228 protein-coding genes and 4 pseudogenes (2 of these 232 cut by a window edge) are annotated in these 222446 nt (G+C 73.4%); 116 read left to right on the top strand and 116 right to left on the bottom strand.

Going from position 1 to position 222446, the window contains the following annotated elements; all coding sequences use genetic code 11:
- Positions 1-799: the 5' portion of a DNA-3-methyladenine glycosylase family protein gene (locus ACPPVO_RS28675; RefSeq protein WP_426514249.1), read on the bottom strand. The gene continues 59 nt to the left of window position 1, outside the view; only the first 799 of its 858 coding nucleotides appear in the window; it begins with the start codon at positions 797-799; its stop codon lies beyond the left edge, outside the window.
- A 65-nt stretch (positions 800-864) separates the two neighbouring features.
- Between ACPPVO_RS28675 and ACPPVO_RS28670 the strand changes: the two genes are divergently transcribed.
- The gene (locus ACPPVO_RS28670; RefSeq protein WP_426514248.1) at positions 865-1794 is read left to right on the top strand and encodes a helix-turn-helix transcriptional regulator; all 930 of its coding nucleotides are present in this window, start codon (positions 865-867) and stop codon (positions 1792-1794) included.
- A gap of 40 nt (positions 1795-1834) precedes the next feature.
- Here ACPPVO_RS28670 and ACPPVO_RS28665 read toward each other — a convergent pair whose 3' ends face one another.
- On the bottom strand, positions 1835-2728 hold the full coding sequence (locus ACPPVO_RS28665; RefSeq protein ID WP_426514247.1) for a Gfo/Idh/MocA family protein: 894 nt from the start codon (positions 2726-2728) through the stop codon (positions 1835-1837).
- An 84-nt stretch (positions 2729-2812) separates the two neighbouring features.
- On the opposite strand from ACPPVO_RS28665, the gene ACPPVO_RS28660 reads away from it, so the two are divergent.
- On the top strand, positions 2813-2995 hold the full coding sequence (locus ACPPVO_RS28660; RefSeq protein WP_360371008.1) for a hypothetical protein: 183 nt from the start codon (positions 2813-2815) through the stop codon (positions 2993-2995).
- 40 nt (positions 2996-3035) lie between these two features.
- On the opposite strand, the gene ACPPVO_RS28655 is transcribed toward ACPPVO_RS28660, so the two are convergent.
- Entirely contained in the window at positions 3036-3398 is a 363-nt protein-coding gene (locus tag ACPPVO_RS28655) for a cytoplasmic protein (protein ID WP_426514246.1), read from the bottom strand.
- Between the two features lie 23 nt (positions 3399-3421).
- Between ACPPVO_RS28655 and ACPPVO_RS28650 the strand changes: the two genes are divergently transcribed.
- Entirely contained in the window at positions 3422-4027 is a 606-nt protein-coding gene (locus tag ACPPVO_RS28650) for a TetR/AcrR family transcriptional regulator (RefSeq protein WP_426514245.1), read from the top strand.
- A 15-nt stretch (positions 4028-4042) separates the two neighbouring features.
- Here the strand turns inward: ACPPVO_RS28650 and ACPPVO_RS28645 are convergent, their stop codons facing one another.
- The 5 genes from ACPPVO_RS28645 to ACPPVO_RS28625 are packed head-to-tail and all read right to left on the bottom strand — an operon-like array spanning position 4043 to position 6965.
- Positions 4043-5026: a Gfo/Idh/MocA family protein gene (locus ACPPVO_RS28645; RefSeq protein WP_426514244.1), complete on the bottom strand. Its 984-nt coding sequence runs from the start codon at positions 5024-5026 to the stop codon at positions 4043-4045.
- Positions 5023-5391 carry a VOC family protein gene (locus ACPPVO_RS28640; RefSeq protein ID WP_360370997.1) on the bottom strand — a complete coding sequence of 123 codons (369 nt, stop codon included), beginning with the start codon at positions 5389-5391 and terminating at the stop codon, positions 5023-5025. The genes ACPPVO_RS28645 and ACPPVO_RS28640 overlap by 4 nt, the downstream gene beginning before the upstream one ends.
- Positions 5392-5401: 10 nt before the next feature.
- A complete protein-coding gene (locus ACPPVO_RS28635) occupies positions 5402-5737 on the bottom strand; it encodes a HAMP domain-containing protein (protein WP_426514243.1) in 336 nt (111 codons plus the stop codon).
- The gene (locus ACPPVO_RS28630; RefSeq protein WP_426514242.1) at positions 5722-6381 is read right to left on the bottom strand and encodes a hypothetical protein; all 660 of its coding nucleotides are present in this window, start codon (positions 6379-6381) and stop codon (positions 5722-5724) included. The genes ACPPVO_RS28635 and ACPPVO_RS28630 overlap by 16 nt, the downstream gene beginning before the upstream one ends.
- Before the next feature lie 5 nt (positions 6382-6386).
- On the bottom strand, positions 6387-6965 hold the full coding sequence (locus ACPPVO_RS28625; RefSeq protein ID WP_426514241.1) for an adenylate kinase: 579 nt from the start codon (positions 6963-6965) through the stop codon (positions 6387-6389).
- 138 nt (positions 6966-7103) lie between these two features.
- Between ACPPVO_RS28625 and ACPPVO_RS28620 the strand changes: the two genes are divergently transcribed.
- The 3 genes from ACPPVO_RS28620 to ACPPVO_RS28610 all read left to right on the top strand — a co-directional run bounded on the left by ACPPVO_RS28620 (position 7104) and on the right by ACPPVO_RS28610 (position 11773).
- Positions 7104-7679 (top strand): carboxymuconolactone decarboxylase family protein, encoded by a 576-nt coding sequence (locus tag ACPPVO_RS28620; protein ID WP_426514240.1) that lies wholly within the window; start codon positions 7104-7106, stop codon positions 7677-7679.
- Between the two features lie 4 nt (positions 7680-7683).
- A complete protein-coding gene (locus ACPPVO_RS28615; protein WP_426514239.1) occupies positions 7684-10260 on the top strand; it encodes an AAA family ATPase in 2577 nt (858 codons plus the stop codon).
- 175 nt (positions 10261-10435) lie between these two features.
- Positions 10436-11773 carry a carbohydrate-binding protein gene (locus ACPPVO_RS28610; RefSeq protein ID WP_426514238.1) on the top strand — a complete coding sequence of 446 codons (1338 nt, stop codon included), beginning with the start codon at positions 10436-10438 and terminating at the stop codon, positions 11771-11773.
- Between the two features lie 234 nt (positions 11774-12007).
- Here the strand turns inward: ACPPVO_RS28610 and ACPPVO_RS28605 are convergent, their stop codons facing one another.
- Genes ACPPVO_RS28605 through aceA form a run of 4 tightly spaced genes read right to left on the bottom strand, consistent with a single transcriptional unit; the run spans position 12008 to position 16407 of the window.
- Positions 12008-12574: a hypothetical protein gene (locus ACPPVO_RS28605; RefSeq protein ID WP_426514237.1), complete on the bottom strand. Its 567-nt coding sequence runs from the start codon at positions 12572-12574 to the stop codon at positions 12008-12010.
- A gap of 32 nt (positions 12575-12606) precedes the next feature.
- Positions 12607-13536, bottom strand: a complete 930-nt coding sequence (locus ACPPVO_RS28600; protein ID WP_426514236.1) for an NAD(P)H-binding protein — start codon at positions 13534-13536, stop codon at positions 12607-12609.
- 19 nt (positions 13537-13555) lie between these two features.
- On the bottom strand, positions 13556-15142 hold the full coding sequence (aceB, locus tag ACPPVO_RS28595) for a malate synthase A (protein ID WP_426514235.1): 1587 nt from the start codon (positions 15140-15142) through the stop codon (positions 13556-13558).
- On the bottom strand, positions 15139-16407 hold the full coding sequence (gene aceA, locus ACPPVO_RS28590; protein ID WP_360370973.1) for an isocitrate lyase: 1269 nt from the start codon (positions 16405-16407) through the stop codon (positions 15139-15141). The genes aceB and aceA overlap by 4 nt, the downstream gene beginning before the upstream one ends.
- Positions 16408-16560: 153 nt before the next feature.
- Here aceA and ACPPVO_RS28585 point away from each other — a divergent pair, with 153 nt between their 5' ends.
- From ACPPVO_RS28585 to ACPPVO_RS28560, 6 genes are all read left to right on the top strand, one after another.
- The gene (locus tag ACPPVO_RS28585) at positions 16561-17943 is read left to right on the top strand and encodes a short-chain fatty acyl-CoA regulator family protein (protein WP_426514234.1); all 1383 of its coding nucleotides are present in this window, start codon (positions 16561-16563) and stop codon (positions 17941-17943) included.
- A gap of 298 nt (positions 17944-18241) precedes the next feature.
- Positions 18242-19003, top strand: a complete 762-nt coding sequence (locus tag ACPPVO_RS28580) for a hypothetical protein (protein WP_426514233.1) — start codon at positions 18242-18244, stop codon at positions 19001-19003.
- The gene (locus ACPPVO_RS28575) at positions 18988-19446 is read left to right on the top strand and encodes a hypothetical protein (RefSeq protein WP_426514232.1); all 459 of its coding nucleotides are present in this window, start codon (positions 18988-18990) and stop codon (positions 19444-19446) included. The genes ACPPVO_RS28580 and ACPPVO_RS28575 overlap by 16 nt, the downstream gene beginning before the upstream one ends.
- Positions 19433-20239, top strand: a complete 807-nt coding sequence (locus tag ACPPVO_RS28570; protein WP_426514231.1) for a hypothetical protein — start codon at positions 19433-19435, stop codon at positions 20237-20239. The genes ACPPVO_RS28575 and ACPPVO_RS28570 overlap by 14 nt, the downstream gene beginning before the upstream one ends.
- Before the next feature lie 9 nt (positions 20240-20248).
- Positions 20249-20938, top strand: coding sequence for a hypothetical protein (locus tag ACPPVO_RS28565; protein WP_426514230.1), 690 nt, complete (start codon positions 20249-20251; stop codon positions 20936-20938).
- A 36-nt stretch (positions 20939-20974) separates the two neighbouring features.
- Positions 20975-24178: a S8 family serine peptidase gene (locus tag ACPPVO_RS28560; protein WP_426514229.1), complete on the top strand. Its 3204-nt coding sequence runs from the start codon at positions 20975-20977 to the stop codon at positions 24176-24178.
- A 6-nt stretch (positions 24179-24184) separates the two neighbouring features.
- Here the strand turns inward: ACPPVO_RS28560 and ACPPVO_RS28555 are convergent, their stop codons facing one another.
- The gene (locus ACPPVO_RS28555) at positions 24185-24889 is read right to left on the bottom strand and encodes a hypothetical protein (protein WP_426514228.1); all 705 of its coding nucleotides are present in this window, start codon (positions 24887-24889) and stop codon (positions 24185-24187) included.
- Positions 24890-24999: 110 nt separating this feature from the next.
- On the opposite strand from ACPPVO_RS28555, the gene ACPPVO_RS28550 reads away from it, so the two are divergent.
- Both ACPPVO_RS28550 and ACPPVO_RS28545 read left to right on the top strand, forming a co-directional pair.
- A complete protein-coding gene (locus tag ACPPVO_RS28550; RefSeq protein WP_426514227.1) occupies positions 25000-25419 on the top strand; it encodes a MarR family winged helix-turn-helix transcriptional regulator in 420 nt (139 codons plus the stop codon).
- The gene (locus ACPPVO_RS28545) at positions 25416-25805 is read left to right on the top strand and encodes a hypothetical protein (RefSeq protein WP_426514226.1); all 390 of its coding nucleotides are present in this window, start codon (positions 25416-25418) and stop codon (positions 25803-25805) included. The genes ACPPVO_RS28550 and ACPPVO_RS28545 overlap by 4 nt, the downstream gene beginning before the upstream one ends.
- A gap of 131 nt (positions 25806-25936) precedes the next feature.
- Here the strand turns inward: ACPPVO_RS28545 and ACPPVO_RS28540 are convergent, their stop codons facing one another.
- From ACPPVO_RS28540 to ACPPVO_RS28525, 4 genes are read right to left on the bottom strand one after another with little or no spacing between them, the layout of a single operon-like run.
- Entirely contained in the window at positions 25937-27340 is a 1404-nt protein-coding gene (locus tag ACPPVO_RS28540; protein WP_426514225.1) for a M36 family metallopeptidase, read from the bottom strand.
- Positions 27341-27399: 59 nt separating this feature from the next.
- The gene (locus ACPPVO_RS28535; protein ID WP_426514224.1) at positions 27400-27687 is read right to left on the bottom strand and encodes a CATRA system-associated protein; all 288 of its coding nucleotides are present in this window, start codon (positions 27685-27687) and stop codon (positions 27400-27402) included.
- The gene (locus ACPPVO_RS28530) at positions 27677-28786 is read right to left on the bottom strand and encodes an ATP-binding protein (protein WP_426514223.1); all 1110 of its coding nucleotides are present in this window, start codon (positions 28784-28786) and stop codon (positions 27677-27679) included. Before ACPPVO_RS28530 ends, ACPPVO_RS28535 begins: the two co-directional genes overlap by 11 nt.
- A gap of 3 nt (positions 28787-28789) precedes the next feature.
- A complete protein-coding gene (locus ACPPVO_RS28525) occupies positions 28790-29443 on the bottom strand; it encodes a response regulator transcription factor (protein WP_426514222.1) in 654 nt (217 codons plus the stop codon).
- A 241-nt stretch (positions 29444-29684) separates the two neighbouring features.
- Between ACPPVO_RS28525 and ACPPVO_RS28520 the strand changes: the two genes are divergently transcribed.
- Positions 29685-30518 carry an ABC transporter ATP-binding protein gene (locus ACPPVO_RS28520; RefSeq protein WP_426514221.1) on the top strand — a complete coding sequence of 278 codons (834 nt, stop codon included), beginning with the start codon at positions 29685-29687 and terminating at the stop codon, positions 30516-30518.
- Positions 30515-31507 carry an ABC transporter permease subunit gene (locus ACPPVO_RS28515; RefSeq protein ID WP_426514220.1) on the top strand — a complete coding sequence of 331 codons (993 nt, stop codon included), beginning with the start codon at positions 30515-30517 and terminating at the stop codon, positions 31505-31507. The genes ACPPVO_RS28520 and ACPPVO_RS28515 overlap by 4 nt, the downstream gene beginning before the upstream one ends.
- Positions 31508-31747: 240 nt before the next feature.
- Here the strand turns inward: ACPPVO_RS28515 and ACPPVO_RS28510 are convergent, their stop codons facing one another.
- On the bottom strand, positions 31748-32464 hold the full coding sequence (locus tag ACPPVO_RS28510) for a response regulator (RefSeq protein ID WP_426514219.1): 717 nt from the start codon (positions 32462-32464) through the stop codon (positions 31748-31750).
- Positions 32465-33086: 622 nt separating this feature from the next.
- Positions 33087-34295 (bottom strand): sensor histidine kinase, encoded by a 1209-nt coding sequence (locus tag ACPPVO_RS28505; protein WP_426514218.1) that lies wholly within the window; start codon positions 34293-34295, stop codon positions 33087-33089.
- A gap of 134 nt (positions 34296-34429) precedes the next feature.
- Here ACPPVO_RS28505 and ACPPVO_RS28500 point away from each other — a divergent pair, with 134 nt between their 5' ends.
- Complete coding sequence (locus tag ACPPVO_RS28500) at positions 34430-35089, top strand: DUF4386 domain-containing protein (RefSeq protein ID WP_426514217.1); 660 nt, start codon at positions 34430-34432, stop codon at positions 35087-35089.
- Between the two features lie 38 nt (positions 35090-35127).
- Here the strand turns inward: ACPPVO_RS28500 and ACPPVO_RS28495 are convergent, their stop codons facing one another.
- The 4 genes from ACPPVO_RS28495 to ACPPVO_RS28480 all read right to left on the bottom strand — a co-directional run bounded on the left by ACPPVO_RS28495 (position 35128) and on the right by ACPPVO_RS28480 (position 38137).
- Positions 35128-35481: a hypothetical protein gene (locus ACPPVO_RS28495; RefSeq protein WP_426514216.1), complete on the bottom strand. Its 354-nt coding sequence runs from the start codon at positions 35479-35481 to the stop codon at positions 35128-35130.
- A gap of 70 nt (positions 35482-35551) precedes the next feature.
- Positions 35552-36169, bottom strand: coding sequence for a YdeI/OmpD-associated family protein (locus tag ACPPVO_RS28490; protein WP_426514215.1), 618 nt, complete (start codon positions 36167-36169; stop codon positions 35552-35554).
- A 413-nt stretch (positions 36170-36582) separates the two neighbouring features.
- Positions 36583-36993, bottom strand: coding sequence for a VOC family protein (locus ACPPVO_RS28485; protein ID WP_426514214.1), 411 nt, complete (start codon positions 36991-36993; stop codon positions 36583-36585).
- 193 nt (positions 36994-37186) lie between these two features.
- A complete protein-coding gene (locus ACPPVO_RS28480) occupies positions 37187-38137 on the bottom strand; it encodes an AraC family transcriptional regulator (RefSeq protein ID WP_426514213.1) in 951 nt (316 codons plus the stop codon).
- A gap of 42 nt (positions 38138-38179) precedes the next feature.
- On the opposite strand from ACPPVO_RS28480, the gene ACPPVO_RS28475 reads away from it, so the two are divergent.
- A complete protein-coding gene (locus ACPPVO_RS28475; RefSeq protein WP_426514212.1) occupies positions 38180-39292 on the top strand; it encodes a saccharopine dehydrogenase family protein in 1113 nt (370 codons plus the stop codon).
- A 231-nt stretch (positions 39293-39523) separates the two neighbouring features.
- Here ACPPVO_RS28475 and ACPPVO_RS28470 read toward each other — a convergent pair whose 3' ends face one another.
- Entirely contained in the window at positions 39524-40309 is a 786-nt protein-coding gene (locus ACPPVO_RS28470) for a putative bifunctional diguanylate cyclase/phosphodiesterase (protein ID WP_426514211.1), read from the bottom strand.
- A gap of 584 nt (positions 40310-40893) precedes the next feature.
- Positions 40894-42288, bottom strand: coding sequence for a cation:dicarboxylate symporter family transporter (locus tag ACPPVO_RS28465; protein WP_426514210.1), 1395 nt, complete (start codon positions 42286-42288; stop codon positions 40894-40896).
- 54 nt (positions 42289-42342) lie between these two features.
- Between ACPPVO_RS28465 and ACPPVO_RS28460 the strand changes: the two genes are divergently transcribed.
- From ACPPVO_RS28460 to ACPPVO_RS28450, 3 genes are read left to right on the top strand one after another with little or no spacing between them, the layout of a single operon-like run.
- Entirely contained in the window at positions 42343-43926 is a 1584-nt protein-coding gene (locus ACPPVO_RS28460; protein ID WP_426514209.1) for a sensor histidine kinase, read from the top strand.
- Positions 43923-44600 carry a response regulator gene (locus ACPPVO_RS28455; protein ID WP_426514208.1) on the top strand — a complete coding sequence of 226 codons (678 nt, stop codon included), beginning with the start codon at positions 43923-43925 and terminating at the stop codon, positions 44598-44600. Before ACPPVO_RS28460 ends, ACPPVO_RS28455 begins: the two co-directional genes overlap by 4 nt.
- 10 nt (positions 44601-44610) lie before the next feature.
- Positions 44611-44937: a TraR/DksA family transcriptional regulator gene (locus tag ACPPVO_RS28450; protein ID WP_426514207.1), complete on the top strand. Its 327-nt coding sequence runs from the start codon at positions 44611-44613 to the stop codon at positions 44935-44937.
- 73 nt (positions 44938-45010) lie between these two features.
- Here the strand turns inward: ACPPVO_RS28450 and ACPPVO_RS28445 are convergent, their stop codons facing one another.
- Together ACPPVO_RS28445 and ACPPVO_RS28440 are read right to left on the bottom strand one after the other, a co-directional pair.
- Positions 45011-45400 (bottom strand): hypothetical protein, encoded by a 390-nt coding sequence (locus tag ACPPVO_RS28445; RefSeq protein WP_426514206.1) that lies wholly within the window; start codon positions 45398-45400, stop codon positions 45011-45013.
- 337 nt (positions 45401-45737) lie between these two features.
- A complete protein-coding gene (locus tag ACPPVO_RS28440; RefSeq protein ID WP_426514205.1) occupies positions 45738-46931 on the bottom strand; it encodes a hypothetical protein in 1194 nt (397 codons plus the stop codon).
- Between the two features lie 190 nt (positions 46932-47121).
- On the opposite strand from ACPPVO_RS28440, the gene ACPPVO_RS28435 reads away from it, so the two are divergent.
- The 4 genes from ACPPVO_RS28435 to ACPPVO_RS28420 all read left to right on the top strand — a co-directional run bounded on the left by ACPPVO_RS28435 (position 47122) and on the right by ACPPVO_RS28420 (position 49921).
- Positions 47122-47388, top strand: coding sequence for a TauD/TfdA dioxygenase family protein (locus ACPPVO_RS28435; protein ID WP_426514204.1), 267 nt, complete (start codon positions 47122-47124; stop codon positions 47386-47388).
- Entirely contained in the window at positions 47385-48320 is a 936-nt protein-coding gene (locus ACPPVO_RS28430) for a sulfotransferase family protein (protein ID WP_426514203.1), read from the top strand. The genes ACPPVO_RS28435 and ACPPVO_RS28430 overlap by 4 nt, the downstream gene beginning before the upstream one ends.
- Before the next feature lie 17 nt (positions 48321-48337).
- On the top strand, positions 48338-49213 hold the full coding sequence (locus tag ACPPVO_RS28425; RefSeq protein ID WP_426514707.1) for a hypothetical protein: 876 nt from the start codon (positions 48338-48340) through the stop codon (positions 49211-49213).
- Positions 49214-49321: 108 nt separating this feature from the next.
- The gene (locus tag ACPPVO_RS28420; protein WP_426514202.1) at positions 49322-49921 is read left to right on the top strand and encodes a DUF3455 domain-containing protein; all 600 of its coding nucleotides are present in this window, start codon (positions 49322-49324) and stop codon (positions 49919-49921) included.
- Between the two features lie 7 nt (positions 49922-49928).
- On the opposite strand, the gene ACPPVO_RS28415 is transcribed toward ACPPVO_RS28420, so the two are convergent.
- The 7 genes from ACPPVO_RS28415 to ACPPVO_RS28385 form a co-directional block, all read right to left on the bottom strand.
- Positions 49929-50267 (bottom strand): STAS domain-containing protein, encoded by a 339-nt coding sequence (locus tag ACPPVO_RS28415; RefSeq protein WP_426514201.1) that lies wholly within the window; start codon positions 50265-50267, stop codon positions 49929-49931.
- Positions 50268-50375: 108 nt separating this feature from the next.
- A complete protein-coding gene (locus ACPPVO_RS28410) occupies positions 50376-51842 on the bottom strand; it encodes a tetratricopeptide repeat protein (protein ID WP_426514200.1) in 1467 nt (488 codons plus the stop codon).
- A 33-nt stretch (positions 51843-51875) separates the two neighbouring features.
- Positions 51876-52970 (bottom strand): LLM class flavin-dependent oxidoreductase, encoded by a 1095-nt coding sequence (locus ACPPVO_RS28405; protein ID WP_426514199.1) that lies wholly within the window; start codon positions 52968-52970, stop codon positions 51876-51878.
- On the bottom strand, positions 52967-53992 hold the full coding sequence (locus tag ACPPVO_RS28400) for an LLM class flavin-dependent oxidoreductase (protein WP_426514198.1): 1026 nt from the start codon (positions 53990-53992) through the stop codon (positions 52967-52969). Before ACPPVO_RS28400 ends, ACPPVO_RS28405 begins: the two co-directional genes overlap by 4 nt.
- Positions 53989-55314, bottom strand: coding sequence for an NtaA/DmoA family FMN-dependent monooxygenase (locus tag ACPPVO_RS28395; RefSeq protein ID WP_426514197.1), 1326 nt, complete (start codon positions 55312-55314; stop codon positions 53989-53991). Before ACPPVO_RS28395 ends, ACPPVO_RS28400 begins: the two co-directional genes overlap by 4 nt.
- Positions 55311-56411, bottom strand: a complete 1101-nt coding sequence (locus ACPPVO_RS28390; RefSeq protein ID WP_426514196.1) for an LLM class flavin-dependent oxidoreductase — start codon at positions 56409-56411, stop codon at positions 55311-55313. The genes ACPPVO_RS28395 and ACPPVO_RS28390 overlap by 4 nt, the downstream gene beginning before the upstream one ends.
- A complete protein-coding gene (locus tag ACPPVO_RS28385; protein ID WP_426514195.1) occupies positions 56408-57178 on the bottom strand; it encodes a glutathione S-transferase C-terminal domain-containing protein in 771 nt (256 codons plus the stop codon). Before ACPPVO_RS28385 ends, ACPPVO_RS28390 begins: the two co-directional genes overlap by 4 nt.
- Positions 57179-57378: 200 nt before the next feature.
- On the opposite strand from ACPPVO_RS28385, the gene ACPPVO_RS28380 reads away from it, so the two are divergent.
- From ACPPVO_RS28380 to ACPPVO_RS28340, 9 genes and pseudogenes are all read left to right on the top strand, one after another.
- Positions 57379-59001: an ABC transporter substrate-binding protein gene (locus ACPPVO_RS28380; protein WP_426514194.1), complete on the top strand. Its 1623-nt coding sequence runs from the start codon at positions 57379-57381 to the stop codon at positions 58999-59001.
- 9 nt (positions 59002-59010) lie between these two features.
- Positions 59011-59931 carry an ABC transporter permease gene (locus ACPPVO_RS28375; RefSeq protein ID WP_360370859.1) on the top strand — a complete coding sequence of 307 codons (921 nt, stop codon included), beginning with the start codon at positions 59011-59013 and terminating at the stop codon, positions 59929-59931.
- A 2-nt stretch (positions 59932-59933) separates the two neighbouring features.
- Positions 59934-60770: an ABC transporter permease gene (locus ACPPVO_RS28370; RefSeq protein WP_426514193.1), complete on the top strand. Its 837-nt coding sequence runs from the start codon at positions 59934-59936 to the stop codon at positions 60768-60770.
- A complete protein-coding gene (locus ACPPVO_RS28365) occupies positions 60770-62365 on the top strand; it encodes a dipeptide ABC transporter ATP-binding protein (RefSeq protein WP_426514192.1) in 1596 nt (531 codons plus the stop codon). The genes ACPPVO_RS28370 and ACPPVO_RS28365 overlap by 1 nt, the downstream gene beginning before the upstream one ends.
- Positions 62362-62949, top strand: a pseudogene (locus ACPPVO_RS28360) (LLM class flavin-dependent oxidoreductase); the annotation flags it as partial. The gene ACPPVO_RS28365 and the pseudogene ACPPVO_RS28360, both read left to right, overlap by 4 nt.
- An 89-nt stretch (positions 62950-63038) precedes the next feature.
- Entirely contained in the window at positions 63039-63584 is a 546-nt protein-coding gene (locus tag ACPPVO_RS28355; RefSeq protein WP_426514973.1) for a hypothetical protein, read from the top strand.
- Positions 63585-63642: 58 nt separating this feature from the next.
- A complete protein-coding gene (locus ACPPVO_RS28350) occupies positions 63643-64131 on the top strand; it encodes a flavin reductase family protein (protein WP_426514706.1) in 489 nt (162 codons plus the stop codon).
- A 46-nt stretch (positions 64132-64177) separates the two neighbouring features.
- The gene (locus ACPPVO_RS28345; RefSeq protein ID WP_426514191.1) at positions 64178-64678 is read left to right on the top strand and encodes a hemerythrin domain-containing protein; all 501 of its coding nucleotides are present in this window, start codon (positions 64178-64180) and stop codon (positions 64676-64678) included.
- A gap of 114 nt (positions 64679-64792) precedes the next feature.
- The gene (locus tag ACPPVO_RS28340; protein WP_426514190.1) at positions 64793-65773 is read left to right on the top strand and encodes a TIGR03557 family F420-dependent LLM class oxidoreductase; all 981 of its coding nucleotides are present in this window, start codon (positions 64793-64795) and stop codon (positions 65771-65773) included.
- 67 nt (positions 65774-65840) lie between these two features.
- Here ACPPVO_RS28340 and ACPPVO_RS28335 read toward each other — a convergent pair whose 3' ends face one another.
- Positions 65841-68108, bottom strand: a complete 2268-nt coding sequence (locus tag ACPPVO_RS28335; protein WP_426514189.1) for a catalase — start codon at positions 68106-68108, stop codon at positions 65841-65843.
- A 299-nt stretch (positions 68109-68407) separates the two neighbouring features.
- On the opposite strand from ACPPVO_RS28335, the gene ACPPVO_RS28330 reads away from it, so the two are divergent.
- Together ACPPVO_RS28330 and ACPPVO_RS28325 are read left to right on the top strand one after the other, a co-directional pair.
- On the top strand, positions 68408-68626 hold the full coding sequence (locus ACPPVO_RS28330) for a CbtB domain-containing protein (RefSeq protein ID WP_426514188.1): 219 nt from the start codon (positions 68408-68410) through the stop codon (positions 68624-68626).
- A 10-nt stretch (positions 68627-68636) separates the two neighbouring features.
- Positions 68637-69506 (top strand): CbtA family protein, encoded by an 870-nt coding sequence (locus tag ACPPVO_RS28325; RefSeq protein WP_426514187.1) that lies wholly within the window; start codon positions 68637-68639, stop codon positions 69504-69506.
- 35 nt (positions 69507-69541) lie between these two features.
- On the opposite strand, the gene ACPPVO_RS28320 is transcribed toward ACPPVO_RS28325, so the two are convergent.
- The 4 genes from ACPPVO_RS28320 to ACPPVO_RS28305 form a co-directional block, all read right to left on the bottom strand.
- Complete coding sequence (locus tag ACPPVO_RS28320) at positions 69542-70480, bottom strand: TIGR03557 family F420-dependent LLM class oxidoreductase (protein WP_426514186.1); 939 nt, start codon at positions 70478-70480, stop codon at positions 69542-69544.
- A 40-nt stretch (positions 70481-70520) separates the two neighbouring features.
- Positions 70521-70898, bottom strand: a complete 378-nt coding sequence (locus tag ACPPVO_RS28315; RefSeq protein WP_426514185.1) for a hypothetical protein — start codon at positions 70896-70898, stop codon at positions 70521-70523.
- Between the two features lie 171 nt (positions 70899-71069).
- A complete protein-coding gene (locus ACPPVO_RS28310; protein WP_426514184.1) occupies positions 71070-71696 on the bottom strand; it encodes an NADPH-dependent F420 reductase in 627 nt (208 codons plus the stop codon).
- A gap of 2 nt (positions 71697-71698) precedes the next feature.
- Complete coding sequence (locus ACPPVO_RS28305; RefSeq protein WP_426514183.1) at positions 71699-72730, bottom strand: LLM class flavin-dependent oxidoreductase; 1032 nt, start codon at positions 72728-72730, stop codon at positions 71699-71701.
- Between the two features lie 82 nt (positions 72731-72812).
- Here ACPPVO_RS28305 and ACPPVO_RS28300 point away from each other — a divergent pair, with 82 nt between their 5' ends.
- Positions 72813-73268 (top strand): MarR family winged helix-turn-helix transcriptional regulator, encoded by a 456-nt coding sequence (locus ACPPVO_RS28300; RefSeq protein ID WP_426514182.1) that lies wholly within the window; start codon positions 72813-72815, stop codon positions 73266-73268.
- A complete protein-coding gene (locus ACPPVO_RS28295; RefSeq protein WP_426514181.1) occupies positions 73268-74455 on the top strand; it encodes a M48 family metalloprotease in 1188 nt (395 codons plus the stop codon). Before ACPPVO_RS28300 ends, ACPPVO_RS28295 begins: the two co-directional genes overlap by 1 nt.
- Here the strand turns inward: ACPPVO_RS28295 and ACPPVO_RS28290 are convergent.
- The gene (locus tag ACPPVO_RS28290) at positions 74446-74988 is read right to left on the bottom strand and encodes a dihydrofolate reductase family protein (protein WP_426514180.1); all 543 of its coding nucleotides are present in this window, start codon (positions 74986-74988) and stop codon (positions 74446-74448) included. The two genes, ACPPVO_RS28295 and ACPPVO_RS28290, sit on opposite strands and share 10 nt — an antisense overlap.
- A gap of 81 nt (positions 74989-75069) precedes the next feature.
- On the opposite strand from ACPPVO_RS28290, the gene ACPPVO_RS28285 reads away from it, so the two are divergent.
- Positions 75070-76023: an RNA polymerase subunit sigma-70 gene (locus ACPPVO_RS28285; protein WP_426514179.1), complete on the top strand. Its 954-nt coding sequence runs from the start codon at positions 75070-75072 to the stop codon at positions 76021-76023.
- Here ACPPVO_RS28285 and ACPPVO_RS28280 read toward each other — a convergent pair.
- On the bottom strand, positions 76018-76500 hold the full coding sequence (locus ACPPVO_RS28280; protein ID WP_426514178.1) for an EAL domain-containing protein: 483 nt from the start codon (positions 76498-76500) through the stop codon (positions 76018-76020). The genes ACPPVO_RS28285 and ACPPVO_RS28280 overlap by 6 nt on opposite strands.
- A 127-nt stretch (positions 76501-76627) precedes the next feature.
- Positions 76628-76798 (bottom strand): annotated as a pseudogene (locus ACPPVO_RS28275) (GGDEF domain-containing protein); the annotation flags it as partial.
- Between the two features lie 480 nt (positions 76799-77278).
- Between ACPPVO_RS28275 and ACPPVO_RS28270 the strand changes: the two are divergent.
- Together ACPPVO_RS28270 and ACPPVO_RS28265 are read left to right on the top strand one after the other, a co-directional pair.
- Positions 77279-78328 carry a glycoside hydrolase family 11 protein gene (locus ACPPVO_RS28270; RefSeq protein ID WP_426514177.1) on the top strand — a complete coding sequence of 350 codons (1050 nt, stop codon included), beginning with the start codon at positions 77279-77281 and terminating at the stop codon, positions 78326-78328.
- A 114-nt stretch (positions 78329-78442) separates the two neighbouring features.
- On the top strand, positions 78443-80008 hold the full coding sequence (locus ACPPVO_RS28265; protein ID WP_426514176.1) for a GAF domain-containing sensor histidine kinase: 1566 nt from the start codon (positions 78443-78445) through the stop codon (positions 80006-80008).
- Between the two features lie 170 nt (positions 80009-80178).
- Here the strand turns inward: ACPPVO_RS28265 and ACPPVO_RS28260 are convergent, their stop codons facing one another.
- Positions 80179-80511 carry an STAS domain-containing protein gene (locus ACPPVO_RS28260; protein ID WP_426514175.1) on the bottom strand — a complete coding sequence of 111 codons (333 nt, stop codon included), beginning with the start codon at positions 80509-80511 and terminating at the stop codon, positions 80179-80181.
- A 297-nt stretch (positions 80512-80808) separates the two neighbouring features.
- Between ACPPVO_RS28260 and ACPPVO_RS28255 the strand changes: the two genes are divergently transcribed.
- Positions 80809-81543 carry an N-acetyltransferase family protein gene (locus ACPPVO_RS28255; RefSeq protein ID WP_426514174.1) on the top strand — a complete coding sequence of 245 codons (735 nt, stop codon included), beginning with the start codon at positions 80809-80811 and terminating at the stop codon, positions 81541-81543.
- Complete coding sequence (infA, locus tag ACPPVO_RS28250; RefSeq protein ID WP_426514173.1) at positions 81543-81767, top strand: translation initiation factor IF-1; 225 nt, start codon at positions 81543-81545, stop codon at positions 81765-81767. The genes ACPPVO_RS28255 and infA overlap by 1 nt, the downstream gene beginning before the upstream one ends.
- 252 nt (positions 81768-82019) lie before the next feature.
- Here the strand turns inward: infA and ACPPVO_RS28245 are convergent, their stop codons facing one another.
- The gene (locus tag ACPPVO_RS28245) at positions 82020-82484 is read right to left on the bottom strand and encodes a DIP1984 family protein (protein WP_426514172.1); all 465 of its coding nucleotides are present in this window, start codon (positions 82482-82484) and stop codon (positions 82020-82022) included.
- 108 nt (positions 82485-82592) lie between these two features.
- Here ACPPVO_RS28245 and ACPPVO_RS28240 point away from each other — a divergent pair, with 108 nt between their 5' ends.
- The gene (locus ACPPVO_RS28240) at positions 82593-83048 is read left to right on the top strand and encodes a pyridoxamine 5'-phosphate oxidase family protein (RefSeq protein ID WP_426514171.1); all 456 of its coding nucleotides are present in this window, start codon (positions 82593-82595) and stop codon (positions 83046-83048) included.
- 15 nt (positions 83049-83063) lie between these two features.
- On the opposite strand, the gene ACPPVO_RS28235 is transcribed toward ACPPVO_RS28240, so the two are convergent.
- Positions 83064-83642: a TIGR03086 family metal-binding protein gene (locus ACPPVO_RS28235; protein WP_426514170.1), complete on the bottom strand. Its 579-nt coding sequence runs from the start codon at positions 83640-83642 to the stop codon at positions 83064-83066.
- A gap of 51 nt (positions 83643-83693) precedes the next feature.
- Between ACPPVO_RS28235 and ACPPVO_RS28230 the strand changes: the two genes are divergently transcribed.
- A complete protein-coding gene (locus tag ACPPVO_RS28230) occupies positions 83694-84263 on the top strand; it encodes a TetR/AcrR family transcriptional regulator (protein ID WP_426514169.1) in 570 nt (189 codons plus the stop codon).
- A gap of 175 nt (positions 84264-84438) precedes the next feature.
- The gene (locus tag ACPPVO_RS28225; protein ID WP_426514168.1) at positions 84439-87522 is read left to right on the top strand and encodes an ExeM/NucH family extracellular endonuclease; all 3084 of its coding nucleotides are present in this window, start codon (positions 84439-84441) and stop codon (positions 87520-87522) included.
- 158 nt (positions 87523-87680) lie between these two features.
- Here ACPPVO_RS28225 and ACPPVO_RS28220 read toward each other — a convergent pair whose 3' ends face one another.
- Entirely contained in the window at positions 87681-88322 is a 642-nt protein-coding gene (locus ACPPVO_RS28220) for a class I SAM-dependent methyltransferase (protein ID WP_426514167.1), read from the bottom strand.
- On the bottom strand, positions 88319-88855 hold the full coding sequence (locus ACPPVO_RS28215; protein ID WP_426514166.1) for a GNAT family N-acetyltransferase: 537 nt from the start codon (positions 88853-88855) through the stop codon (positions 88319-88321). The genes ACPPVO_RS28220 and ACPPVO_RS28215 overlap by 4 nt, the downstream gene beginning before the upstream one ends.
- A 211-nt stretch (positions 88856-89066) precedes the next feature.
- On the opposite strand from ACPPVO_RS28215, the gene ACPPVO_RS28210 reads away from it, so the two are divergent.
- From ACPPVO_RS28210 to ACPPVO_RS28200, 3 genes are all read left to right on the top strand, one after another.
- A complete protein-coding gene (locus tag ACPPVO_RS28210; RefSeq protein WP_426514165.1) occupies positions 89067-89957 on the top strand; it encodes a hypothetical protein in 891 nt (296 codons plus the stop codon).
- Positions 89958-90090: 133 nt separating this feature from the next.
- Complete coding sequence (locus tag ACPPVO_RS28205) at positions 90091-90822, top strand: dienelactone hydrolase family protein (RefSeq protein ID WP_426514164.1); 732 nt, start codon at positions 90091-90093, stop codon at positions 90820-90822.
- 179 nt (positions 90823-91001) lie between these two features.
- Positions 91002-91316, top strand: a complete 315-nt coding sequence (locus ACPPVO_RS28200) for an NIPSNAP family protein (RefSeq protein WP_426514163.1) — start codon at positions 91002-91004, stop codon at positions 91314-91316.
- On the opposite strand, the gene ACPPVO_RS28195 is transcribed toward ACPPVO_RS28200, so the two are convergent.
- The 3 genes from ACPPVO_RS28195 to ACPPVO_RS28185 form a co-directional block, all read right to left on the bottom strand.
- Complete coding sequence (locus ACPPVO_RS28195) at positions 91285-91464, bottom strand: hypothetical protein (RefSeq protein ID WP_426514162.1); 180 nt, start codon at positions 91462-91464, stop codon at positions 91285-91287. The genes ACPPVO_RS28200 and ACPPVO_RS28195 overlap by 32 nt on opposite strands.
- 97 nt (positions 91465-91561) lie before the next feature.
- A complete protein-coding gene (locus ACPPVO_RS28190; RefSeq protein WP_426514161.1) occupies positions 91562-92608 on the bottom strand; it encodes a lysylphosphatidylglycerol synthase transmembrane domain-containing protein in 1047 nt (348 codons plus the stop codon).
- Between the two features lie 93 nt (positions 92609-92701).
- Entirely contained in the window at positions 92702-93340 is a 639-nt protein-coding gene (locus ACPPVO_RS28185) for a hypothetical protein (protein ID WP_426514160.1), read from the bottom strand.
- A gap of 129 nt (positions 93341-93469) precedes the next feature.
- On the opposite strand from ACPPVO_RS28185, the gene ACPPVO_RS28180 reads away from it, so the two are divergent.
- A complete protein-coding gene (locus ACPPVO_RS28180; protein WP_426514159.1) occupies positions 93470-94837 on the top strand; it encodes a serine/threonine-protein kinase in 1368 nt (455 codons plus the stop codon).
- A 154-nt stretch (positions 94838-94991) separates the two neighbouring features.
- Here the strand turns inward: ACPPVO_RS28180 and ACPPVO_RS28175 are convergent, their stop codons facing one another.
- From ACPPVO_RS28175 to ACPPVO_RS28160, 4 genes are all read right to left on the bottom strand, one after another.
- The gene (locus ACPPVO_RS28175) at positions 94992-95564 is read right to left on the bottom strand and encodes a hypothetical protein (RefSeq protein WP_426514158.1); all 573 of its coding nucleotides are present in this window, start codon (positions 95562-95564) and stop codon (positions 94992-94994) included.
- A gap of 36 nt (positions 95565-95600) precedes the next feature.
- On the bottom strand, positions 95601-96905 hold the full coding sequence (locus ACPPVO_RS28170; RefSeq protein WP_426514157.1) for an NAD(P)/FAD-dependent oxidoreductase: 1305 nt from the start codon (positions 96903-96905) through the stop codon (positions 95601-95603).
- A 1-nt stretch (position 96906) separates the two neighbouring features.
- A complete protein-coding gene (locus ACPPVO_RS28165; RefSeq protein WP_360370748.1) occupies positions 96907-97341 on the bottom strand; it encodes a DUF6582 domain-containing protein in 435 nt (144 codons plus the stop codon).
- A 136-nt stretch (positions 97342-97477) separates the two neighbouring features.
- On the bottom strand, positions 97478-97933 hold the full coding sequence (locus tag ACPPVO_RS28160) for a hypothetical protein (RefSeq protein ID WP_426514156.1): 456 nt from the start codon (positions 97931-97933) through the stop codon (positions 97478-97480).
- Between the two features lie 50 nt (positions 97934-97983).
- Between ACPPVO_RS28160 and ACPPVO_RS28155 the strand changes: the two genes are divergently transcribed.
- On the top strand, positions 97984-98955 hold the full coding sequence (locus tag ACPPVO_RS28155) for a helix-turn-helix transcriptional regulator (protein ID WP_426514155.1): 972 nt from the start codon (positions 97984-97986) through the stop codon (positions 98953-98955).
- A 39-nt stretch (positions 98956-98994) separates the two neighbouring features.
- Positions 98995-99810 (top strand): MBL fold metallo-hydrolase, encoded by an 816-nt coding sequence (locus tag ACPPVO_RS28150; RefSeq protein ID WP_426514154.1) that lies wholly within the window; start codon positions 98995-98997, stop codon positions 99808-99810.
- Positions 99811-99820: 10 nt separating this feature from the next.
- Here ACPPVO_RS28150 and ACPPVO_RS28145 read toward each other — a convergent pair whose 3' ends face one another.
- Entirely contained in the window at positions 99821-100255 is a 435-nt protein-coding gene (locus tag ACPPVO_RS28145) for a MarR family winged helix-turn-helix transcriptional regulator (protein WP_426514153.1), read from the bottom strand.
- A 208-nt stretch (positions 100256-100463) separates the two neighbouring features.
- Between ACPPVO_RS28145 and ACPPVO_RS28140 the strand changes: the two genes are divergently transcribed.
- On the top strand, positions 100464-101459 hold the full coding sequence (locus ACPPVO_RS28140; protein ID WP_360370734.1) for a LacI family DNA-binding transcriptional regulator: 996 nt from the start codon (positions 100464-100466) through the stop codon (positions 101457-101459).
- Here ACPPVO_RS28140 and gap read toward each other — a convergent pair.
- Both gap and ACPPVO_RS28130 read right to left on the bottom strand, forming a co-directional pair.
- Complete coding sequence (gene gap, locus ACPPVO_RS28135) at positions 101456-102466, bottom strand: type I glyceraldehyde-3-phosphate dehydrogenase (RefSeq protein WP_426514152.1); 1011 nt, start codon at positions 102464-102466, stop codon at positions 101456-101458. The genes ACPPVO_RS28140 and gap overlap by 4 nt on opposite strands.
- 25 nt (positions 102467-102491) lie before the next feature.
- Complete coding sequence (locus tag ACPPVO_RS28130) at positions 102492-103484, bottom strand: GlxA family transcriptional regulator (protein WP_360370728.1); 993 nt, start codon at positions 103482-103484, stop codon at positions 102492-102494.
- A 110-nt stretch (positions 103485-103594) separates the two neighbouring features.
- Between ACPPVO_RS28130 and ACPPVO_RS28125 the strand changes: the two genes are divergently transcribed.
- Entirely contained in the window at positions 103595-104008 is a 414-nt protein-coding gene (locus ACPPVO_RS28125) for a YkvA family protein (protein ID WP_426514151.1), read from the top strand.
- A 215-nt stretch (positions 104009-104223) separates the two neighbouring features.
- Here the strand turns inward: ACPPVO_RS28125 and ACPPVO_RS28120 are convergent, their stop codons facing one another.
- The 9 genes from ACPPVO_RS28120 to ACPPVO_RS28080 all read right to left on the bottom strand — a co-directional run bounded on the left by ACPPVO_RS28120 (position 104224) and on the right by ACPPVO_RS28080 (position 116018).
- Positions 104224-105828: a glycoside hydrolase family 13 protein gene (locus ACPPVO_RS28120; protein WP_426514150.1), complete on the bottom strand. Its 1605-nt coding sequence runs from the start codon at positions 105826-105828 to the stop codon at positions 104224-104226.
- A gap of 26 nt (positions 105829-105854) precedes the next feature.
- Positions 105855-108674 carry a carbohydrate-binding protein gene (locus ACPPVO_RS28115; RefSeq protein WP_426514149.1) on the bottom strand — a complete coding sequence of 940 codons (2820 nt, stop codon included), beginning with the start codon at positions 108672-108674 and terminating at the stop codon, positions 105855-105857.
- A gap of 19 nt (positions 108675-108693) precedes the next feature.
- Positions 108694-110985, bottom strand: a complete 2292-nt coding sequence (locus tag ACPPVO_RS28110) for a choice-of-anchor D domain-containing protein (RefSeq protein WP_426514148.1) — start codon at positions 110983-110985, stop codon at positions 108694-108696.
- 50 nt (positions 110986-111035) lie between these two features.
- Positions 111036-111917: a carbohydrate ABC transporter permease gene (locus ACPPVO_RS28105; protein ID WP_426514147.1), complete on the bottom strand. Its 882-nt coding sequence runs from the start codon at positions 111915-111917 to the stop codon at positions 111036-111038.
- A 10-nt stretch (positions 111918-111927) separates the two neighbouring features.
- Positions 111928-112866: a carbohydrate ABC transporter permease gene (locus tag ACPPVO_RS28100; protein WP_426514146.1), complete on the bottom strand. Its 939-nt coding sequence runs from the start codon at positions 112864-112866 to the stop codon at positions 111928-111930.
- Positions 112867-114234, bottom strand: a complete 1368-nt coding sequence (locus tag ACPPVO_RS28095; protein ID WP_426514145.1) for an ABC transporter substrate-binding protein — start codon at positions 114232-114234, stop codon at positions 112867-112869.
- Positions 114235-114555: 321 nt separating this feature from the next.
- On the bottom strand, positions 114556-114816 hold the full coding sequence (locus ACPPVO_RS28090) for a DUF4235 domain-containing protein (RefSeq protein ID WP_426514705.1): 261 nt from the start codon (positions 114814-114816) through the stop codon (positions 114556-114558).
- A gap of 80 nt (positions 114817-114896) precedes the next feature.
- Entirely contained in the window at positions 114897-115730 is an 834-nt protein-coding gene (locus ACPPVO_RS28085) for an SDR family oxidoreductase (protein ID WP_426514144.1), read from the bottom strand.
- Positions 115731-115775: 45 nt separating this feature from the next.
- Positions 115776-116018 (bottom strand): hypothetical protein, encoded by a 243-nt coding sequence (locus ACPPVO_RS28080; RefSeq protein ID WP_426514143.1) that lies wholly within the window; start codon positions 116016-116018, stop codon positions 115776-115778.
- A gap of 107 nt (positions 116019-116125) precedes the next feature.
- Here ACPPVO_RS28080 and ACPPVO_RS28075 point away from each other — a divergent pair, with 107 nt between their 5' ends.
- Positions 116126-117253, top strand: a complete 1128-nt coding sequence (locus ACPPVO_RS28075) for a sigma-70 family RNA polymerase sigma factor (protein ID WP_426514142.1) — start codon at positions 116126-116128, stop codon at positions 117251-117253.
- Positions 117254-117266: 13 nt separating this feature from the next.
- On the opposite strand, the gene ACPPVO_RS28070 is transcribed toward ACPPVO_RS28075, so the two are convergent.
- Positions 117267-118448 (bottom strand): zinc-dependent alcohol dehydrogenase, encoded by a 1182-nt coding sequence (locus ACPPVO_RS28070; RefSeq protein ID WP_426514141.1) that lies wholly within the window; start codon positions 118446-118448, stop codon positions 117267-117269.
- 96 nt (positions 118449-118544) lie between these two features.
- On the opposite strand from ACPPVO_RS28070, the gene ACPPVO_RS28065 reads away from it, so the two are divergent.
- A complete protein-coding gene (locus ACPPVO_RS28065; RefSeq protein WP_426514140.1) occupies positions 118545-118991 on the top strand; it encodes a hemerythrin domain-containing protein in 447 nt (148 codons plus the stop codon).
- 64 nt (positions 118992-119055) lie between these two features.
- Here the strand turns inward: ACPPVO_RS28065 and ACPPVO_RS28060 are convergent, their stop codons facing one another.
- A complete protein-coding gene (locus ACPPVO_RS28060) occupies positions 119056-119520 on the bottom strand; it encodes an SRPBCC family protein (protein WP_426514139.1) in 465 nt (154 codons plus the stop codon).
- 108 nt (positions 119521-119628) lie between these two features.
- On the opposite strand from ACPPVO_RS28060, the gene ACPPVO_RS28055 reads away from it, so the two are divergent.
- Positions 119629-120828 (top strand): sugar efflux transporter, encoded by a 1200-nt coding sequence (locus ACPPVO_RS28055; protein WP_426514138.1) that lies wholly within the window; start codon positions 119629-119631, stop codon positions 120826-120828.
- 10 nt (positions 120829-120838) lie between these two features.
- On the opposite strand, the gene ACPPVO_RS28050 is transcribed toward ACPPVO_RS28055, so the two are convergent.
- Positions 120839-121882 carry an NAD(P)-dependent alcohol dehydrogenase gene (locus ACPPVO_RS28050; protein ID WP_426514137.1) on the bottom strand — a complete coding sequence of 348 codons (1044 nt, stop codon included), beginning with the start codon at positions 121880-121882 and terminating at the stop codon, positions 120839-120841.
- Positions 121883-121983: 101 nt separating this feature from the next.
- Here ACPPVO_RS28050 and ACPPVO_RS28045 point away from each other — a divergent pair, with 101 nt between their 5' ends.
- Positions 121984-122862: a helix-turn-helix transcriptional regulator gene (locus ACPPVO_RS28045; protein WP_426514136.1), complete on the top strand. Its 879-nt coding sequence runs from the start codon at positions 121984-121986 to the stop codon at positions 122860-122862.
- Positions 122863-122874: 12 nt separating this feature from the next.
- Here ACPPVO_RS28045 and surE read toward each other — a convergent pair whose 3' ends face one another.
- Genes surE through ACPPVO_RS28030 form a run of 3 tightly spaced genes read right to left on the bottom strand, consistent with a single transcriptional unit; the run spans position 122875 to position 126050 of the window.
- Entirely contained in the window at positions 122875-123669 is a 795-nt protein-coding gene (surE, locus tag ACPPVO_RS28040) for a 5'/3'-nucleotidase SurE (protein WP_426514135.1), read from the bottom strand.
- A gap of 2 nt (positions 123670-123671) precedes the next feature.
- Positions 123672-124604 (bottom strand): 1-phosphofructokinase family hexose kinase, encoded by a 933-nt coding sequence (locus tag ACPPVO_RS28035; protein WP_426514134.1) that lies wholly within the window; start codon positions 124602-124604, stop codon positions 123672-123674.
- A gap of 18 nt (positions 124605-124622) precedes the next feature.
- Positions 124623-126050 carry an FAD-dependent monooxygenase gene (locus tag ACPPVO_RS28030; RefSeq protein ID WP_426514133.1) on the bottom strand — a complete coding sequence of 476 codons (1428 nt, stop codon included), beginning with the start codon at positions 126048-126050 and terminating at the stop codon, positions 124623-124625.
- Between the two features lie 21 nt (positions 126051-126071).
- Between ACPPVO_RS28030 and ACPPVO_RS28025 the strand changes: the two genes are divergently transcribed.
- Together ACPPVO_RS28025 and ACPPVO_RS28020 are read left to right on the top strand one after the other, a co-directional pair.
- On the top strand, positions 126072-126665 hold the full coding sequence (locus ACPPVO_RS28025) for a TetR/AcrR family transcriptional regulator (RefSeq protein WP_426514132.1): 594 nt from the start codon (positions 126072-126074) through the stop codon (positions 126663-126665).
- Entirely contained in the window at positions 126662-127891 is a 1230-nt protein-coding gene (locus tag ACPPVO_RS28020) for an MFS transporter (RefSeq protein ID WP_426514131.1), read from the top strand. The genes ACPPVO_RS28025 and ACPPVO_RS28020 overlap by 4 nt, the downstream gene beginning before the upstream one ends.
- A gap of 12 nt (positions 127892-127903) precedes the next feature.
- On the opposite strand, the gene ACPPVO_RS28015 is transcribed toward ACPPVO_RS28020, so the two are convergent.
- From ACPPVO_RS28015 to ACPPVO_RS28005, 3 genes are all read right to left on the bottom strand, one after another.
- Positions 127904-129367 carry a class II fumarate hydratase gene (locus ACPPVO_RS28015; protein WP_426514130.1) on the bottom strand — a complete coding sequence of 488 codons (1464 nt, stop codon included), beginning with the start codon at positions 129365-129367 and terminating at the stop codon, positions 127904-127906.
- A gap of 5 nt (positions 129368-129372) precedes the next feature.
- Complete coding sequence (locus tag ACPPVO_RS28010) at positions 129373-131088, bottom strand: NAD-dependent malic enzyme (protein ID WP_426514129.1); 1716 nt, start codon at positions 131086-131088, stop codon at positions 129373-129375.
- 76 nt (positions 131089-131164) lie between these two features.
- On the bottom strand, positions 131165-132181 hold the full coding sequence (locus tag ACPPVO_RS28005) for a hypothetical protein (RefSeq protein ID WP_426514128.1): 1017 nt from the start codon (positions 132179-132181) through the stop codon (positions 131165-131167).
- Between the two features lie 42 nt (positions 132182-132223).
- Here ACPPVO_RS28005 and ACPPVO_RS28000 point away from each other — a divergent pair, with 42 nt between their 5' ends.
- The 5 genes from ACPPVO_RS28000 (at position 132224) to ACPPVO_RS27980 (ending at position 137269) form a co-directional block, all read left to right on the top strand.
- Positions 132224-132406 carry a hypothetical protein gene (locus tag ACPPVO_RS28000; RefSeq protein ID WP_426514127.1) on the top strand — a complete coding sequence of 61 codons (183 nt, stop codon included), beginning with the start codon at positions 132224-132226 and terminating at the stop codon, positions 132404-132406.
- Between the two features lie 66 nt (positions 132407-132472).
- Positions 132473-133492, top strand: a complete 1020-nt coding sequence (locus ACPPVO_RS27995; protein WP_426514126.1) for a chemotaxis protein CheB — start codon at positions 132473-132475, stop codon at positions 133490-133492.
- Positions 133489-134229, top strand: a complete 741-nt coding sequence (locus tag ACPPVO_RS27990; protein WP_426514125.1) for an ATP-binding protein — start codon at positions 133489-133491, stop codon at positions 134227-134229. The genes ACPPVO_RS27995 and ACPPVO_RS27990 overlap by 4 nt, the downstream gene beginning before the upstream one ends.
- 9 nt (positions 134230-134238) lie before the next feature.
- Positions 134239-136113, top strand: coding sequence for a CheR family methyltransferase (locus ACPPVO_RS27985; protein ID WP_426514124.1), 1875 nt, complete (start codon positions 134239-134241; stop codon positions 136111-136113).
- A 22-nt stretch (positions 136114-136135) separates the two neighbouring features.
- Positions 136136-137269, top strand: coding sequence for a SigB/SigF/SigG family RNA polymerase sigma factor (locus ACPPVO_RS27980; RefSeq protein WP_426514123.1), 1134 nt, complete (start codon positions 136136-136138; stop codon positions 137267-137269).
- Positions 137270-137416: 147 nt separating this feature from the next.
- Here the strand turns inward: ACPPVO_RS27980 and ACPPVO_RS27975 are convergent, their stop codons facing one another.
- Positions 137417-138811, bottom strand: coding sequence for an aldehyde dehydrogenase family protein (locus ACPPVO_RS27975; RefSeq protein WP_426514122.1), 1395 nt, complete (start codon positions 138809-138811; stop codon positions 137417-137419).
- A gap of 130 nt (positions 138812-138941) precedes the next feature.
- Between ACPPVO_RS27975 and ACPPVO_RS27970 the strand changes: the two genes are divergently transcribed.
- The 10 genes from ACPPVO_RS27970 to ACPPVO_RS27925 all read left to right on the top strand — a co-directional run bounded on the left by ACPPVO_RS27970 (position 138942) and on the right by ACPPVO_RS27925 (position 149519).
- Positions 138942-140588, top strand: coding sequence for a carbamoyltransferase family protein (locus ACPPVO_RS27970; protein WP_426514121.1), 1647 nt, complete (start codon positions 138942-138944; stop codon positions 140586-140588).
- Positions 140585-141475: a glycosyltransferase family 2 protein gene (locus ACPPVO_RS27965; RefSeq protein WP_426514120.1), complete on the top strand. Its 891-nt coding sequence runs from the start codon at positions 140585-140587 to the stop codon at positions 141473-141475. Before ACPPVO_RS27970 ends, ACPPVO_RS27965 begins: the two co-directional genes overlap by 4 nt.
- The gene (locus ACPPVO_RS27960) at positions 141472-143046 is read left to right on the top strand and encodes an HAD-IIIA family hydrolase (RefSeq protein ID WP_426514119.1); all 1575 of its coding nucleotides are present in this window, start codon (positions 141472-141474) and stop codon (positions 143044-143046) included. The genes ACPPVO_RS27965 and ACPPVO_RS27960 overlap by 4 nt, the downstream gene beginning before the upstream one ends.
- The gene (locus tag ACPPVO_RS27955) at positions 143043-143990 is read left to right on the top strand and encodes a glycosyltransferase (RefSeq protein WP_426514118.1); all 948 of its coding nucleotides are present in this window, start codon (positions 143043-143045) and stop codon (positions 143988-143990) included. Before ACPPVO_RS27960 ends, ACPPVO_RS27955 begins: the two co-directional genes overlap by 4 nt.
- The gene (locus ACPPVO_RS27950; RefSeq protein WP_426514117.1) at positions 143975-145168 is read left to right on the top strand and encodes a glycosyltransferase; all 1194 of its coding nucleotides are present in this window, start codon (positions 143975-143977) and stop codon (positions 145166-145168) included. Before ACPPVO_RS27955 ends, ACPPVO_RS27950 begins: the two co-directional genes overlap by 16 nt.
- The gene (locus tag ACPPVO_RS27945; RefSeq protein ID WP_426514116.1) at positions 145165-145743 is read left to right on the top strand and encodes a D-sedoheptulose-7-phosphate isomerase; all 579 of its coding nucleotides are present in this window, start codon (positions 145165-145167) and stop codon (positions 145741-145743) included. Before ACPPVO_RS27950 ends, ACPPVO_RS27945 begins: the two co-directional genes overlap by 4 nt.
- Positions 145744-145754: 11 nt before the next feature.
- Positions 145755-147137 (top strand): PfkB family carbohydrate kinase, encoded by a 1383-nt coding sequence (locus ACPPVO_RS27940; RefSeq protein WP_426514704.1) that lies wholly within the window; start codon positions 145755-145757, stop codon positions 147135-147137.
- On the top strand, positions 147134-147811 hold the full coding sequence (locus ACPPVO_RS27935; RefSeq protein ID WP_426514115.1) for an SDR family oxidoreductase: 678 nt from the start codon (positions 147134-147136) through the stop codon (positions 147809-147811). Before ACPPVO_RS27940 ends, ACPPVO_RS27935 begins: the two co-directional genes overlap by 4 nt.
- On the top strand, positions 147808-148728 hold the full coding sequence (locus tag ACPPVO_RS27930) for a glycosyltransferase family 9 protein (protein ID WP_426514114.1): 921 nt from the start codon (positions 147808-147810) through the stop codon (positions 148726-148728). Before ACPPVO_RS27935 ends, ACPPVO_RS27930 begins: the two co-directional genes overlap by 4 nt.
- Positions 148729-148817: 89 nt before the next feature.
- Positions 148818-149519: a hypothetical protein gene (locus ACPPVO_RS27925; RefSeq protein WP_426514113.1), complete on the top strand. Its 702-nt coding sequence runs from the start codon at positions 148818-148820 to the stop codon at positions 149517-149519.
- Here the strand turns inward: ACPPVO_RS27925 and ACPPVO_RS27920 are convergent.
- The gene (locus tag ACPPVO_RS27920) at positions 149509-150663 is read right to left on the bottom strand and encodes a hypothetical protein (RefSeq protein ID WP_426514112.1); all 1155 of its coding nucleotides are present in this window, start codon (positions 150661-150663) and stop codon (positions 149509-149511) included. The genes ACPPVO_RS27925 and ACPPVO_RS27920 overlap by 11 nt on opposite strands.
- Before the next feature lie 37 nt (positions 150664-150700).
- On the opposite strand from ACPPVO_RS27920, the gene ACPPVO_RS27915 reads away from it, so the two are divergent.
- Both ACPPVO_RS27915 and ACPPVO_RS27910 read left to right on the top strand, forming a co-directional pair.
- Complete coding sequence (locus ACPPVO_RS27915) at positions 150701-151570, top strand: DUF72 domain-containing protein (protein WP_426514111.1); 870 nt, start codon at positions 150701-150703, stop codon at positions 151568-151570.
- A gap of 244 nt (positions 151571-151814) precedes the next feature.
- The gene (locus ACPPVO_RS27910; protein WP_426514110.1) at positions 151815-152006 is read left to right on the top strand and encodes a hypothetical protein; all 192 of its coding nucleotides are present in this window, start codon (positions 151815-151817) and stop codon (positions 152004-152006) included.
- Between the two features lie 878 nt (positions 152007-152884).
- Here ACPPVO_RS27910 and ACPPVO_RS27905 read toward each other — a convergent pair.
- Both ACPPVO_RS27905 and ACPPVO_RS27900 read right to left on the bottom strand, forming a co-directional pair.
- Positions 152885-154036: a molybdopterin molybdotransferase MoeA gene (locus ACPPVO_RS27905; RefSeq protein ID WP_426514109.1), complete on the bottom strand. Its 1152-nt coding sequence runs from the start codon at positions 154034-154036 to the stop codon at positions 152885-152887.
- Positions 154037-154116: 80 nt separating this feature from the next.
- Positions 154117-154833: an SDR family NAD(P)-dependent oxidoreductase gene (locus ACPPVO_RS27900; protein ID WP_426514108.1), complete on the bottom strand. Its 717-nt coding sequence runs from the start codon at positions 154831-154833 to the stop codon at positions 154117-154119.
- A gap of 32 nt (positions 154834-154865) precedes the next feature.
- Between ACPPVO_RS27900 and ACPPVO_RS27895 the strand changes: the two genes are divergently transcribed.
- The 4 genes from ACPPVO_RS27895 (at position 154866) to ACPPVO_RS27880 (ending at position 158470) form a co-directional block, all read left to right on the top strand.
- A complete protein-coding gene (locus tag ACPPVO_RS27895) occupies positions 154866-155504 on the top strand; it encodes a TetR/AcrR family transcriptional regulator (RefSeq protein WP_426514107.1) in 639 nt (212 codons plus the stop codon).
- Positions 155504-156496: an aldo/keto reductase family protein gene (locus tag ACPPVO_RS27890; RefSeq protein ID WP_426514106.1), complete on the top strand. Its 993-nt coding sequence runs from the start codon at positions 155504-155506 to the stop codon at positions 156494-156496. The genes ACPPVO_RS27895 and ACPPVO_RS27890 overlap by 1 nt, the downstream gene beginning before the upstream one ends.
- Positions 156497-156573: 77 nt before the next feature.
- Positions 156574-156765: a CsbD family protein gene (locus tag ACPPVO_RS27885; protein WP_360370600.1), complete on the top strand. Its 192-nt coding sequence runs from the start codon at positions 156574-156576 to the stop codon at positions 156763-156765.
- A 40-nt stretch (positions 156766-156805) separates the two neighbouring features.
- The gene (locus tag ACPPVO_RS27880; protein ID WP_426514105.1) at positions 156806-158470 is read left to right on the top strand and encodes a copper resistance protein CopC; all 1665 of its coding nucleotides are present in this window, start codon (positions 156806-156808) and stop codon (positions 158468-158470) included.
- Between the two features lie 2 nt (positions 158471-158472).
- Here the strand turns inward: ACPPVO_RS27880 and ACPPVO_RS27875 are convergent, their stop codons facing one another.
- The 8 genes from ACPPVO_RS27875 to ACPPVO_RS27840 all read right to left on the bottom strand — a co-directional run bounded on the left by ACPPVO_RS27875 (position 158473) and on the right by ACPPVO_RS27840 (position 165461).
- The gene (locus ACPPVO_RS27875) at positions 158473-158934 is read right to left on the bottom strand and encodes a chemotaxis protein CheX (protein ID WP_426514104.1); all 462 of its coding nucleotides are present in this window, start codon (positions 158932-158934) and stop codon (positions 158473-158475) included.
- A gap of 7 nt (positions 158935-158941) precedes the next feature.
- Positions 158942-159124, bottom strand: coding sequence for a hypothetical protein (locus ACPPVO_RS27870; protein ID WP_426514103.1), 183 nt, complete (start codon positions 159122-159124; stop codon positions 158942-158944).
- Between the two features lie 176 nt (positions 159125-159300).
- Positions 159301-160509 carry a D-mannonate dehydratase ManD gene (gene manD, locus ACPPVO_RS27865; protein WP_426514102.1) on the bottom strand — a complete coding sequence of 403 codons (1209 nt, stop codon included), beginning with the start codon at positions 160507-160509 and terminating at the stop codon, positions 159301-159303.
- A gap of 1 nt (position 160510) precedes the next feature.
- Positions 160511-161344, bottom strand: coding sequence for an ABC transporter permease (locus ACPPVO_RS27860; RefSeq protein ID WP_360370588.1), 834 nt, complete (start codon positions 161342-161344; stop codon positions 160511-160513).
- Positions 161341-162213: an ABC transporter permease gene (locus ACPPVO_RS27855; RefSeq protein WP_426514101.1), complete on the bottom strand. Its 873-nt coding sequence runs from the start codon at positions 162211-162213 to the stop codon at positions 161341-161343. Before ACPPVO_RS27855 ends, ACPPVO_RS27860 begins: the two co-directional genes overlap by 4 nt.
- Positions 162213-163250 (bottom strand): ABC transporter ATP-binding protein, encoded by a 1038-nt coding sequence (locus ACPPVO_RS27850; RefSeq protein WP_426514100.1) that lies wholly within the window; start codon positions 163248-163250, stop codon positions 162213-162215. Before ACPPVO_RS27850 ends, ACPPVO_RS27855 begins: the two co-directional genes overlap by 1 nt.
- Entirely contained in the window at positions 163247-164458 is a 1212-nt protein-coding gene (locus ACPPVO_RS27845; RefSeq protein ID WP_426514099.1) for an extracellular solute-binding protein, read from the bottom strand. Before ACPPVO_RS27845 ends, ACPPVO_RS27850 begins: the two co-directional genes overlap by 4 nt.
- 19 nt (positions 164459-164477) lie before the next feature.
- The gene (locus ACPPVO_RS27840; protein ID WP_426514098.1) at positions 164478-165461 is read right to left on the bottom strand and encodes a LacI family DNA-binding transcriptional regulator; all 984 of its coding nucleotides are present in this window, start codon (positions 165459-165461) and stop codon (positions 164478-164480) included.
- Between the two features lie 225 nt (positions 165462-165686).
- Here ACPPVO_RS27840 and ACPPVO_RS27835 point away from each other — a divergent pair, with 225 nt between their 5' ends.
- The 3 genes from ACPPVO_RS27835 to ACPPVO_RS27825 are packed head-to-tail and all read left to right on the top strand — an operon-like array spanning position 165687 to position 168117.
- On the top strand, positions 165687-167114 hold the full coding sequence (locus tag ACPPVO_RS27835; RefSeq protein WP_426514097.1) for an MFS transporter: 1428 nt from the start codon (positions 165687-165689) through the stop codon (positions 167112-167114).
- The gene (locus tag ACPPVO_RS27830) at positions 167111-167539 is read left to right on the top strand and encodes a MarR family transcriptional regulator (RefSeq protein ID WP_426514096.1); all 429 of its coding nucleotides are present in this window, start codon (positions 167111-167113) and stop codon (positions 167537-167539) included. The genes ACPPVO_RS27835 and ACPPVO_RS27830 overlap by 4 nt, the downstream gene beginning before the upstream one ends.
- Before the next feature lie 14 nt (positions 167540-167553).
- Positions 167554-168117: a YbhB/YbcL family Raf kinase inhibitor-like protein gene (locus tag ACPPVO_RS27825; protein ID WP_426514095.1), complete on the top strand. Its 564-nt coding sequence runs from the start codon at positions 167554-167556 to the stop codon at positions 168115-168117.
- Here ACPPVO_RS27825 and ACPPVO_RS27820 read toward each other — a convergent pair whose 3' ends face one another.
- The gene (locus ACPPVO_RS27820) at positions 168118-168984 is read right to left on the bottom strand and encodes a DUF2231 domain-containing protein (RefSeq protein WP_426514094.1); all 867 of its coding nucleotides are present in this window, start codon (positions 168982-168984) and stop codon (positions 168118-168120) included.
- 126 nt (positions 168985-169110) lie between these two features.
- Here ACPPVO_RS27820 and ACPPVO_RS27815 point away from each other — a divergent pair, with 126 nt between their 5' ends.
- Positions 169111-169272 carry a hypothetical protein gene (locus tag ACPPVO_RS27815; RefSeq protein WP_426514093.1) on the top strand — a complete coding sequence of 54 codons (162 nt, stop codon included), beginning with the start codon at positions 169111-169113 and terminating at the stop codon, positions 169270-169272.
- Between the two features lie 130 nt (positions 169273-169402).
- Complete coding sequence (locus ACPPVO_RS27810; protein ID WP_426514092.1) at positions 169403-169627, top strand: hypothetical protein; 225 nt, start codon at positions 169403-169405, stop codon at positions 169625-169627.
- On the opposite strand, the gene ACPPVO_RS27805 is transcribed toward ACPPVO_RS27810, so the two are convergent.
- The 3 genes from ACPPVO_RS27805 to ACPPVO_RS27795 are packed head-to-tail and all read right to left on the bottom strand — an operon-like array spanning position 169558 to position 172257.
- Positions 169558-170985, bottom strand: coding sequence for a class-II fumarase/aspartase family protein (locus ACPPVO_RS27805; protein ID WP_426514091.1), 1428 nt, complete (start codon positions 170983-170985; stop codon positions 169558-169560). The genes ACPPVO_RS27810 and ACPPVO_RS27805 overlap by 70 nt on opposite strands.
- A 28-nt stretch (positions 170986-171013) precedes the next feature.
- Positions 171014-171349 carry an STAS domain-containing protein gene (locus ACPPVO_RS27800; protein WP_426514090.1) on the bottom strand — a complete coding sequence of 112 codons (336 nt, stop codon included), beginning with the start codon at positions 171347-171349 and terminating at the stop codon, positions 171014-171016.
- A 47-nt stretch (positions 171350-171396) separates the two neighbouring features.
- Positions 171397-172257 carry an oxidoreductase gene (locus tag ACPPVO_RS27795; RefSeq protein WP_426514089.1) on the bottom strand — a complete coding sequence of 287 codons (861 nt, stop codon included), beginning with the start codon at positions 172255-172257 and terminating at the stop codon, positions 171397-171399.
- A 102-nt stretch (positions 172258-172359) separates the two neighbouring features.
- Between ACPPVO_RS27795 and ACPPVO_RS27790 the strand changes: the two genes are divergently transcribed.
- Positions 172360-173199 carry a helix-turn-helix domain-containing protein gene (locus ACPPVO_RS27790; RefSeq protein ID WP_426514088.1) on the top strand — a complete coding sequence of 280 codons (840 nt, stop codon included), beginning with the start codon at positions 172360-172362 and terminating at the stop codon, positions 173197-173199.
- Between the two features lie 122 nt (positions 173200-173321).
- On the opposite strand, the gene ACPPVO_RS27785 is transcribed toward ACPPVO_RS27790, so the two are convergent.
- Together ACPPVO_RS27785 and ACPPVO_RS27780 are read right to left on the bottom strand one after the other, a co-directional pair.
- Positions 173322-173729, bottom strand: coding sequence for a PRC-barrel domain containing protein (locus tag ACPPVO_RS27785; RefSeq protein ID WP_426514087.1), 408 nt, complete (start codon positions 173727-173729; stop codon positions 173322-173324).
- A gap of 116 nt (positions 173730-173845) precedes the next feature.
- Positions 173846-174046 (bottom strand): DUF4304 domain-containing protein, encoded by a 201-nt coding sequence (locus ACPPVO_RS27780; protein ID WP_426514086.1) that lies wholly within the window; start codon positions 174044-174046, stop codon positions 173846-173848.
- A gap of 53 nt (positions 174047-174099) precedes the next feature.
- Between ACPPVO_RS27780 and ACPPVO_RS27775 the strand changes: the two genes are divergently transcribed.
- The 11 genes from ACPPVO_RS27775 to ACPPVO_RS27725 all read left to right on the top strand — a co-directional run bounded on the left by ACPPVO_RS27775 (position 174100) and on the right by ACPPVO_RS27725 (position 184174).
- The gene (locus tag ACPPVO_RS27775) at positions 174100-175041 is read left to right on the top strand and encodes a TIGR03619 family F420-dependent LLM class oxidoreductase (protein ID WP_426514085.1); all 942 of its coding nucleotides are present in this window, start codon (positions 174100-174102) and stop codon (positions 175039-175041) included.
- The gene (locus tag ACPPVO_RS27770; RefSeq protein ID WP_426514084.1) at positions 175038-175787 is read left to right on the top strand and encodes an SIR2 family NAD-dependent protein deacylase; all 750 of its coding nucleotides are present in this window, start codon (positions 175038-175040) and stop codon (positions 175785-175787) included. The genes ACPPVO_RS27775 and ACPPVO_RS27770 overlap by 4 nt, the downstream gene beginning before the upstream one ends.
- A 27-nt stretch (positions 175788-175814) precedes the next feature.
- Positions 175815-176663 (top strand): alpha/beta fold hydrolase, encoded by an 849-nt coding sequence (locus ACPPVO_RS27765; RefSeq protein ID WP_426514083.1) that lies wholly within the window; start codon positions 175815-175817, stop codon positions 176661-176663.
- A 53-nt stretch (positions 176664-176716) separates the two neighbouring features.
- Entirely contained in the window at positions 176717-176869 is a 153-nt protein-coding gene (locus ACPPVO_RS27760; RefSeq protein WP_426514082.1) for a hypothetical protein, read from the top strand.
- A 49-nt stretch (positions 176870-176918) separates the two neighbouring features.
- Positions 176919-177716 (top strand): MCP four helix bundle domain-containing protein, encoded by a 798-nt coding sequence (locus ACPPVO_RS27755; RefSeq protein WP_426514081.1) that lies wholly within the window; start codon positions 176919-176921, stop codon positions 177714-177716.
- Positions 177717-177951: 235 nt separating this feature from the next.
- Positions 177952-178404, top strand: a complete 453-nt coding sequence (locus ACPPVO_RS27750) for an SRPBCC family protein (RefSeq protein ID WP_426514080.1) — start codon at positions 177952-177954, stop codon at positions 178402-178404.
- A gap of 10 nt (positions 178405-178414) precedes the next feature.
- Complete coding sequence (locus ACPPVO_RS27745; protein ID WP_426514079.1) at positions 178415-179215, top strand: GntR family transcriptional regulator; 801 nt, start codon at positions 178415-178417, stop codon at positions 179213-179215.
- A gap of 136 nt (positions 179216-179351) precedes the next feature.
- Positions 179352-180179, top strand: coding sequence for an RNA polymerase sigma factor SigF (locus tag ACPPVO_RS27740; protein WP_426514078.1), 828 nt, complete (start codon positions 179352-179354; stop codon positions 180177-180179).
- A 163-nt stretch (positions 180180-180342) separates the two neighbouring features.
- Positions 180343-180687, top strand: coding sequence for a hypothetical protein (locus tag ACPPVO_RS27735; protein WP_426514077.1), 345 nt, complete (start codon positions 180343-180345; stop codon positions 180685-180687).
- 48 nt (positions 180688-180735) lie between these two features.
- Entirely contained in the window at positions 180736-183942 is a 3207-nt protein-coding gene (locus tag ACPPVO_RS27730; protein ID WP_426514076.1) for a hypothetical protein, read from the top strand.
- Between the two features lie 52 nt (positions 183943-183994).
- Positions 183995-184174, top strand: coding sequence for a hypothetical protein (locus ACPPVO_RS27725; RefSeq protein ID WP_426514075.1), 180 nt, complete (start codon positions 183995-183997; stop codon positions 184172-184174).
- A 346-nt stretch (positions 184175-184520) separates the two neighbouring features.
- Here ACPPVO_RS27725 and ACPPVO_RS27720 read toward each other — a convergent pair whose 3' ends face one another.
- From ACPPVO_RS27720 to ACPPVO_RS27710, 3 genes are all read right to left on the bottom strand, one after another.
- Positions 184521-185366 (bottom strand): NAD(P)H-binding protein, encoded by an 846-nt coding sequence (locus ACPPVO_RS27720; RefSeq protein WP_426514074.1) that lies wholly within the window; start codon positions 185364-185366, stop codon positions 184521-184523.
- A gap of 86 nt (positions 185367-185452) precedes the next feature.
- The gene (locus tag ACPPVO_RS27715; RefSeq protein WP_426514073.1) at positions 185453-186634 is read right to left on the bottom strand and encodes an MFS transporter; all 1182 of its coding nucleotides are present in this window, start codon (positions 186632-186634) and stop codon (positions 185453-185455) included.
- 54 nt (positions 186635-186688) lie between these two features.
- Entirely contained in the window at positions 186689-187723 is a 1035-nt protein-coding gene (locus tag ACPPVO_RS27710) for a LysR family transcriptional regulator (protein WP_426514072.1), read from the bottom strand.
- 452 nt (positions 187724-188175) lie between these two features.
- On the opposite strand from ACPPVO_RS27710, the gene ACPPVO_RS27705 reads away from it, so the two are divergent.
- The gene (locus ACPPVO_RS27705) at positions 188176-190350 is read left to right on the top strand and encodes a P-loop NTPase fold protein (RefSeq protein ID WP_426514071.1); all 2175 of its coding nucleotides are present in this window, start codon (positions 188176-188178) and stop codon (positions 190348-190350) included.
- Positions 190351-190462: 112 nt separating this feature from the next.
- Positions 190463-191392, top strand: a pseudogene (locus ACPPVO_RS27700) (IS5 family transposase).
- A gap of 343 nt (positions 191393-191735) precedes the next feature.
- Here ACPPVO_RS27700 and ACPPVO_RS27695 read toward each other — a convergent pair.
- Both ACPPVO_RS27695 and ACPPVO_RS27690 read right to left on the bottom strand, forming a co-directional pair.
- A complete protein-coding gene (locus tag ACPPVO_RS27695) occupies positions 191736-192722 on the bottom strand; it encodes an SMP-30/gluconolactonase/LRE family protein (RefSeq protein WP_426514070.1) in 987 nt (328 codons plus the stop codon).
- A gap of 203 nt (positions 192723-192925) precedes the next feature.
- Positions 192926-193780, bottom strand: coding sequence for an NmrA family NAD(P)-binding protein (locus tag ACPPVO_RS27690; RefSeq protein WP_426514069.1), 855 nt, complete (start codon positions 193778-193780; stop codon positions 192926-192928).
- 119 nt (positions 193781-193899) lie between these two features.
- Between ACPPVO_RS27690 and ACPPVO_RS27685 the strand changes: the two genes are divergently transcribed.
- From ACPPVO_RS27685 to ACPPVO_RS27675, 3 genes and pseudogenes are all read left to right on the top strand, one after another.
- Positions 193900-194313 (top strand): winged helix-turn-helix transcriptional regulator, encoded by a 414-nt coding sequence (locus tag ACPPVO_RS27685; RefSeq protein ID WP_426514068.1) that lies wholly within the window; start codon positions 193900-193902, stop codon positions 194311-194313.
- A gap of 10 nt (positions 194314-194323) precedes the next feature.
- A pseudogene (locus tag ACPPVO_RS27680) lies at positions 194324-194572 on the top strand (IS5 family transposase); the annotation flags it as partial.
- 45 nt (positions 194573-194617) lie between these two features.
- Entirely contained in the window at positions 194618-195634 is a 1017-nt protein-coding gene (locus tag ACPPVO_RS27675) for a proline racemase family protein (RefSeq protein WP_426514703.1), read from the top strand.
- A 21-nt stretch (positions 195635-195655) separates the two neighbouring features.
- Here the strand turns inward: ACPPVO_RS27675 and ACPPVO_RS27670 are convergent, their stop codons facing one another.
- The 3 genes from ACPPVO_RS27670 to ACPPVO_RS27660 form a co-directional block, all read right to left on the bottom strand.
- Complete coding sequence (locus tag ACPPVO_RS27670; RefSeq protein WP_426514067.1) at positions 195656-196846, bottom strand: right-handed parallel beta-helix repeat-containing protein; 1191 nt, start codon at positions 196844-196846, stop codon at positions 195656-195658.
- A gap of 73 nt (positions 196847-196919) precedes the next feature.
- Positions 196920-197348 (bottom strand): carboxymuconolactone decarboxylase family protein, encoded by a 429-nt coding sequence (locus ACPPVO_RS27665; RefSeq protein WP_426514066.1) that lies wholly within the window; start codon positions 197346-197348, stop codon positions 196920-196922.
- Between the two features lie 296 nt (positions 197349-197644).
- Entirely contained in the window at positions 197645-198823 is a 1179-nt protein-coding gene (locus tag ACPPVO_RS27660) for an NAD(P)H-binding protein (protein WP_426514065.1), read from the bottom strand.
- 56 nt (positions 198824-198879) lie between these two features.
- Here ACPPVO_RS27660 and soxR point away from each other — a divergent pair, with 56 nt between their 5' ends.
- From soxR to ACPPVO_RS27645, 3 genes are all read left to right on the top strand, one after another.
- Complete coding sequence (soxR, locus tag ACPPVO_RS27655) at positions 198880-199278, top strand: redox-sensitive transcriptional activator SoxR (protein WP_360370508.1); 399 nt, start codon at positions 198880-198882, stop codon at positions 199276-199278.
- The gene (locus ACPPVO_RS27650) at positions 199275-200615 is read left to right on the top strand and encodes a nucleoside 2-deoxyribosyltransferase domain-containing protein (RefSeq protein ID WP_426514064.1); all 1341 of its coding nucleotides are present in this window, start codon (positions 199275-199277) and stop codon (positions 200613-200615) included. The genes soxR and ACPPVO_RS27650 overlap by 4 nt, the downstream gene beginning before the upstream one ends.
- A gap of 112 nt (positions 200616-200727) precedes the next feature.
- On the top strand, positions 200728-201819 hold the full coding sequence (locus tag ACPPVO_RS27645; RefSeq protein WP_426514063.1) for a cellulose binding domain-containing protein: 1092 nt from the start codon (positions 200728-200730) through the stop codon (positions 201817-201819).
- 4 nt (positions 201820-201823) lie between these two features.
- On the opposite strand, the gene ACPPVO_RS27640 is transcribed toward ACPPVO_RS27645, so the two are convergent.
- The 4 genes from ACPPVO_RS27640 to ACPPVO_RS27625 are packed head-to-tail and all read right to left on the bottom strand — an operon-like array spanning position 201824 to position 205744.
- Entirely contained in the window at positions 201824-202981 is a 1158-nt protein-coding gene (locus ACPPVO_RS27640; RefSeq protein ID WP_426514062.1) for a 6-phospho-beta-glucosidase, read from the bottom strand.
- Complete coding sequence (locus tag ACPPVO_RS27635; protein WP_426514061.1) at positions 202978-203973, bottom strand: carbohydrate kinase family protein; 996 nt, start codon at positions 203971-203973, stop codon at positions 202978-202980. Before ACPPVO_RS27635 ends, ACPPVO_RS27640 begins: the two co-directional genes overlap by 4 nt.
- An 18-nt stretch (positions 203974-203991) precedes the next feature.
- The gene (locus tag ACPPVO_RS27630) at positions 203992-205203 is read right to left on the bottom strand and encodes an NAD(P)-binding domain-containing protein (protein WP_426514060.1); all 1212 of its coding nucleotides are present in this window, start codon (positions 205201-205203) and stop codon (positions 203992-203994) included.
- Positions 205196-205744 carry an OsmC family protein gene (locus ACPPVO_RS27625; protein WP_360370491.1) on the bottom strand — a complete coding sequence of 183 codons (549 nt, stop codon included), beginning with the start codon at positions 205742-205744 and terminating at the stop codon, positions 205196-205198. The genes ACPPVO_RS27630 and ACPPVO_RS27625 overlap by 8 nt, the downstream gene beginning before the upstream one ends.
- Before the next feature lie 61 nt (positions 205745-205805).
- Between ACPPVO_RS27625 and metX the strand changes: the two genes are divergently transcribed.
- The 3 genes from metX to ACPPVO_RS27610 are packed head-to-tail and all read left to right on the top strand — an operon-like array spanning position 205806 to position 208782.
- Entirely contained in the window at positions 205806-206975 is a 1170-nt protein-coding gene (gene metX / locus ACPPVO_RS27620; protein ID WP_426514059.1) for a homoserine O-acetyltransferase MetX, read from the top strand.
- Between the two features lie 2 nt (positions 206976-206977).
- Positions 206978-208303: an O-acetylhomoserine aminocarboxypropyltransferase/cysteine synthase family protein gene (locus ACPPVO_RS27615; protein WP_426514058.1), complete on the top strand. Its 1326-nt coding sequence runs from the start codon at positions 206978-206980 to the stop codon at positions 208301-208303.
- A complete protein-coding gene (locus tag ACPPVO_RS27610) occupies positions 208303-208782 on the top strand; it encodes a CoA-binding protein (protein ID WP_426514057.1) in 480 nt (159 codons plus the stop codon). The genes ACPPVO_RS27615 and ACPPVO_RS27610 overlap by 1 nt, the downstream gene beginning before the upstream one ends.
- Before the next feature lie 3 nt (positions 208783-208785).
- On the opposite strand, the gene ACPPVO_RS27605 is transcribed toward ACPPVO_RS27610, so the two are convergent.
- Positions 208786-209220, bottom strand: coding sequence for an Lrp/AsnC family transcriptional regulator (locus ACPPVO_RS27605; protein WP_360370482.1), 435 nt, complete (start codon positions 209218-209220; stop codon positions 208786-208788).
- Between the two features lie 93 nt (positions 209221-209313).
- Here ACPPVO_RS27605 and ACPPVO_RS27600 point away from each other — a divergent pair, with 93 nt between their 5' ends.
- The 5 genes from ACPPVO_RS27600 to ACPPVO_RS27580 all read left to right on the top strand — a co-directional run bounded on the left by ACPPVO_RS27600 (position 209314) and on the right by ACPPVO_RS27580 (position 213799).
- Complete coding sequence (locus ACPPVO_RS27600; protein ID WP_426514056.1) at positions 209314-210594, top strand: PhzF family phenazine biosynthesis isomerase; 1281 nt, start codon at positions 209314-209316, stop codon at positions 210592-210594.
- Between the two features lie 12 nt (positions 210595-210606).
- Positions 210607-211950 carry a DNA polymerase IV gene (locus ACPPVO_RS27595; RefSeq protein WP_426514055.1) on the top strand — a complete coding sequence of 448 codons (1344 nt, stop codon included), beginning with the start codon at positions 210607-210609 and terminating at the stop codon, positions 211948-211950.
- An 18-nt stretch (positions 211951-211968) separates the two neighbouring features.
- On the top strand, positions 211969-212508 hold the full coding sequence (locus tag ACPPVO_RS27590; RefSeq protein WP_426514054.1) for a GNAT family N-acetyltransferase: 540 nt from the start codon (positions 211969-211971) through the stop codon (positions 212506-212508).
- 98 nt (positions 212509-212606) lie between these two features.
- Positions 212607-213227, top strand: a complete 621-nt coding sequence (locus ACPPVO_RS27585; RefSeq protein ID WP_426514053.1) for a dihydrofolate reductase family protein — start codon at positions 212607-212609, stop codon at positions 213225-213227.
- A gap of 23 nt (positions 213228-213250) precedes the next feature.
- A complete protein-coding gene (locus tag ACPPVO_RS27580) occupies positions 213251-213799 on the top strand; it encodes a GNAT family N-acetyltransferase (RefSeq protein WP_426514052.1) in 549 nt (182 codons plus the stop codon).
- 13 nt (positions 213800-213812) lie between these two features.
- On the opposite strand, the gene ACPPVO_RS27575 is transcribed toward ACPPVO_RS27580, so the two are convergent.
- From ACPPVO_RS27575 to ACPPVO_RS27550, 6 genes are read right to left on the bottom strand one after another with little or no spacing between them, the layout of a single operon-like run.
- Positions 213813-214457 (bottom strand): hypothetical protein, encoded by a 645-nt coding sequence (locus tag ACPPVO_RS27575; protein WP_426514051.1) that lies wholly within the window; start codon positions 214455-214457, stop codon positions 213813-213815.
- Entirely contained in the window at positions 214454-215209 is a 756-nt protein-coding gene (locus tag ACPPVO_RS27570) for a hypothetical protein (RefSeq protein ID WP_426514050.1), read from the bottom strand. Before ACPPVO_RS27570 ends, ACPPVO_RS27575 begins: the two co-directional genes overlap by 4 nt.
- The gene (locus tag ACPPVO_RS27565) at positions 215206-216063 is read right to left on the bottom strand and encodes an ATP-binding cassette domain-containing protein (protein ID WP_426514049.1); all 858 of its coding nucleotides are present in this window, start codon (positions 216061-216063) and stop codon (positions 215206-215208) included. The genes ACPPVO_RS27570 and ACPPVO_RS27565 overlap by 4 nt, the downstream gene beginning before the upstream one ends.
- Positions 216060-216881 (bottom strand): hypothetical protein, encoded by an 822-nt coding sequence (locus ACPPVO_RS27560; protein WP_426514048.1) that lies wholly within the window; start codon positions 216879-216881, stop codon positions 216060-216062. Before ACPPVO_RS27560 ends, ACPPVO_RS27565 begins: the two co-directional genes overlap by 4 nt.
- A 13-nt stretch (positions 216882-216894) precedes the next feature.
- Complete coding sequence (locus tag ACPPVO_RS27555; RefSeq protein WP_360370456.1) at positions 216895-217434, bottom strand: RNA polymerase sigma factor; 540 nt, start codon at positions 217432-217434, stop codon at positions 216895-216897.
- A 54-nt stretch (positions 217435-217488) separates the two neighbouring features.
- Positions 217489-218103, bottom strand: a complete 615-nt coding sequence (locus tag ACPPVO_RS27550; RefSeq protein ID WP_426514047.1) for a hypothetical protein — start codon at positions 218101-218103, stop codon at positions 217489-217491.
- 69 nt (positions 218104-218172) lie between these two features.
- On the opposite strand from ACPPVO_RS27550, the gene ACPPVO_RS27545 reads away from it, so the two are divergent.
- Entirely contained in the window at positions 218173-218727 is a 555-nt protein-coding gene (locus tag ACPPVO_RS27545) for a hypothetical protein (RefSeq protein ID WP_426514046.1), read from the top strand.
- Here the strand turns inward: ACPPVO_RS27545 and ACPPVO_RS27540 are convergent.
- A complete protein-coding gene (locus tag ACPPVO_RS27540; protein WP_426514045.1) occupies positions 218715-219134 on the bottom strand; it encodes a hypothetical protein in 420 nt (139 codons plus the stop codon). The two genes, ACPPVO_RS27545 and ACPPVO_RS27540, sit on opposite strands and share 13 nt — an antisense overlap.
- A gap of 355 nt (positions 219135-219489) precedes the next feature.
- Here ACPPVO_RS27540 and ACPPVO_RS27535 point away from each other — a divergent pair, with 355 nt between their 5' ends.
- The gene (locus tag ACPPVO_RS27535; protein ID WP_426514044.1) at positions 219490-220296 is read left to right on the top strand and encodes a TIGR02452 family protein; all 807 of its coding nucleotides are present in this window, start codon (positions 219490-219492) and stop codon (positions 220294-220296) included.
- Positions 220297-220361: 65 nt separating this feature from the next.
- Here ACPPVO_RS27535 and ACPPVO_RS27530 read toward each other — a convergent pair whose 3' ends face one another.
- From ACPPVO_RS27530 to ACPPVO_RS27520, 3 genes are all read right to left on the bottom strand, one after another.
- The gene (locus tag ACPPVO_RS27530) at positions 220362-221105 is read right to left on the bottom strand and encodes an SAM-dependent methyltransferase (protein WP_426514043.1); all 744 of its coding nucleotides are present in this window, start codon (positions 221103-221105) and stop codon (positions 220362-220364) included.
- 140 nt (positions 221106-221245) lie between these two features.
- Positions 221246-221716 (bottom strand): hypothetical protein, encoded by a 471-nt coding sequence (locus ACPPVO_RS27525; RefSeq protein ID WP_426514042.1) that lies wholly within the window; start codon positions 221714-221716, stop codon positions 221246-221248.
- A gap of 17 nt (positions 221717-221733) precedes the next feature.
- Positions 221734-222446, bottom strand: partial view of a helix-turn-helix domain-containing protein gene (locus ACPPVO_RS27520; protein WP_426514041.1) — the 3' portion only. The gene runs 229 nt beyond the window's last position; only the last 713 of its 942 coding nucleotides appear in the window; its start codon lies beyond the right edge, outside the window; the stop codon is at positions 221734-221736.

Here is a 222446-nt window from a genome sequence, read left to right as displayed (position 1 = left end):
TGCGGAAGGGCCGCCACGGTTCGGCGATGCGCAGCATTTCGGCGTCGGTGGGGTCCTGACTCATGCGGTACAACCGGCGGATCCCGGATCGGGTGAACCCTTCGGCGGGGACGGCGTCGGCCCGGCCGGCCCCGCGCAGCACGATCCCGGTGGCGAAGAAGTCGCCGATCCCCCGCAGCCGCTTCACGTCGGCGTAGGCCTCGGCGAGCGGCAGCGCCCGCAGCCGGGCGCGGTCGAGGCGCCCGTCGAGCGCGGCGTCGGCGATCCCGTGCAGCCGCGCCACCTTCTCCGCGTCGACGCCCGGCAGCTCGGTCCGGCCGCGCAGCACCTGCGGCGTGGGGAACGCGTGCACGACCCGCCCGCCGGCCTCGATCGCCGCCCCGAAGTCCCGCGAGATGCGGGCGCGGATAACCCGCTGCTGGGTGATGCGCAGGCGGTGGCCGATGACGAACGCGCAGGCCGCCTCGTACGGCGAGTGGAACAGCACCGGCCGCAGGTACGCGTGCTCGCGCTGCAGCTCCCCGATGACCGGGTCGCGCTCGCCGACCGCGTCCCAGCCGGTGCCGTCCTCGTCCAGCGACAGCGTGGCGAGCGCCTGCTCCCAGGCCGCGGCCGGCCCGGTGACCGTGCCGGTGACCGCGTCGCCGTCCTGGCGGAGCACGACCGCGGCGGAGTGCTCCCAGCCCTCGACCGGGAACGCCATGAGGATCGAGCTCGGGTCGTCGGCGGGCTGCACCCAGCCGCCGAAGAACTCCTGCTGCCGGGCCATGTCGTAGGGCCCCGTGATGCGTGTGTGCATGTCGCAGATCCTGCCGGGCAAAACACGACACGTGTTGTCATGTTTTCCGCGGTACCTTCGCAGGCATGCGCGGCGATCGCCTCCTCTCCCTCGTCCTGCTCCTGCAGGCCCGCCCGGGCGCGGCCGCCCCGGAGCTGGCCGAGCGCCTGGGCGTGTCGGTCCGCACCGTGCTGCGCGACGTGGAGGCGCTGAGCGGGGCGGGCATTCCGGTGTACACCGAGCGGGGGCGCAACGGCGGGGTGCGGCTGCTGGACACGTACCGGGCGGGCCTGGCCAACCTGAGCCGGGCCGAGGGTGCGGGCCTGGCCGTCGGCCAGTCGCGCCTCGCCGGCGACCTGGGCCTGGGCGACGCCCTCGACACCGCGCTGGAGAAGCTGACCGGCGCCGGCGGCGGGGCCCTGCGCGGCGGCCTGGCCGACGGGCGCAGCCACGTGCTCGTGGACGTCGACCCGTGGATGCGCTCGGGCGAGCCGGTCCCCCACCTGCCCGCCGTCCACGAGGCGCTGCTGCGGGGCCGGCGTCTCGACGTGGTGTACCGCGACAGCGAGGGCCGGGCCGGCCGCCGGACGGTCGACCCGGTGGGCCTGGTGGCCAAGGCGGGCGTCTGGTACCTGGTGACGGCCGAGCCGGCCCTGCTGCGCGTGGCTCGCATCGACGCCTGCACCGCCCGCCCGGACGCGGCCGGACGCCCGCCCGGCTTCGACCTGGCCGCGACGTGGGCCGCCCTGCGCTCCGGCGTCGAGTCCCGCCCGCGCGACCTGGCGGTCGTCGCCGAGGTCCAGCCGTCGGCGGCCGCCCTCGCGCGCCGGCTGCTGGCCCGGCACCTGACGGGCGGCGCGGGCACCCGGCTGGAGCTGTCGTTCAACGGCACGGAGCACACGGTGGGCAGCCTGCTCGGGCTGGGCGCCCGCGTGGAGGTGCTGTCGCCGGCGCCGGTCCGCGCGGCCCTGCGCGAGGCGGGGCTGGCGGTCGCGGCCCTCTACGCCGCCGGCTGAGTCCGCGTTGCCCGGCGGCCGGTCCGGTCCGGCCGTTCGGTCACGGGCGGACCGCCTCGCCGGTGCGGATCGCCGTGGCGGTGGCCGCGATCAGGCGCTGCAGGCGGACGCCGTGGTGGATGTCGAGGGGTTGCCGTCGCGCGCCGCGTACCGTGCGGACGAACTCCTCGACGATGGTGCGCTGGACGTCGCCCGGCTCGTAGGGCGTCGGGTCGGCGAGGTGCACCCGGCCGGCGGTCGTGACGGCCTCGGCCTCCAGGACCCCGCCGGGGCCCGGCGTGGTGCCGGAGATCGCGACGTGGCCGCGGGCGCCGCCCTCGTGCACGGTCGTCACGGTCACCACCTCGCCGGCCTCGGCCGCGCGGAGCTCGGCAACCGGGCCGGCCGTCGCCTCGAGCAGGTCGAGGGTGTGCGGCCCGAGGTCGGGCAGGACGGCCTGGGCCTCCCGCCGCCACGGCGTGGCGAACGGCGAGCCGTCGAGCGCACCGCCGCCGAAGTACGCGACCCGCACGTAGCCGGGCCGCGCGCCGGCGGCCCGGGCGAGGAACGTGCGCACCTGGGCGGTGTAGCGGTAGGTGAGCATCAGCTGGGTCGCGACGCCGGCGGCGTCGGCGGCCGTGGCGACCGCCTCCGCGGCGGCGACGGTGAACCCGACCGGCTTCTCCAGCAGCAGGTGCCGGCCGGCGCGGGCCGCGGCGACGGCGAGCTCGGCCTGCACGTCGGGCGGCACCGTGAACGCCACCGCGTCGCAGGCCGACAGCAGGTCCTCGAACGAGCCGACCGCGGTGGCGCCGTGCCGGTCGGCCACCGCGGCGGCGGCCTCGGCCCGGCGCGCCCAGACCACGTCGAGCGACACGTCGGGCGCCGCGGCCAGCATGGGCGCGGTGAACATGTTGGCCCAGGGCCCGGCGCCGACAAGACCGATCCGGATCATCGGCCCAACGGTATCAGCGCGCGGAATTCTTACCGAACGAGAACGAACGTTGTGCACGGCCCGGCGGGGGTGCAGGCTGTGCGCATGCGTTGGGTGTTGCTCATCGTCGGCGCGCTCGCCCTCCTCGCCGGGATCGTGTGGACGTTGCAGGGGCTGGATGTGCTGGGCGGCAGCTCCATGAGCGGCTCGACCCAGTGGGCGATCATCGGCCCGATCGTCGCCGTCATCGGCCTGGTGCTGCTCCTGCGCGGCGCGCGCCGGAGCTAGCGGCCCACCTGGTGCCGCCCCCGCGCGGCGCGCGCCGGACCTAGCTCGGCCCCAGTGGCGCCGGGCCCACCGGCGGATTCGGGGCGGGCTCCTTCAGCTCCACCAGCAGCGCGAACGAGTCGGTGGAGCCGACGTTCTCGCCGATGTGATCCTGCGCGCCCACCCATCGCGCCTGCCCGGCCTCCAGGGAGACCTCGGCGGTACGCCCGCCCGAGGAGACGCGGCGCTCGAAGGCGCACACCGGCACGAGGACGCTGTCGGGGTGGTGGTGCTCATGGGTGCGGTCGCCCGGCTGGTCGCGGTACTCCAGCACGCGCACCCGCTCGTTCTCGAACACGACCCGGTAGAGGCCGGGATCCGTCACCACGGGGTCCGCGGTGGTTTCGTGGGACTTGAGTACCATGGGACCACGGTACCATCTTGGCGATGGCAGTTCCATATGAAGCGACAGGCCGCACCGGGCAGAAGTCGCGGACCCGACAGGCGCTCGTCGAGGCGACCCGTGAACTGCTCGGCGACGGGCTGAGCCCGCAGGTCGAGGACGCCGCCGCGCGGGCCGGGATCTCGCGAACGACCGCGTACCGGTACTTCCCGAACCAGCGCAGCCTGCTGCTCGCGGCGCATCCGCAGATCTCGCCGGACACGCTGCTCGGCGACGACGCCCCTGACGAGCCGTTCGCCCGGCTCGATGCGTGCCTGGCGGCCTTCACGGAGTACAACTTCGCCTGGGAACCTCAGCTGCGCACCTCACTGCGGCTCTCCCTCGAGCCCGGCGGCCGCACCCCGGCCGAGCGCCCGGCGCTGCGCCAGGGCCGCGCGATCGGCTGGATCGAGGACGGGCTGCGTCCGGTGCGCGCGCGGCACCCGGGCGTCGACGTGCGCGCGCTCGCCGTCGCGATCCGCTCGGCGACGGGGATCGAGACGCTCGTCTGGCTCGTCGACATCGCCGGCCAGACCCGCGAGGAGGCGGCCCGGACGGTCCGGGGCACCGCGCGGGCGCTGCTCGAGGCCGCCCTGCGCGCCGCGACCTGACCGTGCCGGGCGCCGTCAGCCGGTGCCGCGGACGTTCAGGCCGGCGGCGCGGTACACGGCGTCGATCACCGTCATCGTGCGCACCGAGTCCTCCGGCGGGGTGAGGTTCGGGCCGCCGTCGAGCACCGCGGCGGCGAAGGCGCGCAGCTGGTGGACGTACGTCGCCTCGCCCGGCACCTTCTCGCGCGTCGTGCGGCCCGCGCGCGTGACCGTCAGGCGGTGGTACACGTTGGGCATCAGGTAGTTGAAGATCTTCAGGGAGCCCTCCGAGCCCGTGTAGCGCGCGGAGAGGTCGAGCACGCGGCGGGACCAGAGGCTGGCGGTGGTGCGGCCGGTGGCGCCGCCCGGGAAGCGGTACTCCGCGACCATGGCCCGGTCCACGTCCGGTTTCTGCAGCGTGGCCCGCGCCGCGACCACCTCGGGCTCGGCGCCGCCGAAGGTCCGCAGCGCGTGCACCGTGTAGCTGCCCATGTCCATCATGGCGCCGCCGGCGAGGCTGAGGTCGTACCGGATGTCGGAGAACCTCGGCATCGGCGCGCACAGGGCGGTCTCGATGTGCCGCGGCTCCCCCAGCGTCGGCAGCAGCTCCAGGACCCGTTGGATCAGGGGGTGGTACCGGTAGTGGAACGCCTCCATCACGACGAGCCCGGCCCGCTCGGCGGCCGCGGCGACCTCGCGCGCCTCGGCGGCGTTGGCGGTCAGCGGCTTCTCGCACAGCACGTGCTTGCCGGCGGCGAGCGCGGCGAGGGTCCACTCGTGGTGCAGGCCGTTGGGCAGCGGGTTGTACACGGCGTCGAGGTCCGGGTCGGCGACGAGCTCGGCGTAGCCGGCGTGCACGGCGCCGATGCGGTGCTTGGCCGCGAACGCCTCGGCGCGGGCCCGGTCGCGGGCGGCCACCGCGGCGACCTTGACCAGCGGCACGTCCCGGGCGGGGCGCACCAGCGCGGCGGGCGCGATCCGGGCCGCGCCGAGGATGCCGATCCGCAGGAGGTTGCTCATGCGGCCCGGTGCTCCACGAGCCCGACGAGATTGCCCTCGCTGTCCTCCACGAACGCCTGCCACTCCGCGGCCCCGGCCGGCCCGAGGGTGTCGTCGGCGTGGGTGAAGATCACGTGGGGCTCGGAGCGGACCGCGGTGCCGGCCGCGCGCAGGCGCTCGACGGTGGCGTCGATGTCGTCGACGGCGAGGTAGAGCAGGGCCGCGGTGGCGTTGCGTTCCAGCAGCAGCCGCGTGCCGTCCAGGTCGAAGAAGACCAGGCCCGGCGGGTCGAAGGTGGCCGCCGGGGCGGTGCCGAGCAGGTCGGCGTACCAGCGGGCGGCCCGGCCGAGGTCCTCGGCGCGCTGAGCGATCTGCACCAGCCTCATGCGGGCAGTATCACACGCGCTTGAAGCGCCCCACGAGCTGCTGCAGCTCCGTCGACAGGCCCGACAGCTCGCCGCCGGCCCGGCGGCCCGCCTCCACGCTGCGGCTGGTCTGCCGCACGCTGGCGGTGGCCCGGTCCACGGCGCCGGCCATGGTGCCGATCTCGTCGCGGCCGCCGACGGCCACGGTGCGCGACAGGTCGCCCTCGGCCATCGCGTCCATGGCCACGACGACCGGGCGCAGCCGGTTGGTGATGGAGGCGGCGGATCCGCCCGATGCTGTCGTCCATGCTCTGCATGCGCGCGAGCGCGAGCAGACCGGCAACTCAAGCGCTACCGGGCGAAACACTTTGCTCCCGTTCCTCCTCGGCGAGCGCGGCGAGGAGCCGGGTGTGCTCGGCCGCGGTACCGATCGCGGCGCGATGCTCGGGATGGTCGCGGTAGTGCCCGGATCGCCCGCTCGATGAAGGCCGGGTCGACGGCCCGCAGGAACGCCCGGCCTTCCACCCGGCCGGCCCGGATCTTCTCCCAGGGCGCGCGGTCGGCCGGGGAGGCGAAGGCGTGCACGGTGACGCCGCCGGGGTCGAGCACGACCGTGTATTGCCAGCACCGCACCGCGGCGAGCACTCCGACCACGCCCAGCGTGCCGAACCCCACGATCGCCGGCGTGTCGGCCCCGAGCCGCAGCACGTGGACGTGCCGGACGACCACCGGGATCAGGGCGAACGTCGCGAGGGCGAGGGCCTGGACCGTGGCCCGCAGGGCCGGGGAGGACGGCGCCACGAACCGGCCCGGCCGAACCACGAACTCCCGCCGATGCCCGCCCAGGACGACCTGGGGCAGAGCGGTTCCGACGGCGGTGGCGACCGCGGCGGCGACGGTGAGCGCAAGGCCGTTCCACCCGGTGTGCGGCTCGTCGGCGAGCAGGCGCAGGGACAGCGCGGCGAAGTACGAGGCCGCCGAGCACACCGTCACCACCAGCATGCGGGCCATGGACGTCAGCGCGCCGAGCGGGCTTCCAGCTCCGCGAGCACGTCGGCGCTGACCTCCTCGACCGGGCGCATCGCGTCGACGGTCAGCAGGATGCCGCGCCGGGCGTAGAAGGCCAGGACCGGCTGGGTGACCTCGCGGTAGAGCTTGAGGCGCTGGCGGATCACGGGCTCGGTGTCGTCGGTGCGGTGCTCGATCTCGGCCCGCTTGAGCAGGCGGCGCAGCAGCTCGTCGTCGTCGGCCCGCAGGTGCAGGGCGACCTCGGCGGTCATGCCGAGGGCGTAGGCCACCCGGTACGCCGCCAGGGCCTGCGACATCGTGCGCGGGATGCCGTCCAGGACGTAGCCGCCGCCGTTCGCGCGGGCCTCGGTCAGGCCCTGGCGCAGCAGGTCGAGGACGACGTCGTCGGGGACCAGTTCGCCGCGGGCCAGCAGCGGCTGGACCCGGCGGCCGAGTTCGGTGCCCTCGGCCACGTTGCGGCGCAACAGGTCGCCTATGGCCACGCGCGGGATGTCGAAGTGCTCGGCGATCACGGCACCCTGAGTGCCCTTGCCCGCGCCTGGTGGCGCCACCATCAACACCTGCACGCGCAGAACACTAACGCAGTTCACTGCTCCGGCAAGGCGCGACGTCGGCGCGGTACGGACGCGCCAGAAGACCGTAAGAATCGCAACATGGGTGACTTCGCCCATGCGGGGGCGCCGCCGCGGGCCTAACGTGCGGGCATGTCCTTCCTGTCCGACCCGCCCGAGACCGACCCCGGCGTCGAAAGCCTCTACGCCGCCGACCGCGAACGGCTCGGCTACGTCGCCAACTACACCCGGGCCCTCGCCTGGCGCCCGGCGGCCGTCGCCGCGTGGGCGGCCCTCAACGGCGCCGTCAAGTCCACGATGGACCTGCGCCGCTACGAGCTGGCCACCCTCGCGGCCGCGCGCCGCCTCGGCTCGCGGTACTGCAGGCTCGCCCACGGCGCCGTCCTGCGCGACCGCTTCTACGACGCCGAAACCGTGGCCCGCATCGCCACCGACCACGCCGATGCGGGCCTGTCCCCGGCCGACGCCGCGGTGATGGACTTCGCCGAGCGGGTCGCGGCCGACCCCAACGGCATCACCGCCGCGGAGGTCGACGTGCTGCGCGGGCACGGCCTGAGCGACGCGGAGATCCTCGACGTGGCCCTGACCGCGGCCGCGCGCTGCTTCTTCAGCACCGTGATCGCGGCGGTCGGGGCGCGCCCGGACGCGGCGTTCGAGACCGCGCTGGAGCCCGAGCTGCGGCGGGCGCTGACGGGGTCTTTAGATTGATGGGGTGCACATCATCGGGCGCGACTGCGAGCTGACCGTCCTGCACGAAGCCTGGCGGGCCGCCGCGGCCCGCCCGGGCGTGGTCCTCGTCGAGGGCGGCGCCGGCATCGGCAAGACCGCGCTCGTGACCGCGTTCGCCGCGACCGTCGACGCGGACGTGCTGGTCGGGGAGGCGCCGTCGATCGGCGGCGACGCCCAGCCCTACGCGCCGTTCCTGGCCGCGCTCGGCGCCGCCGACCCGGCGAAGGCCGAGCGCGCCGCCGACCCGGCGAAGGCCGAACGCGCCGCCCACCCGGCGAAGGCCGAACGCGCCGCCCACCCGGCGAAGGCCGAACGCGCCGCCGACCCGGTGAAGGCCGAGCTCGTCGCCCGGATCGAGGCGGCCGCGCCGGTGGTGCTCGTGCTCGAGGACCTGGACCGGGCCGACCAGGCCAGCCGCGAGCTCCTCGGCTGCCTCGCGGCGATGCTGAACCGGCCGGGCGTGCTGGTCGTGGCCACGTACGGCGCCGAACGCGTCACGCCCGGCGCGCTGGCCGGCGACGTGCCCGGCGCCGAACGTGTCACGCTCGGCCCGCTCGCCGACGACGCCGCGGCCCAGCTGCTGGGGCGCGCGGACGCCGCCCTGATCCGGCAGGCCCAGGGCAACCCGCTGCTGCTCCTGGCGCTGGCGGCCCACCCGGACGCCGACCCGCTGCTGGCCCCGTTCCGCGCGCTGCCGCCCGAGAGCCGCGCCGCGGTAAGGGTCGCCGCCGTCCTCGGCCGCGACGTCGACCGGAGCCTCCTGCAGAAGATCACCGGGCCCCCGGACGAGCCCCTGGCCCCGGCCGTCGAGGCGGGCCTGCTGCTCGCGCGCGCGGGCGGGTACCGCTTCCGGCACGACCTGATCCGCGCCGCCGTCCTCGACGACCTGCGCCCCGCCGAGCGCGCCCGCCTGCACCGCCTCGCCGCCGGCGCGATCACCCTCGGGTTCCGCCCGGCCACCGCCGCGCTCGTCGAGCTGGCCGAGCACTGGCACGCGGCCGGCGACGCCGACCGTGCCTTCGACGCCGCCTGGCGCGCCGCCGCCGTGGCCCGTTCCGCCCACGGGGGCCGGCTGCGGATGCTCGAGCGGGTCGCGGCCACCTGGGAGCGCGTCTTCGACCCGGAGTTCCGCACCCGCACCGACCGGGTCGCGGTGCTCATGGCCGCCGCCGTCGCCGCATCGCACGCCGGGGCGCTGGAGCGCGGCCTGGCCCTGACCGCCGAGGCGCTGGCGAACACCCGCGACCCGGCCCGCACCGCGCTGCTGCTGGAGACCCGGAGCCTGCTGCGGTACCGCGGCGGCGACGACGGCATCGAGGACCTCCGCGCCGCCCTGGCCCTGCAGCCCCGCAACCACCGCATCCGGGCCACCCTGGCCAGCCGGCTCGAGGCGCTGTCGCGCTCCCCCGAGGCCTACGCCCTCGCCGAGGACGCGGCGGCCGACCGCGACCCGGCCGTGCGCGCCCTCGCCCTCGTCACCCTCGCGGCCGAGGCCGCCGACCCCGGCTCGGGCGCCGACCCGCAGACCAGCGGCTCGCGCATCGCCGTCGCCCGGGCCCGGGAGGCGGTCGCGCTGGCCCGCGAGGGCGGCGACGACGACACCGAGCTGCTCGCGCGGGTCATGGAGGCGAGCGCGCTCGAGGCCGCCGGCGAGTCCCGGGCCGCGGCCGAGGCGGCCGAGGCGGGGCTGGCGACCGCGCGGCGGGGCGGGCTCCGGCCGGTCCGGGGCCCCATGCTCGCGGCCGCGCTCACCGCGTCGCTCACCGCGCTCGGCGAGTGGCCGCGGGCCCGCGCGGTCGCCGGGGAGGCGCTCGCGCTGGAGCCGCCGCCGTTGTACCGCGCGGTGCTCACCATCGCCGCCGGCCGCCTCGACGCGCTCACCGGCGACCGCGAGCGCGCCGCGGCCGCCGTGCGCACGGCCGAGACGCTGCTGGGCGAGCGCTACACCGGCCGGCAGTTCCTGATTCCGCTGTGGGAGCTGCACACGCTGCTCGGCGCGGGCGCGCCGCTGGACGACCGGCAGCTGCCGTCCCACCCGGCCCTCGCCTGGTCGCTGCTGCTGGCCCTGCCCGAGCCCGACCGGCGCTTCGCCCAGCGGCTGCCGGTCAACGGCCCCGTCCAGCGGGCCGCGAGCCTCACCGTGGCCCGGCGCTGGGACGAGGCGATCGCCGCGTGGCGGGCCGCCGGGCACCCGTATCGCGTGGCCCAGACCCTGGTGCGGGCCGGGCGGGCCGCCCGCGACAAGTCCACGGCGGTGGCCTGGGCCCGCGAGGCCGGCGCGATCGCGCACCGGCTCGGCGCCCGGCCGCTGGCCGAGGAGGCGTCGGCGCTGCAGAAGAGCGGCCGCCTGGAGCCGGGCGCCGCGCGCCTCACCGACCGCGAGCAGGAGGTGCTGCGGCTCATGGCCGCGGGGCGCACCAACCGGCAGATCGCCGAGGGCCTGTCCATCGCCGTCAAGACGGCCGGGGTGCACGTCACGAACATCCTGGCCAAGCTCGGCGTGAACTCGCGCACCGACGCCGCCGCGGTCGCCCGCCGCCGGGGCCTGCTCGGCTCGTAGCCTTCTGCACACCCTCTTGCCGAAAACGTTTTCGGCGCTCACAGTGTACTCCAGCGCATAGACAGTCGGCGATCCCGCTCTGTGCGTCCCGGGCCCCGCCATGCCCGTCACCACCCCTGCCGGGCCGCTGGCGCGTGCGCCGGGGCCGGCCGGGTGCGCACTGGAGGTACACGAAATGCATCGAAAATTTGCGGCGGCGCTGGCCGTCGCGACCGCCCTCACCACCGCGCTGGTCGCGGCCCCGGCGGCGTCCGCCGCCGACTCCGGATCGCTGGCCCGGCCGACGGCGGACGGCGGCGGCCTCGCCCCGATCCGCGGCACGGTCCCGGGCCTGACCGGCGCCGCGGCCCGCGCGGCCGGCGGCGCGGCCCTCGAACGCTTCGCGCAGGCCCGGCAGCCGGACCGGGCCCCGGCCCAGCCGGCGGTCCAGGCCGCGCAGCTGCACACCGACTGGGGCGTCAACCTGCCGAGCGCGACGACGCAGGGCATCCACGCCACGCAGAGCGTGCTGGACTCCGCGCCGACCACGACGGCCGGCGGGGATTACGTGTACGCGCCGACCGCCCTGCCCGGCGGCGGCGCGTGCATCGAGCTGACCACCGCGTACACGCCGAGCGGCCCGGACCTGTGGGCGTGGGACTGGTGCGGCGGCCGCGACGGCGTCGGCAAGCTCACCCCGATGGACGCGAACTTCCTGAACACGTACACGACCACGGTCAACGGCCGGCGCGCCTACAGCATGGACGAGCACAGGACGTCGACGACGAGCAATACGTGGACGGTGTACCTCTACAACTACGTCACCCACGCCTGGGACACGTACTTCACCAGCTCCGGCGTGTACGACCTGCCGCAGTTCAACTTCGGCTGGAACATGTTCGAGATCTACACCTCGGTCAACCCGGCCACCGGCGCCGGGTACTACTGCCAGACCTTCAACGGCCGCGGCTTCGAGAGCAGCGGCGTGCAGGTCTACTCGGGCGGCGCCTGGGTCGCGGCCACGGCGTCGAACACCTCGGCCCCGCGCACCATCCCGCCCGGCAGCGCCTACGACTGCCCGGCGCTGACGTTCACGATGGTCAACGCCAACGACCACTGGCTCGCCCAGATCGGCGGCGGCACGCAACCGACGGGCGGCTCCTACGAGGCCGAGTCGTCGGCCAACACCCTGGCCGGCCAGGCGGCCGTGCGCTCGTCGATCGGGGCCTCCGGCGGCGCGGTCGTCGGCTACGTCGGCAACGGCACGGCGAACCTGCTGCGGTTCAACAACGTCACCGCGGCCGCGGCCGGCAGCCGGACCGTGCGCCTGTACTACGCCTCGGGCGCGGCCCGCTCGGTGACGCTCACCGTCAACGGCGCCGCGGGCCCGACCGTGAGCACGCCCTCCACCGGCGGCTGGGACACGGTCGGCTCGGTCACCGCGACCGTGAACCTGCAGGCCGGGCCCAACACCATCCAGTTCGGCAACGCCACCGGCTGGGCCCCCGACATCGACCGGATCGTCGTGTCCTGACCGCGAGGGCAGCATCAGCGTCCTGCTCACCACGGACCGGGGCCTGTCCGCGATCCGCATCGACTACTTCGACCTGAGCGCGGAACGCGGCTACCGCGCCGAGGCCTTCGAGCTCGCGGCCGGCGACGCGCCCGGCGTGCACGGCTCGACGGAGCGCCGCCTCGCCGCGGACATCGAGGCCCGCGGCGGCGTGCAGGGCCGTTCGTGGACCCTGCGCGCCGGCGACGGCTGACGTCACAGCTTGGCGAGCTTGTCCAGGTCGAGCGAGGAGATGAACGCCTCCACGTCGGGGCCCTTGAACGTCTCGTCGAAGCCGACCCACACGTCCACGAACACGGTGACGTGGCCGGCGGTCACGACGCGCACCGGGCTCGTGGGGTCGTCGAACACGGCCAGCGGGTACCCCTTGAGCTTGCCCTTGGGGGTCAGAAAGCACCACCCGTAGGACTTGTTGTTGCTCTGCGCCGCCGGGATCCGGCAGTCGAGGAGCCGTACCGTGAGGTAGCCCTTCTTGCTCTTGTCCAGGTAGTTGACGAACTCGTTGCCCTCGTCGCCGGCCAGGGGCTCGGTCCACGCCCCGCCCGCCGGGGCGCCCTTCGGCACGGGCATGGCGAACGCGAACGCCTGCAGGTCCGCCTGCTTGACGATGTCCGCGGGCGCGGCTCCGGGTGCGATGGACGAGGCGACGGGTGCGGCGGACGACGGTGCGGGCGCGGCGGGGTCCGGGTGCACGGCGGGTTCGGAGCATCCGGCGGCGAGGACCGCGGTGGCGAACAGGACGGCGACGGTACGACGGAGCATGTATTTCTCCTGCGCTGATCTTTGACTGGTTGTCAGAGATCCGGTGTGACATTCCGTTCCATGAACGTTTCGCGGATCGCGGTGTCCAGTTCCCGACCGCTCGGCGGATCGACGAACAGCTCGGCCAGCAGGAGACCGGCCGCGTACGACGCGTTGATGCCCGACTCCTTGCCGGTCAGGGACTGCAGCGCGCCGCCGAGCCGCGTGGCCGCGCGCAGGAGCCCGCCGGGCAGCCGCCGCACCGGTCGCGGGTGCCCGGCGGCCGCGGCGATGCGGGCGAGCATGTCCCGCCAGGCGAGGTTCTCGTCGGCCACCGGGAGGTCCTCGCCGGAGCCGCGCTCGAGGGCGTCGGCGGTGGTCTCGGCCACGCTGCGGACCGAGACGGCGGCCGTGCCGCCGGGCGGGGCCAGCATCGGCGCCCGGCCACGGGCCCAGCGGGCCAGCGGCGGCGCCCAGTTCGGGAGCCGGTCGCCGGCGCGGCCGAAGACGAACGGCAGCTCGACGACGGCGACGGGCAGCGCGGGCCCGGCGGCGGCGCGCGCCTCGGCGGCCTGCTCGACCCGGCAGCGGATGTACACGTGCCGCTCCGGCAGCCGCCACTCGGGGTGGAGGCGGTGGAAGTGGGTGTAGTACGAGCCCATGACCACGCCGCGGGTCAGCCCCGCCGCCCGGGCCGCGGTGAAGAGGCGCACGATCGGCTCGACCATCTCGCCGCGCAGCGCCGGGTGGATCGGCCGGGGCCGCGAGCGCTCCTCCTCGCTGCGGCCGGCGTGCACGACGCCGTCGTGGCCGTCCAGCAGCGCCCGCAGCTCGTCCGGCGTCGCCGCGCCCAGGTCGACGGCGTGGTCGACGCCGGGCGCGGCGGTGCGCGCGAGCGAGGTCACGCCGTGCCCCCGCTCGCGCAGCACCTGCACAACATGAGCTCCGATGAGGCCGCTACCGCCGACCACGAGAATTCGCACGCGGCCGATTCTCGGTGATCTATGCCGACGGTGCCAAGTGGGTGTACGCGTCAGTGGTGAAGAACGGCGGCAGGTACTCCCCGAGCGCGCCCCGCTCCACGATCCCGGCCGCGGCGACGGCGCGCTCGAGCCCGGTACCGGTGCGGCCGTCGGTCAGGGCGGCCAGCTCCTCGGCGAGCAGGGCGCGCACCGTCTCCCCGGTCACCGTGCCGCCGCCCGCGAGCGGCGTGTGGTGGTGCAGCCACTGCCACACCTGGCAGCGGGCGATCTCGGCGGTGGCCGCGTCCTCCATGAGGTTCGACAGCGCCACCGCGCCCGTGCCGCCGAGCCAGGCGTCGATGTACCGCAGCGCCACCGAGATGTTCGCGCGCAGCCCCTCGGCGGTCACCTGGCCCGGCGTCTTGTCGACCGCGAGCAGGTCCGTGGCGGTGACGTCGACGTCGTCGCGGAGCCGGTCGAGCTGGTTCGGCCGGTCGCCCAGCACCGGGTCGAACGCCGCGCGGCAGGTCTCCACCAGGCCCGGGTGCGCGACCCACGAGCCGTCGAAGCCGTCGCCGGCCTCCCGCTGCTTGTCGGCCCGGACCTTGTCGAACGCGGTCGCGTTGGCGGCCGCGTCCCGGCTCGGGATGAACGCGGCCATGCCGCCGATCGCGTGGGCGCCGCGTTTGTGGCAGGTGCGCACGAGCAGCTCGGTGTAGGCCCGCATGAACGGCACCGTCATCGTGACCTCGGCGCGGTCGGGCAGGACGAAGTCCGACCACTGGCCGAAGTTCTTGATGATGCTGAAGATGTAGTCCCACCGGCCCGCGTTCAGGCCCGCCGAGTGCTCCCGCAGCTCGTAGAGGATCTCCTCCATCTCGAACGCGGCGGTGATGGTCTCGATGAGCGTCGTGGCCCGGATGGTGCCCGGCGGCAGGCCCAGGTACTCCTGCGCGAAGACGAACACGTCGTTCCAGAGCCGCGCCTCGCGGTGGTCCTCGAGCTTGGGCAGGTAGAAGTACGGCCCGGAACCGGCGTCGAGCTGGCGCCAGGCGCAGTGGTACAGGAACAACCCGAAGTCGACGAGGCTGGCGGAGATCGGGCGGCCGTCCACCACGATCCACTTCTCGACCAGGTGCCAGCCGCGGGGCCGCACGACGATCGTGGCGATCTCGTCGCCGAGCGCGTACCGCTTGCCGCGCTCGTCGGTGAAGTCGAGGTTGCGGTCCAGCGCGTCGATGAGGTTGAGCTGCCCGCCGATGACGTTGTCCCACGTCGGCGCGGTCGCGTCCTCGAAGTCGGCCAGCCACACCTTGGCCCCGGAGTTGAGCGCGTTGACGGTCATCTTGCGCTCGGGCGGCCCGGTGATCTCCACCCGGCGGTCCTCCAGCCCGGGGGCCGGCGGCGCGACCCGCCACGACGGGTCGTCGCGGACCCCGGCGGTCTCGGGCCGGAACTCGGGCAGCTGGCCGGCGGCGAAGCGGGCCCGGCGGGCGCGGCGGGTGTCCAGCAGCGCGACGCGGCGGGCGGCGAAGCGGTCGTCGAGGGCGACGAGGAACTCCAGGGCACCGGGCGTGAGGACCTCGTCGTAGCGGGCCGCCAGCACGCCATTGATCTTGTACCTCACGCGAACTGCTCCTGTTCCGTCGAGCCGTGCAGCGCCGTGGTCTCGCCGGCCGGGTTGAGCACGGTGCTGATCAGGTCGAAGTAGCCGGTGCCGACCTCGCGCTGGTGCTTCACCGCGGTGTAGCCGTGCGCCTCGGCCGCGAACTCGCGCTCCTGCAGCGCCACGTAGGCGGTCATGCCCTCGCTGGCGTACCCGCGCGCCAGGTCGAACATCGAGTAGTTCAGCGCGTGGAAGCCGGCCAGGGTGATGAACTGGAACTTGTACCCCATGTGGCCGAGCTCGCGCTGGAACTTCGCGATCGTGGCGTCGTCGAGGTGCTTGCGCCAGTTGAACGACGGCGAGCAGTTGTAGGCCAGCATCTGGTCCGGGTACTCGCGCTTGACGGCCTCGGCGAAGCGCCGCGCGACCTCGAGGTCGGGCGTGCTGGTCTCCATCCACAGCAGGTCGCTGTACGGCGCGTAGGCGATCCCGCGGGCGATGCACGCGTCGACGCCGTTGCCGAAGCGGTAGAAGCCCTCGGCGGTGCGCTCGCCGGTGACGAACGGCGCGTCGCGCTCGTCGATGTCGGTGGTCAGCAGCGTCGCCGCCTGCGCGTCGGTGCGCGCCACGATCAGCGACGGCACCCCGGCGACGTCGGCGGCCAGGCGGGCGGCCTGCAGCGTGCGGATGTGCTGGCCGGTCGGGATGAGCACCTTGCCGCCGAGGTGGCCGCACTTCTTCTCGGACGCGAGCTGGTCCTCCCAGTGCACGCCGGCCGCGCCCGCGACGATCATGCCGGTCATCAGCTCGTACGCGTTGAGGACCCCGCCGAAGCCGGCCTCCGCGTCCGCGACGATCGGGGCGAGCCACTCGGTGCCGGTGTCGCCCTCGGCCGTGGTGATCTGGGCCGCGCGCAGCAGCGCGTTGTTGATCCGCCGCACGACCGCCGGCACCGAGTTCGCCGGGTAGAGGCTCTGGTCGGGGTACGTGTGGCCGGAGAGGTTGGCGTCCGCGGCGACCTGCCAGCCCGACAGGTAGATGGCCTTCAGGCCGGCCCGGACCATCTGCACGGCCTGGTTGCCGGTGAGCGCGCCGAGGGCGTGGACGTAGTCCTCGTCGTGCAGCAGCGACCACAGCCGCTCGGCGCCGCGCCGGGCGAGGGTGTGCTCCTCCTGGATCGCGCCGCGCAGCCGCACCACGTCCGCCGCGTCGTAGTCGCGCCGCACCCCCTGCCAGCGGGGGTCGGTGTCCCATTCCTGCCGCAACTGATCGATCGCGTCGCTCATCGTTTGCTCCCTTGTGTGCCGTGCCTCTCCGTTCACAGTCACACGGGGCAAACGGGCCGGTCGAGGGGCGGAAAAAGCCAAGTCTTGCCAATTTTCCGGGCGACTTTGCTAACTTGCGAAAACACAATTTGACATCGGTGCTATTTCTTGAGGATGGCAAAGGTGTTCGCGGGCGCCCGGCTCCGGCGGCTGCGCGAGGAGCACGGGCTCAGCCAGACCGACGTCGCCCGGCATCTGGCCATCTCGCCGAGCTACCTCAACCAGATCGAGCACGACGTGCGGCCGCTGACCGCGCCGGTGCTCATCCGCGCCACCGAGCTCTTCGGCGTCGACCCGGCCGTGTTCGTGCCGCACGAGACCCCGCAGCTCGTCTCCGGGCTGCGCGAGGCGCTGGCCGGCACCGGCAGCATCGCCGACCTCAGCGAGCTCGCCACCCGGCTGCCGGAGCTGGCCGAGTCGATAATCGACCTCCATCGGCGGTACCGTCAGGTCTCCGACCAGCTCACCGAGCTCGTCGGCGACCGCGGCCAGCTCGGGCGAAGCCCGCACGACCAGGTGACCGAGTTCTTCTACCGCCGCCAGAACTACGTGCCCCAGCTCGACGAGGCGGCCGAGGCCCTGGCCGCGCGGATGGGCCTGCGCCGCGGCGAGGTGCGCCCGGCCCTGCGCGACCGGCTGGCCGAGCGGCACGGGGTGCGCATCATGCGCGACGACACGCTCGGCGGGGACCTGCACCGGTACCGGCCGCAGACCCAGACCCTGCACCTCGCGGCCGCGCTGCGGGCCGGGCAGGAGGCGATGCGCATGGCGGCGCAGCTCGCGCTGATGGAGTACGCCGACGTCATCGACGAGATCGTCGAGGAGGAGCACTTCGAGGACGTCCAGACCCAGATCCTGACCCGGGTCGGGCTCGCCAACTACTTCGCGGCCGCGCTGATCCTGCCCTACGAGCAGTTCCTGAGCGCCGCCGAGCTGCGCCGCTACGACATCGACCTGCTCGCCGAGCACTTCGCGATGGGCTGGGAGACGGTCTGCCACCGCCTGAGCACCCTGCAGCGCCCGCGGTCCCGCGGCGTGCCGTTCTCCTTCGTGCGCGTCGACCGCGCCGGCAACATGTCCAAGCGCCAGTCCGCGACCGGCTTCCCGTTCTCCCGCACCGGCGGCACCTGTCCACTGTGGAACGTCTACGAGGCCTTCAGCTCCCCGGGCCGCCCGGTCATCCAGGTCGCGGCGATGCCGGACGGGCAGCGGTACCTGTGGATCGCCCGCACCATCACCCGCCACCACGGCGGCTACGGCCAGCCCGGGAAGGTGTACGCGATAGGCCTGGGCTGCGAGATCCGGCACGCCTCGCGCCTGGTGTACTCGACCGGCATGGACCTGACCGACGCCACCGCCGCGATGCCGATCGGCCCGGGCTGCAAGACCTGCGAGCGCGCGACGTGCCCGCAGCGCGCGGCCCCGCCGATCAGCCGCCAGCTGGACCTCGACGAGAACCGCAGCACGTTCGTGCCGTACCCGCTGAAGGGCCGCTGACCGGCTTTCGTGCCGGACCGGCGGCCGGTCCGGGTTCTGTGCCGCGCCGGCCGGCGGTCCCGGGTTCTGTGCCGCGCCGGCCGGCGGTCCCGGGTTCTGTGCCGCGCCGGCCGGCGGTCCTGGGTTCTGTGCCGCGCCGGCCGGCGGTCCGGGTTCTGTGCCGCGCCGGCCGGCGGTCCGGGTTCTGTGCCGCGCCGGCGGCCGGTCCCCGCGCCGTACCCGCTGATCGGTCTTCGTGACGGCGCCGTGACGGGCGGCCCGGAGGATGGCGCCCGTTGGACGACGGCGGGAGGGCGGCATGGCCGGATATCCGAATGTCCCGGTCGAGCACGAGCTCGCGTGGGCCGTGGCACCCGAGGTGTATCTCGACGAGGCCTGGCTCGGCGCCGAGTCGCCCGAGGACGTGGCGCAGTGGCTCGGCAACATCGCCAGCGGCGCGGCGACCGGGGCGGCGACCGGGATGGCCGCCGGACCCTGGGGCGCACTGGTCGGCGGCCTCGTCGGCGGCGGTCTCGGTGCCCTGCAGACCGCGCTCGCGCCGCCCGCTCCGGCGCCCCCGCCCCGGCAGGCGCCCGCAGCACGGATCGCCGGCCCCGTACCGGCCCCGGCGCGACCGCCGGACGCGCGCCTTCCGGCCCCCGTGGCATCGTTCCCGGCCCCGGCCGCCGCTGCGGCCCCAGCTACGGCCGTCGCTGCGGCCCCGGCTACGGCCGTCGCTGCGGCCCCGGCTACGGCCACGCCCCCGGGTTCAGCCGTCCGCCCGGCCGCGGATGGCGCGGCCACCCAGCTCGCGAAGTTGCTGCCCGTCGCCGTGCAGGCGCTGACGCAGCTCAGCCAGGCGCTCCAGGCGCAGGGCACGGCACCGCCGGCGCCCTCGATGCTGACGTCGCCGCCGGCGGCGACGAGGGCACCGGGCGAGGCGGACGACGAGGCAGTCGCGGAAACGGACGACGAGGCCGGGGCCGAGGCGGAACCCGAGCCGGGCGAAGCGGCGCTCGAGAACGTCCTCGAGGACGAGGCCTGGACCGACGGTGAGGACGAGCCGTGGACGACCAGCTGAAAGCGATGCTCGACGCCACGATGCAGCGGGCCGGCGACGATCCGCTCATGGCCATGCTCATGCAGCAGATGGCGGCAGCGCGGACGACCACCGAGGCGGACGACGAGGTGCCACAGCTGCGGAAGCGCCTGGCCCAGGCCCAGCGGATCATCGCACGGCAGCGCGCGACGGCCGACGCGGCTGACCAGATGGCCGCCTTCGTCGCGCGGGTGTTCGGGGCCTGCCCGGCCTGCTGGGGCCTCAACCGCTTCTGCTCGGTGTGCCTGGGCGACGGCGGCCCCGGCACCCGGGACCTCGACCCGCACGAACTGCTGGAGTGGGTGGGTCCGGCCCTGCGCCGGGCGGGCCTGACGACCACACCGACGACGTCCGAGGCCGCCGCGGAGCGCCCGGGCGAGACCGATCAGTACACACATCGAGGGGGAACCCGTGGCGAGGCTTGAAACGCTCGAAGACATCGACGAATGGCTCGAGAGCGACGACGAAAGCGACGACGAAGGTGACGACGAGGGCCTGCTCGACGTCGTCGGTGGCATTCTCGGCGGCCCCGCCGCCGCGATCGGCAATCTGGTTGGCGGCGTCCTCGGTGGCGGCCCGGCCCGCCCGCCGCTGCCCCGGATCCAGGCGCCGGCGCCCGGCCCGGGCGTGTCGACGGCGACGCTCAACACGCCGCAGGGCAACGCGACGCTACGGCTGCCCGAGCCGGTTGTGACCCGAACCGAGTTCGAGACCGGCATCCGGCGGCTGCAGGACGGCATCAACACCGACTCGGCCCGGATCAACACGCTGTCGAACGACCTCAACGCGCTGCGCACGCGGGTCAGCGCGGTCGTCACCGAGAACCAGCGCGACATCCGCCGCGTCCGCACCGCACTCGGCCGTCATCAGCGCGCCACCCGGGCGGCGCTGCGGCGCATGCAGCAGGAGCAGCGGCAGCAGAACATGATGAACATGGTCGTGTCGATGATGATGCAGAACCAGCTGCAGACGCAGTTCCAGAATCAGCTGGCGCAGCACACGCACGAGCTCGAGGGCAGCGGGCCCAACGCCGGCCCGACGCAGTGGCCGGCCGAGACCGATCCCCCCGTCGTGTCCGGTTCCGGCTCGGCCTCCGGCGGCATGTCCGCCATGCTGCCGATGGTCATGATGATGGGCCAGTCGGGGTCCGACGGCCAGTCCGGCGACAGCATGATGCTGCCGATGGTCATGATGATGGCCATGAACCAAGGAAGGTGACGAGCCACCATGACCTACGAATGGATGCTGCCGGTCGTCGCCCTGAACGCCATGAGCCAGCAGGCGCGCCAGCGGGCGCTGAACCCGATGATGCTGACCATGATGCCCGTGGCCCCGGCCATGCGCGGGCCCGTGGCGGCGATCGCGCTCAGCCAGCAGGCCGAGGACTCGATACGCCAGGAGCGGCAGGTCTCGGAGCAGACAGTGCGGGCGGTCGAGATCGCGGCCCGCACGCCGGGCGGGGTCTCGCAACGACACCTCGACGGTGTGCCCGCGCTGGCAGCCGTCGACCGCGCGGCGCTCAGCCGGCGCATCAACGCCACGGTGAACACCATCGTCGGCGCCACCGTGCAGCAGGTGGCCCACGAGGCGGTGGCGTTGGTGACGGCGGTCCAGCGGGACGGCGAGGGCGCCATCGACGACAAGGTCGCCGACAAGTACCCGGCGCTGGCGGCCCACTACGGCGGCAAGGAAGGCCTCCTCGAGCTGTTCCACCAGATGCAGAACCAGGCCGATCGTTCGGCGTCACCCCCCGCACGCGCGGCGCTCGCCGGGGAGGCGAAGGCCGTTGAGCCCGGGCCGGACGGCGGGGCCGAGCCGGACGGCGGGGCCGGACCCGACGGCGGGGCCCCGCGGTCTTCGCCGGCCAAGCAGGCCGCCAGGCCCCGAAAGAGCGGGGCGGACTCCTCGGAGGGCTGACCGCGAGACCCGATCCGCGAAGGGAGGCGCAGGACGGTGCCCGGACCGGATGACGGCCTGCAGATCGACCCGGCGGTACGGCAACTGCTGCTCCGGCGGACCGGCCGGCCGCAGCCGCCGATGCCGGACGAGGAAGGCGCGGACGACATCGTGCCCGTGCTCGCCCGGCTGACGTCGCCCGGCGCCGTCGTCCCTGGCCTGACCGTGCTCGCACGCTTCGGACCCGTGGTGACCGCGCGGGTACGGCTGGCCGCACTGTTCGCCGTCCGGGCCCACCCGGCGGTGATAAGTCTCAAGGCGAGCAGCCGCCTGACGGCCGCCCTCGACCGGTCGGTGCCCGACGTCCGGGCCCGGCCCGCCGACCTGCCCGACATCGGCGGTGGGCCGATCACGGGCCGGGGCGTCACCGTGGCGTTCCTCGACTGGTCGATCGACTTCGGGCACGCCAACCTGCGCGGTCCGGACGGCTCGTCGCGCATCCGCAAGCTCTGGGATCAGCGCGGCGGGCCCCAGCCGGGGAGCCCGGAACCGTTCGGATACGGCCGGGTGTTCGACGCCGCCGAGCTGAACCGGGCGCTGGGCACCACGAACCCGTACGCGCACGGCTACGACCCGCTCAGCGGCGACATCCGCCGGGCGGGCACGCACGCGACCCACGTCGCCGACATCGCGGTCGGCAACGGCCGGGCGCCCGGCTCGGCCGCGGGAGTCGCCCCGGGCGCCGAGATCCTGTTCGTGCATCTCGCCCCGGACGACACCCTGCCGGAGGAGGACCTGGGCTCGTCCGTGCAGCTGCTCGAGGCGGTGCGCTGGGCCGTCGACGAGACGGCGGGGCGCCCCCTGGTCGTTCACACGAGCCTCGGGCGGACCGGTGGTCCCCATGACGCGTCGCCGCTGGTGATCCAGGCGCTCGACCATCTGCTCGGGGCCGAGCCGGGGGTCGCCGCCGTGATGAGCGCCGGCAACTACTTCACGGCCCGGCTGCATGCGCGGGTCCGCGTCCCCGCGGGCGGCGCCGCCCCGCTCGGCTGGAGCATTCCGCCGCCCGGAGACTCGCCGAGCGAGCTCGAGGTCTGGTACGACGGCAACGACCGGCTGCGGGTCGTGCTGAGCGACCCGTCGGGCGCCGCCGTCGCCGAGCTGCCGCCCGGCGGTCAGGCGGTCGTGCGGGACGACACCGGGCAGGTCCGGGTGTCGGGCTTCCATCGCCTCGACGACCCGGGCAACGGCTCGAACCACGTCGACCTGTTCGTCTGGGCGGGCGCGCCGTCCGGCGTGTGGACCGTCACGCTGCACGGCGAACGGATCGTCGGCGGCGTGGCCGACGCCTACGTCGAACGCGGCGACCCGAGGCACCAGTCCCGGCTGACGGATGCGACCGGGCGCGGCACGACGAACTCGGTGTGCAACGGCAGCCTGCCGATCGCCGTCGGCGCGTACGACCCCGGCTCGCCGACCCGGGAGCCGGCGTCCTTCTCGAGCTCCGGGCCGACGCGCGACGGCCGCGTCAAGCCCGACATCGCCGCGCCGGGCGTGCGGATCCGGGCGGCGCGCTCGGCGATTCCGGGGCCCGGCGGCACCTACCTGCTCAACGGCCTGACCCGCAAGAGCGGCACGAGCATGGCAGCGCCGTTCGTCTCGGGCGCCGTCGCGCTGATGTTCGAGGCGGCCGCGCCGCGGATGCTGCCCATGGCACTCACCCGGTGGGTGATCATGGAGACCGCGACACCCGCCGGTGACGAGGAACGCTCGGGCGCCGGGCGCCTGGACGCCGGGGCGGCGTGCCGGCTGGTCCGGGCGATCGCGACGGGCCCGGAGCGCGCACCCGCCCGGACCGAAACGTCCGAACTGGATGCGACCGCCCCCGACCCGGTCGCCGGCAATGCCGCCGGCGTCGGCGCCGCGGCCGCGGCGGCGACCATCGAGCTCGCGGACCGCACGATCCCCGTCGTACCCCGGGAACCGGCCCACCACGCGATCGACCTGGACGATGCGATCCGAGCCGCGCTGCTGCGTCCGGGGCATGCCGTCGTGCGGACCGCGCCGGACGGCACCGGGTACCACGTGCTCGCGTTCGGCCCGGACGGCGAGCTGCCCGACCCGGTCACCGCCGTGGTCACCGGCGATCCGGCGCTGCGGGCGATCCTGGTCAACGGCGGCGGGCGGGTCTACGTGCCGGCCGGCCCGCCACCGTCGGCGCGCTGGGTCGACGTGCCCGGGCTGCGGTCGTTCTACGCGCTGCCGGCCGCCCGCCGCCGGCGGCTGCGCGCGGCGTGGTCGGGCGCGCTCCTGCGGGCCGTGCCCGCGATCGCGGCGGACACGCTGACCGGCCTGGCCGTACCGACACTGCGCACCGCGCTGGCCGACGCGGCGGCCGACGCCCTGCCGGTGCGCCCGGTGCACCGCGGCACGCCCACACGCGACGTGGGGGGCGTCGTTCACGGCGTCACGGTGCCGGTGCCGAGCGCGCCGCCGGTCGAACCGCACTGCTACCTTCCGGTGATCGCGGCGGTCGAGGGCAGGCTGGAAAGCATCAACGCCTGGGACCTCGGGGCCGGCATCAGCCTCGGCCCGATCCAGTTCAACGCCGACCGGGCCGCGCTGTTCCGGTTCCTGTGGCGGCTGCGGGGCGCCGACCGGGAGTTGTTCGAGACGCTGTTCACCCGGCGGCTGGGGTGGTCCATGGCCTGGGACGGCGACCACGCCGACCTGCTCGTGCCGGACGGCACCGGCGCCGAGCGGCTGCACGGGCGGGTCGCGGACGACGACGTCCGGCGCGCGGTCACCTACCTGCAGTCGGGCTCCGTCCACCACGCGCACCGCGACGGACCATGGCGGCGGACGCTCGCCGGGGTGTTCCGCGATGCGGTCGTGTGGCCGCACGTCCAGAGCATGGTCGCCGACGTCGGCGCCTGGTGGCTGGGCCGGGCGCTGCGGGCCGTGCATGCGGCCGGTATCGGCCCGCTCGACCCTGTCCGGCCCGACCGGGCCACGTTCGTGCTCACGGCGATCCTGCTGTCGGGGGCCGTGCGGTACTCCGGGTCACTGGCGCCCATGCTCAGCGAGTTGGGGCGCTGGCCCTCCGTCGAGGACCGGCTGGCCCACTGGCCCGACGCGCTCGCCGCGATCGGCGACCGGTTCGCGGAGCTACGGGCGCGGCTGCCACGACAGGCGGGGACGGCCGACGCCGTGTACGAAGAGCTGACCGCGATCCTCGGTGCGCCCCTCCCGGCCCGGTAGCGCAGGTCATCGCTGCGCAGGCGCGATCGTCAGGCCCGGACGGGCGATCCGCACCGTCCAGGCCACCTCGCCCGTCGTGGTGCGGGTGCTGGTGTCCTGGCGCCCGCCGCCCCCACCGATCTCGACGGTGCCGAGGATCGTGAACTTGACGTTGCCCTGCAGCTCCAGCTGTTCCGCCACGGCCTGCTGCGAGCCGGCCCTGATCTCGATGTCCTGATGGTCCTGGATCGCGGTGAACGCCAGGTAGGCCGCCGCGATCCGGGAGGGCACGACGATCGAGCCCGCCAGCACGGGGCCGCCGGCCGCCGGTGAGTCGGCCTGCGGCACCGCCAGGAGCTGCAGCACTCCCTGCGGCTTCAGCCAGAAGTCGGCGTACGAGGCGGTGCCGCCGGCCAGCTCGGATCGGCCGGTGAACGTCTCGCCCCGCGGACCGGCGTACTGCAGGAAGCACACGTGCGCCCCGAGCGGCGTGTTGTCGAAGGCGCCGACCATGATCTGGACGTTGACGGGGAGCCAACCGGCGCCCCGCAGCAAGGCCCGCCGCCGCGCTACGCTCACCGTGATGACGTCGGGTTCGAAGGTGATCTGGCGGGCCGGCGGGGGCCACTGCTCGGCCGGCCCGAGCAGCCAGTCCCGCACCTGTTCCGCCTGTTCGGACTGGTCATCTTCCGCGTCGCCCGGGTACCGCCAGAAGTCGAGGTTGACCGTCATGCCGCGATGGTGCCCGGCGAGCGTCACCGGGCAGTCACCACGCGGCGCCACGGCACGGCAACCCTTCCGGCGTATTGCTAAGACAGATTAGCTAAGCTATCTTAGCGAACGTGACACTGGCCCGGGACCTGCGGCTCGCGGTCGGACGCTTCGCGCGCCGGCTGCGACAGCTCTACGCCGACGGCGACGACAACCTCTCGTTCCTCGAGCTGGCCGTGCTCCAGCGCCTGGAGCGCCTCGGCCCGACCGGCCCCGGCGCCCTGGCCGGCCAGGAGCAGGTGACGTCGGCCGCGATCGCGCCGGTCCTGCGGCGCCTGGACGAGCAGGCGTACATCACCCGCGCCCCCGACCCGTCCGACGGCCGCCGCGCGGTCGTGACCATCAGCGCGACAGGCCGCTCGGCCCTGCTGACCCGCGAGGCCGCGAGCGTCACGCGCATCGACGCCGCCCTCGCCACCCTCACCGCCGACGAGCGCCGACGCCTCGCCGACGTGATCCCCCTCCTGGAGAAGGTGACCGCGCAGCTATGACCTGGACCCCGCTCGACCCCGACGTGTCGGCGTTCCTCGACGCGTACGACACCGGCGACGCCCCGGCCCTGTTCGCCGACCCGTTCCTGGCCCTCGACCCGGCCCGCGCGGTCGCGGTCACCCCGGCCCAGCTGACCGCCGCCCTGCCGGCGCGGCGCACGATGTTCGACCGTGCGGGCGTGGGCGCCCTGAGCCGCACGGACGCGCGCCAGCAGCGCCTGGACGACCACTACCTCCTGGTGAACGCCGACTGGTCCGCCCCGCGCGCCGGCACCGACCCGCTGCACCTGACCTCGACGCTCCTGCTGCGCCGCGAGAACGGCGGGTTCCAGATCCTGGTGTACCTCAACCACACCGACCTCACCACCGCCCTCTCCGCCGGCTGACCGGCGTCGCGGTCACGAGAGCCGATCGCCCGGCGGTTGCGGTCGCCCGAATCGGCCAGGACGTTCGCGAGGTTGTCACCCGGCCCGGCGGCGCTGCCCTGGGGCTGCGCCGCCGGTCCGGGCGATGACCGTTACAGGATGCCGCGGGCGTGGAAGGCGGCCCGCACCTGGTTCGCCGCGGCCGGGCCGTACAGGGCCCGCGCCGTCTTCACCGTCTGGGTCGCGGCCGCCGGCATCGTGGTGTTCGGGTCGAAGCAGAAGTGCGCCTCGAGGATCACGCGGTTCGCGCGGGTGCGGCCCAGCGCGTTGTTGATGTCGAACAGGGCCCGCGACCAGATCTCGCCGTCCGCGTGCACCTCGCCGACCAGGTCGGCCGGGTACATCTTCGGGCCGTCCACACGGCGCAGGCAGTGCGGCAGGTCGTCGGTGTAGGAGGTCGAGTCCCAGTCGGCGATGCAGGCCAGCGGGGTGCGCCGGGTGTCCGGGCTGCTCGCCTGCGACATCGTGAACGCCCAGTAGTCGCCGAAGCCCTCGCCGATCGAGCCGGCCTCCAGCTCCTCGCCGAAGCCGGGGACCTGGTCGTCCTGGATCGCGTGGCCGTACTCGTGCCAGATGACCTCGTTGTCCTCGGCGTCGTCGACGCCGCCGGTGCCGAAGGTGATGCCGTCCGTGTCGGGGTCGTAGAACGAGTTGTCGTCGGTCAGGCCGGTCGTCGCGTAGTCCTGCGGCTCGTTGTTGACGTCGCGGAAGCCGAGCTGGTGGATGTACTCCTGGGCCGAGGTGATGCTGTAGTACGCCATCACCTGCTCGAACCCGGGCTGGGAGCGGTTGTACTGGTACACCCGCCGCTTCGACTGCACCGGGTTGTCGCTGATGTTGTCGGCGTAGTCGCCCTGCAGGGTGTCCGTCCGGGCGTTGAGATGCGTCAGCGGCACCGTCCGGTACGCGGCCCGCAGCGCCGGATAGTTGGCGTCGTCGTTGTCGGTGAGCGACTCGTTCTGCAGGCGCACCACCGGGTTCGGGTCGAAGACCGTGCCGGTGCCGGTGGCCTCCTGGGCCAGGTGCTTCTCCTGCAGCGTGACGCCGCTGCCGGCGTCGAGCACCGTACGGACGGTGCCGTGCCCGGTGCGGGTCGCGACCAGCCAGGCGAGCTTGGCGGTGGCGCCCGGCACGACGACGAGCTCGGAGCGGGCGACCTGGCCGCCGGTGCGCCCGGCCACCGAGCTGCGGGCGCGGTCCGGGGCGACGCCGGGCACCTCGCTCGCCAGGCCCTTCACCTCGAGCCGCCCGTCCTGCACGGTGACCTCGCCGGTCGCGGCGTCGGAGTGGGTGGCGTACCAGCCGCCGAGGACGGGCAGGCCGTGGTACAGCTGCTGGTACCACGTGTGCGTGCCGAGCAGCGACTGGCGCACCTGCACCGGCCGCAGCCCGTCGGGCAGGGGCGGGGCCGCGTGCGCGGCGGTGCCGCCCGTCGTGATGAGGAGCGCCCCGCCGGCCACTGCCGCGAGCCATCGATTCACGCGTCGACGCATCATGACGCGACCCTAGAACACATCTGCATGTACTGATGTGATGCGAGGGGGTGGACGAGGGGCTACGAAATCCCGGCGCGCACCCGGCGGATGAGCGTGTCGATCTTCTCCGCGAGGGCGGGCGGGCACATCGAGGTACCGTGGCCGCCGATCGAAGGCGTCGAGCCCGGGCGCAGCAGCTCGAGGCGCTGGTGAGCGTCCTTGAGGGCGGCCGGGTCGTCGGCGCGCAGGGCCTGGTCGATGCGGGCGGTCAGCCCGTCGAGCAGGATCCACGCCGCGGCCGGCAGCCGCCAGCGCTGGGCGTCGGCCAGGGTGTCCACGACGCCGCGCGGGGCCCGGTCAGCCGACAAGGCTCGCCGCCGGGAAGAACACCTCGACGCTCAGGCCGCCGCCGGGGCGCGGGCGGGCGTGGATCGTCGCGGCGTGGGCGGTCGCGATCGTACGGACGATGGACAGGCCCAGCCCGTGGTGGCCGTCGTCGGCGACGCGGCGCATGCGCTGGAACGGCTCGAACAGCCGCTCGACCTGATCGGGCGGCACCACGGGGCCGGTGTTGGCGACGATCAGCCGAGCGTACCCGTCCGTCCGCCGCACGCCCACCTCCACGACACCCCCGGGCGCGTTGTAGTGGATCGCGTTGTCGAGCAGATTGGCCACCAGCCGCGCCACGAGCGTGGGGTCGCCGACGATGCGGGCCGGCCGGATCGTCGCGGCCACGGTCAGCCCGTGCGGGGCGAGCCCGGCCAGGGCCGCCTCCACCATCGCGTCCAGCGCGAACGGGACCCCGCCGTCGCGGGCCGACTCGCTGCCGGTCAGCGTGAGCAGCGACTCGAGCAGGGCGCCCCGGTGCCGGTTGACCGCCAGCAGCTGCTCGAAGTTGGCGCGGTACGACTCCACGGTCGCCCCGGCGTCGATGAGCGGCTCCTCCAGCAGGGCGTGCTCGACGGTGAGCGGCGTGCGCAGCTCGTGCGCGGCGTTGGCGACGAACCGCTTGTGCCCGTCCAGCGCCAGCTCGAGCCGGCCGAGCAGCCCGTCGATGGTGTCGGCCAGGTCCCGGAACTCGTCGCGCGGGCCCTGCAGGGCGAGGCGCTCGTGCACGTTGCGGCCGGAGATGCGCTCCAGGCGCTCGTTCATGGTGCGCATCGGGCGCAGCATCCGCCCGGCCAGGACCCAACCGCCGCCGAGCGAGACCGGCACCATGATGAGCAGGGCAAGACCGGGCACGAGCAGAAGGTCGCGCTGGTACCCGTCGTTGTCGCTCGGCAGCCGCGCGACCACACTACCGGCCGGGCCGGGCCGGGGCGCCTCGATCACGCGCGGCGCCGGCCCGTCCGTGGGCAGCGTGAGCGACACGAGGACGACGAGCACCAGCAGCACGATTCCGGAGACGAAGCTGGCAAGGCTGTACAGCAGCGTGAGCCGCCACCGCAGCCGGTTCGACGGGACCATGACCTAGATCCGGTACCCGGCGCGGGCGACGGTCTCGATGAGCGGCGGATCGCCGAGCTTGGCCCGCAGCCGGTTGATTGTCGCCTTGACGGTGGTCGTGAACGGGTCGGCGGCCTCGTCCCAGACCCGGTCCAGCAGCTCCTCGGCCGAGATGACCCGGCCCCGCCCGGCGAGCAGGTGCTCCAGCACGGCGAACTCCTTCGGGCTCAGCGGGAGCCGGGCCCCCGCGCGCGTGGCGACCCGCTGGGCCGGGTCGAGGCGCACGTCATCGTGGATCAGCACGGGCGGGGCGGGCGCCCGGTTGCGCCGGCCGACGGCCCGGATGCGCGCGACGAGCTCGGCGTACGAGAAAGGCTTCGGCAGGTAGTCGTCGGCGCCGAGCCCGAGGCCCTCGACCCGCTGGGCGACGGTGCCGGAGGCGGTAAGCATCAGCACGCGGCTGGGCGACTCGCGGGCGACGAGGGTGCGGCACACGTCGTCGCCGTGCACGCCGGGCAGGTCGCGGTCGAGGACCACCACGTCGTACTCGACGAGGTCGGTGCGCTCGAGGGCGGCGGTGCCGTCGTAGGCCACGTCGACGGCCATGCCTTCGCGGCGCAGCACCCGCGCGACGGAGTCGGCGAGCTGCCGCTGATCCTCCACGACGAGCACTCTCACGGCTTTTCCCTCACGACTTTGTCGCTCACGGCTCTCCGCTCACGGCTTTCCGTTCACGGCTTTCCGTTCACGGCTTTCCGTTCACGGCTTTCCGTTCACGGCTTTCCGTTCACGGCTTTCCGTTCACGGCTTTCCGTTCACGGCGTTTCGCTCACGGCCCGCAGCCTAGCCACAGCGCGGTCACAGACTGGTCACAGCCCTGCGGACGCTCCTGTGACCGCCCGATGACTACAAAGGCCCCATGACAGCGGTCATCGAGACACAAGCACTCAGCAAACGGTACGGCCGGCGAACGGCCCTGACCGACTGCACCCTAACCGTGCCGGCGGGCCGGATCGTCGGCCTCGTCGGGCCCAACGGCGCCGGCAAGTCCACGCTGCTCTCGCTCACCTGCGGGCTGATCACGCCGTCGGAGGGCCGGATCACGGTGCTGGGCAACCGCCCCGCGGCGAACGCGGCCCAGCTGGCGAGGGTCGGGTTCGTGGCTCAGGACGCTCCGGTGTACTCCGGGCTGTCCGTCGCCGACCACCTGCGCCTCGGCGCCCGGCTCAACCCGGGGTGGGACGACGGCCTGGCGCGCCGGCGCATCGAGCGGCTGGGGCTCGACCCGGCGCAGAAGGCCGGGCGGCTCTCCGGCGGGCAGCGGGCCCAGCTGGCCCTGACGGTGGCCGCCGCCAAGCGCGCCGAGCTGCTCATCCTCGACGAGCCGGTGGCCGCGCTGGACCCGATCGCCCGCCGGGCGTTCCTGCACGACCTGCTCGACTTCGTCGGCGAGCTCGGCGTGAGCGTCGTACTCTCCTCCCACCTGCTCGGCGACCTCACCCAGGTCTGCGACCACCTCATCGTGCTGGCCGGCGGCCGCGTCCAGGTCGCCGGCGACGTCGCCGACCTGATCGCCCTGCACCACCGCGTACCCGCCGGCGGGGGCACGCTGCCGTCCGGCGCCCGCGTCGTGCACACCGATCGCGGCGGCCCCGCGGTGGTGTACTCCGCTGACCCCATCGCCGGCGCCGAGCGCACCGACCTCGAGGACGTCGGCATGGCGTACATGATGGCCGCGGAGGTAACCCGATGATCTGGCTCACCTGGAGGCAGTTCCGCACGCAGGCGATCGTGGCCGCGATCGCGCTGGCCGCGCTCGCCGCCTTCCTGCTGTACCTCGGCTTCGAGATCCGCCACGACTACACCTCGGACGTCGTCAACTGTGCCCCGGACGACTGCACCGTCTCCCGCCGGCTGTTCGCCGACCGGTACCAGGCGCCGACCGCGATCATCAGCCTGCTGCTCATCGCCGTGCCGGGCCTGATCGGCGTCTTCTGGGGCGCGCCGCTGGTCGCCCGCGAGCTGGAGACCCGAACCGACCGCCTCGTGTGGAACCAGAGCGTGACCCGCCGGCGCTGGCTGGGCGTGAAGCTCGGGCTGCTGGGCGCCGTGGCGGTGGCCGTCACGGGCGGGTACAGCCTCCTGCTCACCTGGAGCGCGAGCCGCTACGACCAGTGGGTCGGCGAACGGTTCGCCGCGTCGAACTTCGGCGCCCGCGGCGTCGTGCCGCTCGGCTACGCCGCGTTCGCCTTCGTCCTGGGCGTGGTCGTGGGCCTGCTGGTGCGCCGCACGGTGGCCAGCATGGCGATCGTGGTCGCCCTCTACACCATCCTCCAGATCGTGGTCCCGACCGCGATCCGCGCCCACCTCATGGCGCCGGTCACGACAACGGTGGCCGTGAACAAGGAATCACTGGACCGCGCCCACGGCCTGGGCATGAACCAGACCGGCGCCCGAATCATGGGCTACACGATGCCGAACGCCTGGTCGACGGACTCGGTGCAGGAGATCTACAACGCGGACGGGACCCCGTACACGGCCGCCCAGAACAAAACCTGCATGACGGGCGACATGGCCGGGGACTTCGACTGCCTGGCCACGAGGAACCTGCACTTCCAGTACACGTACCAGCCCGGCAGTCGCTACTGGCCGTTCCAGTGGATCGAACTGTCGGGGTACCTGGTCCTGACCGCCCTGCTGACGGGCTTCAGCTTCTGGTGGATACGCCGCCGAGTCAGCTGACACGTTTTCCGGCCGCCCCGGCCGCCTTTCCGCCGCCGGGGCCCCCGGTGGTTCGTTCCCGGAACCGCGACGACCCGCTGAGCGTTCGAGCCATGGGCACACCTGACACTGCCCTCATGGCACCTTCGTCCCGGCGGCGCCGGCGTGCGGGCGGCTGGCGGACCGCCCCACACATCCGGACATTCACCATCGAAGATCCCCGTTCGCGACATGTCAACCGCCGCCGGAAGAAATAAGGATCTATAAACCCTCCCCTGAGCCGGCCCTAGGTCTGATCCTCCCCGTCTCGTACGCCCACATCGCGATCTCGACCCGATTCTTGGCCCCGAGCTTGGCCATCAGACTCGCCAGGTGCGTCTTGACCGTGCTGAGCGTGATGAACAACGCCTGCGCGATATCGTGGTTGGACAGCCCCCGAGCCACCGCGAGCAGCACTTCCTCTTCCCGCGGCGTGAGCGCGTCAACCGGCTGCACCGGCACCCGCCCGACCGCCGCCCCGGCAAACGCCTCGATCAGCCGCACAGTGACACTGGGCGCGATGAGCGCCTGCCCGTCGGCGGCGGCCCGCACCGCCTGCACGAGCAGCTCCGGCCCGGCATCCTTGAGCAGAAACCCGCGAGCCCCGGCACGCAGCGCTCCGTACACGTACTCATCGAGATCAAAAACGGTAATCACCACCACGACCATCGGATCGACAACCCCAGGCCCGGCGAGGATTCGAGTAGCCTCCAGCCCATCGGGCTCCGGCATCCGAATATCGAACAGGCACACATCGGGCCGCAGCTCCCGCGCGAGCCGAACCGCCTCGGCCCCGTCCCCAGCCTCACCGACAACTTCGATATCGGGCTGCGCATCGAGCATGATCCGCAACCCGGTACGGATGATCGCCTGATCATCAGCGATCAGCACCCGAATCGTCGCCCGCCCCGGGACCGAGCTCATGCGGGCCGCCGTCATCCCGCCCACCGCGCCAACTCGATCTCGATCATCAGCTGACCGATCTCGCCGCCGGCCATGTCCACCGGGTACTCGACGGTCAGCGGGCCACCCCCCGGACACGGCCCAGCCCTCAGACTCCCACCCAACAACGAAGCCCGCCCCCAAAGCCCGGACAGCCCACGCCCATCTCTCCCCCGCCAGCGCCCTCGCCGCACCGCCGCACCATCACCCCGGCCCGCCACCGGCCGTCGAAGAAGTCGAACTGCTTCGTGCGAACGTAGTCCCACTGCCGGCACGGGAACGCGGCCGGCAACAACAACGCCTCCCACGGCCGCCCTCCTCCGGGCCGCGGTCAACCCCGCCCACCCTGGCAACTCGGCCTCAACCCGATCCGGGGCGCCACCGGGAACAGCAACGCCTCCCACGGCCGCCCTCCTCCGGGCCGCGGTCAACCCCGCCCACCGTGGCACCTCGGCCTCAACCCGATCGGGGGCACCGCCGGGAACAGCAACGCCTCCCACGGCCGCCCTCCTCCGGGCCGCGGTCAACCCCGCCCACCGTGGCACCTCGGCCTCAACCCGATCGGGGGCACCGCCGGGAACAGCAACGCCTCCCACGGCCGCCGTTCTCTGGCGCGCCCTCATCCTGACCGCCGCGGCAACTCGGCCTCGACCAGCCAGCCATGCCCCGGACACGGCCCGGCGCTCAGGCTCCCACCCAGCAGCGAGGCCCGCTCCCGGAGCCCGGTCAGCCCGTACCCGTCTCTCCCCCGCCCGCGCCCCCGCCGCACCGCCGCGCCGTCATCACGGACCGTCACCCGCACCCGGTCCGGCGGCGTCGACGCGACCCGGATCTCGACCGTCGTCGCGTCGACGGCGTGCCGGACCGCGTTGGTCAGCGACTCCTGCACGATCCGGTACACGGCCGCGTCCACCGCCACGGGCAGGCGCTCCGCCGACGCGTCGATCCACAGGTCGACCGCCAGGCGTCCGGCCGGGTCGCGCGCGAGTCGCTGCAGGTCGGCCACGCCCGCCGGCGGTGTCATCTCGGCGCCCGTGTCGCCGTCGCGCAGCGCCTGGACCATGGCCCGCATCGCCTCCAGCGTCCGTGCCCCCTCCTCCTCCACGCCCTCGAGGGTCTCCTTCATCGCCGCCCGCAGCTCGCCGGCCCCTCGTTCGTCCCCGGGGTCGTCCGCGGCCGCGGTGGCGTTGGCCGCCGCGATCACCCGCCCGGCCTGAGCCCGTACGACCATGGCGGCGACGTGGTGGGCCACGGTGTCGTGCAGTTCCCGGGCGAGGGCCTCGCGTTCGCGGGACCGCATACGCTCGAGCTCCCGGCCCTTCGACGTCGCCCAAAGCCGCACCGACACCCCGGCGATGGCCGGCAGCGCCAGGAACACCAGGCTGCCGATCGCGTCGGCGGCGGTGATGTCGTCGACGGCCGTCGACAGCCCGAACGACACGAGCGTCACGGCCAGCCCGAGCACGATGTCGCGCCCGGATCCCCACCGCGTCAGGGTGTACACGAGGATGAGCACGATCATGCCGGTGTACAACCCGAGCGGACGAGCGTGGCCCGTCGCGGCGTCGATGACCGTGAGCACGATGCCGGTGCCGAACGCGAGCGTGACCATCGCCAGCGGGCGGGTGCGCCGCCACAACATCGCGAGGCACAGCATCGCGGTCACGAGTAGAGACACCGGCCACCACACGACGTCGCCGCGCAGTGCCGTCTCCAGCCCCGCCCCCGCCAGCCCGGCGGCGAGCAGCGCCCAGTCCCGCCACACCCTGACGGGTGCGCCGGATACACGCGGCTCGATCCACAGCCGCCGGAGGTCGTCTTGGAACACGGGTCAAGCCTCGGGTACTGCGGGGGCGGCGTCATCGGCCGAAAGAACGAGCGGCTCACCGGTCCACGGGCCTACGACAATCACATTCCCCGGGCCGATGCCCAAACCCCACCCACCGACAAAACTCGACAACCATGCGAACCCCCACCCCACCGGCCCGCACGGCCGGCATCCTGTTCCTCGTGGCCTCGGCCACCGCCATCGCCGGCGGCTCGCTGCTGCTGCCGGTCACCGAGCCCCAGTTCCTCACCACCACCGGCGGCGCACAACCCCGGCTCGCCACCGGAGCCCTGCTGGAGATCGTGCTCGCCCTGAGCGTCGCCGCCATCGCCGCCATGCTGTGGCCGGTCCTGCGGCGCGTCAGCCAGCCGGTCGCCGCGCTCTATCTGGTGACCCGCACGCTGGAGGGCGCCCTGATTGCCGCCGGGACCCTGGCCGCCCTGGTCATGACGTCACTGGCCGGCTCCCACGCCCCGCCGGCCACGGGCGACGCGCTCATCGACGGCCGCGAGTGGGCGATGCGCATCGGCACGCTCGTGGTCTTCGGCGCGAGCGCGATCATGCTCAACGCACTGCTGCTGCGCGGCCGCCTGGTCCCGGGCTGGCTCGCGTGGTGGGGCCTCATCGGCGGCGTCCTGCTCGCGCTGCGCGGGGCACTGGAAACCTACGGCGAGGATCTGCCCGCCGCGGCGCAGGCCGTGCTGGCGGCTCCGATCGGGATCGAGGAGATGGTGTTCGCGGTTTGGCTGCTCGTCAAGGGCCTCCCCGCGCCGGTGCGATCAGAAGCCACATAGGCAGGCCGTACCTCGCCAGGCCAGCGTCGACCGGACCTTTACCGCGTCGACTCCCGCAGGCTCGCGGAACTGGCCTTCTGCGGATCAACCGTCTCGTGGCGGGCCAGTGGCGCCCAGGCGTTTACGGTATCGACTCGGACGGGTTCGCCGTCGACGCCAAGCATCGCGGGGCGCGGCCGGCGCCTTGCCCTCTGCGGATCGAGCGTCTCCTGGCGGGCCAGTGGCGCCCAGGCGTTCACGGTATCGACTCGGACGGGTTCGCCATCGACGCCAAGCATCGAAGGGCGCGGCCGGCGCCTTGCCCTCTGCGGATAGAGCGTCTCCTGGCGGGCCAGTGGCGCCCAGGCGTTCACGGTATCGACCCGGGCGGGTTCGCCATCGACGCCGAGCATCGAGGATCGCGGCCGCCGCCTTGCCCTCTGCGGATAGAGCGTCTCGTGGTGGCCAGCGTTGCCCGGACGGCTATGGTGTCGGCTCCGGCTGGTTCGCGGGCTTCGCCTTCTGCGGATTGAACGTCTCGTGGCGGGCCAGCATCGCTACGAACTCGGTGATCTTTCGCTCGCGCGTCTCGGGCCGCTTCACGGCGTTGATCCGGTAGATCAGTGCGAAGCGGTTGGTCTTGGTGAGTACGTCGAACATGGCCTGGGCGGCCGGGTTGGCGGCGATTGCGGTGCTCAGGTCTGCCGGGACCTCGGCTTCCGAGGGGGGAGCGTAGGCGACCGCCCAGCGCCCGTCCGCCTTCGCGGCTTCCACCGCGGCGCGGCCCGCGGGCAGCATGAGGCCCTGCTCCTCGAGCCGGGCCACGTGAGAGACGTTGCGCTGCGACCAGGGACTGCGGGGTGTGCGGGGGGTGAATCGGATCCAGGAGTACTCGTGATCGCCCTTGCGGGCCTGGCCGTCGATCCAGCCGAAGCACAGGGCCTCGTCGACCGCCTGCTGCCAGGTCAGTGTGGTGACCGTGCCGCCCTTTCTGGTCAGGGCCAGCCAGACGCCCGTCGAGGTGGTGTGGTTGCTCGACAACCACGCCCTCAGTGCCTCGGCGTTCGCGACTATCAACTCGTCCAGTTCGGCTCTCACCACACCAGCAGGCTAACCGCCGCCGCGGCTCAGCGGGGCCACCGGGGGGCCGCGGCGGCAAGCGAGCCAGGGGCCGCCCGCGGGTCATGGGCTGCCAGCGAACCAGAGGGTTGCCGGTGAACCCGGGTCGCCCATGAGGCAGGCGCTGCCAGCGGACCAGAAGCTGCCAGCGAGCCCGGGGCGGCCCGCGAGGCAGGCGCCGTCGCGAACCATGCGCTGACGGCGGACCAGGCGGTGCCGGCGAACCAGGCGGTGCCGGCGAACCAGGCGGTGCCGGCGAACCAGAGGCTGGCGGCGTGGTGGGCGCTGCCCGCGAGACAGCGGCTGCCCGTGAGGCAGGGGCCGCCGGGAGCTAGAGGCTGTACGCGAGCCTGGGCTGCCAGCCAGCCCGGGCGGGCGGCGCGCCGGTGGCCTTGTCAGTCGGTCTCGTCGCCCTCGAAACCTACCAGCCAGTGAAGGCCGTAGCGGTCGATGACCTGGCCGTCGGAGGCTCCCCACGGGCGGCGCTGCAGGTTGTCCACCACTCGGCCGCCTTCCGCGAGGGCGGCGAACCACTTGCGCAGGACGGACGGGGCGGCGGCACCCAGCAGGGACAGCATCAGGCCCTCGGCCCGGAACGGCAGCTTGTCACCCGACGCGTCGGCGGCGAAGAGGGCGACCGGACCGCCCGTGAGGTAGCCGTGGGCGATGGCGTCGGCCGGGCCGTCGGTTCGGTTGAACTCGGCCAGGGTGTGCAGCTGCGCGGCGCCTCCGAAGACGTCGGCGTAGAACGTCAGGGCTTCGCGGGCGTTTCCGGAAAAGTACAGGTAGGGAGTGGGGGCAGTCATGTGATGATCTTACGAGCTCGGGATCAATAGTGGTGTGTTGATGTGACCCCGGCGTGTTGGCTTGATGGAGACGATGGCGAGCCGCACGGTCTCTGATTTGTGACGATCAAGAGGGTCCGTGACAGCCCGGTGTCGGACTGCTGGGGCGATGCATCGTGGAGGTCCAGGACGCCGGTGAGTCCGACGCGACGGGCTACCCCTGAGCTGCGACTGTCCCGTCTGGAGCGGGGCTGCTCGTATCGAATTCCGGGCGCCGGCGGAAGGCCCCTGGCGCGACGCCGAACTCGCGCTTGAAGGTCTTGGCGAAGGCGAACTCCGAGGAGTAGCCGCAGCGTCTGGCCACTGTGGACAGCGGTGCGTCGGTCGCTCGCAGCAGCTTCGCCGCCATGGTCATCCGCCACCAGGTCAGGTACGCCAGCGGCGGCCTGCCTACGAGCGCGGTGAACCGCTGCGCGAACACCGTCCGGGACAGCCCGGCCCGCGCGCCTAGCCCCCGCACCGTCCACGGCGCTGCCGGCTCGGCGTGCATCGCGTGCAGCGCCGCGCTGACGGCGCGATCAGCGAGCGCCGCGGGCCAGCCGGTCGGCGAGCCTGTCGACTGATCGTCGAACCAGGCGCGCAGTATGTAGAGCAGCAGGAGTTCCAGCAGCGCGGACACGCTCGCGGTCGCGCCCGCGCGCGGCTCGGCGAGCTCGGCGCCGAGCAGGTCCACCGCGGTCCGTAGCCGCGGGTGGCGTCCGACGTGGGCGGGCAGGTGCACGATGTCGGGCAGGTCGGCCAGCAGCGGGTGGGGACGCGACCGGTCGAGCAGGTAGGCGCCACAGAGCAGCTCGGTGACGGCGCCGCCGGTGCCTGGATCGTCCTCGCGGTCGCGTCCGCCCACCCGGAACTCGGTGAGGGGGCTGCCGGGATCGTTGGCGAGGGCGTGCCCGGGTTCGCGGGGCAGGAACACGATGTCGCCGGTGGTCAGCCGCAGCGGCTCGGCGTCGGCCGGTAGTAGCCAGCAGGTGCCGCTGAGCACGATGTGGAATCCTGCGCCGTCGGTTGGCGGAAAACGCAGACCCCAGGGCGCGCCCAGCCTGTTGCGGTTCGAGTGAGGACGGCCGTTGCGCATCGTCGTCACTGCGTCGCTCAGCACGTCCATGGCCGCAGCCTACCTCGCGTCCGAGATTCGGAACGATTGAGCATGAACGTCGGATCCTCGGACATGGTTCGTCCGCCTCGTTCGGTCATACCGTCGATCGCGAACACAACAGAACGATCTACGGAGTACCTCATGAAGATCGCACTCAATGGCGCGAGCGGCTACACGGGCCGCCTCGCGGTCGCCGAACTCGCCCGCCGCGGCATCGAAGCGGTGCTCGTCGGCCGAAACCCCGAGCGGCTTCGCGCGGCCGCGGCCGGCACCGGCTTCGAGGTCCGGATCGCCGACATCGGCGACCAAGATTCGCTGGAGGCGGCGTTCGCGGGCGCCGACGCCGTGGTCAACACCGCCGGGCCGTTCGCTCGGCTCGGCGCGCCGGTCGTGCGCGCAGCGGTCGCCGCCGGAGCGCACTACGTCGACACCACGGGAGAACAGCACTACATCAACGAGGTCTTCGACACCTTCACCGGTGCCGCCGTCGATGCGGGCGTGACGGTCGTGCCGGCCATGGCCGACGACGGCGGGCCGAGCGACTTCATCAGCCACCTCGTCGGGGAGACCGTCGGCCCGGTGGACAGGCTGACGGTGGCCCTTTGGTACCGCGACGGCGGCTTCAGCCGCGGGACGCTGCGGTCGCTCGACCCGGACCTGCTGTTCGACGGGGCGCTGCGCTACGAGAACGGCGGCTGGACGACGTACGGTGCGGCGAGCCACGCGACGTGGCGCTTCCCGAGCGGGGACGCGCCCGTCGGGGTGAGCAAGGCGGCGCTCCCGCCGGTGGCGACGGTGCCCAGACACGTGCCGGTCGGACGTATGGAAGGTCTGCTCGGCGGGTCGTTCGACGCGCTGAAGGACGTGATCGCCCCCGCGGTCATCGACTCCCTGCCCGAAGGACCCGACGACGAACAGCGGCGGCAGGGCAGGTGGACGATCTCCGTCGAGGCGTCCGGGCAAGGCGGACGTACCGTGCGTGGCGAGGTCGAGGGCACGGACGGATACGGCAAGACAGCGGTGATCGCGGTGGAGGCGGCGCGGAGGCTCGTGACGGACGGGGCCAAGGCCGGCGTTCTGGCACCGTCGCAGGCATTCGGCCCGGAGTCGTTCATGGACTTCCTGTCCGGGCACGGGGTGCGGTGGCGGGTCACGGAGGGCTGAACCCCGCAACGAACCGAACCGTTTCACGCCGCCCGGGAAGGGCGGCTGCACCACGACGAGCCGGTCCAGGTGGTTGCGGGAGATCCGGTGAAGACAGAATGGGATAGGGCCGCACGGGCCCTCTTGATCGTCACAAATCAGAGACCGTGCGGCTCGCCATCGTCTCGATCAAGCCAACACGCCGGCGTCACATCAATACACCATTATTGATCCCGAGGTCGTTAGGCACATCTACGAAAGGGCCGCTGTTGCGCGGCGGGTGCCCAGCCAGTTGACCACGTCGTCGGCGGGCATGGGGCGGCCCAGGTAGTAGCCCTGGATCTCGTCGCAGCCCAAGGCGTTCAGCTCGTCCCAGGTGGCCGCGTCCTCCACGCCCTCGGCTACCACGTGCATGCCCAGATTGTGGCCCAGGTCCACGGTGGAGCGCACGATCGCCAGCTCGCTGCTTCGCTCGCGCATGTGGGTGACGAAGGAGCGGTCCACCTTCAGCTCCTGCACCGGGAGGTTCTTCAGGTAGGCCAGGGACGAGTAGCCGGTGCCGAAGTCGTCGATCGACAGGCGGACGCCCAGTACGTGCAGGCGGTTGAGCACCTCGAGGGCGCGCTCCGGGTCGGACATGATGACGCTCTCGGTGATCTCGACGACCAGGCGGTCGGCCGGGACGCCGTGCTCGGCGGTGAGGCGCTCGATCTCCGACGGCAGTTCGAGGTCGAGCAGGCAGCGGGCCGAGACGTTCACGGCCACCGAGACATCGTGGCCGGCCTCGCGCCAGGAGCGGCAGTCGCGCAGGGCGGTGTCGAGGACGTACGACGGCAGCTGCCGGATCAGGCCCGTCGTCTCGGCCAGCGGGATGAACTCGTTCGGGCCGAGCAGGCCGTGCTCGGGGTGCTGCCAGCGGACCAGGGCCTCGGCGCCGATGACGCGCCCGGTGCCGGCGTCGGCCTTGGGCCGGTAGAAGATGACGAGCTCGCCGGCCGCGATCGCGCGGCGGAGCTGGCCCAGCAGGGCCAGGCGCACCGGGTTGCGGTGATCCAGGCCACGGACTCGCCGGCCAGCACGCACGTGGCGGTCACGAAGAACACCGAGCGGACCATGCCCGGCCCGTGCGGGGTCAGCGTCAGCGGCACCCAGTAGGCGACCGCGAAGGCGGGGCTGAGCACGAAGGTGGTACCGCGCCGCTGGGCGCTGCCGATCCAGACCGCGACGAGGAAGTAGAAGATCGAGGCGAGGTACGGGTCCGGCTCGGTCCAGTTGCCCACGCCGAGCAGCGCCGGCGCGGGCACGAGGGTCCAAAGCGAGGCCCGGCGCGGCCAGCGGTGCCACGGCAGCCGCCAGAGCACGGCCCCGGTGAGGATGCCGACGACGCCGGCGCCGAGGAGCAAGCCGGCCATCAGCGGCGTGACGTCGGTCAGCGACGGGGCGAGCGCACAGGTCAGCAGGCCGCCGACGACGAAGATGGCACTGATGGCCCACCCGGGGCAGCGTTCGGGCACTCGACGTCACGGCCCTCCATCGGACCGTACTCCGCTGCCTGAACCCCGGGGCCAGGCCTGCACCCGAACTGCTCCCCAGGGGCCGGGCGGCCCCTGGGGAGCCTGAGGTCAGGACGCCTCGGAGGGCTCCCGAGGCGCCGGCGCGACCGCCGGGGAGTCAGCCGCCGGGGCCGGCTCGTCGCGCGCGGTGTGCTCGTCGAGCATGGTGTGCTCGTCGAACGGGGCCCGGCCGGCCAGGACCTCGTCGCAGCGCTCGCGGTCGAACTCGCCCGTCCACTTGCCCACCAGGATCGTGGCGACCGCGTTGCCCGCGAAGTTGGTCAGGGCCCGCGCCTCGGACATGAAGCGGTCGATGCCCACGATCAGGCCGACGCCGTCGACCAGCTCCGGGCGGTGTGCCTGCAGCCCACCGGCCAGTGTGGACAGTCCGGCGCCGGTGACGCCCGCGGCACCCTTGGACGCGATGATCATGAAGGCCAGGAGGGAGATCTGCTGGCCGATGCTCAGCGGGCGGCCCAGCGCGTCGGCGATGAACAGCGACGCCATGGTCAGGTAGATCGCGGTGCCGTCGAGGTTGAAGGAGTACCCGGTCGGCACGGTCAGCCCGACGACCGTGCGCGAAACCCCGGCGTGCTCCATCTTCGCGATGAGCCGCGGCAGAGCCGACTCCGACGAGGACGTGCCCAGGATGAGCAGGAACTCCCGCGCGAGGTACCGCAGCAGCAGCAGGATGTTGATCCCGGCCACGGTGCGCAGCAGCACACCGAGCACCAGGAACACGAAGATGGCGCACGTGAGGTAGAAGCCGGCCATGATCTGCAGCAGGCTCTCGATCGCGCTCCAGCCGCCGGCCCCGACGACCGCGGCGATGGCGCCGAACGCGCCGATCGGGGCCAGCCACATGATCATGGCGAGGATGCGGAAGACGAGCTTCTGCAGGTGACCGACGCCGGCCAGGACCTTCTGCCCCGACTCTCCGATCGCGTGCAGCGCGAAGCCGACCAGCAGCGCGATCAGCAGCGTCTGCAGCACCTTGCCGGCCGTCAGCGCCGAGAAGAAGCTCGTCGGGATGATGTCGAGCAGGAAGTCGGTGGTGGAGCCGGAGCCGCTGGCCGCCTGCTTCTCCGCGGCCGCCTTGGCCGCGGCGGTCAGGTGCAGGTTCGACCCGGGCTGCAGGATGTTGCCCACGACGAGGCCGACGGCGAGGGCGACCGTGGACATGACGAGGAAGTAGCCGAGCGCCAGCCCGCCGACCCGGCCGACCCGGGCCACCTTGCGCACCGAGCCGATGCCCAGCACGATCGTGCAGAAGATGATCGGGCTGATCATCATCTTGATGAGGTTGACGAAGCCGGTCCCCAGCGGCTTGGCCTCCAGCGCCGCCTTCGGGGCGAGCAGGCCGAACACGGCACCGGCGATGACCGCCACGATCACGGCCAGATACAGGAAGTGCGTGCGGTCGCGCCGCCCGGCGGGGGCGGGCGCGGTCTCCGGGGGTGTCATGCCCAGAGCATGCAAGGCGCAGTGACCTGCGTCACCGTTCTGTACATTGCGTTCGTGGCAGTCGTGTCCCCCCGGCGCTGGAGCCTGGCCCGTCAGCTCTTCGGCCTGCAGCTGACGGTCATCACCGTGCTCGTCGCCGGCACGCTCGTCGGCGCGTACGTGCAGGCCGACCGGGCCAGCCTCGACGCCGCCCGGCAGAAGGTGCTCGGGATCGCCTGGACCGTCGCCGACTCGCCCGCGGTGCGCGACGGGCTCGCGGCGCCCGACCCGACCGCCGTCCTGCAGCCGCTGGCCGACCGGCTCAACCGCGACGCCGAGACCGACTTCGTCGTCATCATGACGACGGGCGGCATCCGGTACACCCATCCGGACCCTCGCCAGATCGGCGGGCACTTCCTGGGCACCATCGATCCCGCCGTGCACGGCCGGCCGCTGACCGAGACCTACACCGGCACGCTCGGCGCGTCGATGCGGGCGGTCGTACCCGTCCTGGCCGGGGACCGGATCGTCGGGCTGGTCTCCGTCGGCATCCGGCTCACGTCGGTCGCCCGGCAGGTCCGCGGCCGGATCCCGGCGCTGCTCGTGACCGCCGCCCTCGCGATGCTGGCCGCGGCGGCCGGCTCCTGGCTGGTGAGCCGCTGGCTGCGCCGCCGCACACACGATCTCGGGCCGGCCGAGCTGGCGCGGATGTACGAGTTCTACGACGCGGTCCTGCACGCGGTCCGCGAGGGCCTGCTCCTGCTCGACCGGCACGGCCGCCTGCTGCTGGCCAACGACGAGGCCCGGCGCCTGCTCGCGCTCGGCGAGGACGCACTGGGCCGCCCGATCGGGGCCGCCGGGCTGCCCGCCGCGCTCGGCGGCGCCCTGGCCGAGGGCCGCTCCCGCACCGACGAGATCCACCTGGCCGGCGACCGGATCCTCGTCATCAACCAGGCGCCCGCGGCGGCCGGCGGCGACGGCGTGCTCGGCACCGTCGTGACCCTGCGCGACCACACCGACCTGCAGGCGCTCACCGGCGAGCTCGACTCGGTGCGCGGCTTCGCCGAGGCCCTGCGCGCCCAGGCCCACGAGGCCGCGAACCGCCTGCACACCGTGCTGTCCCTGATCGAGCTGGGCCGCACCGAGGAGGCGATCGAGTTCGCCGCCAACGAGCTCGCGGTCGCCCAGCGGCTCACCGACCGCGTGGTCGGGGCCGTGCGGGAGCCGGTGCTGGCGGCGCTGCTGCTCGCCAAGGCCGCGCAGGCCGCCGAGCGCGGCGTGGAGCTCGAGGTCGCTCCGGATGCGGAGGTACCGGAGGCAATGCTCCCGCCCGGGGACCTCGTCACGATCGTGGGCAACCTGCTCGACAACGCCATCGACGCCGCCGTGGCCGCCCCGCCCCCGCGCCGGGTCGAGTTCGCGGCGCTGCGGCGCGGTCGTGAGCTCGTGCTGCGCGTGGCCGACAGCGGCCCCGGCCTCGACCCCGCCGACGTCACGCACGCCTTCGAGCGCGGCTGGTCGACCAAGCCCGCCGCCGCGGTGCCCATGGGCCGCGGGCTGGGCCTGGCGCTCGTCGGCCAGGTGGTGCACCGCCACGGCGGCGCCATCGACGTCGACGGCGCCGCCTTCACGGTGCGGGTCCTGGTCGGTGCCCCGTGATCCGGGTGCTCGTGGTCGAGGACGAGCCCATCGCCGCCGACGCGCACGTGATGTACGTCGAGCGCGTCCCCGGCTTCGCGGTGGCGGCCAAGGCGGCGACGGCCGCGGAGGCGCTGCGCGTGCTGGAGCGCGAGCGCGTGGACCTGGTGCTGCTGGACATGAACCTGCCCGACATGCACGGCATGGACCTGGTGCGCGCGATGCGGGCGGCCGGCCACCCCGCCGACGTGATGGCGGTGACCTCGGCCCGCGACCTCGACGTCGTGCGCGCCGCGGTGTCGCAGGGCATCGTGCACTACCTGCTCAAGCCGTTCGCTTTCGCGGCGCTGCGCGAGAAGCTGGAGCGCTACGGGCAGTACCGCACCCGGCTGGCGCGCTCGGCGGCCGTCGCCGACCAGGGCGAGGTCGACGGGCTGCTGGCGATCCTGCGCGGCCGCTCCCCGACCCACCTGCCGAAGGGCATGAGCCCCGAGTCCCTGGCGGCGGTCTCCGACCTGATCCGGGAGGCGTCCGGCGGCCTGTCCGCGGCCGAGGTCGCCCAGTCGCTGCAGGCATCCCGGGTCACCGCGCGCCGCTACCTGGAGTACCTCGCCGAGCGCGGCGCGGCGGCCCGCCATCTGCGCTACGGCAGCGGCGCGGGCCGGCCGGAGGTGGAGTACCGCTGGGTCCCGTAGGGTCGGAGGCGTGGACCGGGACCAGCTGCAGCGCCGCCGCGACGAGGCGGCGGCCGAGGTGCGGGCGCTGGAGTCCGACCTGCGCGCGGTCTTCGAGGCGTCCCGCGAGTCCAACGCCGACGACGAGCACGACCCGGAGGGCAGCACCATCGCCTACGAGCGGGCCCAGCTGACCGCGGTCCTGGAGGCCACCCGCCGCCGCCGGACCGACCTGGACGACGCGCTGGCCCGCCTGGACGCGGGCACCTACGGCGTCTGCGAGCGCTGCGGCCGCCCGATCCCGCCCGAACGCCTGCTGGCCCGGCCGGCCGCCCGCACCTGCGTGGCCTGCGCCTGAGCGCCCGGCCACACGCACGCAGCACGGCCGGTCACCCCTCCACAGGAGACCGGCCGTGCTGCTGTCCGTGGTTTCAGCTCGCGGCCTCGAGCTCGGCGTTCGAGCCGCTGAAGACGGTGCCCTGGGCGAACGCGCTGCCGAAGCGCTCCTGCAGGGCGTCGAGCTCGGAGAACTCGGCCTGGTGCGAGGACTCGGAGCCCTCGGCCGCGAACACGTGGTCGTCGACCGACGCGTCGTGGCTGTAGTTCGTGTAGTCGTCCGACTCGTAACGCACGCCCCCCGGGACCTCGTACTCCTCGTGGCGCCCCTGCGCGAAGTCCGTCGACTCGGCCGCCGAGTGGTCCTGCTCGTACACCCCGAACTGGCTGCCGGCGTCCAGCTCGGAGCCCGAAGCCTGGTGCAGCTGGTCCAGCTCGCCGCTGTCCTGGCCGGCCTCGTACTGCCCGTAGTCGACGTCGCTCATGTCTCTATCTCCCTGTCATCAAAGGCAACTCGGTGATGACAAGAACGTTAGGGAACGGCAAGATCCCGCAAATCCCGGAAACGTGCCACGAGCTAGGGAGGAGAGCGCGATGTCCGGGCGTACGGGCGCGGCCGACCGGGTCGTCATGTTGTACCGAACCGGGTCGCGGGTCGAAGGGGCCGGGATCGAGGTCGACCGGCACGGAGGGATCGTGAGCGTGGTGCAGGGCGGGAGGCGCGGCCGGGCGGCCGCGGCGGCGCCGGCGAGTACCGTTCGCCTGCGTAGGCTCACACTGGTACACGCACGAGCGGCCGCCGCGGTTCCCGGATGGACGGGGTCAGCAGGCGGGCGCGGTGCCGCCGGTGGTCTTCGACACGTACGAGTGGCTGATGTACTGGCCGGTGCCGATCCGGTCCCAGCGCGTCGTGGTGCCGTAGGGGCCGGCCACCGACTGGCCGGTGACCCAGCACTCGATCGGCACCTGCGCGTAGGTGGCGGCGTAGCCCTTGCTCGCGAAGGTCGTTCCGGCGCCGGCGCGGATGTTCAGGGGCCCGCTGCCGATGACGCCGCGCACGCCGCTGCCCGTCCAGAGGTACGCGACGTCGACCCACGAGTTGTCGGTGAGCTGCAGGCCGTCCCAGAACACGCCGTCGCCCAGGTCGATGCCGGCGGGGTTGGCGACGGTACGGCCGAACTGGTCCTTGCCGCCGTTGTAGCCGCTCTGGTACGCCGCCTGGGCCTCGGGGCGGCCCTGCGGCAGGTCCTTCCACGACTGGCGGGTGGCGGCCGGGTTCCAGTAGTCGTCGGTGGTGTTCCACGGCCCGACGTCCCACACCGGCGCGAACTCGCACCGCGCGCCGCTGGTGGTGCAGACCCGCACCGTGTAGTCGCCGGTGCCCTTCGGCGCCAGGCCGCGGCGCGACGGCAGGGCCACGAAGTGGTCGCGGCTGACGATGACGTGGCCGTTGGCGGTGGTACCGCCGACAAGCCCCTCGCGCGTCGCGTAGACCCGGTACACGTTGCCGGCCGCCGCGAGCCCGGCGGGCGCCGTCCGGTGCGAGGCCACCAGCGCCACCGCGCTCACGGCCGCACCCGCTCCGGTCAGCACGACCCGCACCTGGACGGTCGCCACGTCCTGGGCGAGCGCGGTGCCGGCCGGCGTCCACTCCGACCAGGTCTCGTCGGCGCTCTCGCCGCGGTACTCCACGTCGACGCCGGTCGTCGCCGTCGTCGTGAACGCCCGCACCAGGTTGGCCGGGGTCGTCAGCGCGTGCGGGGCGAGCACGAGCATGCCGGACACGACCGGCGCGCGCTGGCCGTCGGGCACCTGGGTCGGGTCGGCGATGCGCAGCGCGCCGTTCCAGGCGACGTTGACGTCGTCGTCGCCGATCGACGCCAGGGTCGCGCCCCACGTGTTGGCGGGCGTGTCGTCGGTGACCGGCGGTCCGGGGTTGGCGCCGGCCGGTCCGGCCGCGAGCCCGATGAGCAGCGCGGCGAGGACGGGGGTGAGAAGTTTTCGGGGGGTCACCATGTCCCGTGACATAATCACCATTATCGATGTCCGTCAAGATGTTCCGGTGTCATGATTGGCCCCGGGCCCATTGCATATCCACCCGGTAGGCATTGACGGGAAGCGCCCTCATTGTCTACCGTGACGGCATGAATTCGCTCCGGGTGACCTGTCGGCGGCACGTCGACTGCGGCCGGACCTGTGCGTGCCCGTGTCCGGCCCACGCCGTCTGACCGCCGCGCCCCGCCCCGCCCGCAACCCGGCCGTCGCCGGGCGCCATCCCGTGCCCTCATCCCCGGAGCCCTACGCGCACCTGGCCAAGCCCGAGCACATCGTGCGGCACCGCCGGCGCGCCGGCGACGTGGCGATGTGGGACAACCGCAGCACCGCGCACTACGCCAACCGCGACTACGGCCCCGCGCACCGGGTGATGCACCGGATCACCCTGCGCGGCGACGTCCCGAGAGGGGTCTCATGAGCCTTCCCGACTTCCTGATCGCCGGGGTGCCCAAGGCCGGCACCTCGGCGCTGCACGGGGCGCTCGCCCCGCACCCGGGCCTGTTCCTGTCCGCCGTGAAGGAGCCCAAGTTCTTCCTCTCGGACGGCCCGCCGCCGCGGCACGGCGGCCCGGGCGACGTGCAGACCTACCAGGAGCACGTCTGGCGCCGGGAGGACTACGAGGCCCTCTTCAGCGAGGCCCGGCCGGGCGCCCGGCGCGGCGAGTCGACCCCGTTCTACCTGCACGACCTGGACTCGCACGCCCGCATCGCCAAGCTGCTGCCCGACGTGAAGATCATCCTGGTGCTGCGCGACCCGGTCGACCGCGCCCACTCCAACTGGGCGCACCTGTTCGGCGCCGGCCTGGAGTCCGAGGCCGACTTCCTGCGCGCCGTGGAGCTGGAGCCGCGGCGCAAGGCCGCCGGCTGGGCCGCGTTCTGGCACTACACCGGCCTCGGGCAGTACGGCTCCCAGCTCGAGCACCTGCTCACCCACGTCGACCGCGCCCGCGTGCTGCTGCTGCGCTACCGCGACCTGCGCGACCGCCCGGCCGGGACGCTCGACCGGGTGTGCACGTTCCTCGGCGTCGAGACCGGCCTGCTGGCCGAGGCCCCGCCGGAGAACGTGCGCCGGTTCGTCGACGACACGCCCGCGAACGCCGTCATCCGGCTCGCGTTGCGCACCGGCGGGCGCATCGGGCACCATTTCCCCCTGCCCGTGCGCAAGGCCGTCCGCACGCCGGTGCTCGGCCTGCTGCACCGCCGGCACGGGTCACGGCCGCGGGTGACCCCCGCGCAACGGGCGACCCTGCTGCCTCGTTTCGCCGATGAGATCCGCAAGCTGGAGGAAGTGAGCGGGGAGTCGTACGCCGACTGGCTCAGCCTCGAGCACGCCAGCCGCTACCAGCCGTGAGGGGACGTACCTTGTCTGTGCCACCACTGCCCCGCCTGCACGACTCCGCCGTGGCGGTCGCCCCGCCCGACGGGGGCACCGGTACCTGGGCGGGCGCGCCGAGCGCGTGGCGGGACGGCGACGAGATCTACCTCGCGTACCGCCTGCGCCGCCCCATCGGCGAGGGCCGCGGCTACGCCAACGTCGTGGCCCGTTCCACCGACGGCGTCCGGTTCACCCCGATCGCCGAGGTGCACAAGGACCGCTTCGGCGGCGCCTCCCTCGAGCGCCCGGCGCTCGTGCGCACGCCCGGAGGACCGTGGCGGCTGTACGTCAGCGTGGCGACCCCGGGCACCAAGCACTGGCGCATCGACGTCCTCGAGGCGGCGACGCCGGACGAGCTCACCGACGCCCCGGCGAAGACCGTCCTGCCCGGCGACCGCACGATCGGCGTCAAGGACCCGGTCGTGTACTTCGACGGCGCCGCCTGGCACCTGTGGGCGTCCTGCCACCCGCTCGAGTCCGACGAGCACGCCGACCGCATGTCCACCTGGTACGCGACAAGCCCCGACGGCCTCGCCTGGCAGTGGCGGGGCGTCGCGCTGAGCGGCCGCCCGGGCGCGTGGGACGCCCGCGGGGTCCGGGTCTCGTCGGTCCTGCCCACAGTGGACGGTGTTGTCGCGACCTACGACGGCCGCGCGACGGCGGAGGAGAACTGGGAGGAGCGCACGGGCGTGGCCACGGGCACGTTCGACGCCCTGACCGCGACGGACGGCGAGCCGCTGACGTCGCCGCACGCGCCGGGCGGGCTGCGCTACCTGAGCGTGGTCGCCCTCCCGGACGGCCGCCACCGCGTCTACTACGAGATGACCCGCGAGGACGGCGCCCACGAGCTGCGGACCGAACTGGTCTGACGCTCATTCGCGCGGCCGGTGTACGGGATTCGGCGGCATCCGGATCAACCGAGTGCCTGTAGGATATTCGTCAGTACCGATCGACGGGTCCGCCCGTAGGCTGCGCTCATGCGTACATCAGTCACCCGGCGGGCCGGCCGGCGCGGCGCGGCCGCAATCGTGCTCGCCGCCACCGCGGTCCTGACCGCCGCCGGCACCGGCTCGGCGTCCGCCGGCACCGAAGCGATCGCGGGCGGGCGGTTCCGGCTGCCGGCCGGCGCGCCGACGCCCGGACGCGACTTCCGCATCGGCTCGGCCTACCGCGTCACGGCCGGCACGCAGACCTACGCGTGCACCGCCAACCCCGACGGGACCGGCACCTGGGCGGCGAAGTCCACGCCCGAGGCGAGCCTGCTGCGGTACGGCCGGCCGGCGACCACGATCCACCACTACGCTGGGCCGCGCTGGCAGTCCGGCGTCGACCACTCGACAATCCTCGGCGCGGTCGACCAGACGGTGCCGAAGGACGGCACCATCGCCTGGCTGCTGCTGCACGTGGTGGCCCACGAGAACACCACGCCGGGCGAGCTCGACCCGGTGCGGTTCATCAGCCGCGTCAACACCACCGGCGGCGTCGGGCCCGTCGGCCCCTGCACGCCCGGCTCCGACGCGCCCCGGTCGGTGGCGTACACCGCCGACTACGTCTTCTGGGTGCCGTGCCGGCTGTAGCCCCGGTTCAGCCCTCCAGGGCGTCCTCGACGGTGAGGTACGTCGGAAGGTACCGCAGCGCCTTGGCCGACTCGAGGACGGTCAGCGCCTCGGGCGACACCGCCGCGAGCCGGACCGCGCCGCCGTTGCTCCTCGCGACCGCCGCGGCCGCGCGCAGGACGGTGACCGCGGTCAGGTCGCACGGCGCGGCGGCGGCCAGGTCGACGACGATGACCGCGGCCGGGTCGGCCTGGAGCCGCTCGAGGGCCGCGTGCAGCGTCATGGCGGTCACGGCGACCATCGGCCCCTGCACGGTGAGCACGTCGGCCCCGGCGGCCCGGCGTGTGTGCAAGTGCAGAGTGGACATGCACGGAAGGTAGTGCAGACCGTCGCCCGCCGCGACCCCGTCGCTACGCTTTGTCCGGGCGGTGGATGAGGGTCGGCCGCCCGGCCACGGTGCCGGGGGTCAGCTGTCTCAGGCGACCAGGCGGCGGCGGAACTCGGCGTACGCCGCGCTCACCACGCGGTTCAGGTGGTCCAGCTCCTGCGGGGCCGGCTCGCGGTTCAGCTCGACGTCGATCTTGAAGTCGCCGTCGGCCACCCGCACCCGCAGGTCGGCCAGCAGGTCCGGGGGCAGCTTGCTCAGCACGAACTCGCGGAACGCGTCCGCGAGGGTGGCCTGCATGTCGCCGCAGCCGCACGTGCGGCCCTCCAGCACCGCGCCCAGGTGGCTGCGGCCGATCATCGCGTCCGGGTGCACCGGGTCGAGCACGGCCAGGCCCTCCTCGATGACCGTGCGGGCCTCGGGCAGGCGGTTCTGGTGCTGCAGGAACAGGCCGAGCGCGATCCGGCCGCGGCCCAGCAGCTCGTAGTCGGCGCCCGTCGTGGCGATGCGGACCGCGTCGCGCAGGCACGGCTCGGCCTCGTGCGGGCGGTCGGCCTCCTGCAGGGCGAGGCCCCAGTTGCGCAGCACCTGGCTCACCGCCTCCGGGCGGCCGAGGCGCACGGCGCGCTCGTGCGCGGACGCGTACGCGCGCAGGCCCGCCTCCGTGTCGCCGGCCTCGCCGTGCGCGAGGGCCAGGCCCATCGCGGCCATGAGCGCGTCCTCCGGGCGGCCCAGCCGGTCGTAGGCGGCCTGCACCCGCTGGATGGCCTCGACCCGCCCGGCCTGGTCGCCGGTGTCGCGGCCGAGGTTGGCCAGGCTCGAGAGGGCGCCCAGGGTGGCCGGGTGGTCGGGGCCCAGCTGCGCCTCCAGGAGCCGCACCAGGTCGCGCACCAGGCCCTGGTACACCCGCGGCTCCCCGTCCGCGATGCGCCGGCGCACGGCGTTGGCCAGCTGCTCGAGCACGGGGCCGGGGAGCCGGTCGGCGTCGGTGAACGCCTCCGCCCGCGGGTCCCCGGTGCGCGCGATCTCGGCCCGCAGCGCGAGCGCGACCGCCACCCGTTCGTGTCCGTTGTTCCAGAGGTTCGTGACCATCTCCTCGGCCACCGGCCGGGCGCCGGCGAGGTCGCCCCGGCTGAGCAGCAGCTCGGCGAGCGGCTCGAGACCGAAGGCGTAGCCGGCGTGCTCGCGGCCGTAGAAGGCCTCGCGGGCGGCCAGGCCCGCGCGCAGCTCCGCCTCGGCCTCGTCGAGCCGGCCGGCCAGGCGCAGGGCGAGGCCGAGGTTGCTGCGGTACGTCAGATGGTCCTTGTGCAGGTCCGGGTGGTTCCGCGGCGACACCGACACCGCGGCGCGGTAGCAGTCGACGGCCCGGCCGAGCTGGTCGGCGTTGAGCAGCACGTTGCCGAGGTCGCACTGGGCCGACGCCCACGCGGGGGTGCCGGCACCGTGGCGGGCGGTGACGGCGTCGAGCTCGCGCACCATGATGGCCTCGGCCTCGACCAGGCGGCCGTCCTGCACCAGGGCCACCGCCGCGTCGAACGGAGTAGGGGTGATGGTCACCGCCGGGAGTCTAAGCCAGGGGTTGCGGAGGGGTTAGAGCCAGGCGTCCGCCAGGAGCTCGAAGGAGCGCACCCGGTCCGCGGGATCGTGCGTGATCGTGGTGACCAGCAGCTCGTCCGCGCCCGTGACCCGGCGCAGGGTCTGCAGCCGGGCCGCGACCTGGCCGGGCGCGCCGACGAACCGGGTGTCGAGGCGGTCCCGGACCAGGGCCTGGTCCTCGTCGCTCCACGGCAGCGCGGCGGCCTCGGCCGGGGTCGGGTACGGGATCGCGCCGTTGCCCGTGCGGATGCTGCGGACCCAGTGGCGGTAGGGCGTGGAGAGCTGCCGCGCCCGCTCCTCGGTCCCGGCCACCACGACGTCGGCGGAGACCAGCACGTAGGGGCGGTCGAGCACGGCCGAGGGGCGGAACGCCGACCGGTACGCCTCCACCGCCTCGAGCACGCTGGACGGCGACACGTGGTAGTTGGCCGCGAAGGGCAGGCCCCGCTCCCCCGCCACCCGGGCGCTCTCCCCGCCGCTGGAGCCGAGCACCCACAGCTCGGCCTTGGCCCCCTCGCCGGGCGTCGCGTGCACGTCCAGGCCGTCGCGCTCGAAGGTGCCCGCGATCAGGGCCTGGATGGTGTCCACGGTCTCGGCGAAGGGCGGGGGCGCCGCGCCCGGCTGGCGCAGCAGGCCCGCGTACAGGGCGAAGCGCGGCGAGCCGGCCATCCGCGCGAAGTCGAACGGGGCCGGGATGAGCAGGCCGTCCACGTCCCGGTCGGCGGTCAGGGTGACCGGGCCCGGCTTGCCGCCCGAGCGGCCCAGGCCGAGGTCCAGCCGGCCCGGGTACACGGCGTCGACGAGCCCGAACTGCTCCACGACCTGCACCGCGGTGGAGTAGCCGACCTGGACGGCGCCGGAGCCGACCCGGATGCGGTCGGTCGCGGCGGCGATGAGGCCGATGAGCACGGCCGGGGCGGCGCTGGCCACCCCCGCGGCGAAGTGGTGCTCGGCGACCCAGTACCGGTGGTAGCCCAGCGCGTCGGCGCGCCGGGCCACGTCGATCGTGGTGCGCAGCGCGGCCCCGGCGTCCGAGCCGGAGCTGATCGGGGCCAGGTCCAGGATGGACAGCGGAACGTTGCTCGTCATGCGCTCACCACCGGGGCTGGGAACGGGCGGCTGGGGATCTCGCGGCGCAGCACCGGGGCGACCTCGGACTGGAACAGCTCGAGGGAGGCGCGGTGCTGCTTGTCGGTGAGGCCGTCGGCGTCGGCCTGCACGTGCATCACCTCGTGGCCGAGGCGCGCGTGGTAGCGGTGGACCTTGTCGATGATCTGCTGCGGGCTGCCCACCAGCGTCGAACCGCGCTCGATCGCGTCCTCGAGGGACGTGAAGACCCCGGGGCCGTAGGCGCGCCGCGCCTCGAAGATCGGGCGGTACCGCTCGATCGCGACCTGGGACTCCTCGTGCACGTAGAACCCGGCCGAGCCGGCGCCGACGAGCGCGGTGGCGGGGTCGTGGCCGTGGAAGGCCAGCCGCTCCCGGTAGTGCCTGACGAGCTCCTCGTAGGGCTCGACCGGGTTGGTGACGTTGGCCGAGAACAGCGGGTCGCCGTGCTGCGCGGCCAGCTCCACCGAGGCCTTGCTCGTGGCGCTGCCGTGCCAGATGCGGATCGGCTGCTGCAGCGGCCGGGGCAGGGCCTCGGCGTCGGTCAGCGACGGGCGGAACCGGCCCGACCAGGTGACCTTGTCCTCCCGCCACAGCTTCGTGAACAGCTCGTAGCCCTCGCGGTTGCGGTCCCACTGGTCCTCCGCGGTCACGTGGAACAGCTGGGCCTGGGCCGCGCCGTTGCCCTTGCCGACGATGAGCTCGAGCCGGCCGTCGGAGAGGTTGTCGAGGGTCGCGTAGTCCTCGAAGGCGCGGACCGGGTCAAGCAGGCTCAGCGTGGTGACGGCGGTGAACAGCCGGATGGTGCGGGTGCGGGCCGCGATGTTGCTGAGCACGACCGGCGGCGAGGAGGAGATGAACGGCCGCTCGTGGCGCTCGCCGACGCCGAAGCCGTCGAAGCCGAGCTCCTCGGCGAAGACGGCGTTGTCGACGACCTCGCGCAGCCGTTCCCGGGGCGACTTCGCGCCGTTGTGGACGATGAGGGTGATGGCCAGGAATTTCATAGCGCCAGTCCGAGGTGTTCGCGCAGGGTCGTGGTGGTGTAGTCGGTACGGAAGACGCCGCGCTCCTGCAGCAGGGGCACGACGGTGTCGACGAACTCGTCCAGGCCGCCGGGGATGATGTGCGGGACGAGGATGAAGCCGTCCGCGGCGTCCTGCTGCACGAAGTCGTTGATCGTGGCGGCGACGGTGGCGGCGGTACCGACGAAGGTCTGCCGTCCCGTCAGCTCGATGACGAGATCGCGGATGCCCAGCTGCTTCTCCTCCGCGATGGCGCGCCACTGCCGGGCCGTCGCGACCGGGTCGTCGAACATCCGCGCCCGGCCCTTGATGATCGAGTCCTGCTCGGGCACCGGGTCGAACGACGGCAGCGGCCCGTCGGGGTCGTGGTCGCTCAGGTCCTTGTTCCACAGCTGTTCCAGCAGCAGGATCGCGGTCTGCGGGCTGACCTGCTGGCGGCGCACGTGGTGGGCCCGCTCGTGCGCGTCGGCGTCCGAGGAGCCGAGCACGAAGGTGCTCGCGGGCAGGATCTTCAGCTGCTCCGGGCGCCGGCCGTGCCGGGCCATGCGGCCCTTGACATCGGCGTAGAAGGCCTGGCCCTCCTCCAGGGTGCCGTGCCGGGAGAAGATGGCGTCGGCGTCGCGGGCGGCGAACTCGCGGCCGGCGTCGGAGTCGCCGGCCTGGATGATCAGCGGCCGGCCCTGCGGGCTGCGCGGCACCGCGAAGTTGCCGCGGATGTCGATGTGCGGCCCGGTGTGCGCGTACGTGCCCGGCTCGGCGTGGCGGGACCAGACGCCGGCGGCCCGGTCGGCGACGATCTCGTCGGCGGCCCAGGTGTCCAGCAGCTCCCGTACCGTCTGCAGGACCTCGGCGGCGCGGCTGTAGCGGTCGCCGCGGTCGAGGTAGCCGCCCCGGCGGAAGTTCTCGCCGGTGAACGCGTCCCACGAGGTGACCACGTTCCAGCCGGCCCGGCCGCCGGAGAGGTGGTCGAGCGAGGCGAGCTTCCGGGCCAGCTCGAGGGGCTCGTTGAACGTCGAGTTGACGGTGGCGGTCAGCCCGAGGTGGGTGGTGACCGCGGCCAGCCCGGCCAGCACGGTGACGTTGTCGGGGCGGCCCACGACGTCGAGGTCGTGGATGCGGCCGCGCTGCTCGCGCAGGCGCAGGCCCTCGGCGAGGAAGAAGAAGTCGAACTTGCCGCGCTCGGCGGTCCGGGCCAGACGCCGGAACGACTCGAACTCGATCTGGCTGCCGGCCTGCGGGTCGCTCCACACCGTGGTGTTGTTGACGCCGGGGAAGTGCGCGGCGAGGATCACCTGCTTGGTCACGCCGGAACTCCCTGCGGTGCGTAGCGGTTGGCGGCCTCGGGGAGGCCGAGGTGCCCGCGCAGCGTGGTGGACGTGTACGCGGTGCGGAAGGCGCCCCGTTCGCGCAGGATCGGCACGAGGCCGCCGACGATCGCGTCGAGGTCGGCCGGCAGGACGCCCGGCCGCAGGCGGAAGCCGTCGAGCCCGGCCGCGCGCCACTGCAGGAGCAGGTCGGCCAGGCCGGCCGGGTCGCCGGCGTACACCGGCGCATCGCTGGTGAAGGGCTGCAGCGCGTCCAGGCGCTCCTTGCGCGCCGGGTCGAGGAACACGTTGAGGTCGGCGAAGACCAGTAGCGGCCGGTCGGTGAGCGTGCGGACCTCCTCGACGATCGCCCGGGCGTGCCCGGCGTCGGCCGGCGTCACGTAGACGACGTCGGCGGCGGCCGCGGCGAACTCGTAGGGCACCCGGGCGTGGGCGAGCGCGGTCACGACCGGCTGGCCCTGCGGCGGCCGCGGCGTGATGGACGGGCCCTTGACGCTGAAGTGCCGGCCCTCGAAGTCGATGTAGTGCAGCTTGTCCCGGTCGACGAACCGGCCGGACGCGGCGTCGCGGATGACGGCGTCGTCCTCCCAGCTGTCCCAGAGCCGCCGGACCACCTCGACGTGGTCGGCGGCGTCCTCGAACAGCGCGGCGACGAGGGCGGGGTCGGCGGCGATCTCGGCGATCCGGGCGGGGTCGACGGCGACGCGGGGCCGCCAGCCGGCCCGGCCGGTGCTGAGGTAGTCCAGCGTGGCCACCTGGGTCGAGACGTGGAACGGCTCGGTGGTCGTGGTCAGCACCGTCGGTACCAGGCCGATGTGGGTGGTCAGCGGGGCCACGCGGGCGGCGATGAGCAGCGCGTCGAGGTGGCCGCGGACGTGCCCGGCGTCGCCCGGGGCCAGGCCGGGCGAGTCCTCGATGGTGACGAAGTCGAGGGCGCCGGACTCGGCCCGGCGGACCAGGCGCAGCCAGTACTCCGGCGTGAACAGCTCCTCGGTCGCGGCCGACTCGTCGCGCCAGGCCGCCGGGTGCCAGCCGGCGCCGTCCAGCGCGACGGCGAGGTGCAGGGGTTTGCTCATGCGAGGGACCAATCCGGCGTCGGGTACGTGGTGAAGTCGGTCGTGTCGCGGAACGCCGGGATCCGGTACAGGTCGCGGGCGTAGCGGTACAGGTTCGGGTACTCGGTGATGCGCGGCCCGAGGCGCGCCAGGTGCACCCAGACCCGGATGTCGGCCTCGGTGAGCACGCCGCCGACGAGGTACTCCCGGTCGGCGAGGCGCTCGTCGAGCGCGACCAGCCGGGCGCCGGAGTCGACCCTGACGTCGGTGGCCTCGATCTCCGCGCGGAGGTGCTCGGGGTACGTGTCCACGACCGGGGTGGCGACCTTGCGGAACCGGGTGGCCAGGTCGATGCCGATGCCCTTGAAGTCGTTGCTGACCACCCGGGCGAGGTGGCGGTCCCACAGCGCCGGCACGCTCACGTGCCCGTCGAAGCCCTCCTCGGTGGCCTCGTAGGCGTCGCGCAGCAGGGTGAAGCCGTTGACCGGGTCGGGGCCGTAGCGCTCCCGGAACGCCCAGCCGCGCCCGTCGCGCCGGTTGTCCACGAAGGACACCGTGACGACGTCCTGGAGTCCGGCGAGGGCATGGGCGATAGTGACTCGCTGTGACCACGGGCAGAACCAGCCCGCGTAGAGGTGGTAACGGCCGGGTTCGGGATCGGGACCTACCTGATCGGCGAACCGGTACAGCGGCCGGGGGTCGTCGGGGCGCTGGGATATGCGGTACTCGCCGTGGACCGCGGTATCAACCGGGCTGGCCAGACGGCTGGAGCGGGGCAGTTTGGACATGGGGACCTCCGTCATACCCGGAAGCAATAGCCGACTAATCCTACATGCAAGATATGTATTTGACGAGACCCGCGTGACATGCCCGACAGGAATGCCCATCGAGCGTTGACAGTCACGCAGGGTCGCTGTTGCACTTGCCGACACCACCCGAGCGACCTCGTCCGCGCCGGGTCTCCGCCTTCCGAAATCGAGGCATCCTCATGCGTAAATACCTATCGACGCTGGCCGCGGTCGCCCTCCTGGCCGCCGGCTGCGGTGGCGCCGCGGCCGGCGACCCCGGTGCCGGCGCCGGCGCTCCGGTGTCCGGCGGCAGCCTCACATGGGCCGTGGAGACCGAGCCCGTGACCTTCAACCCGCACCTCTACGCCCAGGCCAAGGCCCGCCTGCTGGTCTGGAACAGCTTCGAGGCGCTGCTGACGCACGACGACAAGGGCGGGTACGTGCCCTGGCTCGCGAAGTCCTACGACGTGTCGGCCGACGGCCGGACGTACACCTTCAAGCTCCGTGACGACGTGACCTTCCAGGACGGCGACAAGTTCAACGCCGCCGCGGTCAAGGCCAACCTCGACCAGCTCCTCGTGCCGGGCTACGCGCCGGGCGTCACCTCGACCCAGCTGAAGAACTACGCGGGCGCGAAGGTCGTCGACGACTACACCGTCGAGGTCGACCTCAAGCAGCCCGACGTGCTCATCCTCGACTTCTTCGCCTCACCGCAGGGCGCCCAGGTCTCGCCGAAGTCGCTCAAGAGCCCGAACCTCAAGGCCGGCGGCCCGGACGTGGTCGGCACCGGCCCGTTCATCCTCGACCGCTACAGCAAGGGCCAGGAGGTCCACTACAAGAAGAACCCCAGCTACAACTGGGCCCCGGCCAACGCCGGGCACCAGGGCGCGGCCTACCTCGACGAGATCACGTACCGCTTCCTGAAGGAGTCCTCGGTGCGCGTCGGCGCGCTCACCTCCGGCCAGGTCGACGTGATCGAGGGCGTGCCCGCCACCGAGCAGGGCCTGGTCAAGGCCGACCCGAACCTGCAGTTCGCCCAGCACCTCAACAGCGGCACGGCGTACAACTACTACTTCAACCAGACCCGGGCGCCCTTCGACGACATCAAGGTGCGCAAGGCCTTCCGTGACGCGGTCGACGTCGACGGCGTGCTGCGGGGCGTGTACCGCGGCACTGCGACCCGGGCCTGGAGCGTGCTGAGCCCGTCCGGGCCGTACTACGACGCCTCGCTGGAGAAGACGTACGGCAACAACCCGGCCGAGGCCAACAGCCTGCTCGACCAGGCCGGCTGGCCGGCCAAGGACGCCGAGGGCTTCCGGACCAGGGACGGCAAGCGGCTCACGGTCCGCATCGTGCTCTCCGCCCCGTTCGTGCGCGACAAGCGCGACATCCTCGCCCAGGCCGTCCAGGCCGCGGTCAAGCAGAGCGCCGGCATCGACCTGCAGGTGAAGGTGGTCGACCAGGGCACCGCCACCGACGCGATAAACAAGAACGAGTTCGAGGTCTTCGACAACTCCCGCGCCGACACCGACGCCGGCGCCGCGCTGACGCTGATCGTGCCGAAGGGCGCGCCCATCAACCGGCACGGCTTCACCAGCCCGGAGCTCGACGCCCAGGTGGCGGCCGGCTCGGCGACGGCGGACCCGGCCCAGCGCAAGGAGCTCTACACCGGCATCCAGCGCACCCTCACGGACAACGCGACACTGCTGCCGCTCTACGCCCCGGCCGACCAGATCGCGGCGCAGAAGAAGATCGGCGGCGTCGGCTTCGAGCCCACCGCGGGCGTACCGGCGAGCGCGTACAACCTCTGGATCGGGAAGTAGGTAACCGGCATGTGGCGTCCCGTCCTGCGGCGCCTCGGCAGCGGGGCGGTGGTCCTCTGGGCCGCCGCCACCGCCGCCTACCTGGCGCTGCACCTGGCCCCGGGCGACACCGTCGACACCCTCGTCGGCGACGGGCCCGATACCCCGCAGATCCGCGCGCAGATCGCGGCCGACCTGGGCCTCGACCGCCCGGCCGCGATCCAGTACGTCACCTACCTGTGGCGGCTGCTGCACGGCGACTTCGGCCGCTCCTACGTGCTGCAGCGCCCGGTCGTGGACATCATCGGCAGCCAGGTCTGGCCCACGGTGAAGCTGACCCTGGTCGCCTGCCTGTTCAGCGCCGTCATCGCGGTGGCGCTGGCCCTGGTGAGCACCGGCCGGGCCCGCTGGATCCGCGGCCTGGTCTCGACCCTGGAACTCTCGGTGGTCTCCGCGCCCGGGTTCCTCATCGGCATCCTGCTGCTGAGCGTCTTCTCGTTCCGGCTCGGCTGGTTCCCGGTCTCCGGCGACCGCGACCTGTCCGCGATCGTGCTGCCCGCGCTGTCGCTCGCCCTGCCGATCGGCGGGCTGCTCAGCCAGGTGCTGCGCGAGGGCCTCGAGCGGGCGCTGGACGAGCCGTTCGCGGTGACCGCCCGCTCCCGGGGGCTGACCCGGTCGGCGCTGCTGTGGCGGCACGCGCTGCGCCACGCCCTGCTGCCGGCCGTCACCCTGGCCGGGACCCTGATCGGCTTCCTGCTCAGCGCCGCCGTCGTCGTGGAGCGGGTGTTCGGCCGGCCCGGCCTGGGCCAGGTCGCCACCGACGCGGTCGGCACCAAGGACATCCCGGTGGTGCTCGCCGTGGTGATGCTCTCGGCCGCCATCTACGTGGGCCTGAGCACCCTCGCCGACCTCACGTACCTGCTCGTCGACCCGCGGCTGCGGAAAGGCTGACCATGTCCATCGCCCTGCCCGTCCCGGCCGCCCCGCCCCGCCTGCTGCGGTGGTGGTGGGTCCCGGCGCTGGCCCTCGCCGTCGTCGTGCTCGCCGCGCTCGCTCCCCGGCTCCTCGCCGGCGCCGACCCGCTCGCCGCCGACCCGCTCGCGGCCCTGCAGGCGCCGAGCGCCGAGCACTGGTTCGGCACCGACCAGCTCGGCCGGGACGTGTTCACCCGCACCGTGTACGGCGCCCGCTACTCCCTGGCCATCGGGGCCGCGTCCACCCTGCTGTCGCTTGTCGCGGGCGGGCTCGTGGGCCTGCTCGCCGGGCTCGCGCCGCGCTGGGCCGACGAGGTGCTCAGCCGGGCCCTCGACGTGCTGTCGGCCTTCCCCGAGGTACTGCTGGCGCTGCTGTTCATCGCCTTCACCGACCCCGGCACGCCCAGCCTGATCCTCGCCATCGCCCTGGCGTTCGCGCCCCGCTACGGCCGGATCGTGCGGGCCGAGACGCTGCTCGTACGCCGCTCCGGCTACGTCGAGCAGGCGGTCACCTTCGGCCTGTCCCGGGCCCGGCTCGCCTGGCGGCACATCCTGCCCAACGTGCTGGGCCCGCTGCCGATCCTGGCCACCATCGGCCTCGGCACCGCGATCGTCAACGCCTCGGCGCTGTCGTTCCTCGGCATGGGCCCGCAGCCGCCGTCGCCCGAGTGGGGCGCGATGCTCTCGGAGAGCCGCAACTACCTGCGCGTGGCGTGGTGGTCGGCGATCCTGCCCGGCGCGGCCCTCACCGTCACCGTCATCTCGCTGACCGCCGTCGGCCGGCGGCTCCAGCGCCGCTTCGAAGGCAGGCACTGATGGCACCGCTGGTCGAGGTGGAGAACCTCCGGGTCACGTTCCCGGGCCCGGTCCACGCCGTGCGCGGCATCAGCTTCGCCGTCGAGCCGGGCGAATGCGTGGCGATCGTCGGCGAGAGCGGCTCGGGCAAGAGCGTCACCGCCCGCAGCCTCGTCGGCCTGGCCGGCCCGACCGCGGACGTGCACGCCGACACGCTGCGCCTCGACGGGCGCGACACCGCCGGCTTCACCGACCGGGAGTGGCGGCGGCTCCGCGGCCGGGTCGCCGGGCTCGTGCTGCAGGACGCGCTCGTCTCCCTCGACCCGCTCAACCGGGTCGGCCGGGAGATCGGCGAGGTGCTGCGGGTGCACGGCACCGTCGCGCCGGGCGAGCGCGAGGCCCGGGTCGCCGCCCTGCTGGAGGCCGTGCACGTGCCCGAGCCGGCCGAGCGGGCGCGGCAGTACCCGCACCAGCTCTCCGGCGGCCTGCGCCAGCGCGCGCTCATCGCCTCGGCCATCGCCGCCGACCCGCCGCTGCTCATCGCCGACGAGCCGACCACCGCGCTGGACGTCACCGTGCAGGCCCAGCTGCTGCGGCTGCTGGCCGAGCGCCGGGCCGCCGGGTCGGCGCTGCTGCTCGTCAGCCACGACCTGGCCGTCGTGGCCGGCCTCGCCGACCGGGTGCTGGTCATGCACGACGGCATCGTCGTCGAGCAGGGTCCGACCGCGCAGGTGCTCACCGGGCCGCGGCACGACTACACCCGCCTCCTGCTCGCCGCCGTGCCCACCGCCGCCTCGAAGGGGCTGCGGCTGAGCAGCACCGCGCGGGAGCCGCTGCCGCCGCGCGCCGTGGAGCCGGACCGGATCGTGCTGCGGGCCGAGGGCCTGCACCACCACTACGGCGATCGGCATGTCGTCGACGACGTCGGCTTCACCCTCGCCCGCGGCGAGACCCTCGGCGTGGTCGGCGAGTCCGGGTCCGGCAAGACCACCCTGGCCCGCATCGCGCTGGGCCTGCTCGAGCCGGAGGCGGGCGCCGTCCACCTCGGCGCGGCCCGGTGGAGCGGGGTGCCGGAGCGGCGGCGGCGGGCGCTGCGGCGGCGGGTCCAGGTCATCGCCCAGGACCCGCGCTCGTCGTTCGACCCGCGGTACACCGTGGAGAAGCTCGTCGCCGAGCCCCTCGACCTGCGGGGTGGCGCCCGCCGGGACCGGGTCGTGGAGCTGCTCGAGCGGGTCGGGCTCGGCGCCGCGCACCTGGGCCGCCACCCGCGCGAGCTCTCCGGCGGGCAGCGGCAGCGGGTGGCGATCGCCCGCGCCGTCGGGCCGCGCCCGGACGTGCTGGTCTGCGACGAGCCGGTCTCCGCGCTCGACGTGTCCATCCAGGCCCAGGTGCTCGACCTGCTCGCCGACCTGCAGGCCGCCGACGGCACCGCCCTGCTGTTCATCTCCCACGACCTCGGCGTCGTGCACCACCTCGCCGACCGGGTGCTCGTCATGCACGAGGGCCGGGTCGTCGAGCAGGGGCCCGTCGGCGACGTCTTCGACCGCCCGGCGCACGACTACACCCGGACCCTGCTCGCCGCCGTGCCCACACTCGAACCGGAGGCCGCCCGATGAGCCCCGAACTGCTCTTCGCGGTCGAGGTCGACGCGCCCGACCTGGAGTCCCTCGAACGGCGCGTGCTGGCGGCCGAGGATGCCGGGTACGCCTTCGTGACCTTCCCCGACGACCCGTTGCGGGGCGGCGTGGAGGCCGGCGTCCGGGCCGCGTTCCTGGCCCGCCGGACGACCCGGATCGGGCTCGCGCCGACGCTGCACACGAGCACCACCGAGCCGTTCCACCTCGCCACCCAGCTGGCCGGCCTCGACCACGCGTCGCTGGGCCGGGCCGGCTGGGTCGTCGGGGCCACCGAGGAGCCGGCCGCCCTGGCCACCGTCGGGCGCACCGGCGTGGACCCGGCCGAGGTCGCCGACGTGGTCGAGGTCGCCCGCGGGCTGTGGGACTCGTGGGAGGACGACGCGGTCATCAAGGACATGGCCACGGGCCGGTTCCTCGACCCGCGGCGCGTGCACCACGTGCACTTCGAGAGCGAGCGGTTCTCGGTGGCCGGCCCGCCGAGCCCGCAGGGACGCCCGGTGCTGTTCCAGGCCGGCGACTCCCCCGGCGGCCGGGAGCTGGCCGCCCGCCACGCCGACGTGGTGTTCTCCGCCAACACCGCCTACGACAAGGCCGCCGCGTACGCGGCCGACCTGCGCGCCGCCTCGCCGCCCACGGCCGGACCCCGGACGCGGTGCGGATCCTGCCGGGCGCCTCGGTCGTGCTGGGCGACACCGCGGCCGAGGCGCAGGAGCGCGCCCGCTGGATCAAGCGGGAGCAGACCACCGGGCCCCGGGCGATCGCGTTCCTGGAGCAGTACTGGGGCAAGGACCTCTCCGGCTACGACCCGGACGGCCCGCTGCCCGACATCGACCCGACCGACGACGAGCTGGACCCGTCCCGCGGCACGATCTCGATCGAGCACCGCACCGGGAAACTGGCCCGGATCGCGGGCTGGCGGGAGCTCGCGGCCGCGCGCAACCTGTCGATCCGGCAGCTCGTCATCGAGGTCACGCCCGGCCACGAGAGCTTCGTCGGCACGCCCGGGCAGGTCGCCGAGGAGTGGGGCCGGTACCTGCACGACGGCGTCGTCGACGGGTTCAACCTGCTGCCCCAGCTGCTGCCGGGCACCGTCGAGGACATCGTCGACCGGCTGGTGCCGGAGCTGCAGTCACGCGGGCTGTTCCGGACCGCGTACGCGGGGACGACCCTGCGATCACACCTATCCCTATCGTTTTAGTAGGACTTCGGCTAGACTCGACATGACCGGTACACCAGCGGAAAGCAGGGCCGAACCGATGACCGCTCCCGCATTGCTCTCCCCCGCCGACCTGCGCCGCGTCTTCGGCGCGTTCCCGACCGGCGTCACCGCCATCGCCGCCGTCGTCGACGGCATCCCGGTCGGGCTCGCCGCCAGCTCGTTCACGTCGGTGTCCCTCGACCCGCCGCTGGCCTCGGTGTGCATCGCCCGCGCCTCCACCACGTGGCCGGTGTTGCGCCGGGCCGGGCGGCTCGGGGTCAGCGTGCTCGCCGCCGACCAGGAGCGCCTGGGCCGGCAGCTGTCGCAGCGCGGCGGCGACCGCTTCGCCGGCGCGACGTGGCGGGAGAGCCGCGAAGGGGAGATCCTGCTCGACGGCGCGTGCGCGTGGCTGGACTGCAGCATCCACGAGGAGTACCCGGCCGGCGACCACGACATCGTGCTGCTGCGCATCCACGACCTCGACGCCGACCACGACGCCGCGCCGCTGGTCTTCCACCGCAGTGGGTTCGGTCGTTTGCGCAGCTGAGGCCCGGGTACCCGTACGGGAGTAGGCCCGTACCCAAGGAGAGTCGATGTCGACCGACGCCATTGTGCTGCTCAAGGAAGACCACAAGAACGTCAAGCGCCTGTTCAAGCAGTTCCAGGACGCAGAGGACGGCCCCGCCGCGCCCAAGGCGAAGATCGTCGGGGAGATCCTGCGCGAGCTGACGGTGCACACCTACATCGAGAACGAGGTCATGTACCCCGAGGTGCGCCGCCTGCTGCCCGACCTCGAGGACGACGTGCTCGAGTCGTACGAGGAGCACCACGTCGCCGACGTGCTCTGCTTCGAGCTGTCCACGCTGGACGCCGACGACGAGCACTTCGACGCGAAGGTCACCGTGCTCATCGAGAACGTGACCCACCACATCGAGGAAGAGGAGCAGGAGTGGTTCCCGAAGGTCCGCGAGGGCCTCGGCCGCAACCAGCTCCAGGAGATCGGCGCGAAGATGCTGGAGCTCAAGCCGGGCGCGCCGACCAAGCCGACGCAGCCCGCGGCGCTCAAGAAGGCGCTCGACGCCGTCCGCGCCTGATACCGCTCGCCCGGCCAGGGCCGGCCCCCACCCGGGGCCGGCCCTGGTTTCGTTTCGGGGCGGTGCCAGCGGGCAGAACGACGACGAATTCTGTGCACAGGAGCGGAGGAACACATGGTCAGCTTCGGGTACACCCTGATGACCGAGCAGAGCGGGCCGAAGGACCTCGTCCGCTACGCCGTGCAGGCCGAGGAGGCCGGCTTCGACTTCGAGGTCTGCAGCGATCACTACTCGCCGTGGCTGACCGAGCAGGGGCACGCGCCCTACGCCTGGTCGGTGCTCGGCGCCGTCGCCCACGCGACCTCGCGGGTGGAGCTGGCCTCCTACGTGACGTGCCCGATCCAGCGGTACCACCCGGCGGTCGTGGCCCAGAAGGCGGCGACGATCCAGCTGCTGTCCGACGGGCGGTTCATCCTCGGCCTCGGCGCCGGCGAGAACCTCAACGAGCACGTGACCGGCGACGGCTGGCCCCCGGTCGACCAGCGCCAGGACATGCTGGAGGAGGCGGTGCAGATCATCCGCGCCCTGCACACCGGCGACCTCGTCACCTGGGACGGCGACTACTTCCGCGTCGACTCGGCCCGGGTGTGGGACGCCCCCGACGGCGGGGTGCCGCTCGGCATCGCCGTCTCCGGGGACAAGTCGGTGCGGCGCTTCGCCCCGCTCGGCGACCACCTCATCGCCGTCGAGCCCGAGGCCGACCTGGTCAAGGGCTGGAACGCGGCCCGGCCCAAGGGCGCGGCCCGGTCGCGGGCCATCGGGCAGATCCCGATCTGCTGGGCCCCGGACAAGCAGCAGGCGGTCGACCTCGCCCACGAGCAGTTCCGCTGGTTCGGCGGCGGCTGGTTCGTCAACGCCGACCTGCCGACCCCGGCGGGCTTCCACGCCGCGAGCCAGTTCGTGCGCAAGGAGGACGTGGCCGGCTCCATCGCGTGCGGGCCCGACCTGGACGAACTGGCCGAGAGCGTCCGGCCGTACTGGGAGGCGGGCTTCACCGACGTGGCCCTGGTCCAGGTCGGCGACGCCCTGCAGCAGCGGTTCCTGGACGAGGCGGCGGCCCCGCTCCTCGACCGGTTGCGCACCCTCGCCAAGTAACCATCGCGGGCCTTTCGTGAAAGCCGTGGCTGCGGGCTTTGCGCAAGCCCGCGGCCACGGTTTCAGGTCACGCCGCGACCGCGGGGAACCGGTCCCAGACGCGGTGCAGGGCCAGGAGCGGCTGGAGCGCCTCGAGCGCGGCCGGGCCGCTGTCGGCCGTGACGACGCCGGGGCTGCCGGCCACGCCGACCTGCGCGAGGGCCTCGGCCCCGCCGCCCCACGCGCCGATCGCCTTCGCGTGCCGCCAGCACTCGTCGACGAGCAGCAGCACCCGCGGGTCGACGGTCGCCGAGGCGGACGCGCCGGCCTTCGCGTCGCGGGCGGCCACGGCGTCGGGCGACGGGCCCGGCCCGGCCGCGAGCAGCAGCGCGTCGAACTCGACCGAGCGCGCGCCGGCGAAGGTGCGCTGCACGGCGACGTCGCCGATCATCCCGCCGTGCGGGCCGACGACCAGCGGTACCATGCCCGCGGCCAGCACCGCCTGGCGCACCTCGTCGACCCCTTCGAGGCCCGCCGCGTCCGGGCCGACGACGATGCCGACGACCCGCCCGTCGGCCGGCCACGCCTCGCCGACCTGCGACAGCGCGGGGCTCGGCTCGGGCTCGGCCAGGGGCACCGTCTGCGCCGGCGCGGGCAGGCCCAGGCCGGCGGCGACCTCGGCGCACAGCACCGGGTCGATGTTGGCCAGGCTGAGCAGCTGGCGCTCGCGGATCTCCCGGTGGTAGCACCGCGAGAGCTCGAAGGTGTACGCGTTGATGATGTGCTCGCGCTCCACCGGCGACATGCTGAGCCAGAAGAGCCGTGCCTGGCTGTAGTGGTCGTCGAACGAGGCCGGGCTGGCCCGCACCTTCGGCGCCTCGGCGACCGTCACCGGCGCCTCGACGTACCCGCCCTCCTCGGGGCCGGCGGTGAAGGGGTTGCCGCCGTCGAGGGAGTTGGGGCGGTAGGGCGCGACCCCGCCGTGCACCGCCTGCTGGTGGAAGCCGTCGCGGAGCATGTCGTTGACCGGCACGTGCGGGCGGTTGATCGGGATCTGGTTGAAGTTCGGGCCGGCCAGGCGGGTCAGCTGGGTGTCGACGTACGAGAACAGCCGGCCCTGCAGCAGCGGGTCGTTCGTCACGTCGATGCCCGGCGGCAGCTGGCCGAGGTGGAAGGCGGCCTGCTCGACCTCGGCGAAGAAGTTCGTCGGGGTCCGGTTCAGCGTGAGGCGGCCGACCGGCTGCACCGGCGCGAGCTCCTCGGGCACCAGCTTCGTCGGGTCGAGCAGGTCGACGCCGGCGAACGTCTCCTCGGGCGTGTCCGGGAAGAGCTGCAGGCCCAGCTCCCACTCGGGGTAGGCGCCGGCCTCGATCGCGTCGTAGAGGTCGCGGCGGTGGTAGTCGGGGTCGAGGCCGCTGATGAGCTGGGCCTCCTCCCAGACCAGGGAGTGCACGCCGAGCTTGGGCTTCCAGTGGAACTTGGCCAGCGCCGTCCCGCCGGCCGCGTTGACGAGCCGGAACGTGTGGATGCCGAAGCCGTCCATCATGCGGAACGAGCGCGGGATCCCCCGGTCCGACATGTTCCACAGCGTGTGGTGCTGGGCCTCGGTGTGCAGCGACACGAAGTCCCAGAACGTGTCGTGCGCGGACTGCGCCTGCGGGATCTCCCGGTCCGGGTGCGGCTTGCCGGCGTGGATGATGTCCGGGAACTTGATCGCGTCCTGGATGAAGAAGACGGGGATGTTGTTGCCGACGAGGTCGAAGTTGCCCTCGGAGGTGTAGAACTTCGTGGCGAAGCCGCGGGTGTCGCGGACCGTGTCGGCCGAGCCGCGCGAGCCCAGCACCGTGGAGAACCGCACGAACACGTCGGTGCGCACGCCCTTGCCCAGGAACGCGGCCTTGGTGACGTCGGTGGCGGTGCCGTACCCGACGAAGTAGCCGTGCGCGCCGGCGCCACGCGCGTGCACGACCCGCTCGGGGATGCGCTCGTGGTCGAAGTGCGTGATCTTCTCACGGAAGTGCTGGTCCTGCAGCAGGATCGGCCCGCGCGGACCGGCCTTGAGCGAGTGGTCGGTGTCGGGCAGCCGGGTCCCGTACGACGTCGTCAGGTACTCGCCCTGCTGCGCGTTCGCGGTCGCCGGCCCGCCCGTCGGCGCGCCCGTCGGGGTCACCGCGGCCGGCGTGCCCTGCTCCGGCGACGGCGGCGGCGGGTCGGTCGGCGTGGTCGGCTCGTCCACCGACGGCGTGACGCTGCCGGGCTTGCCGGGCACCTCGGGCGGCGCGAGCGCATCGGCGACCTTCGCGGCTGCGGCCTCGACGACGTCCTTGACGACCTCGGTGGGCTTACGGGAATTCATTACGGGCGGTTCCCTTCGCGACGACTACGGCGTCTGCCCGCTACCCAGTCAAAGAGTGAGCAAACAAACACACTCCGCGCATATCGGTCAAGATCGTGAATCGCGGCACTGGCGGGGGACCCCGCGTTGACGCTGCCCCGACGCGGGCCGTAGCGTCGGCGGCATCGACGGTGACAGGAAGCCGGTGCAAGTCCGGCACGGTCGCGCCACTGTGAGCCGGGGTCTCCCCGGCGAGTCAGACCCGGTCCCCGTCCGCCGCCACTACAAGGGGGACGCCCGATCCCCGAAGGAGGCTCCTCGTGAGCGCGTCGTCGTCAACTCCGGCCGTCGTCACCACGCCGGTCGTCATCCCGCTGTCCCGGTCGTTCGTCTGGCTCGCCGGCACCGCCGCACTGGCCCTGCTGCTGTACTACTTCATCGGCGTCGACCAGGGCGCGGTGTCGATCTTCGGCAGCGACGCCCACGTGCACGAGTTCGTGCACGACGGCCGGCACTTCCTCGGCTTCCCCTGCCACTGAGCCGGCGGCCATGGAGAAGCGAATCATCGCCCGGGGGGCCCTGGCCGGGCTCCTCGCCGGGCTTGTCGCGTTCGTGTTCGCGCGCATCTTCGCCGAGCCGCTGATCCAGGACGCGGTCGACTACGAGCGCGGCCGCGACGAGGCCCAGGACGCCCTGGACCACGCGGCCGCCGGCGGGGCGGTGGCCGGCCACGCGCACGAGGGCGGGGAGCTGTTCAGCCGCACCGTGCAGGGCAACATCGGCATCGGCATCGGCATGGTCCTGTTCGGGCTCGCGATGGGCGCCCTGTTCGCGGTCGCCTACGCGGTCTGCCTGGGCCGGGTGGGCAACCTGCGCCCGCGCAGCCTGGCCCTGCTGCTCGCCGGCGCCGGCTTCCTGACCATCTACCTCGTGCCGTTCGTCAAGTACCCGGCGGACCCGCCCGCGGTCGGGCACGACGAGACGATCGGGCAGCGCAGCGCGTACTACCTCATCATGGTCCTGGCCTCGGTGCTGTTCCTGATCCTGGCCGTGATCCTGGGCCAGCGCCTCAAGCCGCGCCTGGGCACCTGGAACGCGACGCTCGTCGCGGGCGCGGCGTTCGTCGTGGCCGCGGGCCTGCTGATCGCGCTGCTGCCGGACTTCGGCAAGCTGCCGACGAACGTCGCCGACTACGGCGGGCACGCCTCGGAGACCCCGCTGCCGCTGCGCAACGAGGCCGGCGACATCGTGTTCCCGGGCTTCGACGCGGACCTGCTGTACGAGTTCCGCATGTACGCGGTGGCCGCGCAGGCGCTGCTGTGGGCCGTGATCGGCCTCGTGTTCGCACCACTGATCGAGCGGCTGCTGGGCAACCGCCCGATCCAGGTGGCGCCGGCCGAGCAGCCGGCCAGCGCCTAGGTTCTCCTCATCGGGCGGCGGCGGACGCCTTCCCCCTACAGGAACTCCTTGCGGTACAGGTCGATGAGCTCCGCGTAGTGCGGCCCGACGTTCGCGACGTACACCTCGTCGAAGCCGGCGGCCTCGTACCGCTTCAGGTACGAGGCCTGCTTCGCGGGGTCGGGGCCGCAGGCGATCGCCTTCGCCGTCCGCTCCGGCGTGACGAGCTCGGAGGCCTGCTCGAAGTGTTTCGGCGACGGCAGGACCTGCGACAGCTCCCCCGGCACGCCGGCGTTCGCCCACAGCCGGTGCGCGATCTCGACGCCCTCCCGCTCGCTCGGCGCCCACGAGGCCTTGAAGCCGCCCTGCACCGGCTTGTCGCCGCCACCCGCGGCGCGGAAGCCGTCGACGAGCTCCTTGTCGGGCGTGGTGAGAATGTACCCGTCGGCGATCCGCCCGGCCAGGTCCAGCGCCTTCGGCCCGAACGCGGACATGTAGACCGGCGGCGGGGCCGGCGGAAGCGTGTACACCTGCGCGTGCTCGACCGCGAAGTGCGGCCCGCGGTGGTTGACGAAGCCGCCGTCCCAGAGCTTGCGCATGACGTCGACGGCCTCCTCGAGCATCTCCAGGCGCTCGCCGGCCGAGGGCCAGCGCTCGCCGGTGATGTGCTCGTTGAGGGCCTCGCCGGTGCCGACGCCGAGCACGAACCGGCCGTCGTGCAGCACGGCGCTCGTGGCGGCCGCCTGGGCCACGACGGCGGGGTGGATGCGCTGGATCGGGCACGTGACAGCGGTCGTGACCGGGATCGTCACGACCTGGCTGAGCGCCCCGATGACGGACCAGACGAACGGGCTCTGACCCTGCGCGTCGTTCCACGGATGGTAATGGTCGGAGATCCACAGCCCCTGGAACCCGGCGTCCTGGGCCAGGCGGGCCTGCTCGATCAGCTGGGCCGGCGTGTACTCCTCGCACGACAGGAAATACCCGATACGCATGCGGCCCTGTTACCCACGGCCGCCGCGCCCGAACAACTATCTATGGCGGGCACGCCGCGCCGAACGGGATGGCGAGCCTCAGCGGCGCCTGGTCGCCGACGGTGACCGTGACGCCAATGCCGGCCGCGCCCGGGTCGACGGCGGCGAGGTCCAGCGCCGGCAGCGCCGCCTCGAACCGGGCGTGGCCGGTGTCGTACCGCATCCGCACGTCGCCCTCGTACGGCCGGCGCGCCGGCGCCGAGTAGTGCACGACCGCCGCGAGCCGCGCGGCGTCGGGGCCGGGCGGGTCGACGGTGGCGAACACCGCCGGGGCCACGCCGGGCCCGCCACACGGCCGGTCCACCCGCTCGGGCACCGACCACGCCGAGCGCAGCAGCGGCGTCCGCGCCGCCGTGGTGGCCGCGATCGGAGCACTCACCGGACGCGAAGCCGGCGCGGATGACGGCGCGGATGACGGCGCGGACGACGGGGCGGACGCCGACGGTGCCGGCAGGCGCTCGACCGGTTCCGGCGCGACCGGCGCCGAGCAGCCGGCCGCGAGCAGTGACAGGCCGGCGACGCACCACTTCCACCGAGGCACGCGCCGAGACTAGGCCACCGGAAAGCGGCCGAGCATGGCGCGTACCGTCGCCGCGTCCTCGTTGGCGCCGAACAGGGCGGTGCCGGGCTCCATGCGCACGCCCTCGGCGAGCGGGCCGGCGACGACCGGGTCGAAGCCGAGCGCGTCGACGATCGCGGCCACGGCGGCGCGGTCGTCCGGGTCGTCGCCGGCGATGGCGATCGCGCGCCGCCCGGCCGCACCGGGCGGGCGGGCCCCGCTCTCCAGGTCGTGGTACCCCATGTGGTTGAACGCTTTCACCACGCGCGCGCCCGCCAGGTACGCCTGGACCAGCTCGCTCGAGTTGCCCAGGTCGGCGCGGACCCCGTCGACCTCCCACCAGTAGTTCATGGCGTCGATGACGAGCTTGCCGCGCAGCGCCTCGGCCGGGATCGTGCGGTGCCGGCCCAGCGGCAGGGCCAGGATGACGACGTCGGCGCGCCCGGCGGCCTCGGCGGCGGTGACCGTCGCCGCGCCGGGGGCGAGCACCTCGACGATGAGCGCGATCTTCGCCGGGTCGCCGGAGCCGGCGATGAGCACGTCGTAGCCGGCCGCGACGGCGAGGCGGGCCAGGACGGTGCCCACCTTGCCGGCGCCGAGGATGCCGATGGTGGTCATGCTCAGCCCGCCAGCAGGTCGCGGACCATCGGCGCCACCTTGGCCCCGAACAGCTCGACCGAGCGCAGCCGGGCGCTCGCCGGCTGGGCGCCGGCGGTGTAGATGAGGTCGAAGCGGCCGACGCCGAGCGCCTGAACGGTGTGCGCGATCTTCCTGGCCACGGTCTCCGGGCCGCCGATGTACATCGAGCCCTGCGCTGCCTCCGCCTCGAACTCGGCCCGGCGCAGGGGCGGCCAGCCGCGCAGCGCGCCGATGCGGTCGCGGATCACCTTGTACGGCCCGTAGAAGAGCTCCTTGGCCTGCTCGTCGGTGTCGGCGACGAACCCGGGCGAGTGCATGCCGACGGGGTGCGCGAGCGTGCCGAGCTGGTCGGCGGCGCGCCGGTACAGATCGATGTAGGGCTTGAAGCGCTCCGGCGCACCGCCGATGATCGCGAGCATCAGCGGCAGGCCGTGGCGGGCCGTGCGCACCACCGACTGCGGCGAGCCGCCGACGCCGACCCAGGCCGCGAGCCGGCCCGACTCCGTCTTGGGGAAGACGTCGGCCTCGTGCAGGGGTGCCCGGACGGTACCGCTCCAGCTGACCGGCCGCTCGTCGAGCAGCTTCACGAACAGCTCGAGCTTCTCCTCGAACAGCACGTCGTAGTCGGCGAGGTCGTAGCCGAACAGCGGGAACGACTCGGTGAAGGAGCCGCGGCCGAGGATCACCTCGGCCCGCCCGCGGGAGAGTGCGTCGACGGTCGCGAAGCGCTGGAAGACCCGGACCGGGTCGTCGGAGCTGAGCACGGTGACGCCGGACGCGAGCCGGATCCGCTCGGTGCGCGCGGCGATCGCGGCGAGCACGGTCTCCGGGGTGGAGATGGAGTACTCGGGCCGGTGGTGCTCGCCGAGCGCGATCGCGTCCACACCGAGCGAGTCGGCGAGCACCGCCTCGTCGACGACCTGCCGGATCGCCGCGGCGTAGGACAGGGATGCCCCGGCGTCGTCGACGGGAACGTCGCCGAAGGTGTCGAGGCCGAGAATCAGGTCGCTCATGGTGCCGCCCTCCAGGTGATTGACGCGTCAATCATGACCCGGATACGATTGACGCGTCAACCACATGGAGGTGACGCCCGTCATGCCGCGAACACTGCCGCTCCGCGATGAGCTGGACACCTGGCGCGAGTTCGTCGAAACCGTCGAGGCCCTGCGCAACGCGCTCGCCGCCCGCCTGCAGGCCGACACCGGGCTGTCGCCGGCCGACTACGTCGTCCTGCTGGCGCTGAGCGAGGCCGACGGCACGCGCCTGCGCTCCTCCGAGCTCGCGACCCGCTGCGGCTGGGAGCGCAGCCGGCTGTCCCACCACCTGGCCCGGATGGAGCGCCGCGCCCTGATCCGGCGCGAGGAGTGCGCCACCGACAGCCGCGGCGCCGAGATCGTGCTGGAGCCCGCGGGCGCCCAGGCGTTCCGCGCCGCGACGGTACCGCACCTGCGCGCCGTGCGGGAGCTGTTCGTCGACGCCCTGACCCCCGCCCAGCTGGCTGCGGCCGGCGAGATCGCCACCGCCTTGCGAGGTCGACTACAGTCGATGTGATGGAGATGGTCACCGGTTGGGCCGCGGTCGATCGCCGGCTCGACCACCGGGCGCACGCGTTGGACGACCAGCTCGCCACCGAGCTCGCCGGGCACGCCGCGGCCCCGCCCGGCTGGAGCCTCGCGCGGGTCGTCGTCACGCTGGCGGCCGCCCTGATCCAGCTGACCGCGCTCGCCGCGCTCGGGTTCGGCGCGTGGCTCTGCGTCCGGCACTTCCCGAGCGTCGGCCTGTTGCCCGGCGTGGTGCTGCTCGCCTTCGGCGTGGTCCTGCTGCCCCGCCCGGCCGGACTCCCCCGCTACGCCACGCGGCTGGACCGGGCCGCCGCGCCGCACCTCTTCGCGTTCGTCGACGGCATCGCGGCCGCGGTCGGCGTGCCGTCCCCGCGCATCATCGTCCTGGACGACCGCTTCGAAGCCGACGGCGGGACGACCGGACTGCTGCGGCGGCGGTACCTGCGGCTGGGCGTCCCCCTCTTCGGCGTGCTGGACGCGGCCGAGCGCGCCGCGCTCGTGGCCCACCAGCTCGCCCACCTCACCGACGGCGACCCGCTGCGCACCGGCATCGCCGGCTCCGTCGACCGGAGCCTGACCGCCCTCGTCACCCTGTTCGAGCCGCGGCCCGACACCGCGATCCGAGCGTTCCAGGACCCGGCGATCCTCAAGGCCCTCGCGAGCACGGGGGGCGGCGGCCGCATGATCGGCGCCGGTGCCGACGTCTGGTATGCCGAACTGCTCCTGCGCCCCGTGATCGCGGTCCTGCGCTGGATCTCGGCCGGTGGCCGGCTCCTGGTGGTGGGCCTGGCCCGGTCCGACGTGCACCGCGCCGAGTACTTCGCCGACGCCGAGGCCGCCCGGGTCGCGGGCACGGCGGCGATGCGCGCGGTGCTCGACACGCTGGCCCAGCGCGAGGCCGTGCTGACCGTGCTGCGCCGGCACGTGCGGGCCGGCGACGACCGGCACCCGGACCCGGCCGCCTGGCCGGAGCTGGCCCGGCAGGTGCGGGCGCACGCGACCGGCGAGCGGCCGGACTCCACGTCCCCGCTCGCCGGCCATCCCCCGATCGCGCACCGCATCCGGCTGCTGGAGTCCCGGCCGGAGGTCGCCGTCGCCGAAACCGACCAGGACGGGGTCGACGCCGATCTCGCGACCGAGTACCGGCGCCTGGCCCGCGACCTGCGCTACGGCTGATCCGCCCGCCGGAAGGTCAGGAAGGTGAGGCCCTCCCCCGCCCCGCGCGCCTCGGCGAGCAGCAGCGGCCGGGCCGCCGCCACCGCCCCGAACAGCGGATGGACCGCCAGCCGGTACTCGTCGACCAGGTCCCGCTCCAGCAGCGCCCGCACCAGCTGCGCACTGGCGTAGACGACCAGGTCGCCCCCGATCCGGTCACGCAGCCCGGCGACCTCGTCCAGCGTGACGACCGTGGTGTCGCCCCAGCCCTCGGGCCGGCTCGACGCCACCACGTACTTCGGCAGCGCCCGCAGCCGGTCCGCCCACGCCCCCGGGCGCTGCGCCCAGCGCTCGGCGAACCAGGCGTAGCTGCGCCGGCCGAGCAGCAGCGCCTCGGTGTTGTCGGCCTCCTTCGCCGCCGACTCGGCGAACGCGACGCGGTCGGCCTCGCCGGCCCGCCCGAACCAGCCGCCGGCCGCGTGGCCCTCGTCGCCGGTCGGGTCCTGCTCGACGCCGTCGAGGGTGATGTTCTCGCTCACGATGATGTGTCCCATGCCGGTACCGATGCCGGGGCGTGACAGGATTGGGCGGCGCCGGAGCGCCCAGTTCGCGGGCCGCCCGGTGTCCATACCGCGATGACTGCAGAGTTGATCACTCGAGCCCGGGCGGGCGACGGCGCCGCCTTCCGGGCGCTGGTCGAGCCGCACCGCCGGGAACTGCTGGTGCACTGTTACCGGATGCTCGGCTCCTACCACGACGCCGAGGACGCGCTGCAGGATGCGCTGCTCGACGCCTGGCGCGGGTTCGGCGGCTACGCGCAGCGGGCGTCGCTGCGCACGTGGCTGTACCGCGTCGTCACCAACCGCTGCCTCAACGCGCGCCGGGCCGCGGGGCGCCGCCCGGCGCGGTGGGAGACGCCGTGGGACCGGGCGCCGGAGCCCACCGGGCTGGGCGAGGTCGTGTGGCTCGAACCGCTGCCCGAGGGCCCCGAGGGCCACTACGAGCGGGCCGAGTCGATCTCGCTGGCGTTCGTCACCGCGCTGCAGACCCTGCCGCCGCGGCAGGTGGCCGTGCTCATCCTCCGCGACGTGCTCGACTTCCCCGCCGCCGACGTCGCCGGCATGCTCGACTGCACCGTCGAGTCGGTCACCAGCGCGCTGAAGCGGGCCCGGGCCACGCTGCGGCGCCGGCCGGGCACGGAGCCGCCGCCGCCGCCCGCCGCCGGCTCGCCGGCCGAGGCGACGGTCGTGGCCGAGTTCGTGCGCGCGTACGAGAAGTCGGACATCGCCGCGCTGGTGGCCCTGCTCACCGACGACGTGTTCGTCTCGATGCCGCCGATGCCCTACGAGTACCGCGGCCGCGACGTCGTCGCCGCCCTGTACGCGGACATCTTCGCCACCGGTCCCCGCCACCTGGTGCCGGCCCGCGCCAACGGCCAGCCGGCGTTCGGCGTCTACTCGCTCACCCCGGCCGGCGTGCGGCACGGCACCGGGCTGCTCGTCATCGCGCTGGCCGGCGACCGGATCAGCGCGATGACCCGCTTCGACAGCGGCCTGCTCCCGGCCTTCGGGCTGCCCCGGTCGCTATAGCGCGCTCGCCAGGTGCTGGGTGGCCAGCAGGCCGGTCATCGCCTCGGCCGGCATCGGGCGGGCCAGGTGGTAGCCCTGGCCCAGCGAGTACCCGAGCTCGAGGAGGCGGTCGGCCTGGGCCTGGTTCTCGATGCCCTCGGCGACCGTGTCCAGCCCGAGCGCCCGGGCGAGCTGCACGACCGCGCGGGCCACCGCCTGGCGGGCGTCGGCCTCGGGCGAGCCCGGCTCGTCGAGCTCGATGCCGTCGACGAACGACTTGTCCAGCTTGATGATCGCGGCCGGGAAGGCGCGCAGCAGGCTCAGCGACGACTCGCCGGTGCCGAAGTCGTCCAGCGCCATGCGGACGCCGAGGTCGTGCAGCCGGTACAGCGTGCTGGACACCTGCTGCCCGCGCAGCGCCGCCGACTCGGTCAGCTCGAGCACGAGCCGGTCCGCGGGCAGCCCGGCGTCGTCCAGCGCGGCCTGCACGTCGGCCACGAAGTCGGGGTCGTGCAGCTGGCGGGCCGAGACGTTGGGGCCGAACTTCTGCAGCGCGTCGGGGCCGAAGGTCGTTGATGGTCTTGAAGTCGTCGAGGTCGACCAGGAGCACCGTGGCGCCCCCGCGCTCGAGCTGCTCGCCGAGCCGCCGCCGGAACAGCGCCCGGTTGGCCAGGCCGGTGAGCCCGTCGTGGGTGGCCTCGTGCTGCAGGCGCTCCTCGGAGAGGCGCTTCTCCCGCAGCAGCCGGGCGTTCTCCCGGAAGGCGACGAACTGCCGGACGGTGACCAGGCCGGTCACGCACACCGAGGCCACGATGACGAGCTTGTCGGTCCAGGTCAGCGCGCCCGGGATGACGGCGATCAGCGGTACGTCGACGGCGGCATCGCGGCGAGGAACCCGATCCCGGCCGAGGCGGCCGCGGCACGAGGAACGACACGGCCGCCGGGCCCACGCCGGTGAGCAGCCAGAACACGAACCAGAGCGCGCCGGCGGCCGCGATCCCGAGCGCGGCCACGACGTAGCGCAGGGGGGCGCGGTGCTCGGCGGTCACGGTTCGTTTCATCGGCCGTCGTACCGCCGCATGAAGGCTTTCGACGCAGGTCACAGCGATTCGAAAGTTTCACGTCCGTTCCGCAACTTTCGGTGCCGTTCGCGCACGCCGAGGCGCAAATCGCCTGTTCATCACCGGTGGCACCGTTCCGGAACGGATTGACAGTTTCGGGATTGGAAGCCGACACTGCCGCCATCGACGAGCGTCGACCCCGAAAGGACGCACGCATGAAGGCAAGGCTGCTCATCGGCGGCGTGTGTGCCGTCGCGCTGGCCGCGACCTCACTCGCGCTGACCGGTATCGCCCACGCCGAGGCCGACCGGACGGTCACCTCGAACACGACCGGCACGCACAACGGCTATTTCTTCTCGTACTGGAAGGACAACGGCAACGTCACGATGAACCTGGGCGCCGGCGGCTCCTACAGCGTCCAGTGGAGCAACATCAACAACACGGTGGTCGGCAAGGGCTGGAAGCCGGGCTCCAGCCACACGGTGAACTACTCGGGCACCTTCAACGTCAACGGCAATGGGTACCTCGCGCTGTACGGCTGGACCACGAACCCGCTGATCGAGTACTACATCGTGGAGAACTTCGGCAGCTACAACCCCAGCACCGGCGCCACCCGCCTCGGCTCGGTGACGACCGACGGCAGCACGTACGACATCTACCGCACCCAGCGGGTGAACCAGCCCTCGATCATCGGCAACGCGACGTTCTACCAGTACTGGAGCGTGCGGCAGCAGCACCGTACGGGCGGCACCATCACCACGGCGAACCACTTCAACGCCTGGGCGGCCCTGGGGCTGAACCTCGGCTCCCACGACTACCAGATCCTCGCCACCGAGGGCTACCAGAGCAGCGGCAGCTCGAGCATCACGGTCACCGAGGGCCCCGGCCCCGGCCCGACCACCACGTCGCCGCGCCCGCCCACGTCGAGCCCGCCCCCGAACAACGGCGGCTCGGGCGGCTGCCAGGTGACGAACTCGGTAAACGCCTGGAACACCGGCCTCACCGACAACATCACCATCAAGAACACCGGCAGCACCGCCATCAACGGCTGGGCGCTGAAGTTCAACCTCGCCTCCGGCCAGAACATCACCTCGGGCTGGAGCGCGACGTACTCGCCGACGAGCGGCGCGGTGACGGCCACCAGCGTGAACTACAACGGCTCCATCCCGCCGGGCGGCTCGACGACGATCGGCTTCCAGGCGAACCACACCGGTAACAGCGCCGCCCCGAGCGGCTTCTCGCTGAATGGCACGGCCTGCAGCTGACCGCGCCTCGCCGGGCCCTCCCACGGGGGGCCCGGCGGTTCAGGTCACCCGCACCGGGTGATGAACACGCCGGACGGGCAGGCGAACGGTCGACGTGTGGATGGAGGGGACGGCGTGAGCACGGCGGTTCGCCGCCGGTTGACCTGCTGGCTGCTGCCGGCGCACCCGCCGGGGACCCCGGCCGGCATCGTCGTCGCGGTGGCCATCATCGCCGCGGAGACCGCGGTGCTGGGCCTGCTGCACGCCACCGCCCCGACGAACCCGCCCCGCGCCGCCATCTACCTGCTCGGCGTGATGGTGGTGGCGGGCGTGTGGGGCGTACCGCTGGGGCTCGCCACCGCGCTGGCCAGCGCGGCCGCCTTCAACTACTTCCACCTGCCGCCGCCCGGCCTGCACCTGAACCCGCACGAGGACATCCCGCTCACCCTGATCTTCGTCGCGGCGGCGCTGCTCGCCGGCGGGCTGGCGAGCCTGGCGCGGGCCAACGCCGCGGAGGCCCGGCGCCGGGCCGAGGAGGCCGAGTCGCTGCTGGCCGAGCAGGCGGCGCTGCGCCGGGTGGCGACGATGGTCGCCGCCGGCGGGCCGCCGGCCCAGGTGTTCGCCGCCGTGACCGCCGAGCTGCACCACCTGTTCCAGGGGTTCAGCACGGCGCTGATCCGGTACGAGCCCGACGGCACCGTCATCGCCGTCTCGGAGCGCGACGAGCACGGCACGCTCTTCCCGGACCGCCCGACCCTGCCGATCACCGGCGAGAACGTCGCCGGCAGGATCCTGCGCACCCGCCGCCCCGCCCACATCGACTACGACAGCGCGAGCGGCCCGATCGCGGACCGGGTGCGCGCCGTCGGCGTCCACCGCGGCATGGGCGTGCCCATCATCGTCGACGGTGACCTGTGGGGCGTGGCGCTGGTGATGTCGTCGCGGCGGGATCCGGTACCGCCGGACGCCGAGGCCCGCCTGAGCGCCTTCACCGGCCTCGTCGCCACCGCCATCGCCAACGCCGAGAACTCCGCCGAGCTCGTCGCCTCGCGGTCCCGCCTGGTGGCCGCGGCCGACGAGGCCCGGCGGCGCATCGAGCGCGACCTGCACGACGGCGCGCAGCAGCGCATCATCGCGCTGGCGCTGAAGCTGCGGCTCGTCGACGACGGAGCGCTGGAGGACCCGGCGGCGGTACAGCACCTGCTGTCCGACACCGTGCACCGCCTGACCGAGATCCACCAGAGCCTGTCCGACCTGGCCCGGGGCATCCACCCGGCGCTGCTCATCCAGGGCGGCATCTGCCCGATGCTGCGCACCCTGGCCCGGCGCAGCACCGTGCCCGTAGACCTCGACCTGTGCATGGACCGGCGGCTGCCGGAGCGGGTCGAGGTGGCGGTGTACTACGTGGTGTCGGAGGCGCTCACGAACGTCGCCAAGCACGCCAACGCGACCCTCGCGCGGGTCGGGATGACCGCGGACGACCGGTGCGTACGGCTGACCGTCCGCGACGACGGCACCGGCGGCGCGGACCCCGGGGGCGGCACCGGGCTCATCGGCCTGCGCGACCGCGTGGCGGCGCTGGGGGGCCGCCTGAGCGTGGCCAGCTCCCCGGCCGGCGGCACCACGCTGACCGCCGCGATCCCGCTCGTCGAGCCCGTGGTGGACGCCGCGACGATCTCGACCCCGATCGCGGCCGGCTAGGGGCTGTATCGAAGTGGGGGTCGGAGCGAGGCGAGGCTCAGGCGTCGGCTGGGGCCGCGCCGGGCGCGCCCGATACCGGGGTTGTATCGGGGTGTAACCGCTACGGTTCCCGGCGGCGTCTGAGTCCGCCGCAGCCCAGCCATCCACTTCGATACAGCCCCTAGCCGCGCTCAGGCGGCCGCCGGGCCGGCCGGCAGCGCCGAGACGATGGTGAAGACCTGGTCGAGGGCGGTCAGGCGGAACGTGCGCCGCAGCCGCTCGTGCGGGCTGACGAGCGTGAGCCGCTGGCCCCGGCCCGCCAGCCGCTGGTACACGCTGACAAGCACGCCCAGGGCGCTCGAGTCGATGAACTGCACGGCGGCCACATCGACGTACAGCGCGGCCGCGTACTCGTCGAGCACGGCGTGCAGGTAGCGGCGCAGCTCGGGCGAGGTGGCGATGTCGAGGTCACCCACGGCGGTGACCAACGTCGCGCCCGTCCCGGGCCGCACCGACAACTCCACGAACATCCCCGTCCGCATGACCGGCCCGGCTCGGACCGTGCCAGCGATCGTAGCCCCCGCACGCCCGGAAGTCCGTAACCGGCACGACACGGTCCGCTATTGGCGCCGCGGCGGTTAATCGGTGGACGGGTGACCGGCGGCGGCGGTACCTTCCTCCCCGACCGTGGTCCGGCCCGAGGAGGTGAGCACCGTGAACGATGCAGCGAAGTGGGTGCTCCCCACCCCCGTCACGGTCGGGCGTCGGCGCTAGGTGCCGCCCGGGAGCCTCCCTCTGGGATCTCCCGAAAGGTGACACCGATGGACACAATCCTCATCACGCAGGTCGCCGAGCGGCAGTGGCATGCCCTCGCCGACGACCTCGTGGTCGGCCGCGGCGACGCGTCGCCCCGGCCCGACGGCCGCCTCTTCCTCAGCATCGACGCCTGGCACGACCCGGTCTTCGAGCGGCTCGCCGCGGTCATGCTGGCCGCGCTGCCCCGGCCGCTGCACACGGTCGTGGACGAGGCCGACCTCGACCTGACCGCCCGCTGGCGGCAGGCCGGCCTGACCGTCCGGCGCCGGGAGTGGGAGTACGTCATGGCGTCCGGCGCCGCCCCCGTCCCGTCGCCGCGGGGCGTGACGACGCTGCCCCTCGGCACCGCGGAGGTGCGCCCGCTGCGCCGCCTCGACCGTGCGATCCGCGCCGAGATCGAGTCCTCCGTGGGCTGGGACCAGATGCCGGCGGCGGTACTGTCGCGGCCGCTCGACCCGGCCCGGTACGTGGTCGCCGCCGAGGCCGACGCCTACGTGGGCCTGGCCCGCCTGGCGCTGCTGCCGAGGCACACCCGGATCGGCCTCATCGCCGTACGGGCCGGCCATCGCCGCCGCGGCATCGCCCGGGCGCTGCTCGCGGAGGTGCGGCGGGCGACGCACGAGCGCGGGGTGGCCACGGTCTCGGCGGAGGTCCACGAGGCCAACGCCGCGGCGGTCGCCCTCGTCGAGGGGGCCGGCGCCCACCGGCAGGGCAGCAACCTCGAGCTGGTGATCCGCTGATGGCCAAGTCGACCGACGGCATCCAGGTCGAGGGCACCGTGGTGGAGTGCCTGCGCAACGCCAACTTCCGCGTCGAGCTGACCAACGGCCACGTGGTCCTGGCCCACATCAGCGGCAAGATCCGCAAGAACTACATCAAGATCCTGCCGTTCGACCGGGTGCTGGTGGAGCTCAGCCAGTACGACCTGACCAGGGGCCGGATCCTCTTCCGGTACCGCAACTGACCGCACGGCCGCCGGCCGTCGCGCCTCTCGTCTGGACCACGGAGTACCCCGTACCCGCCCTCGCCGTCGTGGATCTGCACCCGGTGGTGTGCCGTACTCCGTGCTCCGTCACTTGTGCGCCGTGCTGGGCGTGCGATGTCAGCCGGGGAGTCGAACCCCGCACCCGCCCCCGGGCGCGCCAAGAAAGGGGCCGGAATGCCCGCCGGCCTCGGGTTCGTGCACGCCTCCACGTCGGCTACCCGCTCCGCGTCCTCAGTCCAGCAGGTCGGCCTCCCAGTTCGTGCGCTGGATCAGCGTGTCGACCTCGCGCAGCTGCCGGGCCAGGTCGTCGGCCTCGCGGCGCAGCTCGGCGACCGGCAGCGCGGCGACCATCTTGAGCTCGGAGCGCAGCTGCCGGTAGCCGCGCTGCCCGTCGCCGGCCGCCGCCGCGGCCGCGGCGGTCACGATCGTGTGGCGCAGGCGCAGCACGTCGCGGCGGGCGAGGGCGTCGGTGAGCGTGCCGCCCTCGACCCGGACGGCGGCGTTGGTGCGGTTGATCCGCCGGATGAGCGTCTCGAGCTCGCCGAGCACGGCGCCGGCCTCGGCGAGCAGGGCCGCGGCGTCCTCGGCGGGCGTCTCGCCCTCCTGGTAGCGGGCCGTCGCGGTGACGCGGGCCCGGAGCTGTTCGATGCGGCGCGCCGCATCGGCACGCAGCGCGAGAGCCTCGGCAAGTTTCATGCCCGTCAGTGTCCCCGCCGAAGATCATCCCCGCACCCGGGTTTTTCCGGCGCCGCGGCACGGGCCGCGGCGCTGACTTTCGGCGGGCGCGGATGGAATCATTGGCGCATGACGGCATGGCAGGACGTCGAGTCGGCGGAGCCGGAGTTCGCGCGGCGCGTGCGGGCGCTGTTCGAGGCGCACCGGCACAAGACCATCGCGACCGTGCGCGCCGACGGGGCGCCGCGCATCTCCGGTATCGAGGCGTCGTTCGAGGACGGCGAGCTCGTGTTCGGCTCGATGGCCAACGCCCGCAAGGGCGCCGACCTGCGCCGCGACCCGCGGTTCGCGCTGCACAGCGCCACCGTCGACCCGATCGAGGGCGCCGAGGCCCAGTGGCCCGGCGAGGCGAAGATCGCCGGGCGGGCCGTGCCGGCCGCCGCGGCCGGCGAGCAGGCCGAGGGCGACCGGTTCCGCGCCGATGTCACCGAGGTCGTGCACACCCACCTCGACCCCGAGGCGACCGTGCTGGTCGTCGAGTGGTGGACGCCGCAGGACGGCCTGCGCCGCGCCGAGCGCGCCTGAGACGCGCTCCCCGGGCTATGCCCGGCGGGCCGGCGCGAGCAGGTCGCGGCCCAGGTAGGCCAGCAGGCGGCGATGCGCCGGGGCGTCGGCGGGGCAAGGCCGCTCGGCGCCGAACATGCCCGGCCGGCGGAACGCGGCCATCCCCACCTCCTCCATCGTGGCCAGCAGCCACGCGCACTGCTCCTCATCCAGGTGACGCTCCTGGCCCGTGGACACGGCCAGGTCGGCGCCGTGAACCACGACCTCGGTGAGATGGACGACGGCCGCCGTCGGCGCCGGCAGCACCCCGAAGCCCAGGCGCACCGTCCCGTCCAGGGCGCCCGGACGGCGCCAGGCCGCGCGGTCCAGCGCGGCGGCCGCGGCGTAGGCGGCCTCCGCGTCGGCCCCGAGCCAGTCGGACTCGTGCTCGCCGCCGGCGTCAGTGCCGGACAGTTCCGCGGCGAAGATGCGCATGCCGCCGACGAGGTGGTTGAGCTCGTCGCGCAGCGTCCACCCGGGGCACGGCGAGGGCGACGCCAGGGCCGGCACCACTGCGGCCACGACGGTGCCGGTCGTGGCGATGGCGGTTTCGATGCGGTCGACGATCGTGGTCATCGGGCTCCCCTCGGCCTTAACGCAGTTCCGTACTGCGTTAATATCATAGGCATGACGGTTCGGCGCACCGGAGGGCGCAGCGCACGGGTGCGGGACGCGGTGCACCGGGCGGTCGCCGAGCTCGTCGCGGAGCGCGGTCACGGCGCCTTCTCCGTCGCCGACGTCGCCGCGCGCGCCGGCGTGGCCGACACCAGCATCTACCGGCGCTGGGGCGGCCTCGAGGCGCTCGTCACCGACGTGGCCATGACCCGGCTCGCCGCGGACTTCCCGATGCCCGACACCGGCAGCGTCGCCGGCGACCTGCGCGCCTACGCCGAGGGCGTGGCCCGCGACGTGCGCGGCCCCGACGGGCTCGCGGTGCTGCGCCTGGTCGTGGCGCTGTCCACCGCCGGGCCGGAGGGGCTCGCGGCGCGGGACCGGTTCGTCGCCGAGCGCGGCCGGCAGTTCGAGGCCATGCTCGAACGCGCCCGCGAGCGGGGCGAGCCGGCGCCCGAGGCCCTCGACATCGTCGATCACATCCTCGCGCCGCTGTACGTCCGCGCGCTGTTCGGCCTCGGTGACCTCACGCCTGGGCACGCCGCGGAACTGGCCGACCGGCTCGTCGCGCAGTCGCGTTCCTGACCCGTCGAGGACCCCTACCACCAGCCCTATCATCACGTTCAGCGTCGTGGATCTGCCTTAGGGTTTACACGCCGTTCAGGCTTCGTCTGCCGACCGTCGTACCGGGGCGCCTAACGTCCCCAGGTCGGCCTGCGGGCCGGCGGAAATGCAAACCGACCACTGGAGGTCCGGGTCTATGTCCCGTGCGCTCGTCCGGCGGGTCTCCGTCGCGTTATCCCTGTCCACGGCCGGGTTGGCGGTACCGCTGCTCGCCGTTCCCGCGTTCGCCAGCCCGGCGGGCACGGGTCTGGTGATCAGTGAGGCCTATGTCAACGGCGGCTCGTCGGGTGCGAGCTATCTGAACAAGTTCATCGAGTTGTACAACCCGACCGCGAGCCCGATCGCGCTGAGTGGGGACACGCTGCAGTACCGGGCGCCCACCAGCACCGTCGTGCCCAGCGGATCTCAGGTGTTCGCGCTGTCCGGGACGGTGGCCGCACACGGTCACTTCCTGATCCAGCTGCCCAGCAACGGGGCGAGCACCAACCCCGGTGCGCCGCTGCCCGCGGCGGACCTCAACACCGGCACCAGCATCAACCCGGGCGCGGGCGGTGGCACGCTCTACGTCGCCGCGAGCGCCGCGGGTGTGCTGCCGACCGACAGCTCGGTCATCGACAAGATCGGCTGGGGTACCAGCAACTCCCCCGAGGGGTCCGCGACGTCCGGGAACTCGCTGGTGCTGAGCTACCAGCGGGACGCGGCCGGGGCGGACACCGACAACAACGCCGCCGATTTCCACACGGCGACGCCGGAGCCGCAGAACGCGGCCTCGGACGGGGGCACCAGCACGCTCGCGGTGACCAACCCCGGTGCGCAGAGCGCCACCGTGGGCACCGCGATCGCGCCGCTGACCCTGGCGGCCTCGGGGGGCACCGCGCCGTACACCTGGACGGCCGACGGTCTGCCCGCCGGGCTTTCGATCTCGTCGGAGGGGGTCGTCACCGGCACGCCCGGCGCGGCCGGCTCGTCGTCGGTCTCGGTCACCGCGACCGACGCCGCCGGCGGCAGCGCCTCGGCGACGTTCACCTTCACGGTGAACGCCGCGGCCGAGGTGCTGGCGATCGCCGCGATCCAGGGCACGAACACGGACACGTCGCCGTACGCGGGCAAGCCCGTGACGACCGAGGGCGTTGTGACGGCGGTGTACACCACCGGCGGCTTCAACGGCTTCTTCGTGCAGACCGGGGGCGCCGACACGACGCCGGGGGCGTCGGACGCCGTGTTCGTGTTCGGCTCGATCTCGGCCGGGCAGGTGAGCATCGGCGACAGCGTGCGGGTCAGCGGTACCGTCCAGGAGTTCCAGGGCGAGACCGAGATCTCCTCGCCGTCGGTGACCAAGCTCGCGACCGCGCTGCCGGCGGTCGTGCCGGGCTCGATCCCGTGGACGAGCCTCGACACGGACGCGGAGAAGGAGGCGCACGAGGGTGAGCTGATCGCGCCGCAGGGCACGTTCACCGTCGCGGACAACTACGACGCGAACTGGTACGGCTCCTTCACCCTCGCCGCCGGGGACACCCCGCTGCGCCAGCCCACCGACGCGGGCAAGGCGGGCAGTCCCGAGGCCCAGGCCGTGGTCGCCGACAACGCGGCCCGGACGGTGACCCTCGACGACGGTGCGAGCGTCAACTACAGCTCCGCCGCCAACGCCGGCACGCCGCTGCCGTGGCTGACGCCGACCAACCCGGTCAGCATCGGCTCGAAGGTCGCGTTCCACCAGCCGGTGATCCTGGAGTACCGCTTCTCGCTCTGGAACTTCCAGCCGACGCGCCAGGTCACCGACGACGGCCACGCGGTCGCGACCTTCAGCGACACCCGCACGGCCAACGCGCAGCCCGCCAACGTCGGCGGCAACCTGCGCCTGGCCACGTTCAACGTCGAGAACTTCTTCCCGATGACGGGCGAGCGGTACGTCGCGGCGGGCCTGGGCACCTGCACCTACTACGACGACCGGGCCGGCAACCACATCGCCGTGCGCACCTGCACCGGTCCGAACAACAGCGCCGGCCCGCGCGGGGCCGCGAACGACGCCAGCTTCCAGCGGCAGCAGGCGAAGATCGTGACCGGCATCAACCGGCTCGGCGCGAGCATCGTGTCGCTCGAAGAGGTCGAGAACTCGGCGAAGTTCGGGGAGAGCCGCGACGCGGCCCTGGCCCAGCTCGTCGACGCGCTCAACGCGGCGGCCGGCGCGAACGTGTGGGCGTACGTGCCCTCGCCGAGCGCCGACAAGCTGCCGGCTCTGACCGACGAGGACGTGATCCGCTCGGCGTTCATCTACAAGCCGGCGGACGTGGCGCTGGTCGGCGACGCGACGATCCTGTTGACGTCGTCGGGCCCGGGCCAGCCGTTCTCGATCGCGCGGGAGCCGCTCGCGCAGGGCTTCAAGAAGGCGGGCGCCCAGAACGCGGACGCGTTCCTGGTCGTCACGAACCACTGGAAGTCCAAGGGCGCCGGCGACCCGCTGTACGACGGCGACGCCGAGGACACCTCGTCCCCCGCGGTGGACCAGGGCTCGTACAACGCGACCCGGGTCCGGGAGGCGCAGGACACCGTGGCGTTCGCCTCGTCGGCGGCGTCGGTCATCGGCACGAACCGGATCTTCCTGGTGGGCGACCTCAACTCGTACACCCAGGAAGACCCGCTGCAGGTGCTGTACCAGGCCGGGTACACCGACCTGGGCTCGACCCTCGACCCGTCGGAGGCGACGTACTCCTTCAACGGGCTGCAGGGCTCGCTGGACCACGTGATGGCCAACGCGGGCGCACGCGCCCTCGTGACCGGCGCGGACGTCTGGCAGATCAACGCGCAGGAGGCGATCGCGTACGCCTACAGCCGGTACAACTACAACGCCACGCTGCTGTTCAACGGCTCCGACCCGTTCGCGGCCTCGGACCACGACCCGGTCGTCGTCGGGCTCAACGCCCCGGTGACGCCGCTCGTGCCGGCCTGGAACCCGTCGAAGGTGTACAACAACGGCGACACGGTGTCGTACAACGGCTCCGAGTGGAAGGCGCTGTGGTGGACGCAGAACCAGGTGCCGGGCGACCCTTACGGCCCGTGGCAGCAGATGGCCACGACGCCGGACGGAACCGCCCTGTGGACGCCGTCGCGCGTCTTCAACACCGGTGACGTCGTCGTGTACCAGGGCAAGAAGTACGTCGCCAAGTGGTGGACGCGCAACCAGACCCCGGGCGACCCCTGGGGCCCCTGGAAGCTCGTCTGACCGCGTAGTACCGGGGCCGTCCTCGCTTTCGCGGGGGCGGCCCCTCCGCACGCGAGGATCGGGCCGGTGCAGTCGCCGCTCGGCGCGGTGATGCTGTACGCCGGGCCGTTCGGGGCGATCACGTCCAGCCCGCCGGACCGGTGGCGGTCAGGTGAACCTCAACCGGCGGCCGGCTTGCGGGCGTGCACGCGCTCGACGGTGCCCGCCTTGCGCCGCTCCGCCTCGACGACCTCGAACCCGGCGGCCCGCACGAGCGGCAGCTGCCGCCGGGTGAAATGCTCGCCGGCGGCCCGGATGGTGAACCGCTCGACCAGCCACTGCGCGGCACGGATCGGCGGCCAGTGGCTGCCGATGTGGTCGAGCAGGAGCAGCCGCCCGCCGGGCCTGAGCACGCGGCGCATCTCGCCGACGGCGGCGCCCGGCCGCGGAATGGTGCACAGCGACAGCGCGCACACGACCGTGTCGAAGCTGTCGTCCGCGAACGGCAGCGCCTCGGCGTCGCCCCGCAGCAGGTGTACCGCACCGCCGAGCCCGGCCGCCCGCTCCCGCGCGATCGCGAGCATCGCGGGGCTCAGCTCGACCCCGGTCACGGCGACCCCGGCCGGGTAGTGCGGCAGGTTCAGCCCGGTCCCGACGGCGACCTCGAGCACGCGCCCCTGCGCGCGGGCGGCGAGCCACTCCCGCCCGCCGCCGAACCAGTGGCGCTCGAAGAACGCGAGCTGCCGGTCGTACTGCGCGGCCTGCTGGTTCCAGGCCCGCAGCACCTTCGCGGTCTCGCCGTCGCGGGGCGGAACCGTCATGCGGTGAGCTCGCCGGGCAGCAGGCTGTACACCACCGTGTCGCGGCGGGAGTCCTTGAAGACCATGTGCGAGCGCAGCACGCCCTCGCGCGTGAAGCCGCAGCGCTCGGCGACGCGGGCCGATGCGGGGTTGTCCGGGCCGCAGGTGAGCTCGAGCCGCTCCAGGCCGAACGCCGCGAACGTCCAGCCGGCCAGCAGGCGCAGCGAGCGCGTGGCCACGCCGCGGCCGCGCGCCCACGGGGCGACCCAGTAGCCGATGGCCGCGCGGTGCTGGGCGTCGCTGAGGTCGTACACCGACATCGCACCCCAGATGCGGTCGGGCCTTGCCGCGTCGGCGATCGCGAGGTTCAGGTCGTCGCCCGGCCGCGCGAACGCCTCGTCGACCTCGGCCCGGGTCGGGGGCTCGACACGCGGCCACGAGTGGCGCTGGCACAGCTCGTCGGCGAAGCCCTCGTACCGCTGCGGCAAGTCGCCGGCGCGCCACGGGCGCAGCAGCACGAACCCGTCGGCGAGCGATTCCGGAAGGGGCCGCACGGGCGCCATTCTAGGCGGAGCTCAGGAGCCGGGAACACGGGCCGGGGGTGCGGGCAGTCATCGGTATGTTGCACTACATGGCCGACCCGCGGGAGAGTCCGCCCGACGTGGCCGACCTCTTCGACCGGTACGGCGCCGAGCTGCGGCACCGCTGGCGGCGCCCCGCGCCGTCACCTCCCCGGAGGAGCTCGCGCGGCTGCGGTACCGCGTCATGCGCGGCGACGCCCCGGCCCGCCGGCGCTCCTGGCTCGCGCCCGTCACCGCCGCCCTCGTCGCGCTCGCCGTGCTCGCGGGCATCGGCGTCGCGCTCAACCGCAAGGTCAGCGAGCGGCCCGGCCTGGGCCCGGCGCCGGCCGGCCACGTCGAGATCGGCGCGCCGATCCCGGAGCCGTGGCCCGACCTGCAGCACGCGGCCCAGGGCACGCGGTCGGTCCCGGCGGACGGCGAGGACCAGCTGCACGTACGCGCCACCATGCTCGTGCCCGCCGGCGGCCCCGGCGGCGGCCTGGTCCCGCAGGTGCGCGACACCTGGTACGAGGTGCAGGGCATGATCACCGTCCGCGAGCTCTACGACGGCCGCCCGGCCGGCCCCGGCCCGAAGGGCGAGGACGTGACCGAGCTCGACCGGCAGAGCTTCGCCGAGGACGGGCCCGGCCTGCGGCACCCCACGCCGGAGTGGCTGGCCGGGCTGCCCGGCGAGACGATGCTCCTGCTGCAGGATCTCGGCCTGGTGCGACCGGCGGGTCCCGATCCCGGGCCGGCGGTCTGGAACACCTGCGCGGGCCTCATCGAGCGGGTCGACCCGCTGCTGTCCAGCCGGGCCCGCGTCGCGCTGCTGGCGGCGCTGGGCCTGCTGCCGGACCTGGTCTACCGGGACGTGACGATCGACGGCCGGCACGTGTTCGGCATCGGCCGGCAGGAGGGCCAGGACGTCGCGATGTTGCTCTTCGACCCGCAGACCGCGCACGTCCTCGGCCGGCTGCAGCTGATCGCCGGCGGCGGCCCGGCGCCCACCCCGGGCGTCGTCGACACGCGGCCCTCCGCGGGCACGATGCGGATCGGGCAGCAGCTCCTGTACGACTACGAGGTCGTCCATCCGTGATAGGTTCGGCGGCGCCGTGCACCACCGCGACTTCGGGAGGTGAGACCCATCAACGCTGTGACCGACGATCGGGGCTCCCTCCCTCGCATGGTCTGAGGGAGCGCCCGAGCAGGCATCCGAAAGGCCTGAACGCATGCGCTTCACCTCATCGACGTCGTCCGACGGCGTCGCCGAACAGTCCTTCACCCTCGACGGGATCCCGGGCGTGCTGTGGACGCCGGAGGGTGCCACCGGCCCGCGGCCCCTCGTCGTGCTCGGGCACGGCGGCGGGCAGCACAAACGCGCCCCCGGCGTCGCCGGCCCGGCGCGCCGGTTCGTGACCGGGGGCGGCTTCGCGGTCGTCGCCGTGGACGCGCCCGGCCACGGCGACCGGCCGCAGGACGAGACCGTCGCCCGGATGGCGGCCGAGAACCGGGCCGCGATGGCCTCCGGGGACGAGGTCGCCCCGCGGCTGGCGGCCCTGCACACGTACCTGGCCCGGCAGGCCGTGCCCGAGTGGAGCGCCGTCGTGACGGCGGTACAGGAGCTCGACCACGTCGGCGCGGGCCCGGTCGGCTACCGGGGGCTGTCGATGGGCTGCGGCCTCGGCCTGCCCTTCGTCGCCGCCGAGCCCCGCGTCCGCGCCGCGGTGCTGGGCCTGTGCGGGCCGCTCGGCCTGGCCGGGGCGGCGAGCCGGATCACGGCCCCCGTGCTGTTCCTGCTGCAGTGGGACGACGCGTTCGTACCGCGGGAGGCCGCCCTCGCGCTCTTCGACGCCCTCGCCTCGCCGGCCAGGACGCTGCACGCCAACCCGGGTAACCACGGTGACGTGCCGCGCTTCGAGACCGACTCGGCGCTGCACTTCTTCGGGCGCCATCTCGTCTGACCGCGTGGGGCGGCCTAGGTGTCCTGTCCTGCCGATCATGTCGAGCCGAGACGAGGTCCAGATTTCGCCTGCGTGTGCCCCGCGGAGGCCTGGCTACCGGTGTTGTGACCCGGCCTTCGCGGGGTGCGCGGCCCGGCGCAGGCCGGCATGATCGGCAGGACAGGGCCTAGGCTCGGGTGATGATCACCTGCGTCGTCGAGTACGTCATCGACCCGGCGAAGATCGAGGCGTTCGAGGCCTTCGCCGGGTCGTGGATGGAGCTGGTCGACCGGCACGGCGGGACGCACCACGGCTACTTCCTGCCGTCCGAGGGCGCCAGCGACAAGGCCCTGGCGCTGTTCAGCTTCCCGAGCCTGGCCGCGTACGAGCAGTACCGAACCCTCTTCGGGGTGCATCCCGACTTCGTGGCGGCCGATCGGATCCGCGACGAGAGCGGTTGCGTCCTGCGCTACGAGCGCACCTTCATGCGCCCCCTGCTGCCGCCGGCGCGCTGAGGAGCCCGGCGACGAACGCGCGCAGCCCTCCGGGTAGACGTCGCGCGCGGCCAGGCCGGCCCAGCGCGTCCGGGGTGCCGCCGGCCTCGGCCGCGCCGGCGACGATGGTCTCGACCATCCACAGGGCCGGGTCACTCAGGCGGCCCACGAAGCCGTCCGTGCGGGCTGCTCGGGGCGGCCGTGCTGGTGGCGGCGGTGGTGCTGCGCCGCGGGGACGTCCCGGCCGGGGCGCGGCCGTGAGGCCTCTACCCTGCGGCTTTCTCGCGCTGCCGGCGCAGGATCACGGCCGCGATGCCCCCGATCGGGATGAGGGCCCAGCAGGAGAGCACCCGGTACACGAGGACGGCCGCGGTGGCGCCGGCGGCGGTGGCACCCGCGGTCGTCAGGCCGGCGACGAGGGCGGTCTCGACCACGCCGACGCCGCCCGGGGTCAGCGGGACCTGGCGGACGATCTGCACGGTCAGGTACACGGTCGCCATCGTGGCCACGCCGACCGGCAGGTGCAGCGCCTCGGCCACCGCGATCAGGCAGAAGAGGTCGGCGAGCCACTTCACGGTGGCGTACACCAGCGCGAACACCCAGTCGGGGGCCCGCAGCCCGGCCCCGGCCCGCCACGCGTCGCCGGCCGCGCGCAGCAGCGACTGCAGCGCGCGGGTCACGCGGTTGCCGGCGACCGGGCCCAACCCCGGCTCGGGCGGCGGGCGGCGGGCGAAGCGGCGGCCGGCCACGACCAGCGCCGTGGTGAGCGCGGCCATGGCCACGACGACCAGGAGCGGCTGCCAGCTCAGCAGGCCGTCGGGGTGGCGGGCGAGCACGGCCAGGGCCAGACCCGCGTACAGCAGCGCGAGGCCGCCGATGGAGGCCAGGCCGGACACGATCGCGGACGCGGCGGAGGCCTCGCGGGTCGCGCCGCCGCGCTGGTACTCCCGGATCGTGAACGCGGTCGACACGGCCGGCCCGGCGGGCATGGAGATGGACAGCGCCGTGCCCGCGAGCGTGATCGCCATCACCTGGCCGCGGGTCAGGCGGGCGCCGAGGCTGTTGAGCAGCCGGCGCTGCTGGAGCGCGAACGACTCGATGGAGGCCACCTGCAGCACGACGGCAAGAGCGATCCAGGTGTACTTCGCGCCGCCCAGCGCGTCCAGGACGTCCCCCGGCGCGGGGAGCCGCCCGCGCAGCCCGATCGCGGCGAGCACGAGCGCGATGACGCCCAGGACCGCGAGCCGTACCCACGGCCGACGGCGCCGCGGCGGGGCCGGGGGCGCAAGCTGGGGCGTGGTGGGCGCGGACACGGTCCGATTATCCCCAACCCCACCCGCACCTTCGCGTCCCCGCGGCGTGGGCAGGATCTCAGGCCGTCCCACCACGGATTACCGATTATTGAATTACCGGTAATCGTAATGCCGGTAATTCGGCGCCGGTGACGCAGCGTGATCGGCGGTGACGATCAGGGTCGGGCTGAGCGCCGCGCACCGGGGGCCACAGGTGGTGATGCCGGTGATGCCGGCAATCCGGGCCGGGACGCCGGTGACCGGGCCGGCGACGATGTCGGTCGCGGTGTACGTGCCGGCCCGGTCGGCGATCACCGGGAGGACCACGCCGCAGCCGCCGCAGCCGGCCGCGGGGGCGGCGCGGCCCTCGCTCGTGACGGTGGTGCCGTCGGGCGATGCGGTGACCGTGCCGCCGCAGGTGTTCTGCGGGGGCGCGCCGACGGGCGCGACGGCCAGGTGCGGGGGCAGGGTCGCGGTGAACGCGAACGACACGGACCGCGGCGACGGGTTGATCACGGCGATGGCGAGGCCGGTGGGCTCGCCGATCGGGACCGTGGCCGGGAGTGCGAAGAATGCCGTCAGGTATGCCCCGCCGCTCGCACTCGCGGTCGGCGTGGCGGTTGCGGTCGCCGCCGGCGTTAGGGTCACGGTCGGTGTTGGCTTCGTCGACGGTGGGGCACTGAGCGACGGATTGCCTATGGCGGCCGCGGTTATAGCGGTCAGCATGCTCGCGAACACCCACAGTGACTTCACGATCGCAATATAGGAACCGGAGCGGATCGCGAAGATCCGATATCGATGTGTACCGTAATCCCGGTGGACGGCGAGCGCCGGGTGCTGGGTGGGCGGTACCGATTAGACGACATCCTCGGCATCGGGGGGATGTCGGTCGTCTGGCTCGGCCATGATGCCGTGCTCGGGCGGGCCGTCGCGGTGAAGCTGCTCTCCGGGCGGTACGCCGCCGACGAGCGCTCCCGGCGGCGCATCCGGGAAGAGGCCCGGGCCGCGGCCACGCTGTCGCATCCGAACATCGCCCAGGTGTACGACTTCGGTGAGGCCGAGGCCGGAGCGGAGGCCGAGGCGGCCGGGGACGGCGGGCCTGTGCCGTACATCGTGATGGAGCTGGTGCCCGGCCCGACCCTGGCCGAGCGGGCGGCGGAAGGGCCGCTGGCGGCCGAGGAGGCGCTGCGGATCTGCGCCGAGGTCGCCGCCGGGCTGGCCGCCGCGCACGCCGACGGGCTCGTGCACCGCGACGTGAAGCCGGCGAACGTGATCCTGTCCCCCTCGGGCGCCAAGCTCGTCGACTTCGGCATCGCGGCCGTCGCCGGGCCGGCCGCGCTCACCGACACCGACGCGAGCGGGCGTCCCGTGTTCGGCACCCCGCAGTACCTGGCGCCGGAGCGTCTCGCGGCCGGGCCGGTCACCGCGGCCTCCGACGTGTACTCGCTCGGCGTGATGCTGTACAAGCTGCTCACCGGCGCTCTGCCCTGGCCCGACGCGGACGGGGCCGGGTTGTTCGACGCCCACCGGCACCGGGTGGCGGCGCCGCTGCCCGCGCTGCCCGGCGTGCCGCCCGCCGTCGCCGGGCTCTGCCGCCGCTGCCTGGCCAGGCACCCGGAGTCGCGGCCCGGCGCCGAGGAGGTCGCCGCGGTCCTGCGCGCTCCGGCCGCGCCCCCGCGTTCGGGCCTGCGCCACACGGCGAGGCTGGTGCTGGCGGCGGCTGCGGGCGGTACCGCCGCCGTCGTTCTGGCTTGGATTCTGGCCTCGGCCGCGAACCGTGCGACGCCCGCGGAGGCCCAGCCCCGCTTCGCCGACCCGGTCGCCTCCCTCGTCGTGCCGCCGCCGTCCGCCGGGGCCGCGACCAGCTCGGCCGCCGGCGCCCCGGCCACCACGGCCACCACGGCCACCACGCCGGCGGGCGGGACGACCGTGGGCGGGACGCCGCCGCCGGGCGGGGTGGTGCCGGGCCCGACCGACGGCGCGACCGCGACCGGGACCCCGCCGCCGACGCCCGCGGCGACCACCGGCGCGCCGCCGGGCACCTTCACCTCGGCGGGCGGCTCGGTGACGGCCGAGTGCCGCGACGGCCTGGCGATGATCACGGCGTCGACGCCGACCAAGCCGTACAGGCTCGACGAGGAGCATCCGGGGCCGGCCGCCGCGGCGAGCGTGCGGTTCCGCCACGGCAACGACGTCGTCACGATGACGGTGACGTGCGCGGGCGGTACACCCGCGGTCGAGGTCGACTAGTCCTGGCGCAACGGCCGGCGGCCGAATGACCCGACCGGCGGCCGTGACGCCGGCTCAGCCGTGGCCGACGGCCGAACGACCCGACCGGCGGCCGTGACACCGGCTCAGCCGTGGCCGGCGGCCGTACGACCCGACCGGCGGCCGTCGCGCCGGCTCAGCCGTGGCCGGTGGCCGGGCGGCCGCCGCCGCGGCCCGCGTCGCCCAGCAGGTCGGCGAAGAGCGCGCGGTAGTGCATGAGGGCCTGGCGCAGCTGCTCGGTCGAGGCGAGGCCGCGCTCGTTGTACTCGCTGATCTCGTGCGCCTCGCGGTAGTGGCCGATGGTCTCGGCGTGCTCGACGCTCAGGTCCTCCACCTTGGTGTTGAAGTCGTCCACCGGGTACCCGCGGTCCGACATCACCCTGGTGACGAGCTCGTCGGCCTCCCGGGTCGCGGCCTGCGGTTCCTCGGCGAAGTGGGCCTGGGTGCGCTGCCACTGCTCGGAGTACAGCTGCCGCTGTCCCGGGTCGAGATCGTGCAGCTCCAGGTTGTCGTGGCGCTGCTCCCGGTGTTGCAGGTTGCGCTCGGCGGCGCGGCGCGACGGCTGGTCCGCGACCGCGCGGTCGTACTCGGGGCCGAACCGGCTCCGCAGCTCCTGGGTGCGGCGGTGCCGGCTCACGCCCGCGACCACCGCGGCGACGACGATGAGCACCAGCACGATGACGGCGAGAGTGGTGGCGGTCGTTGACATACCGTCGACGCTAATCCGGCCCGGGTGGGCCCGGCCTCACCCGGGATGGTGGGCAAGCTCGGGCGCGCCCGTGTCCAGCGGTACCGCCGATCCGGGCACGAGCCCGAGCTGGATGCCCGGGCGCGACGACGCCGCGGTGAACAGCCAGTCGGCCGCCGTGCGCAGCCGGTTCGCGGGCAACGCGGACAGGTGGTAGCCGCGGGTCACCGCACGCGCGATCGGTCCGGACAGCGGGATGTGCAATGGGTTGGCCACGGCCTGCCAGCCGCCGAGGTCGACGACGAAACCGAGGTCGCGGTGGCGGTACCGCCGCAGCCGCCCGATCCCGTAGGAAGCGGCGATGTTGTCCGCCACGACCTTGCCCTGGCGAACGGCGTGCTGGGCGGTCGTCGGCGTGTAACGGCCCGGGTTGTACAGGTCCGGGACCGCGGCACCGTCGCCGCACGCGTACACGTCGGGGAAGCCCAGCACCCGCAGGTACGCGTCGACGCAGACGCGGCCGTGCTCGGTGGGCAGCCCGGCGTCCTCGACGAGCGGGTCGGGCCGCACGCCCACGCACCAGACGAGCGTGCGCGAGCACACGTCGCGCCCGTCGGTGAGCGTCACGCCCTCGGCCGTCGCCTCCCGGACCGAGGTGCCGAGCCGCACCTCGATGCCGCGGCGGCGCAGCACCCGCTCGGCGGCGGACGCCATGCCCACGTCCATGCCGGGCAGTACCTGCGGGGCGGTGTCCAGCAGCAGCCAGCACGGCGGCGTGTCGCGCAGCCGCGGGTGCCGCCCCGCGATGTCGGCGGTGAGCAGCTGCCCCTGGGCGGCGACCTCGACACCGGTGTACCCGGCGCCGACGACCACGAACGTCATCCGCGCCCGCCGCTCGGCCTGGTCCTCGGCGGCGTCGGCGAGCTCGATCTGGCGGATGAGGTGGTCGCGCAGGTACAGCGCCTCGGGGATGCCGCGGAAGCCGTGCGCGTGGTCGGCGACGCCCGGGATGGGCAGCAGCTTCGTGACGCTGCCGGTGGCGAGGATCAGCCGGTGGTACCCGAGCGTGCCCCCGTCGCCCTCCGGGCCGGTGTAGTGGATCGTGCGCGCATGCGGGTCGATGCCGTCGGCCTGGCCGAGCACCAGCCGCACGCCGGGCAGGGTGTCCTGCAGCGGTACGCTCACGTCCCGCGGGTCGAGGGCACCGCCGGCCACCTCGGGCAACAACGGCAGGTACAGGAAGTAGTCGGTCGGGTTGACCACCACGACCTCGGCCGCGTCACCGGCCCGGCGCAGCAGCGTCCGGGCCGCGTGGTACCCGGCGAACCCCGCCCCGACGACGACGATGCGGGGGCGCGCCACGTCAGCGGCCCCCGAGCGCCTGGGCCAGCTCCGCCTTGTTCATCGCCGAGCGCCCCTTGATGTCGCGGCGCTGGGCCTCGGCGTAGAGCTCGTCGCGCGAGCGCTCGGCCCGCGGCTGGTTGCGCACCGACTTGGTCGCGGTGCGCGGCTTGTTGGAGGACTTCATGGTCCGGGTCGGCTTGCCGAGCTCCTGCCAGCTCGTCTCGGTCATCTCCACGCCATGACGCTTCGCGGCCCGCTTGATGCGCTTGAACGCCTCGGCGCGCTCCTCGTCACTGGCGTCGCGCACCTGGTCGAACCGCGCGATCGCATTGCGCACGTGAGAGGCGTCGTTGAGCGGCTCCTTGCGCAGCCGCGGGAACGCGAACGTGCTGTCGGACATCGAGTTCCGCTCACCGGCGTCGAGCTGGCCGGAACGCTTCCTGTTTGCAGCCATGCGTATCGCTTACCCGCGTTGCGCCCGACTATTCGGCCGCACCACCGTGCACGGCCCGTGCATTGCATGCGCACACGGTGCACGGCGTGGCTGCTGAGGTCTCATGGCGGGGCCGAATACCCCGTTGCCGATATCGTCAGGCGTTCTGCCGGCTGAGCTCCATCACCCAGTTCGACTCCCAGGTCGCCCCGCCGTCGGCCGAGAACTCCTGCTCCCACCGGGCCGAGTCCGGCGTGATGTGGGACCAGATGAAGTGCGCCCGGATCGGCCGGCCCTCGTGGGTGTCGTCGCCGTAGAAGTCGCCCCGGCCGTCGTTGAAGGTGCCGACAACCGGCGGGAACAGGGTGCCCGTGCGGCTGCTCGCCCAGTAGATCGACCACGTCTTGCGCTCCACGTCGAACAATCGCAGCGTCAGGCCGCTGCTGCCCAGCGTCGGGAACGCGATCTCGTCGATGTTGCCGCCGTGGTCCAGGGCCGGGCGGCACGTCGCAACGCCCGGGAACTCGTGCCAGTCGTCGGCGCCGGCGAACAGGGTGCCCAGGCGGCGGTTGGTGACGTGCCAGGAGCCGAAGAGGAAGTCGAAGTCGTTCATGACGTCATCCTCGCCGCGTACCCCTGACATCTTCTGTCAGACTCTGCGGCGTGCGCGCGAGCCGGCTCGTCTCCCTGTTGTTGCTGCTGCAGAACCGCGGCCGGATGAGCGCCACCCGGCTCGCCGCCGAGCTCGGGGTCACGCCCCGGACCGTGTACCGCGACGTCGACGCCCTGGCCGCGGCCGGCGTGCCGATCTACGCCGAGCACGGGCCCGACGGCGGGTACGCGCTCATGGACGGGTACCGCACCCGCCTCACGGGTCTGACCGCCGACGAGGCCGAGTCGCTGTTCCTGACGGGCCTGCGCGGGCCGGCGGCCGAGCTCGGCCTGGGCGCACAGGTCGCCGCGGCCGAGCTCAAGCTCATGGCGGCGCTGCCCACGCCGTACCGCGACGCCTCCCTGCGCATCCGCCAGCGCTTCCATCTCGACGCGCCCGGGTGGTACCGCGAGCCCGACGCCGTCCCGCACCTCACGGCGGTCGCGGAGGCGCTGTGGCAGGACCGGCGCATCGAGATCCGGTACCGCCGCTGGAGCCCCGAGCCGGCCGAGGTGACCCGCCGCCTGCGCCCGCTCGGCCTGGTACTCAAGGCGGGTGTCTGGTATCTGGTCGCGATCAGTAAGAAGCCGCAGACGTACCGTGTCGCCTCCATCCGTTCCCTGCGCGCGCTGCCGGACACGTTCACCCGCCCCGACGGCTTCGAACTCGCCGAGTTCTGGCGCTCGCACGTCGAGCGCTACGAGCGCGCCGATGCCGCCGACGCGGCCGTGGTGCGCCTCTCCCCCGCCGGCCTCGCGGCCCTGCCCGAGGTCCTCGGCCCCCGCGCCACCCGTCAGGCCCGCGCGACCCTGGGCGCGCCGGGCCCGGACGGCTGGCGCGAGGCGACGGTACCGCTGGAAAGCCTCGCCCACGCCGCCGCCGGCCTGCTGCGGCTGGGGCCCGAGGCACGGGTCGTGGGCCCGCCGGAGCTCGTCGAGCACATGGCCGGGACCATCGCCGCGATGGCCGAGCTGTACCGCTGAGGCCCGTTTCGGCGCGGTCGAGGGGGTACTGGGCAGGTCATGGAGACTTCCGCGACGTTCATCGGCACCGCGACCGTCCTGCTCCGGCTCGGCTCGTTCACGCTGCTCACCGACCCCAACTTCCTGCATCGGGGGCAGCGCGCCTATCTCGGGCACGGGCTGTGGAGCCGCCGGCTGACCGAGCCCGCGCTCGGCCCCGGCGACCTGCCCCCGCTGGACGGGATCGTGCTGTCGCACCTGCACGGCGACCACTTCGACCGTGTCGCCCGGCGGCGGCTCCCCCGCGACGTGCCGGTGCTGACCACGGTCGCGGCCGCGCGGCAACTGCGCCGGTGGCACTTCGACGACGCCGTCGGGCTGAGCCCGTGGACCGACGTGGTGCTGCACCGCGGCGATGAGACGCTGCGCATCACCGCGGTCCCGGCCCGCCACGGGCCGACGGGCCTGCACCTGGCGCTGCCGCCGACCATCGGCACCATCCTGGACTGGGAGGTCGGCGGGGTACGGCGGTTGCGGCTGTACATCAGCGGCGACACCCGCTTCAACCGGCGCGTCCTGCGCGACATCCCCCGCCGCTTCCCCGGCGTGGACACGGCGCTGCTGCACCTGGGCGGCACCCGCATCCTGGGCGCGCTGGTCACCATGGACGCCCGCGACGGCGTGGCGCTGGCGAACCTGATCCAGCCCGACCGCGTGATCCCGATCCACTACGACGACTACGGCGTGTTCCGCGACCCGCTGTCGAACTTCCTGCAGCCGACCGTCACGGCGCACATGGCGGCCACGGTGACCCCGATCCTGCGGGGCGAGACGGTGAGCCTGGCCCCGGCCGAGGCGCTGGCCCACATCAGCTGATCAGAAGACCTCAGCGACGGTCGCGGGCCAGGCGCTCCAGCGCCGGCAGCGCGGCGGCGATCAGCGCCTCGTCGTCCGCGCTCATGTCGCTCATCAGGGCCGCCAGGTGCCCGGCCCGCACCGCGCGGCGGTTCTCGAGCAGGGCGACGCCGGCCGGCGTGACCTCGATCAGCACGACCCGGCGGTCGGTCGGCTCGGCGGCCCGCACGACCAGGCCCTCCCGCTCGAGGCGCTGGACGAGCTGGGTCATGGCGGGCTGGCTCACGCCCTCGGCGGCGGCGAGGTCGGTCAGCTTGCGCGGGCCCTCCTGCTGCAGCCGCCAGATGGTGGAGGCGGCGGTCAGGCTGATGTCGTTGGGCGGGTTGCCCTGCCGCAGCACGCTGAAGACGCGCTCGACGGCCACCGTCAAACGCGCGGGGTCGAGGCCGGTTCGCGACGCCATCATCCCCACATTGGAACACGCCGAGGTCAGGCCGGGTCGAGAAGCTCCCGCACGGCGCGCTCGGAGCCGGCCGTCTCGCCGGTCTCGTAGACGCCCCGACGGCCTGGATGTGCCCGCGCCCGCCCGGGCTGATCCCGGCGGTACTCGCGCAGTACGCGCAAGTTCTTGCGCCGCCAGCGACGGTTCTTGCTGGACCAGGTACGCTGAGCCCGTGGCGACGAGGCTCTCCGAGGTGGCGAAGTACGCGGGGTACAGCGAGGCGACGGTCAGCCGCGTGCTGCGCGACGTGCCCGGCATCGGGGCGGACACGCGCAACGCGGTGCTCACCGCGCTCGACGTGCTGGGCTACCAGCGCCCGACCCGGCACCGGCGGGAGCTGGGCAGCCTGGTCGGCATGGTGCTGCCCGACCTGCACAACCCGATCTTCCCGGCCTACGCCGAGGCGATGGCCGGGGCCCTGGTCCGCCAGAAGCTGATCCCCGTGCTGTGTACCCGCACCGCCGACGGCGTGTCCGAGGCGCACTACATCGAGATGCTGCTGGCCCGCAAGGTCGCCGGCATCATCTTCGTCGGGGCCAGCTACGTCGACGCCGGGCTCGAGCAGACCAAGGCGCTGCGGGCCCGCCGGCTGCCGATCGTGCTCATCAACGAGGCCGACGAGAACCTCGGGGTACCGCGGGTCGCCGTCGACGACGCGGTCGCGGTCGACCTCGCCGTGACCCACCTGCGCGACCTGGGCCACCAGCGGATCGGGCTGATCGTCGGGCCGCGCGGCCACGTGCCGTCGGAACGCAAGCTCGCCGAGTTCCGCCGGCTGGCCGGGGACGGCGGCCTCGTCTCGCACACGATGTTCTCGATCGCCGGCGGCCAGACCGCGGTCGCCCCGCTGCTCGAGGCCGGCGCCACCGCCGTGGTCTGCGCCAGCGACACCCTCGCGCTCGGCGCCATCCGCGGCGCCCGCAAGCAGGGGCTGAAGGTGCCCGGGCAGCTGTCCGTGGTCGGGTTCGACGACTCGGTGTACATGCCGATGATGGACCCGCCGCTGACCACCGTCCGCCAGCCGATCGGCGCGATCGGCGTGGCGGCGGTGAACTCCCTGGTCGCGCAGATCGAGCGCCGGCCCGTGCCCCTCGACGAGGAGCTGTTCGAGCCCGAGCTGATCGTCCGGTCGTCCACCGCCGCCGCCCCGCAACCGCTTGCGATCTAGGCGATCTTTTTTGCGCTCATCAGGGTCAGCGTGTCGACGACCCGGTTGGCGAAGCCCCACTCGTTGTCGTACCAGCCGACGACCTTCACATGCCGCCCGTCGACCCTGGTCAGCGCCGAGTCGAAGATGCACGACGCCGGATCGCCGACGATGTCGCTGCTGACGATCGGCTCGGAACAGTACGACAGGATGCCCTTCAGCGGTCCCTCGGCCGCCTCCCGGTAGGCGTCGAGCACCGCGTCGCGCGTCACCTCGAGCTCGACGGTCGCGTTGAGCTCGACCAGCGAGCCGACCGGCACCGGCACCCGGATCGAGTCGCCGGAGAGCCGCCCGGCCAGGCCCGGCAGGACGAGGCCGATCGCCTTCGCGGCACCCGTCGTGGTCGGCACGATGTTGACCCCGGCGGCCCGGGCCCGGCGCGGGTCGCGGTGCGGGCCGTCCTGCAGGTTCTGTTCCTGGGTGTACGCGTGCACGGTGGTCATGAACCCGTGCTCGATCCCGGCCAGCCCGTCGAGCACGGCGGCCAGCGGGGCGAGCGCGTTGGTGGTGCAGGAGGCGTTCGAGACGATCGTGTGGCGGTACGGGTCGTACGTCTCGGTGTTCACGCCGTACGCGAGGGTCACGTCCGCCCCGGCCGACGGCGCCCCCACGAGGACCCGCTCGGCGCCGGCGTCCAGGTGCGCGCGGGCCGCGTCGGCGGCGGTGAACCGGCCGGTGGACTCGAGCACGATGTCGACCCCGAGCTCGGCCCAGGGCAGCTTGCCCGGCTCGCGCTCGGCGAGCGCCCGGATGCGCCGGCCGTCGACGACCAGCTCGTCCCCCTCGGCCGCGACGGGACGCCCGAGCCGCCCGAGAGTGGTGTCGTACTTCAGCAGCTGCGCGAGGGCCGCCGGCGCGGCGAGGTCGTTGACGGCGACGACCTCGAGCTCGCTGCCCCGCTCGACGATCGCACGCAGCACGCTCCGCCCGATGCGACCGAACCCATTAATGGCAATTCGTCCAGACATGGGACAATCGTCGCCGTTCGCCCGATCAGGCGACAGCGGACGGCTCGCCAGTCTCCGCAAGCATCGCGCCATTCGGGCGGGCGAACGTCTTGCGGTACTCGCTCGGCGACGTGCCCAGGATCCGCTGGAAGTGCAGCCGCAGGTTCGACCCGGTGCCGAGCCCGACCTGCGCCGCGACCTGCTCGACGCCGAGCCCGCTGCGCTCGAGCAGCTCCCGCGCCCGGTCGACGCGGGCGCGCAGGATCCACTGCGTCGGGGTGTACCCGGTCTCCTCCACGAACCGCCGCGAGAGCGTCCGCGCCGACACGTTCGCGTTGCGGGCCAGGTCCTCCAGCGCGAGCGGCTCGCCGAGGCGTTCGAGGGCCCACTGGCGGGTGGCCGCGAAGTGCTCGCCGACCGCCTCGGGCACGCTGCGCGGGATGTACTGCACCTGGCCCCCGCTGCGGTACGGCGCCGCGACGAGCCGCCGGGCCACGACGTTGGCGAGCGCCACCCCGTGGTCGCGGCGCACCAGGTGCAGGCAGAGGTCGATCCCGCTGGCGGCCCCGGCCGACGTGAGCACCTCCCCCTCGTCCACGAAGAGCACGTCCTCGTCGACGAGGATCGCGGGATGGCGGCGGGCCAGCTCCCGGGTGTAGTGCCAGTGCGTCGTGGCCCGCTGCCCGTCGAGCAGCCCGGTCGCGGCCAGCGCGAACGCCCCGGTCGAGATCGCGGCGAGCCGGACCCCGCGCGCGTGGGCCGCGCGCAGGGCGGCCACCACTTCGCCCGGCGGCTCCTCGCGATCGGGATGGCGGTACCCCGGAATGAAGATCGTGTCGGCGGCGTCGAACGCGTCGAGCCCCTCGGCCACGTGGTACGCGAGCCCGTCCCCGCCGGCGACGAGCCCGGGCGCGGCGCCACAGACATGCACCTCGTACGGCATGCCCGGCCGGTTGGTGAACACCTGCGCCGGAATGCCGACATCGAGCGGCTTGGCCCCGTCGAGCACGAGCACCACGACGCGGTGGATCCCTCTCACCGGTGCAGCGTCACACGTACCGGGGCCGCTCCGGAAGTGGCGGGAAAGCCACGGACCGCAAGTTTCTCGCCAGCCCTGTACCGTCGTGGGAACGGACGGGAGACCCGGTCATGTCGTGGTGGCTGCAAACCCTGATCAGCGTGGCGGTCGCGCTGCTCGTCGTGTGGCTCGCGCTCGTCGCCGCGCTCCTCGTCGTCAAGCCGGGCAAGCTCGAGCTGCGCGAGGCGGTACGGCTCCTGCCCGACCTCCTGCGGCTGCTGCGCCGCCTCGCGGGCGACCGCACCCTGCCCCGCGGCGTGCGCGTGCGCCTGTGGCTGCTGCTGGTGTACCTGGCCGTCCCGATCGACCTGATCCCGGACTTCATCCCGGTCCTCGGTTACGCCGACGACGCCATCATCGTGACCGCCGTGCTGCGCTCCACCGTCCGCCGGGCGGGCCTCGACGCCGTCCGCGCGCACTGGCCGGGCACCGACGACGGCTTCGCCGCCATGTGCCGCCTGACGGGCCTGCGCAACCCCGCCTGACCGCGCCGCAACTCGTCTGAGTCGAACGCGGGAATCGGCGCGGCGCGCTGTGTCGTGCGGTGACTGCGAGCGCGTCTGGCGCAATGCCACCGCGGAACCGTTCCGATTCGACGCCTGCTGCCGATGGACCACCGACGAGTGCCGGGCGGCCTGACTCGTGCCGGACGTGGAGACACCGCGGCGCCGGCGACCTGGGCCGCCGGCGCCGTTGACGTTCAGAGGGCGAGCCAGGCGCACCCGTCCGCCGGGAGCAGCCCGCCCGCGAGCGGCTCGCTCGTCAGCAGGAGCTCCGTGTGGGCCGGCAGGCGCGCCGGGGTCGTGGTGAAGTTCGCGACGCACGCGAAGTTTTCGCCGCGGCGGAAGGACAGGACGCCGTCGTCGCTCGTGAGCCACGTGATGGACTCCGGCAGGGTGACCAGGCGCTCGCCGCGGATGGCCAGCGCCTCGCGGTACAGCCGCAGCATCGAGGACGCGTCGGGCTCCTGGGACTCGACCGTCCGGGTCGACCAGGCCGGCGGCTGCGGGAGCCACGGCTGCGCGGAGCCCGGCGGGGAGAAGCCGAACGGGGGCTCGGTGCCCGACCAGGGCAGCGGCACGCGGCAGCCGTCGCGGCCGCGGTCGGTGTGCTCCGAGCGTTCCCACGTCGGGTCCTGGATGCGGTCCAGGGGGATGTCCTCCACCTCGGCCAGGCCCAGCTCGTCGCCCTGATAGACGTACACGCCGCCGGGCAGGGACAGGGTCAGCAGGGCCGCGGCCCGGGCCCGGCGGTGGCCCAGGGCCGGGTCGGTGAACGCGCCGTGGCGGCGGTTGCCCAGGTCGAACGTCGTGTCCTCGCGGCCGTAGCGGGTCACGTGGCGGATGGTGTCGTGGTTGGACAGGACCCAGGTGGGCGGGGCGCCGACGAGGCGGTGGGTGTCGAGGGTGTCGTCGATCGTCTTGCGGATCGCGTTGGGCTCCCAGGCGCAGCACAGGAACTCGAAGTTGAACGCCGAGTGCAGCTCGTCCGGGCGCAGGTACCGCACGAACTGCGCCGTCGTCGGCAGCCAGACCTCCCCCACGAAGACCCGCGGGTCCTCGTACGAGTCGGCGATGCTCCGCCACGCGCGGTAGATCTCGTGGACGCCCTCGTGGTCCTGGTAGGGAAGGTCGGCCGGGTCCGGGGCGGCGCCCACGTCGGGCAGGCCCGGGGTCTTCATGAGGCCGTGGGCGACGTCGATGCGGAAGCCGTCCACGCCGCGGTCGAACCAGAACCGCAGCACGTCCTCGAACTCGGCCCGCACGCCGGCGTGCTCCCAGTTGAGCTCCGGCTGCTGCGGGGCGAACATGTGCAGGTACCACTCGCCGTCGGCGACCCGGGTCCAGGCCGGGCCGCCGAAGTACGAGCGCCAGTCGTTCGGCGGCCGCTCCCCCGACGGGCCGCGGCCGGGGCGGAACCAGAAGCGCTCCCGGGCCGGGTCGCCGGGCGGCGCGGCCAGCGCCGCCCGGAACCACGGATGCGCGTCCGAGCAGTGGTTCGGCACGAGGTCGACGAGCACCCGCAGGCCCTGCTCGTGCGCCTCGGCCAGGAACCGCTCGGCGTCGGCGAGGGTGCCGAAGAGCGGGTCGATGTCGCGGTAGTCGGCGACGTCGTAGCCGCCGTCGGCCATCGGGGAGACGTTCCACGGCGTCAGCCAGAGCGCGTCGACGCCCAGGTCCCGCAGGTACGGCAGCCGCGACCGGAGGCCGGCGAGGTCGCCGACGCCGTCTCCGTCCCCGTCGGCGAAGCTGCGCAGGTAGATCTGGTAGATGGCGGCGGTCCGCCACCAGCCGTTGCCAGCCATGGAAGTGCACTCCCCAGAGTTGTGATTTACCAGCCCGAGTTGCCCGGGCCGCGGGTGATCGGGTAACCGCCCGGGTTGTTGAGCCCGCCCGATGCGGCTCCGGTGACGGTCACGTAGTTGGCGGTCATGGCGCCGGTGACGTTGTAGACGTCGATGCCCCAGGTGCCGGCGCCGGCGATGGTGACGTGGTCCAGCAGCAGGTTGCCGATGCGGTGGCCGTAGCTGAGCAGCACCGCCTGGTAGGTGCTGTCGGCGATGGTGTTGTTCGAGACGATCACCGGGGTGGTGATGTCGGACTGGTCGGCGAAGATCCACAGCGCGCCGAGGTTCGTCGCCCAGTTCGGCTCGTAGCCGCCGGTGCGGGTGAGGGTGTTGCGGGTGACGGTGGTCGGGCCGCTGAACGGGATGCCGAAGCGGCTGCTGACGGCGATCCCGGCCGAGCCGGTCACGGTGTCCGACAGGAGGTTGTCGGCGACGACGTTGCCGTTGCCGCCGTAGACGCCGACTGCGTTGGCCAGCAGCGGCGTCTGCACCGTGTCGAACGTGAACGACGAGTTCGTCACGGCCGTGCCCTCCGAGAACATGGCCAGGGCGTCGTCGCCGGTGTTGCGCACGGCCGACTGGTCGACCCGGGTGTTCTGCACGTTCGCGTGCAGGTTGACGCCGTCGGCGAACGTGCCGGCGATGCGGATCCCGGCGGCGTAGAGCCCGTTGGTGCCGGAGTCGATCCACATGCCGACCTTGGTGTGCTCGATGCGCACGTCGAACAGCAGCGAGCCGGTGCCGAAGTTGCCCTCGATGCCGGTGTCGAAGTTCGCGTCGTCGCGGTACGTGACGTCGCCGGCTATGGTCAGGTCGGCGACGGTGACCCCGGACCCGGTGGCGAAGAGCCCGCCCTTGCCGTTGCGGCCCTTCACGGTGGTGTACCACTGCCCGGCGCCCCGCACGGCGACGCCCGCGAGGTTGATCCGGCTCGTGATGTCGAAGGTGCCGGCCGGGATCCACACGCCCTTGCCGGCCGACCGGGCCGCCGAGACCGCGCTGTTGAAGGCATTTGTGTCGTCGGTACCGTCGCCGGAGGTGGCCCCGTAGTTGCCGATCGGCACAAAGTTCGCCGGCATGGTGTAGGCGGCCGCGGCCTGCTCGGCGTCGACGACGTCGATCGTGTACGAGCTCGCCGTGTCGGTCGCGTCCTTCTGCAGCTTCAGCACGGTGCCGGCGGGCCAGTCGCCGATGGTGGCGCGGACCTCGTCGAAGAAGTGGTGCGCGGAGCCCTGCGCCGGGTCGTTCGTGTAGGGGTAGGCGCCGTACACCCACGAGTACCGGGCGGTGAGCGTGATGTCCTTGACGTGCGTGCCGTTCGCGTACAGCGAGATCGGCACGTCGCCGCCGTCCGGGATGGAGTACCGGACGGTGAGGGCGTTGGCCGGCTTCGTCAGCGTGAACTGCACGTACTGGCCGGTGCCGGTGAGCTGGACGGCCTGGCGGCCGGTGGCCTCGCTCGCCATCGTGAGGTAGGTGCGGCCGGCGGCGAGCTTCGTGCCGTTGGTGGTGGCGTCGGCGGCGCGGTACTCGGTGTAGGGCAGCGTCGCCCCGCGCGCGGCGAGGGCCACGCCGCCGGTGACGCCGACCGAGTCGATGTCGACCCCGCCGGTGTCGCCGCTGTCGACCTGCCAGCCGATCAGGTTGAGCCCGGCCCGCAGCGTCACCGTCTGGGTGGCGGTGAGCGCGCCCGACCCGGCCGGCAGGCTCACCTGGGCGGCCTTGATGCCGTTGATGTACTGCGAGAGCGTCCGCGCCGCCCCGGTCGTGTTGCGGTAGTGCAGCGAGACCGTGCGCGAGCCCGCACCGGGAGCGTTCACGGACACGATGACCCGGGCGCCGACGGTCGTGAAGCCGGTGAGGTACCCGCCCGCGACGCTCGGGCCGCCGGAGAAGAAGGCGGTCTCGGCCTCGAAGGCGCCGGGCGTCGGCGGGGCGGGCGCCTCGCCGACGGTCAGATTGTCGAGGTTCACGTTGCCGGAGTCGGTGGAGTCGAACCGGTACGCCACGGTGTTGCTCGCGGCCGTCAGCGACACGGACTCGGTCGCCGTCGCCCACGTGTCCCAGTTCGCGGTCGCCGGCAGGGAGATCTGGCGCAGCCTGGCCCCGTTGACGTACAGCGACAGGGTCATCGCCGCGCCGGTGCCGTTGGCGTACCGCAGCGTCAGCGACGACGTCGCCGGCACCGTGAACGTGGTCGCCGCGTTGCCCTTGTTGGCGTCGGTGTACCCGCCGACGAACCCGGTTCCGGTGTATCCACTGTGGTCGGTGGCGACGGCGGCCCCGCCGGACAGGGCCGCGGACTCGGCCTCCAGCCCGCTCGAGGCCGCGCTCGACACCGTGACGCTGTCGAGGTTGACGTTGCCGGAGTCGGTGCTGTCGAAGCGGTACGCCACCGTGTTGCTCGCCCCGGTGAGCGAAACGGGCTCGGTGGCCGTCGCCCAGGTGTCCCAGTTCGCGGTGGCGGCGAGGGTGATCTGGCGCAGCTTCACGCCGCCGACGTACAGCGACAGGGTCTTGGCGGAGCCCGTGCCGTTGGCGTACCGCAGCGCGAGCTGGTTGCCGGCGGCGACGGTGAACGTGGTGGCGGCGTTGCCCTTGTTGCCGTCGGTGTACCCGCCGACGAACCCGGTTCCGGTGTATCCACTGTGGTCGGTGGCGACCGCCGCGCCGCCGGCCAGGGCCGCGGACTCGGCCTGGTAGGTGGCGGTGGCCGCGTCGGCGGGGCGGGCGACGAGGGCGATGGCGGCGCCCACGATGACGGTGGCGGTGGCGGCCGCCACGGCGATCAGTCGTCGTTGCATGGGGGTGTCCTCCCTTCGGTTAGTGCGCGTAGACCTCGAGCTCGGACAGCTGCGCGGCCGGCCAGCCGGTGTTGCCGGTGAAGGTCAGCGTGATGGTGCGCAGCGTGGTGAGCGGGAAGGTGATGGTGACCGCGTTGCCGGTGGCGGGGTCGAGCGTGTAGCCGGCGGCCGGCACCACGCCGTCGACGGCGATCGTCTCCGTGCGCGCGCCCCAGTTCGCGGGCAGCTTGAGCACGAGCCGGTCGACGGTGCGGGAGTCGCCGAGGTCGAGCGTGACGGTCTGCGGGAAGGCGTTGTTGGCCGACTCGAAGTAGGTGCCGGGGTCGCCGTCGACCAGGTTGGCCGGGGCGAGCCAGGACAGCGCCTGCGAGCTCGACGTGATCTGCTGGCCGAGCGCGAGATTGCCGTCGGGGTCGAAGCCGACACCGCGGACGGCGACCACGTAGGGCCCGGCCGGCGAGGTGCTGTCGATGGTCAGCCGGTCCGCGTAGACGCCGGCGCGGCCGGGGTCGAAGGTGACGGTCACCGTGCACGAGCCGCCGACGGGAATGGTCCGGCAGGGGCCGGCCGCGGTGTACCCGGCCGGAGCCCGCAGCGCGCGGACGGCGATCGGGTCCGGGCCGGGGTTGGTGATGGTGAACGTCTTCGACCCGGCGGTGTGCAGGGCCTGGTTGCCGAAGTCGAGGCGGTCGGCGCTCAGCCGCAGTGCCCCGGCGGGCGGGAAGCCGCAGCGGGTAGCGGTCCAGCCGAGGTTCCCGGGGCCGCGGTCGAGGACGAAGCCGCTCCCGCAGTCGTAGGACCCGGCGGCCGCGACGACCCACGACAGGCGGGCCGAGCCGGGCGCCTGAAGCTGCAGGGCGAACGTGCCGGGCCGCACGATCGCGACCCGGTCGAGGCGCACGTTGTCGATGCGCTGCCCGAAGAACTGCACGGCGGCGAACGGGCTGTCCACGATGGACACGTCGTGCACGTCGATCGCGCCGGTCATCGGGGCGTCCGCGGCGTAGAACCACAGCGCCGCGACCTCCTCCGGCGGGTTCGGCACCAGGTTCCCGGTGCGCAGCAGCACGTTGCGGGCGATGGTGGTGGTGCCGGCGAGCGGCACGGCGCCGAAGCGGTTGCCGACGTGGATGCCGCCGCCCTGGGTCACGGTGTCGGCGGCGACGCTGTCGGTGACCGCATTGTCCCGGCCGCCGTAGATCGCGAACCCGTTGGCCAGCAGGGGCGCGATCACGGTGTCGTGCACGAACGCGTTGTCGTGGTCGGCGTTGGCGTCGGACCACATGGCGAGCCCGTCGTCGCCGGTGTTGCGCACGAACGTGTCGCGGATGACGGTGTGCGCGACGCCGTTGTGCAGGTTCACGCCGTCGGCCATGGTGTCCTGGATGCGGGCGTGGCTGACGGTGAGCCCGTCGCTGGGGCCGTCGAACCACATGCCGACCTTGGTGTGCTCGATCCAGACGTCGTCGACCGTGGACCCGCCGCCTATCGTGCCGCCGAGCCCGCTGTCCGAGGTGGAGTCGTCGCGGACCGTGGTGTCCCCGGCGATCGCGAAGCCGGCCAGGTGCACGGCCGCGGTACCGGTGCCGAAGATCCCGGCGCCGGCGCCGCGCAGCACGGTGTGCCACGGCCCGGCCCCGCGGACGGTCACGTTGTTCACGGTCAGGTGCTGCTGGACGCGGTAGGAGCCGGCCGGGATCCACACGCCCCGGCCCTGCTGCGAGCCGGCGTCGAGGGCGGCCTGGATCGCGGGGCCGGCGTCGGCGGCGCCGCTCGGGTCGGCGCCGAAGTCGGCGGCGCTGAGGAAGCCGGCCGGGGCCGCGGCGGCCGGGCCGGCGAGCTCGAAGTCGGCGAGGTCGACGACGACCGGCGCGGTGGCGGTGAACCGGACGCGAGAGCCGGCGGGCAGGGTGCGGCCGAGCCGGGCGTGGACGTCGTCGAAGTAGTGGTGCTCGCCGTCGTCGGCCGGGTCGTTCGTGAACGGGTAGTTGCCGTACACGTGCGAGTAGCGGGCGGTCAGGCCCAGCTCGGCCCCGGTCGACACGCGCAGCTTCGAGTCGGCGCTGCCGTCGGGGACCGAGTAGCGCACGTTCACCGCGTCGGCGCGGGCCTTGAGCGTGAACTCGACCCACTGCCCGGCGCGCAGGCCGACCGCGCGGCGGCCCGAGGCCTCGGCGGCGAGCCGGGTGAAGGCGACCGAGGGGCCGACGCGAGCGCCGTTGGTGGCCGCGGTCTCGGCCTCGTAGGTGGTGAACGGAACCTCGGCGCCCGGCGGGCTGACCGCGGCGGAGGCCGGGACGGGGTACAGCATGACGGCAGCGAAGATCGCCGCCGCAACCAAGCGACGTGACATGGGAGACTTCAGCCCTTCAGGCTGCCGGTGGTGAGGCCGGACATGATGTTCTTCTGGAAGACGAGGAAGAACACGACGGTCGGGACGGCGGCGATGACGGCGCCGGCGATGACGACGTTCTGGGTGAGCCCTTGCGAGAAGGCGTAGATGCCGACGTTGACGGTCCGGTGGTCGGCCGAGGGCTCCACCAGCAGCGGCCACAGGAAGTCCTTCCAGATGGCCGTGACCGAGAAGATGGACACGACGCCGAGGATCGGCCGGGAGATCGGCAGCACGATCGACCACAGCGTGCGCAGCGGGCCGGCGCCGTCGATGGCGGCCGCGGCCATGAGGTCCTGCGGAATCGAGTCGAAGAACCGCTTGAGCAGGAAGATGTTGAAGGCGTTGGTGACCGCGGGCAGCCAGATCGCCCACGGCGAGTCGACCATGTTCCAGTGCACCAGCGGCAGGTCGATGACGGTGACGTACTGCGGGATCACCAGCACCGTCGAGGGGATCATGAGCGTGGCCAGCATGAGCCCCAGCAGGCCGTTGCCGAACACCGGGCGCAGCTTGGAGAACGCGTAGGCGGCGGCGACGTCGAAGACCAGCTGGAAGGCGAGCGCGCCGAACGCGTACCAGACCGTGTTGAGCAGCAGCCGGCCGAGGCTCAGGGCGGTCCAGGCCTCGGCGTAGTTGCCGGGCCGCGGGTCCTGCGGGAACAGCGTCGGCGGGACCTGGGCCACCTCCGGGCCGGACTTCAGCGCGCCGGTCACCATCCAGTACAGCGGGCCGGTGAACACGACGGTGAAGAGCACCACGACGAGCACGACGATCGCCCAGTAGGCACGGCGCGCGGCCGGGCGCCGCAGCCGGGCCGGGGAGATCAGGGTGCGGGCGGCGGTGTCCATGGGGTACCCCTCAATCCTGCTTCGGGCTCAGCCGCGCGTAGGCGACCGAGAAGCCGGCCAGGACGACCATCAGCATGACGCCGAGGGCGGCGGCGCCGTTGAGGTCGTTCTGCTTGAACGCGTGCTGGTACATCAGGTAGACCACCGAGGTCGCCGAGTCCTCGACGCCGGCCCCGCCGGCCAGGATCAGCGGCTCGATGAACACCTGCATGGTCGCCACGACCTGCAGCAGGAACATCAGCGACAGGATGAGCCGGGTCTGCGGCACGGTGACGTGCCACAGCCGCCGCAGCACGCCGGCCCCGTCGAGCTCGGCCGCCTCGTACAGCTCCCCGGGGATGCTCTGCAGCGCCGCGAGGTACACCAGGATCGAGCTGCCGACGTTCATCCACGTGGAGGCGATGACCAGCGACGGCTGGGTCATCGTGGTCGACTGCACCCACTGCGAGGTCGGCAGGTGCACGGCCTGCAGCAGGTAGTTGAAGATGCCGCCGGCGCCCGGGTCGTAGGCGTAGCGGAACAGCAGCAGGGCCGAGGCGGGCGGGAGCATCACCGGGAGGTACACCAGGGCCCGCAGGTAGCCGCGGGCGTGGCGCAGCTCGTTGAGCAGCACGGCGATGAAGAACGGCAGCGCGTACCCCACGATCAGGGCCAGCACGGTGAACATCGCGGTGTTGCGCCACGCCGCGGCGAAGCTGGGATCGTGCCAGAGGCGCACGTAGTTGTCCGTGCCGACCCAGGTGGTGACCCCGCGCCGGGTGCGCTGGAAGCTCATCACGAACTCGCGGACCATCGGGTACCACGAGAAGAACGCGAAGCACACCACCGCCCCGGCGAGGAAGCCGTGCCCGGTCAGGTTGTGCACGAGGCGCCGTTGCCAGAGCCCCTGGGCCTTCGGGATGGCGCGGGCCGGTCGCACCGCGCCTTCGAGCCGGACCGCGCCGTCCACTCAGGCCTCCTGGGACAGGATCGTGTTGACCTTCTGCTCGGCCGTGGCCAGCAGGCCGTTGATGTCGGCGCCGGGCTGGGTGAGCACGGCCGACATGGCGGCGTCGAGCACGGCGTAGATCGCCTGCGCCCGGCCCGGCTCGGCCTTGATTTTCACCGGGCTGTTCGCGTACGGCGCGTAGTCGGCCAGGTTCAGGTTGCTGTTGGCCTTCTTGAGCTCGTCGTCCTGCTTCTGCACGTCGCTGCCGGGCGTCCAGATGAGCGGCTCGGGCAGGCCGACGGGCACGCCCATGCCCTTCTGGGCGACGTAGTTGAAGTCGCCCTGGCCGGGCGTGAGCTTCTCGAACGTCACCCACTGCAGGCCGGCCTTGATCTGGGCCGGGGTGAGGCCCTTCTTGAAGAAGTACCCGGAGCCGCCGCCGAGCGTGGACTTGGCCGGCCCGCCGTCGCCGGGCATCGGGCCGATCGCCCAGTCCTCGTACGTGCCCTTGAACTGGGTGACGATGGCCTTGATCGTGTCGGGGGCGCCGATGTACATGCCGACCTTGCCGGCGCCGGCGTTGGTGAGCAGGTCGGCCCACTGCAGCAGCTGCTTCTCCCCGACGCTGTTGTCGGTGAACCGCATGTCGTGGAGGTTCTGCAGCACCGCCTTGCCCTCGGCGGTGTTGAACGCGGCCTTCTTGCCGTCGGCGCTGACGACCGAGCCGCCGCGGGAGTACAGCGCCGCCGAGAAGTGCCAGCCGCCGGTGTTGCCCGCGCTGTACTCCTGGTAGCCCGCGATGCCGTTGCCCAGCGCGCTGATCTTCTTGGCCGCCGCGGCGACCTCCTGCCAGGTCGCCGGCGGCTTGCTCGGGTCGAGGCCGGCCTGCTGGAACAGCTTCTTGTTGACGACGAGGCCGAGGCCGTAGCCGGCGTAGCCGAGGCCGTAGGCCTTCCCGTTCTCGATGAACGGGTCCTTGATGGCCGGCAGCAGCTTGTCCCAGTTCGGCACCGTGTCGGCGGTGATGTACTTCGTGATGTCCTCGGCCGCGTCGGCGTCCAGGACCTGGTCCAGGTCGGTCATGTACCCGTAGAACAGGTCGGCCTGCGTGCCGCCCTGCAGCCGCGCGGTGAAGTCCGCCGGGTTGTTGCACTGGCTGCCGACGGAGACGGTCTTCACGGTGACGCCGGGGTGGGCCTTCTGGAACGCGGCCACGTCGTCGTTCCACAGCTGCAGCGACTTGCCGCCGTTGTCGGTCTTCTGGGGCGGGCAGTCCACGACGATCGTCGTCGGACCCCCGGCGGAGGCCTCGTCCTTGCTGTCACCGCACGCGGCGAGCGAGGCCCCGAGCGCGACGACGAGCGCCACGCGGAGTGCTTTTATCGACATCGATCAATCCCTTCAGGCGGACGGGATGCGGGGAAGGATTGTGTTTCGTTTCGGTGTCGCAGACAGTACGACCGCCCGCGCTAGAAGTCCAGAGTTTGTTGCAAAAACTCGACAAGCAAGGCGGGGTGCCAATGCGGCTTTCCATTGTCCCGGGCCAGCGTTTGTGCAGGTAGTTCGCGCTCTATCCGGCCCCGCCGCACCCATTCCCGATGGCAAGTGCCGTCGCCTTCTTGCGCAATTTCTGTGGCCATGATCGCAAGCGATTGCAAACGAAAAACGGCGGCGAGGTTGGCCCTCGCCGCCGTTTCCTGACAACCGTGCTCAGCCGGGCCAGTAGCCCGTCGCGCGCCGCACGCCGACCGCACCGGCCCGGTCGACCGCGGCCTTCACGACCGCGAAGATGGCGCCCTGCAGCGCCGCCGCGAGCAGGATCTCGCCCCAGCCGCGCTCCTCGTCGGTGGCGTTGGGCGCGTCGTCGTCGTGCCCGGCGGCCTTCCACACCTGCTTGAAGACCAGCCCGGCGGCGGCCCCGGCCGCGGCGCCGAGCAGAATCCCGACCGGCTTGTAGGCCAGCTTCGCCATCTTTCCACTCATCGATGCCTCCAACGGGGTCCCTGGGGACCGGTTGCCCGGCCCGTGACCCGGCCAAACGCGGCGGCCGCTCAGAGGATCGGCTTGCCCCCCGTGACCGGGACGACCGCGCCGGAGATGTAGCTGCCCGCGTCGGCGGCGAGCAGCACGTAGACCGGCGCCACCTCGGCGGGCTGGCCGGGCCGGCCGAGCGGGGTGTTCTTGCCGAACTCCGCGACCTGCTCCGGCGGCATCGTCGACGGGATGAGCGGGGTCCAGATCGGCCCCGGCGCGACCGCGTTCACGCGGATGCCGCGCCCGCCCAGCATCTGGGCCAGGCCCGCGGTGAAGTTCGCGATGGCCCCCTTCGTGGTGGCGTACGGCAGCAGCGTCGGCTTCGGCATGTCGTAGTTCACCGAGCTCGTGTTGATGATGGCCGCCCCCTCCGCCAGGTTCGGCAGCGCGGCCTTCACCAGCCGGAACATGGCGTGGATGTTGATGTCGAAGGTGCGCGTCCACTCCTCGTCGCTGATCTCCTCGACGCTCTCGTGGCTCATCTGGTACGCCGCGTTGTTGACCAGCACGTCGATGCGCCCGAACTCCTGCACGGCCGCGCCCACCACGGCCTCGCACGTCGCCCGGTCGGCGAGGTCGCCCGGGATCAGGACGGCCTTGCGGCCCTCGGCCTCGACGTACCTGGCCGTGTCGCGCGCGTCGTCGTGCTCGTCGAGATAGGAGATGAGCACGTCGGCGCCCTCGCGCGCGAAGGCGATCGCGACCGCGCGGCCGATACCGCTGTCGCCGCCGGTGATGACGGCCGCCTTGCCGTTGAGCCGGCCGCTGCCGCGGTAGGTCTCCTCGCCGTGGTCGGGCTTGTTCGCCATCGCGCCGAGGGTGCCCGGTGGCTGCTGCTGAGGTTCGGACATGCCGCGACCGTTACCCGCCGCCCGCGGCGCGAAACGAAAACCCCTTCAGCCCCGGCGGCCCTGGGTGGCGACCCGGGCCGCCTCGAACAACTCGCGGGGCAGGCCGAGGAAGAACTGGCGCAGCAGGAAGATAGAAGGCGCTGACGCGTAGCCCATGTGCAGGAACTGGAACGCCTGCTGGAACAGGTACACGACGTAGAACAGGGCGGCTCGGACTTCGACCCGCCGACGCCGCCGCAGCCGGCGGCGAGGCCCGCGGCGCGGCGGGCGGCGATCGAAAACGGTCATCGGGGGTCCCTTCGCTGTTCATCGATGCGCGCCTGCGACTACGCCGTTCCCGGGTCCTCCCCACAAAGGGGGTTTGAAGTGTTTGTCGTGCGGCAACTACGTGGGCCATGGAGCTGTCGGTCACGCTGTCGTGCCGTCGCGACGAGACGCTGGTCGAGCTGGCCGGCGTGCTCGACTACGCCTCGGCGCCCTACCTGCGCCAGGTCGTCTACGAGCGGTTCGACGCGGGCTCGCACGCGATCACCATCGACGCCCAGCACCTCCGGCTGATCGACGCGGCCTCCGTCAAGGTGCTGCTCTACCTGCGGGAACGCGCCCTGAAGGCGGGCGGTGACCTGCGGCTGACGGACGCGCGGGGCACGGCGCTGACGGCGCTGGAGATCGCGGGCGTGGCCAAGGAGCTCGACGCCTACGGCGAGGCGGGCTGGCCGGTCGGGGACCGCGCCGGCGTCCCGGTCGACCTCGGGGCCCTGCACATCGGGCACGGGCACTGGCCCGTCGGCGCGACGGAACTGCTCCAGGAGTTGTACTCCCTGAAGCCCGCCGACCCCCGCCGCGCCCGGCTCCGGGACGAGGTCATCGCCCTGTGCCTGCCGGCGACGCGCAACATCGCCCGGCGCTATGCCGGGGCCGGCGAGCCGATGGGCGACCTCACCCAGGTGGCGGCGCTCGGGCTGATCAAGGCGGTCGACGGCTTCGACCCGGACCGCGGCATCGAGTTCGGCGCCTACGCGAGCCCCACGGTGGCGGGCGAGATCAAGCGGTACTTCCGCGACCGCACCGGCGCCGTGCGGGTCCCCCGGCGCCTGCAGGAGCTGCGCCTGGAGATGAACCGGGCGCGCGAGGAGCTCGGCTCGCGCCTGGGCCGCCCGCCCGGCCCCGAGGACCTCGCCGCGCACCTCGGGGCCGGCGTGGACGAGATCGGCGAGGTGATCACGGCCGGCCAGCTGCAGCGCCCGATGTCGATCGACGCGCCCGCCGCGGCCGACCACGACGAGGCGACGCTCGGCGACATGGTGGGCGGCGAGGACCCCGGCTACGAGCTGGCCGAGCTGCGCGCGTCGCTGCCCGCGGCGATGTCCGGGCTGCCGGAGCGCGAGCAGCGGATCATCGCGCTGCGCTTCTACGGCAACCTGAGCCAGTCCGAGATCGCCGCGCGGCTGGGCATGTCCCAGATGCACGTCTCCCGGCTGCAGGCCCACGCGCTGGGCTTCCTGCGCCGCCGCCTGGCCTGACCCCCGTCTCCGGTCACGGCTGGAGCAGCACCTTCACCGTGCCGTCCTTCTTCTGCTGGAAGGCCTCATACGCCGCCGGCGCGTCGGCCAGCGGCACCCGGTGCGTCGCGAAGGTCTCCACGCCGAGCGGGTCACCGTCGCCGGTCAGCAGCGGCAGGATGTCGCTGGCCCAGCGCTTGACGTTGGCCTGGCCCATCCGCAGCTGGATCTGCTTGTCGAACAGCACCATCATCGGCAGCGGGTCCGCCGTGCCGCCGTACACCCCGGACAGCGAGATCGTGCCGCCCCGCCGGACGGCGTCGATGGCCAAATGCAGCGCGGCGAGCCGGTCGACGCCGGCCTTGTCGATGAGCTTCTGCGCAAACGCGTCGGGCAGCAGGCCGGCCGCGGCCTGGGCAAGCTTGCCCGCGGGCGAGCCGTGCGCCTCCATGCCGACGGCGTCGATCACCGAGTCCGGCCCGCGGCCGCCGGTCAGCTCCCGCAGCGCGCCGGCGACATCGTCGTGCGCGTCGAGGTCCACGACCGCGACGCCGTTGGCGCGGGCCCGGGCGAGACGCTCGGGCACGAGGTCGACGCCGATGACCCGGTGGCCGCGGTAGGACGCGATCCGGCTCGCCATGTCGCCGATCGGGCCGAGGCCGAGCACGGCGAGGGTACCGCCCGGCGGGACGGCCGCGTACTCGACCGCCTGCCACGCGGTGGGCAGGACGTCGGAGAGGTACACGAACCGGTCGTCCGGCGGGCCCTCCGGCACCTTGATCGGGCCGAACTGGGCCTGGGGCACGCGCAGGTACTCAGCCTGCCCGCCCGGCACCCGCCCGTACAGCCTGGTGTACCCGAACAGTGCCGCGCCCTTGCCCTCGGCGCGCACCTGGGTCGTCTCGCACTGCGTCATCAGGCCCTGCGTACACATCCAGCAGTGCCCGCAGGAGATGTTGAACGGGATCACGACCCGGTCGCCGGGGCGCACGTTCGTGATGTCGGCGCCCACCTCCTCCACGATGCCCATGGGCTCGTGGCCGATGATGTCGCCCTCGGTCATGAACGGGCCGAGCACCTCGTACAGGTGCAGGTCGGACCCGCAGATGCCGCTGGACGTCACCCGGATCACGATGTCGTTGGCCTGCTCGAGGCGCGGATCCGGCACCTCGTCGACCCGTACGTCCCGCTTGCCGTGCCAGACCACCGCTTTCATGCCGGGCCGAATACCCCGGTGGATCACCCGAAAACAAAGACGCCGTCGGCGGGTTCGCGGGTACTGGAGGGCCGAGGACGACAAGGAGGGATCACCGTGACGCAGGTACATCAGCGGGATGTCGTCGACGTCCTACTGGCCCAGCACAGTGACATCAAGGCCCTGTTCAACCAGGTCGCCACGGCGCAGGGCGAGCAGAAGCGCGAGCGGTTCCAGGAGCTCGTGCGGCTGCTGACGATCCACGAGAGCGCCGAGGAGCAGGTCGTCCATCCGGCCGCACGCCAGGCTCTCGGCGACGACGGTCACCGGGTCGTCGACACGCGCCTGGAGGAGGAGAGGGAGGCCATGCGGGCGCTGGCCGAGCTGGACGACCTCGGCGTCGGGCACCCCGGGTTCGACGATCGGCTCGCGGCGCTGGCCGCGGACATCTTCGAGCACGCGGCGCACGAGGAGGCCGAGGAGTTCACGCGGCTGCGGGCGACCGTGGGGTCCGAGGAGCTGCAGCGAATGACGGCGGTGTTCGAGGCGGCCGAGAACCGCTAGCTCATGTCGTTTACACGCGAAGGCCCCGCCAGGCGGCGGGGCCTTCGTTCATGTTTCGGTCCGATCAGAGGCCGGGCCGGGGCACGTCACCGCGCCACGCGCCGGTGGCCTGACCGCGCTGCTCGATGAACTCCTTGAAGCGCATGGTGTCGGCCTTCACCTGCATCGAGTCGGCGCCGATGGCGCTGCCCGCCTTCTCGGTGAGGTTCTGCGGCTGCCAGTCGAGCTGGACGGTGACCCGCGTGTCGGTGTCGCCGAGGCGGTGGAACGTCACGACGCCCGCGTGCCGCGTGTCGCCGTCGGTGCTCTTCCACGCGATCCGCTCGTCCGCGTGCTGCTCGGTGATCTCGGCGTCGAACTCGCGCCGCACGCCGCCGATCTTCGTCACCCAGTGGGTGTGCCGGTCGTCGAGCTGACGGATGGACTCGACACCGCTCATGAACTGCGGGAAGGACTCGAACTGGGTCCACTGGTCATAGGCCGTGTGCACCGGGACGTGAACGTCGATGGACTCGGTGACCGTGCTCATGTCTACCTCCTTGCCGGTGTTGCTCTCCCCTTTCGAGTGCCCGGCAGCAACCGGCAGAAACGTAAGCGGGGTCACGTACCCCGGCCTCATGACCGGTAAAGTGCCCTCATGACGAGCACCCTCCGGCCACCCCGGGCCGGCCTGCGGGGCCTGACCCCGGCCCTGATCCCGCTCGGGCTGATGTTCCTGGCCGTCGGCATGTCCACGGCAGTGGTGTACCCGTTCCTCGCCCTGTTCCTCAACACCGACGTGCACGCCGGACCGGCCCAGGTGACCGCGTTCCTCGTCGCCGCGCCGCTGGCCGGGGTGCTCGTCACGACCCTCGTCGGCCGGCTGTCGGACCGCGGCCCGTACCGCCGCCGGATCCTCGTCGGCGCGGCCCTCGCGGGCATGGCCGGCACCGGGGTCACCGCGTTCGTGCGCGACTACTGGGTGCTGCTGGGGCTCACGGTGACCGCGACCGCGCTGTCCGGCTCGCTGTTCCCGCAGACGTTCGCGTACGCGCGGCAGGTCCTCGAGCGCGACAGCCCGGGCCGCGCGGCGCTGGGCATCAGCGCGATGCGCACGGTGTTCTCGCTCGCCTGGGTCGGCGGCCCGGCCCTCGCCGCGGTGCTGCTGGACGTCGGCGGCTTCGGGCTGCTGTACGGCACCGCCGCCGCCCTGTACGGGATCGCGGCCCTGGTGGCCACGCTGCGCCTCGAGGACCTCGCGCCGCCGCGCCGGGAGAACACCGAGGAGGACGCGTCGCCGCTCGCGGTGCCGCGCCTGGTGCTCGTGCTCACCATGGCCGCGTTCGTGCTGCTCCAGGTGCCGATGACGCTCGGCGTGCAGGCGCTGCCGTTGTTCATCGACCGGGACCTGCACCGCGACGCGTCGGCGGCGGGCCTGGTGCTGGGCCTGTGCGCGGCGCTGGAGATCCCGCTCATGCTCGGCCTGGGCGCCCTGACCACCCGGTTCAGGGTACGCACCCTGATCCTGATGGGCGCCGTGGCCGGGATCGCCTACCAGGCGATCGCGTGGTCGACCTCGAGCCTGTGGGTGCTCATCGCGGCCCAGCCGCTCAACGCCGTCTTCATCTCCGCGATCTCGGGCGTCGGGATCACCTACGTGCAGGACATGATGCCGGGCCGGCCCGGGCACGCCACGACGCTGTACACCAACACGTTCCCGGTCGGCGCGATGTTCGCGGGCTCGATCCTGGGCATCGCGGAGCACTTCGGGTACCGCAGCGCGTACGCCATCGGCACCGCGCTGTGCGCGGGCGGTCTGCTGCTGCTCGCGGTCCGCAGCTCCCGCCCGCGCACGTGACGGGACGGGCTCAGCGCAGGCTGTCGACGTCGATCACGAACCGGTAGCGCACGTCGGAGCGCAGGACCCGCTCGTACGCCTCGTTCACCGCGTCGGCGCCGATGACCTCGACGTCGGGGGCGATCCCGCGCTCGGCGCAGAAGTCCAGCATCTGCTGGGTCTCGGCGATGCCGCCGATGCTCGATCCGGCGAAGGACCGCCGGTTGCCGAACAGCGCGAACACCGGCACCGGCAGCGGCTGCGGCGGGGCGCCGACGCTGACGAGCGTGCCGTCCAGGCGCAGCAGGCCCAGGTAGGCCGCCATGTCGATCGGGGCGCTGACCGTGTTGATGATCAGGTCGAAGCTGTTCCTGAGCGCCTCGAACGTGGCCGGGTCGCCGGTGGCCTGGTAGTCCCGGGCGCCGAACGCGAGCCCGTCGTCCTTCTTGCCCAGCGTCTGCGACAGTACGGTCACGTCGGCGCCCATCGCCACGGCGATCTTGACCGCCATGTGGCCCAGGCCGCCGAGGCCGACCACCGCGACCTTCTTGCCGGGTCCGGCGTTCCAGTGCGCGAGCGGCGAGTAGGTGGTGATGCCCGCGCAGAGCAGGGGCGCCGCCTTCTCGTAGGGAATGTTCTCGGGCACCCGCAGGACGAAGTCGGCGTCGACCACGATATGGGTCGAGTAGCCGCCCTGCGTGACGGTGCCGTCACGGTCGACGCTCGCGTAGGTCCCGGTGTTGCCGTTGAGGCAGTACTGCTCCTGCCCGGCCCGGCAGTTCTCGCACTCGCGGCACGAGTTGACCATGCACCCGACGCCGACCCGGTCACCGACCGCGTGCCCGGTGACCTCGCGGCCGACCTCGGCGACCTGGCCGACGATCTCGTGGCCGACGGTGAGCGGGTACGCCACGTCGCCCCACTCCCCACGCACCGTGTGGATGTCGGAGTGGCAGATGCCGGCGTAGCGGATCTCGATGAGAACGTCGTGCGGCCCGAGGTCGCGCCGCTCGATCGTGGTTCGCACGAGCGGGTCGGTGGCCGAGGTCGCGGCGATGGCGTTGACTGTGCGCATGGTTCCAGGTAACCGCACCCGCGGCGCCGGTGGGAGGTTCTGGTGAAACGTGTACCAGCAGTACACCCCAGTTCGGCCCGGCCGGTCGTACCGTCGGAACCGTGAACAACCGAGTCGAGGTGCGCGAGTTCCTCACCTCGCGCCGCGCCAAGCTGACCCCGGACGCGGCCGGAATCCCGGCCGCCGGCCTGCGCCGCGTCCCCGGGCTGCGCCGCAGCGAGGTCGCCGCCCTGGCCGGGGTGAGCGTCGAGTACTACGCCAAGCTCGAACGCGGCCAGCTCGCGGGCGTCTCCGCCGGGGTGCTCGAGGCCATCGCCCGCGCCCTGCAGCTCGACGACGCCGAACGCGCCCACCTGATGCGCCTGGCCCAGGAGGCCAACGGCAGCAACGCGCTGCTGCGCCCGAGCCGCCGCCCGAAGCAGTGGACCGTCCGTCCCAGCCTGCAGTGGTCCCTCGACGCGATCACCGCCCCCGCGACCGTGGTGAACGGGCGGCAGGACCTGCTCGCGACCAACCTGCTCGGCCGGGCCATGTTCCACGACCTGTACGGCGACCCGTCCCGTCCCCCGAACTTCGGCCGGTTCACGTTCCTCGACAGCGCCGCGCACCGCTTCTACCCCGACTGGAACCTGTTCGCCGACATGACCGTGGCGAACCTGCGCACCGCCGCCGGCGTCGACCCGCACGACAAGGGCCTGCACGACCTGGTCGGCGAGCTGTCCACCCGCAGCGACGACTTCCGCCGCCGCTGGGGCTCGCACAACGTGCGCATCCACGGCACCGGCGTCAAGCACTTCCACCACGGCGTCGTCGGCGACCTCGCCCTGGCCTACGAGAGCACGGCCCTGGTCGCCGAGCCCGGGCTCGTCCTGACCATCTACGCGGCCGAGCCCGACTCGCCGACCGCGCACGCCCTCACGCTGCTGGCCTCCTGGGCCGCCACCAGCGACACCGGACTGTCCGCGGCGCCGGCCCGCTAGGCCGCGGCCGGGTCAGGAGCGCCGCCAGTCCTCCGGGGGCGCCAGGGTCGGATGGCGTACCGGGGGCAGGACCGCCGTCACCGTCGCGTAGCCCTCGGCCAGCAGGGCGACGTCGGAGCCCGGGACCCGCTCGGCGCCGCGCTCCTTCAGGGCGGTGCGCACGAACCCGGTACCGCTCTCCACGAGCGTCATCTGCACCTGCCCGAACGGGGCCAGGGTCGCCGGGCGCAGGCCGGCGACGGCCTCCAGCGGGCGGTCGGGGACGTTGAGGTTGAGGGCGGTGCCCTCCGGGGCCGCGGCCAGCCAGTCCAGCAGGCCGGCCGCGATCGCCGCGGCGGTGGGCCAGCAGCGGCGGGCGTCGTCCGCGGCGGGCAGGGCGTTCAGCGCCGGGTCGCCGAGGATGTCGAGGGAGACCGCGAGGCCGCGCAGCCCGTCGGTGGCCCCGGTGAGCACGGCGCCGACGGTGCCGGAGTGCAGCACCGCGTGGCCCGCGTTCGCGCCGCGGTTGATCCCGGACAGCAGCGCGTCGGGGCGCCCGCCGAACGCGCCGAGGCCGGCGAGCACGGCGATGTACGCGGGCGAGGCCGGCACGGAGTACACCGGCACGCCGGCCAGCCCGTCGAGCTCGACGGCCTCGTAGAGCAGCCGGCCCCCCTCGACCGTCGCGCTCAGCGCGGCCCCGGCCCCGCTGACCTCGGCGTGCGGCGCGGCCACCACCACGTCGTGCCCGGCCGCGCGCACGACCTGGGCCAGGTGCCGTATCCCGGGCGCGCCGACCCCGTCGTCGTTGGTGACGACGATCCGCACCGCTACCGCTCCCACGACTCGAGGCGGGTCCGGCCGATGAGCTCCCGGACGGCGTCGCCGCGGCCGGAGCCGAGGCCGTGCCGGGTGACGTTGAGCGCGCCCGCGGCCGCGCCGGTGCGCACGGCCTCCTCGACGTCGCCGCCGTGGGCGAGCACGGCGGCCACCCCGGCGGTCATCGAGTCCCCGGCCCCGCGGTGGTCGACCACCTCGAGCTTCGGCCCGTGTACGGTCGCCACCCGGCCGTCGTCGTAGACCGCCAGCGCCGGCTCGCCCGCGCGGCTGACGAGCACCGTGCCGGCGCCCTCCGCGCGCAGCGTGCGGGCGGCGTCCACGAGCGCGGGCACGTCGTCGCCGGTGGCCCGGCCGTCGTCGAGGAGCTCCTCGTGGCTGACCTTCACGAACGCGGCCCCGCCGGCCACCGCCGCGGCGAGCAGGTCCCCGGAGAGGTCGGCGACCACGGTGCTGCCGTTGGACCCGAGGTCGGCGGCGAGGCGCCGGTACGTGTCAGGGTTCACGATCGCCGGGTCGGCCGGCCCGCTCAGGACGCTGACGTCGGCGCGCAGCCCCGCCACGAGCGAGGTGTTGTACAGCTCGTCGAGGTCGTGGCGGGTCAGCGGCGGGCCGGGATGGTCCGCGATCTGGGTGCGCTCGCCCTCGCGGCGGTCGTGGACGTACCAGCCGCTGCCCGCGCCCCGGTCGACCGTGTGCAGCGCGATGCCCGGGTCCAGGTGGCCGAGCAGGTCGCTCAGCACCGAGCCGATCTCGCCGCCGACGCCGACGCACAGGTCGACCTCGCACCCGAGCGAGGCGAGCATGCGGGCCTGCCACACGCCCTGCCCGCCCGGGTGCACGTGCAGCTCCTCGTGGCCGGCCTGTCGTTCGATCGTCACCGTCAGTACCGGGGCGGGGGCGAACACCATCACGCGGCCGCTCATACCCCGGTATTGCCCGCCTCAGGGGCGCCCGAACCAGGTTTCGAGGGCCTTGTCGAGCCCGTCGAGCGCCGGGCCGCCCCAGGCGACGACGCCGTCCGGGCGGACGAGCAGGTTCTCGGGGCCGGGCACGGCGGTGACGCGCCCGGCCCAGCCGGCGGCGAGGCGGGTCGCGGCCCCGCCGGGGGTGGCGTCGAGCAGGAGGCCGCCCGGCGTGCGCAGCAGCTCGTAGAGGCGGGCGGCGCCGACAGGCCGGTCCGCCGCGACGCGACCGGCCTCCGGGTGCTCGCCCGGGATCGGGTACGGCCGGTCGACGCCGGTCATGAGCCGGGACACGTGCGCGTTGGGCTCGTCGTAGGCGAGCAGCTCGGTGAAGAGCTCACGCAGGGCCGACGTCTGCGGGTCGGGGCGCATGAGGGCGATCTGGGCGCGGGTGTTGGCCAGCGCGGTCGCGGCGACCGGGGCGCGCTCCTCGTGGTACGTGTCGAGCAGCCCCTCGGGCGCCCACCCGGCGATGGTGGCGGCGAGCTTCCAGCCGAGGTTTGCCGCGTCCTGGAACCCGAGGTTGAGGCCCTGGCCGCCGAACGGCGGGTGCACGTGCGCCGCGTCGCCGGCCAGAAGCACACTGCCTTCGCGGTACCGTGTCGCCTGCCGCGTGTTGTCCGTCCACCGGGTGCCGGTGATCAGGGCGTTCACGACCACGTCGGTGCCCGAGACCCGGCGCAGGCTCGCCTCGATCTCCGCGCGGTCCAGCGGGCGGTCGCGGTCGGCCGGCGGCCCGTCGAACTCGACGGTCAGCACGCGCTGCGGGCCGGGGCCGTAAACCACCATGCCGGTACCGGTGCGGTGCCAGCCCTTCTCCAGCGGGTTGGGCCCGGCGATGTCGACGAGCGCCTGGCGGCCGGTGATGGTGGCCCCGGTGCCCTCGAACCCGAAGCCGGCCAGGCGGCGCACGGTGCTGCGGCCGCCGTCGCAGCCGACCACGAACCGCCCCGTGACGGTCGTGGTCCCGCCGGCGTGCGCCACCTCGACGCGCTCGCCGTCCAGGCCCGTCACCTCGCAACCGCGCACCACCGGCACGCCGAGCTCGCGCGCGTACGTCTCCAGGACCGCCTCGACCTGCGGCTGCGGCGCGAAGATGGGCATCGTGCGCAGCTCGGGCGCGCCGCGCAGCAGCCACAGGCCGGCGAAGTGCCCGAGGGGCCGGCCGGTGCCCAGGGCGGCCAGGACGCCCGGGTCCGGCGCCGGGAACCGCTCGAGCAGGCCCCGCTGGTCGAAGACCTCCGCGGACGACGGGCCGACCGAGCCGGCCTTGATCTGCTGGGACGGCTCGGACAGCCGCTCCAGCACGACCGCGTCCACCCCGTAGCGGCGCAGTTCGGCGGCGAGGAACAGCCCGACCGGCCCGGCACCGACTACCATCACGTCGTACAAATTCTTGAGTTCCACAAACATTAGGGTAACCCAAAAATGCTGCGAGAGGAAAAGAAGGCCCGCGCCCGGGCCGCCATGGCCGACGCGGCCGCCGCGCTCTTCGCCGAGCACGGCTACGACGGCGTGGCGATGACGCAGGTCGCGCGGGCCGCCGGGGTGTCCGAGCAGACGCTGTACAACTACTTCCCGACCAAGGAGTCGCTCGTCTTCGACCAGGCCGACGCGTTCGAGGCGACGATGCTGGCCACGCTCGCGGGGCACGGGCCGGACGGGGACCTGCTGGACGCGTACCGACGCTGGCTCGACGCTTTTCTGCTGGGCCCGGCCGCCCGTCGCGCGGTCGAGAACCCCGGCGGCATGGTCCGCCTCGTCGCCGGCAGCGACGCCCTGCGCCGGGCGCTGCTCGACCTCGCCCACCGCGTCGCCGGCGCGCTCGGCCCCGAGCTGGAGCGGACCGCCGGGTACGCGCCGGCCGCCGCCACCGCCCTCGCCGACGGCCTGGTCGCCGTGTTCGTGCGCACCGTCGAGCGCCTCGGCGCGGCCCCGAACCGCCGCGCCGTCCCGGCCGTGACCCGCCGCGCCCACGAGGCCCTCGACGCGCTGCGCCCGCTGGTACATTCGCGATCATGAAGGGGACCGCGCTCTGGACCGGCAACTTCACGCGGTACTTCCTGGCCCGCACCGTGTCCGTCTTCGGCGACGCGATGCTCATCGTCGCCTCGGCCCTGGCCGTCGGCCACCACTACGGCGCCACGGGCGTCGGCCTGGTGCTGGCCGCGTTCTCGATCCCGTTCCTGGCGAGCATCCTCTTCGGCGGCGTCTTCGCCGACCGGATCGGCGCCCGCCCGCTGATGCTCGGCGCCGACCTCGTCCGGCTGGTCGCCCAGGGCAGCGTGGCCGCGGCCTTCTTCCTGGGCACCCCGGCGCTGTGGCTGCTGCTCGTGTGCTCGGCGGTGCACGGCGCCGCCTCGGCCGCGTTCCAGCCCGGCGTCAACGGCATGGTCCCGCTGGTCGCCACCGACCTGCACCGCGCCAACGCCACCATCAAGGTGTCCCAGTCCATCGCGCAGCTGCTCGGCCCGGCCACCGCCGGCGTGGTCTTCGGCCTCCTCGGCGCCGGCCCGCTGTACGCCACCGACGCCGCCACGTTCGCGGTGAGCGCGGCCTGCCTGGCGGGCCTGCGCCTCGGCGCCATGCCGCCCCCCGACACCGCCACGTCCCCGCTGCGCGACCTGGCCGCCGGCTGGCACGAGTTCCGCTCCCGCACCTGGATCTGGAGCGTCATCCTGGTCTGGGTGGTGTACGGCGTCCTGCTCTTCGGCCCGCTCATCCCCCTCGGCTCGGTGCTCATCAGCGGCCGCCTGGGCGCGCCCGCCTACGGCTGGACCGAGTCGGGCCTCGCCGCGGGCGCGATCGCCGGCGGCCTGCTCGCCCTGCGCCTGCGCCCCCACCGCCCTTTGGCGGCCGGCGCGGTCGCCATGTTCGGCTACGGCCTGCTACCGCTGGCGATCGCCCTGCACGCGCCCCTGACCCTGCTCCTGACCGCGGCGGCGGCCAACGGCGCCGCGTGGTCGTTCTGGTCGGTGATGTGGCAGACGAGCGTGCAGACCCACGTGCCGCCGGAGATGCTCAACCGCATCACGTCGTACGAGGTCTTCGGCTCCGACGGCAGCCTGCCCATCGGCCAGGCCCTGGCGGGGCCGGTGGCGGCCCTGGTCGGCGCCGAGGCGGTGCTGGGCTTCTCGGTGGGGGTGAGCGTCCTGGGCTGCGTGGCCCTGCTGCTCATCCCGGCGGTGCGCGCCCTGCAGCGCAGCGAGCCCCACGTACCCGCCGCCGACACCCGGGTCAGCCCGTAACGGCTCGGGCGGCTAGTCTCCGCCGGCGACGCCTGCGTGGGTCAGGTCCTCGGGCACGACGATCCGCTCGTACAGCTCGTCGCTCACCCCCCGGCGCAGCGCCGCCTCCTTGAGGGTCAGGTTCTCGTCGATCGCCAGGTGGGCTATCGACGACGCCTTGTCGTAGCCGATGACCGGGGACAGGGCGGTGACCATCATGACCGAGCGCTCGACGTCCTGCCGCAACTGGCCGTGGTCCAGCTGGACGCCCTCGACGAGGAACTCGCGGAAGTGGTCGGCGGCGTCGCCGAGGATGCGTACCGAGTGCAGGACGTTGTTGATGATGACCGGGCGGAAGGCGTTGAGCTCGAAGTTGCCCTCGTTGCCGGCGACGGCCACCGCGGTGTCGGAGCCGAGTACCTGGATGCAGACCATGAGCATGGCCTCGGCCTGGGTCGGGTTCACCTTGCCGGGCATGATCGAGGAGCCGGGCTCGTTGGCGGGCAGGATCAGCTCGTGCAGCCCGGCGCGCGGGCCGGAGCCGAGCCAGCGCATGTCGTTGGCGAACTTGAACAGCGCCGTGGCCACGCCGCGCAGGGCGGCCGAGACCCGGACCAGGGTGTCCAGCGAGCCCTGGGCGGCGAACTTGTTCGGTACCGTCACGAACGGCCGGCCCGTCAGCTCGGCGATCGTCCGGGCGCTGTCCGCGTCGAAGCCGGGCGGCGCGTTGAGGCCGGTGCCGACGGCGGTGCCGCCCATGGCGAGGCGGTACAGGCCGGCCATTGTCGCGGTGAGGTGTGCGGTCGCGTCCTCGATCTGGGCGGCGTAGCCGGACCACTCCTGGCCGACGGTGAGCGGCGTCGCGTCCTCCAGGTGGGTCCGGCCGATCTTGACGACGTGCGCCCACTCCCGGCTCTTGCGCTCGGTGGCGCCGTGCAGCCGGGCGAGCGCCGGCAGCAGGTGCTCCTCGATCGCGGTGACCGCGGCGATGTGCATGGCGGTCGGGAAGGTGTCGTTGGACGACTGGCCCATGTTGACGTCGTCGTTGGGGTGCACCGGGGTCTTGGACCCGAGCCGCCCGCCGACGAGCTGGATCGCCCGGTTGGAGATGACCTCGTTGACGTTCATGTTCGACTGGGTGCCGGAGCCGGTCTGCCAGACGTACAACGGGAACTCGCGGTCGAGCTCGCCCGCGATCACCTCGTCGGCCACCCGCGAGATCAGGCCGGCCTTCCACTCCGGCATCCGCCCGGCGTTCGCGTTGATGCGCGCGGCGGCCTTCTTGACGTAGCCGTAGGCGTGGTAGACCGCCTTCGGCATGCGGTCTTCGCCGATGTCGAAGTGCACCAGCGAGCGCTGCGTCTGCGCGCCCCAGTAGTGGTCGGCCGGGACGGCGACCGTGCCGAGGGAGTCGGTCTCGTCGCGGGTGCCGATGGTGTCGAGGCCGATCGGCACGTCGAGCACGGCGGGCCCGCCGGCCGGGTTGTGTGCGGCCATCGCCGTCACCCGGCCTTGACCGGGCGGTACTCGGGCCGCCACATCGCGTCCTGCACCTGCTGGACCGGGTCGGTCAGCTCGGCCCGGGCCAGGCCCTCCGCGGCGGCCTGCTTCGCGACCGCGACGGCGACCGTGGCCGACACCGCGCGCAGGCTCTCCACGTGCGGCAGCAGGGACGCGCCGGGGGTGCTCACGTCGACCAGGCCGGCGACGGCCTCGGCGGCGGCGGCGAACATGCCGTCGCTGACCCGCTTCGCCCGGGCCACGATGGCGCCGAGGCCGAGCCCGGGGTACAACAGGGCGTTGTTCGCCTGTCCGATGCCGAAGGTGACGCCCTTGTACGTGACCGGCGCGACCGGGATGCCGGTGGCGATCAGGCCGCGCCCGTCGGTCCACGCGATGAGCTGCTCCGGCATCGCCTCGATGCGCTCGGTCGGGTTGGACAGCGCGAAGATGATCGGCCGGTCCGCCTGCGCGGCCATCTCCCGGATCACCGCCTCGGTGAAGGCGCCGTGCACGGTCGAGGTACCGATCAGCATGGTCGGGCGGACCCGGGCGACGACCTCCGTCAGCCCGATCCCGCCGTTGCGCCGCCAGCCCGCGACCTCGGCGGCCGGCCGGGCGTACGGGGTCTGATAGTCGCGCAGGGCGGTCATGTCGTCGGTGAGCAGGCCCGGCCGGTCGAGGCACCAGATCTGCCGGGTGGCGGTCTGCCGGTCCGCCCCGTCGCGGATCATCGCGTCGCGCAGCTGGTCGGCGATGCCCACGCCGGCGGTACCGGCGCCGAAGACGACGATCCGCTGCTCGCGCATCCGGGTGCCGGCCACGCGCACGGCCCCGAGCGCCGCGGCGAGCACGATCGCGCCGGTGCCCTGCATGTCGTCGTTGAACGTGCACACCCGGTCGCGGTAGCGCTCCAGGATCCGCCGGCCGTTGCCGGGCCCGAAGTCCTCCCAGTGCAGCAGGGCGTTCGGGAACAGCTTGGTCGCCGCCCGGACGTACGCGTCGATGAACTCGTCGTAGCACGGCCCCCGCACCCGGGTGTGCCGGTTGCCGAGGTAGTCCGGATCATTGAGCAGTTCTTCGTTGTTGGTACCGACGTCGAGCGCGATCGGGATCACCCTCCCGGGGTCGACGCCGGCCGCCGCGGTGTAGACGGCGAGCTTCCCGACCGCGATGCCGATCCCGCCGGCGCCCCAGTCCCCGATCCCGAGGATCTCCTCGGCGTCGGAGGCGACGATCAGGTCCACGTCGTCCGCCCCCAGCCCGGAGTCGGCGAGCGCCGCCTCCACCCGCTCGGGCTCGTCGATCGACAGGTACACCCCGCGCGGGCGGCGGTACTCGTGGCTGTACCGCCTGATCGCCTCGCCCACCGTCGGGTCGTACACGACGGGCAGCATCTCGCGCAGGTGCTCGGCCAGCAGCCGGTAGAACAGCACCTCGTCGTTGTCCTGCAGCATGGCCAGGAACGTGTTCTTGTGCAGGTCGGACGGCTGGCGGTGGTACTGCTCGTAGACCCGCCGCGCCTGCTCGTCCAGGGACAGCACGGTCGGCGGCAGCAGCCCCTCCAGGCCGAGCGCCGCCCGCTCCTCCCGGGTGAACGCCGTACCCTTGTTGAGCAGCGGCGTTTCGAGCACCTCCGCCCCGCGTGCCGTGGTGACGAACGCACCGTTCTCGGATCGGAACTTCCGCCTCGCGGTCACCCGCGTCGCCGTCGTCATCGGACCGCCTCCCGCCTGTCGTCGGTACCGCGGGTGCACTACCCAGCCCCGGAGGCTTACTCCCGGGCCGTGCCACTCAGTCGCTGTCGAACCAGACCCAGAAGTCCGGCTTGGCCGGCACCCCCGCGGCGGTGAGGAGCTCGGTCACCGCGTCGCGGTTCGACTCGATGGGCCGCCCGTCGCCGAGCGCGCCGCGGGCCACCAGGTCGGCGAAGCACGCCGCCAGCCGGTCCTGCGCCGGGGCGCCGTCCGGGGTGCGGCCGAGCCGGGCCTCCAGGTCGGCGGTCAGCGGCTCCAGGGAGTCGTACGGGGTGACGACGCTGTAGCCGTACTCGCGCCCGGGATCGCCGGGGCGGGCGCCGTAGTCGTAGAACTCGCTGAACGAGATCCGGTTCTCGATGGAGGAGACGAGCAGGGTCAGGGAGAACAGGCAGTCGGTGTCCGCGCGGTTGGTGTGCAGCAGCCGGTACCGCCGCTCGAACCGCTCCTCGAACTCGAGGCCGAGCTCCTCGTAGAGCGCGGCGACCGGGCCGGCGTGCGTGCCGGACGCGTCCGCGAACGCGGTGAAGGCCGCGATGAACCGGCCGATCCGGTCGCCCGCCGCAATGTCCACAATGGACGCGGGATGGGCCGCGGCGAGGTGCCCGGTCAGGCGGTCGATGTCGTCGTACTCGGTCACGACGTGCCGCCGCCCGTCGTCCCCGCCGTACTCGGCGAACGTGATCGCCGGCGGGCGGCCGTCGGGGGCGACCGTGAGCGTGGCGTGGCGGGACAGGTGCACCCACGGGACGGTGCTGTCGCGGCGCACCAGCAGCCCGGCCGCGGCGAGCAGGTCGGCGACCCGTTCCCGGGCGGCCATCGGCGGCAGGTCGAGCTTGCCCCGCGCGGCGAGGTCGGCCACGGCGGCGACGAGCGGCCCGGGGTCGGCGTCGAGGCGCGCCTCGGCCCGGAACGACGTGAAACGCCCCATCCAGCCGGATCCGTCGCCCGTGTACTTCTCCGTGAACACCAGCGCGTCGCGCACGGCGACGGCGAGCGTGCGCTGATGGCCGGTCGGCGTCGTGGAGGTGTGGAGGACCTGCTCCGCGCTCATGCCAACACGGTAGATAGGGTCCGCCAATGGACGTGACAGTGCGTGGTGTCGCGGACGCTCGGCGAGCCCGGCTGGGCGCACAGCACCGTCCTGCGCGACGAGGTCGCGGCGCTCGGCCGGGGCCGGCGGCTGTTCGACGGCCCGGCGGCGCCGGGCGGGCTCCGGCTGGTGGAGGCGCGCGCCTTCGCGGCGGGCATCGTACTCGTGAGGTACAGAACGGTTTGACACGCCCCTCGCGAGGGTAAGCGGCGAGTCCATGGACAGCCCGTGTACGGCGTAGGACCTGTGAGCATGACCGAGCCCCGGGGGATCGTCGTAGTCGGCGCCTCCGCTGGTGGTGTGGAAGCGCTGCGCACGTTCGTGGGTGGGCTTCCCGCTGACCTTCCCGGCGCGGTGTGCGTGGTGCTGCACGTCCCCCGCACCGGGACGAGCGCGCTCCCGCAGATCCTGAGCCGGTCGGGGCCGCTGCCGGCCGTGCACGGCACGGACGGCGCCGCACTGGAGGCCGGTTGTGTGTACGTCGCACCGCCCAACCAGCACCTGCTGATCCGCGACGGGCGGATGCGGCTCTCGCACGGCCCGGTGGAGAACGGCCACCGGCCCGCGGCCGACCCGCTGTTCCGCTCGGCCGCCCGCTGGTGGGGCGCGGCCGCGCTCGGGGTGGTGCTGTCGGGCAACCGGGACGACGGCGCCTACGGCCTGTCGGAGATCGTCCGGCAGGGCGGCTCCGGGTTCGTGCAGGATCCGGGGGAGGCCCTCTACCCGTCGATGCCGAACCACGCGGTCGCGCAGGTGCCGACGGCCCGGACGCTCCCGGCCGGGCGGATGGGGGCGACGCTCGCCGAGCTGCTCGCGGAGCTGCCGGGGCCGGCGCCGCGGGAGGTGGTGGAGTTGGCGGAGATCGACGTGGAGGACGCGATGGCGGCCATGGAGGACGTCACCGCCGACGAGGTCGGCGGCATACCGGCCGGGTTCGGGTGCCCGTCGTGCCACGGCGCGCTGTTCGAGCTGCCCGCGGCCCCCGGGCGGTTCCGCTGCCGGGTCGGGCACGCCTGGTCGGCGCCCGGGCTGTTGGACGAGCTCGGCGGGTCGCTGGAGGGCGCGCTGTGGATGGCGCTGCGCAGCCTGGAGGAGAAGGCCGCGCTGAGCCGCCGCATGGCGAGCGCGGCGAAGCTGCGCGGCTACGGGTCCACGGCGCTGCGCTACGGCGAGGCGGCCGACGAGGCCGAGACCGCCGGCAAGACCATCCGGCACCTGATCGAGCGGCTCGCCGCGCTGGAGAACGACGTCCCGGAGGACGCGCTGCCATGAATGCCGAGGCCGACGAGCTGACCTGCACGCACGAGCCGGACTTCCCGGTGACGGTGCTGCACGCGAAGGGGCGGCTGACCTTCGCCACCGTGCCCGAACTGCGCAACTGCGCCCAGAAGGCGCTCACCGACCAGCCCGAGGTGCTGATCGTCGACGTGTCCGGGCTCGAGGCCGGCGACGACATCACCCTGACCGCCCTGCCCATGCTGGCCCGGCAGGGCGCGGAGACCGGCACCGACGTGATGATCGTCGGGCCGCGGCCGCACCTGCGCGAGCAGCTGGACCGGCTCGGCGTCGCGCGCCGGGTGGCGGTGCACGCCGACCTCGCCGGCGCCCTGAGCGCCCACGCGCGCCTGCCCGGGCCGCGGCGGCTGGAGCTCGACCTGCCGGCCGAGCCGCACTCGACAAGCGCGGCCCGCGAGCTCGTCGACCGGGCCTGCGTCCAGTGGAAGGTGGGGCACCTGGCCGACACCGCGGCGCTGATCGTCACCGAGCTGGTCGCCAACGCGGTCGAGCACGCCGGCACGCCGATCCGGGTCCGCGTCGCGCTGCGCAACCGGCACCTGCACGTGGCCGTGCGCGACGAGAGCCCGCTGCCGCTGGAGCGCTCCGCCGACGACGAGGAGCCCGGGCGGGGGCTGCTGATCGTGGAGGGCATGTCCTCGGCATGGGGATGCGTGCACACCGCGGGCGGGAAGGTGGTGTGGGCGACGCTGCGCCTGCCGATCAAGCGGTAGCGTGGCGCGGTGACCCAACCCGACCCGGACTTCGAGGCGCTGTTGGTCTACCTCAAGGAGGCCCGCGGCTTCGACTTCACCGGCTACAAGCGGTCGAGCCTGATGCGGCGGGTCGAGCGGCGGATGGCCCAGGTCCCGCCGAACGACTACGCGGAGTACCTCGACTACCTCCAGGTCCACCCGGACGAGTTCACGGCGCTGTTCAACACCATCCTGATCAACGTGACCGGGTTCTTCCGCGACCCGGACGCGTGGGCGACGCTGAGCCGCGAGGTGCTGCCGCGCCTGACCGACGAGCACGACGGGCCGCTGCGCGTGTGGAGCGCCGGCTGCGCGTCCGGCGAGGAGGCGTACACGCTGGCCGTCGTCCTGGCCGAGGCGATGGGACCGGAGCAGTTCCGGGAGCGGGTCAAGATCTACGCGACCGATGTCGACGAGGAGAGCCTCGCCCACGCGCGGCAGGCCACCTACGCCGAGCGCGACCTGGCCCACCTGGAGCCGGAGCTGCTGGAGCGGTACTTCGAGCCCTCCGGCCCCCGCCTCACGTTCCGCAAGGATCTGCGCCACTCGGTCATCTTCGGCCGCAACGACCTGGTGCAGGACGCCCCGATCAGCCGAATCGACCTGCTGGTCTGCCGCAACGCGCTGATGTACTTCAACGCCGAGACCCAGACCCGCATCCTGTCGCGGTTCCACTTCGCGCTCGCCCCGGGCGGCGTGCTGTTCCTGGGCAAGGCCGAGATGCTGCTGAGCCACGCCAACCTGTTCACGCCGCTGGACCTCAAGCGGCGGATGTTCCGCAAGGTGTCCCGGCCGGTGCTCAACGGCGGCGGGTACCTGGCCGAGCAGCCGCACGTCCCGCCCCGCACCGAGCTGTCCGGGCTCGACCGGCTGCGCAACGAGGCCTTCATGGCCAGCCCCGTGGCCCAGGTCGTGGTCACCGCCGACGGGCTGGTCGCGCTCACCAACCGGCACGCGGAGACGCTGTTCGGGGTCTCGCCGCGCGACATCGGCCGCCCGTTCCGCGACCTCGACCTGTCCTACCGCCCGGTGGAGCTGCGGGGGTACATCGAGCAGGCGCAGGTCGAGCGCCGGGTGACCCGGATCGACGACATCGAGCTCGTGACCTCGGCGAGCGAGAAGCAGTACCTCAATATCCAGATCCACCCGCTCATCGACTCCGACGCGGGCCTGCTCGGCGTCGTCGTGATCTTCCAGGACATGACCGCGGCGCGGCGCCTGCAGGACGAGCTCGAGCACGCCAACCGGCAGCTGGAGACCGCGTACGAGGAGCTGCAGTCCACCAACGAGGAGCTGGAGACCACCAACGAGGAGCTGCAGTCCACGGTCGAGGAACTGGAGACCACCAACGAGGAGCTCCAGTCCACGAACGAGGAGCTGGAGACCATGAACGAGGAGCTGCAGTCGACCAACGACGAGCTCCAGTCGATCAACGACGAGCTGCGGGAGCGCACCACCGAGCTCAACGACGCCAACTCGTTCATGGAGGCGATCCTCACCAGCCTGCAGGCCGGCGTGGTCGTGCTCGACCGCGAGATGCACATCCTGGTGTGGAACCGCCGCTCCGAGGACCTGTGGGGCCTTCGCCCGGACGAGGCCGCCGGCCAGCACTTCCTCAACATCGACATCGGCCTGTCCACGGCCCGGCTGCGCCCGGCCATCCGCGAGGTGCTGGCCGGCCGGTCGGAGCGCGAGGAGGTCGAGCAGTCGGCGGTGAACCGCCGCGGGCGCACGATCGACCTGCGCGTGGTGTGCTCGCCGCTGACCAGCGAGACCTCCGGTGTGATCGGCGCGATCCTCGTGATGGAGGCGGGCGCTACCAATCCGGCCGCTACCGGTGCGACGCCGCCTACATCGGCATAGCGTTGGGGGCTAGGGGGCGGCCATGGAGTTGACGATCACGATGTCACAGCGCCCGGATGCAACCCTGCTCGAGTGCGCCGGGGTTCTCGACTACGCCTCGGCGCCGTACCTGCGGCAGATCGTGTTCGAGCAGTTCGACGCGCGGACCGCGCACGTGGCGGTCGACGTGACCCAGGTCCGCCTGGTCGACGCGGCCGCCATCAAGATTCTGCTGTACCTGCACCGGCGGGGCGAGCAGCTCGACGCCGGCCTGCAGGTCACCGGGGCGGCCGGCGTGGCGCTCTCGGCCCTGGAGATCGCGGGGGCGGCGAAGCAGCTCGGCGTGTACGACCAGCTGGACTGGCCGGTCCAGGAGCGCGACCGCCGGCCCGTCGACCTCGACGCGGTCGAGCTCGGGCACGGGCAATGGCCGGCCGGCGTCACCGAGTCGCTGCTGCGCATGGCCCAGCTCCCCGCCGGCGACCGCGGCCGGGCCCGGGTCCGCGACCAGGTGATCGAGCGGTGCCTGCCGGCCGCGCACCGCCTCGCCCGCCGCTACGACAGCGGCAGCGAGCCCGCCGCCGACCTGGCCCAGGTCGCCGCGCTCGGCCTGATCAAGGCGGTCGACGGCTTCGACCCGCAGCACGGCACCGAGTTCGGGCCCTACGCGACGCCCACGATCACCGGCGAGCTCAAGCGCCACTTCCGCGACCGGGCCTCCGGCATCCGGCTGCCGCGCCGGCTGCAGGAGCTGCGGATGGCCGTCAACCAGGCCCGGGACGGGCTCACCCAGCAGCTCGGGCGGTCGCCGACGGTGAACGACATCGCGCACGAGACCGGCCTCACCGACGAGCAGGTCATCGAGGCGATGGAGGCGACCCGCGCGTACCGGCCGCTGTCCCTCGACGTGCCCACGCCCGGCATGGACGACGACAGCACCATGCTCGACACGATCGGCGGCGACTCGCCCGAGTTCGGCCTGGTGGAGTACCGCGAGTCGCTCAAGCGCCTGATCTCCCGGCTGCCCGGGCGCGAGCAGCGCATCCTGTCGCTGCGCTTCTACGGCAACCTCTCCCAGCTGGAGATCGCCAAGCAGGTCGGGCTGTCGCAGATGCACGTCTCGCGGCTGCTCGCCCACTCCCTCGACTTCCTGCGCCGCCACCTGCAGGACGACTAGGGGCTGTATCGAAGTGGGGGTCGGAGCGAGGCGAGGCTCAGGCGTCGGCCGGGGCCGCGCCGGGCGCGCCCCGATACCGGGGTGGTTCCAGGCGGCGTCTGAGTCCGCCGCAGCCCGGCCATCCACTTCGATACAGCCCCTAGCCGGTCACCATCCGCCCGGCGGCGCCTCCAGGTGCACGACCTTTGTCGCCGTCATCTCGTCGAGCAGCTCCGGGCCGTAGCCGAAGCCCTGCCCGCTGCCCCGGCGCGGGTGCGCGGCCCCGCCGGGTGCGCCGCCGAACACTGCATTGATCTTGACGGTACCCGTCTCGAGCTGCTGCCACGCCCGGTGCGCGCGGCTCATCGAGCCGGTCAGCACCGTCGCCGCCAGCCCGAAGGGCGAGCGGCTGGCCCGGCGCAGCCCCTCGTCGAACGATGCCACGGTCACGACCGGCGCCACCGGCCCGAACGTCTCGCTCTCCACCACCCGCATCTCGTCGGTGCACCCGGACAGCACGGTCGGCGGGTACCAGGCGCCGGGGCCCTCGGGCACCACGCCCCCGGCGAGCAGCGTCGCGCCGCGGTCCAGGGCGTCGACGACCTGCCCGTGCACGGCGATGCGGTGCCGCACGTCGACCAGCGGCCCGATCTCGAACGCGGCCGCCTCCTTGACCAGCGCGGTCAGGAACTCCTCGGCCACGTCCCCGTGGACGTAGATGCGTTCGACGGCGACGCAGACCTGCCCGGCGTTGGCGAACACGCCCAGCGCGGCCTGGGCGGCGGCCCACGCCGGGTCCACCCCCGCGTCGACGATGAGCGGGTCGCTGCCGCCGTTCTCCAGCAGCACCTTGGCCCCGGTGCGGGCGGCCGCGGCGGCGATCGCGCGGCCGGTGGCGGTCGAGCCGACGTGCGCGACCACGTCGACCGCGGACTCGGCCAGCGCCGCCCCGGTCGCGGCGGCGCCCGCGAGCATCGACAGCACGCCCGGCGGGAGGTGCGGGGCGAGCAGCGCGGTCAGTTGCCAGCCGGTGGCCGGGGCGCGCTCGCTGGGCTTGTACACCACCGTGTTGCCGGTCGCCAGCGCCGCGCCCAGCAGCCCGCAGGAGACCGCCACCGGATCGTTCCAGGGCGTGATCGCGGCGACGACCCCGCGGGGCTCGGGCACCATCAGGTCCAGCGCGCCCGGGTCACCGGCGAGCGTGCGCCCGCCGTGCAGGGGGCCCAGCTCGGCGTACTGCCGCAGCGTCCCCACTCCCGCGGCGATCGACGCCGCCGCCTCGGCCTCGGGCTTGCCCATCTCCGCGGCCATCGTGCGGGCCAGCGCGCCGGTCGCGTGCTCCACCGCGTTCGCCGCCGCCCGCAGCGCGTCGGCCCGGGCCGCCGGCGCGGTCGCCGCCCAGGCCGGCTGGGCCGCGCGGGCCGCCGCCACCGCCGCGGCGACCTCGTGCGGAGCCGCGGCCGGCGCCGTCGTCACCGGCCTACCGTCGCGCGGGTCGATCACGGTCGACGCGTCCGAGCCGGCCGCCCAGGCGCCGCCGATGAGGTGCTCCACGATGTGCATGACTCCCCCACCTTCCCCGTGCGCCGATGGTCAAACGATTCTCCCGCAGAACGGATCCCGGATGCCGGGCACGGTTCTGCGGGAGAACCGATTTGGTTGATGCCACGGACCCGGGGTAGCCGGACCGAGCATGAGAGTCCTCGGAATCAACGCGGTCTTCCACGACCCCGCCGCCGCGCTGGTCGTCGACGGGCGCACGGTCGCGGCGGCCGAGGAGGAGCGGTTCAGCCGCCGCAAGCACGGCAAGCGGCCGGTGCCGTTCTCCGCGTGGGAGCTCCCGGAGCTCGCGGCCGCCTGGTGCCTGGCCGAGGCCGGGCTGCGCCCGGAGGACCTCGACGCGGTCGCGTACTCCTTCGACCCGGCCCTCTGCGCCGACCTCGATGCGCTCGGCGTGCACGACCCGTGGGACGCGCTGCGGGTCGACTACGCCCGCCGCGCGCCGTGGTTCCTGGCCGAGGCGCTGCCCGGGCTCGACCCGCAGCAGGTGCGGTTCGTGCCGCACCACGTCGCGCACGCCGCCTCCGCCGGCCTGGGCGCGGGCGGCGACGGCGCGGTGCTCGTTCTCGACGGCCGCGGCGAGTCCGCGAGCCACCTCGCCGGCGTCTACCGCGGCGGCGAGCTGACCACGCTGGCGGCGCAGGGCCTGCCGCACTCGCTCGGCCTGCTGTACGAGGACCTCACCCGCCACCTCGGCTTCCTGCACTCCAGCGACGAGTACAAGGTGATGGCTCTGGCCTCCTACGGCCGGCCGCGGTTCCTGCCGGAGCTGCGGGAACTCGTGTACGCCACCGAAGCCGGCGGCTTCGCCGTCCGGCCCGTCGACTGGGCCGCACTGGCCAAGGCGCGGGCGGCCGGCGCCGAGCTCACCGACGACCACGCCGACCTCGCCGCCTCGGTCCAGGCGCGCCTCGAGGAGGTGCTGCTGGACCTGGCCCGCTGGACGTACGACGCGGCCGGGCGCCCGGCGACGCTCACCATGGCCGGCGGGGTGGCGCTCAACTGCGTGGCCAACGCGCGTCTCGCCGCCGAGGGGCCGTTCGAGCGCGTCTGGGTGCAGCCGGCGGCCGGCGACGCGGGTACCGCGCTCGGCGCCGCGCTGCACGTGGCCGCCGCGGCCGGGCACGCGGTCGCCCCGATGCGCGGCGCCGCCCTCGGCCGCGGCTGGAGCGAGGCCGAGCTCGAGGCGGAGCTGCGACGGGCGGCGCTGCCGTACAGCCGGCCGGACGACATCGCCGACGAGGCCGCCGGGGTGCTCGCCGGCGGCGGGATCGTCGCCTGGTTCCAGGGGCGCAGCGAGTTCGGGCCGCGCGCGCTCGGGCACCGCTCGCTGCTGGCCCACCCCGGCGAGCGGGCGATGACGGCCCGGCTCAACGACGTCAAGGGCCGCGAGCAGTTCCGGCCGATCGCGCCGATGGTGCGCGCCGAGCGGTTCGCCGAGGTCTTCGACGGGGTCTCCCCCAGCCCGTACATGCTCTTCGTGCACCGCGTCCGCCCCGGGTGGGCGGCGCGGATCCCGGCCGTCGTGCACGTCGACGGGACCGCGCGCGTGCAGACGGTACACCCGGATGACGAGCCGCTCGTGGCGCGCCTGCTGGCGCGGTTCGAGGCGCGGACCGGCCTGCCCGTCGTGGTCAACACGTCGCTGAACACCGCCGGCCGGCCCATGGTGGACACCCCGCGGGAGGCGATGGAGCTGTTCGGGTCCGCCCCCGTCGACCTGCTCGCCCTCGGTCCGTTCGCGGTACACCGCTCCGCGGCGTTCGGCGGCGGCCGGTGACCGGCGTCAGCATCGTGGTGCCGACCGTGCGCCGCGCGAGCCTCCGCCCGCTGCTGGACGCGCTCGGCCCCCTTCCGCCGGATCTGCAGCTGCTCGTCGTCGAGGACCGCGAGCGGCGCGGTCCGGCCGCTGCCCGCAACACCGGCTGGCGGCGGGCCACCGGCGAGTGGGTCGTGTTCCTCGACGACGATGTGGTCCCCGCGCCGGACTGGGTGCGGCGGCTGCGCGCCGACCTCGACGTCGGCGACGAGATCGGCGGCGTGCAGGGCCGGGTCCGCGTGCCGCGGCCGGCCGGGCGCCGCCCGACCGACTGGGAGCGGACCACCATCGGGCTCGAGGCCGGCGAGTGGATCACCGCCGACATGGCGTACCGGCGCCGGGCCCTGCAGGAGACCGGCGGCTTCGACGAGCGTTTCCCGCGCGCGTTCCGCGAGGATGCGGAGCTGGCCCACCGCGTCCGGCGGGCCGGCTGGCGGCTGGTGCGCGGCGGGCGTACCGTCGCGCACCCGGTGCGGCCGGAGAGCCCCTGGGTGAGCCTGCGGACCCAGCGCGGCAACGCCGACGACGCCCTGCTGCGGCGGCTGTACGGGCCGCGCTGGCGCACCCGGCTCGGCGTCCCGCCCGGGCGCCGGTCCCGCCACGCGCTCGTGACCGCCGCGGCCGCCGGCGCGCTCGGCGCCCTCGCTCTGCCCGGCCGGTGGCGGTGGTCGGCCGCGGCGCTCGGCCTCGGCTGGGCCGCGGGCACGGCCGAGTTCGCGCTGGCCCGGATCGCGCCGGGCCCGCGGACCCCGGCCGAGGTCGCCACCATGGCGCTGACCAGCGCCCTGATCCCCCCGCTGGCGGTCGGGCACTGGCTGGCCGGCCGATGGCGGTGGCGGGCGGCATGAACCTCTTCGACGCCGTGCTGTTCGACCGGGACGGGACCCTGGTCGAGGACGTGCCGTACAACAACGACCCCGCCCTGGTCCGCCCGCTGCCCGGCGCCCGGGCCGCCCTCGACCGCCTGCGCGCCACCGGCCTGCGCCTCGGCGTCGTCACCAACCAGTCCGGCGTGGCCCGCGGGCTCATCACCGCCGAGCAGCTCCACCGGGTCAACACCCGCATCGAGGAGCTGCTCGGCCCGTTCGACACCTGGCAGGTCTGCCCGCACGACGAGGACGCCGGCTGCCTCTGCCGCAAGCCGCGCCCGGGCCTCGTCCGGGCCGCGGCGCGCGACCTGCACACCACGCCGGAGCGCTGCGTCGTGGTCGGCGACATCGGCCGCGACATGGAGGCCGCCCTCGCCGCCGGGTCCGCCGGCATCCTGGTCCCGACGGGGCTGACGCGGCGCCCGGAGGTGGCCGCCGCCCCGGCCGTCACCGCCGACCTGCGCGGCGCCGCCGAGATGATCCTGCAGCGCGACGAGCTGCACCCGTCGGGCCCGCGGACCCCGCACACGGCCGGCACGGTACTCGTGGTGCGCCCCGACTCCGCCGGCGACGTGCTGGTCACCGGCCCGGCGATCCGCACGGTCGCGGCCGGCGCGGCGCGGGTGGTGCTGCTGTGCGGGCCGCGCGGGCGGGCCGCGGCCGAGCTGCTGCCCGGCGTCGACGAGGTGCTCGAGTGGCGGCTGCCGTGGATCGACCCCGAGCCCGACCCGGTCGCCGCCGACGCGATCGGCGCGCTGGTCGCCCGGCTCGACGCGGCCGGGGCCGACGAGGCCGTCGTCTTCACCTCGTTCCACCAGTCGCCGCTGCCGACCGCGCTGCTGCTGCGGATGGCCGGGGTCGGGCGGATCAGCGCGATCAGCACCGACTACCCGGGCTCGCTGCTCGACGTGCGCCACCGCGTGCCGGGCGGCATCCCCGAGGCCGAGCGGGCGCTGTCGCTCGCGATGGCGGCCGGCTTCCCGCCGCCGCCGGGCGACGACCTGCGCCTGCGCGTCAAAGAACAGCCACCGCCGGGCGACGACCGGCGCCGGCCGGCCGGCCCCTATGTCGTGGTGCATCCGGGCGCCTCGGTCGCGGCCCGGGCCGCCCCGGCCGGCCTGCAGCGGCGCATCGTGAAGGCGCTCACCGCCGCCGGCTGGAACGTGCTCGTCACCGGCTCGATCGGCGAGAAGGCGCTCACCGCCGACGTGGCCGGCGACTTCGGCACCGACCTCGGCGGCGCCACCGGCCTCGCCGGGCTCGCCGCGCTCCTGGCCGGCGCGGACTGCCTCGTCGTGGGCAACACCGGGCCGGCGCACCTGGCCGCCGCCGTCGGCACCCCGGTCGTGAGCCTCTTCGCCCCGACTGTCCCCTTCGGACAGTGGGCGCCGTTCCGGGTGCCGGTGGTGCGCCTCGGCGACGCCGCGGCCCCCTGCCGCGAAACCCGCGCCGCGGTCTGCCCGATCGGCGGCCACCCGTGCCTGGCGGGCATCGACCCGGCCGCGGTCGTCGCCGCCGCCGAACTGCTCAGGAGCGGGAGACGACCGTGAACATTCTGCTGTGGCACGTCCACGGGTCGTGGACCACCGCGTTCGTGCAGGGCAAGCATCGGTACCTCGTGCCGGTCACCGAGGATCGCGGGCCCTGGGGCCGCGGCCGGGCCCGCACCTACGACTGGCCCGGGTCGGTGCGCGAGGTGCCGTACGAGCGGCTGGCCCGCGAGGAGATCGACGTCGTGCTGTTGCAGCGGCCCGAGGAGCTGGAGCTGCTGTCGATGTGGACCGGCACGGCGCGGTTGCCGAAGGTGTACGTCGAGCACAACACCCCCCGCGGCGACGTGCCCGGCACCCGGCACCCGATGGCCGACCGCGCCGACGTCGTCATCGTGCACGTGACCCACTTCAACGCGCTGTTCTGGGACTGCGGCGGCACTCGTACCACCGTCGTCGAGCACGGCATCGTCGAGCCCGCGGCCCGCTGGACCGGCGAGCTGGAGCGGCTCGCCGTGGTCACCAACGAGCCCGTGCGCCGTGGCCGGGTCACCGGCACCGACCTGTTCCCGCGCTTCGCCGCGGCCGCGCCGCTGGACGTGTTCGGGATGGGCGTGGCCGGCCTCGCGAGCGAGCGCATCGGCGTCTTCGACGACCCGCCCCAGGCCGCCATGCACGCCGAGCTCGCCCGCCGCCGCGCCTACCTGCACCTGTGCCGCTGGACCTCGCTCGGGCTGAGCCTGATCGAGGCGATGACGATCGGCGCCCCGGTGGTCGCGCTCGCGACCACCGAGGCCGTTGAGGCCGTGCCCCCCGAGGCCGGCGTGCTGTCCACCAACGTCGACACGCTCGTCGACGCCGCGCTCTGGCTCATCGAATCGCCCGGCGACGCCCGGCGCCTCGGGGCCGCGGGGCGGGCCGCCGCCCGCCGCCGCTACGGCCTCGACCGCTTCCTGGCCGACTGGGACCACCTGCTGGAGGACGAACTGTGCGCATCGCGATGATCTCCGAACACGCCAGCCCGCTGGCCGCACCCGGCGGCGAGGACGCCGGCGGCCAGAACACCCACGTCGCCGGGCTCGCCGCGGCCCTGGCCGGGCTCGGGCACGACGTGCGGGTCTACACGCGCCGCGACGGCGCCGGACGCCCCCGCATGGTGGCGATGCGCGACGGGGTGCAGGTCGTGCACGTGCCGGCCGGGCCCGCCGAGGCCCTGCCGAAGGACGCCCTGCTGCCGTACATGGGCGACTTCGGCCGCTGGCTGGGCGCGCAGTGGGACGCCGACCCGTGGGTGCCGGAGGTGGTGCACGCGCACTTCTGGATGAGCGGGCTGGCCGCGCTGACCGCCGCCGGGCCGCTCGGCATCCCGGTGGTGCAGACCTTCCACGCCCTCGGCGCGGTCAAGCGCCGCCACCAGGGCGCCGCGGACACCAGCCCGCCGCCGCGGATCGGCTTCGAGCGGCGCATCGGCCGGCTCGCCGACCGGGTGATCGCCCAGTGCCGCGACGAGGCCCGTGAGCTGGTCCGCCTGGGCGTGCCCCGCGCACGTCTCGCGCTCGTCCCGTCGGGCGTCGACCTGGACGCCTTCACCCCCGGCGGACCGGTCGCGCCCCGCACGTCCCGTCCCCGCATCCTCTCCGTGGGCCGGCTGGTCGAGCGCAAGGGGTTCGCGGATCTCATCCGCGCCATGAGCTTCGTCCCCGACGCCGAGTGCGTCATCGCGGGCGGCCCGGACCCGGCCGAGACCGACCGGCTGCGGCGCGCCGCCGTGGAGTGCCGCGTCGCCGACCGGGTCCGCTTCGCCGGGCCGGTGCCGACCGCCGACATGCCGGCCTGGTACCGCTCCGCCGACGTCGTCGCCGCCGTGCCCTGGTACGAACCCTTCGGCCTCACCCCGCTCGAGGCGATGGCCTGCGGCCGCCCGGTCGTCGCCACCGCCGTCGGCGGGCTGCTCGACACCGTCGTGGACGGCGTCACCGGCGACCTCGTGCCGCCGCGCGACCCGCGGGCCCTCGGCCAGACCCTGCGCCGCCTCCTCGACGACGCCATGCGCCGCTACGCCTACGCCTCGGCCGCCCTGGACCGCGCCCAGCAGCGCTACTCCTGGCCTCGCTGCGCCGAGCAGCTGGCTTCGGTCTACGCGGCGGCCCTCGGCGCGCGGGTCCCGGCGGTGGCCGGATGAGGGCCCTCGACGCGCACCTGACCGCGCTCGCCGCCGCGATCGGCCCGTTCCGGCATGCGTCGGTACACCTGGAGCGCTGGGGCCTGCGTCTGGCCGAGATCCTCGGCGACGGCGGCCGGCTGCTGCTGTGCGGCAACGGCGGCAGCGCGGCCGAGGCGCAGCACCTCGCGGCCGAGCTGACCGGCCGGCTGCGCGACGAGCGTACGCCGCTGTCCGCGATCGCCCTGAGCGCCGACTCCGCGGCCCTCACGGCGATCGCCAACGACTACGGGTACCGCGAGGTCTTCGCCCGCCAGGTGCGCGCCCACGGCCGGGCCGGCGACGTGCTCCTGGCCCTGTCGACGAGCGGCCGCAGCCCGAACGTGCTCGCCGCGGTCGACGCGGCCCGGGCGACCGGGCTGCACACGTGGGCGCTGACCGGGCCCGGGCCGAACCCGCTCGCCGAGGCCTGCGACGAGGCGGTCTGCTGCCCGGGCGACGGCCAGGTCGTGCAGGAGCTGCACCTGGTGGCCGCGCACGTGATCTGCGAGCACATCGACGCCCACGTCGAGCAGGCCCGGCTGGTGGCATCGTGACCGTCCGGCTCGTGGTCGTGGGCGACACGTTGCTGGACCGCGACGTGGACGGCAGCGTCCGCCGGGTCGCGCCCGACGCGCCCGCGCTCGTGCTCGACGAGGAGTCCACTGTGGACCGTGCGGGCGGGGCCGGCCTCGCCGCGGTGCTCGCCGCCGCCGACGGGCTCGAGGTGACGCTGGTGACCGCGCTCGCCGGCGACGCGGGCGGGCGGCGCCTGGCCGAGCTGATCACCGGGGCCGGCGTGCGGCTGCACGCGGTGACGCTGCCCGGCGCGACCCCGGAGAAGGTCCGGCTGCGGGCCCGCGGCCAGGTGCTGCTGCGGCTGGATCGGGGCGGCGCCGACCCGGCCCCGCCGGCCGATCCGGCCGGGGACGTGCGGGCGCTCCTCGACGCCGCCGACGCCGTTCTGGTCAGCGACTACGGCCGCGGCCTGACCGGGCGGCCGGGGCTGCGGGACGCGCTCGCCGCGACGGGTACGCCGCTCGTGTGGGACCCGCATCCCCGCGGCGCGGCGCCCGTCCCGGGGGCGCGGCTCGTGACCCCGAACGAGGCCGAGGCCCGGGCGTTCAGCGGTGACGAGGACGGTGGCGGGCGGATCGCCGCCGTCACCCGGGCCGGGCAGGAGCTGCGCCGGCGCTGGCGGGCCGGTGCGGTCGCCGTCACCACCGGGGCGAGCGGCGCGGTACTCTGCCACGCCGGCCCCACCCCGCTCATCGTGCCCGCGCCGAAGGTCTTCGCGGGCGACACCTGCGGCGCCGGGGACCGGTTCGCTGCGACGGCCGCGGGCGCCCTGGCCGCCGGGGCGCTGCCGTCCGAGGCCGTCGCGACGGCGGTGGCCGCCGCGAGCGCGTACGTCGGCCGCCGGCCCGCCGACCCGGCCGGGCCCACCGCCGCGAGCGGGTACGTCGGCCGCCGGCCCGCCCACGCCGCCGGGCCCACCGGCGGCGACGTGCACGAGCTCGTGGCCCGCATCCGGCGTGCCGGCGGCACGATCGTGGCCACCGGCGGCTGCTTCGACCTGCTGCACGCCGGGCACATCGCCACCCTGGAGGCGGCCCGGGCCCTGGGCGACGGCCTCGTCGTGTGCCTCAACTCCGATGCCGGCGTCCGCGGGCTCAAGGGCCCTGACCGGCCCGTCGTCGGCGAGGCGGACCGGGCCCGCCTGCTGCTGGCCCTCGCCTGCGTCGACGCCGTCGTCGTCTTCGACGAGCCGACCCCGGAGGCGACGCTGTCCTGGCTGCGGCCCGACATCTGGGTCAAGGGCGGCGACTACGCCGACGGTGGCCCGGCCCTGCCCGAGGCCCAGCTCGTCCGGCAATGGGGCGGGCAGACGGTCGTCGTGCCGTACCTCGAGGGCCGCTCCACCACCAAGCTGATCGGAGAAAGAACATGACCCGGACGATCGTGACCGGCGGCTCCAGTGGCCTGGGGGCCGCCGTCGTGGACGCCGCGCTGAAGGCCGGCGACCGGCCCTTCGTCATCGACCGGCAGGCGCCCGCCGGCGGCGTGCCCTGGATCGAGTGCGACCTGGCCGACACGCGGGCCGCCGAAGCGGCCACCCGCAAGGCGATCGCCGAGCTCGACGGCCTCGACGCGGTCGTCACCGCGGCCGGGATGGACGTGCCCGGCCGCCTCGCCGACGTACCCGCCGAGACCTGGGAGCGGATCCTCGCCGTGGACCTGCTCGCCCCGGCCGCGGTGATCCGGGCCGCGCTGCCGGCCCTCACCGACTCGCATGGCCACGTCGTCACCATCGCCTCCACGCTCGGCGTCAAGGCGGTCAGCGACGCGACCGCCTACTGCGCGGCAAAGTTCGGCGTGGTCGGGTTCACCCGGGCCCTGGCCGCCGAGCTCGCCGGGCAGGTCGGCGTCACGCTGGTCGTACCCGGCGGCATGCGCACCCGGTTCTTCGACGACCGCGACGAGCGGTACAAGCCCGGACCGGACGCGGTCCTCAACGACCCGGCCGCCGTCGCCGCCGCGATCATGTTCGCCATCGGCCAGCCCCGCGGCTGTGCCGTGCGCGAGCTCGTCATCTGCGCCGAGACGGAGACGTCGTACCCGTGATCCTGGTGCTGCGGGCCCTGGGCGTCGGCGACCTCGCCACCGGGGTGCCGGCGCTGCGGGGCCTGCGCCGGGCCTTCCCCGGCGAGCCGATCGTGCTCGCCGCCCCGGCGTGGCTGGCCCCGCTCGCGGCGCTCACCGGCGCGGTCGACCGGCTGCTGCCCTGCGACGGCCTCGACGAGCGGCTGCCCGAGCTGCACCCGGCCGTCGCGGTCAACCTGCACGGCCGCGGCCCGCAGTCGCACAGCCTGCTGCGCGCCACCCTCCCCCGGCGGCTGCTGGCGTTCGGCGAGGGGCCGCGCTGGCGGTTCGACGAGCACGAGGTCCTCCGCTGGTGCCGGATGCTGCGGTGGTACGGCCTGAGCGGCGACGAGGGCGACCTGGCCCTCGCCTGCCCCGACCCGCAGCGCCCGGGCGTCACGATCGTGCACCCGGGCGCCAAGTCCGGCCGGCGCCGCTGGCCGCCGGACCGGTTCGCCGCGGTCGCCCGGGCCCTGGCCGGCGGCGGGCACGACGTCGTCGTCACCGGCTCCCCGGCCGAGGCGCCGCTGGCCCGCCGCATCGTCGAGGCGGCGGGCCTGCCCCGCGCCGCGATGCTCGCCGGTGTGACGGGGCTGCGGGACCTGGCCGGGCTCGTCGGCCACGCGCGGCTGCTCGTCAGCGGCGACACCGGCATCGCCCACCTCGCCACCGCGTACGGCACGCCGTCGGTCGTCCTGTTCGGCCCGGTGCCGCCCCGGCTGTGGGGCCCGCCGCCGGACCGGCCCCAGCACGTGGCCATCTGGCGCGGCCACACCGCCGAGCCCGGCGACACCCCCGGCAGCGCCCCGCACCCGGCGCTGCTGGCCGTCGGCGTCGACGAGGTCGTGACGGCCGCCCGCCGGATCGCCGGGCACCCGTCGGCGTCGGCGAGGTCGTAGCCGGTCACTTTCCGTGGCGACCTTCCCAGGTCCGCGACACGTGGAGATCCGGGGCAGAAGCGCCGTGCGGCTTCTGGCAAACTGCCCGAATGCAACCACCGGCGAACGGCTGGACCGTCGGACCTCTGCCGCCCTCCGTGTACTGGCGCCGCCGGGCCATGGTGGCCGTCGTCGTCGTGGGCGCCCTGCTCATCGTGTGGATCTTCCTGCGCGGCGGGGACGGCGACGGCAAGCCGTCCGCGGTGGCCAGCGGGGCCGCGTCGGGCGCCGCGGGCACGCCGGGCTCGGTGGCGGCGACGACCCCGGGCGCCGAGTCGTCCGCGCCCCAGATCGTGCCGGCCAACCCCGAGTCGAGCTCGCCCCCGCCGGTCGAGCGCAGCGCGCCCCCGGCCAACGTCGCGCCCTGCGGCGACGACCAGATCGCCGTCATCGTGACCGCGACCCCGTCCCCCGGCGTCGTCGGCGGCACGTTCACGTTCAACATCAACGTCGCGAGCAAGGCCGCCGGCTGGTGCTCGCGCGACCTCGGCCCGGGCGCGCAGGAGGTGCAGGTGCTGCACGACGGCGCCCTGCTGTTCTCCTCCGACGACTGCGACGCCAAGAAGACCAGCGACGTGCGCGCCTTCGCGGCGGGCGACGCGGTGCGGTACCGCTTCGTCTGGAGCAGCTACCGGACCACCCCGCACGCCTGCGCGCCGGCGCAGAACCCGGCCCCGGCCGGCACCTACCAGGTCGTGGCGCGGGTCGGCACGAAGGTCAGCGGCCCGACCGACTTCACCATCAACCGCTGACCCGCCGCAGCGCCAAGGGCAACAGACAGAGCCCGATGCCGTACGCCACGATCAGCGCAAATCCGCCCGCGTGGCCCCGCTCCTCGACGACCGCGCCGCCGACGATCCCGGCCAGCGCGATCCCGGCGGCGCTGAGCGCGGACATGAGCGCGAACGCCTGGGTGAGCCGCCCCCGGGGCACCCCCGCCTCGACGAGCGTGCCGGCCACGATGATGACCGGCCCCACGCCCAGCCCGACGGCGAACAGCGCCGGGAACGCCGCCACGGGCAGCAGCACGGCCCCCGCCGCGACGAGCGCCCCCGCGGCCAGGAACCGCAGCCAGGGCGCGGCCCGCCAGCGCACGGTGCCGTACAGCGCGCTGCCCACGAGGCTGCCGGCGCTCATCGTCAGGTAGTACACGCCGGCCAGTCCCATGCGCCCGTGCGCCTCGGCCAGCGCGGTGACGGCGAGCTGTGTGGTGCCGAACAGCAGCCCCAGGAGCACGTTCGCGGCGCCGAGCGCGACCAGCGGCGTGGCCGGCCCGGACGCCACCGTGCGGGACGGCCCCGCGGGCTGCCCCGGCGGCATCGTCCGGCGTTGCAGGGCCAGCCCGAGGGTCGCGCCCACCACGAGCGCGCCCGCGACCGCCACCCCGGCCGCCGGCGCGAGCAGCACGACCGCACCGGAGGCGGCGAGCGGCCCGGCGATGAAGGCGGCGTCGTTGGCGAGCGACTCGAGCGCGAACGCGGCGTCGATGCGCGGATCCCCGTGCAGCAGATGGCTCCAGCGGGCGGCCGCCAACGCCCCGAGCTGCGGCACCCCGGCCCCGGCGGCCGCGGCGGCGACCATCGCGACCCCGGCGGGGGCCGCGGTGGCCAGCGCCGCGACGAGGCCGCCGAGCGCGGCGAGGTGCACGACCGCGATGACCGGCAGCGCCCGCCCCTGCCCGGCGCGGTCGGCGAACCGCCCGACGAGCGTCCCGCCGACGGCCTCGCTGGCCGCGAAGACCCCGCCGACGAGCCCGGCCCGCACGTAGTCGCCGTACGCGGCCACCCCGGCGAGGACGACGCTCAGCCCGTACATCGACACCCCGAGGCGGCCGATCGCCGTCGTTGCGAAGAACGCGGCGGCGCCGGGGATGCGCAGCACGGAGAGGTACGACACAGGTTTGATTTTTCCCGGCCCGGAAATGGGACGCACTGTGGGCGATGTGAAAGTCGGCACAGCGTCGTGGACGGACAAGACCCTGCTCGAGTCGGGCTGGTACCCGCCGGAGGCCGACTCGCCCGAACGGCGCCTCGGCTACTACGCGGAGCACTTCCCGCTGGTGGAGGTCGACTCGACGTACTACGCCCCGCCCGCCGAGCACACGACGCGCCTGTGGGCCGGGCGCACCCCGCCCGGCTTCACCTTCAACATCAAGGCGTTCAGCCTCATGACGGGCCACCCGACGAAGGTGTCGGCGCTGCCGAAGGACCTGCGCCCCGACGTCGCGAAGGCGAACGTGTACCCGAAGGACCTGCCGGCCCAGACGTACGAGGACGTGTGGTCGCGCTTCCTGACCGCCCTCGACCCCCTGGCCGACGCGGGCAAGCTGGGCCTGCTGCTGTTCCAGTTCCCGCCGTGGTTCACGATCCGCCGCGCGAACAAGCAGACCCTGCTGGAGGTGGCGGCGCGCTGCAAGCCCCTGCGCGTGGCGATCGAGTTCCGCCACGCGTCCTGGTTCGAGGACGACAACCGCGCCGAGACCCTGGACTTCCTGCGTACGCACGACCTGCCGTACGTGGTCGTGGACATGCCGCAGGGCCACCGCTCCTCGGTCCCCGCGGTCGTGGAGGCGACGTCGGACGTGGCGGTGGTGCGCTTCCACGGGCACAGCGAGCACTGGACGAGCAAGGACATCCACGAGAAGTTCGGCTACCTGTACTCCACGCCGGAACTGCGCGAGTGGGCCCCGAAGATCTCGGCCCTGGCCGCGACCACGGGCCGGACCCACGTGCTCATGAACAACTGCTACGCCGACTACGCCCAGCGCAACGCGGCCGAGCTGGACGAGCTCCTCCGGCAGTGATGCACCGAGTGTCAGCGGTCCGTCACGACTTGCGCACCTCGGTGGAGTCGATCCCGTAATCGCGCCATGTACATGACGTGATGTCGCGAGCGCCGGCACCTGCAGCGCTGCCGCCGCTACCCCGGGCTCGCCGCGGGCCTCCCGGTCGACGAGCGCCTGCTCGGGCAGGTCGGCGAGCGGCTGGAGCACTGGGCCTTCATGATCAAGCGGCTGCGGGGGTACCTGGCATGAGCGGAGCGGCCTGATGGAGCGGCGCAACCCGTACCTCGTGCTGGGCATCATGTTCGGGGCGACCCCGGACGAGGCCCGGGAGGCGCTCGCCCGGCGGCTCAAGGCCGTCCGCGCCGACGACGACAGCGCGCGGCCCGGCAGGACGGCCTCCGCGCGGCCCTGCGCCAGATCGAGGAGGGCCCGCAGCCGGCGGCCGCCGGCCTGACGCCGTACCGGGGGCCGGCCGACCCGGACGCCCTCGCGGTGACCGGCTCGGGACTGTTCGCATCGCCGGTCGAGCCTCGTTCGTCACCGACGCGGACGTGGCCACGGCGCTGCGGAGCCTGCAGGCCGCCGCGGCGCACGAACACCTGCGGCGGCTCGTCGAGATCCGCGCGGAGCGGCTCGGCCCGCCGCCGCCGTAGGGTCCAGGCGCGGAAGTGCAACCCCGGCGACCTCGGCTTCGGCCCTGGCACCTTCGACGCGCTGCACGCCCTGATCTGCCGCAACCTCCCGGGCGGCGGTGCGGACGTGTGGGACGGCGCTCGCTTTGTTCGACTGAGTCGCGGCTTACCTGGACGGGGGGCTGACAGACGACGCTCGGCCGATGGTGCGCGGCAGCCTTCGGCTCCGGCAATGTGTAAGCGTGGTTCCTTTTCGTTGTTGCCTGCGGTTATGCCTCTTGGCCGTTGTTTGCTGCCTGGCTCGTGCGGGTCGTCATTCGGTGGTCCCTGTCCTGTCTCGCGCTATTTGAAACGGGATCCTGGTTTCTGGCGTGATTTGGGATAATCGATAGGTGTTGGGGCAGCGGGGGTTGTTCAGTCGGGCCGAAATTACTGGTATGTATGACGCTACTCGGCGGCGTAATTATTCGCCTGGCGGTGAGACGTTTCGGAAGGAACATCAGCGGCATCGCGATTGGGGGCTTACGCAGCGGTACGACAAGAAGCTCTGCGACAAGTTCGGCAGCGTTGAAGCGGCGGATGCGTATTTTGCGCAGCGGGCCCGCGAAGCTCTTGCGCCGACGCCCTCAGAATCGCCTGTCGAACCGGCCGAATGCCCGGTCCCGCCGGTTGGGCCTGGCGTATGTCGTGTGGAAATCGGTCACGGGAGCATGAGCAGCGGGGCGGCGGCGCCCGTCGTCCAGCCGCCGTCGAGAACGGCCAGGGCGTCGGCGGTCGCGGCCGCCCGGAGGCTCGCCGAGCGCGCGCCCGGCACGATCCGCACGCCATCCCCCGTGGTCGCTACCGGCACGATCCGGGAGCGCGCGGCGTGGACCGACGCCGTGCCGTGCACCGGTGCCGACGGCAGCGGGCGGCGGGGGCGGCCCGCGAGGGTCGACAGCAGCGGCTCCAGCAGGGTGAGGGCGGCGACCAGGCCCGCGTACGGGTTGCCGGGCAGGCCCGCTACCCACCGGCCGTCCGGCGTGCTCGCGAGCGCCTGCGGGTGGCCGGGGCGGCAGGCTACGCCGTCGACGTGCCAGGTCGACGCGCGCGCGTCAAGCACCGCGCGGAGGTGGTCGGCGGCGCCGGCCGAGGACGATCCGGTGACCACGACCACGTCGGCGGCCGACGTGGACAGGGCCGCGCCCAGCGCCGCCGGGTCGTCGCGCACGGACCGGTACGCGCCCAGTTCCCCGCCCGCCCGCGCTACCACCGCGGCCAGCAGCGGCTCGAACGCGTCGCGCACCTGGCCGGGGCCGGGCACGCCGCGCAGCACCACCTCGTCACCGGTGACGAGCACGTCAACGACCGGGCGCGGATGCACCCAGACGCGCTCGACGCCCGTCTGCGCGGCCAGGCCCGCGGCCGCCGCCGTCACCGGGCGGCCCGAGGGCACGAGCACGTCGCCGCGGGCCGCGTCCTCGCCCGCGCGGCGGATGTGCGCGCCGGCCAGCGCGCCGGCCACGGTGTCGCCGACGCGGCGGCAGTCCTCGTACGGCACCACGCCCTCGCACCCGGCCGGCACCCGCGCCCCGGTCGCGATCTCGACCGCCGAGCCGGGAAAGAGCCGGGCGAACTGCGGCCCGCCGGCCCGCACCTGCCCGGCGACCCGCCATGGGGGCGGCCCGGACACCGCGTAGCCGTCCATCGCCGCCGCGTCGAACGCCGGTGCCGGGGTGGCCGCGACGATCGGGGCGGCCAGGATCTGCCCGGCCGCGCACCGGATCGCCGTCAGCGCCGGCGCGAGCGGGCCGGCCGCGCCCCAGGCCGTGGCGTGGGCGTCGGACCAGGCGGTGGTGCGCGTCGTCGACATTGCCCGCACTGCACCACACCAGGGTGTCGCCGCCGCTACCAAGGCCTCTCGACCGCCGTCGCGGCGCTGTGAGGACCCGGTCAGGGCAGCAGGAGCTCGGACCGGTCGCGGGTGGCGAGCAGGTCCCACAGGGCCGTGGCGATGTCGGCCGGGTCCACCTGGGGGATCTTCGACACGTCGATGCCGTCGCCGAGGGCGCCCGACGTCATCGCCCGGTGGCCCGCGCTGCCCGTGACCATCGCGCCGACGTGTACGACCCCCGCGTAGACGCCGGTGCCGGCGAGCTCGGCGTTGAGGGCGAGCACCCAGTTGCGCGCGGCCGCCATCGCCGGGCCGAGGCCGCCCAGGCGCGGCATCGGGTTGAGCGCGGAGATGCCCTGCACGAGCAGGATGCCGCCGGCGCCGCGTGAGCGCAGGCCCGGCAGGGCGGCGCGGACGAGCTCGACCGGGGTCAGCAGGTGCAGGTTCAGGTGGTGCTGCAGGCCGGCCGCGTCCAGGGCGGCCGTCGAGGCGAACAGGTCGGTGGTGATCGGGGCGTACTCCAGCACGTCCACGGGGCCGAGGCGGTCCTCGATCCGGGCGAGCAGGTCCGGTACCGCCGCCGGGTCGGAAAGATCCGCCGGGAACGCCGCGGACTCGATGCCCTGCGCCGCCAGCTCGCCGGCAAGCGTTTCGAGGCGGGAGGCGGTGCGGGCCACTAGCGCGACGCGATACCCGGCGCGGCCGAAGCGGTGTGCGACGGCGGTGCCGAGGCCGGTTCCGGCGCCGAACACGGCGATCGTCCTGGAAGTTGACATAGCCCTCAACTTACGCCCCGTAGGCTTGGGGCGTGACGGAGGGGGTACGGCTGCGCCGTGACGCGCAGCGCAACCTGGAGCGGCTGATGGCGGCCGCGGCCGAGGCGTTCCGCGAGCGCGGCCTGCAGGTGCCGCTCGAGGAGATCGCGCAGCGGGCGGGAGTCAGCCCGGGCACGCTGTACAACCGGTTCCGGGGCCGCGACGCGCTCATCGACGCCGTGATGCCCGCCCTGGTCGAGGCCGGGGTCCGCGACGCGCTCGCCCGCGCCGAGACGGTCGAGGACCCGTGGGAGGCGCTGACGTTGTACGTCACGCTGGTCTGCGAGCTCCAGGCCGGCAACCCGGCCCTCAACGACGCCGTCAGCCGCCGCTTCCCCGACGCCGAGGCGCTCACCGCGATCTGCGACGCGCAGATGGACCAGGCCCGCGGGCTGCTGGAGCGGGCCCAGCGCGCCGGGGCGGTGCGGCCCGACTGCACGGCCGAGGACCTGGCGTACCTGTTCTGGTCGACGGCCACGATCGTGCGCGCGACCGCGGCCGCCGCCCCGCGGACCTGGCGCCGGGCCCTGGCCATCAACCTCGACGGCCTGCGGGCCCGGGCGGCCGGCCCCCCGCTGCCGGAGCCCCCGATGACTGCCGCGCAAGTACACCGATCGATGCTGGAGATGTGATGCGATTTCGTAAGCTCGGCAGTTCCGACCTCGAGGTGTCGGAGATCTCGCTCGGCTCGTGGCTGACGTACGCCGGGGGGATCGAGGCCGACCAGACCCGCGCCTGCACCGAGGCCGCGTTCGACGCCGGGATCAACTTCTTCGACACGGCGAACGTGTACGGGCGCGGCGCGGCCGAGGAGGCGTGGGGCGCGATCCTGTCCGAGCACCCGCGCGACTCGTACATCCTCGCCACCAAGGTGTGGGGCCAGATGTCCGATACCGACCAGGGGCTCTCGGCGGACCAGATCGCCAAGCAGATCGACGCCTCGCTGCGCCGGCTGCGCACCGACCACGTCGACCTGTACCAGGCCCACCGGTTCGACACGAGCGTGCCGATCGAGGAGACCGTCGACGCGCTGCAGCTCGTGGTGAGCCAGGGCAAGGCGCGGTACCTCGGCTTCAGCGAGTGGACGCCGGAGCAGATCCGGGCCGCGATCGACATCGCCGGGCCCGACCTGTTCGTGTCGTCGCAGCCGCAGTACTCCATGCTGTGGCAGGCCCCGGAGGCCGAGGTCTTCGGGCTGAGCGCGGACAACGGCATCTCGCAGATCGTCTGGTCGCCGCTGGCCCAGGGCGTGCTGACCGGCAAGTACAAGCCCGGGCAGCCGATCCCGGCCGGGTCGCGGTTCGCCAGCGACTCGATGAACGCGTCGAAGGACCTCGTGCTGCGCGACGAGTTCCTCGAGGCCGTCCAGCGGCTCGTGCCGATCGCCGAGGGGCTGGGCGTCACGCTGCCGACCCTCGCCCTGGCCTGGGTGCTGCGGCGCACCGAGGTCGCCTCGGCCATCACCGGCGCGTCGCGCCCCGAGCAGGTCCACGCGAACGCGGCCGCGGCCGGCGTGACCCTCGACGACGACGTGCTCGCCCGCATCGACGCCGCGCTCGGCGACGTGCCGATCACCGAGCCGACCCTGGCCCCGTTCGCCCAGGAGGGTGTACTGCACCGCTGAAGCCTTGGCCGTTTGACCCAGGTCGATTCGGGCACCCATATCAGTGGGAGACTTCGCAATCACACTGGGAGACGACTATGAGCTTCGGTGACAAGGTCGAGCACAAGGCGGAAGAGGCCAAGGGCCAGGCGAAGGAGAGCTGGGGCACGGCCACCGGCGACCCGGACCTGCGCGCCGAGGGGCGTGCGGACCAGGACGAGGCCAACGTCAAGCAGGCCGGCGACAAGGTCAAGGACGCCGCTCACGACGTCAAGGACGCGCTCAGCTGATCCAGCGCTGAACATCTGAACCAAACCGAGCCCGGCCCCGTTGAACCTTGACGGGGCCGGGCTCGTACCCGTCCACGTGAACGGGCGGACGACGTGGTGGCTCCTGGCCGTGCTGGCCGGGGTCCTCGGCGTCCTCGTCGCGCCCGCGCGGCCCGCCGCCGCGCATGCAGTCATGACCACGTCCAGCCCCGCGCCCGGTACGCTCGTCGCCTCCGCGCCGGCCGAGATCCGGCTCACCTTCAACGAACCCGTCCGCGTCGTGCCCGGCCGCTCGCAGGTGGTCGCCCCGGACGGCAAGCGCATCGACGACGGCGACCCGGCGCCCGCCGGCGACGGCCTGACGATCCGGCTGCGCGCCATCGACCGGCCCACCGGCACCTACGTGGTCAGCTACCGGGTCATCTCCGGCGACAGCCACCCGGTGTCGGGGTCGTTCACGTTCTCCGTCGGCGCCCCGTCCACGCCCGCGGCCGGCACCGAGCCGATCGGCACCGACCCGATCGTGCGGGTGGCGATGCCGGTCGCGAAGTATGCCGGCTACGCCGGACTCGTCCTGCTCGTCGGCTCCGCGGCGATGCTGGCGCTGTGGTACCCGCGCCGCCTCCCCCGCCGGCCGCTGCTGCGCCTGGCCCGGGCCGGGGTGGCCGCGATCGCCGGCGGCACCGTCGCCGGGCTGTGGTTGCAGGCCCCGGCCGCGTCCGGGGCGGCACTGCTGGACGTCTCCCCCGCCGAGCTGCGCGAGGTGGTGCTCAGCCCGTTCGGCCTGGCGATGCTGGGCCGGCTGGTCGCCCTGGCCGTCGCCGCGGTCCTCGTGGCCCGGCTGCGCCGCCGCCCGGGCCGGCGCCTCGGCCTCGCCCTGCTCGCGACGGCCGCGGCCGGCCTGGTGACGTGGCCGCTGGCCGGGCATCCGGTGGCGTCGCCGTTCGCGGGGCTGCTGGTCGGCGCCGACGTCGTGCACCTGGGCGCCATGGGGCTGTGGCTGGGCGGGCTGGCCGGCCTGTGGGCGGTCGTGCTGCGCCGCGCCGACCCGCGGGAGCTGCGCCTGATCCTGCCGTCCTGGTCGCGGTGGGCGATGGCGTCGGTGTACTGGCTCGTCGCCGCCGGCACGCTGCAGGCGGTCGTGCAGATGGGCGGCTGGGCGGCGATCGGCTCCAGCGCGTACGGCCGGACGCTGCTCGTGAAGGTCGGCCTCGTCGCCGCCGTGCTCGCGGTGGCGGCCTGGTCGCGGCGGATGGTCCAGCGCGGCCGGCCCGGGCTGCTGCGCCGGGCCGTGGGCGTCGAGGCGGGCATCGCGGCCGCGGTGCTCGCCGCGAGCGCGGTGCTGGTGCAGCTCGCTCCGGGGCGCACGGCCGGGGTCGAGGCGCAGGCTGCGGCCCAGGCGCAGGGGTTCGCGACCACGCTGACGAGCCCGCTCTATGCGGTGCAGTTCGAGGTGTACCCGGCGGAGGTGAGCGAGTACAACAGCTTCCACGCGTTCGTCTACTCGCCCGAGGGCAAGCCGCTGCCGGTCGTGGAGTGGACGGTCACCGCGTCGCTGCCCGAGCGCGGCATCGAGCCGATGCCCAACCCGGTCTTCACCGTCACCGGCAACCAGGGCCTGGGCAACATCACGTTCCCGATGGCGGGACGGTGGCGGCTCAGCATCACGCTGCGAGTGTCCGACTTCGATCAGGCCACGGTCACCGCCGACGTTCCGGTCCGCTGAGCTCAGTCCCGGCGCGGCGGGACGCCCTCGAGGACCTCCACCGTCACCTGGTAGCCGTCCCACTGCACCCGCACCCGGCTGAGCAGCCGCGTGCCCGGCCACATGACCTCGGCGCGGCCGACCACCACCTGGGGCAGGGCCAGGTGGCTGGGCTTGGGCAGGAAGCTCTTCACGTTGCCGGCCACGATGTTCATCAGCTCGCCGGCCGCGTCCTGGATGTCGTCGGGCTTCACCGAGGACAGCTCGAGCATCTCGGCGGCGAGGGCGGCGGCCGCGCCGAGGCCGCCGCGCAGCACGACGGTGCCGAGCCACGCGCCGGCCACGCCGACGCTCGCGGTGATCTCGGCGTGGTTGCCGGGCGCCTCCTCGTCCACCGAGACGGTCGGGCTGGTACCGAGGTACGCGGTCCACACCTGCCAGATGATGCCCTCGAGATCCTCGGGGGAAAACGGCTCGCCGGCCATGGAACTCCTACACCAGCTGGAAGCGGGACACGATCCGTTGCAGGTCCCCGGACATGCGGGCCAGGTCGTCGGCGGCGGTGCGGGCCTGCACCACGCCGTCGTTGGTGAGCTGGCTGGCCCGGGCCACGCCGGTGATGTTGTCGGCGATCCGGCCCGCGTTGTCGGCCGCGAACGACACGCTGCGGCTCATCTCGCCGGTCGTGGCGCTCTGCTCCTCGACGGCCGCGGCGATCGTCGCCGGCCACGACGTGCCCGACCGTGCGCACGGTCCGGTTCGCCAGCCAACCCGACATGCCGCTCACCCCTCTCCACCCGCCCCATCGGTTGCGGGACGGGTGCCTTGAGGGTTCCGGGCCCGGCAGATGATCACCAGGAGTGCATGGTGCCGTCCAACAGGCGGTTCACGGGCAGCGCGGCGGGCTTGTACGGGTACTGCGCGGCGAGCTCCTCGTCGATGTCGACGCCGAGCCCGGGCTCCTCCGACGGGTGCAGGTAGCCGCCCTCGAAGCGGTACCCGTGCGGGAACACGGCGTCGGTCTCGGTCGTGTGGCGCATGTACTCCTGCAGCCCGAAGTTGGGCACGGCCAGGTCGAGGTGCAGGGCCGCGGACATGCACACCGGGGACAGGTCGGTGGCGCCGTGGCTGCCGGTGCGCACGTGGTAGAGCCCGGCGAGGTCGAAGATGCGGCGCAGGTGGGTGATGCCGCCGGCGTGCACGACCGTGGCCCGGATGTAGTCGATGAGCTGCTCGCGGACGAGCGTCTCGCAGTCCCAGACGGTGTTGAACACCTCGCCGACGGCGATCGGGGTGGTGGTGTGCCGCCGGATCAGCCGGAAGCCCTCCTGCAGCTCGGCCGGGACCGGGTCCTCCATCCAGGTCAGCGCGTAGGGCTCGAGGCTCTTGCCGAGCCGGGCCGCCTCGATCGGGGTGAGCCGGTGGTGCACGTCGTGCAGTAGCTTCAGCCCCGGCCCGAACTCGGCGCGGACCTGCGCGAAGACGCTCGGGACGTGGTTGAGGTACGCCTCCGTCGACCACGTCGCCTCCGAGGCGATGGCGGCGTCGGCCGGCTCGTAGAACAGCTTGTCCTTGCTCACCCCGTAGGTGGTGCCGAGGCCGGGCACGCCGGTCTGCACGCGCACGGCGCGGTAGCCGAGGTCGGCGTAGCGGGCGATCTCGGCGAGCACGTCGTCGACGGTCTCGGCGTTGGCGTGGCCGTACACCGTGACGCCCTCGCGGCTACGCCCGCCCAGCAGCTGGTAGACGGGCAGCCCGGCGACCTTGCCCTTGATGTCCCACAGGGCGGTGTCGACGGCGGCGATGGCGGACATGGTGACCGGGCCGCGCCGCCAGTACGCGCCCTTGTACAGGTACTGCCAGGTGTCCTCGATCCGGGCCGGGTCCCGGCCGATGAGCGCCGGGATCACGTGCTCGGTGAGGTAGGCGGCCACGGCGAGCTCGCGGCCGTTGAGGGTGGCGTCGCCGACCCCGGTGACACCGTCGTCGGTGACGATCTTCAGGGTGACGAAGTTCCGGCCGGGGCAGGTGACGATGACCCGGGCGTCGGCGATGCGCACGTCAGTCGACCTCTTCCTTGACTCGGGCGACGAGCTGGGTCGGGTTGACGATCCGCAGCGCCAGCACGAGCAGCACGAGCATGGTCGCGGTGTACACGACCGCCATCGCGTCGATGGACTGCTGGGCGCGGATGCCGGGCGAGGCCATCTCGGCGTAGAGCTTCACGACCAAGGTGGACGACTCCTCGTCGGCGGTGAGGAACGTCAGCTCGAACATGCCGATCGTACGCACCAGCACCAGGATCGAGGCGGCGAGGATGCCGGGCACGAGCAGCGGGGCCAGGATGCGCGTGAACACCTGGCGGGTGCCGGCGCCGCACATGCGGGCCGCGCGCTCGATGCCCGGGTCGATCTGCTCGATGAACGGGGTCATGGTGAGGATGACGAACGGCACCGAGGGCACCAGGTTGGCCAGGATGACGCCCGACAGGTGGCCGGCGAGGTCGTACTTGTACAGCACCGTCGCCAGCGGGATCCCGTACGTCATCGGCGGCATGAGGATCGGCAGCAGGAACGCGAGGTACACCACCCGCTGCCCCGGGAAGCGGCGCCGGGCGAGCACGTAGGCGGCGGGGACGCCCACGAGCAGGGAGACCACGACGACGGCGAGGGACACCTCCAGGGTCACCAGCAGCACGTGCAGCAGGTCGAACTCGTCCCAGGCCTGGCTGTACCACTGCGTGGTGAACCCCTGCGGCAGCCAGGTGTCGAACCACTGCTTGCCGAACGAGCTCACGAGCACCGAGCCGACGACCCCGGCCAGGTTGAGCATGAAGAAGATGACGGCGCCCCACACCAGCCAGGCCGCGGGGCGGGCGACGATCCGGCGGCTCATCCCTTGCCTCCCGTCGGTCCGGTGTACAGCAGGGAGCGGCCGCCCAGCACGATCCCGATCACGATCAGCTCGACGAGGCCCATGACGATGGCGATGGCCGAGCCCTGGGCGTAGTCGTAGTGCTGGTAGCGGGCCTGCCAGGCGGCGTACGCGATGACCCGGGTCTCCCCCGCCGGGTCACCCACGAGCACCGCGGACGGGAAGACGCTGTAGGCCAGCACGAACGTCAGGCAGAACGTGGTCGCCAGGCCCGGTGCGAGCAGCGGCAGCGTGATGCGCCGGAACCGTTGCCACCAGCGGGCGCCGAGGGTGGCCGCGGCGCGCTCCAGGGTCGGGTCGATGCCGGACAGGTACGACAGCACCAGCAGGAACGCGAACGGGAACCCGGTGATGACGAGGGACAGGAACACGCCCCAGGAGTTGTGCACGAGCCGGATCGGGGTGTCGATGACCCCGGCGTCGAGCAGCGTCCGGTTGAGCCAGCCGGTCGGGCCGAGGTAGTTGAGCAGGCCCTGGGCGGTCAGCACGGTGCCGAGCGTGATGGGCACGACGAGCAGGGTGGTGACGGCCCGCTTGCCGCGGAAGCGGCCGCGCATCCGGTACGCGATCGGCACCGACGCGGCGACGTTGAGCACGGCGGCGGGCAGCGCGATGCGCAGCGTCGTCCAGATCGTGTCGCGGTCGTAGGCGTCGGCGAAGAAGCTGCGGTACGCCTCGAACGGCCCGCCCTTGTCCGGCTGGAACGACAGCCCGACGCCGTAGGCGAACGGGTAGATGAACAGCAGCACCACGAACGCGGCGGCCGGGGCGAGCAGCCACAGCTGCCGGTCGACGCCGCGTTCGGCGAGCCGGTGGCGCAGCGCGACCATCAGCCCTCCCCCTCCGCCGGGTAGACCAGGATGTGCTTGGAGGTCACGGTGATCGGGTCCTCGGGCGCGAGCCGGGCGGTGGTGCGCAGGTGCAGCAGGAGCCCGTCGCCGGTGCGCGCCTCGACGGCCATTTCCCGTCCCTGGTACTCCACGACGTCCACGACGCAGCGGAGCCCCTCCTCGCCCGGGACGAGATGCTCGGGCCGGACGGCCGCGACCACCGCGTCGCCCGGGCGGATGTCGCCCACCGCGGTGCCCGTGAACGACACGCCCTCGACGCTGATGCCGACCTGGTCGCCCGCGACGTGCTCGGCCCGGGCCCGCAGCAGGTTGCGGAAGCCCATGAAGTCGGCGACGTGCGCGTTGGCCGGCCGGTCGTGCAGCTCCTCCGGCGTGCCGATCTGCTGGACCTCCCCGGCGCGCAGCACCACGAGGCGGTCGGCGAGCGACAGCGCCTCCTCCTGGTCGTGGGTGACGTACACGGTGGTGAGGCCGAGGCGCTGGTGCAGCCGCCGGATCTCGGTGCGCATCTCCAGCCGCAGCTTGGCGTCCAGATTGGACAGTGGCTCGTCCATGAGCACCAGCGACGGGGACACGACGATGGCGCGGGCGATCGCGACCCGCTGCTGCTGGCCGCCGGAGAGCTGGCCGGGCAGCTTCGCCGCGTGCTCCTCCAGGCGCACCAGCCGGAGCGCCTCGTCGGTGCGGGTGCGTACCTCGGCCCGGGGCAGGCGGCGCATCTGCAGCCCGAACGCGATGTTGCTGCGCACGCTCAGGTGCGGGAAGAGCGCGTAGTTCTGGAACACCATGCCGAAGCCGCGCCGCTCCGGCGGGAGCGTGTCGAGGCGCCGGTCGTCGAGCCAGATGCGCCCCTCCGACAACGGCAGCAGCCCGGCCAGGCAGTTGAGCGCCGTGGTCTTGCCGCAGCCGGACGGCCCGAGCAGCGCGATGAACTCCCCGCGCTCGATCTCGAGGTCGAGGTTCGCCAGTGCGGCGTGACCCGCGAACCTGCGGGTCACGCCGTCCAGACGGATCATTTGTTCACCTTCGCGCCACCGATCTCACGGTCCCACTTGTCGAAGGCGGCCACCAGCGCCTTGGCGTCCAGCGGCGTCTCCAGCGGGTTGTTCGCGATCAGCGCGTCGTACTCCGGCCGGCCGTAGTCGGCGATCGCCTTCTGGCTGTCGGCGGGCGCCATCGACAGCGGCACGTCCTTGACCGCCGGGCCCGGGTAGAAGTACCCCTTGTCGTACGCCTTCGCCTGCTGCTCCTTCGTGAGCATGGACTTGAGCAGCAGCAGGATCGCGGACTGCTTGTCGGCCGAGACGCCCTTGGGCACGGTCACGTAGTGCGCGTCGGTGACCCAGTGGAAGCCCTGCAGCGAGCCGATCGCGGCCTCCTTGGGCACCTGGCCGAGCACGCGCGGGTTGATGTCCCAGCCGGTGGTGCTGACGATGATCTTCGCGGAGCCGTTGGCGATGCTCTTCATCGTCTCGCTGGTCGCCGACGGGTACAGCGTCACGTACTTGTTCAGCTCGGCCAGGTAGGCCCAGGTCTTCTCCCAGCCGGCGACCGGGTCCTTGGGGTCCTTGTCGCCGAGCAGGTACGGCAGGCCCATGAGGAACGTGCGGCCGGGCCCGGAGTTGGCGGGCCGCGCGTACTGCACCGTGCCCGGGTTCGCCTTGGCGTAGGCCAGCAGGTCCGCCGCGGTCTTCGGCGGGTTGGGGACCTTCGCCGGCAGGTACTCGATCAGCGGCCCGGACGGGTAGTAGGTGACGGTGACGCCGAACTCGCCGGCCAGCTTCTGCATCGCCTGGGCGCCCGGCTGGTAGTCGGCCGTCACCTTGCCCGAGATCGGCAGCCACAGGTTCTGGTCGATGCCGGCGGCGAGGCCGTCGACGCCGGTGAGCACGACGTCGATGTCCACGCGGCCGGCGTCCTGCTGCGCCTTGATCTTCCCGGCCAGCTCGGGGGCGGTCGCCTTGGAGTACGTCACCTTGGAGATGACCTTCGGGTTCTTCTGCGCGAACTCGTCGATCATGCCCTGGGTGAGCTGCAGGTCGCCGGCGACGTCGAGGATGTTGAGGCTGACCGGCGCGCTCGGGGTGTCGGGCACGGTGCCGCCGCTCTCGGCGGTCGTGCCGGCGGGCTTATCGGGCGCACCGCAGGCGGCCACGAGGGCGAGGGTGGCGATCAGGACGGTGGCGCGTTTCGGCAGGACGGTGGCGCGTTTCGGGAGAAACATGGCGGATTCCCTTCTGGCGCTAGGGATTCGCTGGTCCGGTGCTGTCGCGGACCATGAGATGGGACTCGAGCTCCCGGCGCTGGATCGGGTGCGCCGGGTCCTCGAGCAGCTGCAGGAGCAGGTCCACGCCGGCGCGGCCGGTCTGCTCCTTGGGCTGGGCGAGCGTGGTCAGCGCGGGGCTGACCATCTCGGAGAGCACGATGTCGTCGAAGCCCATGACGCTGATCCGCCCGGGCACGGCGACGCCGCGCGCCGCGAACCGGCTGAGCATGCCGATCGCGACCAGGTCGTTGTAGCCGAGGACCGCGGTGACCCCGGTGGCGAGCACCTGGTCGGCCGCGGCGACCCCACCGGCGAAGCGCGGCACCACGTTGCCGGTCTCGACGAGCTCGACGGCGGCCTCCGCGCAGGCCTGGCGCAGCGCCCGCAGGCGTTCCCGGTTGGACCAGGACGCCTTGGGCCCGGGCACGTACGCCACGCGCCGGTGCCCGAGCGCGGTCAGGTGCCCGACCGCGTGCCGCAGCCCGTCGGCGCTGTTGGTGGTGACCGACGGGACCCGCCCGACGCGCCGGTTGAGCAGCACGATCGGCGTGTCGCCGGTCAGCGCGCGCACCTCGTCCTCGCTCATGCGCGGCGAGCACAGGATCAGCCCGTCGACCTGCTTGCTGAGGTTGCGCACCAGGCCGGCCTCGGCGGTGGGGTCCTCGTCGGTGTCGGCGAGGAAGACCGCGTAGTCGAACTCACGGGCGCGGGCCTGCACGCCCTTGACGACGCCGGGGAAGAAGGGGTTGGCCAGGTCGGGCACGAGCAGCCCGAGGTTGCCGGTGCGCCCGGTGATCAGCCCGCGGGCGGCCCGGTTGGGGTGATAGCCGAGCGCGGCGACGGCCTGCTGCACGCGCAGGCGGGTGTGTTCACGCACGAGATCGGGCGAGGCGAGCGACCGGCTGACGGTGGACGCCGAAACCCCGGCGACACGCGCCACGTCCTTGATCGTCACCACCATCGACGCCTCCCATCGATCACCGTGAAGTCTGCAAACCTTTTCATAATCTTGTCAATCCCCTGGCTCGCTTCGCTCGCGTTGGGGGAGCAGGCTCCACCCAAACCCCCTCAAGATCTACGCCAGCGCATTCGGGCCGCCCGGAGTCGCGCCGGGATGCGCCCTCCGCACGGCCGCCGGCACACGGCAGGGCTTGGCGAATAATAGTTGATGAGCTACAACTACTATATGAACACTTCCCCGGGGACGACCCGCGGGCCGGCCGTTGTCCTGTTGACCTGCTGTCTGAGTGTCTTCGTCGCCGGGCTCGACGTCACGATCGCCAACGTCGCCCTCCCCTCCATCCAGCGGGCGCTGGACGCGCAGGTCAGCGGCCTGCAGTGGGTGATCGACGCCTACACGCTGGTCATCGCCGGCCTGCTCATGCTCTCCGGTTCCCTGGCCGACCGGTTCGGGCGCCGGCGCGTGTTCCAGGCCGGGCTCGCGCTGTTCTCGCTCGGCTCCCTGCTGTGCAGCGTCGCGCCCACCCTCGGGCTGCTGGTCGCCTTCCGCGCCCTGCAGGCGGTCGGCGGATCGATGCTCAACCCCGTCGCCATGTCGATCATCGCCAACACGTTCACCGAGCCGGCCGCGCGCGCCCGGGCGGTCGGGGCCTGGGGCGCGGTGGCGGGCCTGAGCCTGGCCGGTGGTCCGGTGCTCGGCGGTCTGCTGGTCTCCGGCCTCGGCTGGCGCTCGATCTTCTGGGTCAACGTCCCGATCGGGGCGCTGGCCATCTACCTGACCCAGCGGTTCGTCCCCGAGTCCAGGGCCGCCCGGGGCCGGCGGTTCGACCCGCTCGGGCAGCTGCTGGTCGTCGCCGTCATCGGACCGGTCACCGCCGCGATAATCGAAGGGCCCCGCCACGGCTGGGGCTCGCCGCCGATCGTCGGGCTGTTCGCCCTCGCCGCGGTCTCGGCGGCCGGGCTGGTCGGGGCCGAACGCCGGCGGTCCGAGCCGCTCGTCGACATCCGGTTCTTCCGCTCCCCCGCCTTCTCCGGGGCCGCGATCATCGCGCTGGTGGCGCTGATGACGCTCGGCGGGTTCCTGTTCCTGAACACGCTCTACCTGCAGGAGATCCGCGGGTACAGCCCGTTGCAGGCGGGCCTGCTGACCATTCCGATGGCCGCCGCGCTCGCGGCGTTCTCGCTCGTCTCCGGTCGCGTCGTGGCCGCGCGCGGCCCCCGCCCCGCGCTCGTACTGGCCGGGCTGCTGCTCGCGGCGGGAACGGGACTGCTGATCGGCACCACCGAGACGACGAGCCTGTGGTACCTCGTCCTGGCCTACCTGCTCTTCGGCGCCGGTTCCGGCCTGGTCAGCACCCCGATCACGCACACCGCCCTGTCCGGCCTGCCCCGCGATCAGGCCGGGGTCGCCGGCGCGATCGCCTCGACCTGCCGCCAGACCGGGGCCGCGATCGGCGTCGCCGTCTGCGGGGCCATCGTGGCCGGCGGCTCGGCCGGCTTCGTCACCGCCGGCCACACCGCCTGGGCCGTCCTCGCCGGCTGCGGCATCGCGACCGTGCCGCTCGGCCTGCTCTCGACCGGACGCTGGGCCCGGACCCGGGCGCAACGCGGCGGCCCGCGGCTCAATCCCCCTGTTGTGGAGGCGATCCGATGAGTTCCGACAACGACCTGGCCCGCGCGGCGTGGGCCGCCATGCAGGTCTTCGTGCAGGGCGCGGACCGGCGGCGCGCCCTGCACGCCGAGCTCGGCATCGGCAACGACAAGGCCGAACTGCTGATCAGCCTGGCCCGGGCGCCGATGACCCTGCGCGAGATCTCACGGGCGTTCGACGTCGACCCGTCCGCCGCCACCGTCGCCGCCGACCGGCTCGAGCGCCGGGGCTTCGTACGCCGGGAAGCCCACCCCGACGACAGGCGCAGCAAGCTCGTCAGCCTGACCGACAAGGGGCGACAGGCCGCCGCGACCGCGCACCGCATCATCACCGACCCGCCGGCCGCGCTCCGCGCCCTCGACGCCGACCGCCTGGCCGCCCTCACCCGGATCCTCGCGGACCTGACCGCCGAGCACCCTCAGCCCTGACGAAGGTGACCACCATGCGCAACCCCATCGGACACGCACTCCGCCATCGCCGCGCCGGGCACGACACCCTGCTCTGGGCCGATCCCGGCCTGCGGGCCCCGGAGACGTTCACGCTCACCAGCCCCGCCTTCGACCACGGCGCCCCCATCCCGCAACGGCACCGCGGCCGGCTCTTCGGCGCGAACGTCTCGCCGGCGCTGACGTGGACGGCGCCGCCCCCAGGGACCGCGGAACTCGTCCTCGTCGTGCAGGATCCCGACGTACCCATGAAGAAACCCGCGACCCATGCCCTCACCCTGGGCATCGACCCGTCGCTCACCGAGATCCCGGAGAACGGCCTCGCCGAGCCCAGCCCCGTTCCCGGCCTCCGGCACGGCAAGGGCGGACTCGGCCGCCGGGGCTGGTCCGGCCCGATGCCGCCGCGCTCGCACGGACCGCACGCCTACGTCTTCCAGCTGTTCGCCCTGGACCACCGCCCCAGCCTGCCGGGCCCCTTCACCCTCGACCAGGCGCGCACCGCCATGACCGGCCACGTCATCGCCCGGGCCCGGCTGGACGGCACGTACGAGGTCCGGTGACTACGGCTGGGCGACCTCGAGCTGCCCGTCGCGCACGCGGGTGCGCAGGGCCGTCTGGTCCGAGCTCGCCGGCCCCCGCAGCGCCCGCCCGTCCGCGAGCCGGAACACGCTGCCGTGCCACGGGCACTCCACGCACGCCTCGCCGCCGACGTCGACGGTGCGGCCCTCGGCCAGCGGGCCGCTCAGGTGCGCGCAGCGGCCCACCAGGGCGCTGAAGCGGTCGTGGTCGCGGTAAACCACGACCGGGGTTTCGCCGACGGTGTACGCGCTGAGCTTCCCCTCCGCGATCGCGCTCACCGCGTCGAGGCGGTGCCAGCCGCTCGGCACCAGGGGCAACGCGGCCGCGGCGTGGTTGGCGCCCGCGCCCAGGGCGAAGGCGAGGTGGCCGCCGAGGTACGCCCCGGCGCCCGCGACGCCCAGCCCGGCGAACGACAGCGCGCGGCCGCGCCGGTGGTCGCCGCGGGCCCGGGCCGCGAGCGAGGCGACGAAGCAGCCCAGCGCGGTGACGTTGGCCGCGGCGTGCACGAGGGCGACGCGGCGCTGCTGCGGGGAGAGTGTCGCGTAGTCGGCCAGGCCGGTGACGGCCGCGGGGACGGCCCCGGCGGTGCCGGCAGCCAGGAGCGTGGCCGCCGCGCGCCGGGAGCCGGGCGTGTCGCGCCCGGGCAGCGCGTCGAGCACGGCGGTGCTCATCCAGGCGCCGACCGGGAACTGTACGACGGCCGGGTGCAGCGGGTGGCCGATTGTCCGGCCGTGCAGCACGTCGCCGAGGCGGCCGCGGCCCGCGGTGGCCTGCGCGAGGCGGCGCACGACGTCCGCGATCCGGTCGAGCTGGGCGGCGGCCTCCAGGCGCGCGAGCAACGTAGGCATGCCGAGCGGTTGCCCGTCCGCGGGGCGCCGAAACGAATTGGGAACCGCGAGGCAACCGTTTGCACGCTCGCCCGTCCGGCGAACCGCGGAAGGCATGACGACGGCCGATCCGGGTACGGGTCCGGCATGACCGATGAGCGGCTCGAGGCCTTCGACGAGGACGTGGACGACGAGGGCGGGGACTTCGCGCAGGAGCACGACGACAGCACGCTCGCCGACGAGGTCGAGGGCGGCCCGGAGGCATCCGAGGAGCCCGAAAGCCCGCGCGGGCGAGCCGGAATGGACTGAACGCCCGTGGCAGGAGCGCGCCGGCGTAGATCTTGAGGGGGTTTGGGTGGAGCCTGCCCCCCCGACGCGAGCGCAGCGAGCCGGGAATTCAGCATGTTTGCCCGGATCTCGGGTCGGGCAGCCTCTGCGCATGACGACCATCACCGCTGACGACATCCGGGCGCTTGCGCAGTCCAACGACGCCGACCCCGCGCTCGCCCTGGCGCCGGACGGGGTCATCCTCGTACCCGAGGCTGCCGCGGCCGACGGCCACATCGTGTACACGAAGGCCGAGCTCCGCCAGGACTACGGCGAGGAGATCACCGACGTGCAGGCCGAGGTGCTCGCCGCCGGGCTCACGTCCCAGCTTCCCTGATCGCTGCCGATGTCCTGAACCGCGGCGCGGGCGCGTTCGGCGCCCGCGCGCGCCAGCTGGGCGGACAGGCCCAGGTGCCGGGTCGGGTCGAGCAGGGCCGCCAGGTCGGCCACGGTCAGGTACGTCGTGACGCGCGGGTCGCTCTCCAGCAGTCCCGCGAACGTGGACTCGCCGGCCGCCGCGCGGTGGGCCGCCTCCGACACCACGCTGTGCGCCTCCTGGCGGCCGATCACCTTGCCCAGGGCCAGCATCACCGCCTCGGAGACGATGAGGCCGCCGGTCAGGTCGAGGTTGGCCCGCATGCGCTCCGGGTCGAGCTCCAGGCCCTCGAGGACCACGGCCAGCCGGACGAGCTGGTCGCCGGCCAGGACGCAGGCGCGGGTGACGGCGTCGTCGAGCATCGCGGTGTACGCCCCGTCGGCCTCGTGGTCGGCGTGCATCGCCTCCAGCGCCTGCGGTACCAGCGCCCGGATCTGGGCCGAGATCGTCATCATGTCCTGGGAGAGCTTCGGGTTGCGCTTGTGCGGCATGGTGCTGCTGCCGACGTCGCCCGGGGCGGCGGGCTCGAGGACCTCGCCGTACTCGGTCTGCATCAGCGAGTACAACTCCCGCCCTATTTTTCCCCCGGTGCCGGCCAGCAGCGCCAGCACGCACACGTATTCGGCGAGTCCGTCGGCGGTGCTGCGGGCGGGCACGTCCATCGGCCAGAGGCCGAGCCGCTCGGCCAGGCGGGCCTGCACGCGCGGGCCGTCGGCGCCGAGGGCCGCGTGGGTGCCGACGGCGCCGCCGAGCATGGCCGCGAACACCGCCGGCTCGCAGCGGCGCATCCGGTCGAGGTGGCGCAGCAGCTCGTCGATCCACACGGCGGCCTTGAAGCCGAACGTGACGGGCACGGCGTGCTGCCCGTGGGTACGGCCGGCCATCGGCATCTCGGCCCCGCGCTCGGCGAGGTCGGCGGCGGCCGCGAGTGCCCGGCCGAGCAGGGCCAGCAGCCGCCGGTGGGCGTCGCGCAGCAGCAGCGCGTCGCCGGTCTGCGTGATGTTCTGGGTGGTGGCGCCCCAGTGCACCCAGCCGCCGTAGTCCTCCCCCACCACCCGGGTCAGCTCGGTGATGAGGGGCATCAGCGGGTGCCCGCTTTCGGCGATCCCGGCCCGGATCCGGCCCTTGTCGAGCCCCTCCAGGCGGGCCGCGGCGGCGATGGCCGCGGCGGCATCCGGCGGTACCACGCCCGCGTCCGCCTCGGCCAGGGCGAGTGCCCCCTCGACGTCCAGCCATCGCTGCCAGTGCCCGGCCGTGGTGAACAGCTTGCGGATGCCGGTCTCGGGAACGCTGTCATCGGTGAATCTGGACGGGGTCATTACACTTGCATGCCCGCAAACATCGCGATCAATCCTCGCCGCTGAGCACCTTGAGCACGCCGGTGATGTCCAGGACGCGCAGCACCATGCCGTCGGCGCCGACCGCGCGGAGCCGGACGTCGCCGGCGGCGCCGCGGCGGTACGCGTGCAGGAGCGTCGCGATGCCGGTCGAGTCGAGCAGCGTCAGGCCCCCGAGGTCGACCACGATCTCGCGGACGCCCCGCACCGCGAGGGCGTCGTCGAGGGCCAGTTCCAGGATCGGCTGGGTGCCGAGGTCGACCAGGCCGTGCAGCTGGATGTCCACCCGCACGTGCCCGGATAAGTCGCGGACAACCTGCCGGTCCGCGGTCAGGTCGCTGCCCACCGCGACAATATACCGTTGCCCGACGACAACCGATCCCGGTCGATCGGTCAGATCGCGTCGAGCTCGGCGAGGGCGTCCGCGGGCAGCTGCAGGCCCGCGCCGGCGACGTTCTCGCGCAGGTGGGCCACGGACGAGGTACCCGGGATCAGCAGCATGTTCGGCGAGCGCCGCAGCAGCCACGCCAGGGCCACCGACAGCGGCGTGCTCTCCAGGCGCTTGGCCACCGTGGCGAGCGTCTCGGACTGCAGCGGCGAGAACCCGCCGAGCGGGAAGTACGGCACGTAGGCGATGCCCTGCGCCGCGGTGAGGTCCACGAGCGCGTCGTCCTCGCGGCGGGCGATGTTGTACATGTTCTGCACGCACACCACCGGGGCGATCGCCTGGGCCTCGGCGAGCTGTACGGCGTCGACGGTGCTCAGCCCCAGGTGCCGGATGAGGCCCTGCTCGCGCAGCTCGGCCAGCGCCCCGAACTGCTCGGCGAGGGAGCCGGGCTCGGGCGCGTCGAAGCCGCCGACGCGCAGGTTGACCACGTCGAGCGCGTCGAGGCCGAGGTTGCGCAGGTTGTCGTGGACCTGGGCGCGCAGCTCGTCCGGGGTGCGCGCGTGGGGCCAGCCGCCCTGCTCGTCGCGGCGGGCGCCGACCTTGGTGACGAGGTGGAGCTGCTGCGGGTACGGGCTCAGCGCCTCGCGGATGATCTCGTTTGTCACGTGCGGGCCGTAGAAGTCGGCCGTGTCGATGTGGGTGATGCCGAGCTCGACCGCCGCACGCAGCACGGCGACGGCGGCCGCGCGGTCCTTCGGCGGGCCGAACACGCCGGGGCCGGCCAGCTGCATGGCGCCGTAGCCGAAGCGGGTCAGGTCGAGGTCGCCGACGCGGTACACGCCGCCCGGAAGGTTGTTCGCTGTCATGTCTCCAGCCTGCGCCGTGCGCGCCGGTTCAGGCAGTTCCCTGGGCTTCCTGGGAGTGACAGGACCAGGATGGCGGTACCACCCCGGCCGTAGGCTGGTCCGGTGAGTACGAACGCGCTCGGCGCATACCTGCGGGCGCGGCGCGAGCTCGTCGACCCCGCCGACGCCGGACTGCGCGTGGTGGGCGTGCGGCGCACGCCCGGGCTGCGCCGCGAGGAGGTCGCCACCCTCGCCGGCATCAGCGCCGACTACTACCTGCGCCTCGAGCAGGGCCGCGACCGCAACCCGTCGGCGCCGGTGCTGGAGGCGATCGCGCGGGTCTTCGGGCTGGACGCGGAGGCGACGCAGTACCTGCTGAGCCTCACCGCGGCCCGCCCGCGCGCCCCGCGCCGGCCCCGCCGCGAGACCGTCCCGGCCGGCGTGCGCCAGCTGCTGGACGTGCTGGACCTGCCCGCGTTCGTGGAGAGCCGCATGTTCGAGGTGCTCGCCACGAACCGCCTCGCCACCGCGCTCTCGCCCCGGATCCGCCCCGGCACCAACCGGCTGCGCGACATCTTCCTCGACCCCGACGAGCGCGACCTGCTGCCCGACTGGGAGCAGGCCCTGGGCGGCATGGTGGCGGCGTTCCGCACCTCGGTCGCGGCCGACGCCGGCGACCCGCGGGTCGAGCAGCTCGTCGGCGAGCTGTCCCTGGCCAGCGAGCCGTTCCGCCGCCTGTGGGCGCGCCACGACGTGAAGCCCCTCGCGGGCGCGCCGATGCGGCTGCGCCACCCGGACGTCGGCCTGCTGGAGCTGCGCCGGGAGAAGCTCTCGATCGGCGACTCGGGAGGGCAACTGCTGGTGGTGTACCACGCCGAGCCCGGCTCGGACAGCGCGCGCGCCCTGGCCCTGCTCGGCTCGCTCGCGGCCCCGATCGCCACCGGGAACCGCCCGGCGATATAGACCGCGGCGGCTCCCCGATATAGATCTGGTATCGCGTTCTGCCAGTCTCCGCCGGGTACCGCGACGACGCGGACGGCCCCTAGGCCGCAGCCTGAGGGCCGTCCGTCGCGCGCCGGGTCACCTCAGCGCAGGACATGCTCCCGCTCGTAGCTGCCGGTGTAGTAGTCACCGACCTGGCGCCGGTAGTCGTCCGTGCCGAAGGTGCTCTCGTCGTACTCCGGCGAGCGCTTGATCTGGTCCTTCGTCCGGTCGACGTACACCTTGCGCTCCGCGTGGTCGACGTTGTTCACCGTCCCGGCGGGCAGCAGCACCTTGCGGCCGAAGATCCACGGCCCGGTGTCCACCACCAGCCAGGAGTTGCCGACCTCGTAGCTGGCCCCGTCGATCGACCCGATGTGGCCGTCGAGCGCCTCCACCCGGTACCCACTGAGGTCCAGGTCGTTACGGCGCTCCTCCGGCATCCGGTGATCGTCCGCCTCCGGGGCGAACGTGTCTCGCCACGCCCACGGCAGGAATGTGATCGGCTGCATGAGAGCCTCCTTTCACTCGTCCTACCGTCGGGTTACCCGCCGAGGATGTGCTCAACCGTCGATGGCTCCGCCGCGGAGCCAGGCGACGTACGGGTGGTCGGGCTTCACGTACTGCATCACGTTGACCAAGCGCTGGAATCGCGGCGGCAGGACGGCCGCCACGGATAGCTTGAGTTCTGGAACTCGAGCTCGACGCCGCCGTCGTCGCCGAGGCGCCGGAACACGCCCCTGGCCCCCGTGAAGCCGCGCTCCCGCAGCCAGGGTGCGACCTGGTTCGCGAGCATCTGCCGGCAGGCCCGCCGCACGTCGCTGGGCACGATGATCAGCGTAGTAGGGTCGGCGGGATCACGAGCGTGGAAAGGATGCCACGGTGGCGTTACGAGTCGGGATCGGCCTGCCCCAGCTCAAGGACTTCGACCCGCGCACGGCGGTCACGCGCGCCGCGCGCGCGGTGGAGGAGATGGGGTACGACAGCGTCTGGGTCTTCGAGCGGTTCCTGCTCCCCCGGGACCAGAGCGGGCCCCACGGGCTCTACAACGTGCCCGATGCGCCCTGGCCGGTGCGGTACGGCGGGGTGCTCGACCCGCTCGTCGCGCTCACCCTCGCCGCCGCCGTCACCGAGCGGGTCGAGCTCGGCACGTGTGTGCTCGTCGCGCCGCTGCACGTGCCGGCTCGCCTGGCCCGCACGCTGTCCAGCATCGACGCGGTCAGCGGCGGGCGCGTCGTCGCCGGGCTCGGCGCGGGCTGGAGCATCGACGAGTTCGCGGCGCTCGCCCCGCGCCCGTTCGCGGAGCGGGGCGCGGCGCTGGACGAGCTCCTCGACGTGTCCGAGGCCCTCTGGAAGCCGGACCCGGTGTCGTACCGCAACGAGCGCTGGACGGTCGCCCCGGCCGAGGTGGGCCCGAAGCCGGCCCGGCGCATCCCGGTGTACCTCGGCGGGTTCTCGGACGCGGCCCTGTGCCGCATCGCCCGCCGCGGCGACGGCTGGCTGCCCACCGGCCTGCCGCCCGCGGTCGCCGGCGCGACCCTGGCCCGGCTGCGGGAGATGGCCGCCGCGAACGGCCGCGACCCGTCCTCGATCGGGTGCACGTTCCAGGTCGGGCTCGGCGGCACCCTGCGGGAGGTGCCGGCGGAGGGGCGCCGGCCGTACACCGGCAGCATCGGGCAGATCGTGGACGACATCGCGGCGCTGGCGGACGCGGGCATCGACCATGTGTTCCTCACGGTGTCGAACCTCGTGACCGACCTGGACGCGTACGTCGACGTCGCCGGCGAGTTCCACGCCGCCCTGCGCGCCGCGGGCCTGACGTGACCGGCGCGATCGAGGCGGCCGCGGCGCTCGTCGCCGGCGCGCACAGCGTCGTCGTGTTCACCGGGGCCGGGATGTCGGCCGAGAGCGGCGTGCCCACGTTCCGCGACGACCTGACCGGGCTGTGGGCCCGCTTCGACGCGGAGCGGCTCGCCACGCCCGAGGCCTTCCACGCCGACCCCGACCTCGTGTGGGGCTGGTACGAGTGGCGCCGCTCCCGGGCCCGGCGGGCCGAGCCGAACGCGGGGCACCGCGCGGTCGCCGCGCTCGAGGCGGCCGTCCCGGGCACCACGGTCGTCACGCAGAACGTCGACGACCTGCACGAGCGGGCCGGCAGTGCCGCCCCCAACCACCTGCACGGCAGCCTGTTCGCGCCGCGGTGCATCGGCGCCGGGGCGCACCCGGCCGTGTTCCCGGACGCCGAGGAGCCGCAGGAGGGCCGCCGCCTCGCCCCGCCGCGGTGCGACGCGTGCGGGGCGCTGGTGCGTCCGGGCGTCGTGTGGTTCGGCGAGGCGCTGCCGGAGGAGGCCCTCCGCGCGGCGGTGGCGGCCGCCGCGAGCTGCGACGTGCTGCTGACGGTGGGCACGTCCGGCGTGGTGTACCCGGCCGCGGAGATCCCGCGCATCGCGGCCCGCGCCGGTGCCGCGGTCGTCCAGGTGAACCCGGACCCGACCCCGCTCGACGCGGTGAGCACGCTGAACCTGCGCGGTACCGCGGCCACGATCCTGCCCGCCCTCGTCCCCGTTTGAGGCGCGCCCGGCGGGTAGGGCAGCGCCATGGTGGACGTACAGCATCATCGTGCCGAGACCAACGGCGTCCGGCTGCACTACGTCACCGCCGGGCACGGGCCCGTCGTGCTCGGCCTGCACGGCTGGCCCGAGTCGCACCGGCAGTATCTGCGCCTCATCGAGCGCTTCGCCGACCGGTACCGGTTCATCGCCCCCGACCTTCGCGGGTGCGGCGACAGCGACAAACCGTTCGGCGGCTACGAGCCCAACACGATCGCGGCCGACCTGCTCGGGCTGCTCGAGGCCGAGGGCGTCGAGCGGTTCCACATCGTCGGCCACGACCTCGGCGGGCCGCCGGCCGTCGCGCTCGCGTACGCGGCGGGTGATCGGGCGCTGTCGCTCTCCACGATCGAGACGCCGTTCTTCGGCCTGGACTACCCGGGCTACGTCGATCCGATGGTGAACTACTGGCACCTCGGCATGCATGCGCACATGGACATCACGCGGATGCTGCTCGAGGGGCGCGAGGAGCAGTACCTGCGCCACTTCTTCCGCGACTTCGCCTACAACCCCGACGCGGTGGCCGAGGACGAGGTGCAGGCGTACGCCGCGCTGATGCGCCAGCCCGGCACGCTGCGCGGGAGCCTGAACCTGTACGGGTACATCCCGCAGATGACCGAGCAGACCCGGGAACTGGTGGCCCGGAAGCTGCCGGTGCCCATGATGGCCTGGGGCGGCGAGGCGTCGTTCGGCTCGCACTGCATCGACAGCGCCCGGGCCATCGCCGAGGAGGCGCACGGCGGGGTGATCGAACGGTGCGGGCACTGGGTGTTCCAGGAGCGGCCCGGCTTCATCGGCGACAAGCTCGACCGGTTCTGGGCCGGCAAGGAGGTGTGAGGGCCGCCGGGGCGGGGTGTGTGAACAGAACGTCCGGTGGGCATAGACAGGCCATGCCATGGGTCCTGTGGGTGCTCGCCGGCGCCGTCGCCCTGCGCGGGCTCGGGGGGCTGCTGCTCGTCTGGGACCGCCGGCAGCTGCGGCGGGGCGGTTGCGCAACGGTTGTGCGGCGGGTCGCCTCAGGTTCCGGAATCGTCCGCCGATGAGCCGATCGGCGCTCCGGGCGCCGTATCGCAGTCGGCGGGGGGTTCTACGGTGGCGCAGCAGGGTGTGCAGGTCACGGTCGCACGCGGGCGGTTGACCGCGGCGGTGGCCGACCGCGGGGTCATCACCAAGGCCTTCCTGACCGTCCTGCTCGTCACGCTCGTGGCGGCCGCGGTCGCGATCCTGTCGCTGAACCGGATGTCGCGGCTCAACAGCGACCTGCACGACGTGAAGACCCGCCACCTCGAGAGCTCCCAGCAGCTGACCCAGATGCGCGCCGGCATGGCCGACATGTACCGCAGCATGCTGGTGTACTCGCTGCTCTCGGCCGGCGGGTCGCAGAGCCAGGCCGCCCAGTTCCGCACCGCCGCCGCCACCGCCGACGAGCGCGTCGACGCCGCGGTCGCCGCCTACCACAGCCTCGCGGCCGGGTCGAGCGAGCGGCTCGGCGCGCTGCAGAAGGTCACGGACAACGTCGGCCAGTACCGCGCCCTGCGCGACGTCGTCGTCTTCCACGGGGCCCCGCCGTCCGGCTTCACCATGCCGGCCCAGGACAAGATCCTGGCGATGTCGACGCAGTACGAGATCAGCCGCATCATCGCGCGCATCAACGACTACCAGCTCACCATCGCCTCGGCGGTGGAGGAGCAGTCGGCCACGACCGCGGAGATGAGCCGCAGCGTCGGCGAGGCCGCGCACGGCGCGACGAACATCGCGGGCAACATCTCGGGCGTGGCCCAGGCCGCCCAGGCCACGTCGGCGACCCTGGCCGAGGCGGACACCACGGTGACGGAGCTCTCGCGCCCGGCGGCCGACCTCCAGCGCGAGGTCGGCCGCTTCAAGCTGTAATTCCAGCTCGCTTCGCTCGCGGTGGGGGAGCTTCGCTCCACCCACACCCCCTCGAGATCTACGCCCGCTTGCTCTTGCGGCTGACGGGCGCGCGAGGACGAGGCGGGTCCACGCCGCGGCCGTCCGTCGCGTCGAGGATCTGCTCGACCGGGTCGCCCCGATCTTCACCGCCAGGTCGAGCCGTCCGCGCTCCGCTACCCGGCCCCGCGGCCCCGTAACGGCTATCGTCGAGCGGGTGGCCCGCTTCACCGTCTCCGTCGAGGTCCGCGCCCCCGCCGCGAAGGTCTGGGCCGCGCTCACCGACTGGCGCAACCACGCCCGCTGGGCGCCGCTGACGACCGTGCGCCTGACCACCGAGCGGATGGACGGGCTCGGGGCCGGCTTCGTCGCGCGCTCCGGGCTCGGCCCGCTCGGCTTCGACGACCCGATGACCGTGGTGCGCTGGGAGCCGCCGCAGGGCGATGCGCCGGGCCGGTGCGACGTCGACAAGCACGGCCGGGTGATCCGGGGCAAGGCGTGGTTCGTGGTGGTACCGCGGCCGGACGACCATTGCCGGGTGGACTGGTTCGAGGACGTGACGGTCGTGCCGCACCGCCTGGACCGGGTGACCGGCGGCCTCGTCGCGCTGGCCGGCCGGGCCGGTTTCGGGCAGGCCCTGCGCAAGATGGCCCGCGAGGCCGAGCGCTAGACTCTCGCCCGTGACCCGGTTTGCCGCCGACATCGTCGCGGATCTGCGCCGGCGCATCCTCGCCGGCGACCTGCGGCCGGGCCACGACATCCCCAGCGCCAAGGACATCATGGCCGAGTGGGACGCGACCATGGCGACCGCGTACAAGGCGATGACGCTCCTGCGCGAGGAGGGGCTCGCGGCCAAGCACCGCGGCCCCGGTCTCATCGTCACCGCCGACGCGCCCGCCGTCGCCGCCGCGTGGCAGCCGCCGCCCGCCCACGGCGACGTGACCCGGGCCCGCATCGTGAACGCCGCGATCGAGCTCGCCGACGCCGACGGGCTGGGCAACCTGTCGCTGCGCCTCATCGGCCAGCGCGCGGGCGGCCTCGTCACCGGCACGTTCTACAAGTGGGTGCAGGACCGGGCCGAGCTCGAGGTGCTCATGGCCGACGCGGTGTTCGCCAAGCATCCGCCGCCGAAGCCGGCCGGGGGCTGGCGGGCGCAGCTGGAGCGGCTGAGCCGGCTGCAGTGGCGGCTGTACCGCCAGCACCCGTGGCTGGCGCTGACCGTCTCGTTCGCGGACCCGTCGCTCAGCCCGAACGTGGCCGCGCACCTCGCGTGGGCGGAGCGGGCGCTGGCGGACCGGCCGGACGCCGCCCCGCTGGCCGCGGCGTTGGCGAACTTCGTGCGCGGCAGCGCGATGCACCTCGAGCAGGAGGACCGCAGGGCGCGCAAGGCCGAGGCGGAGGCGGACGCTGCGCTGTTCGAATTCGGTCTGCAACACCTGCTCGACGGCTTCGAGCGCGCCGCAGGTTATCACCTGCACTGAATCGACGCACGAATCGACGCAAGAGTTGAAGTCGGCCGAGGTCACGGCTACCGTCGAGTTCACAGGCGCTCAAGCAGCGGGCGTCCGGCTCGAAGCAATCCAGTCCGTGATTCCCGCTGCCGTGAGGTCTGCCTTCATGACGATCGAAATGCACCGTGACCCCGCCACGCCCCTGGACGCCCCGGTCTCCACCGCCGCACGCCGCCGGGCCGGGGACGCCGAGGCGCTCGCCCTGCTCAGCCTGCTCGCCGACCTGCCGGACGGCCCGGACCGCCGCCGGGTCCGCGGCCGCGTGATCGAGCTGTACCTGCCCCTGGCCCACCACCTCGCGGGCCGCTTCCGCAACCGCGGCGAGCAGCAGGACGACCTCGAGCAGGTCGCGATCGTCGGCCTCATCAAGGCGGTGGACGGCTTCGACCCGGCGAACGGGGCCGCCTTCGTCGGGTACGCCATCCCCACCATCACCGGCGAGCTCAAGCGCCACTTCCGGGACCGCTGCTGGGACGTCCGGGTCCCCCGGCGCATCCAGGAGACGCGCCTGCGCATCAACCGCGTGACGGGCGAGCTGAGCCAGCGCCTGGGCCGCTCCCCCACCATCACCGACCTGGCCGCCGAGATCGACGCGAGCGAGGAGGACGTGATCGAGGCCCTGGACGCCGGCCGCGCGTACCGCACCCTGAGCCTCGACGCCCCGTCCTCGACCGGCGACGCCGAGGGCCCGACCGACCTGGGCAACCTGCTGGGCGAGACCGACCCGGCCCTGGAGCAGTTCGAGGCCCGCGAGGCCCTGCGCCCGCTGCTGGCCCGCCTGCCGGAGCGCGAGCAGCGCATCATCGCGATGCGCTTCTTCGGCAACCGCACCCAGTCCCAGATCGCCGCAGAGCTGGGTCTGTCCCAGATGCACATCTCGCGCCTGCTGGCCAAGGCCCTGCAGACCTTGCGAGGCCAGCTCGCCCGCGGCTGATCCGCCCGCGACAGCCATTCGCGAGCATGACCGCGCCCGACCGGCGTAGCCCCGCTCAGCCGCGGCAGCAGATCAGCGTGATCGGCCTCGTCGGCCCTTGGCGAGCCGGTCCCCGTCCGTGGCGGGCCGTCGCGGAACTCCCATGGGATGGAGGTGCGCCATCATGCCGACGACAGGGCACCTGACCTTGGCTGCTCAGCCGATCGCACAGTGCGGCCGCGGGCCGCGGCGAGCGTGCGGCGGCACGGTGTCGGCATGCGTCGTCGTGTCGGCGAAGGTGGCCTCGGCCACCGGTCGCCTCGACGAGCAATACGGTGAGACCACCGAGCAGCGGCCTGATGGCGAGACCGCTCCAGTACCGCGAGCCGAGCCGCACGACCGCGAGACCCAGCGCGACGAGCAGCGCCGCGCTGACCCACCGCAGCCGCCGCTCACCCGCGGCCCCGATCAATGGCACGCGGCGGATCATCCGGACGCCAGCGCTTCGGCAAGCATGCCTGATTTCTGACAACCAGCGCGCTACCGGCCGCCCGTCGGCAGTGCCAAGGTGTTTGGAATGCGCATCGAGCCGTCGATCACCTTCAAAGGCGCCCTGCAGGTGCTCGGCCAGTTCGACCGGCCGGCGCTCGCCGCGATCGACTCGTTGCTCGGCGGCCTGATCCTGGGCGCGGGCGCCATGGCCGGCGATCCGTTCCTTGGTCTCGTCGACCCCAAGAACGAGGCCATCGCGCGGAGCCGGCGCCTGATCGACACGCTCACCGCGCGGCTGATGGGCACTACCGGGCTGCCGCGCTACCAGTTGATCGAGGCGGCGCACACCATCGTCGTGGTGGCCTCGTTCTTCGACGCGCTGCGCGCCGCGATCGGGCCGCGCTACGCGTCGCTGGGGATCAACGCGGCGGATCAGCTCGCCTTCGCCGCACCGCGCGCGCAGCGCCCGGACGGCCGCGGCCGGCTGGCCCAACTGCTCCAGCTGGGCGTCCCGATGCCGTGGTCGGGCGTCGGCTTCGAGGACAATCTGCGGCTGGGAATCACGCCGCTCTACCGCTCGATGGCCGATCGCTCGTTCACGTTCCTCAGCGGCCTGGCCGGCTGGTCGCACGTATCCGTGAAGCCGGGCCGCAGCGAGGTCGTCGGCGCAGCGCTGAAGCTCTACCGCGACGGCTACGCCGGCCTGGTGAGCCGGGCCGGCGAGTTCGCGTTCTGGGCGGACCTGGCCGAGCATACGCACACCCACAACGAGCTGCGTGACATCGCCGCCGTGCTGCACGCGATTCGGTCGGACACCCGGGCGCTGGCCAGCGTCGAAGCGCTGCTGGTGTTCGCCGCTACGAACGGCGCCCCGGCCGCCGGGGCACCTCCGCGGCGACCTGACGCGGCCACCGCGCAGTCCATCGTGGCCGCGGCCAACGCCGGCATGCTGCGTAAGCCGGTTCTTGACCGGGAGGGATCCTGGTACGGCGAGACGCTGCACTTCCCGTCGGTGGAGGACATCCACGTCATGCCGCGGTTCCGGTTTGCGATCTCCGATTCGATGGCCCGCGTGGCCGACGAGTCGTGGTGGCTCGAACAACCGGTGCACGCCGACCTCAACCTGTTCCTGGCCGGCCACTTCGCCTCGCCCGAGAGCATCCGGCGCCCGATCGTCATCCTGGGCCACCCCGGCGCCGGCAAGTCGCTGCTGGTCGCGGTCCTGGCCGCCCGGCTGCCGCGGGAGTCCTTCACCGCCGTCTGCGTCCCGCTACGCCGCGTCCACGCCTACGCGCCGGTCTACCAGCAGATCCAGGAGGCCCTCGACGAGTCGACCAGCGCCCGGGTGAAGCTCAACGAGCTCGTCCCGGACGGCGGCCACCACACCCGGGTCGTGCTGTTCGACGGCCTCGACGAGCTCATGCTGGCCAGCGGAGCATCGCGGGCCCGCTATCTGTTCGACGTCCAGGAGTACCAGGACACCGAGTTCGCCCAGGGAGCGCCGGTCGCGGCGGCCGTCACGTGTCGCACTGTGGTGGCCGACCGGCTCGCCATCCCCGTCGGTTCACTGCTGGTGAAGCTCGAGGAGTTCGACGACCGCCAGATCGACGAGTGGCTTGGCGTCTGGAACCAGGCCAACACGGACGTGCCAGGATTTCGTCCCATGACGCCGGAGGCAGCCCATCACGCCGGCGACCTGTCCCGGCAGCCACTGCTGCTATTGATGCTCGCGCTGTATGTCTCGAACCCCCGCAACGAGCGGCTCGACCGACGGTCGATGTCGTCGTCCGACCTCTACGAGACGCTGGTCGACACGTTCATCCGGCGGGAACTGGAAAAGGAGCAGGGCCGCGGCGTGCTGCGCCCCGACGTGTACGCCGGCCTGATCGACCTGCGGTTCCACCAACTGGCAGTGGCCGCCCTGGCCATGTTCAACCGCGGGCGGCAGTTCCTGACGGAGGAGGACCTGCGGGCCGACCTGACGGTGTTCCTCGGCGAGGACGACACGCAGTCGACCGTTGACCTCGACGATCCGCTCGACCACGCCGCGGCGACGCTGGCCCGCTTCTTCTTCATCCACTCGCCGCCGCCGAAACGGCGCGCCGACCTCGCCCGGCAGCCACCCCGGACCTACGAGTTCCTGCACGCCACGTTCGGCGAATTCATGGTCGCCGCGCGGGTCATGCGGATCCTGCGCGACTTGGCCCACGCGCAGGCCGTGCGCGCGCGGCGCCGATCCACGGTCAGCCTGGACATCAGCGAGCTGCGCGCCCTGCTGTCCCACCAGCCGCTGGTCAAGAACCCGCGGATCCTCTCATTCGCCACCGAGATTTGGAGCCGATACGACGGGCATGAGTGCGACGCGATGCTGGAGACGCTGACACAGCTGATCAACGGCGATCGCCGGAACCTGCTCACCGAGGGGCTGCGGTACGCCGGCTACATCAAGGGCGACAGCGACCCGGTCAAGCAGTTCGCGGTGTACAGCGCCAACCTGGTGACGCTGCGGGTCGGGCTACCCGGCGGCGACGCCGGCGTGGCGCTCGACGACATCGTCATCGGCAGCGCGACCGATTTCACCGTGTGGCGGGCGATGGTTGCGCTGTGGCGCTCGTGCCTCGAGGAGTCCGACTGGTACGCGATCTGCAACAGCTTCGACCTGCGCCATCTGCTGGGCGCCGCCCGGCCCAGCCTCCACCTCAACGTCCAGGGCTGGCACAGCGACCTGTTGTCCGACTTCCGCCCGGCGTTCGGCGAGGCGCGGATCACCGGGCAGAACGTGCTGGAGGGCTGGATCCGATCCGGCATCCGGTCCTGGCGGCGCGACGGCGGGTTCGCCCCCGCGGCGCAGCAGCTCCACGAGACGCTGCTGGACAGCCTGATGTCCGGCATCCCGATGTCCGACGCCGACTACGTCGGCATCGCCCGGCAGCTGCAGCACATCGGGCAGTGCCGACCGGCCGTGGCCACGCTGCTCGTGCGCCTGCTGGAGCGCGACGCCGCCTGGATCGACCTCGAGGTCCTGCAGCGCATCGTCGATCTCGCCCTCTCCGCGAACTCACACGACGACCTCGCGATCGGCCTGGCGACGGTGGTGGCGAAGCAGCCCAACTTGCTCAAGGCGGAGCGGTTCGACGCCATCACCAGGGCAATCAGCGGCGGGTCCGTGCAGTCCCGACGGCGGGCGGCGCAGATCCTGAAGTCGTTCGAGGATCGGGACACCTCCCCAAGCATTCACGACGTTCGGCAGCTCCGCGCCGCGATCTCGTCCGGATTCACCCGCCGCGCCTAGCCTACGGCGACGACCGCACCGGACGCTGCCGCGCAAACGCATGGCCGCGGGCATGCTGTTCACCGACGAGGCGGGGCGCGCCGTGCTGGCGTGGCCCATCTACGAGGACGACTGGGAGATCGTCGGCGGGTTGGTCGAGCAGGACGAGCCGCTGCGGTGGCCGCCGGGAGCAGTACCAGCCAGCCGCCGGCCGACCACGCCTGCGCCGAACTCATCCCTTCCAAGGATCTGACCTGGTCCGACGACGTCAAGCACCGCGGCGGTCTTGGCCTCCGATGTCCTGGCCGGGTTGTCGTCATCACCGCACGGCATGGGCGCACGTCGCCGTGAGTGCTGCCGCCCGCTTGGTCGAGCATCCCCTGGAAGCCGGCCGGAGACGTGGCCGCGCCGGCGTGCGCGGCAGCCGGACGCTCAAACGGATGCCAGCCGAAAAGCGAAGGGCGAAGAGCTTCAAAGTTTCTAAGGGAGGAAGAGCAATAATTTGAAGCCGAGTCCGGGGAGTCTACGGACGCGACTCGCACGGATCCGCTGTTGACGCGAGGCAGGCATCCGGTGTCGGGCGCCTCGGTTTCACCGCTCTACCGGAAGGCGGGGATGTGGTCCTGGAACCAGTCGGCGAAGGTACGCGGTGCCCGGCCGAGTACCTGCTCGACGGCGGGGCTGATCTGCCGCTCGGCGACGGTCGGCTCCTCGAGGACGGCGAGGGTGGTGTCCACCGCCCACTCGGGCATGAACTGCAGCATCTGTGCGCGGGCCTCGTCGCGGGTCTGTTCGATGAACCGGACGGGTTCGCCGAGTGCGTCGCTGATGGCCTCGGTGCGTTGTCTGGGTGTGATGGGCGTGGGCCCGGTCAGCTCGTAGATCTGTCCGGCGTGGCTGCCCTCGCGCAGCGCCGCGGCCGCTACGTCGGCGATATCGGCGGGATCGATCGTGGGTATGCCGACGTTACCGAACGGCGCTACGACGGTCCGCTCGGTACGGATCGAGTCGGCCCAGGCGTACGTGTTGGAGTTGAAGCCACCCGGCCGCAGAATTGTCCAGTCCAGACCGGACTGCCTCACGGCGTCTTCGATCGAGCGCAGCAGTACGCCGTGGGACTGGGATTCCGGTCGGGTGCGGACTCCTTGCGAGGACAGCAGCACCACCCTGCGCACCCCGGCGGAGCCGGCCGCGGCGAGAATGTCCCGGGGTCGCAGCATGTGGGCACTGGCGCCACCGTCGTGGAGGAACAGCGCGTCGGCGCCGTCGAAGACGGGCCGCAAGCCCTGCGGATCAGTCAGATCCGCCGCCACGGTCATAACCCCCGCCGGTACCGCCGCATCTGCGATCCGGCGCGACACCGCCGTAACCTTTTCACCGGTTGCGGCGAGTGCCTGGAGAAGTGGTCGGCCAACGTTTCCGGTCGCCCCGGTAACGATGATCATCGTGGAATGCCCCCCGGTCAGGTCCTGGAGTACCGGCCCGGCGGCCGGTGACATCGGGACGCTAACACCGCCGCGATAGTAGGTACCTACAGGAAAGTGACTGTGCGCGTGGTCAGGGCGGCCAGCACCCGCGGCGCGATGACGGTGACCACTGCCACCAAGGCTGCCGGGATTGCCATCGCGGCCGGCAGCGAAGCCCGCGACGCCACCCCGCCGATGACCGCGGGTCCGATCAGACCGCCGCCGTAGCTGAGCGTCGTCACCATCGAGAGGTCCTTGGCCCGCCCCGGAAAGGCGGCGCCGACCATGCTCGACACGACGGGCCAGATGAGAGCCAGGCCGGCGCCGGCCAATGCCCACCCGCTCAGCGCCACCGCCAGCGCTGCGCCGCCGGTGGCCGGTGCAAGCAGCACCGTGGCGTAGCCCGCCGTGGCGGTCAGCCCGGCCAGCAGTACCACCCGGTCGGCCCGGACACGGGATCGCACCGCGTCGCCGAGCAGCCGGACGGCGGTCATCGACGCCACGAACATCGTGTACGCCAGCGAGGCGGTGGCGGGGGCGGCGCCGAGGACCTCGCGGGCGTACACGCCCGCCCAGTCGGTCGCGGCTCCCTCGGTCAGAAACGCGGCGGCGCCGATCAGGCCGAGCACCAGCACCAGCGCCGGCCCTGCGCGGCGCCCGGGTGCCGGCCGTCCGTCTGCCCTGCCGGCGGCCGGCGGCACCGGGACGGGCAGGCGTCGTCCGAGGTCAGCAGCGGCCAGTCCCGCCGCTGCCGCGCCGACGATCATGATCAACCTGACGTCGGTACCGACTCGCAGCGCCACCGCCGTCACCACTCCGCCGCCCAAAGCTCCGAGGGCCCATACCCCGTGCAGCGTCGACATGGCCGGCCGCTGCTCGGCGCGTTCGAGGTCGACGGCCTGGACAGTGAGCGCCACGTTCACCATGCCGAGCAGCACGCCGAGGACCAGGATCGCCGCCACCAGCGTCCCGAAGGAGCGCATCGCCGCCGGCCCCGCCAGAGACGCGGCGTACAGCGGGGTTACCACCCGAAGCAGGCCGCGCCCGGTGAACCGCTCAGCCAGGACACCGGCCAACGGCATGGAGACCAGGGCTCCGAATCCCAGCACGAGCAGCGCCACGCCCAGTCTGGCGGGTCCGAGGTCCAGCCGCGCGTCGGTGGCCGGCAGGGTGGCGCCCCACAGGGCGTTGAGAACCCCGGTCAAGCCGTAGCAGCCGGCAACCACAAGTCGGGCGGGTGTCCACATGGCCTCACTCTGACGGGGCCCGCTCACGGCGGTCCAACACCCGCTGAGACCGGATCAACTCAGTTCCGTTGTCAATCGCTCGTCCGGACGCCACGCCAGCTCGGGCACGGTCAGCCAGCCCTCGGCGGCGGCCAGCTCCGCCGCCGACTCCAGCAGCGCCCGCAACCCGGGACGGTGCTGATCCCCGGCTCGCCAGACAAGACTCCACGGGTAGACGGCGCCGGGCTCCACCAGCGGCCGCAGCACCGCACCAGGCACCGGCGGCTGGTCCACCAACGTCAGGACGGGCGACTCCCGGGCCTGTACGTGATGCGCGAGCTCCTCAATGCTGTGCACGTGCGGATGTGCACGGCCGACTTCCACGGGGGCGCCGCACGACTGCAACAGCCGCCGAGCCACGTCCTCCCACTCCGGGGTGACGTGGTCACCGGCCAGCCAGCACACCTGAGCATCGCGTAGCGCGGACAGCGGCACCGCGGACTGCTGGGCCAGCGGGCTGCGGACCGGCACCAGCAACGCCATCGGCTCCCACCGGACCAGCCGATGGGCGAGGCCGCTCACCGTTTGGCCCCGACGGCCGAACGTCGCATCGAGGCGATGCTCGCCGAGCAGCAAGGTCGCGCGGCTCATCCCGCCTTCGAAGCGGGCGAAGAACTCCGTCACCGGGTCCCGCGACCGGGCGGCCGCCAGCACGCGCGCAGGGGTCAGGCCTGGTGCGACGACGTTCACCAGCAACGCCTGCTCTTCACCGCGCAGCTCGCGCACCGCCTCGTCGTGCAGGATCAGCAGCCGCCGCGCCCGGGGCAGCAGCATCTCACCGGCCGCGGTCAGCGCGACCCGGCGGCTCGTCCGGTCGAACAACGCGATCCCGACGCGTTCCTCGAGGCGCTGCACATCGCGGCTGAGCGCCTGCTGGGCAATGAAAAGCCGCGCCGCGGCACGACCGAAGTGCAGCTCCTCGGCCACCGCGACGAAGCGCCGCAACAGTCGCACATCGAGGTCGGGCCACGTTCCGGAAGTCATCATCACCATGCTCAATCGCGCCTGAACGCCCTTCGATCCGCAACCTGAAGTGGCGACGTCCGACATGCCGACGGTACGCCAAACGCAGTCAACGACGATCGCTCCGACGGGTCCAGCCGCCCGTCGCATCCGGCTGGCCGGCAGGCTGGCGACGCGTCACCGCTCAGGCCGCCGATTCCGGACCCGGCGGCATGGATCGCATTCCTGTTCAGCCGCACGGAGGTTGCATACCGGCTCCGGACAGGGGTGGATGGAGTCCTGACCTGCACCCGTTAGGAGTCCCCACCCTGAACGAGGACGTCCCGACCCCGGAACGGCTCGCCGCCATCACCACCCTGGCGGAGTTCAGCGCCGCCCTGCAGTCCATCCGCGTCAACTCCGGTCTCTCGTACGACGCGATCGCCCGGCACGCCGCGCGCAAAGGCCATCCGGTGACGAAATCCTCCCTGGCCAATGCGCTGCGCGGCGATCGGCTACCGCGATGGCAGACCGTTCACGCCTTGCTAAGCGGTGTCGGTGTGCCGCCCGATCGCATCCCGCTGTGGCAGCGGGCGTACGAGCGCGTCCGGCCCACCGTGCCGCTGTTCGCCGCTACGAGCCCGCCGGCTCGGCGGCCGCGGTACCCCGGCTACAGCGCCGACTTCTGGGACGGGCCGGACCTGCTGGGCCGGGCCGAAGCAGCGACCGCGCTGGCCATGCTCATCAGCTCCCGGCACACGCGGCCGCCGTTGTCGATCGGGGTGTTCGGCGACTGGGGTACCGGCAAGTCGTTCTTCATGGAGTGCCTGCAGCGCGAGATCCGCCTGCTCAACCGGCTCTCCGCGGCCTCACCGCCGGACGCGCCCAACGCGATGTGCCGCGAGGTCCGGCAGATCGTGTTCAACGCCTGGCACTACACCGACGCGAACCTGTGGCCGAGCCTCGTCGCCGAGATCTTCGCCGAGCTGGCCGAGCCGCGCACCGGTGAGAGCCGCGAGGATGCCGCCCTACGCTGGCAGGCCGAGCGCGAGCGGCTCGTCGGCGAGCTCGAGACCACCCGGTCGGAGCTCGTCGCGGCCGAGCAGCGGCTCGAGGCGGCCGAGGTCGAGGCGGAGCGGCTCCAGGCCACCCTCGCGGACCTGGAGGAGCGCCGCACCGAGGGTCGCGACGCGCTCGCCGTCCTCACCGTCGTCGCCGGGACGGTGCTCGACGATCCCGCCGTCCACCGGTCGCTCGAGGAGGCCCGGCGACAGGTGGACCTGGCGGCGGGGTACGAGCTGGAGCAGCTGGGCGCGCTCACCGACGACGGTGTGTCGGTGTCGCGGCGGGTCCTGCGCCTGTGGCGGATGCTGGTGCCGGGGAACCGCGACGCGATCCGGTGGCGGCTGTGGGCGTACGGCATCGCGGCCGCGCTGCTGTGCCTCGGGCTGCCGATCGCCATGGCTGCGGTGACGCCCGGTGCGGTACAACTCCTGTCCGGTCTTCTCGGGCTGCTCGTCCCGCTCGTGCTGGCCGGTCGGGCCGCGCTGGCGGTGCTCGGCCGGGCCCTCGGCGCGGCGGAGCGGGCGGCCCACCTGGCCGGTGAGGTCCGCCGGCGGCTGGCCGAGCAACGCTCCGCGCAGGAGCGGGCGGTGCTGGACGAGCTGGAGCGCCTCGCCGAGCAGGAGGCGGTGCTGCGGCACGAGATCCTCGCCGCGCAGGCCCGCGTCGACGAGGCCGAGCGGGCACTGGACGAGGTGCGCTCCGGACGGCAGCTGACCGAGTTCGTCCAGGAGCGCAGCGCCTCGGCCGACTACCGCTCCCAGCTGGGCACGATCGCCATGATCCGGCGCGACTTCCAGCGCCTCGACGAGCTGCTCGAGCGCACCGCCCGGGACGGCCAGGAGGCCGCCATCGACCGGATCGTGCTCTACATCGACGATCTCGACCGATGCCCGCCCGACCGGGTCGTCGACGTGCTCCAGGCCGTCCATCTCCTGCTCGGCCTGCGCCTGTTCGTGGTCGTCGTCGCCGTCGACCCCCGGTGGCTGCTCAGCTCCCTGGAGCTGCACTTCGAGCGCGTCCTGGGTCACCGGCGCGGCACGGCCGCCGAGCACTGGGCGGCGACGCCGACGAACTACCTCGAGAAGATCTTCCAGATTCCGTACCGCCTGACGCCCATGGACGACGCCGGTTTCGGCCGCCTCGTCGACCATCTCGCATCGCCCGGGCCTGCGGCGACGCCGGTGACGCGGCCCGCGCCGGACGCCGCGGACCCGCCCCCGATCGAGGCGCCGGACCCCGAGCCGGTGCCCGCGGACCAGTCGCGGCTGGACCCGGGCTGGCTGACGCTGTCCCCGCCGGAGGTCGCGTTCGTGCGCCGGCTGCGCCGGGTCGTCGCCACCCCGCGGGCCGGCAAGCGCGTGCTCAACCTGTACCGCCTCATCCGCACCACCCTCCCCGCCGTCGACGATCACCGCGGCGTCCTGCTCCTGCTCGGCATCATCGTCGGCGCGCCGACCCAGGCCCAGGCGGTGTTCTCCGCGCTGCTGGGCGCGCCGGACCCGGAGCCCTGGTACGACGTCGTCGCGCGGGCTCTTCCGGACGCGCCGCTGCTGCGGGCGTTCGGACCGCTGCGCGAGGACTCCGGCGCTGTCATCGCCGCGGGGGCGCTCAAACCGCTGGTGCCGATCGTGGCTCAGTACTCGTTCCACACCGCGCCGCGGCACGACTAAGGCGTGTTTGGTAAGCCGAGCCGTCTGATCGTCGGCGTGACGGTGATCGATAGATGGCGAGGTCTCCGGTAAGTGGGTTAGCGACCAAGCAAACCTGAATACCGGAGACCTCGTGGCCAGCGTAGCGGTGACGAGGCGGCACGATCTCACCGACGCGCAGTGGGCGGTCCTGGCCGTGGTATTGCCTGCGGCGTCGGTGCGTGGGCGGCCGCCGAAGTGGAGCAGACGGCAGTTGATCGACGGGATCCGGTGGCGGATCCGGGTGGGCGCGCCGTGGCGGGATGTGCCGGCGGAGTATGCGCCGTGGCAGACGTTGTACTGGTTCTTCCGCAAGTGGCAGCGGGACGGGACGTGGCAGCGGGTGCTGACCGCGTTGCAGGCGCACGCTGATGCTGCTGGCCGGGTTCGGTGGGACGTCAGCGTGGACTCGACCAGTGTCCGGGCGCATCAGCATGCGGCCGGTGCCCGCCGTGATGGTGCCGGGCAGCGGCAGTCGCCGGGTGGTGTCGTGACCGAGCCGGACGATCATGCGTTGGGTCGGTCGCGGGGTGGGCGGACCACGAAGGTTCATCTCGCGTGTGAGCAGGGCCGCAAGCCGTTGTCGCTGCTGCTGACGGCTGGGCATCGCGGCGACAGCCCGCAGTTCGTGCCGGTCCTGCAACAAATTCGGGTGCCCCGCCTGTAGCCCCAGTCCGACACCAGCCCGTTGGGTGGAGGCCGGCCGCGGACCCGCCCGGATCGGGTCCTGGCCGACAAAGCCTATGCCGGGCAGGCGAACCGGGCCTATCTGCGGCGGCTCGGCATCCGCGCGACGATCCCGATCAAGGCCGACCACGCGGCGAACCGGCGCAAGCGCGGGGCCAAAGGCGGCCGTCCGCACGCCTTTGACCCTGAACGCTACAAGCAGCGCCACGCCGTGGAATGCGGCATCAACCAGCTCAAACGCAGCCGTGGCATGGCCACCCGCTACGACAAGCTGGCCGCGCGCTACCAGGCCACCGTCATCATCACCGCAATCAACGAGTGGCTCCGACCCGCCTAATCAACACGCCTTAGTGCTCTGGAGCGCGTCCGGAATCGGCTCCGCCTACGACGTGCCCGGCATTTGGCGCGCACGCACACCGCACTTCACCGGCATGGCGTTCGACTGCGGGCACTTCCTCGCCGAGGAACAGCCAGGCGAAACGGCTGAGGCCCTACAGCACTTCTTGTCCACCTGACTCAACGTCGAGCGACGGCCGCGATCGAGTCATCCGGCCCGAATTCGTTGCGCTCGGTCCGCTTCGGCCGATGGCCTTCGCGTGCACCCGCCGGGTCGAGGCCAGGAAGGCGAGCGGGATGCTCTCGCGATCATCCCGCTCGCCGTCGCCCGGGGTGGGGGAGCGTCAGTGCAGTGGCAGGCTTTCGAGGGTGAACACGGGGCTGGTCTGGGGATCGCCGAACAGGTAGGTGTCCATCTGGGAGTTGGTCACCAGTAGCCGGTCCCCGCTCACGGCGACACCGGTGGTGGTGTCAGCCCCGGGGTAGGTGCGGGTGGCGACGATGGCTGCCTGGGTGGCGTCCCCGGACAGTCGCAGGCTGTCGACCTGGTTGTTCTCGGCACGGGCGATGTAGAGGGTGTTTCCTTGCCGGACGATCCCGTCGGCGCTGGGCAGTGCCGGTGCCACGATCTTGCGGGTCTTGCCGGTGGCGAGGGTGAGCCGGTAGAGCGCGCCGCTGTAGTAGTAGCCGATGATCAGTGATTTGCCGTCGGGGGTGGTGGCGATGCCGTTGCTGTTGGACTGGCCGGCTACGTAGTCCGGTAGTTGGTAGGCCACCTCCAGGGTCCGGTGGGCGGCGGTGGCGGGTGCGTTCACCTCGGCGGCGGGGATCCGGTAGACGACGGGGCGGAAGGAGTCGGTGATGTAGACGTCCCCGTCGGGGGTGACGGCTGCGTCGTTGACGAGGGTCGGCTCGCCCGTGTCGGGGACGGTGTAGCTGGAAACGAGCTTCCCGGTGCTGGTGTAGATGAAGAAGCGTCCGGTGAAGGCGCCGGCGATCAGCACACGGTTGCCGGCGATCTTGATCCCGGTGACCGAAGTACGGCCGTCCTGGCCGGCGGGCAGGAACGGTTCGAGCGTCTTCGTCCCGAGGCGTCCGCGGTAGACGGTGCCGTCGGCAATGCTGCCGGTGTAGACGTAGTGATGATCGGCCGCGACGCTTTCGGGGTAGGCATTGCTGCCGTTGATCGTGATCGTGGAGGCGCTGTCCTCGTGGTCATGGGCCGTCGCGGCAGTGGCGGGAACAGTGAGGGCGGCCAGGGCGGCGGACGTCGCGGTGAGGGTGAGGAGCGCGCGCCGCCAGGTGGCGTGTGCGCTGGTTCGGGTAGACATCGTGAAGCACCTTTCCGGATGACGGGGAGGGAGATACGAGCTTGTTGATAAGGAGTTCCGCCGCCTGTTGAGGCTGGTCGGCTGCGTACGTCTGTGCCGGGTTGAGGGTGTTGCTTGGCGCGGTGGGGCGCGTGATTCGGTCCTCGATCACGGCAGGGGTGATCGGCGTCGGCCTGGACGCGCTCCGGTGCCGGGCCCCGTTGTCAGCGCAAGGCGGCGGCGATCGCCTCGGCAGGGCTCGCGGCCGGCCGTCCGATCAGGCGCCGCAGGTCGCCGGAGTCGGTGAACAGCTCACCCCGGCTCATGGCGAGGTCGACGTCGACAAGAACGTGCGCCAGCTCGGCGGGTACGCCGGCCTCGGTCAGCACCCGGGCGAACCCGTCGGCCGGCAGATCGGTGTACTCGATCTGCTTCCCGGTGGCGGCCGAGATCGCCGCGGCCAGCTCGGCCAGGGTGAATGCCTCGTCTCCACCGAGTTCGTAGACCTTGCCGACGTGGCCGCCGGTGCTGAGCGCGACCGCGGCGGCGTCGGCGTAGTCGGCCCGGGTCGCGGCGCTGATCCTTCCCTGGCCGGCCGCCCCGACGACGGCTCCGCCGTGCAGCACCTGCGGGAGTTGGGCGGTGTAGTTCTCCAGGTACCAGCCGTTGCGCAGCATCACGCTGGGGACACGGTCGCGCAGGTCCTGCTCGGTGGCGTAGTGGGTGACGCCGAGGACCGAGGTGGCCGTGTCCGCGTGCAGCATGCTCGTGTACGCGACGAGCGACGCGCCCGCCGCCACCGCGGCGTCGATGGCGCGGCGGTGGTTAGCGACGCGCTCGTCCACGGTCGTGGTGGATATCAGCAGGAGCTTGTCCGCGCCCTCGAAGGCCCCGGGGAGGCTGTCCGGCTCGGCGAAGTCGGCTCGGCGCACCACGACGCCGCGGTCGGCGAAGTCCTTGATCCTGGCGACGTCACGGCTGGTCGCGACGATGTCGGAGGCCGGCACTCCGCGGGCCAGTAGCGCTTCGACAGTGAGCCTGCCCAGCTGTCCGGAGGCTGCGGTGACAACGATCGACATGAGTGTCGTTCCTTCCTGCTGCGGACTTCCCGCGGCGTGAAACCCACGATGAACTGGTCGCTCTCCTTTGGTAAGAAGCCACTTGCAGGTAAGGTGGTCACCCGGACGAAAGTGTCGAGGTGAGGATTGTGGCGACTGCCCAGGAAGTGATCGAGCCCATGCCGACGTGGGATCCGTACACGCGTGGCTGCCCTTCGCGTGACCTGCTCGACCAGATCGGCAGCAAGTGGGCGGTGCTCGTACTCGGCGAGCTCGGCAGGCACGGGGCGTGCCGGTTCACCCAGCTGCAGCGGCAGCTCGCGGGGGTGAGCGAGAAGATGCTCACCCAGACGCTGCGCACGCTCGAACGCGATGGGCTGCTCCTGCGGACGGTGTACCCGGAGGCGCCCATCCGCGTGGAGTACGAGTTGACGCCGCTCGGTCAGACGCTGCGAGGTCCCCTGAAGGCGCTCACGGAGTGGTCGGTGGGGCACATCGAGGAAGTCGTCGCCGCCCGCGAGGAGTACGACGACCGTGCCGGAAAACGACGTTGAGGAATGCCGCCGCAGCCGTGGCATCCCGGCGACTATCCCGATCAAGGCAGACCACGCCGCGAACCGGCGCAAGCTTGGGCCGAAGGGCGGCCGGCCCCCGGCGTTCGACCCCGAACGCTATAAGCAGCGCCACGCCGTGGAGTGCGGCATCAACCGGCTCAAGCGTCACCGCGGTATGGCCACGAGATACGACAAGCTCGCCGTCCGCTACCAGGCGACCGTCGTCATCACCGCGATCAACGAGTACCTCCGACCCTGACTTACGAAACACGGCTTAGGGCGGTTGCGCCACGATGGACGCGTGATGCCACTCGCCGTGTCGACGGCCGACTACCACACCGCCGGGGAACCGTTCCGGATCGTCGCCGCGCCGCCCGTGCCGTTGCCCGGCGCCACCGTGGCCGAGCGGCGGATGCGTGCGCTGGACAGCCCGGACGCGCAGGCGCTGCGTGAGCTGCTGTGCTTCGAGCCGCGCGGGCACGCCGACATGTACGGCGGGTTCGTGGTGCCGCCCGATGACGACGGCGCGCATCTGGGTGTGTTGTTCTGGCACAAGGACGGGTTCTCCACCGCCTGCGGGCACGGCACCATCGCCCTCGGCGCGTGGGCGGTCGACACCAGGCTGGTCGCGGCGCCCGGTGACGGCTCGGTCGACGTCGTCGTCGACGTGCCGTCGGGCCGGGTCACCGCTCGGGTGCACCGCGCCGGTGGACGTACCGTGGCCGTGGACTTCGTCAACGTGCCGAGCTACGTCATCGCCCGCGACGTCGCGCTCGGCACGTCCCGCGGCGACGTCGAGGTTACCGTCAGCTACGGCGGGGCGATCTACGCGAGCGTCGACGCCGCGAGCGTGGGCCTGGCGGTGCACCCGTCGGACTATCGGGACCTCATCGCGCTCGGTCGCGAGGTCAAGTGGGCGTTGAACGACAGCGAGCACGCGGTGCACCCCGGCGATCCGCGGCTGAGCGGGGTGTACGGCACGATCCTGTTCGAGGACCTCGGCGAGGTCGACGGCCAGGTGTACCAGCGCAACGTCACGGTCTTCGCCGACGGGGAGGTCGACCGTTCGCCGTGCGGGTCCGGCACGTGCGCACGGCTCGCCGTTCTCGCCGGCGAGGGCCGCGTGACGGCCGGCGGCGCGGTGCTGCGCCACGAGTCGATCGTCGGTTCGCGGTTCACCGGGGCCGTCGTGGCCGCGGTCGAGGCGGCCGGGCGCCCGGCCGTCGTGCCGCAGGTCACCGGCATGGCGTACCGGACCGGCGAGCACACCTTCGTCGTCGACCCCGCCGACCCGCTCGTCCCCGGCTTCGTGCTGCGGTGAGCGCCCCGCCGGGGCGGGACGTCAGATCTTCGCGCCCACCGCCTGGCCGTTGGCCGGGACCAGGAAGTTCGACGACGCTATGGAGCCGTCGGCGGTACGCGGGCCGGTGATCGTGGACTGGTCGGTGCTCTGCAGCGGCCACGAGCCGCCGATGTTCCACGAGTTGCCCGACGCCGTGGACTTGCCCAGCGCGACCGTGGTCTTGTTCCCCACGGCCAGGTTGGCGGTCAGCTTGGAGGTGGAGCCGCCGTCGAAGTCGAAGCCGGTCTTCGCGTTGTTCCAGGCGGTGTCGCGGCTGACCGTGATGGTGCCGGTGTTGCCGTTGTCGGTGAAGCCGTGCGCGGCGTTGGCGAAGGAGAAGCTGTTCGTGACCGAATGGTTCGCGGCCGGGCCGGTGCCGCCGCTGCCGCCGAGCTTGAAGCCGTTGCCGTCGCCGGAGAAGTTCGGGATGTTCCAGCGGTTGTAGCCGTTGCCGTAGGCGATCGTGTTCTGGATCGTCACCGGCGAGGTGAACATCCACAGGTCGAGGCCGTCGTCGATGTTGTTCCACAGGCGGGCGCCGCGCACCACGTTGCCGGTGCCGCTGCCCTCCTTGATGCCCAGGCCGTCGGCGCTCTCGCCGTTCTTGCGCGGGTCGCGGTTGTTGTAACTGTCCAGGTTGAGGATCTGGTTGTTGGCCGAGGTGCCCTGCAGCTGGAAGCCGGTCTCGTAATTGTCGTGGGTGGACAGTCGCTCGAACGTGTTGTTGTTGCAGTTGTTGCAGTAGACGGCGTACGGGCCGTGCACGATCTCCAGGCCGGCGATGCGCCAGTACGAGGCCTCCATGTGGATGGCGCCGCGCTGTCCACTGGGGATGGTCGAGCCGACGGCGCCCGGGGTGTAGCCCAGCGCCTCGCCGTCGACGGTCACCTTCTCACCGTTGTACGCGGTCAGGGTGATCGGGGCCGACGCGGTGCCGCTCCTGGTGATCTGGACGTTGGTGGTCAGCGCGTACGTGCCCCCGCGCATGGCGATCGTGCCGCCCGCGGTGACGAGGCCGACCGCCTTCTGGATCGTGGCGAGCGGGGCGGCGAGGGTGCCGGCGTTGGCGTCGGAGCCGTTGGGGGCGACGTAGAGCGTGGCCGCGGCCGCGCCGGCGGGGGCGGGGGCGGCGAGGGTGCCCGCGGCCGTCGCCAAGGCGGCGGCCGCGAGCACGGGAAGGTACCGATGCATGGTTTCCTCCTGAGGAAAACGCTTTCCCGCGAGGCTAGGCCAGGCATCGACTCGGGTCAACGGATGGCGAAACTTACAGCGGCGGGGTCGCCCGGCGGGCGGCCACGCTGATGCGGTTCCACACGTTGATGATGCCGATGGCCAGGACGAGGTTCGCGACCTCCTCCTCCGACCAGTGCTTGCGGGCGGCCGCCCACACCGCGTCGGAGACCCCGTCCTCGCCGAGCCGGGTCAGCGCGTCGGTCAGCGCGAACGCGGCCCGCTCCCGCTCGTCGAACAGCGTCGACTCCCGCCACGCGGCGACCGCGAACAGCCGGCGCTGGTGGTCGCCGTCGGCGAGCGCCTCCGTCGTGTGCATGTCGAGGCAGAACGCGCAGCCGTTCAGGATCGACGCACGGATCTTGATCAGATGGAGCAGACCGGGCTCGACCGTCCTACGGCCGTACCGCTCCAGCTGCGACATGACCGCGTACCCGTCGGGGACGACCTTCGCCCATTCCATTCGTTGTTCCATGCTTCGACGACGGGAATCCGCGCCGCAAGCGTGACAGTTCCCGCTGTGACGACGCTCACGCCGCCAACCCTGAGCTCACGGTGAGCGGCCCCTCCGCTCCGCTCCGGACCGCTCACGCCGCCACCTCCGCAAGCTCCGGCGGCGGCGCGACAACCCTGAGCCCACGGTGAGCGGCCCCTCCGCTCCGCTCCGGACCGCTCACGCCGCCACCTCCGCAAGCTCCGGCGGCGGCGCGACAACCCTGAGCCCATGGTGAGCGGCCCCTCCGCTCCGCTCCGGACCGCTCACGCCGGATCGAAGTAGTGCACGTCCTCGCGAGTGATGACGCCGCGCTCGACGGTGAGCAGCGACATCTTCGTCAGCGTCGACCGTTCGCCGGTCGAGCGGCGGGTCTGGTCGAAGGTGAACCGGACCGCGAAGCCGTCGGCGCCGACGTACGGGCCGTGCACGGTGACCCCGTGGATGTCCAGGTCCGCGGTGAGCCGCGCCGCGTGCGCCAGGATCTCGTCCAGCCCGCGCAGCTCCCCGCCGCCCTCCAGCGGCGCGGCCCGGACCACTGCGGGGTCGTACAGCGGCAGCGCCCGCTCCATGCGGCCCTTCGCGAACGCGTCGGCGTAGCGGCGCGCGACCTCCGGCGTGGACAGCGGCCGGAAGTCGGCGGCGTGGTCGGCGGCCCACTGCGCGAACGGGCGCGCCGGGTGCCCGGTCAGCTCGCGCACGCCGTCCGCGACCGGCTCGGGTTCGTCCACAAGGGACGCCCAGTAGTCCAGCGCGCCGTCGGCGAAGGCGGGATCGGCCCAGGCCAGCATCTCGGCGCGGGCCTCCTCGCGCGACGCCGCCACGACCGGGGCCGGGCCGATCGTGCGCACCTGGTCCTCCTGCGTGATGGCGGCCGGGCCGGTGAGGACGTACGCGCGGCCGGTGTGGCCCGGCTCCGTCATCGCCGCCACCGCCGACTCGGCGATGTCGCGCTCGTGGATGAGCGAGCGCGCCGCCCGCGGGTATGGGATGCGGACCGGCCCGCCCGCGCGGATCGCCGGCGCCCACTGCAACGCGTTCGTGGCGAAGCCGCTCGCGCGCAGGAAGGTCCAGTCGCCGGTGTGGCGCCGGATCGCGGCCTCGACCTGGCCCCAGACGCCGTTGCGCTCCGGCGGGGCGTCGTCGCGGACGCTCATCGCGGAGACGTAGACGATCCGCCCGCGCAGCCGGGCCGCCACGTCGTCGGCGCCCTCGGCGGTCAGGGACGGCCAGATCAGCAGTACCGCATCCATGCCCTCCGCCGCGGCGCCCAGCGCGTCGAGGTCGTGCACGTCGGCGCTCACCGCCTCGACGCCGTCCGGCAGGCCGCTCGCGTCGCGGGCCAGGCCCCGCACGTGCACGCCGCGCTCGCGCAGCAGCTCGACCGCGATCCGGCCGATGTTCCCCGTGGCCCCGATCACCAGGGCCCGCTCGATGTCCGTCATGCGCCCCATGCAACGGGTTGAACCTAGGTTCACGTCAAGGACGTTAGGCTCGGCGGGTGACCACCCTCACCATCGGCGAGCTGTCCCGGCGCAGCGGCGTGCCGGCCTCGGCGCTGCGTTTCTACGAGCGCCAGGGCCTCATCAGCAGCGGGCGCAACGCCACCAACCAGCGCCGCTACGACGACGTTGCGCTGCGGCGGGTCGCGTTCATCCGCGCCTCCCAGCGGGTCGGCATCCCGCTCGTGCAGATCGGCGAGGTGCTCGCGTTCCTGCCCCCGGGCATGCCGCCGACGGCCGCGTTCTGGCGCCGCGCGTCGCGGTGCTGGGGCGAGGCGGTCGACGAGCGGATCGCCCGGCTGGAGCGCGACCGGGAGCAGTTCGCGGCCTGCGCGGGCTGCGGCTGCCTGTCCTTCGGCGAGTGCACCCTGGTCGAGCCGCGCGCGGAGGCGTCGTGACCGAAGAGGCCCCGCGCGGAGGCGCGGCCGGCGACGACGCCCCACGCGAAGGCGTGGCCCGTGACGAGGCCGCGCGCAAAGGCGTGGCCCGTGACGAGGCCGCGCGCAAAGGCGTGGCCGGTGACGAGGCCGCGCGCAAAGGCGTGGCCGGTGACGAGGCCGTGCGCGACGGCGTGGCCGGCGACGAGGTCGTGGTGGTCACCCCGCCGGACGAGCCGCCGTCCTGGTGGGACGCCGCGCTGTTCCTGGCCGGGCCGACCCCGCGCACACCCGACGTCGCGAGCTGGCGGCCCGAGGCCGTGCAGCTGCTGCGCCAGCGCTGGACCGGCGGCCGCCTCGTGGTCTTCTCCCCCGAGCCCGCCACCGGCGTGGTGCCCGACTACGACGGGCAGATCGGCTGGGAGGAGGCCGGCCTGCACCACGCGGACCGGATCGTCTTCTGGGTGCCGCGCGAGCCCGTCACGATGCCGGCGTTCACCACCAACGTCGAGTGGGGCACCTGGCACCGCAGCGGCAAGGCGGTCTTCGGCGCCCCGCCCGCGGCCCCGAAGAACCGCTACCTCGCCGCGGGCGCGCGGGCCGAGCACGTGCCCGCCGCCGCGGACCTGGCCGCCACCCTCGACCTCGCGCTCGACGGCCTGTCGCCGGGCGCGCGCCGGACCGGCGGCGAGCGCGAGGTGCCGCTGCTGGTCTGGCGGACCAGGAGCTTCCAGCAGTGGTACCGCACCCAGACCGCCGCCGGCCACGAGCTGCTGCGGGCCCGGGTGGAGTGGGTGTACCGCCGCGGGCCGGCCCGCCGCCAGGTCGTCTACTGGGCGCTGCGCACGGACATCCGCGTGGCCGGCGAGGACCGGGTCAAGACCGGGCAGATCGTCCTGGCGCGCCCGGACCTGTCCAGCGTCGTGCTCTTCCACCGCGGGGCGACGCCGGGCGAGACCCTGGTGGTGCTCGTCCGCGAGTTCCGCTCCACGGCGACGACCCCGGACGGCTTCATCCACGAGCTGCCGGGCGGCGCCGGGCCCGAAAACCTTTCGGCACGGGAGCAGGCCGCGGCGGAGGTCCACGAGGAGACGGGCCTGCCGCTCCCGGCGTCCCGGCTGCGCTCGCACGGCGTCCGGCAGGTGGCCGGCACCCTCTCGGCGCACCGCGCGCACCTGTTCTCGGCCGAGCTGACCGCGAACGAGGTGGCCGGCCTGCGCGCAGCGGCCGGCACCCCGTTCGGCGAGGCCGGGTCGACCGAGCGCACGTGGGTCGAGCTGCACACGTGGTCCGGCATCCGCGCCGGGAACCTGGTGGACTGGCCGACCCTGGGGATGCTGGCCCAGGTCCTGGGCTGACGTCCGATCGCGACGATCCGGTGGAAGTTTCACGCCCGCTTGCCGAAAAGGTTTTCGGCGCGCAGAGTGGCGATGCCATGGCATCGGAGATCGTTGATGAGAGGAGAAGCGCGTGCACCGTCATCAGGTCCGCCGCCTCGTCGCCGTCGCGGCCGCCGCCGGGCTCGCCGCGGGCGGGGCGGTCGTCGCCACCACGGCCAGCGCGGCCGCGGCCGGCTGCCGGGTGTCGTACACCGTCAGCTCGCAGTGGCAGGGCGGCTTCGGCGCCGGCGTGGCCGTCACGAACCTCGGCGACCCGGTCAACGGCTGGACGCTGACCTGGGCCTTCGCCAACGGCCAGACCGTCACCCAGGCCTGGAACGCCACCGTGACGCAGAGCGGCGCGAACGTGTCGGCCACGAACGTCGGCTACAACGCGGCCATCGGCACCGGGGCCACCGCCTCGTTCGGGTTCAACGGTGCCTGGACCGGCACCAACGCGGTACCGACGGCGTTCCGGCTCAACAACGTCGCCTGCACCGGCGCCGTCGACCCGACGGCGACCGCGTCGCCGACCCGGTCCGCCACGCCGTCGCCGACGCCGAGCGCCACCGGCACCCCGGCCGGGCCGGCGCTGCGGACCGTGCGGGTGTTCTGGCTCAAGCCTACGGACGTGGCCTTCGACCAGCGCTACCCCGACGGCATCGCCGCGGTGATGCGGGAGGCGCAGCGGTACTACAAGCAGGAGCTGGGCAAGACGTTCACGCTGAACGCCACCGTGGTCGAGGTCGTCAACGGCGAGCACGACCGCAACTGGTACATCAACACGAACTGCGACCCCAACGGCGACCGGTACTGGTGCGTGGTCGGCAACATGCACCAGGAGCTCATGCGCCGGTTCGGCATCAGCAACCCGGACAGCCGGTGGCTGTGCGTGGGCGAGATCAGCGCCGAGGACGCCGGCAAGTCCGGCGGCGGCGCGAGCCCCGGCTGGGTCACGCTGAGCGGCCACGACGCCGACGGCGCGGCCGGCATCAACGGCCCGATGAACCGCTGGTACGGCGGGATGGTCCACGAGCTCGGCCACGGCTTCGGGCTGCCGGACTCGACCTCGACCGACGGCACGCCGATGTCGGCGTCGTTCTACAGCTACCCCAACACCCACTTCAGCCAGGCGCAGAAGACCGGCATCCTCAACGGCCGGTACGGCTCGTTCCTGTCCTGAACCGTCACCGCAGGTACGCCAGCTCGGGGAAGGCCCGCCGGTACGCGGCCAGGAGGCGCCCGGCGACCGCGTCGGAGGCGACCAGCGGGTGGATCGCGAACGCGCGGCGGGCCGCGGCGGCCGAACCGGTCGCCGCGGCCTCCAGCACCGCGCGCTCGCTCGCCTTCACCGCGGCGGTCAGGGCGGCCTGGCCGGCGTCGAGCGGTGTGACGGGCCGCGGCCGGGCGCCGTCGGTGTCCGCGGTGCACGACACCTCGACGACGGCGTCGGCCGGCAGGTGCGGCAGGGTGCCGGCGTTGCGCACGTTGAGGATGAGCCGGGCCGGGCCGCCGCCGGTGAGGGCGCGCATGAGCGCTAAGGCGATGTCCTCGTACCCGCCCGAGCCCTCCCCGGCCGCGAAGTAGGTCGCGTCCCGCTCCGCGCGCACGCCGTCCCAGGCGGACAGCGGGTCCGCGTGCGGGTCGGCCAGCCGGCGGTACAACTGCGATTGCTGCTCTTGCAGGAACTCCCCGCGGGTCGGTCCCCGCGCGGGGCCGGGCGGGTCCTCGTAGTAGTGCAGGTACTCGTTCGGGATCGAGCGTCCTGCGGCGCGCAGCCAGCCGAGGTGGTTCAGGCCCGCGTAGTCGGGCGCGGGGTCGCCGGGCGCGAACCGGCGGCACAGGCCGGCCGGCGAGTCGCAGATGCCGATGACGCGGTCGCCGAGGTGCGCGGCCATCGCCTCGGTCACCAGGCCGGCCGGGTTCGTGAAGTTGACGACCCAGGCCCGCGGCGCGACCGCGGCGATGCGCCGGGCGATGCCGGTCGCGACGGGGACGGTGCGCAGCCCGAACGACAGCCCACCGGCGCCGACGGTCTCCTGGCCGAGCACGCCCTCGGCGATCGCGATCCGCTCGTCGAGGACGCGCCCGGCGAGGCCGTGCACGCGGATCGCCGAGAACACGACGTCGGCGCCGGTGAGGGCCGCGGTGAGGTCGGTCGTCGCGGTCACCCGCGGCGCGGCGGCGGCCCCGCGGGCCTGGGCGGCCAGCACCCGTTCGATGGCCGCGAGCCGTCCCGGGTCGGTGTCGTGGAGCACGACGTGGCCGGCGAGCGGGTCACGCAGCAGCGCGCGGTGGATGAGCGGCACCCGGAAGCCGCCGCCGCCCAGGATGGTGAGCCTCACGCGGCATCGGGCAGCCGGGCGATGGTGGCCATGGCGCGGCGGATCCGGCTCGGCCCGCCCGCGGGGACGAGGTCGTCCAGGAAGTCGTACGCCTCGTCGCGTACGGTGGCCCGCCAGGCGGCGATGTCGCTCCAGCCCGGCGCCGACAGCGAGCCGCCGAAGTGCCGCACCGACAGGGCGGCGACCAGGTTGGCGAAGGCGAGCCGCTCCCGCAGCGGGCGTTGCCAGAGGGTCGCGGCGATGAAGCCGGCGGTGAACACGTCGCCGGCGCCGGTCGGGTCGAGGGCCTCCACCGGCACCGGCGGGGCGCTGACCGTCTCGCCGGTGGCCGCGTCGATCGCCAGGGCGCCGTCGGCGCCGCAGGTGACCACCGCGACCGGCACCCGGTCGGCGAGGCGGTGCAGGGCCGCCCGCGGGGAGTCGGTGCGGGTGTAGTGCATGGCCTCGACGGCGTTGGGCAGGAAGGCGTGGCAGTCCTCGAGTGCGTCGAGCGCGGCCGCGGGCCACTCGGCGCTGTCGTCCCAGCCGACGTCGGCGAAGACCAGCGTGCCGGACCGGGCGGCCCGGCGTACCCAGGGCAGGCGCTCGCCGGTCAGGCTGACCGACGCGGCCCGGGCGGCGGGCAGCTCGCCGACGAGGCCGTCGGGGCCGACCGGGGCCGGGTGCCCGTGGGTGATCATGCTGCGGTCGCGCTCGTACGCCAGCGAGACCGTCACCGGCGAGTGCCAGTCCTCGAAGCAGCGCGACGGGCGCAGGTCGACGTCCTGCTCGCGCAGCACGTCGCGGCAGAACTCGCCGTAGGCGTCGGTGCTGAACGCGGCCCCGAGGCCGGTCTGCAGCCCGAGCCGGGAGGCCGCTACGGCGAGGTTGGCGATGCCGCCCGGCGAGGAGCCCATCCCGGGCGCCCAGGTCTCCTCGCCGGGCCGCGGCAGGCGGTGCAGGCCGGTGAAGACGATGTCCAGGAACACGACGCCGGACACGAACAGGTCCATGCCGACACCATATGCCGGTTAAGTCGATCGGCCCAGTAGGAAACGGGCAAGATGATCGGTGACGTCGCGCGCGTCGTCCTCGATGCCGTGGATGAACGTCGACTTGCGCCGGCGCAGCACGGGCAGGCCCAGCGCGTACAGCCCGGAGACCCCCTCGGCCACCCCGCCGTCGTGGCGGAGCCGGCCCTTGGCGTCGACCACCGGCACGTCCAGCCACGTGTAGTCGGGCCGGAACCCGGTCGCCCAGACCACCGTGCGGATCTCCCCGCCGGTGAGGTCGAGCTGCAGCCGCGTCGAGGCGGGCACCCGGGTCGACTCGGGGCGCTCCCCCGGGCCGTCGCCGGCCCACGCGTCGAACGTGTCGAGCAGCCGCACGAGCTTGAGGTCGGCGAGCGCGAACAGGTTGCGCAGGCCGCCGGAGAACAGGGCCTTCCCGTCGCGCAGCGCGGCCCACCGCCCGACCACTTCCACGCCCAGGTCGGTGAGCGCGTTGAGGTCGAGGGTGCGGCGCTTCTCGTCGCCGACCAGCTGCGGCGAGGAGAGCTTGCGGGCCCGCTCCAGGTCGTCGATCTCGTCGTGGCGCTGGTCCCACACGCCCGTGGCGTCCATCCACCACAGCACGTCGCGGCCGCGGTACAGCCGCGGCATACGCACGTGCTCGCCCACCGACAGGGTGACCTTGCGGCCCGAGCGGTGCAGCTCGGCCGCCAGCTGCACGCCGGTCGCGGAGGCGCCGACGACGAGCACGCCACCCTCGGGCAGGTCGGCCGGCCCGCGGTACCGATGCGGCGTGATCTGCGTGATCGAGGACGGCAGCGCGGCCGCGAACGCCGGGACGACCGGCGTGTTGCAGGCGCCGCTGGCGATGACCACCGCGCGGGCGTGCAGCTCGTCGTTGACCACGAAGCCGCCGTCCGCGGGCCGCAGGGAGGTGACCGGCGTGCCCGTGCGCACCGGGGCCCCGGCCGCGAACCGCGAGATGAACTCGGCCACCTCGCCGCTGGTCATGTACCCGTCGGGGTCGGGCCCCTCGTACGACTGCCCGGGCAGCCGGGTCAGCCAGTTCGGCGTGAGCAGGCGCAGCGAGTCCCAGCGCTCGCGCCGCCACGAGTTCGCGACCTCACCGCGCTCCAGCACGACGTGGTCGATGCCGTGCCGGCGCAGAAAGTGGCTCGCCGCGAGGCCGGCATGGCCGGCCCCGACGACGACCGCGGGGACGTGCTCAGGCAACTTCGACCGTGACGTCGGTCGGGTTGGTGAGCGCGTCGAAGACGGCGGAGCGCTTCTGCGACTGCGCGACGAGGGCCTCGATCTCCTGGCGGGAGGCGTCGGCGTCGATGTTGAAGGTGACCTTCACGCCCTCGAAGCCGTTGCGCACGTCACTGTCGGCGCCGAGGATGCCCCGGATGTCGTGCTGGCCCTCGACGTGCGCCTCGACCGAGCGCAGCTGGATGCCTCGGTTCTGAGCGACACTCGCCACACCGGCGGTGAGGCACCCGGCGAGCCCGACGAGGAGATACTCGATCGGGGTGATGCCGTTGTCCTCGGCCGCGAACACGGCCGGGTGGTCGGCCTCGAACGTCGAGGCCGCCTTGTGCGTCTGCTCCGTGCCGAGGCCGAAGAACTTCTCGATGGTGGTGGTGCTGTGAACGCCGTTGTCCCAGCGCGACGAGGCTCGCCAGGTGAACTGCGCGGCCTCGGGGGCGTCCTTGAGTGCCTGGCGGGCGTCCAGCAGCGCCTGTACGTTGACTCCGTTATTCGCCGAGCTCATCCGAAACTCCTCTACATTACTGAATTTCCTGGCCCGATTACCTATAACACCCACTAGGGCGATGGACAATACACTGAACGCCGAGACGCAGTACCTCGACCTACCAACTCCCGTCCAGCTTGACTGCGGGCGCGAGCTGCATTCCGTCCGAGTCGCGTATGAGACATACGGCAACCTGGCCCCCGCGCGGGACAATGTCATCCTCGTGTGCCACGCGCTCAGCGGCGACGCGCACGCGGCCGGCCTGTCGGCGAGCCCGCAGACGGCCGGGACCCGCGACGGTTTCGCCGCCGAGGACCGCGACGGCGCGGCCGGTAAAGCTCTCGGATGGTGGGACGGCATGATCGGGCCGGGGAAGGCGTTCGACACCGACCGGTACCACGTCGTGTGCACGAACCTGCTCGGCGGCTGCCGCGGCACCACCGGCCCGTCGTCGACGAACCCCGACACCGGCAAGCCGTACGGGTCGGACTTTCCGGTCATCACGGTCGCCGACATGGTGCGCACCGAGCGTGCCCTGCTGCGCGAGCTCGGCATCGAGCGGCTCGCCGCGGTCGCCGGCGGGTCACTGGGCGGCATGCAGGCCCTGGAGTGGGCGGTGCTGTACCCGGACGCCGTCGACGCGATCGTGGTCATCGCCAGCACCCACGCGCTGCACCCGCAGGGCGTGGCCTGGAACGCCATCGCCCGCGAGTCCATCATGGGCGACCCGGCGTGGCAGGACGGTCACTACCACGGCACGGGCCGCGCGCCCGAGGCCGGCATGGGCGTGGCCCGGATGGTGGGGCACATCACCTACCTGTCCGCCCCGGCCCTGCAGGACCGCTTCGACCGGCGCCTGCAGCACGGCACCGACGTGCGGTACACGCTCACCGAGCCCGAGTTCCAGGTCGAGAGCTACCTGCGCCACCAGGCCGGCTCGTTCGTGCGGCGCTTCGACGCGAACACGTACCTCTACCTGTCCCGCGCGCTGACCTACTTCGACCTGGCCCGCGAGCACGGCGGCGGCTCGCTGACCGCGGCACTGGCCGGGCTGCGGGCGCGCACGCTGCTCATCGCGTTCAGCTCCGACTGGCTGTACCCGCCCGCCGCCTCGCAGGACATCGCGGCCGCCCTGGGCGAGCTCGGCAAGACGGTAGAGTTCCACCTGATCGAGGCGCCGTACGGGCATGACTGCTTCCTGCTCGAAGAGGCCCGGCAGACGCCCATCATCAAGCGATTCCTGGGGTGACCGTGACCGACGTTCCGTCCCGTTCCTTCAAGGCCGAGCAGGACCACGAGTTCGGCTTCGAGACCCGGCAGCTGCACGCCGGGCAGCGGCCCGACCCGAACACCGGCGCCCGCGCGGTACCGATCTTCCAGACCACCAGCTACGTGTTCGAGGACCCGGAGTCGGCGGCCGCGTACTTCAACCTGCAGGAGTACGGCAACACGTACTCGCGCATCATGAACCCGACCGTCGCCGTCTTCGAGGAGCGCGTCGCCAACCTCGAGGGCGGCACCGGCGCCGTCGCGTTCGCCAGCGGCATCGCGGCGCAGGCGGCCGCGCTGTTCACGCTGCTCGAGCCCGGGGACCACGTCGTGTCGTCCTCGGCGCTGTACGGCGGCACCGTCAACCAGCTCAAGCACCTGCTGCGCAAGATGCACGTGGAGCTGGCCTGGGTCGACCCCGACGACGTGGACGCCTGGCGGGCCGCGGTGCGCCCGAACACGAAGGCGTTCTTCGCCGAGACGATCGGCAACCCGGCCGGCAACGTGCTCGACATCGCCGCCGTCGCCGCGGTCGCGCACGAGCACGGGCTGCCGCTCATCGTGGACAACACGTTCGCCACGCCGTACCTGTGCCGGCCGATCGAGTGGGGCGCCGACATCGTCGTGCACTCGGCGACGAAGTTCATCGGCGGGCACGGCACCAGCATCGGCGGCGTCGTCGTCGAGGCGGGCACCTTCGACTGGTCCAACGGGCGCTTCCCGGTGGTCGCCGACCCGTCGCCGGCCTACCACGGGCTGCAGTTCCACGAGACGTTCGGCGCCTACGGGTACCTCATGAAGCTGCGCGCCGAGACGCTGCGCGACCTCGGGGCGGCGCTCTCGCCGTTCAACGCGTTCCTGTTCCTGCAGGGCCTGGAGACGCTCTCGCTGCGCATGGAGCGGCACGTCACCAACGCCCTGGCCGTCGCGCAGTTCCTGGAGGCGCACGAGCTCGCCTCGAACGTGACCTACGCGGGCCTTCCCGGCAGCCGGTACAAGGCGCTCGTGGAGAAGTACCTGCCGCGCGGCGCCGGGGCGGTCTTCTCCTTCGACTGCGCCGGCGGCCGCGAGGGCGGGCAGAACCTCATCCGGGGCGTGCAGCTCTGGTCGCACCTGGCCAACGTCGGCGACGCCAAGAGCCTCGTCATCCACCCGGCCAGCACCACCCACCGCCAGCTCAGCGACGCCGAGCTGGCCGCGTCCGGGGTCGGGCCGGGCACCGTGCGCCTGTCGGTCGGCACCGAGAGCGTGCCCGACCTGATCTGGGACCTCGAGCAGGGCTTCACCTACGTCAGCAAGGCGGTCTGATGGACCTTGAGCGGTACCAGAACCCGACCACGATCCAGCGTGTCCTGCACACCGGGGGCACCGTCGCGATCGTCGGCCTGTCCGCCAACGAGCTGCGGGCCAGCTACTTCGTCGGGTACTACCTCAAGCGCCACGGGTACACGGTCATCCCGGTCAACCCGCGCGAGTCGCAGATCCTCGGCGAGAAGAGCTACCCGAGCCTGGCCGACGTGCCGGTGCCGATCGACGTCGTGAACGTCTTCCGCGCGCCGCCGGCCGTGCCGGGCGTCGCCCGCGAGGCGGTCGCCGTACACGCCAAGTCGCTGTGGTGCCAGTTCGGCGTCATCAGCGAGGAGGGCACGCAGATCGCGGCCGACGCGGGCCTGGACGTGGTCGTCGACCGCTGCATCAAGATCGAGCATGCGCGGTACGTCGGGCGCATGCACTGGCTGGGCTTCAACACCCAGCGCATCACGTCGGTGCGCACCGGCCTGCAGTGACGCTCAGCGGCCCGGGACGGCGCGGTCCAGCACGACCTCGTACACGAGATCCGTGGTGATCGAGCCGATCCGGGCCAGCTCGCCGGTGATGCGGGCCAGGTCCGGCATGTCGGCCGCCAGCACCTCGGCCACGTAGCAGGCCTCGCCGGTCACCCGCACGCACCGCACGATCTGCGGCTCGCGCTCCAGCACCGACGCGACCTGGTCGTACAGCGCCCCGTGCACCTTCATCCGCACCACCGCCCGCAGCGGCAGCCCGCACGCGGCCGGGTCGACCCGCGCCGTGTACCCGGTGATCACGCCCCGCTCCTCCAGGCTGAGCAGCCGGGCCCGGGTCGCCGACACGCCCAGGTGGATGGCCGCGGCCAGCGCCGTGAGCGAGGCCCGGGCGTCGCGCTGCAGCTCGGCGAGCAGCCGCCGGTCGACGTCGTCGATCATCGCGGCAATCTACCGCAGATCTTGCGGCGAACGCGGCCGCGGACCGCGCGAACGCACTGCAGTCGCGGCCCCGCTCGCCGTAGCGTTCTGGGCATGACCGAGTTCGCCTACGTCGACGTCTTCGCCGCCGCGCCGCTGACCGGCGCGCCGCTGACCCTCGTCCCCCGCGCCGACGGCCTGACCGACGAACAGATGCGCGGGATCGCGCGCGAGTTCAACCAGTCCGAGACCACGTTCGTCCTGCCGTCCGGGGACCCCGGGGTGACCCGGCGGCTGCGGTCGTTCACGCCGACCGGCGAGGAGGTCTACGGCGCCGGGCACAACGCGCTCGGGGCCTGGCTGTGGCTGGCCGAGTCGCTGCTCGACGGCGACTCGGCCACGTTCCACCAGCAGATCGGCGAGGCGGTGCTGCCGGTGTACGCGTCCCGCGCCGCCGAGGGCCACATCGTCGTCGCCATGGAGCAGTCGCCGCCCGTCTTCGGCGCCGTCGCCGAGGACCGCGCCGGGCTCGCCGCCGCGCTCGGGCTGGCCCCGGACGACCTGGTGCCGGACCGGCCCGCGCGGGTCGTCTCCACCGGCGCCGGGCACCTGCTCGTGCCGGTGCGCTCGCGGGCCGCGGTGGACCGGGCCGTGCCGGATGCCGCGCGGCTCGTGCCCGCCCTGCGCGCGGTGGGGGGCGAGGGCTGCTACGTGTACACCTTCGAAGGCACCACCTATGCGCGCTTCTTCAATCCGGCCATGGGCATCCCGGAGGACCCGGCCACAGGGACCGCCGCGGGGCCGCTCGCCGCGCTGCTCGTGGCCGGCGGGCTCGCCGCCGGCCCGGAGGTCGTCATCGAGCAGGGCCACGCGATGGGCCGCCCGAGCCGGATCACCGTCACCGTCGACGGCGCCCGGGTCCTGGTCAGCGGCTCCGGCGTCGTCACCGCGACCGGTACCCTGGCCACCGGGCCGCGGCCGTCGCTCACCGCCCGCGACGAGACGTTCCTGCGCCGGGCGATCGAGCTCGCCACCCGGGCCCGGGCCGCGGGCGACGCCCCGTTCGGGTCGCTGCTCGTCGACGCGGACCGGAAGGTGCTCGCCGAGGACCACAACACCGTGGCGTCCGACGGCGACATCACCGCGCACCCGGAGCTCAAGCTCGCCCGCTGGGCCGCCCGCCACCTGAGCCGGGCAGACGCGGCCGGGGTGACGATGTACACCAGCTGCCAGCCCTGCGGCATGTGCTCCGGCGCGATCGACCGCTCCGGCCTGGGCCGCGTCGTCTACGCCCTGTCCACCCGCCAGCTCGGCCGCGGCTTCGCGCCCGTCCTCCAGGACGGCCCGGCCCTGCTCACCGAGGCCCGCGCCGCCGTCGAGGGGTACTACGCCTGACAGAATGGGCCGGTGAGGCGCGAGGCGAGCATCCTGCACCTCGACCTCGACGCCGCGTTCGCCAGCATCGAGCAGCGGGACAAGCCGTCCCTGCGCGGCCGCCCGGTCGTGGTGGGCGGGATCGCCGGGCGCGGGGTGGTGGCGACCGCGTCGTACGAGGCCCGGACGTTCGGCGTGCGCTCCGCCATGCCGATGTCGGAGGCGCGGCGGCGCCTGCCCGCCGGGGCGGCCTATCTCACGCCGCGCTTCGAGGCGTACCGCCGAACCAGCCAGATCGTGATGGAGCTGCTGCGCCAGGTGTCGCCGCTGGTCGAGCAGGTGTCGATCGACGAGGCGTTCGTCGACCTCGCGGCCGGCGGCCACGACTGCTCGGTGCCCGCCGTGACCGGGCTCGCGCGCGACGTCAAGGCCCGCATCGCCGTGGCGACCGGCGGCGTCACCGGCTCGGTCGGCATCGGCACCTCGAAGCTCGTCGCGAAGATCGCCTCCGACCTCGACAAGCCCGACGGCCTCACCGTCGTCGGGCCGGGCGACGAGCTGACGGTGCTGCACCCGCTGCCGGTGACGAAGCTGTGGGGCGTCGGCCCGGCGACCGCCGAACGGCTGCGCCAGGCCGGCATCCGCACCATCGGCGAGCTCGCCGCCCGCGAGCTCGTCGACCTGCTCGCCTGGTTCGGCCAGGCCCACGGCAACGGCCTGTACCGCCTCGCCCGCGCCGACGACGACCGCGCCCTGGTGGCGGAGCGCGACACGAAGTCGGTGTCGGCCGAGGAGACCTTCGGCACCGACGTCGCCGACCGGGCCCGCCTGGAGCGCGAGCTGGACCTGCTGGCCGACCGCGTCGCCAAGCGCCTGCAGGCCGCCGGCCTGTCGGGCCGCACGGTGACCGTGAAGGCCCGCTACTTCGACTTCACCACGATCACCCGCTCGGCCACCCGCGACCAGCCGACCGACGAGCCGCGCGCCGTCGTGGAGACGGCCCGGCGCCTGCTCGCGGACATCGACGTGACGGGCGGCCTGCGCCTGCTGGGGGTGGGGGTGTCCGCGCTGTCGGAGTTCGCGCAGGACACGCTGTTTCCCATCGGTACCCCTCCGGTGTCCGCCGACGCCGTTCCGGCGGACGCCGTCGGTGCGGACCCCGTTGTTGCGGACGTCGCCGCTGACCCGCCCGACGCGGAGTGGCGCACCGGTCAGGACGTCCGCCACGACGCGCACGGTCCGGGCTGGGTGTGGGGCGCCGGCCTGGGCCGCGTGACGGTGCGCTTCGAGGGCCCGCGCACGCCGCCGGGCCCGGTGCGCACCTTCAAGGCCGGCGACCCCGCCCTGCACCGGGCGCCCCCACCGGACTGGGCCTGACGACTATCATCGGCAGTCGTGCCTGCGCCCAGCCCGCCCGTCGTCGCCGTCCACCAGTCGTTCCTGGCCGCCATGGCCGAGTTCGTCGCCGAGGGCCGCGGTGGCCCCGACGACCTCACCATGGTCGCCCGCGAGATCCAGGATTTCTCCCCGACCTGGGACTCGCCCGCCGGGTTCGCCGACTACGTGACCGCCCTGCGCGCGCAGGCGCTCGAGGAGACGCCGCGGCCGGAGCACTTCGTCCCGTCGACGACCCTGTGGTGGGTGGACGGCTCCTCCTACTACGGGCGGCTCGCGATCCGCCACCGCCTCACCCCGAACCTGCTGGAGGTCGGCGGCCACATCGGCTACGACGTCCGCCCGACGGCCCGGGGCAACGGCTACGCGACGGCCATGCTGCGGGCGGCGCTGCCGATCGCGCGCTCGCTGGGCATCGAGTCGGCCCTGCTGACCTGCGACACCACGAACGTCATCTCACGCCGCGTGATCGAGTCGAACGGCGGCGTGTTCGAGGACGAGCGCGACGGCAAGCTCCGCTTCTGGATCCCGCTCCCGTGAAAAGTTCGGGAGGCCGTGTCGGATCGGGCCGAACGTCTTCGTAGCGGGGGTGAGCCGGCCACGAGGGACGGCCCCGAAGGAAGAGGGAACCCCCGATCATGAAACTGACGACGATGACCCAGCTCACCATCGACGGCGTGATGCAGGGCAACGGCGGCACGTCCGACGAGGACCGCAGGAACGGGTTCGAGCGCGGCGGATGGGCCCTGGGGAAGGGCGACGACCAGACCAGGGCGTACATCAACCAGGCCTACCAGCGCGCCGACGCGTTCCTGTTCGGCCGGCGCACCTACGAGCTCTTCACCGCCTCCTGGGGGTCCTTGACGGTCCAGGACGTCCCCGGCTGGGAGCCCGTCTGGCGGTCGCTGAACACCAAGCCCAAGTACGTGGCCTCGACCACCCTCACCGACCCGGCGTGGTCGGACACCACCGTCCTGTCCGCCGACCTCGTGGCCGCGATCGCGGACCTGAAGGCGAAGCCGGGCGGCGAGCTGCAGGTGCACGGCAGCGGCACCCTGGTCCGGTGGCTGCTCGAGCATGACCTCGTCGACGAGCTGACCCTGCTGGTCGTACCCGTGATCCTCGGCCAGGGCGCACGGCTGTTCCCCGCCGACGGCCCGGACCTCGCCCTCGACCTGGTCCAGTCCCGAGCCGACTCGAAGGGCGTCACGATCCAGGTGTACCGGCCGGCGGGGCGCCCGCAGTACGCCGGGGGCTGATCCTTGAGCATCTGGAGCTTTGCATGACCGATTTCCCGGAAATCCGCTTCGAGCTCACCCGTCCCGACGTGCGGCTGCGCGAGGCCTGGCTCGCCGCCTACGCGGAATGGCCCGCGGGCTCCCACCTGGACGGCACCGGCCTGCGCGAGGGCGACGACGTGCACAGCTCGGACGGCTTCGCCGCGTGGGTCGCGAAGCTGCTCCGGTGCGAGGACCCGCAGCTGACCCCCGCGGTGGGCCACGTGCACTCCACCTACCGGTGGATCATGGAGGACACCCTCTGCCTGGGCGCGATCGAGCTGCGGCACGCCATCGACCACCCGCTGCTCCGCGAGGCCGGCGGCCACATCGGGTACAACGTCCGGCCGGGCCACCGCGGGCGTGGCATCGCGACGTGGGCGCTGGGCGAGACCCTCCGGGAGGCGCGGTCGATGGGCATGGACCGGGTACTGCTCACCTGCTCACCGCAGAACACGGCGTCCGCCCGCATCATCGAGAAGGCCGGCGGGGTGCTCGAGGACGTCCGGGAGACGAGCATCGGCCCCAAGCGGCGGTACTGGATCACTCTGTGACCCGCCTCGGTCGCTATCGGGTTCGCCCCCGGGTCGCCCAGCGCGCGGCCGGGTCGCGCATCGCGGCCACGAGCGCGCAGGTCGCGGCGGCCGCGATGCCTGACCAGCGCAGGTGGGCGGGCGTCCACTCCCGGCCGGAGCCGACAAGCATCGGGGCCTGGGGAATCGACGCGGCCAGCAGCAGCGCCGCCAGCAGCACGGGCGTGGTGATGATGCCGGGCTGGTCGAATCCCTGGCGGCGGGCCCACGCGGCCACGGCCCACAGCACGGTGACCGCGGCGGCCAGCTCGGTCGTGAGGCCGAGGCCGAGGCTCCACCGCTCGCCCGCCGGAGCCGAGGGGAGATAGACGGCGAGCACCGCCGCCCACACCGGCACGACGACGGCCGCGGCACCGGCGATCCGCAGCCCCGTCCGGCGCGCCAGGCCGTACGGGCTGGCCTGCAGCGTGATCGCGGCGCTGTCGTCGAGCGCGTAGCCGCTGCCCAGGGCCAGCAGCAGGCCCAGGACGCGCAGGTCGCCGATGGCGTCGTGGGTGTCGCCGAGGCGGGCCGCCAGGTACGCGGCGACGGCGGCGGCACTCGTCGCGAACGGGGCCAGGCGCAGGCTGCGTACCAGGTGGCCGCTTCGGACCAGCTCCCGGGCAACGGACGGTGTCATGGCAGCTGGAGCCCGCCGAGGACGAGGGTGGCGGCCAGAACCGGGCCGCCGACGAGGAGCAGCCGGCGGCCCTGGGAGCGGTACACGGCGGCGATCGCGGCGCACGCGCAGAGGCCGGTCAGGTACGCGACGTGCAGCCAGGGCCGGCCCGGGACCGGCGTCCAGTTCTCGAACGTCATCCCGGTCGTCCACCACATCCACCAGGTGCCGCCGTGGATGTGGCGGAACGCGACGAGGCCGCCCAGCGTCGCGAGCACGAACACGATCAGCACGCCGCCGGCGAAGGGCAGCCAGCGGGCGGCGAGGACGCCGAGCAGCCCGGCGCCGGCGATGACGAGCGGAAGCTGGGCCAGCTCACCGGCGCTCATCAGGTCGTCGGCCGGGATGTCGTTGAGGCTGCCGATGACGGCCATGGCCGCCGCCGCGACGGCGCCGATGCCGGCCAGCGGCAGTGCGATGCCCAGGCTCATCGCCCAGGTCCGGTGCGTGTCCGCGGTCGGGGTGGCCTGCAGCATCTCCTCGGCCCGGCTGCGGCGGGCGCCGCTGGCGACCAGGTTCGCCGCGAACAGGACGATGATCGGCCCGAAGAACGTGACGGCGATGAAGATGGTGCTGTACCAGTAGTCGGCGTTGCGGCCGGCGCTGGCCGAGTCGGCGGCGGAGGTCACGGCCACGACGACCGGCACCAGCCACAGCACGGGGTGCCGCAGAAGGCGGCGGGCCTCCCGGCCGATCAGGATGGCGTTGCTCACGAGTGGGTGACCTCCAGATCGGGTTCGCCCATGAGCAGGAGGTACGCATCCTCCAGCGTGGGTGGGATCAGCTCGGCGCCGGCCGGCGGGTCGCCGACGTTGCGGAAGATGCCGTCGCCGGTGCGCCACGCGGCGAGGGCGGCGGCCGACCGCTGGGTGTCGGCCCACACGCGGGCCGCGGCCAGGGCGGTCAGCTCGCCGGGGGTGCCGGTGAACCGGACCCGGCCCTGATGGAACACGGCGATCCTGGTGCACAGGGCGGTGATGTCCTCGGTCTGGTGGCTGGACAGGACCACCGTGCGCCCCTCGCCGGCGTGCGAGATCATCTCCCGGAACCGCAGCCGCTGCTCGGGATCGAGGCCGACCGTCGGCTCGTCGAGGACGAGCAGGCCGGGATCGCCCAGCAGGGCCTGGGCCAGGCCGACCCGCCGGCGCATGCCGCCGGACAGGGCCCGGATCCGCTTGGCGCTGACGGACGCCAGCCCGGTCAGTTCGACGACCCGGCGGACCTCGTCGTGCCGGGCCCGCCGGTCGGTCATCTGCTTCAGGATCGCCACGTAGTCGATGAACTCGAAGACCGTGAACCCCCGGTGGAAGCCGGCGTCCTGCGGCAGGTAGCCCAGGCGCTCGCGGATCCGGGTCCGGTCGTCGGGGCGCGCCGGGTCACGGCCCAGCAGGGTCACCGTGCCCCGGTCCGGCGCCAGGACGGTGGCGATGATCCGCAGCAGGGTCGTCTTGCCGGCGCCGTTCGGTCCCAGCAGGCCGGTCACGCCCTGGCCGGCGTCGAGGTCGACGCCGGCCAGCGCCGTCGTGCGGCCGAAGGATTTCGTCGCGCCCTGCACGCGTACAGTCATGCACTGCTCCCGATTTTGATCATGACGGTGTGACGGGTGACGGCGAGCCAGGTGCCGCCGCCGACGGCCACGGCGAGCCAGAAGATCTGGGCGCCGACGCCGACGGCGAGGTCGAGGTGACCGGCGACGGCGGTCGGGACGGTCACCAGTACCCAGGCCGCGGCCACGACGCCGACGGCGACGACGGGTGTCATCCGGGCCGTCAGCGCCAGCGCGGCGCAGGTGAGCCCGGCCGTGGGCAGGAGCCAGGCGGCGGCCAGCCAGCCGGAGCCGGGTAGCGCCAGCCCGGCCGCGGCCACGATCGGCACCGTCACCGCCAGGACCGCGGCCGTGCGGATCAACAGCAACCGCAGTCCCGAGTACGGCGTGGCGAGCCCGATCTCCCGGGTCGGGTCGAGGCCGCCGGCGAAGGCCACCGCGACACCGGCCAGCGGCCCGAGCGGGGCGGCCACGAGAAACATCCGCAGCAGGCGCTCGTCGGCCTGACCCGCCCAGACGGCGAGCGCGAGCACCCCCGCGATCCCCAGCAGCCACGGCCCCCGCAGGGTCGGCGTGGCGGCGACGAGACGCGCCGTCGCCTCGCCGACGCCGAGGCGGGCCAGCAGCCGCTCGGGCCAGCCCGGCCGGGGAGCGTCGACCCGGTCGGCCACCTCCTGCCAGATCGCCTCGACCCGCCGGGTGTCGACGTGGGACGCGATCGCGCCCCGGCAGGCCGGGCACTTCATCAGGTGCGCCTCGGCCGACGCGGCCAGGTCCGGCGGGGCGGCCCCCTGCGCGTACCGGCGGATCGCCTCCGGATCCAGGTGCCAGACGGTCATCCGAACCTCCCCGTCATGCCAGGCGCTCCCGCAGCTGAGCGCGGGCGCGCATCATCCGTGTCTTGACCGTGCCCGGCGGGATGCCCAGCAGCCGGGCGGCCTCCCGCGTGGTCAGCCCGTCCAGGACCGTCGCCTGCACGACCGCCCGCAGCTCCGGGGACAGGCCGGCCAGCGCCGCGCCGACGTCGCCGTACTGGACCGCGAGCAGCACGTGCTCCTCGGCCGACGTCTCGACGCCGGCGAACTCGGTCAGCTCATCGGCCGGCGGCCGGCCCCGCCGCAGCGTGTCGACCAGGCGGCGGATACCGATGCCCCAGATCCACGCGGCCACCTCGCCCCGGCGGTCCCACCGCCCGGCCGACCGCCAGACCGCCACGAACGTGTCCTGCACGACCTCGTCGACGAGCTCCGGCGACGAGCACCGCCGCCCCAGGCGCACCAGCAGCCACGGCAGATGCCGCCGGTACAGCTCGGCGAACGCCTCCCGGTCGCCGTCCGAGATCGCCGCGAGGAGCTGGGAGTCCTCCCGGGGGTCCGGCGGTCGCGTCAGCATGCGTGACCTCCCGGTTCTCGTCGCCCGACGAGGCCAAGAGTCACATGCCCGGCGCTACGTCTCCCACCCATGCCCTGTTCGTCGTACCGGGCGGGGCGAACGGTTCACGGGACGGCCCGGCAATTGCTCCGAGTCGTGCCACCGCGATCTGGAATGCAGCACAAGGCCGGTGATCCCCGGACACGCATCGCGCTGCGAGCACACGACATCGTGCTCATGCACGATCAGTTCCCCCGGACAGACTCGCTTGCCTTGACCGCCGGACGCCCACGACCCGGGCCGCCGATCGACCCCATCGCCGGCAACGCCGTCGAAGTCCTCCGGCGACTCGGCGTACTTGCGCTCGAACGCCCCGGCCAGCGCTTCCTCCAGCCCGTAGAAGGCGCGGTTGAGCCGCCCCTCGAGGTCGTCTTCGGACGACCAGTCGACGTCGACCAGCCGCCGGGTCAGGCCGGCCAGATCCGACAGACCGAGGTACTCGAACGCATCGGCGGCGCGCCGAACCTCCTCGGGCGAGCTGGTGTCCAGCACCGCCGACACCCCGCTGCCCATGATGCGCCCGTACGGCTTGGCCATCGCCCGAAGATGCCGATCCCCGACGCCGGCGTGAACCTCATCGGACATCGCACGGTTCCAGACCAGGTCGGCCTTGGTGAGGACGTACGTCACGGCCGCATCATAGGGCGGGCCCCGGGAAGCCGGAAATGACCTACTCCGCCAGCGGCATGTGCCCCTACCGTGCAACCGGTCGATATCCGATCAGGCTTCGAGTCCACCGGCGTCGTCCGCCTCCACCGCGCGTTCACCGCCGACCAGGCGGCCGCCATGCGCAACGCCCTGTGGCAGCACGCCGAACGCCAAGCCGGGCTCCAGCCGACCGACCCGGCCACTTGGGCGGGCTCGACCGTCCTGAACTGGCAGAGCGTGAGCCGCGACCCGGTGTTCAGACCACTCGTCGACAACCAGGCGGTGCGCGACGCCCTGGACGCCATCTTCGGGCCCGGCAGCTGGCGACGCCCGCGGGCCGGCGCCCAGATCCTGTTCTCCCTGCCCGAGCCGGAGCCGTGGGTCCTTCCGGACGGCTGGCACATGGACTGCGGTTTCGACCATGCAACCTGGCCGGTACCGTCCGTCAAACTGTTCGCGTTCGCCGGCGCGGCCACGTCTCCGCCCGGATTGCATGGGATACCCGACCAAGCGGGCGACGGCACGTACCGCGATGTGCAGCACCATGCGGTGCGGCCCTGCCCGCGGTGGGTCCCGGCCGATCGGACGCCGGCTCAGCCGTTGTAGTGCGCGCCGTTGGTGTAGTGGTCGGTGTAGTGCGTCATCTTGGGGTCCGCGGCGTGGATGGTGTCGACGCGGTCGTACTTGCCGTCGTGGTCGGCGTCGGTGTAGAGCCGGTCGAGGTTGCCGTCGCCGTCGCTGTCGACCTGCAGCAGGTCCGCCTTGCCGTCCTTGTCGGTGTCGTACTTGACCTCTTCCATGCGCCCGTCGTGGTCGTGGTCGTACCCACGCGCGTCGATGTAGCCGTCGTGGTTGCTGTCCCACGCCTGGTTGTCGAGGTTGCCGTCACCGTCGAGGTCGTACTGGTACACGTCGTCGCGCCCGTCCGCGTTCGTGTCGGCGCTGAGCCACTCGTCGTGGCCGTCGTAGTTGGTGTCGTGCTCCACGACGTACGGAATGTCGGCGTCGGTCATGGTGGGCCCCCTCAGTTGATGTGTCTCAGCTCACGGTAGACCCGCGCCGGACCGGGCAAATCCCGAATCCGTGCCGCCCCGACCAGGCCATTCGGCCGTCTCAGGACAGGGATAACCCCAACCCGTACGCCCGCCGCCGCACCCGGTGGAAGGCTCAGACGTCCCGTCGGTGGTGCACGATCAAGGCGGCGGTGACCGCGGCAAGAGGCCAGATCAGATATCCGTGCTAGATCTCCGCGCTCAGCGGCTGGTTGGTCGTGAAGAGCCGTGGCAGCATCTCCGCGCTCAGCGGGTCGCCCTGACCGGCCCGATATCCGGTCGCCGGGCTCGGCGCGGTCGCGCAGAATCGGTCGGCGTGAGTGCGCAGCTGCGGGACCTCGCCCGCGACACGTTGCAGATCCTCCGCGCCGCCGCCTACCGGCCTCCAGGCGGCGGACGCGTCGACCTGACCGCCGGCATCCGCGCGGCGGTCGGCGGCACCCGGCTGTACCAGCCCGGGCAGGCGCTGCCGGGCCGTCCGCCGAACGGGCCGGCCCCCGCGGTCTCGGTCACCGGGGAGAGCACCTTGGCGGCCAGCCGCCGGCTGGCCCGCGACGGCGACGTGGCCGCGCTCGTGTTCGCCTCCGCGAAGCACCCGGGCGGCGGCTTCCGCACCGGCGCCCAGGCCCAGGAGGAGGGCCTGGCTCGCGCGTCGGCGCTGTACAGCTGCCTGACCGCCGCGCCCCAGTTCTACACGCTGCACCGGTCCCGCAGCGACAACCTCTACACCGACAGCGTCATCTACTCGCCCCGCGTTCCGGTGTTCCGCGATGACGATGGACGGCTGCTCGAGGATCCGTACCAGGTCTCGTTCCTGACCGCCGCCGCCCCCAACCGCGGGGCGCTGCCGGCCAGCCGGGCCGGCAAGGTCGCGGCCGCGCTCGCCGTCCGGGCCCGCCGCGTGCTCGCCGTGGCCGCCGCCCACGACCATCGGCGCCTGGTGCTCGGCGCCTGGGGGTGCGGCGTCTTCCGCAACGATCCGCAGACCGTGGCCGGCGCGTTCGGCGACGCACTCGCCGAGAGCGCCGGGTGCTTCGACGAAGTGGTGTTCGCGGTGCTGGACCACGCGAAGGGGGCCCCGGTGCGGGCCGCGTTCACGGCCCGGTTCCCGCCCGCACGCTGAGCACAAGGCGGGGGTGGACGCGCCACCGGCCGGACGGTGCGCCACCGTCCGGCCGGTCGCACGGGTCAGCGTCGCTTCAGCACGAACACGCCCCAGCCGAGGTACCGCCGCCGGTAGCGCACGTACAACGCCGGCGCGGTGTCCAGCTCGGCCCGCACCTCGCCTGCCAGCTCGTCGTCCGGGTTGGCGTCGAGCCAGGCCCGCAGGCTGAACCATTGCGCGGCCGCGTACCGGTCCCAGCTGTCGCCGTCGGCCAGCACCATCTCCACCACGTCCCAGCCGAGCCGGCCGAACGACTCGACCAGCCCGGGCAGGTCGTCGAACTCGTCGCGGGACGTGAAGCCGCAGCCCTCGACGGCCGCCTGGTCGGGGTCGATGCGCCAGTACGGCTCGCCGACGAGCAGGAGCCCGCCGGGTACGAGACTCTGCTCCAGCAGTGCCAGCGTCCCCGGGACGCCGTCGCCGATCCAGGTCGCGCCGATGCAGGCCGCGACGTCGACCGGCGCGGGCGCGACGAAACCGGCGGCGTCGTCGTGCACGAACGCCACACGGTCGGCGACGCCCAGCTCGGCGGCGCGGGCCCGGGCGGTGCCGAGGAAGTACGTGCTGATGTCGACGCCGGTCCCGGAGATGCCGTGGTCGCGGCTCCAGGTGCAGAGCATCTCGCCGCTGCCGCAGGCGAGGTCGAGCACGGTCTGGCCGGGGCGCAGCCGGATCACGTCGCCGAGGAGGGCGAGCTTCTGTTCGGTGAAGGGGTTGTGGATGCGGTGGTCACGCTCGCGGATCACGAAGATTCGCGGAAGATCCATGTCGGGAGGTCCTTACGTCGGAAGGGAAACAGGGCCGGGTAAGGACACGGGCCGTCATCAAGCCACCTCCTGCAGACGTGAGAGGCGCCGAACATAGCCGCCGCGGGTCCGGAACGCGACCGATTTCTTCCGCCTGACCGTCAGTCGCATCCGCCGTCGGGCTCGGCGGCCATCGACACGATGACGGAGCTGTCGGGGTAGCCGTCGATCTGCAGGTCGCTCGGGACGCCGGCGACGTCGCGGCAGTACTGCAACGAGTCCGCGGGCGTCGCCGCCGGTCGCCATCCCGCGCGTTGCAGGTCGGCGTCGTAGACGTTCAGAAGCTCCTCCCGCCCGTACGGATGGTCGCCGTGCAGCGTCAGGGTCACGTTCGTGAACGAGGTGTCCTCCTCGTTGAGGATGCGGCAGGCCTTGCTGTCGCGCGGGGCGCCGGCCTTCTGGACGCCCGGCGGCCGCACCTTGAACACGGGGTCGTCGCGGTAGGCGTCGAGGAGGCGCTCCTCGTGGGGCGGCGGCGTGCAGCCCGGGCGGAGCTCGTCCTCCTGGGCGCACCCGGCGAGCAGGGCCGGCAGCACCGCGGCGAGCAGCGCGAGGCAGTGACGAAAGGCCATGCCCGGCATGGTAGGCGTCAGTGGTCCCGGAACGTGCGCCGATAGACGCCCGGGGCCACCCCGACCACCTGGTGGAAGTGGCGGCGCAGCGTGGTCGCGGTGCCCAGGCCGGTGGCCGCCGCGATCGCGTCGAGGCCGTCGCCGGTGTGCTCCAGCAGCTCCTGCGCCCGCCGGATGCGCTGGTTCAGCAGCCAGCGCAGCGGTGTGGTGCCGGTCGCGGCGCGGAACTGGCGGGCGAGGTGGCGGCTGCTCACGCTCGCCTGGCGGGCCAGGTCCTCGACGGTCAGCGGCTGGTCCAGGCGCCGGGCGGCCCAGGCGAGCAGCTCGCTGAGCGGGCGGTCCTCGGGCGCCGGGACCGGCGTGGCGACGAACTGAGCCTGGCCGCCGGGCCGGTGCGGGGCCACGACGAGCCGGCGGGCGACCGCGTTGGCGACGGCGGCGCCGTGGTCGCGGCGGACCAGGTGCAGGCACAGGTCCAGCGCGGCCGCCTTGCCCGCGGAGGTCAGCACGCTGCCCTCGTCGACGTAGAGCACGTCCGGGTCGACCTCGACGTGCGGGTAGCGCGCGGCCAGCGCCCCGGCGTACTGCCAGTGGGTCGTGGCCCGCCGCCCGTCCAGCAGTCCGGCCGCGGCGAGCACGAAGGCCCCGGTGCACAGCGACGCCACCCGCGCGCCGGCCTCGTGTGCCGCGCGGATGGCCGCGACGAGGTCGGCCGGCGGGTCGGCGTCGA

The sequence above is a fragment of the Dactylosporangium sp. McL0621 genome (assembly GCF_049995355.1).
Taxonomy (GTDB): Bacteria; Actinomycetota; Actinomycetes; order Mycobacteriales; family Micromonosporaceae; genus Dactylosporangium.
The sequence above is the reverse complement of the archived record's forward strand: the minus strand, read 5'-3'. Positions and strand labels throughout refer to the sequence as shown.

Coding starts and splice junctions, on each gene's coding strand:
- ACPPVO_RS28485 (WP_426514214.1), bottom strand. CDS start 36,993: ATGACTGCCCCCACTCCCTACCTGTACTTTTCCGGAAACGCCCGCGAA.
- ACPPVO_RS27910 (WP_426514110.1), top strand. CDS start 151,815: ATGGAGCGGCGCAACCCGTACCTCGTGCTGGGCATCATGTTCGGGGCG.
- ACPPVO_RS27555 (WP_360370456.1), bottom strand. CDS start 217,434: ATGCTGACGCGACCGCCGGACCCCCGGGAGGACTCCCAGCTCCTCGCG.
- ACPPVO_RS27845 (WP_426514099.1), bottom strand. CDS start 164,458: ATGTTTCTCCCGAAACGCGCCACCGTCCTGCCGAAACGCGCCACCGTC.
- ACPPVO_RS28475 (WP_426514212.1), top strand. CDS start 38,180: ATGAACGTCGGATCCTCGGACATGGTTCGTCCGCCTCGTTCGGTCATA.
- ACPPVO_RS28235 (WP_426514170.1), bottom strand. CDS start 83,642: ATGACCACGATCGTCGACCGCATCGAAACCGCCATCGCCACGACCGGC.
- ACPPVO_RS28340 (WP_426514190.1), top strand. CDS start 64,793: ATGGTCAGCTTCGGGTACACCCTGATGACCGAGCAGAGCGGGCCGAAG.
- ACPPVO_RS28400 (WP_426514198.1), bottom strand. CDS start 53,992: ATGAAATTCCTGGCCATCACCCTCATCGTCCACAACGGCGCGAAGTCG.
- ACPPVO_RS28325 (WP_426514187.1), top strand. CDS start 68,637: ATGGAGAAGCGAATCATCGCCCGGGGGGCCCTGGCCGGGCTCCTCGCC.
- ACPPVO_RS28660 (WP_360371008.1), top strand. CDS start 2,813: ATGCGTTGGGTGTTGCTCATCGTCGGCGCGCTCGCCCTCCTCGCCGGG.
- ACPPVO_RS28090 (WP_426514705.1), bottom strand. CDS start 114,816: ATGGCGAAGCTGGCCTACAAGCCGGTCGGGATTCTGCTCGGCGCCGCG.
- ACPPVO_RS28385 (WP_426514195.1), bottom strand. CDS start 57,178: ATGTCCAAACTGCCCCGCTCCAGCCGTCTGGCCAGCCCGGTTGATACC.
- ACPPVO_RS27815 (WP_426514093.1), top strand. CDS start 169,111: ATGACCGATGAGCGGCTCGAGGCCTTCGACGAGGACGTGGACGACGAG.
- ACPPVO_RS28050 (WP_426514137.1), bottom strand. CDS start 121,882: ATGCGCACAGTCAACGCCATCGCCGCGACCTCGGCCACCGACCCGCTC.
- ACPPVO_RS27525 (WP_426514042.1), bottom strand. CDS start 221,716: ATGGCCTTTCGTCACTGCCTCGCGCTGCTCGCCGCGGTGCTGCCGGCC.
- ACPPVO_RS28670 (WP_426514248.1), top strand. CDS start 865: ATGCGCGGCGATCGCCTCCTCTCCCTCGTCCTGCTCCTGCAGGCCCGC.
- ACPPVO_RS27840 (WP_426514098.1), bottom strand. CDS start 165,461: ATGGTGGTGACGATCAAGGACGTGGCGCGTGTCGCCGGGGTTTCGGCG.
- ACPPVO_RS28160 (WP_426514156.1), bottom strand. CDS start 97,933: ATGAACGACTTCGACTTCCTCTTCGGCTCCTGGCACGTCACCAACCGC.
- infA (WP_426514173.1), top strand. CDS start 81,543: ATGGCCAAGTCGACCGACGGCATCCAGGTCGAGGGCACCGTGGTGGAG.
- ACPPVO_RS28365 (WP_426514192.1), top strand. CDS start 60,770: ATGGCACCGCTGGTCGAGGTGGAGAACCTCCGGGTCACGTTCCCGGGC.
- ACPPVO_RS27665 (WP_426514066.1), bottom strand. CDS start 197,348: ATGGAATGGGCGAAGGTCGTCCCCGACGGGTACGCGGTCATGTCGCAG.
- ACPPVO_RS28515 (WP_426514220.1), top strand. CDS start 30,515: ATGATCTGGCTCACCTGGAGGCAGTTCCGCACGCAGGCGATCGTGGCC.
- ACPPVO_RS27850 (WP_426514100.1), bottom strand. CDS start 163,250: ATGATCCGTCTGGACGGCGTGACCCGCAGGTTCGCGGGTCACGCCGCA.
- ACPPVO_RS27660 (WP_426514065.1), bottom strand. CDS start 198,823: ATGACGGACATCGAGCGGGCCCTGGTGATCGGGGCCACGGGGAACATC.
- ACPPVO_RS28555 (WP_426514228.1), bottom strand. CDS start 24,889: ATGACGGTCAACCTCGACTTCTGGCGGTACCCGGGCGACGCGGAAGAT.
- ACPPVO_RS27980 (WP_426514123.1), top strand. CDS start 136,136: ATGGAGTTGACGATCACGATGTCACAGCGCCCGGATGCAACCCTGCTC.
- ACPPVO_RS28070 (WP_426514141.1), bottom strand. CDS start 118,448: ATGAAAGCGGTGGTCTGGCACGGCAAGCGGGACGTACGGGTCGACGAG.
- ACPPVO_RS28125 (WP_426514151.1), top strand. CDS start 103,595: ATGTCGTGGTGGCTGCAAACCCTGATCAGCGTGGCGGTCGCGCTGCTC.
- ACPPVO_RS27605 (WP_360370482.1), bottom strand. CDS start 209,220: ATGATCGACGACGTCGACCGGCGGCTGCTCGCCGAGCTGCAGCGCGAC.
- ACPPVO_RS28580 (WP_426514233.1), top strand. CDS start 18,242: ATGGCCGGATATCCGAATGTCCCGGTCGAGCACGAGCTCGCGTGGGCC.
- ACPPVO_RS27625 (WP_360370491.1), bottom strand. CDS start 205,744: ATGAGCTCGGCGAATAACGGAGTCAACGTACAGGCGCTGCTGGACGCC.
- ACPPVO_RS28465 (WP_426514210.1), bottom strand. CDS start 42,288: ATGACACCCCCGGAGACCGCGCCCGCCCCCGCCGGGCGGCGCGACCGC.
- ACPPVO_RS28290 (WP_426514180.1), bottom strand. CDS start 74,988: ATGGGACACATCATCGTGAGCGAGAACATCACCCTCGACGGCGTCGAG.
- ACPPVO_RS28390 (WP_426514196.1), bottom strand. CDS start 56,411: ATGAGCAAACCCCTGCACCTCGCCGTCGCGCTGGACGGCGCCGGCTGG.
- ACPPVO_RS27580 (WP_426514052.1), top strand. CDS start 213,251: ATGACCGATTTCCCGGAAATCCGCTTCGAGCTCACCCGTCCCGACGTG.
- ACPPVO_RS27900 (WP_426514108.1), bottom strand. CDS start 154,833: ATGTCAACTTCCAGGACGATCGCCGTGTTCGGCGCCGGAACCGGCCTC.
- ACPPVO_RS27990 (WP_426514125.1), top strand. CDS start 133,489: ATGAATGCCGAGGCCGACGAGCTGACCTGCACGCACGAGCCGGACTTC.
- ACPPVO_RS28010 (WP_426514129.1), bottom strand. CDS start 131,088: ATGACGACGGCGACGCGGGTGACCGCGAGGCGGAAGTTCCGATCCGAG.
- metX (WP_426514059.1), top strand. CDS start 205,806: ATGGACAATACACTGAACGCCGAGACGCAGTACCTCGACCTACCAACT.
- ACPPVO_RS28440 (WP_426514205.1), bottom strand. CDS start 46,931: ATGGTGACCCCCCGAAAACTTCTCACCCCCGTCCTCGCCGCGCTGCTC.
- ACPPVO_RS28300 (WP_426514182.1), top strand. CDS start 72,813: ATGCCGCGAACACTGCCGCTCCGCGATGAGCTGGACACCTGGCGCGAG.
- ACPPVO_RS27765 (WP_426514083.1), top strand. CDS start 175,815: ATGGTGGACGTACAGCATCATCGTGCCGAGACCAACGGCGTCCGGCTG.
- ACPPVO_RS27725 (WP_426514075.1), top strand. CDS start 183,995: ATGCTGTTCACCGACGAGGCGGGGCGCGCCGTGCTGGCGTGGCCCATC.
- ACPPVO_RS27795 (WP_426514089.1), bottom strand. CDS start 172,257: ATGACAGCGAACAACCTTCCGGGCGGCGTGTACCGCGTCGGCGACCTC.
- ACPPVO_RS28645 (WP_426514244.1), bottom strand. CDS start 5,026: ATGAGCAACCTCCTGCGGATCGGCATCCTCGGCGCGGCCCGGATCGCG.
- ACPPVO_RS28345 (WP_426514191.1), top strand. CDS start 64,178: ATGTCGACCGACGCCATTGTGCTGCTCAAGGAAGACCACAAGAACGTC.
- ACPPVO_RS27925 (WP_426514113.1), top strand. CDS start 148,818: ATGCAACCACCGGCGAACGGCTGGACCGTCGGACCTCTGCCGCCCTCC.
- ACPPVO_RS27970 (WP_426514121.1), top strand. CDS start 138,942: ATGAGAGTCCTCGGAATCAACGCGGTCTTCCACGACCCCGCCGCCGCG.
- ACPPVO_RS28240 (WP_426514171.1), top strand. CDS start 82,593: ATGACGGCATGGCAGGACGTCGAGTCGGCGGAGCCGGAGTTCGCGCGG.
- ACPPVO_RS27735 (WP_426514077.1), top strand. CDS start 180,343: ATGCCGACGACAGGGCACCTGACCTTGGCTGCTCAGCCGATCGCACAG.
- ACPPVO_RS28310 (WP_426514184.1), bottom strand. CDS start 71,696: ATGACCACCATCGGCATCCTCGGCGCCGGCAAGGTGGGCACCGTCCTG.
- ACPPVO_RS28165 (WP_360370748.1), bottom strand. CDS start 97,341: ATGGCTGCAAACAGGAAGCGTTCCGGCCAGCTCGACGCCGGTGAGCGG.
- ACPPVO_RS27560 (WP_426514048.1), bottom strand. CDS start 216,881: ATGACCGTCTGGCACCTGGATCCGGAGGCGATCCGCCGGTACGCGCAG.
- ACPPVO_RS28380 (WP_426514194.1), top strand. CDS start 57,379: ATGCGTAAATACCTATCGACGCTGGCCGCGGTCGCCCTCCTGGCCGCC.
- ACPPVO_RS28205 (WP_426514164.1), top strand. CDS start 90,091: ATGCGCTTCACCTCATCGACGTCGTCCGACGGCGTCGCCGAACAGTCC.
- ACPPVO_RS28335 (WP_426514189.1), bottom strand. CDS start 68,108: ATGAATTCCCGTAAGCCCACCGAGGTCGTCAAGGACGTCGTCGAGGCC.
- ACPPVO_RS28060 (WP_426514139.1), bottom strand. CDS start 119,520: ATGAGCACGGTCACCGAGTCCATCGACGTTCACGTCCCGGTGCACACG.
- ACPPVO_RS28005 (WP_426514128.1), bottom strand. CDS start 132,181: ATGAGCGCGGAGCAGGTCCTCCACACCTCCACGACGCCGACCGGCCAT.
- ACPPVO_RS28620 (WP_426514240.1), top strand. CDS start 7,104: ATGTCCTTCCTGTCCGACCCGCCCGAGACCGACCCCGGCGTCGAAAGC.
- ACPPVO_RS28095 (WP_426514145.1), bottom strand. CDS start 114,234: ATGTCGATAAAAGCACTCCGCGTGGCGCTCGTCGTCGCGCTCGGGGCC.
- ACPPVO_RS28350 (WP_426514706.1), top strand. CDS start 63,643: ATGACCGCTCCCGCATTGCTCTCCCCCGCCGACCTGCGCCGCGTCTTC.
- ACPPVO_RS27875 (WP_426514104.1), bottom strand. CDS start 158,934: ATGGCCGGCGAGCCGTTTTCCCCCGAGGATCTCGAGGGCATCATCTGG.
- ACPPVO_RS28305 (WP_426514183.1), bottom strand. CDS start 72,730: ATGAGCGACCTGATTCTCGGCCTCGACACCTTCGGCGACGTTCCCGTC.
- ACPPVO_RS27805 (WP_426514091.1), bottom strand. CDS start 170,985: ATGACCCCGTCCAGATTCACCGATGACAGCGTTCCCGAGACCGGCATC.
- ACPPVO_RS27670 (WP_426514067.1), bottom strand. CDS start 196,846: ATGCATCGGTACCTTCCCGTGCTCGCGGCCGCCGCCTTGGCGACGGCC.
- ACPPVO_RS27995 (WP_426514126.1), top strand. CDS start 132,473: ATGACCGAGCCCCGGGGGATCGTCGTAGTCGGCGCCTCCGCTGGTGGT.
- ACPPVO_RS27635 (WP_426514061.1), bottom strand. CDS start 203,973: ATGGACCTGTTCGTGTCCGGCGTCGTGTTCCTGGACATCGTCTTCACC.
- ACPPVO_RS28285 (WP_426514179.1), top strand. CDS start 75,070: ATGACTGCAGAGTTGATCACTCGAGCCCGGGCGGGCGACGGCGCCGCC.
- ACPPVO_RS28075 (WP_426514142.1), top strand. CDS start 116,126: ATGGAGCTGTCGGTCACGCTGTCGTGCCGTCGCGACGAGACGCTGGTC.
- ACPPVO_RS28520 (WP_426514221.1), top strand. CDS start 29,685: ATGACAGCGGTCATCGAGACACAAGCACTCAGCAAACGGTACGGCCGG.
- ACPPVO_RS28530 (WP_426514223.1), bottom strand. CDS start 28,786: ATGGTCCCGTCGAACCGGCTGCGGTGGCGGCTCACGCTGCTGTACAGC.
- ACPPVO_RS28375 (WP_360370859.1), top strand. CDS start 59,011: ATGTGGCGTCCCGTCCTGCGGCGCCTCGGCAGCGGGGCGGTGGTCCTC.
- ACPPVO_RS28510 (WP_426514219.1), bottom strand. CDS start 32,464: ATGACGGCGGCCCGCATGAGCTCGGTCCCGGGGCGGGCGACGATTCGG.
- ACPPVO_RS27825 (WP_426514095.1), top strand. CDS start 167,554: ATGCGCAACCCCATCGGACACGCACTCCGCCATCGCCGCGCCGGGCAC.
- ACPPVO_RS27720 (WP_426514074.1), bottom strand. CDS start 185,366: ATGATCATCGTTACCGGGGCGACCGGAAACGTTGGCCGACCACTTCTC.
- ACPPVO_RS28055 (WP_426514138.1), top strand. CDS start 119,629: ATGACGAGCACCCTCCGGCCACCCCGGGCCGGCCTGCGGGGCCTGACC.
- ACPPVO_RS28415 (WP_426514201.1), bottom strand. CDS start 50,267: ATGTCCACTCTGCACTTGCACACACGCCGGGCCGCCGGGGCCGACGTG.
- ACPPVO_RS27530 (WP_426514043.1), bottom strand. CDS start 221,105: ATGGATCTTCCGCGAATCTTCGTGATCCGCGAGCGTGACCACCGCATC.
- ACPPVO_RS27945 (WP_426514116.1), top strand. CDS start 145,165: ATGAGGGCCCTCGACGCGCACCTGACCGCGCTCGCCGCCGCGATCGGC.
- ACPPVO_RS28430 (WP_426514203.1), top strand. CDS start 47,385: ATGAGCCTTCCCGACTTCCTGATCGCCGGGGTGCCCAAGGCCGGCACC.
- ACPPVO_RS27675 (WP_426514703.1), top strand. CDS start 194,618: ATGCCACTCGCCGTGTCGACGGCCGACTACCACACCGCCGGGGAACCG.
- ACPPVO_RS28655 (WP_426514246.1), bottom strand. CDS start 3,398: ATGGTACTCAAGTCCCACGAAACCACCGCGGACCCCGTGGTGACGGAT.
- ACPPVO_RS27710 (WP_426514072.1), bottom strand. CDS start 187,723: ATGTCGGACGTCGCCACTTCAGGTTGCGGATCGAAGGGCGTTCAGGCG.
- ACPPVO_RS28025 (WP_426514132.1), top strand. CDS start 126,072: ATGCTGCGAGAGGAAAAGAAGGCCCGCGCCCGGGCCGCCATGGCCGAC.
- ACPPVO_RS28630 (WP_426514242.1), bottom strand. CDS start 6,381: ATGGCCCGCATGCTGGTGGTGACGGTGTGCTCGGCGGCCTCGTACTTC.
- ACPPVO_RS28115 (WP_426514149.1), bottom strand. CDS start 108,674: ATGCAACGACGACTGATCGCCGTGGCGGCCGCCACCGCCACCGTCATC.
- ACPPVO_RS28020 (WP_426514131.1), top strand. CDS start 126,662: ATGAAGGGGACCGCGCTCTGGACCGGCAACTTCACGCGGTACTTCCTG.
- ACPPVO_RS27905 (WP_426514109.1), bottom strand. CDS start 154,036: ATGTCGACGACGCGCACCACCGCCTGGTCCGACGCCCACGCCACGGCC.
- ACPPVO_RS28370 (WP_426514193.1), top strand. CDS start 59,934: ATGTCCATCGCCCTGCCCGTCCCGGCCGCCCCGCCCCGCCTGCTGCGG.
- ACPPVO_RS28445 (WP_426514206.1), bottom strand. CDS start 45,400: ATGAGCGACGTCGACTACGGGCAGTACGAGGCCGGCCAGGACAGCGGC.
- ACPPVO_RS28500 (WP_426514217.1), top strand. CDS start 34,430: ATGCGAACCCCCACCCCACCGGCCCGCACGGCCGGCATCCTGTTCCTC.
- ACPPVO_RS27690 (WP_426514069.1), bottom strand. CDS start 193,780: ATGTCGATCGTTGTCACCGCAGCCTCCGGACAGCTGGGCAGGCTCACT.
- ACPPVO_RS28145 (WP_426514153.1), bottom strand. CDS start 100,255: ATGATGGCGTCGCGAACCGGCCTCGACCCCGCGCGTTTGACGGTGGCC.
- ACPPVO_RS27695 (WP_426514070.1), bottom strand. CDS start 192,722: ATGTCTACCCGAACCAGCGCACACGCCACCTGGCGGCGCGCGCTCCTC.
- gap (WP_426514152.1), bottom strand. CDS start 102,466: ATGTCTGGACGAATTGCCATTAATGGGTTCGGTCGCATCGGGCGGAGC.
- ACPPVO_RS28210 (WP_426514165.1), top strand. CDS start 89,067: ATGCGCGGCGACGCCCCGGCCCGCCGGCGCTCCTGGCTCGCGCCCGTC.
- ACPPVO_RS27785 (WP_426514087.1), bottom strand. CDS start 173,729: ATGCAGCCGATCACATTCCTGCCGTGGGCGTGGCGAGACACGTTCGCC.
- ACPPVO_RS28640 (WP_360370997.1), bottom strand. CDS start 5,391: ATGAGGCTGGTGCAGATCGCTCAGCGCGCCGAGGACCTCGGCCGGGCC.
- ACPPVO_RS27565 (WP_426514049.1), bottom strand. CDS start 216,063: ATGACTGTACGCGTGCAGGGCGCGACGAAATCCTTCGGCCGCACGACG.
- ACPPVO_RS27810 (WP_426514092.1), top strand. CDS start 169,403: ATGACGACCATCACCGCTGACGACATCCGGGCGCTTGCGCAGTCCAAC.
- ACPPVO_RS28245 (WP_426514172.1), bottom strand. CDS start 82,484: ATGAAACTTGCCGAGGCTCTCGCGCTGCGTGCCGATGCGGCGCGCCGC.
- ACPPVO_RS28255 (WP_426514174.1), top strand. CDS start 80,809: ATGGACACAATCCTCATCACGCAGGTCGCCGAGCGGCAGTGGCATGCC.
- ACPPVO_RS28200 (WP_426514163.1), top strand. CDS start 91,002: ATGATCACCTGCGTCGTCGAGTACGTCATCGACCCGGCGAAGATCGAG.
- ACPPVO_RS27890 (WP_426514106.1), top strand. CDS start 155,504: ATGCGATTTCGTAAGCTCGGCAGTTCCGACCTCGAGGTGTCGGAGATC.
- ACPPVO_RS28295 (WP_426514181.1), top strand. CDS start 73,268: ATGGAGATGGTCACCGGTTGGGCCGCGGTCGATCGCCGGCTCGACCAC.
- ACPPVO_RS28605 (WP_426514237.1), bottom strand. CDS start 12,574: ATGCTCCGTCGTACCGTCGCCGTCCTGTTCGCCACCGCGGTCCTCGCC.
- ACPPVO_RS27715 (WP_426514073.1), bottom strand. CDS start 186,634: ATGTGGACACCCGCCCGACTTGTGGTTGCCGGCTGCTACGGCTTGACC.
- ACPPVO_RS27855 (WP_426514101.1), bottom strand. CDS start 162,213: ATGGTCGCGCTGCGCCACCGGCTCGCCGAACGCGGCGTCGACCGGCAG.
- ACPPVO_RS27835 (WP_426514097.1), top strand. CDS start 165,687: ATGAACACTTCCCCGGGGACGACCCGCGGGCCGGCCGTTGTCCTGTTG.
- ACPPVO_RS28270 (WP_426514177.1), top strand. CDS start 77,279: ATGAAGGCAAGGCTGCTCATCGGCGGCGTGTGTGCCGTCGCGCTGGCC.
- ACPPVO_RS28610 (WP_426514238.1), top strand. CDS start 10,436: ATGCATCGAAAATTTGCGGCGGCGCTGGCCGTCGCGACCGCCCTCACC.
- ACPPVO_RS27935 (WP_426514115.1), top strand. CDS start 147,134: ATGACCCGGACGATCGTGACCGGCGGCTCCAGTGGCCTGGGGGCCGCC.
- ACPPVO_RS27575 (WP_426514051.1), bottom strand. CDS start 214,457: ATGACACCGTCCGTTGCCCGGGAGCTGGTCCGAAGCGGCCACCTGGTA.
- ACPPVO_RS28565 (WP_426514230.1), top strand. CDS start 20,249: ATGACCTACGAATGGATGCTGCCGGTCGTCGCCCTGAACGCCATGAGC.
- ACPPVO_RS27540 (WP_426514045.1), bottom strand. CDS start 219,134: ATGACCGACGCCGACATTCCGTACGTCGTGGAGCACGACACCAACTAC.
- ACPPVO_RS28420 (WP_426514202.1), top strand. CDS start 49,322: ATGCGTACATCAGTCACCCGGCGGGCCGGCCGGCGCGGCGCGGCCGCA.
- ACPPVO_RS27740 (WP_426514078.1), top strand. CDS start 179,352: ATGACGATCGAAATGCACCGTGACCCCGCCACGCCCCTGGACGCCCCG.
- ACPPVO_RS28085 (WP_426514144.1), bottom strand. CDS start 115,730: ATGTCCGAACCTCAGCAGCAGCCACCGGGCACCCTCGGCGCGATGGCG.
- ACPPVO_RS27885 (WP_360370600.1), top strand. CDS start 156,574: ATGAGCTTCGGTGACAAGGTCGAGCACAAGGCGGAAGAGGCCAAGGGC.
- ACPPVO_RS28320 (WP_426514186.1), bottom strand. CDS start 70,480: ATGCGTATCGGGTATTTCCTGTCGTGCGAGGAGTACACGCCGGCCCAG.
- aceA (WP_360370973.1), bottom strand. CDS start 16,407: ATGAGCGACGCGATCGATCAGTTGCGGCAGGAATGGGACACCGACCCC.
- ACPPVO_RS27585 (WP_426514053.1), top strand. CDS start 212,607: ATGAAACTGACGACGATGACCCAGCTCACCATCGACGGCGTGATGCAG.
- ACPPVO_RS28585 (WP_426514234.1), top strand. CDS start 16,561: ATGGCAAAGGTGTTCGCGGGCGCCCGGCTCCGGCGGCTGCGCGAGGAG.
- ACPPVO_RS28175 (WP_426514158.1), bottom strand. CDS start 95,564: ATGTCAACGACCGCCACCACTCTCGCCGTCATCGTGCTGGTGCTCATC.
- ACPPVO_RS27730 (WP_426514076.1), top strand. CDS start 180,736: ATGCGCATCGAGCCGTCGATCACCTTCAAAGGCGCCCTGCAGGTGCTC.
- ACPPVO_RS28120 (WP_426514150.1), bottom strand. CDS start 105,828: ATGGCTGGCAACGGCTGGTGGCGGACCGCCGCCATCTACCAGATCTAC.
- ACPPVO_RS27960 (WP_426514119.1), top strand. CDS start 141,472: ATGAACCTCTTCGACGCCGTGCTGTTCGACCGGGACGGGACCCTGGTC.
- ACPPVO_RS27760 (WP_426514082.1), top strand. CDS start 176,717: ATGCCATGGGTCCTGTGGGTGCTCGCCGGCGCCGTCGCCCTGCGCGGG.
- ACPPVO_RS28405 (WP_426514199.1), bottom strand. CDS start 52,970: ATGACGAGCAACGTTCCGCTGTCCATCCTGGACCTGGCCCCGATCAGC.
- ACPPVO_RS28150 (WP_426514154.1), top strand. CDS start 98,995: ATGGAGACTTCCGCGACGTTCATCGGCACCGCGACCGTCCTGCTCCGG.
- ACPPVO_RS28230 (WP_426514169.1), top strand. CDS start 83,694: ATGACGGTTCGGCGCACCGGAGGGCGCAGCGCACGGGTGCGGGACGCG.
- ACPPVO_RS28480 (WP_426514213.1), bottom strand. CDS start 38,137: ATGGACGTGCTGAGCGACGCAGTGACGACGATGCGCAACGGCCGTCCT.
- ACPPVO_RS27820 (WP_426514094.1), bottom strand. CDS start 168,984: ATGCCTACGTTGCTCGCGCGCCTGGAGGCCGCCGCCCAGCTCGACCGG.
- ACPPVO_RS28220 (WP_426514167.1), bottom strand. CDS start 88,322: ATGACGGTTCCGCCCCGCGACGGCGAGACCGCGAAGGTGCTGCGGGCC.
- ACPPVO_RS27975 (WP_426514122.1), bottom strand. CDS start 138,811: ATGCACATCGTGGAGCACCTCATCGGCGGCGCCTGGGCGGCCGGCTCG.
- ACPPVO_RS27860 (WP_360370588.1), bottom strand. CDS start 161,344: ATGAGCCGCCGGATCGTCGCCCGCCCCGCGGCCTGGCTGGTGTGGGGC.
- ACPPVO_RS28225 (WP_426514168.1), top strand. CDS start 84,439: ATGTCCCGTGCGCTCGTCCGGCGGGTCTCCGTCGCGTTATCCCTGTCC.
- ACPPVO_RS27600 (WP_426514056.1), top strand. CDS start 209,314: ATGACCGAGTTCGCCTACGTCGACGTCTTCGCCGCCGCGCCGCTGACC.
- ACPPVO_RS27870 (WP_426514103.1), bottom strand. CDS start 159,124: ATGAGCCGCAGCGTGTCGTTCGCGGCCGACAACGCGGGCCGGATCGCC.
- ACPPVO_RS28180 (WP_426514159.1), top strand. CDS start 93,470: ATGTCGGTCGTCTGGCTCGGCCATGATGCCGTGCTCGGGCGGGCCGTC.
- ACPPVO_RS28015 (WP_426514130.1), bottom strand. CDS start 129,367: ATGGCCGCACACAACCCGGCCGGCGGGCCCGCCGTGCTCGACGTGCCG.
- ACPPVO_RS27830 (WP_426514096.1), top strand. CDS start 167,111: ATGAGTTCCGACAACGACCTGGCCCGCGCGGCGTGGGCCGCCATGCAG.
- ACPPVO_RS28540 (WP_426514225.1), bottom strand. CDS start 27,340: ATGATGCGTCGACGCGTGAATCGATGGCTCGCGGCAGTGGCCGGCGGG.
- ACPPVO_RS28545 (WP_426514226.1), top strand. CDS start 25,416: ATGACCTGGACCCCGCTCGACCCCGACGTGTCGGCGTTCCTCGACGCG.
- ACPPVO_RS28495 (WP_426514216.1), bottom strand. CDS start 35,481: ATGCTCGGCGTCGATGGCGAACCCGCCCGGGTCGATACCGTGAACGCC.
- ACPPVO_RS28665 (WP_426514247.1), bottom strand. CDS start 2,728: ATGATCCGGATCGGTCTTGTCGGCGCCGGGCCCTGGGCCAACATGTTC.
- ACPPVO_RS28035 (WP_426514134.1), bottom strand. CDS start 124,604: ATGAGCGGCCGCGTGATGGTGTTCGCCCCCGCCCCGGTACTGACGGTG.
- ACPPVO_RS27610 (WP_426514057.1), top strand. CDS start 208,303: ATGGACCTTGAGCGGTACCAGAACCCGACCACGATCCAGCGTGTCCTG.
- ACPPVO_RS28110 (WP_426514148.1), bottom strand. CDS start 110,985: ATGCTGTACCCCGTCCCGGCCTCCGCCGCGGTCAGCCCGCCGGGCGCC.
- ACPPVO_RS28650 (WP_426514245.1), top strand. CDS start 3,422: ATGGCAGTTCCATATGAAGCGACAGGCCGCACCGGGCAGAAGTCGCGG.
- ACPPVO_RS28105 (WP_426514147.1), bottom strand. CDS start 111,917: ATGGACACCGCCGCCCGCACCCTGATCTCCCCGGCCCGGCTGCGGCGC.
- ACPPVO_RS28080 (WP_426514143.1), bottom strand. CDS start 116,018: ATGACCGTTTTCGATCGCCGCCCGCCGCGCCGCGGGCCTCGCCGCCGG.